General features: G+C 33.1%; 191 protein-coding genes and 3 tRNA genes (1 of these 194 cut by a window edge). 106 read left to right on the forward strand and 88 right to left on the reverse strand.

The window, feature by feature from the left end:
• The 16 genes from C1X07_RS11525 to C1X07_RS11600 all read left to right on the forward strand — a co-directional run.
• Positions 1–759: the 3' portion of a helix-turn-helix domain-containing protein gene (locus C1X07_RS11525; protein WP_103070170.1), read on the forward strand. 36 nt of this gene lie to the left of the window's left edge; 759 of the gene's 795 nt are visible here — the last part of the coding sequence; the start codon falls outside the window, past its left edge; its stop codon occupies positions 757–759.
• An 86-nt stretch (positions 760–845) separates the two neighbouring features.
• Positions 846–2,021 (forward strand): cytochrome P460 family protein, encoded by a 1,176-nt coding sequence (locus C1X07_RS11530; protein WP_103070171.1) that lies wholly within the window; start codon positions 846–848, stop codon positions 2,019–2,021.
• A 276-nt stretch (positions 2,022–2,297) separates the two neighbouring features.
• Entirely contained in the window at positions 2,298–2,600 is a 303-nt protein-coding gene (locus C1X07_RS11535) for a DUF6787 family protein (protein WP_103070172.1), read from the forward strand.
• A gap of 16 nt (positions 2,601–2,616) precedes the next feature.
• Positions 2,617–3,123: a hypothetical protein gene (locus C1X07_RS11540; RefSeq protein ID WP_103070173.1), complete on the forward strand. Its 507-nt coding sequence runs from the start codon at positions 2,617–2,619 to the stop codon at positions 3,121–3,123.
• A 168-nt stretch (positions 3,124–3,291) separates the two neighbouring features.
• Positions 3,292–4,524: a lactonase family protein gene (locus tag C1X07_RS11545; RefSeq protein WP_103070174.1), complete on the forward strand. Its 1,233-nt coding sequence runs from the start codon at positions 3,292–3,294 to the stop codon at positions 4,522–4,524.
• A 258-nt stretch (positions 4,525–4,782) separates the two neighbouring features.
• Positions 4,783–5,253: a restriction endonuclease gene (locus tag C1X07_RS11550; protein ID WP_128755254.1), complete on the forward strand. Its 471-nt coding sequence runs from the start codon at positions 4,783–4,785 to the stop codon at positions 5,251–5,253.
• 170 nt (positions 5,254–5,423) lie between these two features.
• A complete protein-coding gene (locus tag C1X07_RS11555) occupies positions 5,424–5,867 on the forward strand; it encodes a hypothetical protein (RefSeq protein ID WP_103070176.1) in 444 nt (147 codons plus the stop codon).
• Between the two features lie 68 nt (positions 5,868–5,935).
• Positions 5,936–6,460: a uracil-DNA glycosylase family protein gene (locus tag C1X07_RS11560; protein ID WP_241507243.1), complete on the forward strand. Its 525-nt coding sequence runs from the start codon at positions 5,936–5,938 to the stop codon at positions 6,458–6,460.
• Between the two features lie 6 nt (positions 6,461–6,466).
• Positions 6,467–6,772: a phosphoribosylpyrophosphate synthetase gene (locus tag C1X07_RS11565; protein ID WP_103070177.1), complete on the forward strand. Its 306-nt coding sequence runs from the start codon at positions 6,467–6,469 to the stop codon at positions 6,770–6,772.
• A gap of 3 nt (positions 6,773–6,775) precedes the next feature.
• Positions 6,776–7,141 carry a DoxX family protein gene (locus C1X07_RS11570; protein ID WP_103070178.1) on the forward strand — a complete coding sequence of 122 codons (366 nt, stop codon included), beginning with the start codon at positions 6,776–6,778 and terminating at the stop codon, positions 7,139–7,141.
• Positions 7,138–7,431, forward strand: coding sequence for an antibiotic biosynthesis monooxygenase family protein (locus C1X07_RS11575; protein WP_103070179.1), 294 nt, complete (start codon positions 7,138–7,140; stop codon positions 7,429–7,431). Before C1X07_RS11570 ends, C1X07_RS11575 begins: the two co-directional genes overlap by 4 nt.
• Positions 7,432–7,446: 15 nt before the next feature.
• A complete protein-coding gene (locus C1X07_RS11580; protein ID WP_103070180.1) occupies positions 7,447–7,746 on the forward strand; it encodes a 4a-hydroxytetrahydrobiopterin dehydratase in 300 nt (99 codons plus the stop codon).
• A gap of 11 nt (positions 7,747–7,757) precedes the next feature.
• A complete protein-coding gene (locus C1X07_RS11585; RefSeq protein ID WP_103070181.1) occupies positions 7,758–8,087 on the forward strand; it encodes a DM13 domain-containing protein in 330 nt (109 codons plus the stop codon).
• A 26-nt stretch (positions 8,088–8,113) separates the two neighbouring features.
• Complete coding sequence (locus C1X07_RS11590; protein ID WP_103070182.1) at positions 8,114–8,674, forward strand: hypothetical protein; 561 nt, start codon at positions 8,114–8,116, stop codon at positions 8,672–8,674.
• A gap of 337 nt (positions 8,675–9,011) precedes the next feature.
• The gene (msrA, locus tag C1X07_RS11595) at positions 9,012–9,518 is read left to right on the forward strand and encodes a peptide-methionine (S)-S-oxide reductase MsrA (protein ID WP_103070183.1); all 507 of its coding nucleotides are present in this window, start codon (positions 9,012–9,014) and stop codon (positions 9,516–9,518) included.
• Positions 9,519–9,935: 417 nt separating this feature from the next.
• Positions 9,936–10,397 (forward strand): TlpA family protein disulfide reductase, encoded by a 462-nt coding sequence (locus C1X07_RS11600; RefSeq protein WP_103070184.1) that lies wholly within the window; start codon positions 9,936–9,938, stop codon positions 10,395–10,397.
• Here the strand turns inward: C1X07_RS11600 and C1X07_RS25025 are convergent.
• Entirely contained in the window at positions 10,389–10,547 is a 159-nt protein-coding gene (locus C1X07_RS25025; RefSeq protein WP_164914146.1) for a hypothetical protein, read from the reverse strand. The genes C1X07_RS11600 and C1X07_RS25025 overlap by 9 nt on opposite strands.
• Before the next feature lie 145 nt (positions 10,548–10,692).
• Here C1X07_RS25025 and C1X07_RS11605 point away from each other — a divergent pair, with 145 nt between their 5' ends.
• The 5 genes from C1X07_RS11605 to C1X07_RS11625 all read left to right on the forward strand — a co-directional run bounded on the left by C1X07_RS11605 (position 10,693) and on the right by C1X07_RS11625 (position 13,620).
• On the forward strand, positions 10,693–10,974 hold the full coding sequence (locus tag C1X07_RS11605) for a DUF427 domain-containing protein (protein ID WP_103070185.1): 282 nt from the start codon (positions 10,693–10,695) through the stop codon (positions 10,972–10,974).
• 17 nt (positions 10,975–10,991) lie between these two features.
• Positions 10,992–11,384: a hypothetical protein gene (locus tag C1X07_RS11610; RefSeq protein ID WP_103070186.1), complete on the forward strand. Its 393-nt coding sequence runs from the start codon at positions 10,992–10,994 to the stop codon at positions 11,382–11,384.
• Positions 11,385–11,921 carry a peptide-methionine (S)-S-oxide reductase gene (locus tag C1X07_RS11615; protein WP_103070187.1) on the forward strand — a complete coding sequence of 179 codons (537 nt, stop codon included), beginning with the start codon at positions 11,385–11,387 and terminating at the stop codon, positions 11,919–11,921. It begins immediately after the preceding gene.
• The gene (locus C1X07_RS11620; RefSeq protein ID WP_241507244.1) at positions 11,905–13,122 is read left to right on the forward strand and encodes a bifunctional alpha/beta hydrolase/OsmC family protein; all 1,218 of its coding nucleotides are present in this window, start codon (positions 11,905–11,907) and stop codon (positions 13,120–13,122) included. The genes C1X07_RS11615 and C1X07_RS11620 overlap by 17 nt, the downstream gene beginning before the upstream one ends.
• 228 nt (positions 13,123–13,350) lie before the next feature.
• Positions 13,351–13,620, forward strand: coding sequence for a hypothetical protein (locus C1X07_RS11625; RefSeq protein ID WP_103070189.1), 270 nt, complete (start codon positions 13,351–13,353; stop codon positions 13,618–13,620).
• 266 nt (positions 13,621–13,886) lie between these two features.
• Here the strand turns inward: C1X07_RS11625 and C1X07_RS11630 are convergent, their stop codons facing one another.
• The 4 genes from C1X07_RS11630 to C1X07_RS11645 all read right to left on the reverse strand — a co-directional run bounded on the left by C1X07_RS11630 (position 13,887) and on the right by C1X07_RS11645 (position 16,934).
• Entirely contained in the window at positions 13,887–15,086 is a 1,200-nt protein-coding gene (locus C1X07_RS11630) for a serine hydrolase domain-containing protein (RefSeq protein ID WP_128755255.1), read from the reverse strand.
• A 217-nt stretch (positions 15,087–15,303) separates the two neighbouring features.
• Positions 15,304–15,699, reverse strand: a complete 396-nt coding sequence (locus C1X07_RS11635; RefSeq protein WP_103070191.1) for a hypothetical protein — start codon at positions 15,697–15,699, stop codon at positions 15,304–15,306.
• Positions 15,700–15,777: 78 nt separating this feature from the next.
• On the reverse strand, positions 15,778–16,440 hold the full coding sequence (locus C1X07_RS11640; protein ID WP_164914147.1) for a helix-turn-helix domain-containing protein: 663 nt from the start codon (positions 16,438–16,440) through the stop codon (positions 15,778–15,780).
• Positions 16,441–16,574: 134 nt separating this feature from the next.
• Entirely contained in the window at positions 16,575–16,934 is a 360-nt protein-coding gene (locus C1X07_RS11645; RefSeq protein ID WP_103070193.1) for a hypothetical protein, read from the reverse strand.
• 323 nt (positions 16,935–17,257) lie between these two features.
• On the opposite strand from C1X07_RS11645, the gene C1X07_RS11650 reads away from it, so the two are divergent.
• The 3 genes from C1X07_RS11650 to C1X07_RS11660 all read left to right on the forward strand — a co-directional run bounded on the left by C1X07_RS11650 (position 17,258) and on the right by C1X07_RS11660 (position 21,691).
• A complete protein-coding gene (locus C1X07_RS11650) occupies positions 17,258–17,806 on the forward strand; it encodes an RNA polymerase sigma-70 factor (RefSeq protein WP_103070194.1) in 549 nt (182 codons plus the stop codon).
• A 171-nt stretch (positions 17,807–17,977) separates the two neighbouring features.
• Positions 17,978–18,904: a FecR family protein gene (locus C1X07_RS11655; protein ID WP_103070195.1), complete on the forward strand. Its 927-nt coding sequence runs from the start codon at positions 17,978–17,980 to the stop codon at positions 18,902–18,904.
• A gap of 135 nt (positions 18,905–19,039) precedes the next feature.
• A complete protein-coding gene (locus C1X07_RS11660; RefSeq protein ID WP_103070196.1) occupies positions 19,040–21,691 on the forward strand; it encodes a TonB-dependent siderophore receptor in 2,652 nt (883 codons plus the stop codon).
• Positions 21,692–22,316: 625 nt separating this feature from the next.
• Here the strand turns inward: C1X07_RS11660 and bglX are convergent.
• The 6 genes from bglX to C1X07_RS11690 all read right to left on the reverse strand — a co-directional run bounded on the left by bglX (position 22,317) and on the right by C1X07_RS11690 (position 33,610).
• Complete coding sequence (bglX, locus tag C1X07_RS11665; RefSeq protein WP_103070197.1) at positions 22,317–24,623, reverse strand: beta-glucosidase BglX; 2,307 nt, start codon at positions 24,621–24,623, stop codon at positions 22,317–22,319.
• A gap of 147 nt (positions 24,624–24,770) precedes the next feature.
• Positions 24,771–26,381 carry a beta-N-acetylhexosaminidase gene (locus tag C1X07_RS11670; protein ID WP_241507245.1) on the reverse strand — a complete coding sequence of 537 codons (1,611 nt, stop codon included), beginning with the start codon at positions 26,379–26,381 and terminating at the stop codon, positions 24,771–24,773.
• Positions 26,382–26,526: 145 nt separating this feature from the next.
• Positions 26,527–28,209, reverse strand: coding sequence for a RagB/SusD family nutrient uptake outer membrane protein (locus C1X07_RS11675; RefSeq protein WP_103070199.1), 1,683 nt, complete (start codon positions 28,207–28,209; stop codon positions 26,527–26,529).
• Between the two features lie 4 nt (positions 28,210–28,213).
• On the reverse strand, positions 28,214–31,696 hold the full coding sequence (locus tag C1X07_RS11680) for a SusC/RagA family TonB-linked outer membrane protein (protein WP_241507246.1): 3,483 nt from the start codon (positions 31,694–31,696) through the stop codon (positions 28,214–28,216).
• Between the two features lie 96 nt (positions 31,697–31,792).
• A complete protein-coding gene (locus tag C1X07_RS11685; RefSeq protein WP_103070200.1) occupies positions 31,793–32,932 on the reverse strand; it encodes a FecR family protein in 1,140 nt (379 codons plus the stop codon).
• 120 nt (positions 32,933–33,052) lie between these two features.
• Positions 33,053–33,610 carry an RNA polymerase sigma-70 factor gene (locus C1X07_RS11690; RefSeq protein WP_103070201.1) on the reverse strand — a complete coding sequence of 186 codons (558 nt, stop codon included), beginning with the start codon at positions 33,608–33,610 and terminating at the stop codon, positions 33,053–33,055.
• 400 nt (positions 33,611–34,010) lie between these two features.
• On the opposite strand from C1X07_RS11690, the gene msrB reads away from it, so the two are divergent.
• From msrB to C1X07_RS11745, 10 genes are all read left to right on the forward strand, one after another.
• Positions 34,011–34,478 carry a peptide-methionine (R)-S-oxide reductase MsrB gene (msrB, locus tag C1X07_RS11695; RefSeq protein WP_103070202.1) on the forward strand — a complete coding sequence of 156 codons (468 nt, stop codon included), beginning with the start codon at positions 34,011–34,013 and terminating at the stop codon, positions 34,476–34,478.
• Positions 34,468–35,019 carry a peptide-methionine (S)-S-oxide reductase MsrA gene (gene msrA / locus C1X07_RS11700; RefSeq protein WP_103070203.1) on the forward strand — a complete coding sequence of 184 codons (552 nt, stop codon included), beginning with the start codon at positions 34,468–34,470 and terminating at the stop codon, positions 35,017–35,019. The genes msrB and msrA (C1X07_RS11700) overlap by 11 nt, the downstream gene beginning before the upstream one ends.
• Positions 35,020–35,142: 123 nt before the next feature.
• Positions 35,143–35,619 carry a peroxiredoxin family protein gene (locus tag C1X07_RS11705; protein ID WP_103070204.1) on the forward strand — a complete coding sequence of 159 codons (477 nt, stop codon included), beginning with the start codon at positions 35,143–35,145 and terminating at the stop codon, positions 35,617–35,619.
• Entirely contained in the window at positions 35,619–36,152 is a 534-nt protein-coding gene (locus tag C1X07_RS25290; protein ID WP_241507247.1) for an N-acetyltransferase, read from the forward strand. The genes C1X07_RS11705 and C1X07_RS25290 overlap by 1 nt, the downstream gene beginning before the upstream one ends.
• Positions 36,153–36,169: 17 nt before the next feature.
• On the forward strand, positions 36,170–37,045 hold the full coding sequence (locus tag C1X07_RS11720) for a transglutaminase family protein (protein ID WP_103070205.1): 876 nt from the start codon (positions 36,170–36,172) through the stop codon (positions 37,043–37,045).
• 98 nt (positions 37,046–37,143) lie between these two features.
• On the forward strand, positions 37,144–38,706 hold the full coding sequence (locus tag C1X07_RS11725) for a protein adenylyltransferase SelO (RefSeq protein WP_103070206.1): 1,563 nt from the start codon (positions 37,144–37,146) through the stop codon (positions 38,704–38,706).
• A gap of 25 nt (positions 38,707–38,731) precedes the next feature.
• Positions 38,732–39,175 (forward strand): hypothetical protein, encoded by a 444-nt coding sequence (locus C1X07_RS11730; RefSeq protein WP_103070207.1) that lies wholly within the window; start codon positions 38,732–38,734, stop codon positions 39,173–39,175.
• Between the two features lie 4 nt (positions 39,176–39,179).
• The gene (locus C1X07_RS25445) at positions 39,180–39,806 is read left to right on the forward strand and encodes a DM13 domain-containing protein (protein ID WP_128755257.1); all 627 of its coding nucleotides are present in this window, start codon (positions 39,180–39,182) and stop codon (positions 39,804–39,806) included.
• Between the two features lie 53 nt (positions 39,807–39,859).
• On the forward strand, positions 39,860–40,351 hold the full coding sequence (msrA, locus tag C1X07_RS11740) for a peptide-methionine (S)-S-oxide reductase MsrA (protein ID WP_103070208.1): 492 nt from the start codon (positions 39,860–39,862) through the stop codon (positions 40,349–40,351).
• A 33-nt stretch (positions 40,352–40,384) separates the two neighbouring features.
• The gene (locus C1X07_RS11745; protein WP_103070209.1) at positions 40,385–40,846 is read left to right on the forward strand and encodes a carboxymuconolactone decarboxylase family protein; all 462 of its coding nucleotides are present in this window, start codon (positions 40,385–40,387) and stop codon (positions 40,844–40,846) included.
• Positions 40,847–40,987: 141 nt separating this feature from the next.
• Here C1X07_RS11745 and C1X07_RS11750 read toward each other — a convergent pair whose 3' ends face one another.
• From C1X07_RS11750 to C1X07_RS11795, 10 genes are all read right to left on the reverse strand, one after another.
• Positions 40,988–42,571 (reverse strand): hydantoinase/oxoprolinase N-terminal domain-containing protein, encoded by a 1,584-nt coding sequence (locus C1X07_RS11750; protein WP_103070210.1) that lies wholly within the window; start codon positions 42,569–42,571, stop codon positions 40,988–40,990.
• Positions 42,561–43,658 carry a DUF917 domain-containing protein gene (locus tag C1X07_RS11755; protein ID WP_103070211.1) on the reverse strand — a complete coding sequence of 366 codons (1,098 nt, stop codon included), beginning with the start codon at positions 43,656–43,658 and terminating at the stop codon, positions 42,561–42,563. Before C1X07_RS11755 ends, C1X07_RS11750 begins: the two co-directional genes overlap by 11 nt.
• A complete protein-coding gene (locus C1X07_RS11760) occupies positions 43,639–44,856 on the reverse strand; it encodes a cytosine permease (protein WP_103070212.1) in 1,218 nt (405 codons plus the stop codon). Before C1X07_RS11760 ends, C1X07_RS11755 begins: the two co-directional genes overlap by 20 nt.
• A 2-nt stretch (positions 44,857–44,858) precedes the next feature.
• Positions 44,859–45,851, reverse strand: coding sequence for a zinc-dependent alcohol dehydrogenase family protein (locus C1X07_RS11765; protein WP_103070213.1), 993 nt, complete (start codon positions 45,849–45,851; stop codon positions 44,859–44,861).
• Positions 45,848–46,180, reverse strand: a complete 333-nt coding sequence (locus C1X07_RS11770; protein WP_103070214.1) for a hypothetical protein — start codon at positions 46,178–46,180, stop codon at positions 45,848–45,850. Before C1X07_RS11770 ends, C1X07_RS11765 begins: the two co-directional genes overlap by 4 nt.
• Entirely contained in the window at positions 46,177–46,521 is a 345-nt protein-coding gene (locus tag C1X07_RS11775) for a hypothetical protein (RefSeq protein ID WP_103070215.1), read from the reverse strand. Before C1X07_RS11775 ends, C1X07_RS11770 begins: the two co-directional genes overlap by 4 nt.
• 2 nt (positions 46,522–46,523) lie before the next feature.
• On the reverse strand, positions 46,524–47,324 hold the full coding sequence (locus C1X07_RS11780; protein WP_103070216.1) for an aspartate/glutamate racemase family protein: 801 nt from the start codon (positions 47,322–47,324) through the stop codon (positions 46,524–46,526).
• Positions 47,321–48,988, reverse strand: coding sequence for a hydantoinase B/oxoprolinase family protein (locus C1X07_RS11785; RefSeq protein ID WP_206604233.1), 1,668 nt, complete (start codon positions 48,986–48,988; stop codon positions 47,321–47,323). The genes C1X07_RS11780 and C1X07_RS11785 overlap by 4 nt, the downstream gene beginning before the upstream one ends.
• A gap of 2 nt (positions 48,989–48,990) precedes the next feature.
• Positions 48,991–51,054 carry a hydantoinase/oxoprolinase family protein gene (locus C1X07_RS11790; protein ID WP_103070218.1) on the reverse strand — a complete coding sequence of 688 codons (2,064 nt, stop codon included), beginning with the start codon at positions 51,052–51,054 and terminating at the stop codon, positions 48,991–48,993.
• Between the two features lie 125 nt (positions 51,055–51,179).
• Positions 51,180–53,552, reverse strand: coding sequence for a TonB-dependent receptor (locus tag C1X07_RS11795; protein WP_103070219.1), 2,373 nt, complete (start codon positions 53,550–53,552; stop codon positions 51,180–51,182).
• A 117-nt stretch (positions 53,553–53,669) separates the two neighbouring features.
• Between C1X07_RS11795 and C1X07_RS11800 the strand changes: the two genes are divergently transcribed.
• From C1X07_RS11800 to C1X07_RS11820, 5 genes are all read left to right on the forward strand, one after another.
• Positions 53,670–54,917 carry a hypothetical protein gene (locus C1X07_RS11800; RefSeq protein WP_103070220.1) on the forward strand — a complete coding sequence of 416 codons (1,248 nt, stop codon included), beginning with the start codon at positions 53,670–53,672 and terminating at the stop codon, positions 54,915–54,917.
• A 301-nt stretch (positions 54,918–55,218) separates the two neighbouring features.
• Positions 55,219–55,878: an ArsR/SmtB family transcription factor gene (locus C1X07_RS11805; RefSeq protein WP_103070221.1), complete on the forward strand. Its 660-nt coding sequence runs from the start codon at positions 55,219–55,221 to the stop codon at positions 55,876–55,878.
• A 13-nt stretch (positions 55,879–55,891) separates the two neighbouring features.
• Positions 55,892–57,007: an MBL fold metallo-hydrolase gene (locus tag C1X07_RS11810; RefSeq protein WP_103070222.1), complete on the forward strand. Its 1,116-nt coding sequence runs from the start codon at positions 55,892–55,894 to the stop codon at positions 57,005–57,007.
• A gap of 10 nt (positions 57,008–57,017) precedes the next feature.
• The gene (locus C1X07_RS11815; protein ID WP_103070360.1) at positions 57,018–58,220 is read left to right on the forward strand and encodes an MFS transporter; all 1,203 of its coding nucleotides are present in this window, start codon (positions 57,018–57,020) and stop codon (positions 58,218–58,220) included.
• 1 nt (position 58,221) lies between these two features.
• Positions 58,222–59,367 (forward strand): cysteine desulfurase family protein, encoded by a 1,146-nt coding sequence (locus C1X07_RS11820; RefSeq protein WP_103070223.1) that lies wholly within the window; start codon positions 58,222–58,224, stop codon positions 59,365–59,367.
• A gap of 92 nt (positions 59,368–59,459) precedes the next feature.
• On the opposite strand, the gene C1X07_RS11825 is transcribed toward C1X07_RS11820, so the two are convergent.
• The gene (locus C1X07_RS11825; protein WP_103070224.1) at positions 59,460–59,900 is read right to left on the reverse strand and encodes a nuclear transport factor 2 family protein; all 441 of its coding nucleotides are present in this window, start codon (positions 59,898–59,900) and stop codon (positions 59,460–59,462) included.
• A 527-nt stretch (positions 59,901–60,427) separates the two neighbouring features.
• On the opposite strand from C1X07_RS11825, the gene C1X07_RS11830 reads away from it, so the two are divergent.
• The 23 genes from C1X07_RS11830 to C1X07_RS11945 all read left to right on the forward strand — a co-directional run bounded on the left by C1X07_RS11830 (position 60,428) and on the right by C1X07_RS11945 (position 83,040).
• The gene (locus C1X07_RS11830; RefSeq protein WP_103070225.1) at positions 60,428–60,997 is read left to right on the forward strand and encodes an RNA polymerase sigma factor; all 570 of its coding nucleotides are present in this window, start codon (positions 60,428–60,430) and stop codon (positions 60,995–60,997) included.
• A 17-nt stretch (positions 60,998–61,014) separates the two neighbouring features.
• The gene (locus C1X07_RS11835; RefSeq protein ID WP_103070226.1) at positions 61,015–61,197 is read left to right on the forward strand and encodes a hypothetical protein; all 183 of its coding nucleotides are present in this window, start codon (positions 61,015–61,017) and stop codon (positions 61,195–61,197) included.
• 20 nt (positions 61,198–61,217) lie between these two features.
• On the forward strand, positions 61,218–62,033 hold the full coding sequence (locus tag C1X07_RS11840; protein ID WP_103070227.1) for a mechanosensitive ion channel family protein: 816 nt from the start codon (positions 61,218–61,220) through the stop codon (positions 62,031–62,033).
• 789 nt (positions 62,034–62,822) lie between these two features.
• Positions 62,823–63,572, forward strand: a complete 750-nt coding sequence (locus C1X07_RS11845; protein WP_103070228.1) for a hypothetical protein — start codon at positions 62,823–62,825, stop codon at positions 63,570–63,572.
• Between the two features lie 53 nt (positions 63,573–63,625).
• Entirely contained in the window at positions 63,626–64,906 is a 1,281-nt protein-coding gene (locus C1X07_RS11850) for an MFS transporter (RefSeq protein ID WP_103070229.1), read from the forward strand.
• Between the two features lie 2 nt (positions 64,907–64,908).
• Entirely contained in the window at positions 64,909–66,495 is a 1,587-nt protein-coding gene (locus tag C1X07_RS11855; protein ID WP_103070230.1) for a glycoside hydrolase family 3 protein, read from the forward strand.
• 5 nt (positions 66,496–66,500) lie between these two features.
• On the forward strand, positions 66,501–67,580 hold the full coding sequence (locus tag C1X07_RS11860) for an anhydro-N-acetylmuramic acid kinase (RefSeq protein ID WP_103070231.1): 1,080 nt from the start codon (positions 66,501–66,503) through the stop codon (positions 67,578–67,580).
• A 141-nt stretch (positions 67,581–67,721) separates the two neighbouring features.
• A complete protein-coding gene (udk, locus tag C1X07_RS11865; RefSeq protein WP_103070232.1) occupies positions 67,722–68,330 on the forward strand; it encodes a uridine kinase in 609 nt (202 codons plus the stop codon).
• Positions 68,331–68,461: 131 nt separating this feature from the next.
• Positions 68,462–68,728 (forward strand): FtsB family cell division protein, encoded by a 267-nt coding sequence (locus C1X07_RS11870; protein WP_262494914.1) that lies wholly within the window; start codon positions 68,462–68,464, stop codon positions 68,726–68,728.
• Positions 68,721–70,088, forward strand: a complete 1,368-nt coding sequence (locus C1X07_RS11875) for a methylmalonyl-CoA mutase subunit beta (RefSeq protein WP_103070233.1) — start codon at positions 68,721–68,723, stop codon at positions 70,086–70,088. Before C1X07_RS11870 ends, C1X07_RS11875 begins: the two co-directional genes overlap by 8 nt.
• A 93-nt stretch (positions 70,089–70,181) precedes the next feature.
• Positions 70,182–70,799 carry a hypothetical protein gene (locus tag C1X07_RS11880; protein ID WP_128755259.1) on the forward strand — a complete coding sequence of 206 codons (618 nt, stop codon included), beginning with the start codon at positions 70,182–70,184 and terminating at the stop codon, positions 70,797–70,799.
• A gap of 218 nt (positions 70,800–71,017) precedes the next feature.
• On the forward strand, positions 71,018–71,647 hold the full coding sequence (locus C1X07_RS11885) for a hypothetical protein (RefSeq protein WP_103070235.1): 630 nt from the start codon (positions 71,018–71,020) through the stop codon (positions 71,645–71,647).
• A gap of 124 nt (positions 71,648–71,771) precedes the next feature.
• Positions 71,772–73,904, forward strand: a complete 2,133-nt coding sequence (gene scpA / locus C1X07_RS11890; protein WP_103070236.1) for a methylmalonyl-CoA mutase — start codon at positions 71,772–71,774, stop codon at positions 73,902–73,904.
• A gap of 66 nt (positions 73,905–73,970) precedes the next feature.
• Positions 73,971–74,852 carry an SDR family oxidoreductase gene (locus C1X07_RS11895; RefSeq protein WP_103070237.1) on the forward strand — a complete coding sequence of 294 codons (882 nt, stop codon included), beginning with the start codon at positions 73,971–73,973 and terminating at the stop codon, positions 74,850–74,852.
• Positions 74,853–75,086: 234 nt separating this feature from the next.
• On the forward strand, positions 75,087–75,932 hold the full coding sequence (locus tag C1X07_RS11900) for a CS1 type fimbrial major subunit (RefSeq protein WP_103070238.1): 846 nt from the start codon (positions 75,087–75,089) through the stop codon (positions 75,930–75,932).
• 605 nt (positions 75,933–76,537) lie between these two features.
• Positions 76,538–77,302, forward strand: a complete 765-nt coding sequence (locus C1X07_RS11910; protein ID WP_103070240.1) for a ParA family protein — start codon at positions 76,538–76,540, stop codon at positions 77,300–77,302.
• Between the two features lie 6 nt (positions 77,303–77,308).
• Positions 77,309–78,217: a ParB/RepB/Spo0J family partition protein gene (locus C1X07_RS11915; RefSeq protein ID WP_103070241.1), complete on the forward strand. Its 909-nt coding sequence runs from the start codon at positions 77,309–77,311 to the stop codon at positions 78,215–78,217.
• Entirely contained in the window at positions 78,207–78,800 is a 594-nt protein-coding gene (locus tag C1X07_RS11920; protein WP_317046079.1) for a DUF5683 domain-containing protein, read from the forward strand. The genes C1X07_RS11915 and C1X07_RS11920 overlap by 11 nt, the downstream gene beginning before the upstream one ends.
• A gap of 50 nt (positions 78,801–78,850) precedes the next feature.
• Complete coding sequence (dapB, locus tag C1X07_RS11925) at positions 78,851–79,549, forward strand: 4-hydroxy-tetrahydrodipicolinate reductase (RefSeq protein ID WP_103070242.1); 699 nt, start codon at positions 78,851–78,853, stop codon at positions 79,547–79,549.
• A 54-nt stretch (positions 79,550–79,603) separates the two neighbouring features.
• Complete coding sequence (gene lepB / locus C1X07_RS11930; RefSeq protein ID WP_103070243.1) at positions 79,604–81,172, forward strand: signal peptidase I; 1,569 nt, start codon at positions 79,604–79,606, stop codon at positions 81,170–81,172.
• A gap of 86 nt (positions 81,173–81,258) precedes the next feature.
• Positions 81,259–81,885: a WbqC family protein gene (locus C1X07_RS11935; protein ID WP_103070244.1), complete on the forward strand. Its 627-nt coding sequence runs from the start codon at positions 81,259–81,261 to the stop codon at positions 81,883–81,885.
• Complete coding sequence (locus tag C1X07_RS11940; RefSeq protein WP_103070245.1) at positions 81,882–82,190, forward strand: DUF6122 family protein; 309 nt, start codon at positions 81,882–81,884, stop codon at positions 82,188–82,190. Before C1X07_RS11935 ends, C1X07_RS11940 begins: the two co-directional genes overlap by 4 nt.
• Positions 82,191–82,281: 91 nt before the next feature.
• A complete protein-coding gene (locus C1X07_RS11945; RefSeq protein WP_128755260.1) occupies positions 82,282–83,040 on the forward strand; it encodes a M949_RS01915 family surface polysaccharide biosynthesis protein in 759 nt (252 codons plus the stop codon).
• 73 nt (positions 83,041–83,113) lie between these two features.
• Here C1X07_RS11945 and C1X07_RS11950 read toward each other — a convergent pair whose 3' ends face one another.
• From C1X07_RS11950 to C1X07_RS11985, 8 genes are all read right to left on the reverse strand, one after another.
• Entirely contained in the window at positions 83,114–84,097 is a 984-nt protein-coding gene (locus tag C1X07_RS11950; RefSeq protein WP_241507248.1) for an endonuclease/exonuclease/phosphatase family protein, read from the reverse strand.
• A gap of 35 nt (positions 84,098–84,132) precedes the next feature.
• Positions 84,133–85,011 (reverse strand): rhomboid family protein, encoded by an 879-nt coding sequence (locus C1X07_RS11955; protein ID WP_103070248.1) that lies wholly within the window; start codon positions 85,009–85,011, stop codon positions 84,133–84,135.
• A gap of 1 nt (position 85,012) precedes the next feature.
• The gene (locus C1X07_RS11960) at positions 85,013–85,765 is read right to left on the reverse strand and encodes a rhomboid family intramembrane serine protease (protein WP_103070249.1); all 753 of its coding nucleotides are present in this window, start codon (positions 85,763–85,765) and stop codon (positions 85,013–85,015) included.
• Positions 85,766–85,771: 6 nt separating this feature from the next.
• A complete protein-coding gene (gene mutL, locus C1X07_RS11965) occupies positions 85,772–87,646 on the reverse strand; it encodes a DNA mismatch repair endonuclease MutL (RefSeq protein WP_103070250.1) in 1,875 nt (624 codons plus the stop codon).
• Positions 87,647–87,937, reverse strand: a complete 291-nt coding sequence (locus C1X07_RS11970) for a riboflavin synthase subunit beta (protein WP_103070251.1) — start codon at positions 87,935–87,937, stop codon at positions 87,647–87,649.
• A 207-nt stretch (positions 87,938–88,144) separates the two neighbouring features.
• Positions 88,145–88,588, reverse strand: coding sequence for a DinB family protein (locus tag C1X07_RS11975; RefSeq protein ID WP_103070252.1), 444 nt, complete (start codon positions 88,586–88,588; stop codon positions 88,145–88,147).
• 30 nt (positions 88,589–88,618) lie between these two features.
• Entirely contained in the window at positions 88,619–89,116 is a 498-nt protein-coding gene (ribH, locus tag C1X07_RS11980; RefSeq protein ID WP_103070253.1) for a 6,7-dimethyl-8-ribityllumazine synthase, read from the reverse strand.
• A gap of 70 nt (positions 89,117–89,186) precedes the next feature.
• Positions 89,187–89,960: a tetratricopeptide repeat protein gene (locus tag C1X07_RS11985; RefSeq protein WP_103070254.1), complete on the reverse strand. Its 774-nt coding sequence runs from the start codon at positions 89,958–89,960 to the stop codon at positions 89,187–89,189.
• A gap of 136 nt (positions 89,961–90,096) precedes the next feature.
• On the opposite strand from C1X07_RS11985, the gene recF reads away from it, so the two are divergent.
• The 3 genes from recF to C1X07_RS12000 are packed head-to-tail and all read left to right on the forward strand — an operon-like array spanning position 90,097 to position 91,908.
• A complete protein-coding gene (gene recF / locus C1X07_RS11990; protein WP_103070255.1) occupies positions 90,097–91,191 on the forward strand; it encodes a DNA replication/repair protein RecF in 1,095 nt (364 codons plus the stop codon).
• A complete protein-coding gene (locus C1X07_RS11995; RefSeq protein WP_241507249.1) occupies positions 91,181–91,612 on the forward strand; it encodes a lipocalin-like domain-containing protein in 432 nt (143 codons plus the stop codon). The genes recF and C1X07_RS11995 overlap by 11 nt, the downstream gene beginning before the upstream one ends.
• On the forward strand, positions 91,612–91,908 hold the full coding sequence (locus tag C1X07_RS12000; protein ID WP_103070256.1) for a DUF721 domain-containing protein: 297 nt from the start codon (positions 91,612–91,614) through the stop codon (positions 91,906–91,908). Before C1X07_RS11995 ends, C1X07_RS12000 begins: the two co-directional genes overlap by 1 nt.
• A 28-nt stretch (positions 91,909–91,936) precedes the next feature.
• Here C1X07_RS12000 and C1X07_RS12005 read toward each other — a convergent pair whose 3' ends face one another.
• Positions 91,937–93,118 (reverse strand): hypothetical protein, encoded by a 1,182-nt coding sequence (locus tag C1X07_RS12005; RefSeq protein ID WP_128755261.1) that lies wholly within the window; start codon positions 93,116–93,118, stop codon positions 91,937–91,939.
• A gap of 507 nt (positions 93,119–93,625) precedes the next feature.
• Here C1X07_RS12005 and C1X07_RS12010 point away from each other — a divergent pair.
• Together C1X07_RS12010 and C1X07_RS12015 are read left to right on the forward strand one after the other, a co-directional pair.
• Positions 93,626–96,898, forward strand: coding sequence for a SusC/RagA family TonB-linked outer membrane protein (locus C1X07_RS12010; RefSeq protein WP_103070258.1), 3,273 nt, complete (start codon positions 93,626–93,628; stop codon positions 96,896–96,898).
• A 12-nt stretch (positions 96,899–96,910) separates the two neighbouring features.
• Positions 96,911–98,365, forward strand: coding sequence for a SusD/RagB family nutrient-binding outer membrane lipoprotein (locus C1X07_RS12015; protein WP_103070259.1), 1,455 nt, complete (start codon positions 96,911–96,913; stop codon positions 98,363–98,365).
• Positions 98,366–98,628: 263 nt separating this feature from the next.
• Here C1X07_RS12015 and C1X07_RS12020 read toward each other — a convergent pair whose 3' ends face one another.
• Positions 98,629–99,786, reverse strand: a complete 1,158-nt coding sequence (locus C1X07_RS12020) for a hypothetical protein (protein WP_103070260.1) — start codon at positions 99,784–99,786, stop codon at positions 98,629–98,631.
• A gap of 238 nt (positions 99,787–100,024) precedes the next feature.
• Here C1X07_RS12020 and C1X07_RS12025 point away from each other — a divergent pair, with 238 nt between their 5' ends.
• The 4 genes from C1X07_RS12025 (at position 100,025) to C1X07_RS12040 (ending at position 105,277) form a co-directional block, all read left to right on the forward strand.
• Complete coding sequence (locus C1X07_RS12025; protein ID WP_394335668.1) at positions 100,025–100,474, forward strand: RNA polymerase sigma factor; 450 nt, start codon at positions 100,025–100,027, stop codon at positions 100,472–100,474.
• Positions 100,475–100,619: 145 nt separating this feature from the next.
• Positions 100,620–101,531 (forward strand): FecR family protein, encoded by a 912-nt coding sequence (locus C1X07_RS12030; RefSeq protein WP_103070262.1) that lies wholly within the window; start codon positions 100,620–100,622, stop codon positions 101,529–101,531.
• 7 nt (positions 101,532–101,538) lie between these two features.
• On the forward strand, positions 101,539–104,091 hold the full coding sequence (locus C1X07_RS12035) for a TonB-dependent receptor plug domain-containing protein (protein ID WP_103070263.1): 2,553 nt from the start codon (positions 101,539–101,541) through the stop codon (positions 104,089–104,091).
• A gap of 82 nt (positions 104,092–104,173) precedes the next feature.
• Positions 104,174–105,277, forward strand: a complete 1,104-nt coding sequence (locus C1X07_RS12040; RefSeq protein WP_103070264.1) for a C1 family peptidase — start codon at positions 104,174–104,176, stop codon at positions 105,275–105,277.
• A gap of 73 nt (positions 105,278–105,350) precedes the next feature.
• Here C1X07_RS12040 and C1X07_RS12045 read toward each other — a convergent pair whose 3' ends face one another.
• Positions 105,351–105,770 (reverse strand): nucleoside-diphosphate kinase, encoded by a 420-nt coding sequence (locus C1X07_RS12045; RefSeq protein ID WP_103070265.1) that lies wholly within the window; start codon positions 105,768–105,770, stop codon positions 105,351–105,353.
• Positions 105,771–106,084: 314 nt separating this feature from the next.
• Here C1X07_RS12045 and C1X07_RS12050 point away from each other — a divergent pair, with 314 nt between their 5' ends.
• From C1X07_RS12050 to C1X07_RS12060, 3 genes are read left to right on the forward strand one after another with little or no spacing between them, the layout of a single operon-like run.
• Positions 106,085–107,101, forward strand: coding sequence for a DHH family phosphoesterase (locus C1X07_RS12050; RefSeq protein ID WP_103070266.1), 1,017 nt, complete (start codon positions 106,085–106,087; stop codon positions 107,099–107,101).
• The gene (gldI, locus tag C1X07_RS12055; protein ID WP_103070267.1) at positions 107,098–107,649 is read left to right on the forward strand and encodes a gliding motility-associated peptidyl-prolyl isomerase GldI; all 552 of its coding nucleotides are present in this window, start codon (positions 107,098–107,100) and stop codon (positions 107,647–107,649) included. Before C1X07_RS12050 ends, gldI begins: the two co-directional genes overlap by 4 nt.
• 12 nt (positions 107,650–107,661) lie before the next feature.
• Positions 107,662–108,789 (forward strand): peptidylprolyl isomerase, encoded by a 1,128-nt coding sequence (locus tag C1X07_RS12060; RefSeq protein WP_103070268.1) that lies wholly within the window; start codon positions 107,662–107,664, stop codon positions 108,787–108,789.
• A 103-nt stretch (positions 108,790–108,892) separates the two neighbouring features.
• Here the strand turns inward: C1X07_RS12060 and C1X07_RS12065 are convergent, their stop codons facing one another.
• The 20 genes from C1X07_RS12065 to C1X07_RS12160 form a co-directional block, all read right to left on the reverse strand.
• Positions 108,893–109,516 carry a hypothetical protein gene (locus C1X07_RS12065; protein WP_103070269.1) on the reverse strand — a complete coding sequence of 208 codons (624 nt, stop codon included), beginning with the start codon at positions 109,514–109,516 and terminating at the stop codon, positions 108,893–108,895.
• Between the two features lie 2 nt (positions 109,517–109,518).
• On the reverse strand, positions 109,519–110,208 hold the full coding sequence (locus tag C1X07_RS12070) for a HupE/UreJ family protein (RefSeq protein WP_103070270.1): 690 nt from the start codon (positions 110,206–110,208) through the stop codon (positions 109,519–109,521).
• Between the two features lie 12 nt (positions 110,209–110,220).
• On the reverse strand, positions 110,221–110,427 hold the full coding sequence (locus tag C1X07_RS12075; protein ID WP_128755262.1) for a hypothetical protein: 207 nt from the start codon (positions 110,425–110,427) through the stop codon (positions 110,221–110,223).
• A gap of 188 nt (positions 110,428–110,615) precedes the next feature.
• On the reverse strand, positions 110,616–111,269 hold the full coding sequence (locus tag C1X07_RS12080) for a hypothetical protein (RefSeq protein WP_103070272.1): 654 nt from the start codon (positions 111,267–111,269) through the stop codon (positions 110,616–110,618).
• A gap of 95 nt (positions 111,270–111,364) precedes the next feature.
• Positions 111,365–112,039, reverse strand: coding sequence for a LytTR family DNA-binding domain-containing protein (locus C1X07_RS12085; RefSeq protein WP_206604234.1), 675 nt, complete (start codon positions 112,037–112,039; stop codon positions 111,365–111,367).
• Between the two features lie 419 nt (positions 112,040–112,458).
• The gene (locus C1X07_RS12090; protein ID WP_103070274.1) at positions 112,459–113,616 is read right to left on the reverse strand and encodes an acyl-CoA dehydrogenase family protein; all 1,158 of its coding nucleotides are present in this window, start codon (positions 113,614–113,616) and stop codon (positions 112,459–112,461) included.
• Between the two features lie 50 nt (positions 113,617–113,666).
• Positions 113,667–114,500 (reverse strand): DUF2306 domain-containing protein, encoded by an 834-nt coding sequence (locus C1X07_RS12095; RefSeq protein WP_103070275.1) that lies wholly within the window; start codon positions 114,498–114,500, stop codon positions 113,667–113,669.
• Between the two features lie 115 nt (positions 114,501–114,615).
• Positions 114,616–115,077, reverse strand: a complete 462-nt coding sequence (locus C1X07_RS12100; RefSeq protein ID WP_103070276.1) for a hypothetical protein — start codon at positions 115,075–115,077, stop codon at positions 114,616–114,618.
• A 119-nt stretch (positions 115,078–115,196) separates the two neighbouring features.
• On the reverse strand, positions 115,197–115,871 hold the full coding sequence (locus C1X07_RS12105) for a DUF4386 domain-containing protein (RefSeq protein ID WP_103070277.1): 675 nt from the start codon (positions 115,869–115,871) through the stop codon (positions 115,197–115,199).
• A gap of 82 nt (positions 115,872–115,953) precedes the next feature.
• Complete coding sequence (locus C1X07_RS12110; RefSeq protein ID WP_103070278.1) at positions 115,954–116,511, reverse strand: GIN domain-containing protein; 558 nt, start codon at positions 116,509–116,511, stop codon at positions 115,954–115,956.
• On the reverse strand, positions 116,498–116,878 hold the full coding sequence (locus tag C1X07_RS12115) for a GntR family transcriptional regulator (protein ID WP_103070279.1): 381 nt from the start codon (positions 116,876–116,878) through the stop codon (positions 116,498–116,500). Before C1X07_RS12115 ends, C1X07_RS12110 begins: the two co-directional genes overlap by 14 nt.
• 3 nt (positions 116,879–116,881) lie before the next feature.
• Positions 116,882–117,634 carry a hypothetical protein gene (locus tag C1X07_RS12120; RefSeq protein WP_103070280.1) on the reverse strand — a complete coding sequence of 251 codons (753 nt, stop codon included), beginning with the start codon at positions 117,632–117,634 and terminating at the stop codon, positions 116,882–116,884.
• Positions 117,618–118,469 (reverse strand): ABC transporter ATP-binding protein, encoded by an 852-nt coding sequence (locus C1X07_RS12125; RefSeq protein WP_103070281.1) that lies wholly within the window; start codon positions 118,467–118,469, stop codon positions 117,618–117,620. Before C1X07_RS12125 ends, C1X07_RS12120 begins: the two co-directional genes overlap by 17 nt.
• Positions 118,470–118,744: 275 nt before the next feature.
• A complete protein-coding gene (locus tag C1X07_RS12130) occupies positions 118,745–119,983 on the reverse strand; it encodes a pyridoxal phosphate-dependent aminotransferase (protein ID WP_103070282.1) in 1,239 nt (412 codons plus the stop codon).
• Between the two features lie 175 nt (positions 119,984–120,158).
• Positions 120,159–120,527 (reverse strand): DUF3703 domain-containing protein, encoded by a 369-nt coding sequence (locus C1X07_RS12135; protein ID WP_103070364.1) that lies wholly within the window; start codon positions 120,525–120,527, stop codon positions 120,159–120,161.
• 107 nt (positions 120,528–120,634) lie between these two features.
• The gene (locus C1X07_RS12140) at positions 120,635–121,438 is read right to left on the reverse strand and encodes a helix-turn-helix domain-containing protein (RefSeq protein WP_103070283.1); all 804 of its coding nucleotides are present in this window, start codon (positions 121,436–121,438) and stop codon (positions 120,635–120,637) included.
• A gap of 5 nt (positions 121,439–121,443) precedes the next feature.
• A complete protein-coding gene (locus tag C1X07_RS12145) occupies positions 121,444–121,722 on the reverse strand; it encodes a putative quinol monooxygenase (protein WP_164914149.1) in 279 nt (92 codons plus the stop codon).
• Between the two features lie 61 nt (positions 121,723–121,783).
• Positions 121,784–122,167, reverse strand: a complete 384-nt coding sequence (locus C1X07_RS12150; RefSeq protein ID WP_103070365.1) for a nuclear transport factor 2 family protein — start codon at positions 122,165–122,167, stop codon at positions 121,784–121,786.
• A gap of 101 nt (positions 122,168–122,268) precedes the next feature.
• Complete coding sequence (locus C1X07_RS12155) at positions 122,269–122,556, reverse strand: YciI family protein (protein ID WP_103070285.1); 288 nt, start codon at positions 122,554–122,556, stop codon at positions 122,269–122,271.
• 200 nt (positions 122,557–122,756) lie between these two features.
• Positions 122,757–124,217 carry an aminoacyl-histidine dipeptidase gene (locus C1X07_RS12160; protein ID WP_103070286.1) on the reverse strand — a complete coding sequence of 487 codons (1,461 nt, stop codon included), beginning with the start codon at positions 124,215–124,217 and terminating at the stop codon, positions 122,757–122,759.
• A 138-nt stretch (positions 124,218–124,355) separates the two neighbouring features.
• On the opposite strand from C1X07_RS12160, the gene C1X07_RS12165 reads away from it, so the two are divergent.
• The 11 genes from C1X07_RS12165 to C1X07_RS12215 all read left to right on the forward strand — a co-directional run bounded on the left by C1X07_RS12165 (position 124,356) and on the right by C1X07_RS12215 (position 137,143).
• Positions 124,356–125,435, forward strand: coding sequence for a DUF3810 domain-containing protein (locus C1X07_RS12165; RefSeq protein WP_103070287.1), 1,080 nt, complete (start codon positions 124,356–124,358; stop codon positions 125,433–125,435).
• A gap of 97 nt (positions 125,436–125,532) precedes the next feature.
• A complete protein-coding gene (locus C1X07_RS12170; RefSeq protein WP_103070288.1) occupies positions 125,533–128,520 on the forward strand; it encodes an amidohydrolase family protein in 2,988 nt (995 codons plus the stop codon).
• A gap of 48 nt (positions 128,521–128,568) precedes the next feature.
• Positions 128,569–129,864 carry an amidohydrolase family protein gene (locus C1X07_RS12175; protein WP_103070289.1) on the forward strand — a complete coding sequence of 432 codons (1,296 nt, stop codon included), beginning with the start codon at positions 128,569–128,571 and terminating at the stop codon, positions 129,862–129,864.
• Between the two features lie 176 nt (positions 129,865–130,040).
• Positions 130,041–130,349 (forward strand): hypothetical protein, encoded by a 309-nt coding sequence (locus C1X07_RS12180; protein WP_103070290.1) that lies wholly within the window; start codon positions 130,041–130,043, stop codon positions 130,347–130,349.
• A 298-nt stretch (positions 130,350–130,647) separates the two neighbouring features.
• Entirely contained in the window at positions 130,648–131,364 is a 717-nt protein-coding gene (locus C1X07_RS12185) for an ABC transporter ATP-binding protein (protein WP_103070291.1), read from the forward strand.
• Positions 131,361–132,770, forward strand: coding sequence for an ABC transporter permease (locus tag C1X07_RS12190; RefSeq protein WP_103070292.1), 1,410 nt, complete (start codon positions 131,361–131,363; stop codon positions 132,768–132,770). Before C1X07_RS12185 ends, C1X07_RS12190 begins: the two co-directional genes overlap by 4 nt.
• On the forward strand, positions 132,770–134,191 hold the full coding sequence (locus C1X07_RS12195) for a DUF3526 domain-containing protein (protein WP_103070293.1): 1,422 nt from the start codon (positions 132,770–132,772) through the stop codon (positions 134,189–134,191). The genes C1X07_RS12190 and C1X07_RS12195 overlap by 1 nt, the downstream gene beginning before the upstream one ends.
• Before the next feature lie 17 nt (positions 134,192–134,208).
• The gene (locus tag C1X07_RS12200) at positions 134,209–134,682 is read left to right on the forward strand and encodes a hypothetical protein (RefSeq protein ID WP_103070294.1); all 474 of its coding nucleotides are present in this window, start codon (positions 134,209–134,211) and stop codon (positions 134,680–134,682) included.
• Positions 134,679–135,215: a hypothetical protein gene (locus C1X07_RS12205; protein ID WP_103070295.1), complete on the forward strand. Its 537-nt coding sequence runs from the start codon at positions 134,679–134,681 to the stop codon at positions 135,213–135,215. Before C1X07_RS12200 ends, C1X07_RS12205 begins: the two co-directional genes overlap by 4 nt.
• A gap of 135 nt (positions 135,216–135,350) precedes the next feature.
• Entirely contained in the window at positions 135,351–136,301 is a 951-nt protein-coding gene (locus C1X07_RS12210; RefSeq protein ID WP_103070296.1) for a DUF5829 family protein, read from the forward strand.
• Positions 136,302–136,318: 17 nt separating this feature from the next.
• Positions 136,319–137,143, forward strand: a complete 825-nt coding sequence (locus tag C1X07_RS12215) for a hypothetical protein (protein WP_241507250.1) — start codon at positions 136,319–136,321, stop codon at positions 137,141–137,143.
• A 128-nt stretch (positions 137,144–137,271) separates the two neighbouring features.
• Here C1X07_RS12215 and C1X07_RS12220 read toward each other — a convergent pair whose 3' ends face one another.
• The 9 genes from C1X07_RS12220 to tgt form a co-directional block, all read right to left on the reverse strand.
• On the reverse strand, positions 137,272–138,393 hold the full coding sequence (locus C1X07_RS12220; RefSeq protein WP_103070297.1) for a pyridoxal-phosphate-dependent aminotransferase family protein: 1,122 nt from the start codon (positions 138,391–138,393) through the stop codon (positions 137,272–137,274).
• Between the two features lie 252 nt (positions 138,394–138,645).
• A complete protein-coding gene (locus C1X07_RS12225) occupies positions 138,646–139,455 on the reverse strand; it encodes a DUF6503 family protein (RefSeq protein ID WP_103070298.1) in 810 nt (269 codons plus the stop codon).
• 79 nt (positions 139,456–139,534) lie between these two features.
• Positions 139,535–140,533, reverse strand: a complete 999-nt coding sequence (locus tag C1X07_RS12230) for a DKNYY domain-containing protein (RefSeq protein WP_103070299.1) — start codon at positions 140,531–140,533, stop codon at positions 139,535–139,537.
• A 117-nt stretch (positions 140,534–140,650) separates the two neighbouring features.
• Entirely contained in the window at positions 140,651–141,973 is a 1,323-nt protein-coding gene (locus C1X07_RS12235) for an asparagine synthetase B (RefSeq protein ID WP_394335669.1), read from the reverse strand.
• Positions 141,954–143,504, reverse strand: a complete 1,551-nt coding sequence (dnaB, locus tag C1X07_RS12240; protein WP_103070300.1) for a replicative DNA helicase — start codon at positions 143,502–143,504, stop codon at positions 141,954–141,956. The genes C1X07_RS12235 and dnaB overlap by 20 nt, the downstream gene beginning before the upstream one ends.
• A 168-nt stretch (positions 143,505–143,672) precedes the next feature.
• Entirely contained in the window at positions 143,673–144,626 is a 954-nt protein-coding gene (locus tag C1X07_RS12245; protein WP_103070301.1) for an acetyl-CoA carboxylase carboxyltransferase subunit alpha, read from the reverse strand.
• A 51-nt stretch (positions 144,627–144,677) separates the two neighbouring features.
• Positions 144,678–145,610, reverse strand: coding sequence for a DMT family transporter (locus C1X07_RS12250; protein ID WP_103070302.1), 933 nt, complete (start codon positions 145,608–145,610; stop codon positions 144,678–144,680).
• Positions 145,597–146,667 carry an LptF/LptG family permease gene (locus tag C1X07_RS12255; protein WP_103070303.1) on the reverse strand — a complete coding sequence of 357 codons (1,071 nt, stop codon included), beginning with the start codon at positions 146,665–146,667 and terminating at the stop codon, positions 145,597–145,599. The genes C1X07_RS12250 and C1X07_RS12255 overlap by 14 nt, the downstream gene beginning before the upstream one ends.
• A 1-nt stretch (position 146,668) precedes the next feature.
• A complete protein-coding gene (tgt, locus tag C1X07_RS12260; RefSeq protein WP_103070304.1) occupies positions 146,669–147,799 on the reverse strand; it encodes a tRNA guanosine(34) transglycosylase Tgt in 1,131 nt (376 codons plus the stop codon).
• A 176-nt stretch (positions 147,800–147,975) separates the two neighbouring features.
• Between tgt and C1X07_RS12265 the strand changes: the two genes are divergently transcribed.
• From C1X07_RS12265 to C1X07_RS12275, 3 genes are all read left to right on the forward strand, one after another.
• Entirely contained in the window at positions 147,976–148,821 is an 846-nt protein-coding gene (locus C1X07_RS12265) for a transketolase (RefSeq protein WP_103070305.1), read from the forward strand.
• Between the two features lie 22 nt (positions 148,822–148,843).
• A complete protein-coding gene (locus C1X07_RS12270) occupies positions 148,844–149,797 on the forward strand; it encodes a transketolase family protein (RefSeq protein WP_103070306.1) in 954 nt (317 codons plus the stop codon).
• A gap of 155 nt (positions 149,798–149,952) precedes the next feature.
• Positions 149,953–150,537 carry a porin family protein gene (locus C1X07_RS12275; RefSeq protein WP_103070307.1) on the forward strand — a complete coding sequence of 195 codons (585 nt, stop codon included), beginning with the start codon at positions 149,953–149,955 and terminating at the stop codon, positions 150,535–150,537.
• 50 nt (positions 150,538–150,587) lie between these two features.
• Here C1X07_RS12275 and C1X07_RS12280 read toward each other — a convergent pair whose 3' ends face one another.
• On the reverse strand, positions 150,588–151,553 hold the full coding sequence (locus C1X07_RS12280) for an FKBP-type peptidyl-prolyl cis-trans isomerase (protein ID WP_103070308.1): 966 nt from the start codon (positions 151,551–151,553) through the stop codon (positions 150,588–150,590).
• A gap of 91 nt (positions 151,554–151,644) precedes the next feature.
• Between C1X07_RS12280 and C1X07_RS12285 the strand changes: the two genes are divergently transcribed.
• Entirely contained in the window at positions 151,645–152,040 is a 396-nt protein-coding gene (locus C1X07_RS12285) for an RNA-binding S4 domain-containing protein (RefSeq protein WP_103070309.1), read from the forward strand.
• A 352-nt stretch (positions 152,041–152,392) separates the two neighbouring features.
• The gene (locus tag C1X07_RS12290; RefSeq protein ID WP_103070310.1) at positions 152,393–152,893 is read left to right on the forward strand and encodes a phosphoribosyltransferase family protein; all 501 of its coding nucleotides are present in this window, start codon (positions 152,393–152,395) and stop codon (positions 152,891–152,893) included.
• On the opposite strand, the gene C1X07_RS12295 is transcribed toward C1X07_RS12290, so the two are convergent.
• The gene (locus C1X07_RS12295; protein WP_103070311.1) at positions 152,885–153,406 is read right to left on the reverse strand and encodes a shikimate kinase; all 522 of its coding nucleotides are present in this window, start codon (positions 153,404–153,406) and stop codon (positions 152,885–152,887) included. The two genes, C1X07_RS12290 and C1X07_RS12295, sit on opposite strands and share 9 nt — an antisense overlap.
• A 132-nt stretch (positions 153,407–153,538) precedes the next feature.
• Here C1X07_RS12295 and C1X07_RS12300 point away from each other — a divergent pair.
• From C1X07_RS12300 to C1X07_RS12315, 4 genes are all read left to right on the forward strand, one after another.
• Positions 153,539–153,611 (forward strand) — tRNA-Lys (locus C1X07_RS12300).
• A gap of 77 nt (positions 153,612–153,688) precedes the next feature.
• Positions 153,689–153,761, forward strand: a tRNA-Lys gene (locus tag C1X07_RS12305).
• Between the two features lie 68 nt (positions 153,762–153,829).
• Positions 153,830–153,913 (forward strand) — tRNA-Leu (locus C1X07_RS12310).
• 385 nt (positions 153,914–154,298) lie between these two features.
• The gene (locus C1X07_RS12315) at positions 154,299–154,769 is read left to right on the forward strand and encodes a hypothetical protein (protein ID WP_103070312.1); all 471 of its coding nucleotides are present in this window, start codon (positions 154,299–154,301) and stop codon (positions 154,767–154,769) included.
• A gap of 106 nt (positions 154,770–154,875) precedes the next feature.
• Here C1X07_RS12315 and C1X07_RS12320 read toward each other — a convergent pair whose 3' ends face one another.
• The 3 genes from C1X07_RS12320 to C1X07_RS12330 form a co-directional block, all read right to left on the reverse strand.
• Complete coding sequence (locus C1X07_RS12320; RefSeq protein ID WP_128755264.1) at positions 154,876–155,316, reverse strand: hypothetical protein; 441 nt, start codon at positions 155,314–155,316, stop codon at positions 154,876–154,878.
• A 216-nt stretch (positions 155,317–155,532) separates the two neighbouring features.
• Positions 155,533–158,775 carry a TonB-dependent receptor gene (locus C1X07_RS12325; RefSeq protein WP_164914150.1) on the reverse strand — a complete coding sequence of 1,081 codons (3,243 nt, stop codon included), beginning with the start codon at positions 158,773–158,775 and terminating at the stop codon, positions 155,533–155,535.
• Between the two features lie 81 nt (positions 158,776–158,856).
• The gene (locus C1X07_RS12330; RefSeq protein WP_103070315.1) at positions 158,857–160,026 is read right to left on the reverse strand and encodes a FecR family protein; all 1,170 of its coding nucleotides are present in this window, start codon (positions 160,024–160,026) and stop codon (positions 158,857–158,859) included.
• Positions 160,027–160,111: 85 nt separating this feature from the next.
• Here C1X07_RS12330 and C1X07_RS12335 point away from each other — a divergent pair, with 85 nt between their 5' ends.
• Together C1X07_RS12335 and C1X07_RS12340 are read left to right on the forward strand one after the other, a co-directional pair.
• Entirely contained in the window at positions 160,112–160,672 is a 561-nt protein-coding gene (locus C1X07_RS12335) for an RNA polymerase sigma factor (RefSeq protein ID WP_164914151.1), read from the forward strand.
• Between the two features lie 209 nt (positions 160,673–160,881).
• Positions 160,882–161,778 (forward strand): MerR family transcriptional regulator, encoded by an 897-nt coding sequence (locus C1X07_RS12340; protein WP_103070317.1) that lies wholly within the window; start codon positions 160,882–160,884, stop codon positions 161,776–161,778.
• A gap of 9 nt (positions 161,779–161,787) precedes the next feature.
• Here C1X07_RS12340 and C1X07_RS12345 read toward each other — a convergent pair whose 3' ends face one another.
• The 9 genes from C1X07_RS12345 to C1X07_RS12385 form a co-directional block, all read right to left on the reverse strand.
• Positions 161,788–162,348 carry a TlpA family protein disulfide reductase gene (locus C1X07_RS12345; protein ID WP_103070318.1) on the reverse strand — a complete coding sequence of 187 codons (561 nt, stop codon included), beginning with the start codon at positions 162,346–162,348 and terminating at the stop codon, positions 161,788–161,790.
• A 175-nt stretch (positions 162,349–162,523) separates the two neighbouring features.
• Positions 162,524–163,432, reverse strand: a complete 909-nt coding sequence (locus C1X07_RS12350; protein WP_103070319.1) for an anti-sigma factor — start codon at positions 163,430–163,432, stop codon at positions 162,524–162,526.
• A gap of 73 nt (positions 163,433–163,505) precedes the next feature.
• On the reverse strand, positions 163,506–164,174 hold the full coding sequence (locus tag C1X07_RS12355; RefSeq protein WP_103070320.1) for a Crp/Fnr family transcriptional regulator: 669 nt from the start codon (positions 164,172–164,174) through the stop codon (positions 163,506–163,508).
• 330 nt (positions 164,175–164,504) lie between these two features.
• The gene (locus C1X07_RS12360) at positions 164,505–166,772 is read right to left on the reverse strand and encodes an aconitate hydratase (RefSeq protein ID WP_103070321.1); all 2,268 of its coding nucleotides are present in this window, start codon (positions 166,770–166,772) and stop codon (positions 164,505–164,507) included.
• Between the two features lie 320 nt (positions 166,773–167,092).
• A complete protein-coding gene (locus C1X07_RS12365; RefSeq protein WP_103070322.1) occupies positions 167,093–167,527 on the reverse strand; it encodes a hypothetical protein in 435 nt (144 codons plus the stop codon).
• Between the two features lie 246 nt (positions 167,528–167,773).
• Positions 167,774–168,730 carry an AAA family ATPase gene (locus tag C1X07_RS12370; RefSeq protein WP_103070323.1) on the reverse strand — a complete coding sequence of 319 codons (957 nt, stop codon included), beginning with the start codon at positions 168,728–168,730 and terminating at the stop codon, positions 167,774–167,776.
• 7 nt (positions 168,731–168,737) lie between these two features.
• Positions 168,738–170,186, reverse strand: a complete 1,449-nt coding sequence (locus tag C1X07_RS12375) for a peptidylprolyl isomerase (protein ID WP_241507251.1) — start codon at positions 170,184–170,186, stop codon at positions 168,738–168,740.
• Positions 170,179–171,027 carry a peptidylprolyl isomerase gene (locus C1X07_RS12380; protein ID WP_103070325.1) on the reverse strand — a complete coding sequence of 283 codons (849 nt, stop codon included), beginning with the start codon at positions 171,025–171,027 and terminating at the stop codon, positions 170,179–170,181. The genes C1X07_RS12375 and C1X07_RS12380 overlap by 8 nt, the downstream gene beginning before the upstream one ends.
• An 86-nt stretch (positions 171,028–171,113) precedes the next feature.
• On the reverse strand, positions 171,114–173,069 hold the full coding sequence (locus C1X07_RS12385; protein ID WP_103070326.1) for a peptidylprolyl isomerase: 1,956 nt from the start codon (positions 173,067–173,069) through the stop codon (positions 171,114–171,116).
• 167 nt (positions 173,070–173,236) lie between these two features.
• Between C1X07_RS12385 and C1X07_RS12390 the strand changes: the two genes are divergently transcribed.
• The 3 genes from C1X07_RS12390 (at position 173,237) to C1X07_RS12400 (ending at position 174,612) form a co-directional block, all read left to right on the forward strand.
• Entirely contained in the window at positions 173,237–173,689 is a 453-nt protein-coding gene (locus C1X07_RS12390) for an SRPBCC family protein (RefSeq protein WP_103070327.1), read from the forward strand.
• Between the two features lie 82 nt (positions 173,690–173,771).
• Positions 173,772–174,011 carry a hypothetical protein gene (locus C1X07_RS12395; RefSeq protein ID WP_103070328.1) on the forward strand — a complete coding sequence of 80 codons (240 nt, stop codon included), beginning with the start codon at positions 173,772–173,774 and terminating at the stop codon, positions 174,009–174,011.
• A gap of 82 nt (positions 174,012–174,093) precedes the next feature.
• On the forward strand, positions 174,094–174,612 hold the full coding sequence (locus C1X07_RS12400; protein ID WP_103070329.1) for an OmpH family outer membrane protein: 519 nt from the start codon (positions 174,094–174,096) through the stop codon (positions 174,610–174,612).
• Positions 174,613–174,679: 67 nt separating this feature from the next.
• Here C1X07_RS12400 and guaB read toward each other — a convergent pair whose 3' ends face one another.
• Positions 174,680–176,155 (reverse strand): IMP dehydrogenase, encoded by a 1,476-nt coding sequence (gene guaB, locus C1X07_RS12405; RefSeq protein ID WP_103070330.1) that lies wholly within the window; start codon positions 176,153–176,155, stop codon positions 174,680–174,682.
• A gap of 370 nt (positions 176,156–176,525) precedes the next feature.
• Here guaB and C1X07_RS12410 point away from each other — a divergent pair, with 370 nt between their 5' ends.
• Together C1X07_RS12410 and C1X07_RS12415 are read left to right on the forward strand one after the other, a co-directional pair.
• Positions 176,526–177,293, forward strand: a complete 768-nt coding sequence (locus C1X07_RS12410) for a phosphatase PAP2 family protein (RefSeq protein ID WP_164914152.1) — start codon at positions 176,526–176,528, stop codon at positions 177,291–177,293.
• A gap of 158 nt (positions 177,294–177,451) precedes the next feature.
• Entirely contained in the window at positions 177,452–177,787 is a 336-nt protein-coding gene (locus tag C1X07_RS12415) for a hypothetical protein (protein WP_103070332.1), read from the forward strand.
• 187 nt (positions 177,788–177,974) lie between these two features.
• Here C1X07_RS12415 and C1X07_RS12420 read toward each other — a convergent pair whose 3' ends face one another.
• Complete coding sequence (locus C1X07_RS12420; protein ID WP_103070333.1) at positions 177,975–178,508, reverse strand: P-loop NTPase family protein; 534 nt, start codon at positions 178,506–178,508, stop codon at positions 177,975–177,977.
• 462 nt (positions 178,509–178,970) lie between these two features.
• On the opposite strand from C1X07_RS12420, the gene C1X07_RS12425 reads away from it, so the two are divergent.
• Complete coding sequence (locus C1X07_RS12425; protein ID WP_103070334.1) at positions 178,971–180,008, forward strand: sensor histidine kinase; 1,038 nt, start codon at positions 178,971–178,973, stop codon at positions 180,006–180,008.
• Entirely contained in the window at positions 180,008–180,727 is a 720-nt protein-coding gene (locus C1X07_RS12430) for a LytR/AlgR family response regulator transcription factor (protein WP_103070335.1), read from the forward strand. Before C1X07_RS12425 ends, C1X07_RS12430 begins: the two co-directional genes overlap by 1 nt.
• A 3-nt stretch (positions 180,728–180,730) precedes the next feature.
• Here C1X07_RS12430 and C1X07_RS12435 read toward each other — a convergent pair whose 3' ends face one another.
• From C1X07_RS12435 to C1X07_RS12475, 9 genes are all read right to left on the reverse strand, one after another.
• Positions 180,731–182,020 carry a nuclear transport factor 2 family protein gene (locus C1X07_RS12435; protein ID WP_103070336.1) on the reverse strand — a complete coding sequence of 430 codons (1,290 nt, stop codon included), beginning with the start codon at positions 182,018–182,020 and terminating at the stop codon, positions 180,731–180,733.
• 54 nt (positions 182,021–182,074) lie between these two features.
• Positions 182,075–182,986, reverse strand: a complete 912-nt coding sequence (locus C1X07_RS12440) for a DUF4350 domain-containing protein (protein ID WP_128755265.1) — start codon at positions 182,984–182,986, stop codon at positions 182,075–182,077.
• A gap of 21 nt (positions 182,987–183,007) precedes the next feature.
• The gene (locus tag C1X07_RS12445; RefSeq protein ID WP_103070338.1) at positions 183,008–184,435 is read right to left on the reverse strand and encodes a S41 family peptidase; all 1,428 of its coding nucleotides are present in this window, start codon (positions 184,433–184,435) and stop codon (positions 183,008–183,010) included.
• Positions 184,436–184,673: 238 nt separating this feature from the next.
• Positions 184,674–185,147, reverse strand: a complete 474-nt coding sequence (locus C1X07_RS12450; RefSeq protein ID WP_103070339.1) for a hypothetical protein — start codon at positions 185,145–185,147, stop codon at positions 184,674–184,676.
• Between the two features lie 436 nt (positions 185,148–185,583).
• Positions 185,584–186,822 carry a DUF3999 family protein gene (locus C1X07_RS12455; protein WP_206604235.1) on the reverse strand — a complete coding sequence of 413 codons (1,239 nt, stop codon included), beginning with the start codon at positions 186,820–186,822 and terminating at the stop codon, positions 185,584–185,586.
• Entirely contained in the window at positions 186,806–189,178 is a 2,373-nt protein-coding gene (locus C1X07_RS12460; RefSeq protein ID WP_103070340.1) for a DUF2339 domain-containing protein, read from the reverse strand. Before C1X07_RS12460 ends, C1X07_RS12455 begins: the two co-directional genes overlap by 17 nt.
• Before the next feature lie 410 nt (positions 189,179–189,588).
• A complete protein-coding gene (locus C1X07_RS12465) occupies positions 189,589–190,875 on the reverse strand; it encodes an RNA polymerase sigma factor (protein ID WP_103070341.1) in 1,287 nt (428 codons plus the stop codon).
• Between the two features lie 3 nt (positions 190,876–190,878).
• The gene (locus C1X07_RS12470; protein ID WP_103070342.1) at positions 190,879–191,223 is read right to left on the reverse strand and encodes a YciI family protein; all 345 of its coding nucleotides are present in this window, start codon (positions 191,221–191,223) and stop codon (positions 190,879–190,881) included.
• Positions 191,224–191,248: 25 nt separating this feature from the next.
• Positions 191,249–191,596, reverse strand: coding sequence for a YciI family protein (locus tag C1X07_RS12475; protein ID WP_128755266.1), 348 nt, complete (start codon positions 191,594–191,596; stop codon positions 191,249–191,251).
• A 434-nt stretch (positions 191,597–192,030) separates the two neighbouring features.
• Between C1X07_RS12475 and C1X07_RS12480 the strand changes: the two genes are divergently transcribed.
• Entirely contained in the window at positions 192,031–193,893 is a 1,863-nt protein-coding gene (locus C1X07_RS12480; RefSeq protein ID WP_103070344.1) for a helix-turn-helix domain-containing protein, read from the forward strand.
• A gap of 94 nt (positions 193,894–193,987) precedes the next feature.
• On the opposite strand, the gene C1X07_RS12485 is transcribed toward C1X07_RS12480, so the two are convergent.
• On the reverse strand, positions 193,988–194,746 hold the full coding sequence (locus C1X07_RS12485) for a DUF6261 family protein (protein ID WP_103070345.1): 759 nt from the start codon (positions 194,744–194,746) through the stop codon (positions 193,988–193,990).
• A gap of 864 nt (positions 194,747–195,610) precedes the next feature.
• On the opposite strand from C1X07_RS12485, the gene C1X07_RS12490 reads away from it, so the two are divergent.
• Together C1X07_RS12490 and C1X07_RS12495 are read left to right on the forward strand one after the other, a co-directional pair.
• Complete coding sequence (locus tag C1X07_RS12490; RefSeq protein WP_103070346.1) at positions 195,611–197,149, forward strand: T9SS type A sorting domain-containing protein; 1,539 nt, start codon at positions 195,611–195,613, stop codon at positions 197,147–197,149.
• A 24-nt stretch (positions 197,150–197,173) separates the two neighbouring features.
• On the forward strand, positions 197,174–199,277 hold a 2,104-nt coding region (locus C1X07_RS12495), incomplete at its 3' end, for a hypothetical protein (RefSeq protein ID WP_164914153.1).

Consider the following 199,277-nt stretch of genomic DNA (forward strand, 5'->3'; position numbering starts at 1 on the left):
AGAAGACAATTGAAATACGAGGATAAAAGAATTAATGGTAATGATGATTATTATAAAATAATTTATCTAGAAAAACCTTCAAGTATTATTACTTTAAATTTTAATGAATTTAGACTCGATAAAAAGGCTATTGTATTGTTAAGTCCTGAAGACTTTTTTTATGGTAAAAACTTATCCGGAAGCTTAGTCGCTTTTGAAATAAAGAATAATGATAATTTCGCAAAATTTATTTCACTTACATTCTCAAACCTTCTTAGCCTAAAGGAGAAGATTCTTTTTTCTGATGATTTACATGACAAAGGGGAGATGATTCTCAAACTATTTGATAGCATTAATATCGAATTACAAGATTCTTATCATATAGAGTCTTTGCTATACAGATTAATAATAGAAAGTTCGACAACAATTCATAATATAAGATATAGATCAGTATTACAATTCCTTAACCAAGTACGTTTAAAATCCATTCTTTCAAATTATATAAAAGATCATGCGGAAGCTTTGAATGTTAAACCTAAAGAATTACTAGGGGAACTAAAACGTAAAGGATACAAAAAGCCAAGTAAAGTTATTTCTGAATACCTAATGCTTGAAGCGAAAAAGAAACTAGTAAATTCTCAGCTTACTGTTAAAGAAATTGGACTGGAACTAGGTTTTGAAGATCCAGCCTATTTTTCTAGATTTTTCAAAAAAAACTCTGGTGTTCCAGCAAATTTGTTTAGAGAAAAATTTCTTGAAAACAATGTAAACGACGCATAATTTACTGATTTCAAAGAAAATAGTCCTATAATTAAACTAAATAAATACAGTAGTTTTACACATTACTCACTAACACACTAAATAAAATGAATTCAAAAATTAATTTACTACTATTGCTAATTGTAACCTTGTTAGTTGCATCATGCAAAGATAATAAGGCTTCGAATGAAATTGCATCTACAACCAATAATGATGACTACAAAAACAAAGTATTCTTCACTATGGAGAATGGTGAATTATTAAGACCAAAGGGTTACAGGACTTGGGTTTTTGTAGGTACACCGGTAACCCCAAACGACTTGAATGGTGGTCTTGCTCCTTTTCCAGAAATGCATAATGTATATATAGATCCTGTAAGTTTTGAGCACTACAAACAAACAGGTAAATTTAGAGAAAATACTATTTTAATAAAAGAATTAGTAAGCGTAGGGGCTACGGTTGCTGCCAGTGGTAATGGATATTTTGAAGGAGAGTATATAGGCTTAGAAGCTTCAATTAAAAGTAAAGAGCATTTCCCTGATGAACCTGGAAACTGGTCTATTTTTAGCTTTACGCAACCTAAGCTAGGAACGCTTAAAGAAAGATCGAAACCTTTTCCTTATGAAAAGTGTGCTCAATGCCACGATGTAAGCGCTCAAGATGATTTTGTTTTTACACAGTTCTATCCCGTCCTAAGGGCTGCAAAGAATGCAGGAGACGCTATTCCAGAAAACTCTGCAAAAAGAACTGCTTCAGAAGGTTCTTTTACAGAAGATGCTGAACAAGAAAGAGAGAAAGAAGAAGAAAATGTTATGGCAGGAATGATGGCTGCACCAGGAGTTTGGGATCCCCAAGTTCCGACACCCACAGACAAAAAATTTGATATCCCATTAGAAAAGGAAAAGCTTTTTGCTTACTTAAACACCGAAAAGTACAAATCGCTCAAATATAGAGAAGATGAAACTCCACACAGATCTGCCGGTCCACATGAGTTTGTAAGATCATTTTTTAGTGATAATCTCGCAGAATCTGTAAAAGCAGGAAATAGTGAGCACCCAATAGGTTCTTATGCTATAAAAGAAATGTATAAAGACGGAAAACAATATGGATGGGCTGTAATGCTGAAGACACAAGAAAGTTCGGATAAAGGAAATGGATGGTTTTGGTATGAAGTAACAGATAGAAACGACATTTCTAAAGAACAGACCTACGGTAACGGAGTAAAAGGCTGTGTTTCCTGCCATGCCATAGGCAAAGATATGGTAAGAGCCTCCTTTTTATAATAATAGTAGGGTTTTTATAATTATAAGATATCACGGTTAATAAAGCAACTAGATTAAAAGTTCAATTTTTTTGGTTTTATAGATAGGTTACTTTACTTCTTTTATTTCTATGAAATAAATGATCGCTTTATTTTAATTTAGTTAATTTGGAACATAGAGGTTTACTACTTGTGGTTACCGGGTTACCTATTGTAAAATGTAAACCTCCATGTTTTTCTACAATATCGTACTTTATAATTTATTCTTGATTTATCATCCTTTTCAATTATTTTTTTTATGAAAAAGCTTAAAAAACGTTGGGGAATAACATCCAACTTTCAGCTCGTAACTATTTTTTTGGTTTTTGCTTTAAATGGGTCTATAGCAGTTGGCTTTGCCAAGCCTCTACTAAACTTTTTAGGAATTACATTAGATACTTTACCTCCATTCTTGTTTTGGACACTTCGAATTCTAGTAATGTTTGTTACCTATCAAGTGTTTCTTATAATACTAGGAACGCTATTTGGGCAAAAGGATTTTTTTTGGAGTATGGAGAAAAAAATGCTTTCCAGAATCGGGTTTAAACGCTTCTTTAAATAATTAAAACGATTATCCCATGGGAAAAATAAAAAACACTCTTTTTGTATTGATATGTCTTATAGCTCCAATGTTAGCTTTTGGGCAAGAAAAAGATCATTCCAAAAAGCACGAACACGAAAACCCTGAAATGAAAGAACCCGGGTTGGAAATAATTGTTTCAGGTCTCATTGTTTATTCTCCCAAACACAAAATTGCAGACCCTGCTAACGAAGTACACCTAACTTATTGGACCTCCCATGAATGGGCATTTGGAATAGGATATTCTATGATTTTTGAAGAAGAAGGGAGAATAGGTCATGAACTAACAGGAATTATAAGCCATAGACCTTGGGAGTTCTTAACGGTTAATGTAGGACCAAGTTTTTCATTGCCAAATTCACATAAAGACACAGAAATATCGGCATACTTAGAAACCGAATTTGCTTTCGATGTTGGCAAAATCCATATGGGACCAACCATAGGCTCTTTAATTGGTGAAGAATATAGATTATTTGGAGGGTGGCATATTAGCTATGAGTTTTAACTAAAATACGATGTAGTACTTCATAAGTAAAGTCTATAAAAAAACTGTACTGCTAATATTATTATCAGAAAGTGAACTATCGAAAAACATAAATATGCAAAAACAGAAACTCTCCCTCTTTCCTTTAAAGCGTAAAAAAGATGAATATAATATCAAAACAATAAGAATATGGAAATTATCGAATCAATTTATGTTGCCACTAATAAAGTTGAATCTAATTCAGTCGTTGGCTTTGCACGACAAGCAGATAACAGCTTAATTCCTTTAGGGGAATTCAAATCTGGAGGAAAAGGAACTGGAAAAATAGAAATTTTTGATTGGGGCTATGATGAAACTCATCCTTTAAAAGACGGGATCGACCCACTAATTTCGGCATATGGTGTTTTTAAAACACCCGATAATAAGTTTATTCTTGTAGTAAATGCAGGTGATGGCACTATAAGCTCATTTAAGCTAATGCCAGACCGTACCTTATTATTATCAGACACCAAGCCAGCAGGTGATATTCACCCTCTAAGTATAGCAACTCATAATAATTTAGTATATGTTGCAAGCGCTGGGAGTCAAGAAATGCCCACGCCTCCATTTACCGGAAATCTAATGGGTTATACAATAAATGATGAGGGTCAGTTATCTCCAATAGAAAATTCCAAAAGAGAACTCATGGCAAGACCTTCTTGTTTAGCTTTTACGCCTAATGGTAAGTTTTTAGTGGTGAATGAGCTCGTAACTGGTCTAGTAAAGGTATATAGCGTAAATAGTAGTGATGGTACAATAAGTAAAAGCCCAACTTCTTCAATCCCTTGTCCACATGATACTGAAAACGACAGATGGTTGGCTATACCAGTAGGATTTGATATTGTAGAGAAAAACAACAAGTCTATAGTATTAGTTTCTGAGGCAAGATTTTTAAACAATAATGGAACGTTTAGAGAAGAGGCAAATAAAGTTCCTCAGTCTCCTCTATATTCTTGGCAAACAGGCTCTACTTCTTCGTTTGCTATAGATGAGAAAGGTAATATTAACCTGATTTCGGGTGACATATATACTGGCAAAGAGAAAGAAGGTGGACAAATTGCTAACTGTTGGGTAGAAGCATCTTATGGTGGTGAGGTACTTTGGGCTGCAAATGCTTTGTCGAGCTCAATAAGTACTTACAAAATAAAAGATAATGGAGAGATTACTTTAATCAATGAGACAGCCTTCAAAGACAATTCAGAATTACTTTTTTTTGGCGACCTGATGTTAAGTAAAAATGGTAGCTATATCTACCAATTAATTGGGAATAAAGGTGGACTCATAATGTTTGAAGTTGAAGATAATGCCAACTTAGTAAAAAAAGAAGAAATTTATGTAGATGAACTGCCGGAAATTGGTTCATACGGTGTAATTGTTGTTTAGCAATAAAAGTAGTTTTAAATAACTATATCTAAAACCAAATGAAAAAATAAATAGATGAATTTTGTAGACTAATAAATATAAAATAGCTCTATTTAACGAATAGCTAACTTATCTTTTAAGTTTAATAATGCATCCACGATTTATTTTTTAGGTTGGTTACAAAAATTAATTATTAATGAGCTTAAATATAGATAACTTGGTAGATAATAGAAGTTTATTGTCTCGTTTTAAGTTTGGATTTGGATATAAATTATTGTTTTGACTAATTGGCAAAAAGAAATAATTAGTATATTAAGAAATATGCCCGAAAAGAAGTTCATTCTTTTGAGTTATAAGTTTCTGAATAAAACGGGTTTTTCTAATGTTGAATTAATGTATGACAAGCTATCACATAACATTTTTGGAAGTGCCACAATAGAACTTGGAGTTTTGTCATATCAGTTTGAAATTTTGATTAATCGCTCTGATAAGGTTAGCGTTTCTACCATAACAGATTTTAGAAAGAGAATGAATGATTATACTAATAAGGGATTGTTGATTAGTACGGGTGATTTTTCGAGAGATATTAAACGAGAATCTAGACGTAAAAAAGAGATTCCTATTGATCTCATCAATGGTATAGATTTAGTCAATAGAATAAAAAACTTAAAACTTGGAGTTGGTATTAATGAAAGAAACGATCCTGTGGTAGACAGAGACTGGTTTAATGCTTTAATTAATCAAGAGTAAAATAATGGAGCTAAACATAAAAAATAAATTTAACAAAGGTTTGCCGACAGACTCTAATCAAAGTAACAACAGCAGACTGCTCAGTACCCTCTTCCTATTCTCAAATCGCACGCCTTTAAACACCATATAAACACCATATAAACAGTATATAAACAGTATATAATATATAAATGGATAAAATAAAAATTAAACAAGCACTTATCAATTTAGAAAAATATCATATAAATGAAACCGAAATGAACTATTCAGATTTTCTTTCTGGAAATTTATTAGATAAAACCGAAGTGGTTGATAACGATGACCAATCTCATCATAGGCAAAGCATTGAAATTTCGGATCAATTAGAGGAACAGGCACACATACATACCGAACATTTAGAAACCATAAATAAAATCTCGTTCGAGCCCACAGATATCGTAGGTCCTGGTGCTATTGTAAGCGTTAATGGGCGTTGCCTGATTGTAGCAGTTTCCAAGCCTCCTTTTAAAGTTGGAGATAGAGAATTTCTAGGAATTTCTGTTCAAGCACCAATATACAAAGAGTTAAAAGGAAGAAAAAAAGGAGACTCTTTTACCTTTAATAACCAGCAATTTATAATAGAAGCTGTAAATTAATAAAAAGATTGATTACTTCATACCAATTGATAAAAGACATTAAAAATTGTCAGACTTGCGCAAATTTTTTGCCAAACCCACCTAATCCAATAGTTTCATTTTCTGTAGAATCTAAAATCCTAATTATTGGTCAGGCTCCAGGAGCAAAGGTTCAAAAAAGCGGTATCCCATTTGATGATAAAAGCGGGCAAACATTACGAGATTGGTTGGGAGTAACTGTAGACGAATTTTATAACACCAAAAATTTTGGAATAATACCAATGGGATTTTGCTTTCCTGGAAACAATCCTAAAGGAGGCGATCTACCTCCTAGACCAGAATGTGCACCCCAATGGCATGAGCCAATATTTAATCTAACTAAAGAGGTAAAACTAGTATTACTAATAGGCAGTTATGCTCAGAAATATTATTTAAAAAAACAAATGAAAAAAAATCTCACAGAAACCGTTAAGGCATATTATGAGTATTTGCCCAATTACTTTCCTTTGGTACATCCATCTCCCTTAAATTTTAGATGGCATGCAAGAAATAAGTGGTTTCAAGAAGATATTGTTCCCGAATTAAAACAAAAAATTATAAATACATTAAATTAAATTGCCATGAGGGTTACATACGATACACTGACAGAGGCTTTAAGCGATTTAGATAATAGAGGTTTTACAATAGATTTTAATATGCGTAGCGACAGCGTGTATTGTAAAGCTTTAGACAGAACATTTAGACCAGAAGAGTTTACCGTTGCGGAGTACCATAGGTTCGAAGGCGCTTCGGACCCAGGAGACCAATCCATTGTTTATGCCATCGAAACCACAGATGGGCATAAAGGCGTTTTAGTAGACGCTTATGGTATCTACTCCGATCCATTATCTCACGATATGATTCAAAAATTAAAAACCAATTATTAACTAATGAGCAAAACAAAAATATTATACTGGGCAGCAACACTTTTGGTAGCAATCCCTATGCTTGGCAATGGGATATTAGAAATTTTGCAGTTTGAAGAGTTTTTAGCCGAGGCTACCAAACTAGGATATCCGTTGTATTTTTTCACATGGTTAGGAATTGCAAAAATCATTGGTATTACACTCCTAGTTGCACCATTAATACCAAATAAACTAAAAGAGTTAGCTTATGCAGGCTTTTTTTTCGATTTCTTATTTGCTTTTATCTCTTTAGCACATCTTGACGACTTTCTAAAGGCATTCGTGCCATTAGTTTTTATGAGTCTTTTAGCAGTTTCGTATATATACTACACAAAATTAAACAAACAATGATAGTAGCAGCATTTAAACACAAAGTAAATCCAAAATTTCAAGAAGAATTTGATAGGCTTTATAGTCATGCCAACAAGTACATTTCTGCCATAGATGGTTATGAAAATCATGAGGTTTATAATGGAGAGGATGGACACAATATGTTGGTTGTATACTTTAGAGATCGTGAATCCTTTGAAATATGGGATACTCACCCTGAACATAAAAAATATAAAGAACGTGGTAAAACAGAAATCTTTGAATCTTATGATGTTTCTGTTGGGGAAGTTTTTGAAAGACACACTAAATAATTAGAAATCTGATAAATGAAAAAAGAGATAACTGTATACAAAGGGATGGAAATCCAGATGCAATTAGATGAAAATAGGCTTTCCCCCTATTGGATGGTAAAAAACAATAGTATTGTTAGAAACTTAGAATTCAAAAACTTTGTTGAAGCATTTGGGTTTATGTCTAAAGTAGCTATCATGGCAGAAAAGAAAAATCACCACCCAGAATGGTTTAATGTATATCACAAATTAAACATAACACTTACCTCCCATGATTTTGGAGGTGTAAGCAATATGGATCTCGATTTTGCCAAAACTATAGAATCTCTTTTATAAAATTATTGTATATGAAGATATTAGCAAAAGCGAAAATTGAAGGCCCAGAAGCAATTGGGGATGCCAAAATAGTAACTCACGACAATGGCACTCACGAGTTACAACTTAGTAACTTTTGGGTGGCTCCTGGTGCACCAGATGTTCGTATTGTATTTAGTAAAGACCCTAAAGGTAATCTACAAGAGAAATCTATTCGTTTTATAGCTATGATGCCTGATGGTAATTTCAACAAAAGTTTCCTAATAGACCATTTAGATGACTTTGATGAAATGAAAACACTTATCGTGTATTGCAAACAATTCTTTGCTCATTTTGGGCATGGAACACTCCAAAGATTATAAACAACAAAATCTAATAACGACAAAAAATGGGAGTAAAAAATAATATGATCGAAACAGTAATAGACCTTAACAAATTAGGTTATACCGAAGATTTTCGATTGACAGGAGAAAAACTACATGGGGTAACCCAAAATGTAAACTACAACGCAGACCAATTTGAAGTAGATTATGCCTATAGGTTTGAGAGTTCAGATACTCCAGAAGATACATCTTTAGTGTATGCTATAAGTATTCCGAAAAAAGGCATTAAAGGTATTTTGCTTGATGTACTAAACAACTCGGCTTCTTTGCCAGATAATTTTGTGAACAATAAAATACGTAATGCAGAGCTCACAGTATTAACGCATGACGATTCTACTACCGAACTAAAGTTTGGACATATCCCAAAGGTACATAAAAGTAAATTTAACGAAAATCCACATAGATACGAACTACGCAAAAACTATCCCGATTTTCCAGCATGTCCATTTGGACAAAGCTTTTCTATGCTAGGTTATGATAAAGAAATAAAACAATATGTATGGTTAGTAACCAGTATTATTAAAGATAAACGATTACAAGAAAACGATTACAAAAAACCTCAATAGTACGAATGTGTATTAACCATTATTTCATGGGTCTATTTGTAATAATCAATAAGGGATCAACCTGCTATATCTTATAAAGCAGAAGATTAATAGAGGTTAACGAGAAAAAATAGCATTAACCCATATAAAAAACCAAAGGCAAGTATATAAAACGATAAAGATTACAGAATAACCAAAAGTCGCAATGAATAGCAGAAAACCTTTTAAAGTATACTTCAGGATTTTAAATCTAGATTATCGTAAAGAGAAAAATAGTTAAACCCAGAGGTTTAATATATAAAAATTTAACAAGGCATCGACACTATCTTTGCTAAGTGTTTAACAAAAAATAAACAGTATGGAAAATAATAAAAAAGCATATATCGCAGGAGGGTGCTTCTGGGGAATGGAAGATCTTTTTAGAAAAAGACCTGGCGTAATAGATACAGAAGTTGGTTATCAAGGAGGACAAAACAATAACCCAACTTATAGAAACCACCCAGGACATGCTGAAGGTATTGAAATAACATACGACCCTACAATAACCTCTTTTAAAGAATTATTAGACTTTTTCTTTAGAATGCACGACCCAACAACTTTAGATAGGCAAGGTAATGACAGAGGTTCTAGCTACCGTTCTACTATTTTTTATCAAAACGACGAAGAAAAACAAATTGCCGAAGAGGTTATTAATATTGTTAATGATTCTGGTTTTTGGTCAAGTAAAGTGGCAACTACATTAGAGCCATGGTCAACATTTTGGCTAGCAGAAGAGTATCACCAAGATTACTTGGTAAAAAACCCAAATGGTTATACCTGTCATTTTATAAGATCCAATGATAGTTTTTTAAAAAAAGAGGTATAAATGTTCGAGGGGTATCTTTTACAGACAACCCCTAGCGTATATAAGTAATAATGAAGAATAAGAAGAAAATTAATATCTTAAAAGTACAATCAGTTCAGGGGGCAAAGTGGGGTAAATTACCTCTATTCTATAAGATTCTAATAATCTTGTTAGCAGTAGTATTGTTGTTTATCCCTATTTTGGTTATTCCTAGTTTATAACAACAATAGAATGAGTGATAAAATTGCTCTTAGATATGGTATAGACAGTTTTCAAGGTCTAACCGTTTTAAACAGTGCAGGCAATTCTAATCATTTAGCTACCTCCTCAAAAATAAATACCTTTTCACTAATAAGGAATAGGATTAAAATTATTACAAAGTTTTACTATGGATAGTAAACGTATTGGAAAGATAGAACACAACTAAATTGGAATGAAATGAATTCAGTTATCAAAATTAACGATCCATTACCAAATTGGGAACTAGAAACCATATTTGGAGAAGAAATACCTGCTATTGAAGATTTTAAAGGAAAACCGCTTTTAATTTTATTTTTTAATCTTGGATGTCCTGGCTGTAAAGGGCGTGCATTACCTTTTGCTAATAAAATGGTATATGAAAACGGAGAAAAATTAAACGTAATTGGTATCCACACCCGTTTTGAAGGTCCAGAATTTACCTTAGATGATTTTCGGCAGGCACAGGAAGAATATTACATACGATTTTCATTTTATAAAGACGCCAACTTATCAGCTACATTTCGAAAATATCTTGCTGGGGGTACGCCACATTGGCTATTAGTTAATGCAGAAGGTAATTTAGAGTACTCTATTTTTGGGTCAGACCCCAATAATGCATTACTAAGATTGGACTTTAAAATAAACGAACTCTTAAATTAATAAGGATATATAGACAAAATATTTAATAAATCCGATTACTAGTATGCTACCATCATCTGCAATAATATTTGGAATACCGGGCTTATTCTGTTTTTCTGATGTTAAATGGTTAAAGTTTCCTAATACAATTGGTTTAATACTTTTAATCATTGCTACAATTGGATTTGTATATATACTAAAGCCTTATTTACTACTAAAGCATAAAGACGATATGTCTACCTTTTTTCTATTTTAGGACAAGGTCTGGCTAAAGGTAAACTAATAAAGATTTTTTATAAATGTAAAAACAATAATTATGAAAGCTATTTGGAACAATCAGGTAATTGCAGAAAGTGACAATACCATTATAATAGAAGGCAATCATTACTTCCCCCCAGAGAGTATCAACAAGGAGTTTTTAAAATCGAGCGACTTACGTTCTACCTGCCCCTGGAAAGGGCAAGCATCTTATTATTCTATAGAAGTAGATGGACAAACAAATATAGATGCTGCATGGTATTATGAAAACCCTTCAGAATTAGCTAAAGGGATTAAAAACCATGTTGCCTTTTGGAACGGTGTAGAAATAATAGACTAAACTTAACAACAATAATAATGCAAGAATGGTATTTACCAATCACTATTCTGCCTGCATTGGGAATGCTAATTCTTTCTACAACAAGCCAAATGATGACCTTAAGTGGAGAGATTAACACCTTGCTACAGAATAAGTGTACTGAGTTTCAACACTTAATTTCAGATAAAAAAATAAAGCAGTTGGGATTGTTAACTAGAGCTAGTGCCTTACTATACCTCGCTTCAGGAATTTATGTACTATCTGGGATTTTTGGTGCTATTTTAGAAAATCAATCCTTTTATGACGTACCTAGTCTATTGCTTTATGCAGGTACTGTTTTAGTATTTGTTGCATTTGTTCTATTAATTATTTATGCCTTTAAGGCAGTTAAAATACGTAAGTTACAGTTTGACAATAATCACAATTTATAGTTGAAAAGTTTAGATAAAATAGGACTCGGAGGCGGATGTCACTGGTGTACTGAAGCAGTATTTCAGTATTTAAAAGGGGTAAAAAAAGTAGAACAAGGCTGGATTGCTTCAGAAAAAGAAAATTTTGCTTTTGCTGAAGCTGTTATCGTTCACTTTAATCCAAAAGAGATTCCTTTAGCCGTACTGGTTGAAGTTCATTTACATACTCATAAAAGTACTTCAAACCACAGCTTACGCAAAAAATACCGTTCAGGAATCTATGTGTTTTCTGAAACTCAATCCAATGACATTATGGAGATATTGAAGGTCTTACAGCCAATATTCAAGAATAAACTCATCACCAAAATTTATTCTTTTAAAGAGTTTAAGGCATCTCGCGAACAAATTCAGAATTACTACAAAAAAAATCCTGAAAAACCGTTTTGCAAAACCTTCATCAATCCTAAATTAAGAGTATTGCTAAAAGAATACAATCAATATGTATACACAGAAAAACTACCACATTTAATAGACCGAAATAATGAACACGAAACTTAAAATAAAAAACAGAAAAGGGTATGAATTACATGCTCTTTTAGAACTCCCTGTAAATCAAAAACCCAATAGATACGCTATTTTTTCACACTGCTTTACTTGTAGTAGTAATATGACAGCTGTACGCAATATAACCCGTACACTAACTAATTATGGTTTTGGAGTAGTACGTTTTGATTTTACTGGATTAGGAAGAAGCCAAGGTGAATTTACAGAAAGTTATTTTTCTGCCAATGTTAACGACATTATTGATGTACATCAGTATATAAAAAACAATTATGACGCTCCAGAGTTGTTAATAGGTCACTCTTTAGGAGGGTCTGCTTCGATTATGGCAGCCTCCCGAATAGACGATATAAAAGCTGTGGTTTCTATAGGAGCCCCTTCTGATGTAGAGCACACAAAAAAGCAATTTTTAAGTGCTATAGATGATGTAAATTTTCATGGAGAAACCGAGGTAAATATCGGTGGAAGACCTTTTGCTATAAATTCAGAATTTGTAGAAGACTTTACTAACACAGACTTATTAAGTGTTACCAAAAACCTTAAAAAGCCAATTCTTATCTTACATTCGCCACAAGATAAAATTGTAAATGCAGATCATGCACATCGCCTTTTTATAGCTGCTTTTCACCCCAAAAGTTTTGTAAGTCTGGATGGAGCAGACCATTTGCTTAATAATTCTGATGATAGTATATACGTTGGTAATGTTATAGGTGCTTGGGTAGAACGATATTTTGAAAAAAGAAAAAACATCATGCTAGAACCTGAGGGCGAACAGTTGGTGGCGCATCTCGATCTAACAGAGAACAACTTTACTACCCAAATGCAGACAAGGGAGCACAGTATGATTGCAGACGAACCAGGTTCTATCGGAGGCGACAATTTTGGTCCTGGCCCTTACAATTATCTTGTTGCAGCTATAGCGTCCTGTACTGCAATGACCGTTAAGCTTTATGCAGAAAGAAAACAATGGAATCTAAAAGAAATATATGTATATATATCGCACTCAAGAAAGCATACAGATGAATTGCAAGGAGATTTTGAGAAAATGGGAAGAATAGATCATATTCATAAAAAGCTTAAGTTTATTGGTGACCTTACCCAAGAACAAAAAGAAAAGCTAAAACACATTGCTTCTCGTTGTCCAGTCCATAAAACCGTAGAAAGTGAGGTGCTTTTTGACAGCCAACTAATAGCCTAAATATTAAAACATTACAGCTCACAAATTAGAAAGCAAAAAAACTTTATATTGAATTATAATTTTATTATCGGAATTTTTCAAAACGAAAACCCTAATAAGCTAGATAACTATATTTACAAAGACATTTCTATACAATATATACTGAATGAGTAAGAAGTTATTTGGTAAGTTCAAGAAAACAAGTGGTACTAACCAAACAATACATCATTACGCTATTATTAAAAAAACATGGGACTAATAGAAAACCTAAAGGATTATTTTAAAAAGAAACAAAGCCACGAAACAGAAGGGCAAGCACCTAAGGATGTTTGCCCAAATTGTTGGGGAAGATACGAGTATGATGGAGAATTCTACGCTTTTATGAAAGGACAAAAAGGAAACCCAAGCGAAGAAACCTATAATAGTTTTATTGCTGATGTTGCCCGAAAGCTGGACAAGATTAGAATAAAAGAAAACACGTTTACTTGCGAGACATGTAAAGTAAATTATAAGCAGTAAGGTAGGAAGTTGTACCATGTTCATTGAGTAACTTAACCTAAAAAGAAGATTTTATTACCAGATAGCCTTGAAAAATGAATTAATAATGATCGCAACATAATGTATTAACCATTGATAAAAACAAAACATCTTATCAAATAAGTTACCATTTAAGTTTCCAAATACATCTAATAAAAACTACTTCTCGATCTTTAAAAATATCGCGCCTTTGGTATTTCATCACCTCTTAAATCTTCACAATTTTAATTAACACTGATTATGTTTTTCTAATGCCAATTATGAAGTTTTAAGGTATTCCACACTTTTTGGATGTTACTCATTAGTTTTTGGTCTTCATCTACACTGCAATTAGTCATGATAAAAGCTCCAACGTTCCTTTCAGGATTAATAGCCATAATACTTAAAACTCCAGGATCACTACCAGAATGGGTAAGTACTCCATTTTCATTTACCTCCCAAAAAACTCCGACAGACTCGCTTCCTATTTTTGTTCGCGTAAACATTTCTTGATAGGATTCTTGAGAAAGAATACTTCCTTTTCCTTTGGCACCATTTAACATTTCGCCCAAATAATTTCCCATATCGTTTGTAGAAGTTATCAATCCCCCATCAGCCAATGTAATTAAATGATAATCGGGTATAGATACATTTCTTGAAAAATAACGTCTTACAAAATCTTCATCTTTGTCATCGGTCAATTCCCAAGAGGTTGTTTTCATTTGCAAAGGAATAAAAATATATTGCGTTGTAAATTTGTAGAAAGATTGCCCTGTCGCTTTTTCGATCACCAGAGCGGCCAGAGCGGCTCCAATATTACTGTAATGGTACTTTTTTCCTGGTGCCTTTTTGGTAAAGTTTTTTTTAGTATACCATTTCCCGTCTTTGGACAACACATTTTCAAGAAACTCAGCATAAGAAACCTTCTCATTCTTTTTCATTATGGAGATATATTCCTGAACATCATCAGGAAGATATGAATAATCAGTATCAGGTTGCTTTAGTAGATAGGCTCGTGAATAAGATATTTCATCTGTAAGACCAGAGGTATGCTGGGATAAATGTCTTAATGTGATAGGTATATCTGGATATTTGGGGTGTACTATATTAAATGGTAAATATGTATTTATGGAATCATCCAACTCCAGTTTTCCCAATTCCTGAGCTTTCATAATGGCAGCAGCTATAAAGGTCTTGGAGACAGAACCTATGTTCTGAATACTATTATTGGTATACGGTTTTTGTGCCGCTACATCTGCATATCCAAATGACTTGTTATATAATTTCTTTGTATTATCCATCGCCACAATAGAAAGTCCTGGTAAACCAGAACCTTCAAAAATATCAGATAGTTTAGTATCAAGTTCTTCAATAGTATTGGTGGATTTTATATCTTGAGATTGGCAACTTGATAAATTCAATATTATGATTAATCCCAATGTGAATTTTGTTAATGTCGTTTTGTTCATGTTAATTTTTTTATATAAATAGATTTTTTTTATAGGGTAAGTAATCGACCTACTAGAAACAGTAGGGTTCAATTATTAAAATACTTGAAATAGTAAAAAATTGAAAGAGTCAATAATACTACCCAGAGGTGTAAAATAGTCTTTGTTTGTTTTTATGTATAGAAAAACAGAATTCTGGCAATTAGAACTATGATTTTTGTTTTGATTACTATATCTGCTACTCGTCAACCCTTAATCTTAAAGTTCTAGGATACAGATTTCCTTCATCATCAGTAAGAGTAACGTAGATTTCTCTCGGTTCGTCAGGATAGATTTCATCAATGTCAAAAGTTTGGTTGATTTCCCAATGTTCATTACTAGAGTAGTTAACAAACTCTTGGTCAATACCAATAGCAAGAATTCTTAAATCTATAGATGAGATCCCATCATAATCCTCTCCAATAATTTCGATAGTTAAATACCCTCCTTCAGAAATGGTTCCATTACTATTGTTCCCTTGAACATTTACCAAAAGTTTACTTCGGTGACTATGTGGCTCAATAGATGTTTCAATACTACATGCGCTAAAAACTGCCAAACACATTAACTGAGTTACTAAAATAAGTTTCTTCATTATTTTGATTTTCAGCAAATGAAGAGAACTACATAATACCAAACGCCCTATTGCTTCCGATGGGGCTAATTTTTAATACTATTTGAATTGTTTTCGGTATTCTGAAGGAGAAAGCCCAGTCTCTTTTTTAAAGATACGATTAAAACTACTTTTTGATTTAAATCCACTTTCATAGGCTATTCCCAATAATGTTAGCTTTTCAAAATCGCTCGATTGTAGTTTTTCTTTTACAACATCAACACGTTCCTTATTAATTATGTCATAAAATGTGGTGCCTAGGTGTTGATTTAAAAAAGTAGAGAGTTTTTTATCGGTTACATCTACCATACCAGCCAATTTACTTAAGGTCAAATCTTCATCCAAAAAAGGTTTTTCATTAGCAAAAACATTTCTGAGGTTATTCTCAAGGAACTCAATTTCTACTGGTGAAAAATTGGTTACTACTGACCGTTTTTTTTCTTCTTTTACAGCTTCTAATTCCTCAACTTCTATTAACAAAAAGTTAGGCAACAATATTTTGGATTGATTCACACCATAGTATCCCAAATATCCTATCAGGACAATCATAGCAATGATAACAAAATAACCTCCAGATGGATCAATGCCCAAAAACTCAACACCAAAAAAATAATATAATATTTCAGTCAAAAAATCGATGGCTACTACCCCTCCTACTCCCAAAATCATACGTTTTATCCACAAAAAATCATAGTCAGAAATTGTTGAAAAATTTTGTTTCATCACAAGTCTATACTTTTTGAACAATCGTAATGATACAAAAAGATAAAACAACATATAAAGATTTGAAGCCATAATCATATGACTTTCATAGTTCACTAATCTTGATAAGTAAGGAAAAAGATAATCCCTTTGTATTAGTGATATCCATAACGGAAACACAATAAATGTAGTGTAGCATATTGCCGGTAAAAATGAAGAAAGAATCTTTTTACCCAATCAAAAGAAGTAGGTTTGATAAGAGATTGTATATAAAACAAAAGTAATGGTGCAACTAGCCAAATCACTGCCTCAGAAGGAACAAAAGGTACAATAAGAAGCCATCTAAGCTTATGTAAAAAAGCATAGTTCTCCAGGCATACCAATAGAAGTAACACAAATAAAACAATTAGTAGCTTACGGGGTAATTGCTTATGCTTTTCCTTGAATAAAAGCATAAGTATCAACAGGGTGATTACAACTCCCCCCACCAAAATAAAATCTAACAGTAATTCCATTTAAATGTAAACCTAAATTAAGTCTATTGAATAAACATTACAAAAGACGTTCTTTGTTATAGTTTGTTACTTAACCTATAAAATGAACCAATAGGAACACTTTCAATAGTTTAAAAAAACACCCCGCTTTGAGACAATTCCCTTGCAATTTATGATTATATATTAATCCTGAAATAACTTTCGCGATTCATTTTACTTTCTTCACAAAACACAAGTACAAGCACTTCCTATTAAGGTAAAATATAATTATTTAGAATTGTTCCAAATAAAAATATTTATATATATTTGACCACTATTTTATCTTTTTATCCCATTAAATAGTAGTGTTACTACCAAAGAAAACATATAATTTATCAAACGATGCCGTAATAGACCAACTATATACGGATTACTGGAAACTACTCTACGCAATTTGCTATCATAAAACCAATGATGCCGAAGCCTCTGAAGAAATAGTTCAGGATATTTTTATTGGGTTATGGAAACGTGGTGGCAAGTTAGAGGTTACCACTTCAATTAAAAGCTATCTAATAAAATCTGCCAAAACAGGAGTCATAAAGTATTACCGTAGCAAAATTAAAAGTAAAGAAGACCTGTCTACAGAATGTAATCTTTGTGAGAAATCCGAATTTGGTGCAGATGTTCTTCAACATAATGAAGCAATATCTAAGTTTCTAGATCAAGATTTACAACTAATTATAAATCAGCTCCCTTGCCAATGCCAAAAGATATATAGGTTAAGTCGCGAAAATCATTTAACGACAAATGAGATAGCCAAGGAGTTGAAAATCTCACAAAAAACAGTAAAAAACCATTTGACTAAGGCGCTATCTTTCATTCGGACAAAAATAGATTATGTTTTTGAACATTAACATTTACCAAGCTGTCATTCAAACCCTTATAGTGCATCACTTTTTAGTTTCATTTGCTTTTACATTACCAACCTAATTACTCCTTCCCAAAATCAGTTTTTTTTTGACATTCGACTAGGACTCCCCCATGCTATTTTGGCTCTATATCTATGAACTGCTTATTCAACGATTATGGAGGTAACACCAGAGCTTATAGAAAAATATGTAAAAGGGACTTGTACTAAAGAGGAAGAAAACCTGGTAAAACAATGGTTAAACACCTCTGATGAAGACGAAGAGATCTTAGAAGGTGTGTCTTTCTCTCCATTTTTAGAAAAAAGACTTCGAGAGAATATTAGACAAACAACTCAAAAAGATGTCAAGAAAGTTAAAAGTAGACGTTCACACATTTTCTCATGGAGTATCGCAGCATCACTAGCCGTGCTTATCGGTTTAGGAAGTTATTTTTCATTTTTCGAATTTCATACTACATACAGCACTAATGCAGGGCAGCTACAAACCGTAATGCTTAGCGATGGTACAAAAGTTACGCTAAATGCAATGAGCCACTTAAAGGTTTCCAGAAATTTTGATGATACTAATACCAGAACCGTTTGGCTAGACGGAGAAGGGTATTTTGAAGTTGCCAAAGACAGTTCTCGTCCCTTTATCGTAGAAACCAAAACATCAAGAACAGAAGTTTTGGGAACTCAGTTTAACCTTTCCTCCTATGCCAATGATTTAACTACCCTCACCTTAAACGAAGGAAAAGTAATATTCTCCAAACAGGACGAAAGTATAGATCAGGGAATCGTATTATTACCCAATCAGCAAGTAATTTTAAAAAATAACGCTCTGGAAAAAAAAGAAGTTAATAGTTCTTTTTCTAAGGCATGGATGCAAAAGAAACTAATATACAGAGGAGCCTCCTTTAAAGAAGTGGTACACGACATAGAACGTTTTTACGGAATAACAATAAAGGTCAAGAAAGAAGGATTAATGGATAGATTATACCGCGGTAGCCACGACAACCCTTCATTGCAAGACCTTATACAAAAATTAAGCTTTGTATTACAGTTTGAATACAAAAGTAAAGGAAAAACATTACTAATTTATTAAACAGATCTATTCAAAAATGAGGAAATAACAAAAAAAACAACACCATAAGAAAAGTAACCAGTATGCGGCCGTCAAACTACATACTGGTAGCATGTCATTCAAATTGAAATAAAGTAAACAACATTAAACAAAAATATGAAAAATTGTATAGCAAAAACATGTCTATCACATTCCTTAAAACTAACAGTACTCATCCTAATACTACTAAACTTTAAAATATCCTTTTCTCAAACCTCTATACTGGATAAAGAAATTTCTATTACGTTTAAACAAGAGAGTTTGGAAACTGCATTAAGCAAAATAGAAACAATAGCAGGCTATTCTATTTCATATGCACCAGATGCCATAAAAGGAAACATTAGTATTAGCAAAGTATATTCTAATACATCTCTACGAGAAATTTTAAATGAAATTTTGGTAGAATATAAAATTTACTACCGAGCTGTGGGCAATACCATTTTAATACAAACTAATGCCAAAAAAGGTGAGGTTTCAGGACAAATCATGACTAGTGATGGTAACCCAGCTCCTTTTGTTTCGGTAATGCTTCAAAATACTAGCTTTGGAGAATCCACAGACAAAAACGGTTTTTTTAGTTTTTATGCCCCCGAAGGTGAGTACTTTATTGTTACAAGTGCCATAGGATTAAAAAGACAAATACAACCCGCAACCATTGTTTCTGATACCAATACTCAAATCAACTTTGTCTTAGGTGAATCTACAGAAGCGCTACAGGAAGTAATTGTAAATGGCAAAAACAGCCCTTATGTTGCTCCCAGAAAACCTTCCAAAACCTTACGCTTACAAACAGAAAGAACAAAACTTCCGCAAAATATTCAGATTATTAGTAAAGGACTCCTAAATAGTCAGAACCTTATTAATATGAGAGATGATGTAATACGTAATGTTAGTGGTGTCGTTGTGGGTAGTGCCTGGCTTCATGATGTATCATTATATATGAGAGGTTTTCAATTACCTGCATTCAGAAACGGAATGTATACAGAAATGACTTATGGTCCTTTGCCTGCGGATATGGCAGAAATTGAAACCATAGAATTTGTAAAAGGTCCTTCGAGTTTTATGCTTTCTAGTGGAGAACCAGGTGGGTTTTATAATATAGTAACCAAAAAACCGACCCCGTACAAACGCAATGAAATAGCAGTTACCATAGGCAGTTTTAATAGTTATAGAGCCGCATTAAGCTCTGGTGGTGCTCTTACAAAGGATAAAAAACTGCAATATCATCTTACAGGCTTTTATAATTATAATGAGTCTCATAAAAAGTATGACGAACGTGAAGTTTTAGGGATTATACCTTCACTTAAATACGAGTTTAGCAATAAGACGTCTATTTTGACCGAGCTTACCTATAAACGAGCCAAAATGAGAACGGGTATAGAAAATGTAATACTCCCCAGAAATATCAATGGAAATCTGGAAATACTTCCGAGAGATTTTACAATTATGGAAGAAAATTGGCCAAAATCCGAAATAAAGGAAGTGAGCTTGTTTACCAAGTTTACTCATAAGTTCAGTAAAAACTGGTCTGTAGATACGCAATATATGTATATGAAATACGGCTTGGATGGGTATTATACTTATGTAAAAGACGGAGTACAGGACAATGGAGATATGTTCAGAACCTTAAGTACATGGGATGGACTAACGACAAATCAATTAGGGCAGGTTTATTTTAACGGTAAATTTAAAACCGGATTTATTACCCATAAAATTATGGGAGGAATGGATTATAGACATACAAAATCTTACAATGATTTTGGAAGGCGCTTTAGACCTAATATAGATAAAAATGCACCTTTTAATATTTATAATCCGGTATATGGAAATGCTATTATACCCGAATTTGAACATTGGTCTGATAACGAATTAAAACTTTATGCACCCGTGGTAGGAGCCAAAAATATCTCCTTCTACTTGCAAGATGAAATGTGGATGCTAAATGACAAATTGCGACTAACCATTGCAGGAAGACATACCAATATAGATGTTGAAGCCTATGGAAGTATTGCAACAGAAAGAAAATATACCCCACGAATAGGAGTTAGTTATGATATCTTACCTAATCTAACGCTATATGGATTGTTTGATCAGTCATTTACACCAAATTTTGGAAGAAATGTTGAGAATACCCCTTTTGATCCTGTAAATGCAAAAGATATAGAAGCAGGAATAAAAAGTTCCTGGATCGATGGAAGGTTAAGAATGAGTGTAACAGCCTATCAAATAACAAAAGAAAATGTGCTGGTTCCACATCCGGATGGTGCACTTGCTAGTCAGGGAATAAATGTACAAGTAGGTGAAGTTCAATCCAAAGGTGTTGAGTTTGATGCAAAAGGACAAATAACTCCTGAGCTTAATGTTATTTTAAATTATGCGTTTACAGAACCAAAAGTAACAGAGGATACTAATATTAACAGATTAGGGCAACCTTTAGAGGGGCACGCCAAACACTTAACAAACGCTTGGCTTAACTATAATTTTAAAGAATCATCTGCTTTAAAAGGTTTTGGAGCTTCTATTGGGTATCGATATGCTCAGGATAACATTCAATGGGATGCAAAAGACAATGTTCCTTTTCTCCTACCCGATTACTTTAGACTCGATGGAGCGCTAAACTGGCAAAATGACAAGTTTAATGTTTCGCTAAACGTATATAATATATTAGACGAGTATTTATTATACACCGGAGGAGGATATTATAACACTTATTTTTCGAGTTCAGAACCAGGAATAAATGGTCGCTTAACAGTAAGATATAAGTTTTAAAATATACTTATATAGTATTCCTAAAGAGACTGTCTGCAAAAGCGGTCTCTTTTTTTTAAAGTTATTTATTTACTTTGATCCTTATCTACAATTGAAAGATTGTTTTCAATATCGGTTCGAATTGATAAAAAGGAGCTTTGAAGTGATCTCAAGGTAGTTGGAGCTGATCGGATCAAGGTTCGAATCACCTACTTAGATAGTTGGAGCTGATAAAATCACGCTTCGAGTTGATCCCGAGGTGATTCGAACCACCTACATAGGTGGTTCGAGTTGATAAATTATCAAAACGAAGCGTGAACCTATCAAAAATATTCGATAAACTATCAACTTGAAGCGTTACTTTTTCAAAAACAATCGTCAAATTATCAGCGCGAAACGATAAACTATCAGCTCGAAGCGGCAATCTATCAGCTCGAACCACCTCGAGATCAAAAAGAATCCTCATAATATGAGGGTCACCCCCTATCAGGAGGGGTATAGGTATACTTTTAAGGGGTAAAAAGATATCTGGAATATTAGTAAAATCTACTCTAAAACAACATTATTTCATTAAGCGTGTAACTTAAAATATTGAGGAGGTTTCGACTTTTTTAGCTCTAAAACTTATCTTCAAATAACCTTTCTACTATCGATTGGATTTGAGTAAAGAAAAATCAGCTTCTAATACTGTACTAGAACTCCCTCCTATAAATACTTTAAAATCTCCGGGTTCAGCTTCCCATATCTCATTTGCTGAATAAAACTGTACTGTATTAACATCTATAATAAATGATACTTCTTTAGTCTCACCGGGTTTTAATGAGATTATATCAAATCCTTTCAATTCTTTAACAGGTCTTGTAATACTACCTACCAAATCTCTTATATACATTTGTGCAACTTCTTTCCCTTCATATTTTCCTGTATTTGAAATTGTAAAGGAAATGTTTATAGCACCATCAGAAGTGAAAGAATCGCTACTTAGTTTTAAATCTCCATACTCAAAAGTAGTATAACTTAATCCAAAACCAAACTCATACAATGGCTCATTACTTACATCCTGATAGTGCGAATAGAAAACACTTTTGGGTTGCTCTAATGGAGGTCTTCCTGTATTTTTAGAATTGTAATAGATTGGGACTTGCCCAACATTTTTTGGAAATGTCATCGGTAATTTACCACTAGGATTATAATCACCATACAATACTTGTGCTATTGCATTTCCACTTTGAGTCCCCAATTGCCATGCTTCTACGATAGAAGGAATATGATCATTTGCCCAATTAATTGCCAAAGGACGACCGTTCATCAAGACCAAAACTATGTTTTTATTTACTTTATAAACAGCCTCTAAAAGCTCTTGTTGTAGCCCCGGAAGTTTGAGATTACTTCTACTTCTGGCTTCACCTGACTGAAACCCATGTTCTCCCAGAACCATAATAACGACATCTTTATTTTTTGCTGCATCTACCGCCTGCTCAATTCCCGATCGATTTGTTGTATTCAACTGTACTTCAGTTGTAAAACTTGGGGTACCTGTTACTAATTCTGGACCGGATACATAGGTAATTTTATTATCTGGATATGCTTTGAGCCCTTCTATTACAGAAATAGCCGTACTATCTTCAGCGGCAATTCTCCAACTCCCTAATGGGCTTGTTTTATCATCTGCCAAATCTCCTATAACAGCAATATCTAACCCTTGTTTTTTTAGAGGTAATAATTGGCTTTCATTTTTTAGCAATACAATCGATTTTTTTGCAATATCCAAAGAGGCTTCGTGTAGCTTCTTGTTTCCTATAACTTCCTTTTCTCTTGCCAAATCACAGTACTTATATGGGTCTTCAAACAAACCTAATTCAAATTTCACTTTCAAAATTCTTCTTACTGCATCGTCTATATCAGATTCTTTTACTTTACCTTCTTCTACTAAACTTTTCAAAGAATTGATAAAAATATAAGCTTCCATATCCATATCTGAACCTGCATTAACAGCAATTTCTGCCGCATGTTTATCATCTTTGGCATAGCCATGAGTAACCATTTCTCCAACAGAATCCCAATCAGAAACGATAAAACCATCAAAACCCCAATCTCCTTTTAGTATTTGGCGTTGCAAAAAGACGTTGCCGGTTGCAGGTATACCATTTAATTCATTAAATGAATTCATAAACGTTCTTACGCCCGCTTCTGTAGCTGCCATAAATGGAGGAAAAACAGTATTATGTAAAGTAGTAATACTAACATCTACGGTATTATAATCTCTTCCTGCTTCGGCAAAGCCATATCCTGCAAAATGCTTTGCACAAGCAGCAATGGTATGGTGCGCTGATAAATCTTCTCCTTGAAATCCTTCTACCCTAGCTTTGGCAATCAAACTTGCTAGATAAGGATCTTCTCCGGCACCTTCCATAACTCTTCCCCAACGAGCATCTCTCGAAATATCTACCATGGGTGCAAATGTCCAGTTAATTCCTGCTGCAGAAGCTTCAATTGCTGCATTTTGTGCAGATTTTTTAATCGCTTCTAGATCCCAACTTGCAGATTCTGCCAAAGGGATAGGCGTTAACGTTTTATAACCATGTATCACATCAAAACCTATTATTAAAGGAATCCCCAGCCTTGTTTTTTCTACTGCTATTTTTTGTACGGCTTTAACATTTTCTACTCCTCTTACATTTAACATAGAGCCTACCAATCCCTGTTCTAATTGCTTGTATTTAATTTTTGCGGTTCCTTCCTCTGGACTTGGACCTGTTACATTCCAAAAACCATTATATTGATTCATCTGCCCAATTTTTTCTTCTAAGGTCATTATCTTTAACAAAGAATCCACCTTGGTATCAATAGAAGATTTTGCAGATAGCGTAGATTTTACCTCTGGAGAATCGCAACCGACAGTACTTAGTATTACTGCTGCTACCAATGCTATGAATGTTTTCTTATACCTCATTTTTCTTATTATTAAAGTTCTGATACGACCTGCCTCTATTGGAGGTTATATAAAATCAATTTTTAAACTAACATTAACGTATTGTTATTGATGCATCTAAAAGAATAATTACGCCCATGACCTCTAATTCTTAATCTATTTACGTACTCACTTCCAATCAATTAGCTTAGAAGCGTAATAATCTATCCCTAACTCTTTAAATATCAAGCTATGATATCCTAATCGTGTTTTATAGTCTTCCCAGTTTCTTATATCTGATTTGGACCAACCAATTTCTGAATATCCCAGTAATCTTGGAAAAACCAAAAACTCCATTTCATCCATATTGCTAACCGTTTCTGTCCAAAGTGGGCATTCTATCCCCAAAATATTATCCTTTCCTATTTCAGGAACATAGGTTTCTGGTTGCCAATTATAAGCTTTATCCACTTCGATATATCCTGCCCAATTTAATCCTAACTGAGGATTAGTTATAGAGTCATATTTCATGTCCAAATATGCTCTTTTGGCTGGCGACATAATTAGTTTGGCTCCATGCTCCAGAGCTTCTTTTGCCTCTTCTTTTCGGGTCCAAAACTGAACAATAGTAGTAGGTTTTATCTCGGCTGAGACTACTTCATTCCAACCTATCATTATTTTCTTATGATCACTAACTATATCCTGAACCTTATTGATAAACAATATATAGTCTTCTTTTTTGGTGGCATTAGGTTCATCACCTCCAATATGAATATAAGGACCAGGTGTAATACTGGCTATTTCAGAAATTACATCATTCATGAATTGGTAAGTAATCTCTTTTTCAATACAAAAAGAACTAAACCCTACCTTTGTCCCTGTGTATAACTCGGGCGCTTTATCATCACAGTTTAACTCGGGATAAGAAGCCAAAGCTGCATTGGTATGTCCGGGTACATCAATCTCTGGTATTATGGTTATATATCTTTCACTGGCATACCTTACCAAATCTTTATATTGCTCCTGGGTATAATACCCTCCTTTTTCACCACCAACTTCGGTACTTCCTCCAATCTCAGTAAGTTTGGGCCATTTTTTGATTTCTATTCTCCATCCTTGATCATCTGTTAAATGAAGATGCATAACATTCATTTTATAGCGTGCCAACCAATCAATATATTGCTTCACCTCTTCTACCGTAAAAAAATGACGAGATACATCCAACATACTTCCTCTATAACTATAATTAGGTTGGTCATTAATTATACCTGACGCTAATTCCCATATGATGTTTTGCGGTTCTGTTCTTTCTATTTCTGGAGGGAATAATTGTCTAATTGTTTGGATACCTCTAAAGATACCTTCGGATTTGTGGGCTAGTAAAACAACTTTGTCATCTGTTATCGTTAATGTATACCCTTCATTACCCAATTCGCTCAATTTTTCAGAAACAATAAAATTGATATCTCCTTTTGATTCTTCTTCTTTTTGTACAACATTAAAATCAAAACCTGTTGCTGGTCTTAAAATTTGGGCAAAATACTCTGCTACCCTTTTTAACTCATTGGAGTTAGAGTTAATGGCAATTTGTGTTTCATTATATATTCTAAAAGAGCTTCCGAATGCTTCAACTTTGGCAGGTTTTGGAATAAAGCTTTCTTTTAATAAGTCTTTTGGCGTTGGTGCTGGTGTTGGTTTTTGGCATGATGCTAAAACAAAACACATGGAAAAAAAAGTTAATACAAGATGATGAATATTCTTCATAAGGCTTTGTATTTTGTTGTTATTACTATGTTGCATTCCCTAGTTTTTTGATGTTATTTTAGACATATGAGGCTTATGTCTTTACGTATTTATATATAAGATAGATTATAGTTTTTTAGGAAAACAGTATTTTAAAATACTGTTTTCTCAAAAAAACTAATTAAAATAGGTACTATGAAACTTAAAAACCTGGATTTTGAGTAAGTGTACCTCCACTTAAATCTATAGCCGTGATTGGAATTGGTAATAAATCATGTTTAGAATCATACGGGCTAGGATCGTCTGAAAAAGAAGTGATTACTCTAGCTTCATTTTCAAAATATGCATTCATCACTTGTACTCCATTTCCCCACCTTCTCAAGTCAAATAATCTGTGCCCTTCCATGCTCAATTCAAGACGACGTTCATGACGAACCGCTTTTCTGGCAAAATCTTGACTAGGAAAGGAAACATAGGGTTCTATTTCATAATTTGCAGCATTGCCTGTACCATCTCCATTTTGCACAAATGTCATATTCTTTGCTCTATTTCTTACCTGGTTTACATACTCTAAGGCCAAACTTAGGTTATTCAATTCTACTGCCGCTTCTGCTGCCATTAATAGAACATCAGCATACCTTATTATGTGGTAGTTAATTCCTGATTGCTGCTGTCCCCATCCACCGGTACCAACATTTGCGTCCTCTCCATGATAATAAACATTCTTCTTGGGTAAATATGGTCCTGAGATGTCTGAGAAGTTGGCTCTAATCCAGTCTTTACCTACCATTTCTCCATAATTATTATAATCAATACCTCTTCTTCCAACAGTATAATCCAATCTAGGATCTAATGGATCTGTATGTGGTGTAAAAGCTTCGTCACTTGAAATACCATAATCATTTGTAACATCAGTTTGATTAAATGTGTCTAATAGTGGTAAACCACTACCATCGGTTTGAAACGAATTTACCAAGTCTTGAGAAGGTTGATAGAATCCACAGCAAAATCCAAAGGCGTTGGGAAAATTTAACATCCCTCCCTGATTTCCATTTGGAGAAGATGCCGCATCTGCAGTAAATTGAATTGCGAAAAGCGACTCCTCGCTATTATCTCCCGCAAAACGAAAATTATCTGCAAATTCTGAGAGTAATGCAAACTTCCCACTACTTATTACATCATTAAATAAAGTAGAAGCTTCACTCCATTCTGATTGATACAGATGTACTTTGGCTTTGTAGGCTTTAGCTGTTAATTGTATAGGTCTTCCTACTTCTTCCTGATTAGCAGGTAAGTTATCTATGGCAAACTGAAAATCCAACTCGATCTGATCCCATATAGGTCCCGTGTTAGGCTGATTAAATTCTCCATTATTAAAATTCTCTACAGAGATAAATGGTACATTTCCAAATGCTCTTTGAAGCTCAAAATTAAAATGTGCTCTTAAAAATCTGGCTTCAGCTTCTTGTTGTGTAAAATCTCCTTCTGTAACCTTACCTATAACAGACAAAACATTATTGGCTCTGTTAACTCCAGAAAAAAGCCCTGTCCATTTGCCCAAAAGGTATGGATTACCAGTAGACCAATTAAAGGTCTCGAGAGCATACAAATCGGCTTGATCCCCATCTGTACTTCCTTTATGCGCATCATCAGAAATTGTGTCCATCCACCAATTATCTCCACTTGAAGTCCATTCATCAGAAAAAGCATTCTCTCGAATACCATCAAGAGCTGAATAAGCCCCAACTAGTAACAGATTTATTCCTGCCTCATTTTGTAAAGCCTCATCACTTAGTGCACCTACTTCAACTGTTTCTGTAAAAGCGTCATTACATGACAATACTACGATCAACAGCGCTATAACTATATATATTGTTTTTTTCATTGTTCTAAAATTTAATGTTTAACCCCATAGAAAATAATCTCGAGAGAGGAAACGTCTGAAAGTCCACACCCAAAGTTAAATTCCCTCCATTAGTATCTTCTTGTGTATCATCAAAGCCTCTTAATTCTGGATCTAATCCATTATAATCTGTAATGGTAAATAGATTTGTCCCTTGTAGATAAATTCTTAACGATCCGATACCGACTTTATCCAAAATACTTTCTGGCAAAGTATATCCTAGTTGCAAGTTTTTCAACCTCAAATAAGAACCATCTTCTATAAAATAAGAGTTAGGTGCTGTTTCATTATTTACAATGTTAGATCTTAGTGCGGGAATATTAGAATTAGGGTTTGTTACAGGGTCAAAGGCATTTAGAACTCTAGTACTTTGGTTGGCGTTAAAAAATGTTGGGAAATCTGTAAATATTCTTTCGTAGTTATAGATATCATTTCCTTGAGAACCCTGAAAGAAAACTGATACGTCAAATGATTTATAAGAAGCATTTAAATTTATTCCATATGTAAAATCCGGATGAGGCGAACCGATAAAAGTACGATCCTCATCATCGATTACATTATCTCCATTAAGATCTCTATACCTTAATCTTCCTACCCCCTCTGCGTTATTAGAAAACCCTTGATCAGCTGCTGAAGCTACTTCGCTCTCAGAAGCAAAGACCCCATCTACAACACGTCCATAAAACTCAGATATCGAGCGACCAATCTGCGATCGTGTTATCGCTCCTCCTCTAAATGAGCCAAGACCTACCTGAAATGGAGCAATTAAATCAACTATCTCATTTTTATAGGTAGATAAATTAGCGCTAATACCGTACGCAAAACCAGATTCTGTCTGATTGTTATAAGCTATAGTAAAATCTACACCTTTATTTGTTACTGATCCCACATTTACAAATGGTGGACTTGCATCTGGTCCCGTAGTAGGTATAGCAGTCTCATCCAAAGTAATTAAATCTTCTGTTTCAATATTAAAATACTCGACTCCAATAGATAATGCATTCTCAAATAACCCTAAATCCAGCCCTACATTTGTTGATTTACTAGTTTCCCATTTTAAGTCAGGATTCCCCACAGAGCTCAATAAAGCTCCTATTAATACTGAACTACCGTTAATGGCGTAGTTAGCAAAATTAGAATCAAAAACAGAAATGTTTGAAGTAGGGTTCGCAACGGATAATGTTTGATTTCCGATCTCACCATAAGAAGCGCTAAGTTTCAAATAATTTACCCAATTATTTTCTGGAAAAAAATCCTCGTTACTAACTACCCAACCTGCACTCAAAGAAGGAAAAATATCACTTTGATTATCATCTTTAAAACGAGATGATTTATCATTACGTACTGTTAGTGTTGCTAAATACTTACTTTTATATGAATAATTAGCTGTACCAAATACAGAAAACAAAGAAGAAGTGTTACCCAAAGCCGAATCGACCTGAGGAGAACCAGCTCCATTGAATAACGTGTAGAAATCTGGTGTTTCAAATAAATAATCAGTATTCGATACTACTTTTAATCTAATACTTTCTTCAACCGCTTCAACTCCCACAAGTGCATTAATTGAATGATCACCTATAATTTTGTTATAGCTTAATGTATTTGTCCATGTCCAAGAATATCCATTTTCATCTCTTTCTCTCAACAGATTTACACTTCTTGGTTCTGCCGACTCTGGATCTAGAGCAAAAAATTGTCTGGTATCTACTTGTTCAATGCTTCCGCTTAATATTGATTTAAATTTTAGTCCTTCTGCTACATCCACAATACCATAGATATCTCCAAAAACCCTAAGTCTCTTTACATAATTGTCCTTGGCTCGTTCTAGGGTTGCGACAGGATTGGGAGTATTACTCAACCCAGTAGAGTTACTGTTTGGTCCGACATATAATCCATTATTATCAAATACCGGAAGTAACGGACTTACCTGCATAGCTCTATTTACTGTTTCTCCAGCGGCAGATAATCCTGCTTGCCTTGAGAATGATGTACTTAAATGTTTACCAAATGTCAATTTTCTATTACGTCCCGCTTTAAATTCAGAATTAAGTCGTACAACCCCTCGTTTGAATCCAGTACCTAATAACACTCCTTCTCTATTTAAATAGGCTGCCGACATAAAGTATTTACCTGATTCTCCTCCGTTTTCTACAGAGATTGATAAGTTCTGAGTCTGGGCATTTCGGGTGATTTCTTCAAGCCACTTTGTTCCTCCATTAGGAACTGTAGTGGTTCCATTTCTAATCAATCCAAACAATGTAGAAGGTGTTGTAAATGTTCCTGTTCCATTTGGATCATATTGTGGATGTGTAATACTTGCCCCACTATTTTGTAAACTTCGAAAGATAACATTTTTGTGTTGCTCTATATTCAGTAAATCCGGAAGGTTAGCGACTTCTGAAATACCTGTGTAATAATCAACAGAAACCTTGGCTTTATCCTGATTATACCCTCCACTTTTAGTAGTAACTATCACTACTCCATTGGCCGCTCTAGCACCATAAATTGCAGCAGCTGCATCTTTTAATACATTTAGCTGTTTAATATCAGAAGGGTTTATACTATTAAAAACTCCTGCATCATCAGTTTGTACACCATCAATAATAAATAATGGATCTGTATTATTAACTGTTCCAAAACCTCGAATATTAATCTTTGGTACCTCTCCGGGTCTTCCATTGCTCACTACAGAAACTCCAGAAGCTCTACCTTGCAATAACTCAGCGGCATTTACAACCGGATTTTTTGTAGCTTCTTCAACATCTACAGTAGCTACCGAACCAGTCAAATCACCTCTTGTTTGAGAAATATATCCCACAACGACTACTTCGGCTAACTGGCTTGAATCTTCAACGAGTACAACATCAATTTTTGTTTGCCCAGAAACATTTATTTCTTGTGTAACGAAACCTACATAACTAAATACTAATACTGCATCTTCAGGAACATCAGTTAATACATAATTCCCATCAAAATCTGTTTGAGCGCCCTTGGATGTCCCTTTAACCACTATACTTGCACCTGGCAAAGGACCTTTGGCATCTGAAACTTTACCCTCTATAGAAACTGTCTGGATTTTATTATCCATAGGAAGGATATCCTTTTTTTCTGATTTAACAATAATAGTGTTGTTTGAAAATTCGTATGTAGAATTAATGGGTTTTAAACCCATCTTAAGGAGTTTCTTGGCTTTAATTACTCCTTTTTTTACAGTAACAGTAGGAGCATCAAGAATCGTATTTACGTCATAAATAAATTCATACTTCGTCTGTTTTTTAATCAACTCAAAAATTTCTTCGATACATATAATCCTGTCAGAATTGATTTTAATCCGAGCATTTTGAGAAAACCCTTTGCTAGGACTAAAAGCGAAAGTCGCTGAACAAAATAAAAATAAAAATGCCCTCATAATTACTTTGTATAGCCTCTTGTTATAACAACAAGAAGCGATAGTAAATTTAAATTTCATAAATTCGCATTTGGTTTAGTTAAACATTGTTTTAATTAATTCAAGTTAGAGTGGATTGAGTTACTACTTTCCAGGCATTAGCTCTTTCCACTTTTTTTATTTAACGATGATTTGTTTGTCTTTTATTTCAAATTCTACTTTTTCTGTTTTTTGAATATTTACCAGTAATTCTCTAATGCTACTTTTTCTTTTTAGTACTCCAGAAAAAACTAAATCTTTCTTTTGTTTATCTTGATATATTATCTCAAAATCATACCACCTGGAGAGCACTTTTAGCATCTCATCCAAAGATTGTTTTTCAAAACTAAAAAAGCCATTCTTCCATGCTATCACACTATTAACGTCTACTTTATCGAGATGAATTTTATTATCATTGGTTTTAACATTAGATTGAAAACCTGGTTTTAGTATTTCGTTTGAATTTCCATTCTCAATATTCACTTTACCTTCTATTAAAGTGGTAAGAACACTAATATCTTCCTCATACGACTTCACATTAAACTCTGTACCCAAGACTTGTAGTGTTTGAGACTTGGTAATTACTTTAAAAACAGATCCATCATGGTTAGAACTTGGAGAGACATCGAAATAAGCTTCGCCGTACAAAAGTTCAACTTCTCGGGATTTACTCGAATTAAAGCTTACTGGATATTTTAATTTAGATTCTGAGTTTAGCCATACTTTAGTACCATCAGATAATTGAACATAGAATTGCCCCCCTCTTGGGATAGTTAAATAATTATATATTACTTTTTTTGAGTTGCCCTTGTTCTCATTATTATAAACGAGGTTTTCTCCGTTACTTTTCACCAATGAATTAGTAAAAGGCTTACCTTTTTCAATCTCGACCTGATCTCCATTTTCTAAAGTCAGAATTGCTTTATCAGAACCAGAAACTATCGTTTCCTGAACAACTTCTGGTGTATTCTGAAAATTAGAAAGTGTATCTTTAAACACAAAAGGAAGGGAAATTAAAACTATTATTGCAGCGGCAGCGGCATATTTCCAATACGCAAATTTCTTGATTCTTACCTGATCTCTATCCTGAAGTTTTGAGTTTAAATCAATCCACCCTTTCTCTATATCCACAAAATCAATAGCTTTTGAATAACTTTTTTGAACTTTGTTAAAATAATTGGAATGCTCTATCGATTCATTATACCATTTATCAAATAGTATTCTTTCCTCGTTAGTGAGTGAATTATTAAGTTTTTTTATGATTAGTCTAAACTCCATCTAATATCTAATTGCCTTTTTTCTTAATAGACAATCTTAAATTAAAAATGGGTGACAAAACGTTAAACAATTTTAAATAAAAAACTATTAACTCAATATAATTCGAAAAAAAAGAATGTTTTAATTATATAATTCTAAAAGAATAAGTAACAATATAATAGCTTCTTTAATTTTAGTTTTTGCTCTTTTTAATTGAGTTTTAACTGTATTTATCGAAACCCCTAGTTCTTCTGCAATTTCTTTGTATTTGTAGTTATGTAGAAATTTTAACCTAACCACTTTTTTCATTTTATCTGGTAAAGAATCTACAATTTTTAATATTTGATGGTACACTATTTTTTTATCACCATCTGATGCCGATTCAAATTTGTGCTCTGTGATTAGGTTAATATTGAAATCAAGAATTTCAATATTATCTGTTATTTTAATAGACTTTAAATAATTTAGACATCTATTCTTTACCATTGAATGCACATACCCCATTAGTGAAGATTTAATATTTATACCATTTGCGTTCTCCCATATATAGATAAAAACATCTTGCACTAAATCTTCACTAACCTGTTGATCAAACAGGTAGCCATTGGCATAAATCACCAAATCTGCATAATTTTTATTAAAAAAATTCTTAAAAACTTCTCTATTTCCTTTTTTAATTTCTTCAATTATGAGATTCATTAAATTATTAAGTTATATTCTGTATGTGTAAAATTATGTTAAAGAAACAAATTTTTGTGGAATCTATTTTTTAGATATAAGAAATAACTAACGTATAACCTTTGTCTAAAATTGTAATTACTCCAATACTCTTTATAAAATGGGAGGTTTCAGAAGATTCTACAATCTTAACTTAAATAGTAATTAATCCAAGAACTTATTAATTTGTAGACGTATTATTATTTTATCTTCTAGATAGAATTTATTTTTTGTTAAATTATTAAGAAAAAATAATCCTTATTTTTATGATAAAGCTATAATTGATGAGTAAAATGTATAAGTTTAAAGGAAGAATGAACAGCCGATAAAGTCTTGTTAGGACGTAAATTTGTAATGTAATTGTAAAAGAAAGGATATTGATATGCTAACCTGGAAAAATGTTATTAATTTTAGTGTAAATGGCAACCCAACACCAGATCGTCGTGTTGAAAAAACTGAAGCGGAATGGAGAGAATTATTAACTCCAGAACAATTTAGAATTACCAGAAAAAAAGGAACCGAACGTCCACATTCCGGAGCACTTTGTAGTATCTATGATGCTGGAAAATACAATTGTATATGTTGTGATACACCTTTGTTTGATTCTACAATTAAGTTCAACTCGGGTACTGGATGGCCAAGCTTTACAGAGCCAATTAAAGAGAATGCTATCAAATATGAAAAAGATTCATCTCTTGGCATGGTTCGGGTTGAAGTAATGTGTAATACATGTGACGCCCATTTGGGGCACGTATTTCCCGATGGTCCAGAGCCAAGCGGATTAAGGTATTGTATTAATTCTGAGTCAATGACTCTACAAACAGAAAAGGAGAATACAGATGAAAACTAAAAACTCAGAAACAATAACCGTAGGTGGTGGGTGTTTTTGGTGTATCGAAGCTATATTTAATGAAATAAATGGAGTAGAAAAAGTTACTTCTGGATATACCGGAGGCACCGTACCCGGGATCCCAACCTATAGAGAAGTATGCTCAGGAAAAACAGGTCATGCAGAAGTAATAATGGCTACTTTTAATCCAGATATAATTAGCTACGAAGATTTATTAGTTATATTTATGACGGGCCATAATCCAACAACACTTGACCGTCAGGGAGCAGATGTAGGAAACCAGTATCGTTCTGTAATCTATTATCATAATGAGAAACAAAAGGAAATCGCAACAGAAGTTGTAAAACAATTAGCACCTTATTATGAAGACAAAATTGTAACAGAAATTAGCCCTGCAGAAACTTTTTTTGCTGCCGAAGATTATCATCAGAACTATTACAAAAACAACCAGTCTCAAGGCTATTGTAGTGTTATGATTACGCCAAAATTAGACAAAATCCGTAAAATGCATGCAGACAAACTAAAACCTGTTAGTATGTAGAAACTTTTAAGGTTCCAGACTCAAATACAAAAGAGAGGAGCCAATGGTTCCTCTCTTTTGTATTATTGAAAACCAATTAGGGTTAAGGAAATAGATGACAACAGAATAAAAAGCAATAAAATCATGGAAAAAAAAGTATTTGAAGCCCCAGAATTTCATGTAAAAGATTGGGTTAATGAAGATGGAAACAAAATAGACCCTATAAAGCTATCTGATTTTGAAGGTAAATTTAAGGTTGTGTACTGCTTTCAGAGTTGGTGCCCTGGCTGTCACAGTAAAGGATTGCCTGACCTAAAAAAAATGGTCAATGCATTAGAAGGTAATGACAAAGTTGTTTTTCTCGCTATACAAACTGTTTTTGAAGGACACCATGCCAATACCTATGACAAAATGATAGAAACTCAAAAAAAATATGATTTAAAAATTCCTTTTGCTCACGATGCCGGAGACGATGGAAAATCAAGATCTAATATCATGACCAATTATCAAACTGGTGGTACACCATGGTTCATATTAATAGATCAAAAAAACAATGTAGTTTTTGCAGATTTTCATCTCAACGCAGATGCTGCCATACAAGTTTTAAAAAGTGTAAAATAATGATACGAAATATTCCTGAAATAAAATTATATGGGGAAAAAGGATGTCTGAAAACACACTATTATCAGGTTTTATTAGATGACATCGGGTTGCCATATAAATTTATGGATGTTATAGAAAATGATGATTATGCAGAAGAACTACGTAATCTTTATTCTAATCATAAGCTTAATTTTCCGACTATCACTATAGGGCAAAAAAAACTGCGTAACCCCTACAAAGATGAATTATTAAAATGGATGCATAAACTAATACCGAGTATGTTAGAGATACAACATAATAAAGATCTTAAAAAGTTCACTTTAGATATTAATGGAGAAGAAGCCAAAATAGAATATGTTATAAAAAACGACAAAATGTATTTGGTACACTCCGAAGTACCTCATAATTTAAGAGGAAGAGGTATCGGCAAAGAACTTGTACTAAAGACATTCGAAAAACTCACTGCAGAAGGCTACAAAGCTGTGGCCGTCTGTTCTTACATAAAAGCTGTTAAAAACAGAAGTAATCACTGGAAAAATATAATCGAATAAAAAGAAAGGACATTCGTATGAAAACGTTAGATCATTCTAGTATTAAAGCACTTATTAGTTTGTTAGAAGATCCAAGCGAGATCATTTTTAAGGAAATTAACCAAACCATTATCGCACTTGGAGAAGACGGAATAACTCATTTGCAAACCGCTTTTGATGAAAGCAATAACAACCTTCAAAAAGAACGTATTGCAAAAATATTAGATATTCTAAAATTACAAAATCTAGAAAAAGACCTTGTAGATTGGAAAGATTTTAATAGGACCAATTTGCTAAATGGATTATTACATATTGCAAAATATGGCTATCCTAACCTTCGGGTTGCAGACGTAGATAGGATTATCAATGATATAGCTACTGTTCTAAAAGAACAAATAGAAGGAAAAACAAATCTTGAAATAGCGCATGCACTAAACCAAGTGGTTTTATATGATTTTGGTTTTAATGGGAACATACGGGACTATTCAGGAATCAATAATTCGTTTATTAATAAGGTTGTAGAAAATAAAATTGGTAATCCAATAGGCTTATCTATTATCTACCTTTTGGTTGCAGAGAAATTAAACATTCCTTTAATAGGGATTAATTCTCCAGGTCATTTTATTTTAGGGTTTGTTAGTTCAGACTACAACACTAAAAAAGATACAGACCTTTCTATAATGGATCATATAGATTTTTATATAGATCCTTTTAATAACGGTCGGATTTTAAATGATATTGATTTTAACTCTATGCTAAAAATGGCTAATTATAATCCTAGTGATAAATCAAATCTAGCCGCAACTAAGCTAGATATAATAAAACGTGTGATGAATAACTTAATTTATGCTTTGTTTACCACTGGTGAAAAGAGAACAGCACAAGAACTGTTAGAAATTAATGATATTTTGTAAACCAAAATATTAGTAAAAAATGTAAATGAGATTGTATTACCGTAGTAAGATGTATATCTTACTGATACATAAACTACATATAACATAAAAAAGATATTTTGAAATTAAACATACAAGACATATTTAATAAGGAATTACCTGCGGATCCTATTATAGAAAATACTCGAAGGCAAGTAACAAAGGCCTGTTTTTCTTATGTTAACCCAAAACAAACCCTTAATCCAAGTATTGTGCATACCTCATCAGAAATGATGGACGCATTGGGATTAACAGAAGAAGATACTGAGTCTTCTTCTTTTTTAAAGGTTTTTACCGGAAATAAAGTAATGCAAGACACAAAACCATATGCAATGTGCTACGGAGGGCATCAATTTGGGAACTGGGCAGGGCAATTAGGTGATGGTCGGGCTATAAATCTTTTTGAAGTAACTCATAATAATAAGAACTGGGCTTTACAGCTTAAAGGTGCTGGAGAAACACCTTACTCTCGTACAGCAGACGGTCTTGCAGTATTGCGATCCTCGATAAGAGAATATTTATGTAGTGAAGCGATGTATCATCTGGGTGTTCCTACAACTAGAGCACTATCATTGGGGCTTTCTGGAGATCAGGTTTTAAGAGATGTACTCTATGATGGAAATCCTGGTTACGAAAAAGGAGCCATTGTTTGTAGGGTAGCTGAGTCATTTTTGCGCTTTGGCAACTATCAGATATTTGCTGCAAGACAAGATACAGAGACCTTAAAAACTTTGGTTGATTACACTATTAAACACCATTTCAGCCATCTAGGAGAAGCTTCTAAAGAGATTTATTTGCAGTTTTTCAAAGAAGTTTTTGACAAAACTCTCGAAATGCTCATCCAATGGCAGCGTGTTGGTTTTGTCCATGGGGTAATGAACACTGATAATATGTCAATTTTGGGATTAACGATAGACTATGGCCCTTATGGCTGGCTAGAAGGTTATGATCATAATTGGACGCCCAATACAACCGATAACCAGTTTAAACGCTATCGGTATGGACAACAATTAGATATCGGACTGTGGAATTTGTATCAATTGGCAAATGCGTTATACCCTTTGATTGGAGAAGCAGAAGGACTAGAAGCTATCTTAACAACTTATACTACAAAAGCGCAAGAAGCATACATAAACATGATGCGTGATAAATTAGGGTTGTTTATACAACGAGATGAAGATGTAGCATTAATTTTTGATTTAGAAGAAATATTACAGCTTACAGAAACAGACATGACTATTTTCTTCAGAAACTTAAGCAATTTCTATCCAGAAAACTCTTCTGATGGAATACATGTTATCGAAGATGCTTTTTATGTCTATGATGAAGTTTCAAACGCTATTAAGAGTCGTTGGGAGAATTGGTTCAAAAACTATGAAGAACGATTGAAAAAAGAGCAAGTAGCCTTTGAAGAACGAAAAGAAAAAATGAATCTCACAAATCCCAAATACGTATTGCGTAATTATATGGCACAATTAGCCATAGATAATGCAAACAAAGGAGATTATGAATTAATAGATCAGTTATTTAAACTACTTAAAAACCCATATGATGAACAACCCGAAAATCAAAAATGGTTTGTAAAACGACCAGAATGGGCCCGTCATAAAGTAGGTTGTTCAATGCTTTCTTGTAGCTCGTAAAAACATTAACTAATAAAAAAACAAGATGGATAAAAACAAATTAAAACAAGCATTAATTGAATTAGAAAAGCATCATATTACTGAAGCAGAAGTCAAATATGAAGAGTTTTTAACGGGTAATTTACTTCAAAAAAATGATGTTGTAGATGATGATGATCAATCTCATCATAGACAAAGTATTGAAATTTCTGACCAATTAGAAGAACAAGCACATGTGCATGCAGAACACTTGGAGACGATTAACAAGATATCATTTGAGTCAACAGATGTCGTGAAACCAGGAGCCGTGGTAAATGTAAATGGTCGTTGTATGATTGTTGCTGTGTCTAAATCACATTTTAATATAGATGGTAGAGATTTTATCGGTATTTCTGTCCAAGCACCTATTTATCAATCTTTAAAAGGCAAAAAAGCAGGAGATACGTTTACATTTAACGGGAATACGTTTACAATCGAAGCTGTGAATTAAACTCATGAAAATTATAGCCACCGCCACAATACAAGGTCCTGAAGCCAAAGGTAATGCACAAATTGTCGAGCTAGAGGACAAATCTTACCAATTACAACTCATCGATTTTTGGGTAGCAACTGGAGCTCCCGATGTCAGAATTGTATTTGGTAAAGACCCAGATGGAAAAATAGCTGAAGATAATATTCGATTTATATCTTCTCTACCAGATGGGGTCTTTACAGAAAACTTTACAATAGATCATATCAATGATCTTGTAGAGATGAAAACACTTATTGTCTACTGCAAGAAATTTTTTGCTCACTTTGGGCATGGCAAAATTATACTGTCTAGCAATAAAATAGTAAAAGACGATAGTGATGAAAATCCAGTTTTAAAAATCATTAAAAATATACCAGAAGGGTATTCTGAAGGAAAATATAATAACAAAAAATATAGTATCACAAAAGAGACTTTTAATGATGGGAAATCCTTTAAAATTTTTGGAGAGGAATTACAAGGCAATGACTTTATAAGTCTAAATTATTACATCACCAGTAGTAAAAACCTACTAAAACCATGTGAAATGCCTGAAGATAAAGTTATACATTTTCTAAAAAATGTAACCTTACTAAAAGATAAAGGTAGCTAACCTATTTAAATTGTATTGCAAAAAGAATTAAGAACTAAAAAAAGCAAAATAAAATGAACAATTACAAAAAAGCATATATAGCTGGCGGTTGTTTCTGGGGAATGGAAGATCTTTTTAGAGTACGACCGGGTGTAGTAGATACAGAAGTCGGTTATATGGGGGGAGAAAATGATAATCCCACCTATAGAAATCACCTTGGACATGCAGAAGGGATCGAAATCACCTATAACCCAGAAGAAACTTCGTTTAAGCTACTCTTGGATTATTTCTTTAGAATTCATAATCCAACCACTATAGACAGACAAGGAAACGATAGAGGTTCTAGCTATCGATCGGCTATATTTTTTCAAAATGATGAAGAAAAAGAAATTGCAGAAGAGGTTATTAAAATCGTTGATGCTTCAAACAAATGGGAAGCAAAAGCTGTAACAACCTTAGAGCCTTATTCAACATTCTGGCCTGCTGAACCAGAACACCAGGATTACCTGGCAAAAAAACCAAATGGATATACCTGTCATTTTGAGCGGTTTGGAACTTTTATTTAATTTATATCATTTATTCTAAAATTATAACCAACTATGAGTATCGTAAAATTTAAAAACATCAGGTTTAATCCAGATAGCACCCCTTTTTTGGGTATTGCAAAACAAATGGCAAAAGCGTTTGGGTATACCGCAGATTTAAAAACAGATAAAATCTTGGCACAATTATTACGTTTGCGCGTAGCTCAAAAAAACGAATGTGCTTACTGCATTGTATTACATGCCAAAACATCAAGAGAAATCGGAATCCCTGAAGCAAAAGTAGATAATATTTCTTCCTGGTGGAATAGTAATTTGTTTACCGAAAAAGAAAAAACCGCGCTGGCTTATTGCGATGTTTTAACAAAGGGTACTCATAAAAACTTTCAAGAGTACCACGATGCTATGACTCAGTATTTTTCTGAAATTCAAATTGCCGAAATTGCTGCAATCGTGATTAATATGAATCTATGGACTCGATTAAAACTAGCACAAGGAGAAGTTCCTTATATCGAATAAACCCATTCATAAGCATTTATTTAGTATCTATTTATGGTTTTAAAACAAACTCTCTGTTATCATATAAAACAGAGAGTTTGTTTTTTTATAACATTATACTATCTTAAGTTTTTTTTAAAGCTAAAATAAGACTGATATCATTTAAACAATCAAATCTCCACAAAGCTTCACTTTCAATTTTACAGTACCTGGAAGATATGCCAAGGGAATTGATTCTTTTGTCAAAATATGAATACTATTTTCTGAAGCTCCATTATCTAACAATTGTTTTTTTGTGTTGGATAGTAATTCCTGGAGCGCTTGTTTTTCATCTTTTTGTAGTGTATTTATCAATAGTTCTTCTTCACTACTAATTTGAGCAATACATGCTCCATAAGCATTTGCTACTTCCATATGCTCAGTAAAAATAACCTCTGAAGCTCCTGTTATCTCTCTGGGTAGCAAAAAAGCACCGCCACCACAAGCTACAACAGGAATATCTTTGGCATCTGTTTTTAATTTATCTACTAATTTTTCGATTTTCAATTGAATTGTATTTCTTACCTTTTCTAATATAACTGAGTAAGGAATACCTACCATTTGGAAAATCTTATTTTTAATCTCCTCACAACCTCTTGTTCCCTCTATTATCAATTGGTTTTCAGCTATAAAAAAATCAGAAAGTGTTATTATATTTCCATTAAAGGAAATAGCCTTTTCTTTCAACATATATCCTACTGAATCAGGACCTAATACACATTCTCCTTTTTCAAATCTAACAATCGTTCCTCCTCCAATACCAACAGCTACAACATCTGGCATTCTAAAATTAGTAAGTACACCTCCGATTTGAGCCGCTTGTGTGCTTTCTCTTGGAAAATAATTTATCAATACACCGCCATCAGAAGTTGTTCCTCCTACATCAATCACAATCCCATTATCAACCTTTGATAATGCTCCTGCTCCTCTTATACTATTGGTTGGTCCAGAAGAAATAGTAAGTACAGGAAAGTCTTGCACATGCTTTAGAGACATAAGTGTGCCATCATTTTGCCCTATAAATAATTGGGATGACAGACCTAAATCGTTCACGGTTTTTTTGAACGCATTCACCATTTTTGTTGCAACTCCTTGTAAAGCTGCATTTAGGATAGTAGCATTTTCACGTTCTAATAGCCCTAACCCTCCTACCTGGTGAGAACAACTTATTCTTATTCTATCGCCAAGTATTTCTCTAGCCCAACTGGCTACTTGCAGCTCTTGATCTGGTAGCGTTTTAGAAAAAACACCGGTAATTGCCAAAGATTCAACTTCTCCCTTCATTTTAAGAAGACACTCTTTAACCTCATCTTCTTTTAAAGGGCTAATTAATCTTCCATCAAATTCATAACCTCCATGCACCATGTATATCTGTTTCCCCAAAAGCTCTTTTAGGTCGTCAGGAAAATCTGCCATTGTTGGTATTGCACTACTGGCAGGTAACCCTATCCGAATAGCTCCAACTTTATTTAATTCTTTGCGTTCTACAAGTGCGTTAGTACAATGGGTAGTCCCCAACATTATATATCTAATTTTTTCTTTCTCAATATTGTCTTCTGCAATAACCTTCTCGATAGCATGTGCAATACCACTACCAATATCTAGTGTAGTGGTTTGTTTTGTTTTTGATAGTATTTTATTATCATGGGATACCAATACTGCATCTGTATTTGTCCCCCCAACATCTACTCCTATTTTATAGTACATTTTGTGCCTTTTTATTTAATTCTTCAACTGGAATATATTTTTCTTGATATCCAAACTTTTGAGGTCCTCCTAATTCGATCCCTTGTGGTGTTCGCCATTGCCTATCTGCTTTCATCCCCAGGACTACTACTCTAGTCCCATACTGAATAGTTTCTGCAGTAATAGGTTGTGCGTTTTCTGCATCAATAAGTACGATGAGATCTGGAGTAATTGCTACAGGCTTCCCATCTTTTTTAGCCATTAAAAACTCGTTTTGAAAATCCAATTCCATTTGAGAACCTTGATCATCCTCTAATCCCATAATCTCACAGAGCCCCTTATTCCACCTTCCTTCTGTTTTAATCTTTATATTGCTTACTTTTCCTGTAAACAATTTGATAGCTGATGCTTTTTTGATTAAAGAGTCCAACGGGTTTTGATTTACTGCTTTTGCATTCAGAATTGCTTCTCCAAGAGTCTGGGCATATGATACAATCCCGTGAACTGCGGCTTTTTTCACCTGTTTACCGCTCATAGGATAACAACCAATAGCACAACTCCCTCCCATTTGAATAGCAGTGGCTCCAACAAGTGTTTCTCCCCAAGTATTATCAATAGTATGGTATACATTTTTGTTTCCTTTTTCATCTGCTTGAGTAATTGGAGATACAGGGATATTATGTAGTGTAAATGTTACCATTTCTAATCTTGGAAATGCCCTACCCATACCATCAGCATCAACTAGTGGGATTTGTTTTTGAGCAGCTATTGAAAAAGGAATTACTCCATTAAGCCCCCCTGCTTCTGCTGGCATCACAGCATCAATTTTTCTTCCGAGGTAATTTTCCATCATTTCAAACGCTTTCAGAAACTCATCTCCAGAGAACAATTTCTCTACCAAAATCATTGGTGCTCCAAATGCGGCAATAGGTACGATCAGTGCACCATCATTTAGCTCATCAGCATGTATCAGATCTACCTCTCCATATTTATTAATTGCTTCTTTTGCCAGTAATTTTCCTATGTATGGATCGCCACCTCCTCCCGTTCCTAAAACGGTAGATCCCATGGCAATATATTCAATATCTTTATTGTTTATTTTTCTCATTATCCGTTAGTTTTTGAAGTATATAATAAGTAATCGCCGAAATGACGATTCCCAATATGTTTTTAATTTGAGAAGTCATTGTTAACATTAGTATCACACCAATCATCCAAGAAATTACTCCTTTCCAATTTACCTTTTTCACATCTTCTGTATAGGTTTTGGATAGGTAATAATCTGAAATCATTACTCCTGCGATCGGTGTAATAGTTATGGTTAATATTGTAATAAAATTCATAAAATGAGACAGTACTCCTATAGCAGCTAATAGAATACCTATGAGTCCTACGACCAATGTTGTTTTGGATCGAAAATCATCTTCAAGTTTTAATAGACCGTTAAATGCCAAACCCGAAGAATATACATTCATCACATTAGAGGTCCATGTAGCCAGAATAAGGATAGACATGGCGAAAAAAGGAAATCCTAAAGTCGAAAATATCTCAACAATATCATAAGTTCCCTGCGTGATAGCAAATATTGCCCCTATTGCCAACAAGCTTAAAGCTGAAGGAATAATTCCCAAAATAGATCCCAAAATGGCATCTTTTTTTGTTTCTGCAAAGCGATTGTAATCTGGTGCTATTACTCCACCTACAGATATAAAACCAATGGTAAAACCTATGGCTTGTAATAAGGGCATTTCCTCCTTAGGAGAAAAATTTAAAACATCAGACAAACTATGAGTTTTAAAAGTAACGACCAATCCATATGTCAGCAATAAAATGATAGCTGGAACTGCCAAGTAATTAAGCCATTTTAAATACTTAAACCCAAATACTGCAGTAAGAACCATAATCACTCCCCAAAAAACCGAAGATATCCATACAGGAATCTCGGGACCATTCATTTCGATCACTATTTTGGAAAAAGAAGCCCCGGCAATATTACTTTGAATCCCAAACCATCCTAAAGTAGATAATCCAATGACCAATCCTACTATTATTTTGGCACCATTATCCCCAAAACTACTTGATGCTAATGATACTGTAGTTTTTCTTTTGTCTACTGCGGCAATACTTAACAAAGACATAAAAAACACTACAAAGCTAAACCCTATCAAACCTGCCCAAAGAGATTTGTTTAAAGAAAGAGACGCTATCAATGTGCTTCCAACGAGTAAAGCAGGTACACTTACTATGCCACCAAACCAAACTCCTGCAAGACTAAACCATTTTGTTGTATTTTGATTTTTATCCATAATTAATGATCAATTCTTACTACTATTTTTCCCATTTGTTTGTTAGAGAGCATATATTTATATGCTTCTACAGTATCTTTAAAATCAAAAACGTTATCAACTAATGGTTTTAATTTTCCTTTTTGTATTCTTTCTAATACATAACTCACCCCTTCTTGTAATTGATTTTTATTCATTACATGATTGAACATAGAATATGCATAGAGGTTTGTATTTTTTCGCACCAAGTCTAGCAATGGAAAAGTTGGGAACTCTCCACTTAATAAACCGTAAATAGCAGCGGATCCTCCAAAAGAAAGAGCATCCATATACTGCTGATTGAACTCTGTACTTCCTATAGGGTCAAAAACAAACTTTATTCCCTTATGACCAGTTATTTCCTTTAATTTTTCTAACGTATTTTCTTCTTTTGTAACAATAACAACATCTGCTCCTAGGTTTTGTATACATTCTTTTTTCCTCTGAGTCCTTGTTGATCCTATAACAATAGCTCCTGCATCTTTTGCTATTTTTAACGCTCCTTGCCCAGCAGTTCCTGATGTTGCAGGAATAAAAACATAATCTCCTTTTTTTACTTTCCCTAATTTAAATAGTGCGTAGTATGCTGTTAGATATTGCATCCAAAAAGACGTAGCTTCCTCAACAGTATAACTATTTGGCACGTTGGTTAAATACTGTTCAGGTACAGTAGCATACTCACCTTGAACTCCATATTCTCGAGTATAAAATGGTATGGATGTTACTTTATCACCTTTTTTAAACTTTGTGACTTTATCACCAACTTCAATAACTTTTCCTGTTGCTTCAGAACCAATACGTGAAGGGAAATTGGGCTGTGTATAATGCATCCCATTAATGAACAGAATATCTGCCTGATTAAGTGCAAAGGCATTAACTTTAAACAGCACTTCACTTTCCTTAGGTTTTTGAATATCTATATCATCGAACTGTAACACTTCTAGACCTCCTGTTTTATGAAATCGTATAGCTTTCATTCTTCACTTTTTTGATTTAAAACATATATTAACTTGGTGTCTTCAAGTACATTTCCGGCTTGAGGTTCTAACGCATTTATATAGATAGCTGTTCCCGTTTTTAAATATGCCAAAACGCTTCCGTCTTTATTTAGCATTTCAATGCAACCTTTGGTAATAATAGATACCTCATTAAATGGATGACAGGAAAATCCTTCTTCTGGTATTCGAGTGCCCTTTTTTAGAAAAACTGTGCCCAGCGTGGTGGTTATTCCTTTATTTGTATGGGATAACAATTCATTATTATAATGTTCTTTTATTTTAGGATAGGTAATCTTTTTTAATTTCATAATTCGTTATTTTTTTTACCAAATAGCACAAAAACTAATTTGGCGTCCTCGATTACGATCCCTCCATGACCTTCAAAGTAGTCTACTATAAACAATTGCCCTGCATGTAAATATCTATCCATACTGAGGTTCTCTTCGAGTAAAATTTTTATTTTACCATCTACCAGCAATACAATTTTCTTTTGATCATGATGTGTAAATCCTTCTTCTGGTATTCGGGTGCCTTTTTTTAGGAAAACAGTTCCAAACTGAAGATCAAAACTTTCTTCTCTATGAATAAATAGTTCTTTTAAATAATCTTTCTTCTTTCCAGACGGGTATGTTACATCCAAAATATTCATAGTCACTCGCTAATAATTAACCTGTTTCCAAACTCAAACTCTTTGTCAAATAATTGAAACCGTTTTATGTCTTGTTCTGAAGGTGCCTGACAGCTCCATTTTCTTGATGGTTTCCAACTATATTTGTTTTTCAAAATTGCCGCTTGTTCGGCTTGTTTTAATGCTGCGATTGAAGGATCTATCACTGGGATACGCAACATATTCTGAATTTTTTCATAGAACCCAAACTCTAAAGTACACCCTAGTATTATAGATTCTGCCCCATCCTTTTCTATAGCTAATTGAGTAGCTTCAATCAGTTTTTGCTCTGTTAATTTATGATCTTCCTGAAATTGAGAGACTGTCATGCCAACACTCCTAAAAGATGCTAAATGTTCACTATAACCATACTCATTTATAGCAGTATGCATTTCATGTTCCCATTTTTTTTGTCCTATTATGACAGAGAATTTATTAGATAATCTTAATGCAATCTCTATAGAAGAGTGGCAGGGACCTACTACGACCATATCTCCAGAAATTTCTCGAGCTTCTAATAAAAAAGGGTCATAGAAACAGCCTATAATCAAAGCATCAAACTCTTCTAAGGATGCTTGCCTAGTTGCCTTTATTAGTTCTGTAGCTATTAATGAATTATATGTTCTATATTCTAAATTATCCATTAAACCAACAGCTGCATTTAGTGATACTACATGAACCTCTGTATTGGAGAATTTGTTTTCACGTATCATATTTGCAAAAAAAGAATCGTAGCTATCGAATCCTATTGGATTTAGATACATTATTTTTTGTGTGTTCTTCATTTTTTTATGTGATAAAATTCCTGTGCTTCTTTTTTAGTGATATATCCATTTTTTACATCTGATAATACCTGTTCTTTAGGTCTATCATTTGGATTACCATAGCCTCCTCCAGTAGCAGTAACACATCTTACAATATCTCCTTTCTCTAAATAAATATTTGTTCCAAGACTATGTCGTTCTTTGGTACCATTTTTCCTGATAATCATAAAATAGTTATAGGAACCATCATGTCCCTTATTCATACCCCATGTTTTTGTTTTTTCTCCAAGAAATGCTGCGGTCACATGAGCTCCATCTGATATGATCTTATAATCTAAATACTGTCCATTACCTCCTTGAAATTCTCCATAGCCGCCCCCTTCATTATGAAATGCATATTGTTCTACCTGTATACCATATCGCATTTCTCTGATTTCTATTGGAATGTTATAGGATTCGCCACTACCGCAAGACAGCTGACCTCGATTGCCATCGTGAGTCGCAGAGGCTCCCCACCCCCCTGCAAGTGGCTCTGCCTGAATATAGAATTGATTGGTATCAGGATGAGTTCCCGAAATAAACGTAGCACATACTGATCGTAAATGACCTGCCGGTAGTTTATCAGGGATAATTGGTGCCAATATTTTCCATAGCAGATCAATGGAGGTAATGAGTACCTCATAATAAACAGAAACTGCCGAAGGGGCTTCTGCACTTACAATAGTTCCTGGTTCACAAAGTACTTTCATCGGTCTAAATGCTCCTCCATTTGCATCCATACGGGGCGTAGTAATTGCTTTAAACAAGCTTCTGCAACCAGTAACCAACCCGCTAAAAGCTAAATTGGTAGCTCCTTTTACCTGTGGGTGTGAGCCATTAAAATCGGCTATAAATTCTGTGTCGGTAACAGTTACTTTTGCTTTTATAGGAAAAGGACCTTCTCCAAAACCATTATCTTCGATAGAGGTTTCACCTTCATACACTCCATTCGGAATTTCTTTTAAGGCTTCAATACACATGCGCTCTCCATACGCCAAAAAATCATTTTTTGCTTTCTTGTATGTTTCTAATCCATATTTCTCAATAATTGAAATTACACGTTTGGATCCCACCTCTGCAGCTGCAATTCCGGCATACAAATCACCCAGAGTACTATCTGGTAACCGTACATTAGCCTTTATCATATCGATAACAGCTTCATTAAACACTCCTTCAGATTTTATTTTGATAAATGGGAAATGCAAACCTTCTTGATAAATTTCTGTGGCAACTGTCGAAACCGAGCCAGGAAATGTCCCTCCAAGCTCTGTCCAATGGGCTTTATTCACAGTAAAAGCAACTAGCTTTTTATCGTAAAAAACAGGATATACAATAGAAACATCTGATAAGTGAGTACCTCCACCAGCATAGGGTGTATTGGCAATGATCACATCTCCTTCTTTTAGCGAGGTGGTTTCATTATATTTTTCTAATGTTGCTCTAACCACAGAATCCAAAGCAGCCAAAAATGCTGTTACCCCATTACCTTGAGCTAGCAATTCTCCTTTAGTATCTGTTATCCCTACTGCATAATCCAGTGATTCATAAATAATAGGACTCATACTGGTGCGTTCTAAGGTTTTAAACATCTCATCTCCTGCTGCCACTAGCGCATCCTGAATTATTTCTAATGTGAATTTTTCCATAACTATGCTTTTTGTAATGTTAAAATTAGATTTCCATATTCGTCTATATGTACTACATGCATGGGTGTAACTACAGTGGTAGTTGCTTTTTCTGAAATAATGGCGGGTCCTTGAATGGTCATCTTAGGTTCTAACAAATCTCTATGGTAGAAAGGAGTATTATGAATACCTAAATCATCAAAATCCACTTCTTTATTGTCAAATATTGCATCTTCAATTGCTTTACCAGTATTTTTCATCTTTGGAAAATCGGGTTTATCGACCTCAACTTCTGCGACCAAATGAAAATTGACTAATTCTACTGTAGTATCCAATTCAAAGGAATATTGCTTTTTATGTTCTTTATGGAAATACTCGATAATGGCTTCTAAGGGTGTATCGTTATCGAAATCTGACAGAAGGACTTTTACATAATGTTCTTGCCCTGCATAACGTAAATCGGTATAATAAGTAAATGTTATATTTTCTCGGGTATAGCCATCTATTTTGAAATTATTTAGTGCCTCGTTTTCCATTTCAGCAAATACCGATTGAATATTATGTCTTTGCTTTTGTACTAGAGTCAACACGTTAGTTCTAATATAATCTCTTCGTATGTCTGACATTAACATACCGAATGCTGAAAACACACCGGCATGAGGAGGAATGATAAGCTCAGATATTTGAAGTTCTCTTGCCAAATCTGCTCCATGCATGGCTCCTCCTCCTCCAATAACTACCATTGCAAAATCTCTTGGATCATATCCTTTATTTACAGAGATGAGTTTTAGAGCATTTATCATATTAGCATTAGCTATACGAAGAATGCCTTTGGCAATATCTTCTTTTGTTCCTTTTAATGACTTGCATAAAGGTTTTGAAGCTTCTTCAATACTTGAATAATCAGGTTGTAATTCTCCTCCTAAAAAATAATCTGGATGAATTCTTCCTGTCAAAATATTGGCATCTGTTGTCGTCAAATTTTTACCGCCTCGTCCATAAGCAGCAGGACCAGGCATTGCTCCGGCACTTTTGGGACCTACATGTAGTTTACCTCCTTCATCAATCCAGGCTATGCTTCCTCCTCCATTTCCTATTTCAACAATATCAATTACTGGTGTTTGAATGGGATATCCCGCTTCTATCCTTGAATGTTCTATTTTGTAGTTTGTAGTAATTTTTACCTGACCATTTTCTACCAGTGCGCATTTGGCTGTGGTTCCTCCTATATCTAAAACAATTAAATCCTTTCTATTAATTACTTTTCCTAATGCAATAGCTCCAAATACTCCACTTGCAGGTCCAGATTCTACCATGGTTATAGGATTATCCTTTACATCATTTATTGAAGTAATCCCTCCATTAGATTGCATAATATAGGGGGCGTTTTTCAATCCTTTTTCCTTTAATTTTTCTTCTAGATTATTAAGATACTTCTTTGCAATTGGAAGTACATACCCCGATAATGCTGTAGAACTTGTTCTTTCATATTCTCTCCATTCGCGCGTTACTTGAAATGAAGCTATTATTTCTACTTCTGGAAATAATCTTGATAACTCATCAACTAGCAATATTTCGTGCCTTGGATTTTTATATGCATGTAACAAGCATATGGCTATAGACCGAACATTCTCTTGTTTACATGCTGCGATGATCGAGTTTAATGTACTTGTATTTAGCTCTTTTATCACCTGACCTTTGTAATTCATTCTTTCCTCCACTTCGAATCTTAAATATCGAGGAACAAAAGGTGGCTGTTTAACAAAATTGAAATTGAATAAATCTGGACGATTGCATCTGGCGATTTCTAAAACATCTCTAAATCCTTTGGTCGTGATTAATGCTGTTTTTGCTCCTTTACGCTCTGTAAGCGCATTAATTACTACTGTTGTTCCATGTGCAAAAAAATTGATTTGATTTAAATCTATTTTTGCCTTTTCTATGGTATCCAAAATACCTTGTTCAAAATTAGATGGCGTTGTATCAGATTTAGCGACATTTACTCCTATGGGTTTGCCTGATTCTTTATCAATTTCTAGGCATACCAGATCTGTAAAAGTGCCACCTATATCAGTTGCTACTCTCATATCTTATTATTTTTTTATGTTACTTGGTTAAAAAAGCTACTAACTAGGTATGATTAGTAGCTTTAGTGCTGACTTAAAAACTAATTCAAATATATTTAATGAAAAATATGCTTTTTTAAAACAGATTAGAATTTATAGGATAAATCCAATCCATAAGTTGCTGGGTTTCCTTTCCAGGCTAAATCTGTTCCTCCGTTTGAGAAAGTTTGTCCAAAAAATTCTGTTATATAATCTTCATCCAATATGTTATTACCCCATACATTTAATGATATATTGTTGTATAGTGTAAACCCTATTCTAGCATTCAATAAATTATATGAGGATGATACTGCTTTATTATCTTCATGCCAATAAATCTTACCAGTACCTTTCATAGTTATATTGCCGTTGAAAGATATTTTCTTTGAAATATCAAAATTAGACTCTAGACCAAGAGTATAACTATCTTGTGGAATAAGTGGTGTATTATTTCCGGCTACATCAAAGGCTTCATTAGCCCCTGTACTTACTGTTGATGTTCCTCTATTTATTTTGGATTTACTTACACCATAGCTAGCAAGGACATCCAAATATTTAGACGGTCTTAATTTCAAATCTGCTTCGAATCCATAAGATTCACTTTCTGGAAAATTAAAATTTCCAATTCTTATATTTCCATCTCCCCCTATAATTAATGCATATTGTTGTTGATTTGAAAAATCTATATAATAGCTAGAAAGGTTTAAGACAAAGCGGTCATTCCAATAGCTATTTTTTATTCCAATCTCATAGTTATCCGTAATTTCTGCTTCATAATCTTCACTAAATCGTACTGTATTATCCTGATTAAACCCTCCACTCCTATATCCTCTCCCATAATTAGCGTACATGAGCATATTTTGGGTAGCTTTTAATGATAGTGAAACTTTTGGTTGTAACTGAGAATCTGTTTTACTTGGATTAGTATTTAATGTTCTATTATCCTGTGAAATATCATCATTATCATATCTTAATCCCAAAGAAACTGTAAATCTATTTGATACTTTATAATCTAAAAACCCAAAAGCTGCAAACGTACTATAACTATTGGTAAAGTCTGAAGTTGCAAAATCAGATTGAATACCAGTTGGTGCAAATGGAGGTGCAAAAAAACCAAAATCTGCTGTAGCTTTTGTAAACAAAAGCTTATCTGATTTTTGATAAAAAGCTCCAAGATCCCATGTCAATTTACTAATATCATTGGTAGAACTCAATTTTAACTCCTGGTTAAAAGTTTTTGAATTACTATCCTGAATTTGACGAAGTACATCGGCAGGGCTAAAGTCTAAATCTCCTACATGATTTCTATCTCCTTTGTTATACGTAGTAGAGGATACTAGTTTGATCTTATCAAAGTTAAAATCCATTTTTAAGTTACCATAGGCTCCTTTTAAAGAAGATACTCCAAATTGATCACCCACCACCGCATAGTTATTAAAACTATCCGGAGCCGCATTCCCAATATTATCTCCTGGTGTTTCATCTGTAATTGGCGATGCATAATATACTGCACCGGCTTCTGCATCGATTAATTGCCCTGTTAAGGTTCCTGAGACGGTATTAGAAAATTTTGCTTTTAGCTGCCCTCGAACCGTTAAATCTTCAATAAAATCAACGGGTTTGTTTAAGGTTTGGTTATCTATGATACCATCGCCTTTTTTATACGATCCTGAAACTCTATAAAATAGCTTATCTTTTATAATGGGTCCTGTAGAGGATAGTTGGGTTTTAAACAAATTACCGCTACTATATCCTGCTGCCACTTTGTTTTTAAATCGATTAGTTGGTTTATTGGTTACTATATTAATAGCTCCTGCTATTGCATTTTTTCCATATAAAGCTCCTTGTGGTCCTTTTACAATCTCTATGAGTGCTAAATCAAATAATTCTTGATTAATTAAATTTGCATCGGGTAAAGTAACCCCATCGATCACAAAAGCAATTGGTGATTCTCCATTTCGGATATGAGAGATCCCTCGTACCGTAATAAAATTATTACCAATATTTTGAGAAGTGGTAAAATTCACATTCGGAATTTGGTCTGAAAAAGATTGAACATTGGTGATTCCTTTGGTTTCAATAGCTTCAGAAACAAAAGTTACTACCGTTTCTGGTATAGATTGTATTGATTCTGCTCGACGTCTAGCCTGACCAACAACTCCTCCAAAACCTTTTACCACTATCTCCCCTAATTGAGCAGCGTCTTCCTCTAGTATGACATTGATAGTTTGCCTACCGTTCACTTCGATTTCTTGAGTTTTATACCCTAAAAAAGAGAAAACCAATTTTCCGTCTTGCTTTAATTTAATAGAGTAATTACCATCAAAATCTGTTGTTGTTCCGTTTGTAGTTCCTTTCTCAATTACGTTTACCCCTGTTAATATATCAGAAGAGGATCTAATAGTACCATTGACTGTTATTTCTTGTGACAATAAGATAAATGGACTAAAAAGAATAAATAATAATAATTTTTTCATCATTTTAAGATTTTCTTTACTGATTCAATTACTCAAAAGTATAGATCCTTATTTTCCTAATTTTTTATTCCATGTCTTTATTAATATATTAGTAATTCCTAATTAATATTTTGGAAAGACATGGAAAATACTTGGGAAAATGATCGTAAAGAAACTTTACCATTAACAAAGTATGTTTTTAACACTCTGTTAGGCAAGGTTATAAAGCATTTTAAAACATCTCATAAAATTAACAAGAGCTATAAAGATTCTCAATTGTATGGGTTTGGAAATTATGATCAGGATAAACCAAGTCTAAAAAATGATTTAGAGCTTATCCTAAAAGGATATGTAAATGGAAAATATCTTTATAACAAACATAGAGAAGCTTCGTCCGGAAAACCTGTTATTAAGATCAGTAGAGAATACAAATCATTATTTTTTAATTACTTAGGGTATAAAGATGTTTTCGACTTTATATCATTAGAAATTAAAAAAAATGATGAAAAAGAAAAACAATTGCAACTTCTGCAAGGTCACTCTGTTAATGAAGATTTTTATTATGTATGCTATTACTATGGAGAAGATAAAAAAATGACTAAAGGTCAAATTATAATTTATAATAATTGGAAAACTTTTGAATTAATATTTGTATATCAAGACCGTAAGGGTATTCCTATTTATTACAATTTATTCGGAAATATTAAACAAGAAAACAATTTTGTACATTTTGATGCCAAATTTTTTACTAAAAGAGGAAAAATAGAAGGGGCAAATTTTATATTCTATGTGGGAAAATCTTCTTTTAATGAGCGCCCAATACTCATTGGCACCTATTCATCTTTTGATAAATACGACCATAGTGTTGCGGGTAAGATGATTATCGAAAGAAAAGACAGTAAAAAAAACATGGAGTCAGAGGCCAATTCTTTTGATTTTGATCCCATACTCTCCCAAGAACTCATAAAACAGCGTTTTATATCTCAAAGTCACATTCCTAAACAACTGTCAAAATTATCATCCAAAAGCCCATATGCCAGTATTTTTGGAAAACTACCAAACAGTTATGAAGCGATATTTAATATTTTGGATGAAAAACACAAGTTTAATTTTCTCATTCAGAAAAATCACTACAATATCATAAGTGAAACCGAAAATATCGTTGTAGAAAATGATAGGTTATCTCTCGAAAACAAAGGACAAATTCTAGAGTTTCATTGTGATTTGGTTGGTATATTTTTAATACAAAAGGTGTCTGTCTATCTTAAAGTGTATGACCTATTTAGAGATAACAATACTAACACAGACATCATTGGACATTTTACTGGAATTGATATTAATAATACAATTGTTTCTGGAGGTGTATCTGTTATGCCTGTTACTATATAATCAAAACCTTAATATACTACCTAAATACTTTATTTAAATCTATCTATTAAGATTTAAATTTTGTTCTATCCTGTCTATAGTAATCCTGATTATTCTTCAAGATGTGTTTTATAGATAAACATTGTCATATTAACTGATTTTCAAATTCAATTTTCTAGCAAAACCAATCCAAATCAGGTCAAAAATATAGTTTAAAAGAGTTTACTTCCTTAGTTAAACAGTTAAAAAACAAAATTTTAAGTTAAAAAAATTGCAACTTTATTCAATTATTCAATATATTTGTTGAATAATTGAATATAAAATGGATAAGCACGAATTTAAAAACAGTATCTATCAAGAAATCGCTAATGTGGGAAAAGCCTTAGCAAACCCATATAGGTTGAGAATTATTAATCTGATCTCACAAGACAACTATTCTGTAGAGCAAATTGCAGAAGAAATAGGAGTGTCGATTGCAAATGCCTCACAGCATTTGCAGGTACTAAAAAAGGTAAAATTACTTAAGACAACCAAAAATGGACATTATGTAATTTATTCATTAGCCAATAATAATGTGTATACACTATGGAATGCTTTACAAAACTTTAGTATTCGTAATAATGTAGAAGTACAAGCAACATTGCAAAATTTCAAAAAAGAAAAATTTACAAATGTTACTTCTATCAAAACAGATGAAATTATAGCCAACAACAATCTTGAAGATCTTTACTTTTTGGATGTTAGACCAAAAAAAGAATTCAAACGTCAAGCTATAGCAGATGCTCAATCTATACCTATTGAAGATCTTAAAGACAATTTGGATCAATTACCAAAAAACAAGCAGATAATTGTGTATTGTAGAGGTCCATTGTGTGTTTTTGCAGATGAAGCTGTCCAACTGCTTCAAGAAAAGGGATTTAATGCTATTCGTCTTCAGGAAGATGTTTTAGAATGGAAGCTTAAAGGATTACCTGTTAATTAAAAAAAACAATAAAATGAGTTTAAAAAACACCCAAACGATTAAAGTCGATGAGCTTAGAACTTTATTAGAAAACAAAACACCTATTCGTGTTTTGGATATAAGACCACAAGAAGAACGTGAAGAATGGAAGATAGTAGAAAGTGAATTTGTCGATGTCTATCACCAACTAAAATCTGGAACAAAAAATCTATTTTCTGATCATAAATTCTCACCAGACATCCCGGTAGTAACTGTCTGTGGTGCAGGAAAAACAAGTATGATAGCGATGAAGCAACTTCGCGAAAAAGGGGTAGAAGCATATTCCTTAGAAGGAGGTATGAGAGAGTGGACCAAAGCATGGAATACAGCCCAGACAAAAGATAATAATGGAACTACCATTATTCAGATACGTAGAACAGGCAAAGGTTGTTTATCATATATTTTAGAAAATAACGGTGAAGTTATTATTATTGACCCATCTCTGACTTCCGAAGTATATAGTACTATCGCTACAAAAAACAATTGGGATATAAAGTATATTATTGACACTCATATTCATGCCGATCACTTTTCAAGAGGAAGACAATTAGCTGACAAAGAAAATGCAATGCTATTCTTACCTAATCAAAATATTGTTAATTATGCGTTCAATGCTATTAACCAAAATACAACTTTTGAGTTCGGTAAAGCAACATTAAAAGCAATTCATACACCTGGTCACACTCACGAGAGCTACTGTTACCTTTTAGACAACCAGGCACTGTTTTCTGGAGATACTTTGTTTACAAGTGGTGTTGGAAGACCCGATCTAAAAGCGACAACAGAAGTGGCACGAAAAAAATCTAGTCTCTTATATCAATCACTTCAAAAGCTCCTTGCCTTAGACAATACATTGGCTATTTACCCTGGACACATTAGTAATCCGGTTGCTTTTGATGATCAGTTAATCTCTGGCACTCTGGGAGACATCAAAAACAAGGTTCAAATTCTACAACTTAGTGAAAAAGAGTTTATAGACAATCTATTACAAAATATCCCTGAAACACCTCCTAATTATGAGGAGATCGTAAAATTAAATATAAAAGGGACAGCAAAAGAAGCTGATTTGATTGAATTAGAAGCGGGCGCTAACCGATGTGCAATTTCTTAAAATCCCAAAAATGAAGGAAAAAAATATACAATTAGGACTAAAAGAAAACTGGAAACAATTTTCTCTACTATTATTAGTAAATGCCTTTGTAGGAGGAATGGTAGGATTAGAACGAACTATACTTCCAGAATTAGCAGAAAAAGAGTTTTTAATCGTCGCCACATCAGTTATACTTTCATTTATTATAGTATTTGGAGTAGTTAAAGCAATAACCAATTATTTTACCGGAGTACTAGCGAATAGAATTGGGCGTAAAAACTTACTAATTATAGGCTGGATAATTGCCATTCCGATTCCTTTTATACTGATCTATGCGAAGCATTGGAACTGGATTATTTTTGCTAATGTATTACTGGGAATCAATCAAGGATTAACTTGGTCCAGTACTGTAGTTATGAAAATTGATCTTGTGGGTCAAAAACATCGAGGTTTGGCAATGGGACTAAATGAATCTTTTGGATATTTCTCTATAGCATTGGTTGCTTTTACTACTGGATGGATCGCTTCTGAGTACGGATTACGCCCTTACCCTTTCTATCAAGGTATTGTTTTTGTGACACTTGGACTCCTAATTAGTGTGTTTTTTATCAAGGATACGGCAAAGCATGTTGCTACAGAAAATGAAGTAAACAACAATAAACTTCTCAAAAATATATTTTGGGAAACAACATGGAAAGACAATAATTTGGGCTCAATATCTCAGGCAGGATTTGTCAATAACCTAAATGATGGTATGATTTGGGGGATTCTACCTATTATTCTTGCAAATAGAGGTTTTAGCTTAAAAAATATTGCAATCGTTGTTGCTATATACCCAGCTGTATGGGGAATTGGTCAGCTAATTACTGGTAAACTATCTGACCTCTATAATAAAAAAACGATGTTATACTTAGGAATGGTATTACAAGGTATCTCCTTGGTATTAATGTTCTGGGCTTTTACTGCTACACAATTTATACTTCTTTCGATAGTATTAGGAGTGGGTACTGCCATTGTTTACCCTACCTTTTTATCTGCAATCGCTGGTTTTACCTCTCCAAATCAAAGAGCACAAAGTATTGGCGTGTTTAGACTCTGGAGGGACTTAGGATACGCCTTTGGAGCATTATTGACCATAATCATTACTCAATTTTTTGATGTTGATATAACAATAATCGCTATAGGAATATTAACAATAGTATCATCAATTATCATTAAAATAAGAATGACATAAAATGAGTACACCATTTATTTATCTAGATTATAACGCTTCTACTCCAAACGATCCAAGAGTTGTTGATGCAATGCTTCCTTTTTTAACTGATCACTACGGAAACCCATCTAGCGTACATGCACAAGGAGTAAAAGCAAAAGAAGCAATTGAAACTGCTCGTAAACAGCTTGCTACTCTACTTGGAGCAAATTCTGAAGAAATTATATTTACCAGTGGAGGAACAGAATCTAACAACTACGCAATTATAGGAACAGCATTACAACATAAAACAAAAGGAAATCACATTATAACCTCATCTATAGAGCATCCAGCTGTATCAGAAGTCTGTAAACATCTAGAAAAACAAGGATTTAAAGTAACTTATCTGAGCGTTGACAAAAATGGTATTATTGACTTAAAAGAACTAAAAGAAGCTATCTTACCAGAAACAATTTTGATTACCATTATGCATGCTAATAATGAGATCGGTAGTATTCAACCTATACATGAAATAGGAAAAATTGCAAAAAAGCACGATATAGTTTTTCATACCGATGCTGCACAATCTGTAGGTAAAATACCAACTAAAGTAAAAGACCTTGGTGTCGATTTATTAAGTATTGCAGGGCACAAAATTTATGCCCCAAAAGGTATCGGAGCCCTATATACAAAAAAGGGGATCTCACTAAGTAAACTAATACATGGAGCTGGTCATGAAAATAATAAACGCCCAGGAACCGAAAATGTAATGCAAATAGTAGGTCTGGGTAAAGCCGCAGAAATTGCATTTGAAGAATTTGACCATAATACCTCTACAATGATAATAATGAGAGACTATTTATTAGAAAAATTAAATACTCTAAATATCGATATCCTCATAAATGGAAATCCCTCAAAATCGCTACCGAACACTCTTAACGTAAGCATAAAGAATATCAATGCTAACGAAATTATCTATAGTATTAGAAACAAGATAGCATTATCATCTGGTTCTGCCTGTCACTCTGGTACTGCAAATTTATCCAATGTACTAAAAGCAACATTATCTGATCTCGATTATGCTAATGGGACATTTAGATTCTCGGTAGGTAAAAACACAACAAAACAAGAGATTGATGATGCTATTACAATTCTCAACGAAGTCTTTAATAGAAGTTATACTAATTAAAAAAACAAACACACAGCACCAAAAATTCGTTTATTTACCTACGAACTACATTTATACTCCAATCTGTAATAACACCTTACTAGTTTTCATTTTCAAAAATTATCGTAGTATGTAAAATCCTTAGTTATTTTCCCATTTTTAATGGTAAATACAGTACATATCGGTAACTCAAATTTGGAACCATCAGGAGCAGTACCTGTGGATACAAACTCAATAATCATATGCTCATTTCCAGAAGGGTATATCTTTATTATCCTATCATGTATATCAGGGAATACCTGATTTAACTCATCATACTTTTTAATAATCTGTTTACGTGACTGTTTAACAACCCCTTGCCCGAGGGAGGGGTCTCTAAATTCAGCATTTTCAACATACATTCCTGCGATTTCCTCCCAATTATGACTATTAAAATGCAAAAAATATTGTCTTACTAGTTCAATATTCTTATTAGTTCCCTTTGTTTTTAGCCCTTTATTTTCTTTACAAGAAACAGCTACCAGAATAAAAATTAAAAAATATAGATTTTTCATTTCGTCTTATTTTTTTGGATTACACTCCATTATTTAAAATTAAGACGAATACCATTTTAATTTTTGGACATTTTTTAAAGATTTATTTTTTACAACACCCCCCCATCTTCCTTACACACAAAACACCTTATTTGTACGGTAATCACATAAAAACCAAGCTTTTAGTTCTTTATTTTTGTAACAAAAAAAAGCCAACTAAAACTCAATACAAATACAAAACTCATTGATATACTTGACTTAACAAGAATATTTAGGGGAAATTTCACCTAAAATTTATTTTTTTTTAGCTAACTTATAGTACTTTTTAAAAAAACAATCTTGATAAAACTTCATACCCACATATCAAAATACTTGTTTTTATCCCAAGTAACGTTTTTTTAAAACATCACAATTTTGCTTTAAAAATCAAACCAAAACTACTCTCGTAAAGAGCTTGTTGTTAATATCATATGTGGAATAAAAAAAAAGTGACTTTTTAAAGCATACTGTGTCTAAATATTTAAGGGGATTATTTGTAACACAAATGCATGTTGAGGAAAACAGAACCGGAGGGAAATTTAGAGGATAAAGAACTTGTTTTTAAGATAGCACAAAGTAACGATACTAAGCTATATGCTATTCTTTATGACAGATATGCCAAAATAGTATATAACAAGTGTTTAAGTTTTGTAAAATCAAATGAAGAAGCACAAGATTTAACACATGATATTTTTGTTTTGCTATTCGCCAAACTAAAAACCTTTAAAGGGAATTCTAAATTTTCTACTTGGCTATATTCATTTACATATAATTTTTGTGTCAACTATGTGCAAAGGATCCAAAGTAAGAAAAAAGAAAAAATCGTAGTAACAAATGATGTTGTTGATTATATCTCAGAAGAAATAGATGATGAGGATTTTATGGAATTAAAATCCAAAAAATTAGCTATTGCTTTAAAAAAAATAGAACCAAAGGATAAAATCATTTTGATGATGAAATATCAGGATGATTTATCCATAAAAGAAATTAAAGAAGCTCTAAACATAGGTGATAGCGCTGTCAAAATGAGATTAAATCGTGCTAAGTCTCGATTAGTCAGTACTTATAAAACATTGTAATAAATACCCCTATAAAAATGAATAATCCATTTAAAAAAATCACTCAAAGCAAAGAATTACCTACTTCTATTAAGAAAAAAGTGTTTGAGGATATCGAAATGATAAAATTATCCTTAGACCTAGCTGATCTATTTACTGTAAAATACCCCGACTCCATCGAAGAGTTTTTAAAACTAATAAAATCACCTAATAAAAATTAAACTTTAATCTTTAAAATCTTATGGGAAAAACTTTAAATTTTAAATTGATTGAAAATGTCTTTAATGAACTTTCTGAAATTGTACCTAATATCATTGGTGCAATTTTGTTTATTTTAGTTGGATGGTTAATTATTAAACTGATTCTTTTCCTTATAAAAAAGTCTCTCAAATTAACCAAAATTGATAGCTTGATTTTAAAGATTAGTAACAACGGTATGTTGTTTAATTCTAATACTCCGATTGAGCCCACCAAAATAATTCTTTCATTTATAAAGTGGTTTTTAATACTTGTATTGGTTATTATTGGATCTGATATGTTTGGGCTGACCATAGTTTCTAATGAAGCAGGAAGATTGATCGATTATTTACCCAGAATTTTTAGTTCTATTATGATTTTGGGGTTAGGGTTATACTTAGCCTCTTTGATAAGAAAGTCAGTTTATACAATGCTAAAATCTTTTGACCTTAGTGGATCCAAACTCATAAGTACCATTTTATTTTTTGTCATAGTAGCTATTGTTTCGATTACTGCTTTAAATCAAGCAGGTATAAATACAAATATTATTACCAACAACCTTTCTCTTATTCTAGGGGCTTTTCTTGCCACCTTTACCATTGCACTGGGATTAGGGTCAAGAGATATCGTCTATCGAATTTTACTAGGTTTTTATTCAAAAAAGAATTTTAGAATAGGGCAAAAAATCAGAATTGAAGAGTTCGAGGGGGTTATCCTTTCTATTGATAGCATTAGCATGATAATAGAAAACAATGAAGGTAATAGAGTTGTCTACCCTATTAAGTTAATAACAAATAGAAAAATAGAAATCATTGATTAAAAAAGTGAATATTAATACCATATAACTTAATTGGTAAAAAAAAAGATGAACTATACTATATAAAACACAAAAAACTATTTACACTCAACATTCTCATATCGTTTTGTTTACACACAAGAGTAGGGCCAAACTTCGAAGAAACATGAAATTTAAAGTGACTTTTCACGTTTTTATGTGTCAAAACTATACAAAGAGGTGTGAATAAAAACTTCATGCTTTTATAAAAAGACAAGAATGGTGATATTCATTATAGTTCAGGTTGTAATATTAATAATCTTAGTTATTCTAATGATTAACAACTGGTTTGACTATATGAAAGATAAGAGGCAGATACACAAGATCAATAAAGGATCAAAAAGAAATAATTAGGGGCTCCAAAAATCAAAATACTTGTCGTTTTTTGGATAATTGCGTTTTTTATAGCAGACCGGTTGGCTTGGGGAGTTATATCAACCGGTCTCTATAAAAAATGAATACATTTATACTATGACTTGATGTTTCTATTTACCATATAGATTTCTTTAAAAAATGTATTCTAATCTATTTTATCCCAACTCTTCACTTTTCTCAAATAGAAAAAACACCTATCTTCAACCTACATAATTAATAAACTTTGTAAATCGATCAAAAAAGTTGCACAGTACTTGGTAAGCATTTATAACCAAACCCTTAATAGATAAAATTCTACAATCTATTGTATAACATATACCAATCTGGTCGTATATTACGTTAATTTTAGTTTACTATAGTATTAAAGTAAATAAAAGGGCATTACTAATCACACATGGTATGAAACTTTCAACATTCATTATTATACTTCTAATTATGTACCAAGGTAATGCTCAACGAAAAAGAGGTTCTAACCCAAATACATATAAATTCAGTTATAAATCAGAAACATATAAAGGAACAAGACTTGAAATAACGGCAAAACTGAGAGCTTTAAAGAATAATTCCTGGTTTATAAACATTCCTGAAGAAAAGCAAATTGTACTTACGTCTCTTTTCAAAGAAGTAAAAAGTCAACCCATACCAAAAATTTATAAAAAACGGGCAATTGTATTTCTTGATGCTTTATACGCATATGAAGATTTTTTAACCATATATGACAATGCTCTCTATGAAGTGATTCTAAACCTAAAACATGATATGCGTCGTCTTGATTTTAAATTTGAAAGGCAACTTACACGCGCCAAAATTGTATTAGATCGAGCAAAAAAAGAAGATCAATATAACAATGAAAAGATTACTCTCTTGAGTAAAGATTTAAAAGATAGCCAAATAAAATTAGCTAGTCATAGGTGGATGAAGAAAAAAATTGAGAAGTACAAAGGCATGAATGCCATCAAAAAACCAGATGAACTCATTAAAGAATTTAAGAAAGTCGAAGCAATGAATGTTTTTACAATGATTGAAGAAAAAAAAATACAAAAAATTAATTCATACCTTGAAAATCAGATCATTGATTTCTTTTATAAAAAATCATTACCAGAGATACGCCTCGGCATCTTGGAGTTTGACTATATTGATAAGATTTAAAAATAGGTATTACTGATAATTTGTGAGTATCTTACCTTCCATAAAAACACTTCATGGCAGTATCTAATAAAGACAAAAACGCTTGGGCCTGGGTTCCCTCCTTATATTTCACTGAAGGTTTACCGTATATCATCATTATTACCGTTTCTGTGATTATGTATAAAAAACTAGGAATTAGCAATGCTGATATTGGGTTATATACTAGCTGGTTATACCTTCCATGGGTAGTAAAACCATTATGGAGTCCTTTTGTTGATATAAAGAGTACCAAACGTAATTGGTTTTTAGGAATGCAACTCCTTATCTCAATTGCATTTTTGGTTGTTGGTCTAGTAATTCCTACTAATAATTTTTTTGTTCTCAGTCTTTCTTTTTTTTGGATCGCTGCCTTCGCATCAGCTACAAATGACATTGCCTCTGACGGATTTTATTTAATTGGTCTTACTCAAAAAAAGCAATCCCTTTTTTTGGGAGTGCGAAGTACCTTTTATCGACTTGCAATGGTGACTGGTCAAGGATTAATTGTGGTACTTGCAGGGTTCCTAGAAGAGCATTATGGTAATAACCAAAAAGCCTGGTCATATACCATGATTATTACTGCAATATTCATGATTATATTAACAATAATCAACCTCTTTACTACTCCAAAAGTAGAAAACCAAACAACTACTTATGATAAAAACACAGTACGTTTTTTTGATATTTTTAAAACCTTCTTTCAAAAGAAACAAATTGGTATTGTACTCGCTTTTATTCTTCTTTATCGCTTAGGAGAATCCCAATTGGTAAAAATGGCTTCTCCTTTTTTATTAGATCAAACTAAAGCAGGAGGGTTAGCCTTATCAACCGCCGAAGTAGGAACTATTTATGGTACATTTGGTATTATCGCTTTAACCATTGGAGGTGTCTTAGGAGGTATCGTAATTTCTATGCACGGATTAAAAAAATGGATGCTTCCAATGATTCTAGCCCTAAATCTTCCTAATATATTGTATGTTCTATTAGCTTTCTGGCAACCCTCATCTGTTATATTTGCTACATTAGTGGTTATAATAGAACAATTTGGATACGGGTTTGGTTTTGCGGCCTACCTCATGTTTTTAATTTATGTAGCAGAGGGAGTTTCTAAAACATCGCACTATGCCATCGCAACAGGATTTATGGCGCTAGGTATGATGCTACCAGGAATGATAAGCGGGTTTATCCAAGAAGCCATTGGGTATACTGGATTTTTTATCTGGGTAGCCATTGCTGCAATTCCTGGGATTATCCTTACCCAATATATACAATATCCTGTTACTTATGGAAAGAAGGATAAAGATAAAGATCAATAACAATGGAGAAAATTGCTCAAAAAATGAATACCCCTACCCTTTCTAAAATCGAAAAAATCGGTCAGTTTTTCTTTCCAGCAGCGTTTATAAATGACACAGATCAAGAAATTAAAGAAATCGAAAAGCTAATCCTAGACCATAAAATTGGAGGGCTTACTTTTTTTCATAGTAGAGCTAGTGCGGCAACAAATTTTGAAGGAAAGAAAAAAGTAATTAGAAATGAAGACAGCGCCAAGCGACTTTCCGAGCTTATTACACATTATCAAAGTATTACCTCCTCCCCTCTCTTAATCAGTATTGATGCCGAATGGGGTTTAGCCATGCGAGTTGAAAACGCGCCCCAATATCCTTATGCAATCACATTGGGAGCATTACCCAAAGACCAAACAAAACTAATTTTTGAAGTAGGTAAATATATAGGAAACGATCTTGCGTCTATTGGTATTCATCTTAATTTGGCTCCAGTAGCAGATATCAATGTTAATCCTAATAATCCCGTTATTGGTTATCGTTCTTTTGGTGAAAAAAAAGAACAGGTAACCCATAAGGCTCTTGCTCTTTATAATGGGCTCCAAGACTCAGGGGTTTTAGGCTGCTTTAAGCATTTCCCTGGACATGGGGATACCGAAGTAGACTCGCATCTCGGACTTCCTGTAATTACTAAGTCAAAACAAGAATTATATGCTCAAGAATTATATCCATTTATTAAAGCAATAGCATCAGGAATTGATAGTATTCTCATCGGGCATTTAGCAGTTCCGTCATTAACAAAAGGTAAAAACATATCAGCTACTTTATCAAAAGAGATTATAAAAGATGTACTCAGAAAAGAAATGGGATTTAAAGGAGTTGTTATTTCGGATGCTCTTAATATGCATAGTGTATCTAAACTATATCCAGAAAAAGGAATGTTAGAATGGAAGGCATTTGATGCTGGGAATGACATTTTATGCTTTGCCGAAAATGTAGAAGCAGGTATTCGTACTATAGAAAAACATGCTACAGATTTACAAATTGAAGAAAGCTTTATAAGAATCCAAAAACTGAAAGAAAAAGCGTTTAAACAAAAAACAATGAGCCGTGATTTTGGTCCTAAAAAAGCAAAAACACTTAATTTTAATATAGCCAAAGCTTCCATAACTCTCTACAAATCAAACAAAGAAAGCTTTAAAAAATTTAATCATGAGAATTTTGAAGCCATTTCTATCGGAAAAAAAGAAGATTGTCAGTTTTTTAAAGAAATTAAACAGTCAAGATCATTTAATGTTTTATGTTATACTCGGGAAATTTTAGATACGGTTTCCTGCACTAATATTATTATTGCTTTGTTCCCGTCTTCTATAAAACCAAAGAATCAATTTGGTATTGATCCAGAAATAATAAATGTGATAACCGAGTTAAGTAAAACAAAAAACATAGTACTATACCTATTCGGAAATCCATATGCTTTACGAGTATTTAAAACCGAAAATATAAATAATATAGTGCTCGCATATCAAGATTTTGATTCTTATCAACAAGTAGCCGCACAGCATTTTCTTGGACAACGCCAAGCTATCGGAAAACCGCCAGTCCAACTCTCAAAATAAAATCAATGAAAAATCAATATACAGTTATAGGTTTAATGTCTGGTACTTCTCTAGATGGTTTGGATATTGTTAATTGCTATTTTGAGAAACAAAATGATACTTGGTCATTCTCTATACTAAACAAGGCTAACGTTGATTATGACATTGCTTTTAAAGAAAAATTAAAAAACACTATTCACCTAAACGCTACAGAATTATTAGCTTTTCATAACAAGTACGGGATTTGGTTAGGTGAGCAGATCAAAGGTTTTATGCTTCAAAATAATATTGAAGTAGATTTTATTGCTAGTCATGGTCATACTGTTTTTCATCAACCAGAGATTGGACTAACATATCAGATAGGATCAGGACAGCATATCGCTAATACCTGTAAGCAAAAAGTGATCTGCGATTTTAGGACAAATGATGTTGCTTTGGGAGGGCAAGGCGCCCCGCTTGTTCCTATTGGGGATCAATTGTTATTTGAGAAGTATGATTTTTGTCTTAATCTAGGTGGGATAAGCAATATTTCTTTTAATAGTACTAACAAAAAAAGAGTTGCATATGATATTTCTCCAGCTAATATGTTACTCAATTACATCTGTACAACTATTGACAAAGCTTATGATAAAGGCGGAGAAATTGCCAAAACAGGAGAATTAAATACTAGATTACTAAACTCTCTCAATGATTTAGAGTATTACAATCTTCCGTTTCCTAAGTCTTTGGGATATGAATGGTTTGCACAAAAAGTAATTCCTATTATTGATAATACGCCGGACTCACCAAAAAATCTTTTACACACTGCTGTTCATCATATTGCAGAGCAAATTACCCGTACAATTTCACTGATAGAAAATAGAGGTGGCTCATTATTGATTACAGGCGGCGGTGCAAAGAATCATTTTCTTATTAAAGTATTACAACAAAAGCTAGATACTATGGCTACTATTGTCATTCCTTCAGAAGATATTATTGACTTTAAAGAAGCACTTATCTTTGCTTTTATGGGAGTATTAAGAGAGCGAAATGAAATAAATTGCCTACAATCGGTTACGGGAGCTAAGAAAGATTCTTCTTCTGGTGTATTGTATTTACCTCGGTAATGTTTTTTAATGATACGAAAAACTGAAAATCCCATCAATACGTAAACTTGAAACATTGATTATCAACAACTCAAAAAACTCATATCCTCAACTTGATAAATACTCGAAAACAATCTTTAAATTTGCCAAAAATAATCAGGAATGCTAATTATCGGTATCGCAGGAGGAACAGGTTGCGGTAAAACTACTGTTGTCAATCATATTATAAACGAATTACCAGAAAATGAAGTGTGTGTCATTTCGCAAGATTCATACTACAAAGACACAAGCCATCTTAGCTATGATGAAAGAGTTAAGATAAATTTTGACCACCCTCAATCCATAGATTTTGACTTATTAGGAGAACATTTACGTGATCTTAGAAAAGGAAAAACAATTGAGCAACCCGTATATTCTTTTGTAGAACATAACCGTACGAATCGAACCATTACTACGGCACCAAGTAAAGTAATCATAGTAGAAGGAATTTTAATTCTTACTAATTCCAAAATCAGAGATATGTTTGATATTAAAATATATGTACAAACCGATAGTGATGAACGATTGATCCGCAGATTAAAAAGAGATATTGCCGAACGAGGACGTGATATGGACGAGGTTTTGGATAGATACCAAAGTACTCTAAAACCTATGCACCAACAGTTCATTGATCCTACTAAAGAATTTGCCGATCTTATTATACCAAACAACAACTACAATAATGTAGCTGTTGATATTGTACGTACAATTATCAAAGAACGCTTGAATTAACTTTTGTACCTTTACAGCCAATATTATTCTCTATTAGATTGAAGCTAAAGCAATATTTTCAAAAACTTAAAAACAAACCGGCGCTGGTTCCGATATTTGCTATATTTTTAAATAAATATGTACTTATTGTATTGTTATTTATAATTTGGATGTTGTTTTTGGATACAAATTCTTGGCTTATTCATAGAGAACTAGATCAGGAAATTCAAGAACTTGAAAATAATAAGGAGTACTACATAAAGGAAATAATCAAAGATCAAAAAGACATTAAAATCCTTAAAGATAGTAGTGAACTTGAAAAATTTGCACGAGAAGAGTATTTTATGAAGAAAGATAATGAAGAAATATACATTATCGAATATGAAGATAGCGTGCCTAAAAACGAAAAAGATGACTAAATCCCTATTTGATAGTTTTGAGGAAGTATCTTCAAAACAATGGAAGCAAAAAATCCAATTTGATCTCAAAGGTGCAGATTATAATGAAGCTTTGATTTATAAAACTCTTGAAGGAATCGATATAAAACCTTTCTATAATCAGGAAGATTTAGTTGATATAAACAATACTACTTCTCACCCAACTACATGGAGAAACTCGCTAAAAATAGAAGTTAGTGATACTTTAACTAGTAATCAAAAAGCTATTAACGCTATAAAAAAGGGAGCAGAAAGTATCCATTTTGTTATTCTTCATGAGCACATAGATCCAAAAGGTTTATTCCTAAATATTACAAATAGCACCTCTCTTTATATTGAAACTAAATTTCTATCGGCAGATTATATCCAAATAATAGATAATCTAGCTAAAGAACATAATTTAGATATTTTTGTATTAACTGACATCATTGGTAATCTTGCTAGTACGGGTAATTGGTATGATAATTTAAAGAATGATCATTCATTATTAGATCAAATTGTAAAAAATTCTCACCTTCAAAGTAGTGTAAGTATAGATTTAGGGTTATATCAGAATGCAGGAGCAACTATGGTTCAACAATTGGCCCATGGTTTAGCCCATGCTAATGAATATTTAAATTATTTTGAAACTACAACAACCCCTCTTAAAAAAATACCTTTAATATTTAGAGTTGCTATTGGAGGTAATTATTTTTTCGAAATTGCTAAGTTAAGAGCTCTTAGAATACTATGGAGTGCTCTCTCATCAGAATACAAAGCCCTAACAGAATGTCATATCATAGCTTATCCTTCTCATAGAAACAAAACTGTTCTGGATTATAACGTAAATATGCTACGTACTACTACAGAATGTATGAGTGCAATACTAGGTGGAGCAAATACCATTCAAAACCTTCCTTATGATGACATCTATCATCTGGAAAATGATTTTGGAACTAGAATTTCTTTAAATCAACTCTTAATCCTTAAAAATGAAAGCTACTTTGACCTTGTTAGCAATCCGGCTTCTGGATCTTATTATATCGAAAGTTTAACCAATCAAATATCTGAGAAAGCATTAGCCTTATTCAAAAATATTGAAGAAGGTGGTGGCTTCTTAAAGCAATTAAAATCAGGAATAATTCAAAAGAAAATAAAAGAAAGCTCTGATAAAGAACAAGAACTGTTTGATAGAGAAGAAATAATACTAACAGGCTCTAATAAATATCAAAATCCTGATGAACATATTCCTGAATTTCAAAAACCTATATTTCCAGAAAAGAAAGTAAGAAAAACACTATTATCGCCTATAGCAACAACGAGATTACCGCACAAAATAGAAAGAAAAACCATAAACAAATAGCATAACTCGTTAATTTTTTGTAACTTAACAAAAAGTAATACACATTTTTTAACTAATTTTTAATCTATGCCCCTTAAGATTAAACATAAGGTTTTGCTGTATTTTTTAGTTCTATTTATTAGCTCTATTGGTCATACTCAAACCTTCGAACAAAATTTTGACTGTCTTCAAATTGACAATCTAGGACTATTAAAAAAGTCATTTGATTCTTTCGAAACAGATTTATTCAATCATTATAAGTTCGATAATGACACAATCAAAACATATCGAACATTTTTATCCGAAGTATATAGTTTATCTATAAACTTAAGAAAACTACCTTCAAGTAACTCCATAGAATTAGCACGTGTATTCAAAAAGAATGCTACAGACAGAAATTCACTTTGGGTTTTATTAAGTCAATATGATGATGAGATGGAAGCTTCAAGAGATGCCTCTGGACCCAAAGAAAACAAACAAGGTGGAGAAGCAGTTATGACATTTAATTATCGTGGTGGATTTATTCAGTGTCTTAAAAATAATAGTACCAGTGAAGGGTTTAAGGACATTATAGAAACTTTAGAATATGACGGTAATGTAAGTCCATCACTAATTGCTCAAAGATTACACGATTTACCAACAGAAGAATTTAATACACATGAGGTAAAAAGCTTTATAGCCTATGATATATATTTCTCTATACTATTAGTTATAGAAAAAGCATTCGGGTAAATTTAATACCAATATCGAAAATATCATTAAACCTGATTCCTCAATTCTACAAAAAACCTAAAGTATCTATACCTTCTTAGAGTAGTAAATTCAAGTCACTCTGCGGATATATACTTAAAAAAACACAATAAAACGTTAATATCTGCTAACTTATTGTTAACTTCCCTGCTAAATTTTATAAATTTAGCCTATACATTAACATTACTAAATCTAAATCAATGCCCCTTAAGATTAGATCTAGAGTCATAGCTGTGTATTTATTATTCTGTTTGCAGGTTGTACATTCACAATTTGGTAGTCATTGTTTTAACATTGATGAAACAGGTATTATCAAGAAAGCGTACGATTCTTTTGAAAATGACCTATTTAGCTATTATAAATTTGGTAACGATTCTATAAAAACTTACCGAACTTTCTTAGCCGAAGTGGCTAGTTTATCAATTGACCTAAAAAAACTTCCTTCTAGTAATTCTATTCAATTAGCTCGTGAGTTTAAAAAAATAGCGGATAACAAAAATTCTCTATGGATCAAATTAAGCGAATATGAAAATCAAGAAGCTATAAAAAAATCATCTCCTTCTGCTACTCACAAAAAAAATGAAGAAGAAATTTTGATATTTAATTACAGAGGTGGGTTTATTCAATGTCTTAAAAACACAAGTGACAGTGATGACTTTAAAGAAATTATCTCAACCTTAGAAAAAGATGGAAATGTTAGCACTTCTCTAATTTCTCAAAGAATATACTATATTCCTGATAAAGAATTCTGTGCTATAGAAGTAAAAAATTTTATAGCCTTTGACATCTATTTTTCTATCTTGATGGTTATTGAAAAAGCTTTTAAGTGATTTTTTTTACACTTTTCTCTAAAAAACTTGAACTCTAACTAGTTTTTTTCAATAAAAATCATTTTTAAAACCTTAATTTTATAGCCTTGTTAATTTATCATTTCCAAAAACAAGGCTTGGAGTAATGAATAGAAAAGATATACATCATATACAGTTACCAAAAAAAGCTACATCTTCGGGACAGCAAAATATTTCAACATTTACCACTTCAGAAGGAATAGACATCAAATCTTCTTACGACAAAAATGATATAGAAGATGTAGATCATCTAGACTTTTCTGCTGGATTACCACCATATTTACGAGGTCCGTACTCTACAATGTACGTTCGCAGACCTTGGACAATAAGACAATATGCTGGGTTTTCTACTGCAGAAGAAAGTAATGCTTTTTATCGCAGAAACCTGGCTGCGGGACAAAAAGGATTATCCGTTGCATTTGACCTTGCGACACATAGAGGGTATGACAGTGATCATGAACGCGTATTTGGTGATGTTGGTATGGCTGGAGTGGCAATTGATACGGTAGAAGACATGAAGGTTCTATTCGATCAAATCCCATTGGATAAGATGTCTGTTTCTATGACTATGAACGGCGCCGTGTTACCTATAATGGCATTTTACATTGTAGCCGCAGAAGAGCAAGGTGTCGACAAAAAATTACTTTCTGGAACCATTCAAAATGATATCCTGAAAGAGTTTATGGTGCGTAATACTTATGTTTACCCCCCTGCTCCTTCGATGCGTATCATCGGGGATATTTTTAAGTATTGCTCTAAGAATATGCCAAAATTTAACCCTATAAGTATATCCGGATACCATATGCAGGAAGCAGGAGCTACTTGCGACATAGAATTAGCATACACCCTAGCTGATGGTCTAGAATACATTAGAAAAGGAATAGAAGCTGGTATGGATATTGACTCGTTTGCTCCACGCCTCTCTTTCTTTTGGGCAATCGGAATGAATCATTTTATGGAAATTGCCAAAATGCGAGCTGCACGTATGTTATGGGCAAAATTAATTAAACAATTTAATCCTAAAAACCCAAAGTCTTTAATGCTTCGTACCCACTGCCAAACCAGTGGATGGAGTCTTACTGCACAGGATCCCTTTAATAATGTTGCACGTACTTGTATAGAGGCAAGCGCTGCTGCCTTTGGAGGCACACAAAGTTTACATACTAATGCTCTTGACGAAGCAATTGCATTACCAACAGATTTTTCTGCAAGAATCGCTAGAAATACACAAATATACCTGCAAGAAGAAACCCAAATCACTCGAACGGTTGATCCTTGGGCAGGAAGTTACTATGTAGAGTCTTTAACCAATGATATTGCTGAAAAAGCATGGAAATTGATGAAAGAGGTAGAAGAACTTGGAGGAATGACGAAAGCAATTGAAGCAGGTATCCCGAAAATGAGAATTGAAGAAGCGGCTGCTCGAAAGCAGGCCAGAATTGATAGTGAACAGGATGTAATTATTGGTGTCAACAAATACAAATTAGAAGAAGAAGAGGCTATAAATACTCTCAAAGTAGATAATCAAGCCGTAAGAATCCAACAAATAGAAGGACTTAAGAAGGTAAAAGCTTCAAGAAATGAGGAAGCTGTGCAAGAAGCTTTACAAAATTTAACCATTGCGGCTACCAATGGTGATCAAAATTTATTAGCTTTAGCAGTAGAAGCAGCAAAACTTAGAGCTACTCTAGGAGAAATTAGTAATGCGTTAGAAAAAGAATTTGGAAGATTTAAAGCTGAAATAAAATCGTTTACTGGAGTGTATGCTAAAGAAATAAAAAATGATGAGTCCTTTAATAAAGCAAGAGAACTAGCAGATCAATATGCAGAATTAGAAGGTCGAAGACCAAGAATTATGATTGCCAAAATGGGACAAGATGGTCATGATCGCGGGGCAAAAGTTGTTGCAACTAGTTATGCCGATATTGGTTTTGATGTAGATATTGGTCCTTTGTTTCAAACCCCTATTGAAGCAGCAAAACAAGCTGTAGAAAATGATGTACATATTATAGGAGTATCTTCTCTTGCCGGTGGGCATAAAACACTAGTTCCTCAAATCATTGAAGAACTCACAAAATATGGACGTGAAGATATTATGGTTATAGTAGGAGGTGTTATCCCCCCAGATGATTATGATTTTCTTTTTAAAGCAGGAGCTGTAGCAATATTTGGTCCTGGGACAAAAATTAGCGATGCAGCTATTACAATATTAGAGATATTAATCTCAACATTCGAATAGGTAATAAAAAAACTATGCACGCATAGTTTTTTTATTACCTTAGCAAACTATCGATATATAATACATATGAATTATACAGCCAAAATGCTTCGAGATGGAGCGCTAAAAGGAAAAAATATCGTCGTTACAGGCGGAGGTAGCGGACTAGGTAAATCTATGACCAGATATTTCTTAGAACTTGGAGCCAATGTTGCTATCACTTCTCGCAACCTAGAAAAACTACAAAACACAGCCAAAGAGCTGGAAGCAGAAACAGGAGGCACTTGCCTACCCGTTCAATGCGATGTTAGAGAATATGATCAGGTCGAAGCAATGAGAGATACAGTTCTCGATTCTTTTGGATCAGTAGATGTGCTACTTAACAACGCAGCAGGAAACTTTATTTCTCCAACAGAACGTTTATCTCATCGTGCTTTTGATATAATTATTGATATTGTGCTGAAAGGAACCAAAAACTGTACACTTGCTTTTGGTAAGTATTGGATTGAAAAAGAATATAAAAACACCACCGTTTTAAATATTGTAACAACATATGCCTGGACAGGTTCTGCATATGTCGTACCAAGTGCAACAGCAAAAGCAGGTGTTTTAGCTATGACAAGATCCTTGGCCGTAGAATGGGCAAAATATGGAATGCGATTTAATGCTATCGCACCGGGTCCTTTTCCTACCAAAGGAGCATGGGATCGTCTGCTACCAGGTGATTTAAAAGATAAAATCGACATGGCCAAACAAGTACCTTTAGCTCGTGTAGGAGATCACCAAGAGCTTGCTAATCTCGCCGCTTATCTGGTTTCTGATTTTTCTGCCTATGTAAATGGAGAAGTCGTTACACTAGATGGAGGAGAATGGCTAAAAGGTGCAGGGCAATTTAACCTTTTAGAACAAATCCCAGAAGCAATGTGGGATCAACTTGAAGCAATGATAAGGGCTAAAAAAGGTAAATAAACTTCTATTATTATAAAATTATAACAAATGTCATTCTGATATCAGAATGACATTTATCATTCATACAAACACTTGTTGTTAAGACATTTGAATAACAAAACTAAAGTCAAATAAAACTTCTTACGCAACCAACCTCATGTTCAATCCTAAAAATAAACACAGATTTATTGATAATTGAGGTAACATTCTCCTATGTGATGACATTTACATTAAACATTTAAAAATATATACCTAATGAATAACAAGATTGCACTCATCCTACTTTTTCTAGTGAACTCATTTCTTTTTGCACAAGACAAATATGAACCCGGAACAGTACATTACAAAAACGGTAATACCAAAAAAGGGTTTATCGAATATTATAACAAAAGTAAAACAGTTGTTTTATTTAAAAGAAACCTAAACGACACCCCAATAAAACTAACTCCAAACACAGTAACGAGCTATACTTTTGAAAATTTGAACAAAAAAATTATTTCAGAAAATATAGAAACCTACCAATATAAAGAGACCTATTCTACTAATAACACTGAAAAAAAGATCACTACTGAGATCGCAAACAGCACCTCCTATTTTCTTGAAGTTCTTGTCGAAGGAAAAGCAAATTTACTTTTTCTTGACACTAACACTAATAAAAAACGTTACTTCCTTAAATCAGATAAATCTGGATTAAAAGAGCTAGATATTATAACAAGAAGAGAGAAAAACTCTCAAACTAAAAACTACTATATAAAAAGATACATTGGTATATTAAGCCTTGAGTTTAACGATTGTGAGACCTTAAAATCAAAAATTGAAAAATTAAGACTTACACAATCTGATTTATCAAAAGCATTTATTCAATATAACAACTGTACTGGCGAAATAACTTTTGAGTCCGAAAGATTGAACAGAAAAAACCTTCACAAAATAATTATCGAAGCTGGTTTATATTCTTCTAAAATAAAAACAAGAGGAACTTCTTTAAGAGGTTCGGATTTTGATAACTCAATAAATCCTGGTTTCGGAATTCATTACCTTTATACTCCAACAGCATTATCCTCTGCAGTTTCTCTATCCATTGGAGCCTCTTATAATTAAATAAAAACTGAAGCACCATACTATAGAAACTTTGAGGTTTTAATAGGAAATTTTAGAACCACAAAAATTGACCTCAAAACTATAAACTTAAGATTTGGAGGCATTTATAATTTTAATAAATCCAAGAAAAAAATCAGCTCTAATTTAGGAGTATATTATATAAATAGTATAATAATAAACTCAGATCCATTTGATGCTTATTCTAGAATTAATTCTGATGGTACTCAAAGTGCTTTGTATGCCGATTTTGGTGTAGAAATGCAAAGATCCACCTCTGGATTCGCCCTAGAATTAGGTTTTAACTATAAAATTACTAACAAAAATGACCTAACTGCTAGGTTTGGCTATGAAAGAGTTGGGGATTTTCTTAATTTTTTCGGAGCATCCTATCCCAGCAATACTTTTGCCCTTAAGTTAGGATACAGTTTTGACCTCTAGTAAAACATCAAAAACCTTGAGTTAATAACTTTTTATTAACAATTAGACAAGGACAGTAGACCATCCTCAAAGGGGGATGGTCTTTTTTATATGCACTGTTAACATTTTTCATTTTTATAATATATAATAAATCGTATTTTTATCGCTACAAATCCAAATCTCCCCATATGGGTAAAATAATAGCAATTGCCAATCAAAAAGGAGGAGTAGGTAAAACTACAACCTCTGTAAATTTAGCAGCTTCTCTAGGTGTATTAGAGAAAAAAGTATTACTTATCGATGCAGATCCACAGGCTAACGCCACCTCAGGGTTAGGGTTAGACGTAGAAAGCATTGAAAAAGGAACATATCAGATCCTAGAGCATACGGTAAAGCCAGAAGAGGCTGTTCTGGAAACTAGTTCTCCTAATGTGCATATAATACCTGCACATATTGATCTGGTTGCAATTGAGATCGAGCTTGTTGATAAAGATCAACGAGAATATATGCTCAAGAATGTAATTCAAGATTTAAAATCTCAATATGATTATATTCTTATAGACTGTGCTCCTTCTCTAGGATTGTTGACACTAAATGCGTTGACAGCTGCAGACTCAGTTATGATTCCTATTCAATGTGAATATTTTGCTCTCGAAGGATTAGGTAAACTTCTAAATACAGTAAAAAGTGTTCAAAAAATCCATAATCAAAATTTGGATATAGAAGGATTACTACTTACTATGTATGACTCTAGATTAAGGTTATCAAATCAAGTAGTCGAAGAAGTACAAAAACACTTTAATGAAATGGTGTTTAAAACAATTATTCAGAGAAATATAAGATTAAGTGAAGCTCCTAGTTATGGTGAAAGTATAATTAATTATGATGCTTCTAGTAAAGGTGCAAGCAATTACTTAAGTTTGGCACACGAAATTATTAAGAAAAACAGTTAGGGATTCATGGCGAAAGCAACCAAAAAACAGGCATTAGGAAGAGGATTATCGGCACTATTAAAAGATCCAGAAAATGATATAAAATCAGTTGAAGATAAAAATGCTGATAAAGTAGTTGGTAATATCATAGAATTAGAACTGGAGAGTATTGATGTTAATCCATTTCAACCTCGTACCAGTTTTAATGATGAAACGTTGCGAGAACTTGCTACATCTATAAAAGAAATTGGAGTAATACAGCCAATTACAGTTCGTAAATTAGACTTTGATAATTATCAATTAGTAAGTGGAGAGCGCCGTTTCCGAGCTTCAAAATTAGCTGGGTTAAAATCTATCCCTGCGTATATACGTATTGCTAATGATCAGGAATCATTAACAATGGCGTTGGTAGAGAATATTCAACGACAAGATTTAGACCCAATAGAGATCGCTCTTTCATATCAACGTCTTATAGATGAAATAAGCCTTACTCAAGAGCAATTAAGTGACCGAGTAGGTAAAAAAAGATCTACTATAGCCAATTACCTTAGACTATTAAAACTTGATCCTATTGTACAAACCGGAATGAGAGATGGTTTTATATCTATGGGACATGGTCGAGCTCTCATCAATATTGAAGATCAACAAAAGCAACTAGATATTTATGAATCCATAATCGGGAAGTCATTATCAGTTCGAGAAACAGAACAAATCGTAAGATCACTTAATGGTAAAACAGAAAAACCCACTACTGCGATTTCTTCAACATCAAATGTATTACCAAAACACATTTCTAAGGGAGTTAAAGAGTTTTCAGACTATTTTGGCGCAAAAATTGATGTAAAGGTTTCTAGTAAAGGAAATGGAAAACTCATCATACCTTTTTCTTCTAAAGAAGATTTTGAACGTTTAAAGAAACTTATAGGTGAAGATTAAATTCTTTTATATTATTTTTTTTGTATTACTTTCTATTCAAAATGTCCTTGCTCAGGAAAATGAAGAGTTAAAAGTCACTACAGAAGAAGTATCTGTAAAAAAGAAGAAGCAGAAAAAAAATAAAATACGCCCGTATGAGCCTTTAGCTCCTGCCAAAGCGGCATTTTATTCTGCCGTTCTTCCTGGATTAGGACAAGCTTATACTAAAAAATACTGGAAAGTTCCCATTGTATACGCGGCACTAGGAACTGGAGTTTATTTCTATATACAGAATAACGATAATTACAATCGTGTTCGCGATATTTATAAACGTAGACTAGCTGGTTTTACGGATGATGAATTTCCTAACATTACAAATGATCAATTAATATCATTACAAGAACGCTATCGTAGAGAAAAAGAATTGTCGTTATTAGTAACTGTAGGAATTTATCTCTTAAATATTGTAGATGCCAATGTAACTGCACATTTAATGCAATATAATGTTACAGAAGATCTTTCATTCAAACCAAAAATAAATTTTAACGAGTTCAATACTAATACCTCGCTAAATTATGGGGTATCACTCAATTATAGTTTTTAAGAAATGTTCTTATTTTTATAAAAAACTATAAATCAAACACTAACCAAAATATGAAAATTGCGTTACTCGGATATGGTAAAATGGGAAAAACCATAGAAAAGATTGCGACAGAAAGAGGACACACCATTATACTAAAGGTGGACAAAGATGATACAACTTACGATCTTTCGGGGGCTGATGTTGCTATTGACTTTAGTATACCATCTGCAGCAGTAAATAATATTACGAATTGTTTTAAAGCTAATGTTCCTGTTGTATCAGGAACAACAGGTTGGTTAGATCATTACGATGCAGTTGCCGCACTATGTGAAGAAAAAAACGGAGGTTTCATCTATGCGTCTAACTATAGCTTGGGGGTAAACTTATTCTTTGAACTAAATAAAAAATTAGCAAAGATGATCAACCCTGTAGAAGGCTACGACATTGCTATGGAAGAGATTCATCATACCGAAAAACTTGATGCTCCAAGTGGTACTGCAATAACTCTTGCAGAGGGTATTATTGAAAATTCTACCAAAAACAAATGGCAACTGGATCAAGGTGATAGCGATACCATCCCAATTATTGCAAAAAGAATTGATAAAGTTCCAGGAACACATACTGTTACTTATTCTTCTGAGGTGGATGATATCGAAATTAAACACACCGCTCATAATCGTAATGGATTTGCCCTAGGTGCTGTAGTAGCCGCTGAATGGCTAAAAGGTAAAACAGGAGTTTTTAGCATGAAAGATGTTTTAGGGTTATAAAAATGTAACACTTTATAAATAAAGGGGACTTATACTAAAAAAATATATTTAAAGATGATACTCACAGAATGGTTTATTTTTTTCTTAGTACTACAAGTAATTCACTTTCTAGGAACTTGGAAATTATATGTTAAGGCAGGCAGAAAAGCTTGGGAAGCAATTATCCCTGTATACAATGCAGTAGTTTTAATGAAAATCATAAACCGACCATGGTGGTGGGTGATTCTACTGTTCATTCCTGTAATTAACGTAATCATGCTTCCGGTTATTTGGGTAGAAACAATTAGAAGTTTTGGTAAGAACTCAACAACAGACACTATAGTAGTAGTAGTTACTCTAGGGTTTTATATTTATTACGTAAACTATATGCTTGATGTAAGTTATATAGAGGATAGAGATCTAAAGCCAAAAACTGCTACAGGTGAATGGGTTAGTTCTATTATATTTGCAGTAGTTGCTGCAACTATTGTGCATACTTATTTTATGCAACCTTACACTATTCCTACTGGCTCTTTAGAGCGAACGTTACTTGTGGGAGATTTTTTGTTTGTTAGTAAATTTCACTATGGTGCCCGTACTCCAATGACGGCAGTATCTTTTCCTATGGTACATGATACAATTCCTGTAGTACGAACCAAATCATATACCAGCAAACCACAGTATCCATATTTTAGACTTCCTGGTTTTCAAAAAATAAAGCGTAATGACATTGTAGTATTTAGTTGGCCAATAGACACTGTACGGTTTTTTAGAGATCAATCAAAGAAAAGCTATTATAAGCCTATTGATAAAAAATCAAATTATGTAAAACGTTGCGTTGGTATTCCTGGAGATTCTTTATCTGTAGTAGATGGTTTTGTGTATATTAATGGAAAACAGAATGAATTACCAGATAGAGCCCAATTACAGTTTTCATACTCTGGAACCACCAAAGGAAGTAGTTTTAACCTTCAAAACCTTTACGACCGATATAGAATAAAACCTGAAGAATTTGGATACAACAATTCTCAATTTAGTTCTGCCGGAATGACCGAAGATGCAGCTACTCGATTCAAAAACCATCCAAATGTATCAAGTATACAACGAAACATTACACCAAAAGGTCAAAAAAGCCCTGGTATTTTTCCTAATAATGGAAAAGTAAATTGGAACTCAGATAATTTTGGGGCAATTTATATCCCTGAAGCTGGAAAAACTGTGAAAATGGACCTCAAAAGCTTCTCATTATACAGAAGAATTATCGAAGTGTATGAGGGATCAGAAATGGGAATAGACAATAAACTCACTGCCAATGGCACACAAATATCTCTTAACGGAAAGCCTATCGATAGCTACACCTTTAAACAAGATTATTATTGGATGATGGGAGATAACCGCCATAACAGTGAAGATAGCCGGGTATGGGGATATGTCCCTGCCAATCATATTGTAGGTAAGCCTGTATTCGTATGGTTTAGCTGGGATACGAACGCAAAAGGTCTTTTTAACAAAATACGTTGGGAACGCATGTTCACCACAGTTGGCGGAAATGGAGAGCCAACTTCTTATTTTAGATATTTCTTAATCCTATTAGCAGGTTGGATTATTTACAATCAATATAGAAAAAGAAAAAAAGCAGCTTAACATTATAATCTAAAACTAAGTTTATGAAAATAGTTTTTTCATAAACTTAGTTTAGCTATACAAATAATATAAATCAACTGGTAAAATTGAAAACCACCCTACTCCATCCTACATATTTTGGACCTATAGCACACTATGCAGCAATAGCCCAATCTGATAAGGTTATTTTTGAAAATGAAGACAATTATCAAAAACAAACCTATAGAAATCGTACGTATATCTATGGAGCCAACGGGAAACTTCTACTAAGTATTCCGATCAAACACAATGGGAAAGAAAGAAGACAATTATACCGAGATGTTCGAATAGAAAATGATTTCAAATGGCAATTACTACATTGGAAATCACTAGAATCAGCCTACCGTACTTCTCCTTTTTTTGAATATTATGAAGACGAGCTGGTACATTTATTTAAAAAACCAAAAGAGTTTCTTCTAGATTTCAACTATGAATGCAGGCAAGTCATCATGGATTGTTTACAACTAGAAACTCCTTTTTCTAAAACAAATTCATACTCCAAAAACCCAACAGAAGCTATAGACCTTAGAGATTTGGTTAATGCAAAAAAAGGAAAATCATATAATTTTCAACATTATATTCAGGTTTTTGAAGATAAGCAAGGTTTTATTTCTAATCTTTCTATTTTAGACCTTCTCTTTAATGAAGGCACCAATGCGCTTTCCTATCTGGAAAATCAGCCTGTATTTTCATGATTCGACCTCTTATACATTACGGTTTTCATTTTATAATTCCTTTATTAATAGCTTTGTGTTTTTTTCCAAAACAGTGGAAAAAGGTTTATATTATTTTTATAGGAGCAATGTTAATCGATCTCGATCACCTGTTGGCAAATCCTGTTTTTGATCCTCATCGCTGTAGTATTGGTTTTCATCCTTTACATAATTACTATGCCATTACTGGGTATTTTATTATGTTATTTTTCACTAAAACAAGAATTATTGGATTAGCCTTACTATGGCATATTGTTACCGATCAAATAGATTGCTGGATGATGTAAATACACTCAAAATCATTCGTTTGTAAAATATTGATTACATTTAGTACTAAACTTGTACTAACTAAACCTCATTTAATCCTACTTTACACCTATGAATAGATTTCCATTTTTTATTATGCTTCTAGTAATGTTTTCCTGTGGAAAACAAACACAAGAACCCAAAAACAATTCTGACCAACAAGCAACAAAGCAAGATTTAACTCCTAAAATAGAGTTAAATAAATATGACCCTATACCTGTAGATTCTCTATTAATCCACGAACTTTCAGAAAAAGAAATCACCTCAACCTTTACTAAAAAAGTAAAAAGAGAACTTGGTATAGAATATCTTGTTCCTCAAGCATATTCTTATAAAGATGATTCTGGAGAATATTATCTCATATTATCACAACACACGCTAAATGACACCATATATGACAAAATTCACGCGTTGAGTCTTTCCTATAAAAACAATCAATTTAAAAAAAAGTCTACCGTCAAAGATTTAATTGATAAAGAATGGGAAACGTCTATCTGGTTTTGGAATAAGTACTCAGAAATATCGGATTTGGATCATGATGGCTTGATAGATGTCATATTGGTTTACGGAACTACAGGTCAAGATATGCATACCGATGGTAGAGTAAAGATCATGATATACCATAATAAAAAAAGAATAACCATTAGACATCAGAATAGTAGTTATGGAGGAAGATTAACCAAAATCAACAGTAGATTCTACGAATTACCAGTTCAAATACAAGATCTTGTAAAAGAAAAGATGAAATTAATGACAAAAAACCAACATGCTGCTTTTAGTGAGGATTGGGAAAAGAAAATGGCTAATAAAGCTACCAGAATAGAAGATTAAATCATAAGAGGTTAATAATATAGCATGCAAAACAAGCTTACTTAATTCTACAAATTATGGCTATGGGCTTGTTCTATAGTTTTACTCTTGAAAATATCGGGTAATGATCCGAAAGCTCTAGATTATGGCTTTCAAAACTTAAAACTTCAGATTCTTCGGGAACTAGAATAAAATCAATCCGAGCAGGAAATAATTCAAATTTAAAAGTTTTACCAAATCCTTTTCCTGCTTTTTTAAAACTATCCTGAAGATTTTCTGATTTAATCTTATCATATATATATGAATAAGCGGTATTATTAAAATCTCCCATCACAATGTTCCTATATGGAGAAGACTTCATATGTGCTATCAGTTGCTCTGCCTGACTTTGTTGTTTTTTGAATGAAACACTAATGCGTTTCAATAATTTTTGGGAATCCGCTTTAGCCAATTCATCTGTTTCGCTCTTAATACCATGGGATTGTAAATGCACATTATACACTCGAACCGTATCAGAATGTATAACGATATCTGCAAAAATGGTATTGTTGTTTGTTTTCTCAAAATCTAAAGATCCTTTATTTGCAAAAGGGTATTTAGAAAAAATAACTAATGCCAATTCTCGATTACCATTATTAAAATGTTCATACCTATACTTATACTGATCAAAATCAATGTCTGGGTTGTTATAAAACTCCTGGACACAAAATATGTCTGGGCTTTCTTCTTTTACCAGTTTTGAAATATCCTGAGGGATTGTCTTTGAGTCAATCCAATCAAAACGGTTAAAAACATGTACATTATAACTCATCAATAAAATACTATCCTGTATTTCATCAACAGATTTACTACTTAATTTATACAAAGAAGAAACATGAGAAATCCCTAGACCAAGGACTACGAGAGACAATATCACCCTTTTACTTAATAAAATAGCCCAGTACAACAAAAACAACACATTGATCACGATCAAAATAGGCACTGCCAGACTTAACACAGCCAGCAAAGGAAACATCTTTGGAGAAACATAAGGCAATAAGTAGGATGATAATAACGCAAAAGCTGCGAAAGAATTCATCACAAAGACAAGCTTATTAATCAATCTCCTCATAATTATTCCTTACCCGCTTTAAATAAAAAGTCCTTTTCTTCTTTGGTTAGGCTATCATATCCACTCTTACTAATCTTATCCAAAATAGCATCAATCTGTTTTTGGGTAGGATTTTTTGCTGAAGAAGTTGTTCTTGCTTTTGGAGTTTTCTTGTTTGTTTTTGACTTATGAACGGTTCTTAAAGGGCTTTTTTTATTCGGTTTAAATACGTTAGTCAAACTATCCATAATTTTCTCAAACCAAGTACCGATATCACTTCCCTTTTTAAGCTGAACAGCATACACGTATCCAAATATAGCCCCACCCAAATGCGCAATTAAGCCACCTGCATTACCTGAAGTAGGTATTTGGATTAAATCAGAAAGTACCACAAATACTCCTATTTGCCATAACTTAATATTAAAAACAAAGATTCTAACTTCGGAGTTTGGGGTATATGCCGCAATAAATATCATAATTGCACGAACAGCGGCAGATGCCCCTATTAAATATGCCAAAGTGTTATTTAAAACTGGAAAAAGATTATAAGCTAATACAAACAATAATCCACCACAGATTGCTCCTAATAAATAAATAGTAAGAAATCGTTTTTCGGTAAATAAATTTAAAACATACTGTCCAAACCAATATAACACCAACATATTCCAGAAGATATGCCAAAAATCAAAATGCAAAAAGCTATAAGTAAGTAAACTCCAAAACTGAAGCAATAATGATCCCGAATCAACAGGCAAGACAAACCACTCCATCAAAACACCCGGACTTATCTTAAAGATCCATGAGCCCAATGTCGCAAACAAATATAAAGCCGTATTGATTACAATCAGTCTAATAATAATATTAGCCGTTTTAAACTGATATGCTAGATTATTAGTTGTCATATTAATACCATCGTCTATTATTAAATGAATTCTTTTTCCAGTACCACATAGTTATAAAACCAATTACCGCACCACCAATATGCGCCCAATGGGCAACATTTGCAGGTCCTAAAAGAGCTTGACCGGTTATTCCTGAATATAAATCTAACAGAAAATATCCTCCTATTAAATACTTTGCTTTTATTGGAACAGGAATAAACATAATATATAAAGGCAAATTAGGATACAATACAGCAAACGCAGCTAAAACTCCAAAAATAGCTCCTGAAGCCCCAACCATTGGAGTATGATATGCATTTTTAAAATTTTCTATTGTCTTTTCTGATGCATTGATATCATAATTAGATAAATTTAGATTAGAAGTTCCTCTAAACAAATCAAGTATTTGTTCATTTGAAATTCCAGCATCTATAAAAGCTTGATATCCAGGCTGAAATTGAAAGTAGGTAAATAACAGCTGGAATCCAACCGCTCCCAAACCAGCAGAAAAATAAATAAAAAGAAATTTCTTTTGACCGATTGAGTTTTCAAGGTGACTACCAAACATATAAAGGGCAAACATATTGAAAAAAATATGTCCTGCATCTCCATGCATAAACATGTGAGTTACAATCTGCCATATTTGAAAATTATCATTTTTAGGAAACCAAAGTGCAAATAAATTCAATGCAGTATTTCCAAGAGTAAGTGATCCTACAAAAAAAATGATATTAACAATCAATAACCCTTTTACTGTATCTGTAATTCTTCCCATTTATTTTTAAAATTTCTTATCAATCTCATCTACAGTTAACGTGATGAAAGTCGGCTTATTATCTGGAGTTATGGTAGGTTCTGTACAAGCAAAAAGACTATTTACCATATACTGCTGTTGCTCTGGCTCGAGCTCTACTCCTGTCCTCACTGCAATACTTTTGGCTATTGATTTTGCTAATAAATCTGTCTGCGAAAAACCACTATCCGGCACTTCATTTTCAAGATCACTAATCAGTTGTTCTAATAATAAAGAAACTTCTTTGTCTGACGTAATGGATGGAATTGCAGTAACCTCTACCTCTCCTGGAGACAATTTCCCAAAAACAAACCCGGTATTCTCGAGCTGTTCTTTTACAATTTCTAAAAATTCTATCTCCTTTTTAGTAAAAGAAAGTGTAAGAGGAAATAGCAATTGTTGACTGACAGCACTTGCCATTGTAATATTTCGCAACAGTTCCTCATACAAAACTCGTTGATGCGCACGATGTTGATTAACGATAACCATTCCACTTTTTATTGTGGTCACGATATATTTTTTTCTAAGTTGATAGGTAGTATGATGACCTACTTTTTTTTCATCTCCCTCAAACAGCGATCCTGTTACTTCAGTACTTTCAAACTCAACAGAAGAAAAATCATTTTCTATAGCTTTAGGTGTTGTTGTTTCTGACTCAAGTCCCACATATAGGTTTTCCCAGCTACCGGGAGATTCTTTTTTAAAAGATGTATAATTTTTATTTGAAGTCGAACTTTCTCCAAAGTTTTTTTCTTCTTTAAACGGGTTAAAACTTCTATCTACCTCTATAACAGGTGTCTGAGCTTCTTTTCCTTTATATTCATAAGGCGTATCCATAGAAGCATCCCTGTTAAAATCAAGTACTGGTGCCACATTAAATTGCCCTAAACTATGTTTTATCGAAGCTCGTAACATAGCATATAACGCATGCTCATCTTCAAATTTAATTTCGGTTTTGGTTGGGTGGATGTTAATATCAATAGATTTAGGATCTACCTCTAGATAGATAAAGTAGCTTGGGTGTGTTTTTTCTTTCAGCAATCCTTCGAATGCAGCTGTTACAGCATGATTTAAATAAGCGCTCTTTATGAATCTATTATTTACAAAGAAAAACTGTTCTCCCCGAGTTCTTTTAGCATATTCTGGTTTCCCTACAAATCCATTAATCGTTACCAGATCAGTTTCTTCTTTTATAGGTACTAATTTTTCATTAGTTTTCCCTCCAAAAACATTAACAATACGCTGTCGATCATTAGAGACAGGTAAATTAAAAACCTCGCTACCATTATGATAGAGATCAAACTTTATAGAAGAGTGAGCCATAGCTACTCGATGAAACTCATCTATAATATGACGTAATTCTACAGCATTTGATTTAAGGAAATTACGTCTTGCAGGGATATTATAAAACAAGTTTTTAACACTAATAGAAGTCCCTTTTGGTGTAACGCATGCTTCTTGATAAGTTACTTCACTACCTTCAATTTTTATTTCGGTACCAACTTCGTCATTTTCTTGTTTGGTTTTTAGCTCTACATGAGCAATCGCTGCTATTGAAGCGAGTGCTTCTCCTCTAAATCCTTTTGTATTAAGTTCAAAAAGGTCTTCTGCAGTTTTTATTTTGGAGGTGGCGTGACGCTCAAAACTAAGTCTGGCATCTGTAACACTCATTCCTGAACCATTATCAATAACCTGAATAAGTGTCTTACCAGCTTCTTTTATTATCAATTTAATATATGTAGCATGTGCATCAATTGCATTTTCTAATAGCTCCTTCACTACTGAAGCTGGTCTTTGAACCACTTCTCCAGCAGCTATTTGATTAGCTACATGATCTGGTAATAGTTGAATGATATCAGACATTTATTGTCGCGCAGTAAATATGGATAAATCAAAATCTATGAGGGCTAAAAAAACAAATAATAAAATAAGAAATATCAACAAAACTCTCTTATTAATCTTTCGATCAGAATCATGTCTTAATTCTTCCCAAGCTGTTTTAAACTTATCTTTAAAATTATTGGTTTTCCCTACCGTACTTCGAAATTTATCAAACCTGTTTTCAATCTGATACGGACTACCCTCTCCATTATCGTCCCAATAGCGTGGTGAATAACTAAATTTTTTATTTTTTCTTGTTTTAAATATTCCCATAATTAATCCAAATATACTTAAAATGCTTTGTAATATAAAGCTTTTAGCATTACAATAACATCAAGATATTAACTACAATAACCATACCTTATAAGGCTGGATATCAAGAAAATTTCTATTTACATAACAACATCAGCAATGTACTCTCTTTACTACACAAGAAATCCATTGGTATGGATCACACCATTTTAGAAAAGAAACAATACCTTAATTCATTATTTGATTGAGATGATGTTCTAAATGAACTACATAATCTTTGATCAAAAATTTAAAATCAGATATCTCCCCATTACCCAGCTCTATTTGATAGCTCAACGTACTTTCATTCTGTACTTTTACCACCTGAATAATCCTTTCATTAATGGACAACCAAAGACCAAGTAACTCTAGCGGATCCGCTTCATTGTACGAGTTTGATTTTACTAATTCGTTTTGGTTATACCCTCTTATCTTATATGGTCTATTTTCAAATTGAATCTCGGTAAATCGTTGCAGGTTAGCAATCCCGGAATCAATTAAATGACCAATAATTTCTTTTTTGGACCACACCTCTGAAGATGGTTTAAATTTTAGATCTTCCTCGGTACTACTAGCTACAAAACGAGCTCCTTTCTTTAATAGATCTGTAAAATTTGCTATCAAATCTTCCATTACACTCCTTAATTATAATTAAGTTAGAAATTAAAATTTAGCTTCTTTACGCAATTGCGCCATCTTGATAGCAGCAATAGCTGCTTCTGTCCCTTTGTTTCCATGTTTTCCTCCAGAACGGTCTATAGATTGCTGTATGTTATTATCAGTAAGTACACAAAAAATCACCGGAATATCGCTATTAATATTCAAATCTTTGATCCCTTGAGTTACTCCATCACAAACGAAATCAAAATGTTTGGTTTCTCCTTGTATAACAGACCCTATAGCAATTACTGCATCGAGCATCTCATAAGATTCTTGCATCTTCTTGCAACCGTATATTAACTCGAAACTACCGGGCACATTCCAACGCACTATATTTTCTTTGATTGCTCCACAATCGATAAAAGCATCAAATGCACCTTGAAATAATCCTTGTGTAATTTGTTCGTTCCATTCTGAAACAACAATCCCAAACCGAAAATTTTTCGCGTTTGGGATTGTTTCTTTATCGTATTGTGATAAATTTTTATTTTCTGTAGCCATATAAATTTTAAGTTCTTTTGTTTCGGTTTTAAAGCTTCTTCTTAAAAACCTGAAACTTCAAAACCTAAAATTATTTTTTCATTGCCTGAGCCTGACCTAGATGTACATCTGCCTGATTAACTTCTACGCTTTTAGGAAATTCCTTTTTTATTCGTTCTAAATATGGAATTGCAACTTCTGGTTTATTAAGTGATATAGCCGTAACTGCAGCTTTCAATAAAAACTTAGGAGTTGTAAAATCGTTAGTTTTCATCTTTAATGCCTTTTCGTAGTATCCTAACGCTTGCTCTGTTTGATCAAGTTGCGAGAAAGCATCCCCAATCCCTCCTAAAGCAAGAGGTCCTAACATCTCATCATCACTTTTAAAACTATCAAGATAATCAATAGCTTCTCGATATTTTTTCATGTTTAGATAAGAGAATCCAGCATAATAATTTGCTAGATTAGCAGCATTAGTACTACCATAGTTTTCTATAATCTCTAAAAAACCATATTTACCTTCTCCTCCATTAAGTGCTAATGTATATAAAGAATCGCTAACCGTAGAATTACCATTAACGGCATTATCAAAATATTGCTGTGCTTTAAACATTTCATTTGCAGCTTCTTGTTCTTTTGGTTCCTGAATAAATTTCTGAAACCCTAAATAACCCAATATAACAACGGCTATTAGCCCAACTATACCTAGTATATATTTTTGATTAGCTGCAACCCATTCTTCTGTTTTGGAAGCTCCTTCATCCAAAGTATTAAACACTTCTGCAGTTGTTGAATTCTCTTCAACCTGCTCAACTTCTTCAGCTTTATTTTTTGGTTTGTATCCTCGTTTCTTGTAAGTTGCCATAAGTTTTGTTTAATGAACGGCAAAAATAAAATATTTATTCATAATTAAAAGGGAAAATATTTGTTATTTTTCAATAATTTGCGCGAATTAATTAAGAATTTCATTAAAGTCAAGACTCCTTGACGATCAGTATTTTATGATTTTAAAATCTCTTTCATTACTTAATTATAAAAATTTTGAATCTATCAATTTTAAATTTGACGACAAGATAAACTGCCTTGTTGGAAACAATGGAGTCGGAAAAACAAATATTCTAGATGCCATTTACCATTTATCTTTTGGCAAGAGTTATTTCAATCCTATCACAAGTCAAAATATCAAGCATGGTACCGATTTTTTTGTTGTTGATGGACACTATATTAAGGAGGAGCGTGATGAAAAAGTTATTGTTAGCGCAAAAAAATCTCAAAAAAAGGTAATTAAGCGTAATGGGAAAATATATGACACCATTAGTGAGCATATTGGCTTTTTGCCTTTAGTAATTATTTCTCCTGCCGACAGAGATCTAATTACAGAAGGAAGTGATACCAGGCGTAAATTTATTGATGGTGTTATCTCTCAAAGTGATCAAATGTATTTAATAACACTATTGAAATATTCTAAAACGGTATCACAGCGTAATTCTTTATTAAAATATTTTGTGGTCAATAACACTTTTGACCCCGCCACATTAGATGTTTACAATCAACAACTACATGAATACGGGAGTATTATCCACGAAAAAAGAACAAGTTTTCTAGAAACTTTTATCCCTATATTTACTAATAGATACCAAGCCATTAGCTCTGGAAAGGAAAATGTCTCACTTTCCTATCAAAGTAAATTAACAGAAACGAATTTATTAACTCTTTTAGAACAAAATCTAGCCAAAGATAAAATGCTTCAATATACTAGTGTTGGAGTTCACAAAGATGACCTATCTTTTGAAATCGAAGGTTACCCTATAAAAAAATTCGGAAGCCAGGGACAACAAAAATCATTCTTAATAGCTTTAAAACTTGCTCAATTTGATTTTATTAAAAAACAAAGTAAGGTAAATCCTATATTATTACTTGATGATATTTTTGACAAGCTTGATGAAAAACGAGTAGAGCGAATTATCAAATTGGTAGATGATCAAAATTTTGGTCAATTATTTATTAGTGATACTCATGCAGACAGAACTGAAAGTGTCGTAAAAAAAATATCTCAATCTTATAAAATCATTAAGCTTGAAAGCAATGAAAATTAAATTAAACATGCATAAAACTTTATTTTTCCTAATACTTATATCTATAATTTCCTGTACAAAAACTGATCCCAAAAATTACATTGAATATCTAGATGGATACTGGGAAATCAAAAGAGTAGTAATGCTTGATGGTAGTGAAAAAGAATACAAATTCAATATGATCATTGATTTTCTTGAAATCAATGACTCCACAGGAATACGTAAAAAGGTAAAACCTAAATTTGATGGAAACTATACAATAACTAACAATAGTGAAGCATTTACGTTAAAAATTGAAAATGATAGCTTAAGGTTATACTACAAGACACCTTTAACTGCCTGGAAAGAAACAATTATTTCTGCAAAAGAAAACCAGCTTGTAATCAAAAATGAAACTGGAAATGTTTACTTTTATCAACGATATCAAAAGATAAAATTATAATGGCTAAACGTCACAGAGAACATCAAAGTTTAGAAGAAGTTTTAAAAAACTTTGTATCAGACAACCGCCTTCAAAAAGGTTTGGACAAAGTAGCTGTACGTGATGTTTGGGAAGCAGTAATGGGACCCGCAATCATGAAATACACAAATAACATTAAGCTCGAAAGAGAAACGTTATATATCGAACTTACATCTTCTGTATTACGAGAAGAATTAAGTTATGGGAAAGAAAAAATAATTAACAACCTTAATGAAGAATTAGGCAAAATATTAATTAAAAAGTTAGTTCTTAGATAATCTACACCTACCACTCTAATCATTTTATTTACTCTAGCACAATCTCTTTACAATGCTGCGCCCCATTAGGACACTGCTGTGTTTCTATTCTTGCACAAACAACATTACGGCCAAGTGACAGTTCTATTTCTACTAGTTGCGCCGAAAGCAATTCATCTTTAATAAACACATCATTAACATACCACCCTATAGTAACATTTCCGTCTAGTCCTACCACTGAAGGAGTAAATCTATATATATTGGAAGTTAACACCTGTTCATAAGCATAAGTGATTTCGGGGCATATTGGTTCGACAACGAGTTCTTTACAAAACTCTATCCCATCAGGGCAATCTGGAGTTATAGCTTTTATACAAACCTCATAAGCGCCAGGGTAAAATTGTCTTGTAAATGAATTACCATTAATTACCTGATCAGGAATTACTTCGTTATTGATCTTAAAAAATAGTTGATACCCATCTTTAATCTCAATATCAGGAATAAATTGATATATATTATCAGATAATGCCTTAATTTCAAATCGAATATCTGGGCACCCCACACAATCATTTATAATTTCATAGAACTCATAATAGGATGACAGCTCAGTAGTTTTAAAATCTGGAGCGACAGAAATCTTTATAGGAAATTTAAAATCTGGTTGATAACCAACTCCTTGATCCAATAAAAAACTATCAACCCCTTGATCATTATCAATCGTGATTTCGTTTTTTTCCTTGTCATTAAGAGTTATTGGGTACTCAAACTTAAAACACTGCCTATAAAGCGTATTAAAATCTTCTCTAAATGTTTTAACCTGGCATTCTCTAAGAACATTAACCAAAGCTTCATCATTCTCCACACGGAACACACTATTAGATTCTCTAAATACGATTTCTACAGGAAACTGTAATCCAATTATATTAAAGTTTTCACTTTGTGATAAAGTAGCACCTATCAATCCCCTAAAATCATTGATTTTTATAGTAGAGTCATTATTATATCCCAGTATAATTGGATATTTAAAGGTAAAACATAAATCACTTTCAACTATATCCGTAACCTCATTTCTAGTTTTAAGATCGTTAAGAACTGTAATTAATGCAGTTGTAGATGTAATTTTCTCACTGCCAGTGTTATCAGGGAAAAAAGTATCATCATTCACACACGAAGATGCTAGTACCATAAGTACTAACAAACAACCTCTATAATATGTTTTAATTTTTTTCAATATATAAATGTATCCTATTATATGTATAACGCATATAAATCAACTTACCCTACCTTCTCATGTGTTATAATTTATTTTGTCGATGAAAGTATAAAAAAAATAATCAGAATCAAAAATACCGATTAGATCAATACTTCCTTGAGCAAATAACATAAAAACGCTTTCCGTGAATTAGAGGTAAAAAAATTGGTTCACCAATTAATTGAAAACATTAAATCTTAATTTTTTTAACAATTGTAATTTATAACCATACTATTTAATCGCCTTATAAGTGTTTTTTGCGCCACAATTAAATGGACAAACCACATAAACAATACTTATAAACATCATAAAAAAAAGGTAAAACCTTAAAAATAAGCAATTTAAAATCAAATAACTAATTGCGGTCGTCAGTCATTATATTCCTTACAAAAAATTAGTTAATTTATTGTTAAATAACAATAATCTGCATTCTTAAGCCAATTTCTTAATACTTTCTCACCAACTAACACAAATTATTATACTAAAATGAAAGTATTAACAAAAAAAATTCTAATACTACTCACAGTATTAGTCACGCAACTTTCTGTTGCGCAAGAAAGTTCTATTACCGGTACGGTTACAGACAATAATGGCACCCCTTTGCCCGGTGTAAACATTATAGTAAAAGGTAGCAATAGCGGAACTCAATCAGATTTTGATGGAAAGTATTCTTTGCAAGCTTCACAAGGAAGTATTCTTATTTTTAGCTATCTGGGTTTTGCAGAAAAAGAAGCAACCATAGGACTCGAAAAAACTATTAACATTCAGTTAGAAGAAGCCGCTTCTCAATTAGATGAAATAGTTGTTACTGCACTTGGTATTTCCCGAGATAAAAAATCTTTAGGATATTCTACTCAAGAAGTTGCAGGAGAAGACTTAAATACAGTAAAGACTGCAAACTTTGTAAACTCTCTTTCGGGTAAAGCCTCTGGGGTTCAAATCAAAAGAAACAACAATCTAGGAGGATCTACTAATGTTGTCATTAGAGGAAACGCTTCATTAAGTGGTAGTAATCAAGCTCTATTTGTAATCGACGGTGTTCCTATTAATAACACTAACACAAACTCAAAAATCCAAGGACAAGCAAGAGGAGGACAATATGACTACGGAAACGCTGCTTCAGATATTAACCCTGAAGATATAGAGTCGATAAATGTCTTAAAGGGAGCTGCTGCTTCTGCCCTTTATGGTTCTAGAGCAGCAAATGGGGTTATTATGATCACTACAAAAAAAGGTAAAAACTCTAAAGGTATGGGAATCACCGTTAATTCTGGGATGACCTTTGGATCTATTGACAAAAGTACTTTTGCCAAGTATCAAAAACAATACGGAGCAGGTTACGGTCCTTATTATGGACCTGGAGAAGATAGCTATTTGGATTTAATAGATATTGATAATGATGGTAACTTAGATTTTGTAACTCCATTAACAGAAGATGCTTCTTATGGAGCTGCTTTTGATCCAAATTTACTAGTTTACCAATGGGATGCATTTGATATTGACTCTCCTAATTACAGAACTCCAACTCCTTGGGTGAATGCAAAAAATGGTCCTATAACCTTTTTTGAAACCCCAATAACTATAACAAACTCTGTATCATTTGATAAAGGGTTAGAGAATGGTTCTTTTAGGTTAAATTACACCCAGTTTGACCAAACCGGTTTAATGCCTAATAGCTCTATAAAGAGGCATAACTTTTCGATGAGCGGAAACTTTAAATTAACTGATCAATTAACCGCTACGGGATATGCCAACTATATCAAAACCGATGGTTTAGGGCGTAATTCTACAGGGTACAACGATAATATCATATCTAATTTCAAACAATGGTGGCAAACTAATGTTGATATAGAACAACAAAGAGACATCTATTTTGCTACTCGAAGAAATGTAACCTGGAACCCTGCAAGTACCGCACCTGGTTCGGTTCCTATTTATTGGGATAACCCTTATTGGACTAGATATGAAAACTATCAGACTGATATGAGAAATCGTTTTCTGGGTAATGTATCCCTCAATTACAAGGTATTTGACTGGTTTGATATAACAGGTAGAGTTGCAACTGATACTTATTCTGAATTGCAAGAAGAGAGAAGAGCAAATGGCAGTGTTGCTACCTCATTTGGTGTAAATCCAGGAGGAGGCAATGTAGATAACAGATCAAATGTTGACTCTGGGTACGGAAGAAAAAACATTCAAAACACAGAGACTAATTATGATTTGATGTTTAATTTTTACAAGGACTTATCTGACGAATTCAACATCAAAGGAGTGATAGGAACAAATATTAGGAGAAATCACCTTCAATCTATTCATGCCTCTACCAGTGGAGGACTAAGTGTTCCTAGGCTATATTCACTACAAAATAGTGTAGGTCCCCTTCCTTTACCAGAAGAAATTGATCAAAAGATTGGAGTAGATGGTATTTATGCCAGTACATCTCTTGGATATAAAGAAACGTATTTTCTAGATGCTACCATCCGTAGAGATCACTCCTCTACCTTGCCAAAAGGAAATAGTACCTTCTACTACCCTTCGGTTGCAGGTAGTTTTGTTTTTTCGAACCTTATTGATGCAGAGTTTATTTCATTTGGTAAATTAAGAGCTAATTATGCAGAAGTGGGTAACAGTGCTCCTTTTGATTTTTTGTATGACAGCTTTAATGTAAACACTCCAATAGGAAGTGCTAGCACATCTGTAGGAGACACAAAAAAGAATCCAAACTTAAAACCAGAAAGAACAACCAGTACAGAAATCGGTTTAGAAATGAAGCTTTTAAGTAACAGACTTGGCTTTGATGTTGCATATTACAAAAACAACTCGATTGATCAGATTCTGGGAGTTCCTGTAACTACCGCAACAGGATATCTCTTTAAAACATTAAATGCAGGAGAAATAGAAAACAAAGGTATAGAGTTATCTTTGTACGGAACACCTATTGAAACACAAAACTTTTCATGGGGTATAAATGTAAACTGGTCTAAAAACGAAAATGAAGTAATTTCATTAGAAGATGGTATAGATAATTTACAATTAGGTTCTTTTCAGGGGGGAGTGACTATTAATGCAAGAGTCGGACAGCCTTATGGAATAATTCAAGGTACCGATTACACCTATATAAATGGTCAAAGAGTTGTTGACCCTTCTAATGGCCAATACATAAAAACTACTACATCAAATAATAACATAGGTGACACCAATCCAGATTGGTTAATGGGTATCGCTAATAAACTTAATTACAAAAATCTATCTTTTAGTTTCTTGATAGATATCCAACAAGGGGGAAGTATTTTTTCTTTAGACCAATACTATGGTCAAGCTACTGGTCTATATGAAGAGACGGCTTTTATCAATGACCTAGGGAACCCCGTAAGAAATACAATTGCAGATGGTGGAGGTTTTATCAACCCTGGTGTTAACCCAGATGGGTCAGCAAATACATCTCGAATCAGAGCCGACCGTTTCGGTGCTTTTGGATACCGTAGAGGTTTACCAAATGCTGCTTTTGTCTATGATGCAAGCTTTGTGAAGTTAAGAGAGGTATCTCTAGGTTATAGTTTTCCAAAAAAAATAATAGAAAAAACGTTCTTAAACGAAGTTTCAATTAGTGTGATAGGATCAAATCTCTGGATTATTGACAAAAACCTTCCACATGCTGATCCAGAAAGTGGATTGAGTGCAGGTAACTTACAAGGATATTCTGTAGGATCGTTACCTACTACTAGAGATATCGGTTTCAACTTAAAACTTCAATTCTAAAAAATAACAAAGATGAAAAAAATACTAATTCTAATTACCTTGGTAATTATAGCGTCTTGTTCTGATAATCTGGAAAATTTAAACGAGAACATTAAAGATCCTTTATCAGTTCCTGGAGAAACTCTGTTTACAGGTGCACAAAAAAGTCTAGTAGATCAGATGGTCACTCCTAATGTAAATGATAATAACACCAAACTTTGGGCACAATACCTTCAAGAAACTACTTATACAGATGAGAGTAACTATGACCAGACAAATAGAAGTATTCCTCGTAGACATTGGAGTGCTCTCTATAAAGATGTTATAAAAGATTTGGATGAATCTGCTAAAATCATAACAGAAACCGAATATTTATTACCAGAAGATATTGACGCTAAAACCAATAAACTACAAATAATCGAAATTCTACAAGTTTACACATATAGTATATTGGTAGAAACTTTTGGCAACATCCCTTACACAGAAGCGTTAGATATCAGCAATTTACTACCTGTGTATGATGATGGAGAAACCGTATACAAAGATTTGATAAGTAGGTTATCTGTAGCTATTAATAATTTAGATACAACCAAAGGAAGTTTTGGAGTCGCGGATAATATTTATAACGGTGATGTAACTTTATGGAAAAAATTTGCAGCTTCATTAAAACTGAGAATGGGAATTTTATTATCCGATGTAGACAATACATTTGCAAAAACTACAGTCGAAGAAGCTGTGGCAACAGGGGTATTCACAAGTTCTACGGATAATGCTAATTTTAAATACTTATCCGCTGCTCCTAATACGAATCCAGTTCATACAAATTTGGTTTTGAGTGGTAGACAGGATTTTGTTGCCGCAACCACCATCATCGATATGATGAACACTTTAAATGATCCAAGAAGACCTCTTTATTTTAAAGTAGTTCCTGATACTGGTACGTACATTGGAGGTGATATTGGTAGTACATCAAGTTTTTCTTCACATTCTCACGTCTCTGATTTTGTAGAAGCTGCAGCAACTCCTGGTGTAATTTTGGATTATGCAGAAGTTGAATTTTTATTAGCTGAAGCTGCAGCAAGAAATTTTGCGGTCGGAGGAACAGCAAAAAGTCATTACGATACTGCAATTATCGAATCTATCGAAAATTGGGGAGGAACAAATGCTGATGCTACCACATATCTCGCTCAACCAACAGTAGATTACGACACAGCCTTGGGTGCAAGTACAGCAACTACTCCTTGGAAAGAAGTAATTGGCAATCAAAAGTGGATAGCTCTATTTAATAGAGGATTTGAAGCGTATACATCTATTCGACTTTTGGATTTTCCTATATTAGCAACACCTGCAGAAGCCGTTTCTGGTTTCCCCAACAGATATATATACCCTATTGTAGAGCAAACCCTAAATGGAGCAAATTGGGAAAGCGCATCTACTGCCATAGGAGGAGATCTTCCAGAAACTAAACTTTTCTGGGATTTGAACTAACCAACATCTAATTAATTGATTTATCTAATCAATAGGGTGAGAATTTATCTCACCCTATTTTTTATCTATTTTGTTTTTTTGTATCCAAAATCACAAAACACATAACAGGTAATTTCAGTTAACATTCAATATACTTACCTAGTAAACAAAAAAATTCCCCAAAAGCATGGCCGCGCTTCCAGGGAATCAACCTAATTAATCTAACCTAACTAACTTATTATATCACTTACACGTTTTTCATAATAGAAAACCTGTATCTATTTTTAATCAAATTCTATCACAACACAATATGTAATACCGTTCGGACAATTTGGAGTCTCAATCGTCAAACAAATTTCATATTTCCCCGCTCCGTCAAATTGGTAATAAAATGGATTATTACTTGGAGAATCTTCAGATTTACCTACATGTTTTCCATTCACAGACCATTCTAAAGTAACATCATCAATTCCCTCAAATGCTCTCGGGTAAAAATAATATGCAGCATTATTACCATCTCGTTCTGCTTCAAAAAACAAATCTGGGCACTGGCCTACTCTTATTTCTTTACAATACCTTACTCCTTCCGGACAATTTGGAGTGATCACTTTTAGACAAACCTCATGAATCCCTGGTTCAAATTGATATTCTAGTATCCTATTACCATCAACCTGGTCGTTTGGAAATTCTACAATTTCTCCATTTACATACCATAATATTTCACGAACCTCATCTGTTTCTTTTAGGTTTGCTTCAAAAAGATAAGTGCCATCTGTTCCTGGTTTTATTTCTTTAGAAAAAGAAATTTCAGGACAAAGTAAATCTGATTCTCTAATCTCAATTACTTTACAATATGATGTTCCTTCAGGGCAATCAGGTGTTTCTGTTTTAATACATACTTCATATCTTCCTGGTTCTTTAAAATTCCAAATTAAATAGTTTCTCTCATCCGGAGCAGAATCCTCTACCAATCTATCATTAATAAACCACCCATAAGACACTCTTTCTATTCCTTCAAAATCAGCAATAAACTTATATGTAGCTCTTCTTTCATGATGTCTTGCTTTAAAAAACAAGTCTGGACAAGGGTCATTTGCATCTCTTTCGACCTCGATTTCTTTACATACTTCTATAGGACAACTATCATCAGCTACTTTAACACAAACCGTATGCTTTCCCGGCTCAAATTTATAATCCAAAATCTGATCAATTAGATTATCCAGATTTCCTGTGTCAATTTCTTCTCCATCTATTGTCCAAGTAAGTCTTACATCATCTAATCCATCGAATTGCGCGGCAAAACGGTACACTGCACTTCCTGGTTCATTTTCAATTGTAATATCTATTTCTGGGCAACCATCAAATTCTTCATTCAATTCACAAGAGGTAAATCCCAATAAAAACATAAATATCAACGTATACCAAACACTAATTTTTTTCATCACAAAATAGTTTTAGGGTTACTAATTTTTTTCTCTATTTATTTTTTGGCGCCTCTTATTAGTGAAACGACTCAAAAAAAAAATACCCTACCCCTCACTTTCATTTTATTTTTTTTGATAGATTGAAAAAAAAATCTAGCTTTGATAACATATTCTCACACCCCTAATGTCTGATAATAATAACTCTACATGCAACGAAAGAGCTTTCGACCAGTTTTTCAAAAGTCACTCCCAACTTTTGAGAAACTATATTTATTATAAATTTGGAGACCTTGAACAAGCAGAAGATATTGTTCAGGATTCCTTTATTAAATTATGGAACAATTGCTCTAAGGTTCCGTTAGACAAAGCCAAAAGTTACATTTACACTATTGCTACTAATCTCGGTATTAGCAACACCCGACATCAAAAGGTAAAATTCAAGTACAGAGATTATATTACACAACGCAAAACAGATGTCAATAATGAATCTCCAGAATTTATTGCACTTGAAAAAGAATATATGGAGAAGCTAAAAAGTGCAATTGCAGATTTACCCGATCGACAAAGAGAAGTATTTCTTCTGAGTAGAATTGACAAAAAAACCTATAAAGAAATTGCTGAACTATCAAATGTTTCTGTTAAAGCAATCGAAAAATTAATGCATAAAGCACTGGTTACTTTACGAAAAAAAATAGGTAATATATAGATAAGTTGATTTACATATACCTCTATAGAAAAGTATTATAATAAATATGAAATTATAAAGTTTAAAAATAAGAACTTAACTTTTTTTACTCTAAAAAGGTAGGGTAACTAGAAAGTAAAACGTTCACATTATATATACCACAGTTATGTTAGACGATAAAAAAGACGATATATTCTTATCCAGATGGGTTAGCGGAGAGCTTTCTGAGAGAGAACTTCGTGAATTTAAGTCACATCCAGAGTATGAGTATTATGTAAAAATAATGGCTGGAGCAGATGCCTTAGATCTAAAAACCTATCCTGTTGAAGAAGAACTGTCTACAATAAAATCAAAACGTACCACTACAGTAAACAAAAAACCTGGTTTAACTATCAAACTATGGCCTTATCTTGCCACCGCTGCATCAATTGCCATTATTATTGGGATATTCTTATTTAATAAAAATGAATCTTTCACTGCTAATTATGGAGAGCAACTTACTATAATGTTACCAGATGGTTCTGAAATGATGCTAAATGCAAAATCTATTGCTAGTTTTGATAAAGATAACTGGAGTGATAACAGAACAATAACTCTAGAAGGAGAAGCATATTTTAAGGTTAAAAAAGGCAATAAATTTACGGTGATTACCAAAAATGGAGAAGTATCTGTTCTCGGTACTCAGTTTAATGTACAATCACAAAACACCTATTTTGAAGTTACCTGTTATGAAGGTAAAGTTCGTGTCACTGATAAAAAAAGAAAAGAACTTCTTACTGCTGGTAAAGGATATAGAAATTTGGGAAGTACCTCAACAGAGACTTGGAGCTTTGAAGCTATAGAGCCAAGTTGGCTTACTCATACAAGTTCGTTTAGAAGCGCCCCGATAAAATATGTATTTAATGAGCTTGAAGAGCAGTACAATATACAAATCAAAACTATAGACATAGACCTCGAAACTATATACACAGGAACTTTTCCTAATAAAAATAAAGAAGTTGCCCTTAGAACAGTTTTTAGTACCTTAGGCATGGAGTATAGCGTATCGCAAGATGGCAAGACCGTGGTATTAGAATAGTAGTAGAATGACAAGATTTTTATGGGTGTGTATTTTATTATATAGCATATCTGCTTTTTCTCAAGAAAAAGCAAAAATTGTTCGTATAGATAACCAACCATTACCTGAAGCCATTTTAATTATAGAAGAATATTATAATCTTAAATTTTCTTATATAGATGCTTTAATTCAGGACAAAACCGTATCTCTATCTTTAGACACCCATCTTTCTTTAAAAAACCTTACAAAAAAACTACAGGAACAAACCCAACTAAGGTTTAAAATTACCGGAAAAAATTATGTAACTATTAGTTCATTTAACAAAAGAGATAATGTATCTATCTGTGGATACATATTAGACAAAGATCAAAAGCCACTCAAAGATATTGGAGTATTTTTTAAAACTAATCGTATCAATATTACAACAGATAAAAACGGATATTTTGAGAACCAAGAAGTGCCTTATAATTCTGTTATTTTAATTAGTGCTCCTGGATTTCGCCAAAGAGTTTTAAATTCTAAATCGTTTTTAACACAAGAATGTCTCAAAATATACCTCATTCATGATACCAATGAGGAAGTTCTGGATGAAGTTCTCATTCAGGAATATTTAGCAAAAGGAATTACACAAAATAAAAAAGTAATACATATCGATTTAGATGATGTCGAAGTTCTTCCTGGTAGAACAGAACCTGATATTTTGCAAGCTATACAACTTACGCCTGGTGTTAACAACCCTTTTGAAACTGCATCTGGTCTATTTGTAAGAGGAAGTGTTCCTAATCAAAATCTGGTTTTATGGAATGGTATAAAAACCTATCACCAAGGACATTTATTTGGTATGTTATCTGCTTTTAATCCATATGTAGCCAAAAAAGTTAATTTTTCTAAGAGCGGTGTTAGTGCTAAATATGGAGATAGAATTGCAGGCATTGTAGATATAAAATCAGAAAACCAAATTACCAGACGTTTTACAGGAGGAGCAGGTTTTAATATGATCAACGCTGATATAGTAGCACATATTCCGATCATAAATGATAAAGTATCACTTCAGGTATCTGGAAGAAGGTCATATACAGACCTTTTGGAAACATTTACTTACAAACAATTCTCTAATCGTGTTTTTCAAAATACCAAAATAGCAGAAACAGTAGATCTAAACGATGAAGAAAATGATTTTTTCTATGCCGATTATAACGCCAATCTAATTATACAGCCATCTAACAATGATAAAATAGAGATTAACACTATTTATAGTAAAAATGATTTAGATTTTAAAAGAAGTGATGCTATAGAATCTTTTAATGATGACCTTACAACAGAAAATGAAGGATATAATATTAACTGGAGTCATCAATACGGCGACAATTTTACTACCAAAATAAGTGGATATTACACCAAATATCTTTTAAATTATCAGTTTATCACTAGTAATATGGGAGTAATGACCGAGACCGAAAGTAAAAAAAATAGTGTAGGAGATTCTGGAGCTGAGTTTGGATTAACCTATAAACATGACTATCACAACCTATCTGGAGGGTATCAATTCTCTAATAATAATATTAAATACGCTTTTATAACTACAACTCCTAGTTATGAATTGATTTTGGATGAAGATGACCGTTTTTTAAATACACATGCTGCATATACCGAATATAAATTTGAAATTCCAAAAAACTTTTATATTTCTGCGGGGTTACGGTTTAACTACTACGCTGAACTTGACAAAACTCTAATTGAACCCAGAGTTTTTATACAAAAGTATCTTACCAAAGATTGGAAGATTAATACCAGTATAGAATATCGAAGTCAGGCAACCAGTCAAATTCGTGAATCTGTAATAAGTGATTTATCTTTAGAAAATCAAGTATGGACATTAGCCAACAATGATCAGTTTCCTCTAATTACAAGTTATCAATATACATTTGGAAGTAGTTTTAGAAAAAATAAATGGTATCTCGATATAGATAGCTATTATAAACAGATTGATGGCATTACTACACTTACTTCTGGATTTATCAATCCTATTGACAATACATACCATATCGGAGAAAGTAGGGTATTCGGAATTGATTTATTCCTGAAAAAGAGATTCAAAAAATATAAAACATGGGTAAGCTATTCTTACATCAATACCAGTAACACATTTGAAGATATAAATAATAATGAATCCTTCCCTGGTAACTGGAATATTGAGCATACTGTAAAATGGTCTCAATTTTATAAAATTAACAACTTTCAATTTTCTCTAGGCTGGATATGGCATACTGGTAAAGCATTTACTAATATATCTGGAGTCGATGAAAGTGGTGACATTGTAATTTTAGAATTTGATGAAATAAACAGTAATAACCTTCCAGAATACCATAGATTAGATTTCTCTGCAATTTATGATTTTAAGATCGGGAATAGCTCTGACATCAAATACCGTCTCGGATTCTCTGTACAAAACCTCTACAATAAAAAGAACTTATTAAATAGAGAGTTTAGAACTACCAACTCTCTTAATAACCAATTTATTAATTCGGATATATATTCGTTAGGGATCACTCCAAATATTAGTTTTAGAGTCTTTTGGTAAGGAAAATATCTTTTTTGTAATGCTATTTTCAAATTTCATCAATTTACTCGTACCTTCATCGCCTACAAATTATATATAACTAATGAAAAAAATTGTTTTTATTGCCTCTCTATTTTTGTCTGTAAGCTATGCGCAAGAAATACATCCTGATTACACTATTACCGACACAGTATCTCATCAATGTACCCCTGTAATTAGTCAAGAAAATACAGGTACTTGTTGGAGTTTTTCTACGACTTCTTATATCGAGTCTGAGATCGCTCGTTTAGGAAAAGGAACCTATGATTTATCTGAACTATACCAAGTAAGAAATACTTATACTGATAAAGCCCGAAATTACATCTTAAGACAAGGAAAAGCTCAATTTAGTGAAGGGGCGCTTTCTCATGATGTCATAAACTCTATTCGCAATCATGGTATTGTTCCTGATACAGTATATACTGGTCTATCTGATAATCCTACCAATCGTCATGATCACAGTGAATTAATCAAATTATTAACGAGTATGGTTGATAATGCAGTGAAACACAAAATTCTTTCAAAAAACTGGTGGAAAAGCTACGAAGCAATGTTAGATATTTACCTCGGCGAAAGACCTTCAACATTTAATTATGAAAATAAAGAGTATACTCCTGTTGAGTTTGCAAAAAAACTTGGAATAGAGGCAGACAATTATATTACATTCACCTCTTTTACTCATCATCCTATGTATAGTAGTTTTATTCTTGAAATTCCTGATAATTTCTCTAATGGAATCTATCATAATGTAAAATTAGATGAGCTACAACAAATAGTTGATTATGCGCTAAAAGAAGGATTTACTATTGCTTGGGATGGAGATGTTAGCGAGATTGGTTTTTCTCAAAAAAATGGCTTAGCAATTCTTACAAACAAAGAGGAGAGTAAAAATATCTTCAATCAATACAGTGAAGAAGAAAAAGTAACTCAAGAATCCAGACAAAAAGAATTCGAAAACTACAATACTACAGATGATCACTTAATGCATTTGGTAGGTAAAGGTGTTGACAAAAAAGGAAAAACCTACTATAAGATTAAAAATTCCTGGGGTACCGATGGGGCTCAACAAGGATACCTTTATATGTCTGATGCTTATTTTAGAATGAAAACCGTAGGGATACTACTTCATAAAGATGGTGTTCCTAAAAACATAAAAGAAAAGGTTTAATCTGGATTAAACCCTACAAAAAAACCGTCTGTAACTTGATACTACAGACGGCTTTTTTATACTAAAAATCTTATTAGAATTGCTCTCTTCCAGAAAAGTGGAAAGCTCCTTCTATAGCTGCATTTTCATCACTGTCACTACCATGTACAGCGTTTTCACTAATTGAAGTAGCATATTTTTTACGAATAGTACCTTCAGCCGCTTCTTCTGGATTAGTCGCTCCTATCAAAGTTCTAAAATCTTCAACAGCATTTTCTTTCTCCAAAATAGCTGCTACAATAGGACCACTAGTCATATACTCTACCAATTCTCCATAAAAAGGACGCTCTTTATGTACTTCATAAAATGCTGATGCATCATCTGTAGTAAGTTGAGTTAATTTCATTGCTACAATTCTAAATCCTGAAGCTGTGATCTGCTCTATAATTCCACCAATATATCCTTTTCTTACCGCATCCGGTTTAAGCATTGTAAAAGTTCTGTTTGTTGCCATCGTATATTTTTATTGTCATACTTCTATAAACAGAAGTATTTCAGATTATTATTTGGGTAATAACACCCTATTTTTTTAAAATTTTGTGCAAAAATATAGATAAAAGCATCAAAAACAAGAATTATTTATAGAAACTATCTAGCTGACTTCACTTATAAATAATATCATAAAACTAGAATCAAACATTTTATACTTGTTTAGTCTTTAGAATATGATAATTTATCTACACCCTTTACAATCTATAAATCAACCATCTTACAAAAAAAATCATTCTAATCCCACCCAAATATTATTTATTGTATCTTCGCCAACCTATGAATATTGACGAAATAAACAAGATAAAAGGGTTACTATCCACATCCAAAAACATTGTAATAGTAACACACAAAAACCCTGATGGTGATGCTGTGGGATCAAGTCTAGCACTATACCATTATCTTAATGCTTACAAACATAATGTAACCGTTATTACACCTAATGATTATCCTGACTTTTTAAAATGGATTCCGGGACAGGAAACTATTATTAAGTTTGATAACAATGCTCATATTGCTAAGTCCAAAATAGAGGAAGCAGACCTTATATTTACCTTAGATTTTAACCATTTTTCCAGAAGCGGAGATATGGAAAAAACTTTATCTGTAGCAGAGGCAACTTTTGTCATGATTGACCATCATCAACAACCTGATAGTTATGCCAAATATATGTATAGTGACACGGGTATGAGTTCTACATGCCAAATGATATATCATTTTATCGAAAAACTTGATGATATAGAAAAAATCACACCAAAGATAGCGACCTGTATTTATGTAGGAATGATGACAGATACTGGGTCGTTTAGATTTAGATCTACTACCAGTACTACTCATAGGGTGGTTGCTGATTTGATTGATAAAGGAGCAGATAATACCTCTATCCATGAAAAAATTTATGATACCAACACACTCTCTAGAATTCAATTAAAAGGTATTGCATTAAATAATCTAAAAGTATTACCAGAATATAATACAGCATATATCACTTTATCTCAAAAAGAGTTGGATCAAAGTGATTTCAAAAAAGGAGACACAGAAGGTTTTGTAAATTTGGGGTTATCTATTACCGGGATCAAATTTGCTTTGATTTTTATTGAAAATAAAGGGGATGAAATTATTAAAATATCCTTACGTTCGAAAGGTGATTTTTCGGTAAACGAATTTTCAAGAAATCATTTTGAAGGTGGGGGGCATCATAATGCCGCAGGAGGAAGAAGTAATCTTTCTTTATCCGATACTGTTGAGAAATTTATTAGTATCTTACCATCTTATAAAAATGTCCTGAATCAATGAGATTAGTCTTTCACACACTCTGTCTTATCTTCTTATTTTCTTCTTGTAAAACGCCAGAAGCTCGTAAACCGGTTAACATTAAATCAGGTTCTTTTATTGATGAATCTATTAACCGAAATAAAGAACTTGCAGCCAAAGAAGAAAGTAGAATTCAAAAAATTATTAGCACAGATACCATCAACAATTATATAACCTCTCAAACTGGGTTTTGGTATTTTTACTCCAAAAAAGATACATTATCCAGTATCACTCCCAAATATGGGGATATGGTAACTTTTAATTATAATCTAAAAGATCTAAATGGTAATGTGATTTATTCAAAACAAGAATTAGACACTATCACGTATCGGATAGATAAAGAGGAACTTTTTTTAGGTCTTCGAGAAGGATTAAAACTTATGAAACAAGGCGAAATCGTAACATTTCTTTTTCCTTCTTATCAAGCATATGGATATTATGGTGATGATCACAAGATAGGAACAAATATTCCGTTAATAGCAGAAGTAACACTCAACACAATTACTAAAGAATCAACAACAGAAAATTAATTACCAACAAAAATGAAAAAATTAAACTTATTATTCCTAGCTATTATTGCATTAGCTTTTAACAGTTGTAACGAAAAATATCCTGAGTTGCAAGATGGTGTTTATGCAGAAATTGTAACTAACGAAGGTACCGCAGTAGCAAAATTATACTATGATCTTACTCCAATGACTGTTGCCAACTTCATATCTTTGGCAGAAGGTACCAACACCATGGTTGACAGTACATATAGAGGAAAGAAATATTATAATGGAATTATATTTCACAGAGTAATCAAAGATTTTATGATTCAAACAGGAGATCCGTTAGGAACGGGTACTGGTGATCCGGGATACAAATTCCCAGATGAAATTGTAGACTCTCTTTCTCATAAATCAAAGGGAATTCTGTCTATGGCAAACTCTGGACCAAACACTAATGGGAGTCAGTTTTTTATCACTCTAAAAGAAACTCCATGGTTAAATGGAAAACATACAGTCTTTGGAGAGGTCGTTATTGGTCAGGATATTATTGATAGCTTAGGTGTTGTAAAAACAGGACCTAGAGATAAGCCTGAAAAAGAAATAAAAATGCTTGAGGTTAATATCATTAGAAAAGGTAGTGATGCAAAATCTTTTGATAGTGAAGTCGCTTTTACTGATAAATTAAAAGTTATTGAAGAAGAAAAAGCCAAAAAAGAGCAATTAGAAAAAGAAAGAAATGAAGCAATTGCTGCTAAATTCAAGGAACTAAAAGCTACTGCTACAAAACTGGAAAGTGGCTTAGAAATCGTATTTGTTAATCAAGGAGAAGGAGAACAGCCAAAACAAGGGGATATCGTTAATGTAAATTATGCTGGGTATTTTGGTGATGGAAAAAACTTCGATACTAATATTGCAGAAAAAGCTAAAGAACTAGGCACTTTTGATGAGCGTAGAGCAGCTGATCCTAGAGGTTATGCTCCAATGCCTGTACCGTATTCTCCGGATGCAAAAATGATTCCTGGTTTCAAAGAAGGTGTGCAAAAAATGAAAGTTGGAGATAAAGCTATACTTTTTATCCCTTCGCATCTTGCATATGGAGAAAAAGGTGTTGGTCCAATACCACCAAACGCTGATCTTATTTTTGAATTAGAGTTAGTAAACATTCAAGGCAAAGAATAGTCTAGCAACCTGATTTGTTAGACATAAAAAAGACGACTCGATAATATCGAGTCGTCTTTTTTGTATATGAATTGTTTTTATTATCGTACGCTCTTAATATTACTTACTTAGCGAATAGTTCATATTCTCCTTTTAATCTAATAGTTACGGTAACATCATTTTGGTTATTGTTTCTAAAATACCAACCATGTTTTCCTTCAAAAGGAATAGTTATTGTTCCTGCCATATTATTAGAATATGCCAGTGTATAACTTTCATAAAACACCTCTTTTGGCGGGTCATCTTGTTTTACTTCGCCATGAAAATCAATATATACAATCTCATCACCTATAGTAGTCCATTCATATTTTACACTACCATATTTTAATGCTTTAAATTTATATTCTATACCTTTTCCTGCTGGTACAATAACTTTTATAGTATCAGTACGCTCTAAGAACTGTTCTGCCGGGGGAGGGTTATTTGCTTCGATAGGTTTTGGCACGCTAGCAGGGGATCCCAGTTTTTCTAATTTTAATTTCTTAAAACTTAATTGCGGTTCTATTTCAGGAGCTTCTTTTACATATAATTTACTAAATCCAAAGATTTTCCCTGTTCCCAGCAAATCGATATTGTATTCTGCCGGTAAAACGGCTGTAACCAAAACAACACCTCCAATCAAAAGAGCAATAAAAGTAGATTTTATTAATTGTTTTTTACCCATTACAGGTGTATTCTCGTTGATCATAATTATGTATTTACAAAATATCCAGCCAATTGATAGCCTAGCAATAGAAAACCTGAAGCCATAAGAGCTATATTGGTAAGGTTAGAAAATTTAATGTAACTATCATACTTTCTCCAAACGGCTAAAATCAAAAGCACAAAGCCCAAAGCTAAAAATTGCCCTATTTCGACACCCAAATTAAAGCCAAGCAGATTAACCAAAAGACCTTCTTTATCAAATTTAAATTCTTGTAGTTTGGTTGCCAGTCCAAACCCATGAAACAGTCCAAAAATCAATACGGCAATTTTGGTATTAGGTTGTTTTCCAAAAAACTGCTTAAATCCACCCAAATTATCAAATCCTTTGTATACGATAGACAATGCTATAATTGCATCAATTAGGTATGCATTTACATTAATATCTGCCATTACTCCCAGCAATAGTGTAAGACTATGACCAATAGTAAAAAAGCTTACATACATTACTATTTCTCTGGTTCTATACAAAAAGAAAATAACCCCTACCAGAAAAAGCAGGTGATCATATCCTGTAACCATATGCTTTGCTCCTATGTATAAAAATGGTCCAAAAGCAACACCTTTATTTCCTAACAAAAAAGATTGTGTTTCATCATCAACACCATGTGCAAATGAAGTAAAAGAAACCAAACATATTATTAAAAATACAGTGCGTGTAATTATGTTTTTATACATCAATTATTTGTATTAATGTGCATGTCCATGTTCTTTTACCTGCCTAATACTATCTAACCTTCTTTTTTCGGCTTCAGAGACAACTTCTTCTTTGGTGGTTTCTTCTTTAGCTTCTATTTTGGTTTCTGCATTTTCTTCTTTTTCTTTTTTCTTATCTGTACAAGCAACTAAGAATCCTAACGCTGCCGCCACAATAATTATCGATTTTTTGAACATCATAATATGTAATTAAAATTTATAATTTTGTTAAACTTCTATACAATAAAACATTAGAAAATGTTCGGTTTGTATGTCGGCTAAGGTACTGTAAAAATCTTTTTTTGACATAGAATTTCCCGACTTTGACAAAGATTATAGTACAAACCAACAAAGCCAGGAAATCCAAAGGGGGTAAACATATTTCTATACTAAAAATCACCAAATTTTATGGAAAAAACCCCACCAATAGAAGAGAGGTCATCATTACTATAGACCCCTGAGCCAATACCAGATGCTATCCTATAATTTACCCCCAATCCAACACGAAGTATTTTGAAAACATTAAGTTCTAATTCTAAACTAGGTTGTATCACTAATACATGATCAGAAATTCTAAAATATTCACTCCAATATTCATCCCAATTATTATCATAATCTTCAAAAGAATCATAATCATAGTCACGTCGTTTTCCAATTCCTCCCCATCCTACCATAAGAGAAGGGGTAAGATGTACTCTAGACTGCCAATCAATGATATATCCGGCAAAAATCCCCCCGTAGTTAAAATTAAGATCTCTATCCCTCTCTGCTTTATGAGAAATATCTGTGATTAACTGATTCCCTTCTAGACCAAAAATCACTTTATTATTAATAATGACCCCTCCTTTTCCTCCAAAAAAAATGGCAAAATCACCGTCTACTGACGAAAAATTTATACTGGGACCCCCGAATCCACTTATTTTTGGGTTTCCAGAGCCAAACATGGTTTTCATACCATCTCCTTCGCTATATTGTTCTTGTGCCGATGTAATGTGAGCAAAAACCACAATACAAAGAGCCAAAATTATCCTTCTTCTTATCATATTAATTAGTAAATAGTTTATAAATCTTGGTGCAAGGTTAAGAACAGAATCCCCTAGTTATCAATAGAAAAAGCAGTAATGGGATGAATAGACGTCTATTTGTGACAATTAGACGATAGGTTTTTAAAAACAGTATTAAATTTTTCAAATCGATTTCTTGAAACCGGAACAACATGGTCTACTCCTTCAAAGAATAGTTGATAATTACGAGCATTCCCTTTAGAGTTTTTTATACGTCTTATATTTACCAGATAGGATCTATGGGTTCTAATTACTTGCGGGAATTCTGCCAGGGTTTCTTCTATCTTATGGATTGAAAACCTATAAAATAATTTTACAAGCTTGTTATTTTCTATTGTATATATTTCGATATAATTACCATCTGATTTTATAAATAATAAATTGTTTAAATCAAATTGTATATCTTCTTTTAGTGTATTAGAAGGTAAATGGATGATCTTCTTTTCTATTGTTTCTTTTTTATTTTCTAACAGGCTTTTTAATTTTTGATTATGCTGAAGCGTCTGTTTTAAATTTGATTTTAACTTAATTGTATAATCAACCCATACGATAATGGATGAAGGAATAAAACCAATAACAAAAGTCGATACTGTTATATGTGAAAAGAAAACCAATGACAAAGTAAAAGAGATGTCTTTGGAGATAAGGATTAGAAAAAAGTAATTACAAATAACGATTCCAAAGTGTAAAATAGAGATAACACTTAATTCTTTGGATATTGTCCAGTTTTCTTTTTTTTGAGTCGACAAAAATGTCCTTGGTAAATAATCAAGTATCACAATTATACACGTAAATGTAATTACGGCTAAAACAATCGAGATTTCTGTTTTATATAACCTAAAGTATCTTTGGTCTGGATCATCAAACCATAATTGATTTATTAAAAAGATATAGACTGCAACTGATATTGCAACTATTATGTTTCTTTCAAAAGAATAATTAAACGGATAGGGGTTTTTTAATATTTTTAAAATCATTTCAACACAAAGTTCCTCGTTTTTATCAACCTATCTTAAAATGTAATAATTCCTATTTCGGTCCCAAGGTAACAGAAAACCAAATATAATTATACTATAAAAACAAACATATTATTTTTGGAGTAACATTAATATATTTACAAGCTTTTTTAACACTACAGACATAAGTAATATTCCGATAGTTTTAGTTTTTAATCATCCATAAACGACGTACTAAAATATTCCTTTATATCTATATCAGTCATTGGTTGTAGCGCACCAAACACTATTTCTTTATAAACTTTATCTGTTATAGAGTTAGGACTCAAAAAATGTGATCCCATCAAGTGACGAACTCTTGTAATAATTTCTTCAGAAAAATGAGTAGAAAAATACTTTGACAATACCGAGGCTTCAAACATCTTTTCTAATGATGTCTTATTTCCTTTTTGAAAATTTGAGATTGAAGTTTCGGCTACCTTGCACAACTGGCATGCTGCTTTATATTTAAGCATTAACTCTCCCAAACTATCTAAGAAATTTTCTGATTCAGATAACCTTTTCCCATTTTTAATCTTTTCTTTACTAAACTCTTTTAAACACTTAATAACCCGAAAAGTTGCTCCCAAATAAGGTGCGGATACCAAAGCCTGAAACCAAGATCTTTGGTAAACTAATATCTCACACCTCTCTTCTATCGCATTATCTAATTTGATAACATTTGCACTATCTACTTGAAGGTCTCTAAACTTCACTGATTTTGTAAGCGACCCCAACATTGTATCCCCAAATGCGGTATCATAAAACTCAATTCTGCTATCTTTTGCTGGAACAAAAAATACTGCTTTTGCATCTTCTTGCAATTCTGCCGTGAATACCAAATAATCTGCCACACCAGACAAAGACATATATGGTGCTTCTCCATTTATCACATAATCTCCTTTTTCTTTTTGTGCCACAATATTTTTTTTATTTGAAATGCCTTCAAATGTTCTTACAGATCCAGTATTTGCTATTAAAAGCTTTTCATTTCTGATCTTTTTCAACAAAAACTCTCTCTTCCAATATTGTGTACTCTTTTTTGAAAATGGATAACAAGATAGTGATGCCAACACATAATAATGCATGGATAATGCCACTGATACAGGGATCGACATCCCTCCTATTTCATGTAAAATTCTAAAACACTCTTGATATACAATTCCTGTATTTTTTTCATAGCATGGTATAAAAGGTAAATCGGTAGTTTTTATAAAAGTATAGAACTTCTCATATTCCTTACCTTTTTCGACTTCTATTAATTTTTTAACTATTCTTTCTAATTCACTTTCTTTATTCTCTTTTCGATTACCTTTTATACTATTACTCATTTTTTACTTTTTAAACATTAAAAATTCTTTATACCCATAAAAGCCATTAGTTATAAATTGGGTATCCAAAAAATCTGAGCCGCCATAAAAATTCCAGCCCCGGTTAAAAGAGTCAAAATAAAAAGCAAGACAGACATCATATATTTACCCAACATACTTCCCTTTTCTTTCGCAAATAAATAGAGTTCGAGAAAGAGTAAGGGTAATAGATAATCTCCCCAATACAAGAACATATCAAAAGGTCCTGTAAGATCTTGGGTTGATCCGGGAGCACTCCCATTATTTAGAAAAATCCACAATCCAAATCCTATTCTAAAAAACCATACTCCACTCACAACCAAAAATGTACGAAATGCCCATCGCCGATGTGCCACAAAATTTTTACGAATTGCAGTGCGTATTGTAATTACCGAAAAGACTATAATTAGTATAGCGTTTCCAGAGATGGCAACCTGACCAGAGAACCCTCCTACAAGAGCTTCTCTACTCCATACCATATAAAGTCCACCAAGACTAATTACAATTGCTGTAAAAATATAGGCTCTACCGTTTATTCTATGGAGCAAAGGGAAGCGTTTTTGTATCATCGGAATGAATTGTATTGGTCCGCCAAACGTAATTATAAAAGCTAGTAATATATGCAGGAGTACAAAAGCATTACCCATATAATCTCCATCTATAAAACCATGAATCATTCTCTTAGTCCATTTTACAAAATCTCCTTCGATGGCACTGCCTCCATAAAAAATTGCTATATAGTACGCAAATAACCATTGCCCTATAACAGCCACCAAAAACCAAAAGGTCGCCGATGTATTTATCATTTTATTAGCTTTTAATGCTCTAATATTCGTGGCATTAGTGTTTTGATTTATTAAATCCATTGTGTTCGTTTTTTTTGATTGATGATTGATGATGAAACAGGCTCATGCTATTTCGATTGATGTAGTCTTAGATATGATTAAAATGTTATCATAACATTGGATATCTATTTTTAAATTATTTCCCGAGTTTAAATTTAAAAAGGTGCTTTAGATAGTTTACATATACAAATCCCCAGGGAATTGCGATAAGATCAATAGGAATTGCAATAAGAAACGGTCTTAGGAGTCCTTGTGAGGTAGCATCCATTTGTCCGGTTGACCACAAAGGATAGGCTATTGCAATTAACCATACTGATTTGTAAAACAACTGTAATATTAATAAGGGTAGCATTTTTAAAGGATAGCGTATTCCTAACCCCATTAGTGTCGCATAGGCTGCCCAAAAACTATAGGTAACCCCATCATACGCTCCCCATACTTCACTTGGGCTAAAAATTTCTGACCATGTAGAATATCCCAAAGTTGTAAAAGTAAGAAGATAGATACTCCTCATGATATAAGATCTTAATTTTGATACCTCTTTATATTTGGCATTCTCAACTGTTGATACACTTGTAACTTCTTTTTTTGAATTCATAATGTTCGTTTTTTGATTGATGATATTAAAGCAGACCAGAGTCTTTTATAGGCATATTGATAAATAGCCATACCTATAAACTAAATGTCTGCATGCAATACGATAATAAGGTTAATTATTTACTCATTTTTTGCTCCCATGATCAAGAGCCATAAACAAGTACCTATTTCTCCGATACTGGCAGGTAGCATTATAAAAGAAGGAATGTCATAATCAGGGAATAGTATTTTACCAGAAACCATAGCTAAATAACTAAAGCATCCAACCATAAGGAATACTCCTAAGATTTTGGGAAGAAAACCTGATTTAAAAACCAAATACCCAAATGGAAATAACCAAAGCCCCCAAAATACCTCAACGATAAGAATTCCATTATGGTAAGACTCAAGAAGTAACATTACTTGTGTTTGAAGCTGATCAACACTAAATATCTTTAAATAATCATTTCCACTGATCAATGTAAGAACATCTACCTTGTTTTGTATATTTAGATAAGATATAGGAACACTAACGATAGCCAATATCACCATAAGCATAGCATAATTCTTATTTACTTTTTTAAGTAATTTATACAAAACCAGAGGTAAAGCTATAAAACACACATAACAAATTAACCCACTAAAAATCCCAATTCTATATAGTGATTCTGAAGCGACAATATTATTAAATGTTACTGATGGATTATCCCAAACTATAAGTTTTGACGGGACATACATCAGACTTAATATCCCTGTTAATACTATAATAAGATATAGTACTCCGGCGATTCTGGCGGTCTTTTTATTTGATTTCATAATGTTCGTTTTTTGATTGATGATGGTTTGATTGATGATGATGATGTTTTCTTTTCTATTGTCTTTCTCTAGTCATATTTTTTTAGTTTGAAAAATCAATTTTTTTACTATCTCCAGTTAGTTTCACTTTAGCTCCAGAAACAGCAACACAAGTAACCGATTCATAGGACAACTCCAATCTCCCCTTGCTATTATTGCTAAACTCTAATTCCAAATCTTTTCCCGATACTATTGTTACGGTTTCAAAATATCCTCGGGAACTTACTTTTAAAGAATCGAGTTTATCATTAGAAATAAATACTCGCACAGTATCTTTTTCTTTCTTTTTTTCGGTTTTTGATATAATTAATTTTTTATTTTTAACTTCTGTTTTAATATATGGCAATAAATTTTTTGGTGCTTCTACTTTTATCTGGCTTATAGTATCTTGACGAAAGAAAACTTGAATCCCATCATTGACAGATATTTTCCTAAAACTCAAATTACTTCTTACTTCGGATACAATCTCATTACTTATTTCATTTATGTTATTCTCACTTGCTATTTTTTTTACATAACCATGTATAGAGAATTGAAATGCTGAGAAAAAAAAGATTATCGCACAAAGAATACCTAATAAGATCTTATTACTTGTTTTCATGATCTATATCATTTACATATTGATTATAAGAATTACTCATTTCTTCTAATTTGACATCCAGAAGTATCATTTTTTTAAATACATCAGGAAGCGTTAGCTCTATAAACTCTTTTCTTTTAATATCCAGAACTTTCTTATAGCCATTTTCTGAAACGAAATAGCCTATCCCCCTTTTATTATAAATCACACCTTCATCTTGTAAATAATTAAAAGCCCGTATTGCAGTATTAGGGTTAACCTCTACCATCATTGCAACTTCTCTTACAGATGGTATTCTTTCTCCTTCTGGCCATCTTCTTGCAAGAATGCTTTCATAAAAAAAGTCCACGATCTGTAAATAAATAGGCTTACTATTATCAAAATCCATTGGCTATGCCTCCTTTTCTGTTATTTTATAATATGTAGCCAAAAGTATCCCTATACCCAAAACAATAATCCAAAACCAGCTCCCTATCCCAGAAAAATCATTACTGGTTAGATCAAAAGCATCTGAAGCTAGTTTTTCTCCTGAGAAAACCTCATATCCAATATTGAGCACCCCAAACAGAATAAAATTATAAACCACCAATCCAAAGACAATCAACAAAATTGACAACAAAGTTTTACCAATTCTATTTTTACTAAATGTAACAGCGCCCAATAAAAATGTTGGCTGGATTAGAAAGTAAAATGCTACCACCTTCCAGTAATTTTCTGAAAATATTGGTACTACATGAAAATTTGCTTGAGACACTACGATACCGGTTACAATAGCAAATTGCCCTACCAAAAAACCGAATGTTGTAAAAACAACAGTATAGATAATACTTGTTGTAAACCAGGCTGCGGCTATTCTTTCATAAGATGAAACGGGTAATGAAAAATAAAACTGATTCGTTTTTTGACTATGAGCTTCTTTAAAAATTGTAAAACATAATAATAATCCTACAGGAATGTAAAACTTAAAAAAAACACTTACAAATTCATTCGGTGTTAGGTGGTAATCTTCTCTTAAGTTAAATAAAAATCCAATAAATAGTAGACCTCCAGTAACAGATAGTCCTGTGATTATTGTGCTCTTTAGTAATACAATATCTCTATAAATAAAACCGCCTATTCTTTTAATACTAAATTCTTGCGCCATGATATGCAGTATTAAGTGCATTATTAATTTGTTCTGGTTCACTTAGAACCGCATTAAACAGTAATTCTAAATCTATATCTGTTTCATCTTTATCCTGCTTATAAAGAACTGCCTTTCCCCCAAAAGTCATTTCAGAATAAATAACAGCATCTTGATCATGATGTTTTGGTTTTCCGAACCATAAATGCTCCGAAATAAAAGAAAGAGGTTTATCTATTACTACTTTAGATTGGTCAAGAATAATCACATGGTTTATTAGGCTATGTAAATCTCTTACCTGATGCGTCGAAATTATAATACATTTCCCTTGATCTACAGCTGAAGCCATAATTTTTCTAAACTGACTTTTTGATGGAATATCTAACCCATTTGTAGGTTCATCCATAAGTAGTAATTTTGTATTGGTAGCAATTCCAAAAGCAATGAATACCTTCTTTTTCTGACCAAAAGATAATGTGGATATTTTTTGATCGGGAGACAGTTTAAACTCTTTTATTAAGTCATAAAATTGATTCTTTGAAAATTTAGGATAAAAAGGAGCATTTATTTTTTCATATGTAGAAATTTTAATACTGGGTAATTCAAAATCCTCGGAAACAATAAAAATATCTTTAAGGCTTTTTACTTTTCTCTTAGAAGTAATTTCATTCAAAACATAACAATTACCAGCTGTCGGGAACAATAATCCAGCTATTATTTTCATTAAGGTACTTTTACCTTCACCATTTTTACCAAACAATCCATAAATATTCCCAGGAGTAAAATCCAACGAAACATTATCAAGGATTGTCCTACTTTTTGGATAGTGGAATTGTAAGTTATTAATCTCTACCATTATCAGTGTATTAGTTATCTAGTACACTACAAAATTAAATAAGAAAATGAATTAAACAAATATTTCCTTGTTTTTTTATTTAAAGTCCTTAATATTTCATGATATTGATTGTCAAATTTTTAGGCTTTATTCCTTATTGACAATCTTAGTAAGCTTGCTATCTTCGCAGTTATGATATCAATTTACATAATCTATAATTCCTTAAAGAGATTTAAGTTTTAAAAACTACAGAGCAATAGATTTTTAACAAAACTATTTACATTTGAATATCTACACTATAAGCTCTGTGTTTTAGCTATAATCCAATTACATATTTTTTCTATACCTTCAATAACATTAGGACAATCAGTACTTAAATCAAAGACTGCGCTGTTTACAGGTTCTTGAAAATCAACATATGCTAATCTCGCCGCCAAATATTCTTCCTCAAATCCAAAAGCTGAAGCAGGTAAAATTGCAACACCTGTATCGTTTAACAACTGTTCGCATAATTCAGTTGAGGTTCTAATACCGTAATACTCCAATTTTTCTTTATACAATGAAAAATCAGGAAAAATATAAAACCCTCCCTCTGGTGGGTGCACTTGTATTCCAGATAAGCTTAAGCGTTCTACACAAAAGTTTCCAATTTGCTTTAATATCTGTGTTTGCTGATCAATAAAGACTTTCATCTCATTATAATTCTTATATGCTGCTTTAGCCGCTACTTGTACAGGTGTAGGTGCACAAGAATAAGTTTCAGAACCAATTCCTATTAAAGTTTGTTTGAATTCTGGTTCAATGCTATCATAAAGTAAAGCTACACCAAAACGCCACCCTCCTGCTCCACACCATTTGGATAAACCTGTGGTAGTTATCGTTTTTTCCAGGTAATAATTAGCAAAAGAAAGGTGCGAACCGGTGTGATTAAGTAAACCATAGATTTCGTCAGAAATAACCAACATATTTAATATTTTTGCTACTTGAGCAATATTCTTAAGTTCATCCTCAGTATACGTCAAACCATCAGGGTTTCCTGGATAATTCAATATCATGATAGATACCTCATGCTGCTTATCTTTTACTGCATTATTAATAGTAGTGGGATGTACCCTCCATCTTTCTTCATAAGAAGTTTCTAGTTTTATAATATTGTGACCAGCAAGTTTTGCTTGAGGCGCATAAGAAACCCAGGCAGGAGTAGGAATAAATACATCCGCATTTTCAAACGTCATTAAAATATTATAAATTAATATTTTTGAGCCTGGTGCAATTAATATATTTTCTGGAGTTACGTGTAATCCGTTATGTACCTTATGGAATCTTGCTATACATTGCCTAAGCTTTATATCACCTTGCACCGACGAATATTCTTTATGATCTACAGCATTCTTTAAGGCTTCTAGAACAGGTTTGGGAGGCATGAAAGGAGATTGCCCAAATCCAAACTTGATTACTCTCTTGTTTTGATCAACCAAATTTTTAGACTGAGTATTGATAAGTAAGGTTTGTGATTCTTCTACTTGTCTGTACATAATAATTGTTTTTTCGGTTTTTACTTCTTCATTCCAATTCTTCCATATATAATTATTCCTCTAAACTTCTTTTTTTTGCACTTACCTCTTACTCTTTATGAATTATATTTTATACCTCTAAGGTAGTAGAAAAACGGCAATATATTTAGGTTGTCAAATTTTACTTTACTTTTTTCTACAAACCTACTTTGATGAAAATTTCTCTAATATCTTTTTCAATGGGTAAGGGTTTTAGCGGAGGTACATTTGCTCCTCCGGTATTTCCTATCGGGATTTTTCCCACAAAAGATTTGACTCCTCCTATTAACAACCTAGGGATTTGTCCTATAATTTCTTTGAAGCTTTTAATTTTAAAACCATAAAACAACATTTTCCAATGCACAAAACTATGTTCAAAAGGATATTTTTGCCCAAGCACATGTGCTCTTTCTAAATGATTCCATGCGCTATCCAAATTTCCGATCAGATATTCATAGTGATATGATTTCAATTCGAGCTTATAATACTGCTTTAGAGATTTTGGCATTCTGACGTATAATTTCATATCATTTTCGGTTTGCAATCTTTTCAAAAGTACAAGAAAAACGAGTATATCCTACCTAATACAAAACTTTGCAATAGATGTGCATTTTTTTACAATATTGTTATCTTTTATCTTCTTATTGACTTATCATAATAATGATTATCGTAATTGACTTGAGTAAAATACTGAGTAGGTTTCATTCCTACAAAAACTTGAAATTCATTAATAAAATGGCTCTGATCATAGTAGCCATTTTCTAAAGCTGTAGACAAATATTCGTCTTCTTTATTTAATAATATTTTTTTTATCGTAGCCTGGAACCTGGTAATTCGCTGGAATTTTTTTGGAGTTATACCGAATTGAGTTTTAAAATTTCTTTCAAATTGACGGTAGCTTAAATTCGTGATATCAGCAAATTCTTTTAAAGAAATCGTATTGTATTCTTGATATAAAGAATTAATAATACTATCCCATTTTTCATTTCTTTTATCATGATAACGGCACAAACATTTGAACAAAAACTTTTCTATTATTCTAATTTTTCCCTCTGTGCTTTGACAGTCACTTAAGATATCTAATAAACTTCTTCCTTCATCCCCCCAAATATCTTCTACAGAGGCGAATTGGTTATTCAAATCTGTATAAGGAACCGGAGAAAAATGACGAAAAGCCCCACTTCTGAATCTTACAGAAACAAATAAAACCTCATCAGATTTATCGACATTAATTATTGTATTTCTTGGGCAGATAACATGCGCATTATCACATTTTTGTTTGTTTACAGAAAATGGCGTGTTTATATGAAACAACAATTCTAGTCCCGTACCTGGCAACATAATAGGCAATCTATACTTTTCGGAGTGTTTTAAAACATAAATCCGATCAACGTATTTTGCCAGACGGGCACTAGATATGTATGAAGTTTTATTCATTAAAATTAGAAGTTTTCGATAACTGGCTCTTTGGTCAAAATAGATGACGCAAACGTAAGAAACTCTTTAAAATGATCAGAAGAATTATGTTTATCTACAGCTTCTTTATTGATATATTCTTCATAAAAAATAAAATCTGCCGAAGAATCTACCTCCTGAAACAAACGGTATGTTAAACACCCTTCTTCTTTATTACTATTCTGAACCATTATTTTTGCCTTTGCCAAAAATTGTTCTATACTTTCCTTTTGTACACTTAATCGTGCGATAACTGTTTTTTTCATAAGACAAATATATGCCCTTACTATGTACTGGTATTGTAGAAAAACGACATCATCGAAATAATCAAAACATAGTATTGGCATGCGCCATTTTTTCAGGAATTTGTTGGATTGCATCCCAATGTTCTACAATTTTTCCATTCCTATCAAATCTAAAAAAATCCATAGTTACATATTGATCATTACCTGGCCAAATCTGATGTGTATGCAAAGCAACTAATTCTCCTTGAGCAATACATCTAACAAATTCAATAGATTTATCAGGATATTCCTTATTCATTTTTTCAAAGTATTCAACAAATCCTTCTACTCCATCTTTAACATCCGGATTATGTTGTATATATTCTGATCCTACAAATAATTCTGTCGCCTTTTTAGGGTTTCCTTCATATGCCATTTTATAAAACTCAATGGCATTTATTTTATTCTGTTCCAGAATTTCATTCATAACAATTATGTTTTCAATTTTACTTTGTACCAAGGAGGATTCTTATATTTTTCTTTGATTAAAATAATAGAAATATGTCCTACTTAGAAGCTCATCCTCTTTTACTCTAATAAGCACTTTAGGTCATCACTAGTCATTGTGGGTATAAATTCGATAATCTCGTAATCTGCAATATCTTTTATGTAAAACGGGTCTTTTTCCAAAATTTCATCCAACTGTTTTCTTTCTTTTACCTTCGATAATATTATCCCTCCAGTTCTTGGCTTTTTTCTTCCTGATGCATGAAAATTTCCTAAATCGTATTGCTTCTTCAAATAACTAATATGATTATCTAATTCTTCTTCTACTTTATCCAAAGTCACCTTATATTTCAATGATATAACAAACATCCAATTACTTTTTTTACTATTTCAAAATTGAGATATCTATTTCTATTTTTTCAAAGTTTTGTCAATTTTATCAAAGTATTAACATTCATTTTTTATCTCAGATCCAATATGTTATTCTTACTTACAGCGGCAAACTAAAAAACCCAACTCTGTGTTCTGAGTTGGGTTTTTCATATAGTATGTAGTATTAAAAGTTATATTTATTTTTTAGGTATTTCCTTTAAAATTTCTTTTACAAATTTCCAATATTTTTGTACTGATGAGATACTAGCTCTTTCATCCGGTGAGTGTGCTCCGAGGATAGTTGGTCCAAAAGATATCATATCCATATTTGGATAATTTTGTCCCAATATACCACATTCTAACCCTGCATGACAAGCTGCTACATGAGCTTTTTCGCCATTTAGCTTTTGATACAACTCATCTAATACCTTTAATACAGGTGAATCCATATTAGGAGCCCAACCTGGATAATCGCCACTAGTTGTAACCTCACAGCCTGTTAATTCAAAAGTAGCTCTTAATTTGTTTGTTAGATCTTGTTTAGAAGATTCTACACTACTTCTGGTTAAGCATTCGATAGTAATATCACCACCTCCAATTGTCACCTTAGCAATATTATTAGATGTTTCTACCAGATCAGAAATAGATGCACTCATTGTATATACTCCATTATGTGCAGCATATAATGCTTTTAGAATACCTTCCTGAACACCTAATTCCATTACATCTGATGGTAAATCTGCGGCAGTCACTTCAATATTTAAATCTGGTTCTGTAACAGAAAATTCAGCCTTTATCGTTTTTGAAAGTTCTTCGATTTCAAATTCAAAAGCTTTTGCCTGCACTGTATCCACAACTATACTAGTAAAACTCTCTCTTGGGATAGCATTACGTAAACTACCTCCTCTTATCTCACTGATTTGTAATCCGAAATTTTCAAAACCATCAAATAATAGGCGGTTCATTATTTTATTTGCATTGCCCAACCCTTTATGAATATCCATCCCTGAGTGTCCTCCATTAAGTCCTGTAATAGATATAGTATACCCAGATTTACCTTCGGGAACAGATTCTTTGTTATATTTTCTTGTCGCAGTAACATCTACGCCACCTGCACAACCTACACCAATCTCATCATCTTCTTCGGTATCCAGATTTAATAATATCTCACCATCTAACCATCCGCCTTCTAATCCCATGGCTCCAGTCATTCCGGTTTCTTCATCAATTGTAAATAATGCTTCTATTGCAGGGTGAGTTATATCATTAGCTTCAAGAATTGCCATAATTGTGGCTACTCCTAGTCCGTTATCTGCTCCCAGCGTAGTTCCTTTGGCTCTTACCCAATCTCCATCTATGTACATTTCTATACCTTGATTATCAAAATCAAAATCGGTGTCAGAGTTTTTTTGATGCACCATATCCAAATGGGATTGCATTACTACCGTTTTACGATCTTCCATTCCTGGCGTAGCCGGTTTTTTGATCAAAACATTACCTACTTTATCGATTTTGGTTACCAATCCCAAAGATTCTCCAAAATCTTTCATAAATGCAATTACCCTTTCTTCTTTTTTTGAAGGTCTGGGCACAGCATTAAGATCTGCAAATTTATTCCAAAGGTTCTTAGGCTCTATAGCTCTTATTTCTGAATTCATAGCTGTACTGTATTTAGAAATGCGAAATTCTATATTTTAAATTAAGTATCAAAGTTTAAGGAGATCAAAGTACCATAGGATACTAAAAAACTCTTAATTCGTTATCCTTAATTAAGAAATGTAAATATCTTTACCCCTATGCAATCTAAGACAAAGCTTTATCTTACCATATTACTACCTGTTCAAATCATTTTGATTAAGATTGTTTCTTTTTTTCCTGAAATTATTGAACAACTATATAGCAATGGTCTGTTTGTTTATATATCCAAAGCCCTCCGTTATGTCTTTGGATGGCTCCCATTTTCTTTTGGAGACATTTTATATTGTGTTTTAATCATTCTGCTAATTCGTTTTTTGATTAAAAAAGTATTTACAAAAAATATTAAATGGAAAGAAGTATTGTTGGATTTTGGTGCTACCCTATCTATAGTATACGCTAGTTTTCATATACTATGGGGAATGAATTACTATAGACTTCCTTTACATGAAATCTTGAAAATAGATGATCAATATACCGAAGGTGAATTAGTTCAAGTTTCAGAAAATCTGATCTCTCAGGCCAATTTTTTACATTCAAGACTTGAACAAAATGATTCTTTATCTATACAAATTCCTTATGATAAAGAAGAAATCTTTCAAAAAACCATACCTGCTTATGATCAGTTACATAAAATATTTCCTGAGTTAAAGTATCACCCAAAGAGTATTAAAACTTCTATATTAAGCCTTCCTCTCACCTACATGGGGTTTAGTGGATACCTAAATCCTATTACAAACGAGGCACAAGTAAATGGATTAATTCTTAATTACAAAGCTCCAACAACCAGTTGTCATGAAGAAGCACATCAATTGGGGTTTGCAAAAGAAAATGAAGCCAATTTTATAGCCGCATTAACAACAATTAATTATGATGACCAATATTTTAATTACAGTGGGGTTACTTTTGCCTTAAAATTTTGCCTAAATGATTTATATCTGCGTAATGAAGAAAAAGCAATATGCCTTATCGAAAAATTAAGACCAGGTATACGAAGAAATTACCTCGAAGTAAACGAGTTTTGGGAATCATATGAAAATCCACTAGAGCCCATTTTTAAAAGTACTTATGATAGTTACCTAAAAGCCAATAATCAACCTGATGGTATAGAAACCTACAGTTATGTAGTAGCATTATTGGTTAACTACTATAAAACAAATCCTGTTGCTTATTTAGAATGATCATATTGCCTTGCTGTTAAATAAACCTTAATTAACAGTATGTTTTTAGATCAACTACTATCTTTAAATCCGATTCAATACACTATACATCAATCTTATGAAAAAACTTCTATTATCACTTACAGTGGTATGCGGAATTTTAAATTCTTATTCTCAAGATTATTTCCCAAAAAATGATGGGGTTAATACTACGGATTCTAATTACACAGTTTTTAAAAACGCAACTATCCACACCACGCCTGATTCTCAAATCAAAAATGGAACACTAATAATACAAAAAGGAAAAATCATCCAGGTAGGAAACAATATTCCTACTCCTTCCAATAGTGTAATCATTGACCTTAAAGGAAAACACATCTATGCTTCTTTTATTGATCCATTTACCAATTTTGGTATCGAAAAACCTAAACGCAAAGGAGGAGGTTTTTTTAGTGGTAATCCTCAATATGGAGCTTCTAGAGAAGGGTACTACTGGAATGACCATATTCGCCCAGAGACAAATGCACTTTCTCATTTTAAGTATGATGCAAAAAAAGCAACAGAATACATAAAAGAAGGTTTTGGCGTCCTTAATACACATATGCCAGATGGAATTGTAAGAGGAACGGGATTACTGGTGGCATTAAATAATAAAGGTACCGAAGGAGATAGATTATTGAGCGATCGCTCTGCTCAGTTTTTATCTTTTTCAAAAAGTAACAAGAGTAAACAACTCTACCCTACTTCATTAATGGGAGCGATCGCCTTATTAAAACAAACTTATTATGATGCCAGTTGGTATGCCAGTGGTAATGCAAATAACAAAGATTTATCCTTAGAAGCTTTAAACAGAAATAAAGACTTACCTCAAATTTTTGAAGCAGGGAGTCGAATAAATGGATTTAGAGCAGATAAAATTGGCGATCAATTTAACACCCAATATATATTACTAGGAGGTGGAGATGAATACGCAAGAATTGATAACGTAAAAGCCACAAATGCAAAGTATATTATTCCTTTAGATTTTCCTGATGCATATGACGTATCAGATCCTTTTGCTGCCAACCTAGTAAGTCTGGGAGATATGCGCCATTGGAACCAAGCTCCGACAAATCCTTCTGTTTTATCCAAAAATGGAATCACCTTCTCCCTAACTACTTATAAATTAAAGAAAATAGCAGATCTAAAAGCAAGAATTGCAAAAGCTATAGAGCATGGTTTGGATAAAAATACAGCACTAGCGGCACTAACTACAATCCCAGCACAAATTTTAGGAAAAAGCGACTTACTAGGAAGTATCAAAAAAGGAAGTCATGCTAATTTTTTGATCACTAAAGAAGAAATGTTTTCTAAAGACAATATCATTTATGAAAACTGGGTTCAAGGTTATAAAAATGTTGTAAATGACATGAATATCAATGATATTAATGGAAAATACGACCTTACCGTTGACGGAAAAACCTATAATTTGTCAATTTCAGGAAAATCGTCAAAACCAAAAGCAGAAATAAAACTTGGTGAGACCAAGTTAGGTTCTAAAATAAGTTATAAGGATAATTGGGTAACGATTACATTTACGGATGCAGACACAACAAAAACCCAATACACAAGAATTGTATCTAATATTGGTGATGCTCCAAATTCATGGAGCGGCAAGGCAATTCTCCCTAATGGTACACAAACTTCCTTTTCTGCCAAGAAAAAGACTGAGGAAATTTCTGGTAAAAAAGATGAAAAGAAATCCGAAGACAAAAAAGAGAAGCCGGAAATCCTTCCTATAACATATCCTAACATAGCATATGGTAGTACTTCTTTACCAAAAGCAGAAACTATCTTGTTTAAAAATGCAACTGTATGGACCAATGAATCAGATGGTATATTAGCCCAAACAGATGTGTTAGTTAAAAATGGTAAAATATCAGCTGTCGGAAAAAATCTTAATGTCGGTAGCGCCAAAGTAATTGATGCTACAGGGAAACATCTTACTTCGGGTATAATTGATGAGCACTCTCATATTGCCGCAGCTGCAATCAATGAAGCCGGACATAATTCATCTGCCGAAGTAACTATCGAAGATGTGATCTCTCCTGATGATATAAACATTTATAGAAATCTAGCCGGAGGTGTAACAACCATCCAAATCCTTCATGGATCCGCAAACCCTATCGGGGGACGCTCTGCTATCCTAAAATTAAAATGGGGAGAAAATGCAAAAGATCTTATATTCCCAAACTCACCCAAGTTTATCAAATTTGCCTTAGGAGAAAATGTAAAACAAAGTAACTGGCAAAGCTTTAGCCGTTTTCCGCAATCAAGAATGGGAGTTGAGCAACTATATATGGACTACTTCTCTCGTGCCAAAGCTTATGAAAAACTTAAAAATAGCGGAAAGCCCTATCGCAAAGATACCGAAATGGAAACATTGGTAGAGATCATAAACGGTCAACGTTTTATCAGTTGTCACTCTTATGTACAAAGCGAAATCAATATGCTGATGAAAGTGGCTGAAAAATTCAATTTTAAAATTAACACTTTCACACATATTCTAGAAGGATATAAAGTAGCGGATAAAATGGCAGCACATGGTGTAGGAGGTTCTACCTTTTCTGATTGGTGGGCCTACAAATATGAAGTAAATGATGCTATACCTTATAACGCTTCCATTATGCACAACCAAGGAGTCGTAACCGCTATAAATAGTGATGATGCAGAGATGTCTCGTCGTCTTAATCAAGAAGCTGCAAAATCAGTAAAATATGGTAATGTAAGTGAAGAAGATGCTTTAAAATTTGTGACCCTAAACCCTGCAAAATTACTTCATATTGATCATAGAGTAGGAAGTATCAAAGTAGGTAAAGATGCTGATCTGGTTTTATGGACAGATCACCCCTTGTCTGTATATGCCAAAGCAGAAAAAACATTAATTGAAGGAGCTATTTACTTTGATCTTGAAAAAGATAAGGCTACCCGAAAATCTATTGCTAAAGAGAGAAACAAACTTTCGACAATGATGTTAAAAGCCAAAAACAGCGGTCTCAAAACCCAGCCCGCAAAGAAAAAAGAAAAGCAACACTTCGAATGTGAAACCTTAGAGACTATTAACTAAACAGAATATACCTAAGACTACACTTGTCGAAGTAAAAAATATAAAAACATGAAAAAAATAATATTTATTATAACGCTCTGTATGTTTTCATATGGAAGTATAAAAGCTCAGCAAACCCCTGCTAAGGCGCAGAGTGAACCTATAACCATCATCGGTGCTACCGCACATATTGGTAATGGAGAAGTTATTGATAACAGTATTATCATTTTTGAAAATGGAAAAATAACAGCAGTAGGTGTTAATGGTGGCATTACTTCAAAAGGCAAAATAATTGATGCTTCTGGCAAACATGTATACCCAGGCTTTATTGCACCAAACTCTACCTTGGGACTTGTAGAAATAGGTGCTGTGCGTGCTACAGATGATGATAGTGAAATAGGAAATTACAACCCTCATATACGCAGTATCATTGCTTATAATGCAGAAAGTAAGATTGTAGAAAGTATGCGCCCAAATGGAGTATTAATGGCACAAATAACTCCTCGTGGAGGAAAAATTTCGGGGACATCATCAATTGTACAGTTAGATGCATGGAACTGGGAAGATGCAGTAATAAAACTCGATGATGGGATTCATATGAATTGGCCAAGTACTTTTACTAGGGGTCGTTGGTGGATGGGTGAAGACCCTGGTTTCAAGCCAAATAAAGAATATACAAAACAGGTTACTGAATTAGTAGATTTTTTCAACCAGTCCAAAGCAGCTATAAAATCTAACAACACGACAGAAAATCTACCTTATCACGCGATGAATGGTGTTTTTGATGGATCAAAAACGCTATATGTTCATTCTAATACAGAAAAAGAAATTTTGGATGTGCTCGCTTTTTCTAAAGAAAACAATATAGAAAAAGTCGTAATAGTAGGAGGATATGAAGCATACAAAGTAGCTTCCTTATTGAAACAAAATAATATTCCTGTTTTAGTTACCAGAACACATAGCACTCCTGAACAAGAAGACGAAGACTATGACCTACCGTACAAAAGTGCTAAACTATTAATGGATGCAGGAGTACTTGTTGGATTACAAAACAGTGGTCAAATGGAACGGGCAAATACTCGTAATCTACCTTTTCAGGCAGGAACTGTCGCAGCTCATGGGCTAGATAAAGAAAAAGCATTACAACTTATCACTGGCAATAGTGCAAAAATTCTTGGAATTGATAAAATAGTGGGAACACTTGAAGTAGGAAAAGATGCAACCCTATTTATAAGTATTGGTGATGCTCTGGATATGCGTACCAATCAATTAGAAAAAGCATTTATTCAAGGGCGTGATATTAGTTTAGAAAGCCACCAGACTAAATTGTGGAAACGATATAGTAATAAGTATAATACCAAATAGACTCATCCTGTATTTATCTTTGTAAAAATTGAGATACTCCTGCTTGACATCGAATTTATGGCAGGAGTTTTTTTATCTCTACCAAGCTCAACTAAAGAAATTTTGCATCCTAAATAAGTATAATTACTATTAAGTATTAACATTAAAATTTGCAATTATATTCTTATATTTATCCTGTGAATACAAAAGCCCGTAAAAATATAATCTTACTTTTTTTACTGTCTACTTTTCTATTTCTTAGAATAGTTAATGTACACGCTTTTTCTCATTCTTCTGATGAGGATGATCAAATACATTGTGAGTTATGTGAAATTATTACCACATCAAATGAACTTACTCCATGTGTTGATAGTATTTTTACTGAAGTCGAACAAAAATCTAGACTAAATTCCTATAGATATCCTGCCAATTTTTGTTACGAGACATCTCAGTATTGTATTACCTTACCAACAAGTATTTATAATAAACCTCCTCCAACAATATAGAGATATTGCAATATGCTTTTGAAACATAAACTTATAATTTCTTTATGTATTCTATAACTATGTAAATTTCAATAGACGCTATAAGTATCTACCTGCATTGTTATATACTCTACTAATAAGAATAATAGTCGTTTTGAGTTGTTATATTTCCTCTTTTTAAATAGAACATGTAGTTAAAAAGCTATACCTATAGAGTTTTAATGACACTTTGCAATATTCTTCAGCAATCTTGACTTAACGTACAAGCATATTTTTTTATGTCTGTCAGATATTTACTATTCACAAAATCCATGTCGAAATGATTACAACACATAATCTTACAAAAACGTACAATGAACAAACAGCTCTAGACCGATTAAACCTTCAGGTAAACGAAGGTGAGATTTACTGTTTATTAGGTGCAAATGGTGCTGGTAAAACTACCACCATAAACCTCCTATTGGGATTTATCTCCCCTTCCTCAGGAAACGCATTTATAAATAACATAGAGGTGTCAAAAAACACCAAGGAAACCAAAAAATTTCTTGCCTACATTCCCGAGAATCTTATGTTGTATCCTAATCTTACTGCCTTAGAAAATTTGGATTACTTTTCTGGAATCGCCCAAAAAAAACTTTCTAAAAAAGATTTGGTCTCCTTTTTAACAGAAGCTGGATTACAAGAAAAAGCTTTTAACAAACGTATTTCTAGTTTTTCTAAAGGAATGCGGCAAAAAGTTGGTATTGCAATTGCTCTTGCCAAAGATGCCAAAGTATTATTGTTAGACGAACCCACATCAGGTCTTGACCCAAAAGCTAGTAATGAATTTGGAAGATTATTAGGTAAACTTTCTAAAAAAGGAGTAGCTACTTTGATGGCAACACACGACTTGTTTCGTGCAAAAGAAATAGCCACCAACATAGGTATTATGAAAGATGGTCAACTGAAGGAAGAGTTTATAGCTAATCACATTTCTTTACCTGACTTAGAAAATACATATTTAGATACAATGAATTTTAAAGAAGCGGTACTATGACCAGAAAGACTTTTATTAAAGAGTTTAAAGAACTTTTCAGAGAAGGGCGTTTGCGTATTGCATTTTTTTTAGTGGTTTTATTATTAGGGGTATCAGTATGGATCAGTGCGCAACAATATCAAAAGATAAATAAGCAACATGAAATAGCCAAAACTGCAGAACGAACCATATGGGACAATCAAGGTAAAAAAAACCCTCATTCTGCTGCGCATTATGGCACCTATGCATTTAAACCAAAATATCCATTATCTCTAGTGGATCAAGGAGTTGATAAATATACAGGAACTTCTATCTTTCTAGAGGCTCATAAACGAAATGAAGCCCAATACAGTGCAGCTGCTGATCAGACTGGCTTATCTCGTTTTGGAGATTTGACCCCTGACTTTATACTGCTTTTTATTATCCCACTACTCATTATTCTTTTAGGGTATAACAGCTTTACTAAAGAACGTGAAATGGGAACCATTACCTTATTAAGAAGTCAGGAAATCACTTTTTGGAAATGGGCTATGGGTAAATGGGCTGCTCTTTTTTTACCAATTCTCATTTTGATAGCAAGCCTCTTCCTTATTGCCGGGATTATTTTGTCCTATCTTAAAGATTTTGGAGTTTTCCAATGGGATTCCCTTTTTTGGATATTTCTGGTGTATGTAGGATACTATATCGTTTTTATGAACTTAGTACTATTTGTTTCCTCAAAAGTAAAAAAATCAGGTGTATCTCTTGTATTATCCATATCTATATGGATTTTGACCTGTTTGGCTATTCCTAAAGTTGCTAGTAACGTTGCTGAGAATAAGTATCCCTACCCTACACGACAAGAATTTGCCGTAAATGTACTTAAAGACAAAAAACAAGGACTAGATGGACACAACCCCTGGAGTAAAGAGGCTCAATTATTACAAAAAAACGTTTTAAAAAAACATGGTGTAGATAGTTTACATCAGCTCCCTTTTAATTTTGATGCATATCGAATGCAAAAAGGTGAAGAGCATGAAGCAGAAATCTATTTTAAACACTACAATTACCTTAAAGAACAATTCTCTAAACAATCTGGTGTCTATAAAGGCTTAGCCTCGTTTTCTCCTTATTTACCTACAAGATTTATGAGCATGGCTATCTCTCATACCGACTATGCTACACATTGGGATTTTGCAGATGCAGCAGAAAAATATCGTATAGCTACTCAAAAATTTCTAAATGATAATTTTGCCGAAAATTCAAAATACGGTAATTGGAAGTATCAAGCAGATGCTGATTTCTGGAAACAGCTTCCAGCTTTCGAATATACTCCTCCAGAGTTACGAACTGTACTGTCTAAAAATGCTTCTAACTTGTTCATCCTGGGAGGGTGGGTTATAGGTTCTTTTATTCTATTTCTATTCTCAACAAAAAAAATTAAATAATGTTTTTATACAATTTTAAATACGAATTAAAACTACTACTTCGAAGTCAGTGGATACAACTATTAAGTATTGTCTTATTGCTATTATTTGGATTTTCGGCATATAGTGGAAAAGGAAAAGTAGCAAAGCGAGAAGCTGATATTGCTGCTGCTCATAATGAAGTGAAAGAAAGTGACCAAGTAATGCTTCAATTATTAGATTCTATAGAGAAAGGAATAAAAGTCAATGCTCGACCTTGGACTACTCCTAATAAGCCAATGGCAGTAGGTAACTACTATCCACGTGTTGCAGCTATGACACCACAACCGCTAGCTTTTGTAGCAACTGGTCAAGCAGATCTCTTTACACATTATATCAAACCAACTGTTTCAGGAGATGATTTTGCTCTAAATTTTACAGAAATGACGAGTCCAGTACAACTTCTATTCGGAAATTTTGATTTAGCGTTTGTCGTCGTTTACCTACTCCCTCTACTTATCATTGCCTTTTCATACAATGTACTATCCTCTGAAAAAGAGAGTGGCTCATTACGACTATTGGCATCGCAACCCATAGACATTAGAAAATGGGTACTACAAAAATTAGTGCTTCGCTTTTTCTGGTTATCTATATTGGTTCTAATATCCTTATTACTAGTTTTTGCTTTTTTGAATATTAACTGGTCATCTATTATAACAATATTACCAGGACTATTTACTTTGATTTTATCATATATGCTCTTTTGGTTTGCTCTATCCTTTTTGGTAAATCTATTCGTAGATAGTTCTGCCAAAAATGCTATTTCCTTATTAGGGTTATGGGTACTTTTTGTTCTTTTGGTGCCTTCTATACTAAATCAGCTAGGTACTACACTATACCCAATGCCCTCCCGAACTTTAATGATTAATCAAATGCGTAGTTTAAAAGCCGATGCTACCAAGAAACAAGATAAGATTCTGGATAACTTTTTGAGAGATCACCCTGAGTATGCTATTAATGATAGCACACAGACTCGAGGTTTTTATCATAACTATATGGCTTCTCAAAAATTAGTAAAAGAAGAATTACAACCCGTCATAAAATCTTATGAAACTCAATTACGCAAACAACAGTATTGGTTAGCAAGGTTAAAATGGATATCTCCAGCTGTAACGGTGCAGGAGTCACTAAATAAGATGGCAGGAACATCAACAGAGGACTATCAACAATTTAGAAAACAAGTTATTGCTTTTGCCGAAACATGGAGAGGTTTTTTAACTCCTTTCCTTTACAATAATCAAAAATTTTCTTCGAAGGATTATCCCAAAATACCTGCATTTAATTACGCCCCTAAGGAGCACAATAATACTTGGGTTACAATTAGCATGGGAGTGTGCTCAGTCCTACTATTTGTATTAGGACTTTTAATTACTAGAAAACAAATGATAACATCAATTACTTAAAATTAAATTAAATAAATATGATCACAAAGCAAGAAATAGAAAATGCTCAAAAAGTATGGGGGCAAGGTGTTGTACAAATAGGTACTTTATTAGAAGATAGAGAGCAGTGCGAATCTTATACCGAACATTTTGTAAATGAACTTTATGACTTTGATAATAAAGAAGTATTGTTTAAACCTACCAAGACAGCAGTGCAACAATTCAGAATTACTAAAAAAGGAGCTATTTCTTATTTTATAGGAGGTAATTCGGATTATCAGGAGGATAAAGGATTTGCTCTTCAACCTTGGACTCAGGTTAGGTTTGAGAATGCAGCCGTAATTTTAGAGGAAAATCGTGCCCTAGCAATGGGCAACTACTTTTTTACTGATGTAAATGGCCTAGAAACAAAAGTTGAGTACACTTTTGGATATTGTAAGGCAAGTAATGGTAATCTAAAAATAGATCTACACCATTCATCCTTACCCTTTAATACAGGAGAAAACGTATGAGTTTTGAAAGTATAAAATCAAGAAACTGTTTGTTTCTGATCTGCCCAACGGACCATATAGAGAGTGTTTTAACCCAAAAATTTAATTGGAAAACATATTTCTATATGGCTCTTGGAGCCAGTTTTAGTTGGGATGTAAGAACTCAAAAAAACCTAATTTCTTTTATTGAGAATCAACAAATCGATCAGATTGTCTTTGTAGCAAAGTTTACCAATCGTTTTTATCAAGAGACATTAAACCCTAATAATTCGGCTTCATTTCGTGTGAATAAAACTTTATTAGATCTAGAGCAAAGTGTACCTCTTGATTTTATGGAACAAAGTTATCCTATTTCAAGATTAATGCTCCTGGCGTCTCGCCATTTGCAAAAACAACAAAAAAGTATGCTTGATACTTTTTTTCTTGGTAAAATACTGAATCAGAAACGTATCCCTGTAACAAGTTTAGTATATCATCCAAGGGGTAACGTTTTTTATACTCCCAGAAAAATAGAACAAAAGGCTTTATTATATGGCAAGCTGTCCCTTAACTAATTTTTTTACCACATAGAGTGTGTTATAAAGAGGTAGTTTTACCCTTTGTTTTCTGCTCTAATGTTTAGACTATGTAAGAATCCTTTTTTGAAAAGTTGCTAGAAATAGGTAATTGAAATTTAAATTTTTAAAACAATGCGGTTCGTACTTTTTATATATTATGCAGTTTCTATAATCCTTATATTTTCGTGCCAAGAAAAAGAACAAAAAACTTCAAATTCCCTTATCAACAAAAAGAAGATTGACTCATTATTCGGTAAAGATGTGTCTCAAGTAGTATTTAATCACCTGTACATAGTCCTAGATAGTATTTCTTATTCTCAAATCACCAAGGATTCACGTTGGCTTACATCCTATGCTTCAACAGATAGAGGGTTACCTTACTTCGAACCTATAGATAAAAAAGGGAGTATATTTTATTTAAGAGGATTTCACAATTACATAGAAATACTAAGCCCTGATAATATCTACGGAGAATCTGTAGGAAAAAGTGGTATTGGTTTTTCTTTAAAAAATGATGAAGAGCATTTTCATTTAGGGATACAACCTAAACTAAAAAGAAAGGACACATCTTTCTTTAACACTCACGAAATTATACATTTCCCATTACACAACCATAACGAGACTTGGTTTAAAGCATTTTACACAAATGGTCCACAAACTAGTTTACATACTTGGTACGCCTTTTATAATCCTGATTTTCTAAATAGCTTGTATGGAGTAAAACATAAGGATTATTCTGAAGAGGCTTTCTTAAAAGGCATCTATACAGAAGAAAAATTGTTTTATGGTATCTACGGAATAGAAATGGTATGCACTCCTATGGACTACTATAGAATAGCTCAAGAAATGCTCCACCTAGGCTGTAAACTTCTATATAATGAGAAAAGCTCGATGACTATCAAAAGTGGAGGTATTTCAATAAAGATAACAGAATCCAGCACTATATCAAATAGCCATATCTCTAAACTGCATTGTCAATTAAACAAGCCCGATAATAGTATTACCTATATAGGAAATCTAATTATTTCTAACCATGGTCACAAATCGACATGGTCTTTTGATAACCTTTTTAAAAACAAATAATAAACAAATTGATAACTATGAAAAATCACATTCTAAAAACATCCCTAATCTTTGTATCCTTATTAGCAGTAGGGACAGGTTGCAAACAACAGAAAAAACCAAAAGATGAAGTCATTAAAGATTTTCCTCAAGAGATCCCCGAGGAAGTAAAAACTTCAGAAATTAGCCTCGAAAAGCTTAGTAACTCTCCAACTTATACAGATGCTTCTCTCGTTTTAGATGCACCTGAAGATATAAAAACAGATCATGCAGGGGAAATAGACTTTTCTTTTAAGGTTAAAAATTATGAATTAGGATCTCAAACCGCTAGCCCTAATGCACAAAAACTTGCAAATTCTGGTAAAGGGCAGCATATCCATTTTATTTTGAATAACAAACCCTATTCTGCTCATTACGAAACTACCTTTAAAAAAGAAATCCCAGAAGGAGAGCATCACCTAGTAGCTTTTTTAAGTAGATCTTATCATGAATCCGTTAAAAATGAGAATTCAGTGATTACCCGAAGATTGGTTATAGGAAACATCCCCAGTGATTCTCTTAGATTAGACATGAAAGCTCCAACATTAATTTACAGCAGACCCAAAGGAGAATATACAGGAAAGGATACCGAACAGATCTTACTGGATTTCTTTGTACTAAACACTACTCTTTCTGAAGACGATCATAAAGTTCGAGCAGTTATTAACGATAAGGAATTTATCATTACAGAATGGGTTCCTTATGTTATCAAAGGACTTCCTATAGGAGAGGTTATCATTCAACTAGAGTTGCAGGATTCAGAAGGGAAACTAATCCCAGGACCTTTCAATAAGGTAGAAAGAAAAATAATGCTAAAAGAATAAATTCTATCCTTAGTAAAAAGATTGATTTACAAAAGGTTTTATAAAATAGAATTCTTCTTGTTTTCAATAGCCCAATTATTCCTGATTGGGCTTTTTTTAAAATTTCACTATTTGATTACCGATCACACTCAGTTTTTAAACTCTTTTATATCTTCTAAAGCACTGATAAGCATATTTACATGATTAAGGGTACAACTTTCTCCCATAATTCCTATTCGCCAGATTTTACCGGCAAATGCACCTAAACCTCCTCCTACTTCAATATTATAATCATGTAAAAGTTTAGAACGTACTAATGCTTCATCATTACCTTCTGGCAAAAAAACCGAATTCAGGTTAGGCAACCTATACTTTTCATCTACCAGATAGTTAAACCCTAGCATTTCTAGCTTTGTTTTTAAAACTTGATGTACCTCCTTATGCCTTCTCCATCTATCCTCTAATCCTTCTTCGAGAACAATTCTTAAAGATTCTCTTAAAGCATACATAGAAGACACCGGCGCGGTATGATGATAAGCGCGTTTTGCTCCTCCCCAATAGTTTTTTACCAAACTAAGATCTAGAAACCAACTTTGTACTTTGGTTTTACGATTTTCCAGTACTTTTACGGCTCTATCAGAGAAACTAACTGGCGATAAACCGGGAGGCGCGCTTAAGCATTTTTGAGTACCTGTATATATTGCATCAATATCCCAATCATCAACTTTAAGTTCTAGACCACAATATGATGTTACTGCGTCTACCATTAGCAGACTACCTGCATTATGTACTATATCGCTAATCTCTTTGATTGGCTGTAACGCTCCTGTAGAGGTTTCTGCGTGTACTAAGGCAACTAGTTTAGGTTTAGGGCAGTGGTCTAGAGCCTTTTTGATATCTTTTGGTGAAATCACTGTACCCCAATCCACTTCAACCTTATGTACAATTGCGCCACAACGCTCAGCGATATCTACCATTCTACCTCCAAAAACGCCATTAATACATATGATAACTTCATCTCCTGGTTCTAGAAGATTTACTAAACAAGTCTCCATACCTGCACTACCAGGAGCAGATACTACAAAGGTTAAGTGATTTTTAGTAAGAAATGTTTTTTGCACCATTGATTTTACCCCATCCATTATAGTGACAAATTCTGGATCCAAATGACCAATCAAAGGAGTTGACATTGCTTTTAGTACTCTAGGGTGCGCATCAGAGGGACCTGGTCCCATTAAGACCCTGTTCCTGATATTAAGTTCATTATACATCGTTTCTGATTTTGCTATTTACTATAACGTTTTCGTAAATACAATTATATAAAAACATATAAAGTTAGATAATTCTATAGATTCCTATTTAATGCGTATGTGAGATTTTGATAATTACTTATTATCAAGATATAATATCGAATAGAAATTATCATATTCTAAAAAAGACAATGTGATTTTTATCAAAAAAATATGGAAATACTAAACCCCATCAATACCTAATTGATGGGGTTTATATCAAATATAAATCTATTATAAAGTTGTACTTTTTTCTATCTTAGGTTTATTAAATAAAGAGGAAGAAGGTTTTTGTTTATTTGCTATAGCGTTTACAAAATTAACTTCACTTTTAACTTCTCCTACTATTCCATCTTTATACACTCTCCATTTAAGCGTTTTAGGAAGTAACAACCCTTCTACATCATTCCAGTCAGTATATTCTACTAAACTTATCTTTTGGCTTTCTTCTTTACTAAAAAAGGTTACTGTATATCCCAAAAATTTCATCTTTTGAGATTCTTTATCATAATAAATAAAATAATTATCCTTTGGTGAGTCTCCTATATCCTCTCCATAGGATATTTTATAACCAGGATAGCTTATATCATCTACTATAAGATCATCTACTTTTTTATACGAAATCCCATCATCTCCTAACACAAACGGCATTGCATAAAAATAAAACATCAGGTTATGGTAGAAACGAGGATTACCATTAAAATATGTAGAATCTTGTTCTAACCAAGCTTCTTTGCCATCAAAACCTAATACAAATTTATCTGTTTCGACACGGGCAAATCGGGTTTTAAGGTCTGTAGTATGTTTTTCATTTCCATTGGGCTTAGCAATTTCAAAGATCAAAGTATTCATCTGATCAAAAGCTTTTATCCCTCCATGGGCGGTAAAGATCGCTGCTATATCTTCAGGAAAGTCCTTAGATCTATCAGGAACAGTTTCTTCTTTAACTTCTTCCTTTACAGTAATTTCTTTCTCTGATTTTACTTCCTGCTTACAGGAAATTATAGTCACAACTGTCAATAGTGCTAATAGTAATCCTTTCATAATTAGATGGTGTTTTTAAATTTCAAAACACATTAGTCGAATTTAAACTACGAACTAACAAGAAATCATCGCTATCCTTTCATTTTTTTACCGCAACTCCTGCTTCGTAGGTATGATTCTTATCGGTGAAAGTATAGTTTTTGTCATTATATTTAAAAGTGTGTGGATCTGCACCTTCAACAATTTGTCCTTGAAAAAAAACAAAATTGTCATCTTTTACATATCCGTATCCTATTTCTTCAAAAGTTGACACATTAGCTTCTTCTAGGATTTCGCCTTTAAAATAAATTTTATCATCAATTCTAACAATAGAATTATCATTATAAAAATATATTTGATCTGCATCTTGGAAAGGAATACGAACTATTGCATCTTTAATATCAAGATCAATTTTATTGACATGAATATATACAAACTCATCATCTCTAACACAATAAGAAGTCAAATCAACAACATGAGAAACCTTTGCCTCTATTTTATGTAATGGTTGTTGGTATTCATAATAATACACACCATTTTTATCCTTACAAAACTGGTTATTTACAATTTCAAAAGACTCATGATCTACTTCATTAAACTTTTTATTATTTCTAAAAATGAATTTTTTGTCCTTTGCAAAATCATAATTTAACTGCTCATAGGTGTTAGGATCTGCATCTTCTAATATTTCGAACCCCTTACCAGAATCACTTATATAATAATAATTATCTATAAGAATATATACATGGTTTTTATCCATAGGAACATATCCTGCTTTCACGTTAAAAGAAGGTACATCTACTCCAAAGTCAATTATTTTTGATTTAAAGTATGCATGCTCCTGATCTTTTGCATAGTCTCTCCCTAAAACTTGAAAAGTTTCTAGGTCTACATTCATTTCGTGTTTTCCTAATGAAAACCAGTTCCCCATAGGGCTAAAAATAATTCCTTCACCATCCCTTGAGTAGAAATAAGAATCTGATTTTTCTTTACTTACTAATTCTCCGAATGGATTAAAAAAACGATATACCCCATAAACACCCAATGAAGCTAGTACTATAAAAATTGCAACCAATATCATCAATACTTTTTTTACCATATTGTCATAATTTGCTTTATTTCAACCATAAAGCATATACAAAGCTATAAAAAGAGATGAGTATGTTTATCCCTGTAAACAGTGATTAGTACTTATGCTATAGAATTAATCGATTGATCAAGTTTTCTGCTTTTTCTTTTTGGCAGCAGGAAAGAGCACATTATTTAATATCAAGCGATATCCTGGTGAGTTAGGATGCAACTCTAATTCTGTTTTTGGATCTCCTACTCTATGGGTATAATCTTCGGGATCATGACCTCCATAAAAAGTAAAAAATCCTTTTCCTTTGATTCCATGAATATAACGGGCTTCAGAATTAGTCTTATTTTCTCCTAGAATCAACACATTAGATTTTATTTCATTAGGGTTATATGCCGTAGTTTGCCCCATAAACCCTTTGACTAGTGCAGTATGATTCTGGCAAAGCATCGTCGGAATTGGGTCCCACTTTGCAGAAAAATCCATAAGGGTAAAATAATCAGTTGTTTTAGAAATACGCCGTTTTCTAGTCATATCAATAGACGAAAACTCATAAACGTTAGGGCTACGCTCTAGCGTAAAGTTTTTGAACGCAAAAGTTTTATTATAATCGATTTTAGATTGGTATCCTGGCTCACTAGGATCACCATCAAACATGGGTTCACAGATATCCACTCCTTCTGAAGCAAGTGCAATCTCAAAGCTATCTGTTGCACTACACATCGCAAACATAAACCCTCCTCCCACAACAAAATCACGGATTTTTAATGCTACTGCCAGTTTTTCTTGAGAAACTTTTTGATACCCTAAGGTATTTGCTAATTTTTCTGCAGCTGCTTTTTCTCGAATATACCAAGGTGCTGCTCTATAAGAGGCATAAAACTTACCATATTGCCCTGTAAAATCCTCGTGATGCAAGTGCAACCAATCATATAAGATCAGATTATCTTCTAGCACCTCTGTATCATAAATCGTTTCATAAGGAATCTCGGCAAAGGTTAACACCATAGTAACGGCATCGTCCCAGGGTTGATTTCCTTTTGGGGAGTATACCGCAATTTTTGGTGCCTTTTCTAAAATTACGGCTTCCATATTCTGCGATGGGCTGCTAATTTCTTCAAGAACCTCATTAGTTTTAGCATCACTAAGTACTTCGTAGGATACTCCTCTAATGGTACATTCCTTTCTAATCTCTTCTGTATCTGGCAAAAGAAAAGATCCTCCTCTATAATTGAGTAACCATTTTACTTTAAGATCCTTACTTAATATCCAGTATGTAACCCCATAGGCTTTTAGATGATTCTGTTGGCTTTCTGCATCCATTGGTAATAATACATAAGATGCATAGGATTGGAATGTAAACAAAAAAACCAGTATAGTGAGTAAAGGGTTACACTTCCTTTTTCGTATTCTTAGGCTATTCCTTACTATTTTTTCTATTTTAAAAAGGTACTTCGTCATCATCATTACTAGAGTCATTAATGCTACTCCCAAAAGCTTCATCTGCACTAGGAAGATGACTTGTACTAAACGATTCGTCTTCTTCTTTACCATCATTCATTTTAGAATGAAACTCAAAAGGGGTGCTAAAATCATCTAAGTTATCAAATTTACCTAAGTGACCAATGAATTTTAACCTAATATTTTCTAAACCACCATTACGGTGTTTTGCAACAATAAATTCTCCTTGTCCTTGAGTAGATGATCTTTCTTCATCATCCCATTCATCTATTTTATAATATTCGGGTCTAAAGATAAACGCTACAATATCGGCATCTTGCTCAATCGCTCCAGATTCACGAAGATCACTAAGTAGTGGTCTTTTGCTTCCCCCACGAGTCTCTACAGCACGTGATAACTGAGATAAGGCAATTACCGGAATATTTAATTCTTTTGCCAAGGCTTTGAGGTTACGAGAAATTGTAGAAATCTCTTGTTCACGGTTTCCATTCTTACCACTTCCTCCTGCCGTCATTAATTGAAGGTAATCAATTACAATCATCCTAATACCATGCTGCGATGCAAGACGGCGTGCTTTTGCTCTAAGGTCAAAAATTGATAATGATGGTGTATCATCAATAAACAGTGGGGCTTTTTCGAGATCTTTTACTTTTACATTAAGTTGTTCCCATTCGTGCTTTTCTAGTTTACCTGTACGCAGTTTTTCTGATGACAACCCCGTTTCAGAAGAAATCAAACGTGTAATTAATTGAACTGATGACATCTCCAGAGAGAAAAATGCAACCGGAATATTACTTCCTACCGCCATGTTTCTAGCCATAGATAAAGTTAAAGCAGTTTTACCCATACCTGGACGTGCAGCTACAATGATCAAATCACTCGGTTGCCATCCTGAGGTTAATTTATCCAGTTTATCAAATCCAGAAGGCACTCCACTCATTCCTTCTTTATTAGATATTTCCTGGATTTTTTTCTTAGCCTGTATAACCAAGTTTTGGGCTGACTCTGTGGATCGTTTAATATTTCCTTGAGTTACCTCATAGAGTCTTGATTCTGCCATATCCAGAAGATCAAATACATCTGTGGTCTCATCATAAGATTCTTCGATAATTTCGTTTGAAATTTTAATCAAACTTCGCTGAATATATTTCTGAAGAATAATCCTTGCATGAAACTCTATATGTGCTGAGGATGCTATTTTTTGGGTTAATTGCACCAAATAGTAATCGCCTCCAGCCAACTCTAATTTTGAATCTTTTTTTAGTTGAGTAGAAACCGTTAATAAGTCTATTGGCTCAGAGTTTTCGAAGAGTTTGAATATAGCTTCAAAGATGTATTGATGTGCTTCACGATAAAAAACATCGGGATTAAGTATATCGATAATTTCATCGACTCCCTTTTTATCAATCATCATCGCTCCAAGCACAACTTCCTCTAAATCAACTGCTTGAGGAGGTATTTTTCCTTTTTCCAGCGCAATTACGTTCCCCCGACCGTAATTTTTTTGCTGAGTTTGCTGTACTTTTTCCATGACTACGAATGTAAAAAAATTGTAAAGAGATGCACCTACGTATAAAGATACGAATGTTCACCGGTCTTCAACAAAAGAACTGTTAATAAGTTTATTTAATTGTTAATAAGCATAAAAAAAATCTGAAGCCTAAACTTCAGATTAAGGTAGTATGTGATTCTTTAGGGTCTATCCTTTAAAGACTCCCATATTTGCATATTTTTCCATTCGCTTTTCGACCAATTCTTCTGGTGATAAGTTTTTTAATTCTTCAAAAGATGTTAAAATTTTGTCTCTTACTGCTTTAAAGGTAGATTCTCTATCACTATGTGCTCCCCCTAGAGGTTCTTTAACGATTTCATCTACTACTTTATGGCTTACACTATCTTTTGCTGTAAGTTTTAATGCTTCAGCTGCTTGTTCTTTTTGATCCCAGCTTCTCCATAGAATTGATGAGCAGTTTTCTGGAGAAATTACAGAGTACCATGCATTTTCCAGCATTAATACTTTATCTCCTACTCCAATTCCCAGTGCTCCACCACTAGCACCTTCACCAATAATTACAACAATTATTGGAACCTTGAGTCTAGTCATTTCCAAGATATTACGAGCAATAGCTTCTCCCTGACCTCTTTCTTCTGCTTCTAAACCAGGGTAAGCTCCTGGTGTATCAATAAAAGTTACAACGGGTAGTCCAAATTTCTCTGCACTTTTCATTAAACGAAGCGCCTTACGGTATCCTTCGGGATTCGCCATTCCAAAATTACGATATTGTCTGGTTTTAGTATTATATCCTTTTTGTTGACCGACAAACATAAAACTTTGGTCTCCAATTTTACCCAGACCACCAATCATAGCTTTATCATCGCGAACATTTCTATCTCCATGCAATTCTAGGAAAGATTCTCCGCAAATTGCATCAATATAATCCAAAGTATAAGGTCTAGAAGGATGTCTTGACAGCTGTACTCGTTGCCAAGGTGTAAGGTTTTTGTATATTTCTTTTTTGGTTTCTTTTAGTTTCTTTTCGATTTGTTTACAGGTATCTGTAACGTCAACCTCGCTTTCTTCGCCAATGGCGCAAGCTTTTTCAAATTGCTCTTCAAGCTCTTTAATGGGCAGTTCAAAATCTAAATATTCCATATCAAGAATATATTTTAATATTACTAGGGTTAGCCGACAAATATAAAAACTTTACTTCGTAATGTTATGCAAAGTTGCTTGTCTTTTTCTTTTTTTAGCATTTTTAAATATTCCATTCAAAACTACGGTACTGAGAATAATGACTGCACCATAGTAAAATTGCGGGTTCATTTTTTCTGATTCTCCAAAAATAAAGAAAGCCAATAGTATCCCATATACTGGTTCTAGATTGGTTGTAAGCATGACTGTATAAGGGCTTAAGTATTTCATCACCTTTACAGAACCTATAAAAGCATATGCTGTGCATACCGATGCCAGCAACAGCATAAACATCCAATCGGACATTGATAATTGGAAAAATGATACTGAAAACCCTTCATTACTTTCTCCAAAAATCGTTATTGCTAATAAATAAATTGTCACAATCCCAACTCCACTTAACAATTCATAGAAAGAAATCATTGACGGATTGTACTTTTGCGCTACTTTCCCATTCACTAAAGAAAAAACAGAAGACAAAAAAGCTGAACATAAAGCATATAGAATCCCCATACTATAATCGCCTTCTACATTAAAAATAATATATAATCCCACAATTACCAAAATTCCAAATAAAATTTCGTACCAAATTATTTTTCTTTTATAAAAAATAGGTTCAAAAATTGACGTAAAGAAAGCTCCTGTAGATAATACTGCCAGGGTTATTGATATATTAGAAACCTTTATTGCTGCAAAAAAAGTGATCCAATGCAATGCGATTACTATTCCTGCAAAAAGAAGAGTAAAGAATAATCTTCTGGAAATTGTTAAGGATATTTTTTTTAAATAAATATAAATGTAAACAAATCCAGAAGCCATAAGCATTCTATACCATACTAAGGGTAATGCTTCGATTGTTATCAATTCACCAAGAATAGCGGTGAACCCCCATACAAATACAATAAAATGTAAATGCAGGTAATTTAAAAGTTTAGCGTTTGGCATTATATAAAAGATAAATAGCTAAAATCCCAAAAGAAATATTAGGAAACCAAACTGCAACTATTGGTGGAAAATCTGATTGATTTGCCAATGTTCCTAATACTTTATCAAAAAAGATAAAAACAAATGCTAAAGATATACCAACAGCAAGATTGACTCCCATCCCTCCGCGTCTTTTCATAGAGGAAACTGCCACCCCAATTACTGTAAGAATAAAAGCCGACACGGGTATACTCCATCGTTTATACGCTACTACTTTATATCTATTGATATCAGATGACCCCCTTTTACTTTCTTTTTCAATAAACTTACTCAACTCAGCATAATTAAGGGTTTCAGCCACATAGGTAACCGGAGTAAATTCATCTATATTAAATGGTAATATGGTATCTTTTGTCCTTGCTTTTTCAATAATATCTCTATCCTTAAGCACAATACGTTTTACATAACCCTTAAGCTCATAAACGCTATCTTTAAACACTATACTACTGGCAGAGATTTTAGTTTTTAATCGATTCCCATCAAAGCATTCTAAAGTAAAATTGGTAGCGGATTTATCAACTGGCTTAAAATTACTGGCGTATAAATACATACTATCATTAAGCTGCCTGTATACATTTTTGGTTTCCTGTACTTTCCTTCCCTTCTTAAGGTAAGAATACTTAAACTCATTAAACCCCTGACTAGCTTTGGGAGCTAGAAACAACCCCATTGCTAATGCTCCAAGACAAATAATAATTGCTCCAATCATATAGGGTCTAAGAAATCTCCAAAAAGAAACTCCAGAGCTAAGAAATGCAATAATTTCGGTCTTATTAGCCAGTTTGGATGTAAACCAAATTACTGAGAGAAATACAAAAAGAGGAAACAATAAGTTTGCAAAATACACCGTAAAATCCAAATAATACCCAATAACAGCATTAACAGGGACTTTATGTTCCAACATGTTATCGATTTTTTCAGAAAGATCGACTATTATTCCTATAGGAATAAATAGAAGAATCATTGTAAAAAATGTCCCCAGATATCTCTTTAATATGTACCAATCTAGTATTTTCAACTTACAATCTTTTATTCATTTGTTTAACCATCATATTTTTCCAGGAGTTAAAATCACCGGCTAAAATATGTTTTCTTGCTTCTCGAACCAACCATAAATAGAAGCCTAAATTATGTATTGTTGCTATTTGTTTCCCTAATAATTCATTTACAGAGAACAGATGCTTTAAATATGCTTTAGAATATTCTGTATCGACAAAAGTAATTCCCATTTCATCAATCGGAGAAAAATCATCTTTCCATTTCTTATTTTTCATATTTATTGTTCCATGTGCGGTAAACAACATACCATTACGGGCATTACGAGTTGGCATCACACAATCAAACATATCAATCCCTAAAGCAATATTTTCCAAAATATTAATAGGTGTTCCTACTCCCATTAGATATCTTGGTTTATCCTCTGGTAATATTTCTGTAACCACCTCTGTCATTGCATACATCTCTTCTGCTGGCTCCCCTACTGACAGCCCTCCTATGGCATTTCCTACTGCTCCGGCATTTGCTATATATTCTGCAGATTGCTTTCTCAGATCTTTATAGGTACTTCCTTGTACAATTGGAAAAAAAGCCTGATCATACCCATATTTAACTGGAATTTTTTCTAAATGTTGCATACATCTATCCAACCACCTATGTGTCATATGCATACTTCTTTTGGCATAATTATAATCACAAGGGTACGGTGTGCACTCATCAAAAGCCATTATAATATCAGCTCCAATAGAACGTTGAATTTCCATTACATTTTCTGGAGTAAACACATGGTAAGAGCCATCTATATGGGATTTAAACTTTACTCCTTCTTCTTTAATTTTTCGATTTGCAGACAAAGAATAAACCTGATACCCTCCACTATCTGTAAGAATATTTCGATCCCAATTCATAAATTTATGTAACCCTCCTGCTTTTTCTAAAATTGGAGTTTGAGGTCTTAGATACAGGTGATATGTATTTCCTAAAATGATATCAGGGTTGATATCATTTTTTAATTCTCTCTGATGTACTCCTTTTACAGTTGCCACTGTTCCCACCGGCATAAAAATAGGAGTTTCTATAACCCCATGGTCTGTGGTTATTTTTCCTGCCCTAGCTCTACTTTCAGGGTCTTTGGATAAAAGGTCAAATTGCATAGTCATTGTTTGATCGAGCGCAAAGATAACTAACTAAAGTTACATTGATCAACTAAGGTTTTCTAAAACTTTTTGTTATTAACAACAGTTTCTTAATTAAAAGCGGTCTTTACATTTTGTCACCCTATACAAAACCTGTACTTTTGGGGCTTTATTATCATGAAATCAGCATCATAATGCCAAAAACAAAACAATTAGAGGATTTTGCAACGCAGGTTCGTAGAGATATACTACGACAAGTACATAAAGTTAATTCTGGTCACCCGGGAGGTTCTCTGGGCTGTACAGAATTTTTTGTTGCCTTGTATCAAGAAGTTTTAGATAGAAAAGATGATTTTAACATGGATGGTATCGGCGAAGATATTTTTTTCCTGTCTAATGGTCATATCTCTCCTGTCTATTATAGTGTATTAGCTCGAAGTGGCTATTTCCCTGTAGAAGAACTAAATACTTTTAGACTTATAAACAGTAGATTACAAGGGCACCCTACGACTCATGAAGGGCTTCCTGGAATACGTATCGCTTCAGGGTCTTTAGGACAAGGAATGTCTGTTGCCTTAGGAGCAGCACAAGCCAAAAAATTAAATAACGATTCTCATCTAGTGTACAGTTTGCATGGTGATGGAGAGCTTCAGGAAGGTCAAAACTGGGAAGCAATAATGTATGCTTCTGGAAAAAAAGTAGATAACCTCATTGCTACTATTGATTTAAATGGTCAACAAATTGATGGTTCTACTGATGATGTTCTTGCTATGGGAAGCTTGAAAGCCAAATTCGAAGCTTTTGGATGGGATGTTATGGAAATCAAAGAAGGAAACAACATTTCTGCTGTTGTCGAAGGATTAAAAGAGGCAAAAAATAGAACTGGAAAAGGAAAACCCGTTTGTGTTCTACTACATACTGTAATGGGAAATGGAGTAGATTTTATGATGCATACACATGCTTGGCATGGGAAGGCTCCTAATGATGAGCAGTTAGAAATAGGATTAGCACAAAACCCTGAAACTTTAGGAGATTATTAAATTACCCAAAATTAGAATACAAATGAAAAAATATATAGATACTGGAAAGAAAGATACACGTTCTGGTTTTGGAGCTGGTTTAGAAGAACTTGGTAAAACAAACGAAAACGTAGTAGCATTATGTGCCGATCTAATTGGTTCATTAAAAATGGATGCTTTTATAGAAAATAACCCTGAGCGTTTTTTTCAAATAGGAATTGCAGAAGCTAATATGATTGGTATTGCTGCAGGATTAACAATTGGTGGTAAAATTCCTTTTACAGGGACATTTGCTAACTTTTCTACTGGACGAGTATATGATCAAATACGTCAATCTGTAGCATATAGCGGTAAGAATGTAAAAATCTGCGCTTCTCATGCTGGTTTAACCTTAGGTGAAGATGGTGCTACCCATCAAATCTTAGAAGATATCGGTCTAATGAAGATGCTACCAGGTATGACAGTGATCAACACTTGTGATTACAACCAAACTAAAGCTGCCACTATTGCTATTGCAGATCATGACGGTCCTGTTTATTTGCGTTTTGGAAGACCTAAAGTTGCTAATTTTACTCCTGAAGATCAGAAATTCGAAGTAGGAAAAGCAATTTTATTGCAAGAAGGAACAGATGTAACTATTGTAGCTACTGGGCATCTGGTATGGGAAGCTCTAAAAGCTGCAGAATCTTTAAATGAACAAGGAATTAGTGCCGAAGTAATAAACATTCACACTATAAAACCTCTGGATGACGAAGCTATTTTAGCCTCGGTAAAGAAAACAGGATGTGTAGTTACTGCCGAAGAACATAACATCCTAGGTGGTCTTGGAGAAAGTGTTTCTAGAGTATTAACACAGCATTCTCCAACTCCGCAAGAGTTTATTGCAACTAATGATACTTTTGGAGAGAGTGGAACACCGGATCAACTTATGGAAAAGTATGGTTTAAATGCAGATTCTATCACAAAAGCCGCACTTAAAGTTATAAAAAGGAAATAATATTATTTTATGCATGTACAGAAAGCCTTCTAATTTATTTTAGAAGGCTCTTTTGTTGCTTAGAGAAATAAAAAAGAAAGAAAATCGTTTTACACACACTAGCCTTAAACCAAAATCATTTTTTTTATTAATCTTTTAAAGTAAATCATTTTACAATGAAAAATACATTTGTTTTTTTGATGCTATTCACTTTTTGCACCATACTTGCACAAGAGAAAAGAGTAGCCTTTGGAGTTAAAGCTGGTTTAAATTATGGTGACAACGGCAAAATTGAAGCTACCGATATTGTTAATACATCTGTAGATGACCGCGTAGGCTACCATTTGGGCGTATTTTTAAGAGGGAATCTTACTGATCAGATTTATCTAAAACCAGAGTTGCAATATGCCGTCAACAATAGTATGTATAATACAGATACAAAAAGTCTGGAGTATAATATCAAAAAATTAGATTTACCCATACTTGTTGGAGTTTCTGTTCTAGGACCTATTCACATTTTTGGGGGACCTGCACTACAATATATTGTAGAAAATGACCTTGAAGATGTACGACTAGGAGATGTAAAAAACGATTTTACAGTTGGACTTCAATTTGGAGCGGGTCTACAACTAGAACGCTTCAATATTGACATACGCTATGAACGTGGTCTTAGCAAAAATCGTGCAGAATCTATAGATGAAGATATAAGAGTAGACACTAGACCCAATCAGATTATTATCGGAATTGCTTTAGATTTATAGATCTTGGTTTATAAAAAAAAACTCCGGTAAAGATTTACCGGAGTTTTTTTTTACTCATTTTTCGAATCAATATCGTCAGGATCCAGATGATTCTTTATACCATCCCCATCATCATCATAAAAAGTAATTTCATCTAGGGTTATAAATCCATCACCATTAAGATCATTTACTGTGATTTCGTCTTTGGTCTGTGTACCATCTCCATCATCATCTGTATCAACATAATTTGGCACTGTATCGCTATCTGTATCATCACCTGTATCTAAAACAAGTTCATCTCCATCCAGATCCTCCAGATATGATGGGATCCCATCTCTATCATGATCACATTCATTTACATCATATAACTGGATGTTAAAAATAAGAGACGAATACGAAGGTACTCCTTCTCGGGCATCAGCAAAATATGCCAAGCCAGATGGTATAAAAACTACCAATTCACCAAAACCACTATAGGTAACCGAACCATCAGGGTTGATAATTGGATTAGGAGCTGCTCCTTTAAAATCAAGCATAGATTGTCTAAAACCATCTATAACTCCACCTCCTAAATCAAACCAAGAAGGATTAACCGCACTATCAAATAATTTATCATCACCATAAAACAATTCTCCTCTAAAAGTAATCAATGTAGAATCTGCAAACGTTGGTTTATGTTCACCCACTCCGTCTTTTAGTCCTAATATAAACAACGTATATTCAACATCTTCACGTGTAATCTTTTTAGAAGTCAGTAGTTCTGAATCCATAATAGGTTGTTGCCCAATATTATCGCCTGCAATAGTATCAAATTTTGTTATTTGATATTCTATAGTACCATCTCCATTAACATCTACATCTTCGAGAGTATAGAAATGTGTTTTCAAATACTCTTCAATTAATGCATGATCAGTCACTTGTTGCTCTGCTCTATCTCTAGGAGGAACAATAGTTGCCTCAACATCATCATCTTTTTTACATGCAGATATAGCTATTACGATTAGCGCAATGGCAAAAATATATTTCTTTATATTCATTCTGATTACTTTTTTGAGGGCGCAAGATACGATTTTCTTGTACTTTTGTTTCACAATTGTTTAATATAAAAACGCATTTTATTCATTTTTTATGCGAGTTGATAAATATTTATGGTGTATCCGATACTTCAAAACAAGAAGTATTGCCACAAAAGCATGTAAAGAAAGTAAGGTTCGTGTAAACGGAGACCTTATCAAACCTTCTAGAGAAGTTTATCCTATGGATAAAATTACTGTTCGCAAAAACCAAGTTAACTACGAACTTATTGTACTTGACACACCTGATAGTCGAATCGGAGCCAAACTCGTCGATATCTATCGTAAAGACACCACTCCAAAAGAAGCGTTGCAAAAATTAGATCTTTTAAAGTATTCTAAGGATTACTATCGCAAAAAAGGTACTGGAAGACCTACCAAAAAAGATCGAAGAGACATAGAGGATTGGCATACAGAAGGAGCAATAGGTAGCAGTGAAGAAGAAGAATAAATTAATATAGAATATAAAAAAATAATCGCCTATTGCATTGTGTCTCTTATTTGATGTAATAGTATCACTGGAAAAAAAATATAGCCAGAAATTATGGTTGGCACAAAGTCAATATTTTAATTTCTCAAACAAAGAGCAATCAAATATTGACACAAGCTTCTTTTTCTACTGGTTTAGAGAGAAAAACCACTTAAAGTTGTTATAATTCTATAGATCTACGCACAGATACCGAACTCTTTTTTATATTTGAAAATTCATAATAGAATAGATGAAATTTCGTCTACTTTTAGCAATATGGTGATTAATTTTAGTCTATCCATTCTATTATACTAGTAATTCATAATCCAAAAGCATGCAAACCGATCAGAATATAATCCTTACCCACGAACAAATACAACGCAAAATAAAACGTATTGCTTATCAGATATACGAAACCAACGTTAATGAAAAAGAAATTATAATTGCTGGGATTGCTGAAAACGGATTTGTATTTGCCCAAAGGTTGAAAGACATTGTAGAAAATATTTCTGATCTCAAAGTTACCTTATGCGAGGTTACTATGAATAAGAAATCCCCTCATAACACTATAAACACTTCTCTAAAACCAGAAGAATATACAGATAAGTCGATTGTCTTAGCTGATGATGTGCTTAATTCGGGTACAGCCCTCATTTATGGCGTAAAACATTTTCTTGATGTCCCTCTTACCAGGTTTAAAACGGCAGTTTTAGTTAATCGAAATCACAAAAAATATCCAATTAAAGCAGATTTTAAAGGAATATCATTATCTACCTCTTTGCACGAGCACATTATTGTAAAATTTGGAGACAAAGATTTTGCCATTTTAAAATAACGCAGCGATACTCTCTTCACTTATCTGGTTTGCATCTTTCTGGTCTGTACTTATTTTATAATCTGCCTGGTTATAATAAAAAGAACGTTCGAACAAATGCTTGCGAACAAAATCTTTGAGCTCTTCTTGTGTATTAAGATGTGATATTAATGGTCTTTTACTTCGTTCTGCAAACAATCTCCTTGTTAATTCATCTAAAGAAGTGTGCAAATACAGACTCTTTGCATTCTCTTTTTCTTTTATAGCTTCTAAATTACCCACAAAACAAGGTGTACCTCCGCCGAGTGAAATAATAGTATTTTCAAAAGTATCTAATACCGTTTTTAGGTAAAATGTTTCCTTTTTTCTAAAATATATCTCTCCATGCTCTTCAAAAATTTTAAAAATCGATTTTTTTTCTTGATTTTCTATATAATCATCCAAATCGAGGTACTCCAATTTCAGCTTACTTGCCAAATCCCTGCCAATCAATGATTTTCCACTTCCCATATACCCCATTAAAACAATATTCATACTCTCAAAATTTACTAGATACCATCCAAAATAAGTATCATTTTAAACAAAATGCAAATTTATATCAATTTCTTCTTGATTAATAAATTAATGATAGTATATTTGCACCCGCATTCAAGGAAAAAAATGCATGACCTGGTAGCTCAGTTGGTAGAGCATCTCCCTTTTAAGGAGAGGGTCCTGGGTTCGAGCCCCAGCCCGGTCACTAAGAAATAAATAACGATTACACTATAAAAGTTATTTAGTTAGTTCTTAAAATTATTATGTTAGTAAAATTATTATGACCTGGTAGCTCAGTTGGTAGAGCATCTCCCTTTTAAGGAGAGGGTCCTGGGTTCGAGCCCCAGCCCGGTCACTAAAAAGTATCGTATAATCTGCGATACTTTTTTAGTTTTATGTTATCTTGTAAAAGATATTTATACTGCCCAGGTGCTGGAACTGGTAGACAGGCATGGTTGAGGGCCATGTGTCCATTAGGGCGTGCGGGTTCGACTCCCGCTCTGGGCACAGTATAAAACCCACTTATCAAGCACCTAAAGAACAACTCATTAAGGATTTCTATCTTGTTTTCAGACCATGAAACTAAAGACCAATCAAAATCAACTGTCACATTTAGGAAAATAAATATTCTGATTGATCTAAAAAAAGAATCCTTCATTTAACTTAAACACTATAAAAAAGCCCTTCCTTTTACAATTAAAACCTCTATAAACAGCATCTAGCACTCAAACAATAGTCTATTCTTCATCTTATCCAAAACAGCTTAATAGTGACTTCTATTTAAGAAAAAAGTCAAAAAAAACACTATCGAATTTTAGGACATCAGCAGAAGCAAAATTATTTTGTTTTTAATAAAATAGAATTAACTTTATCCGCATTATCACACTATTTTATGAGAAAACAAATCACCTTATTCGCCTGCATTTTTATTTTTATAGCCTGCAACAACAGCAAACCTGCTCCTATTCAAACCGTTATTAAAGATTCTAAGCTTGAGGGAGCCTGGAAAATGGTGTATGGAGAAATTAAAGAGGGAGATTCTTTACAGATTAAAGACATGTCGACATCTGATTTTGTTAAGATAATAGGTAAAGATCATTTTGCTTTTTTTAATCAGGATCATATAAACGCAGATGGTTTTTATGGCGGTGGCGGAAGTTATACGCTACAAGGGGACACCTATACCGAAACGTTACAATATACAGGAGTCGAAGCCGTAAGAGGTCATAAATTCCCCTTTACTATAGAAATAAAAGGAGACACTCTAATTCAACACGGGTTAGAAGAAGTAAAAAAAGCCAATATAAAGAGGTATATCGTAGAAAAGTATGTTAGATTAAAAAAAGGGTCTAACACTAATTAAAACATACCACATCCTTCAATTTCAATGTTAGCTGAAGTATCTTATCAATAAAAGATAATAATTAGTCACTCATACATTGAGATAAAATAATACATGAATTAATAATTTACTTATTTGCGCATTTTTTTATAGATTCATAAAAAATACGATAATCTGCTACCGACACAATTTTCCCTTTTTTAGTAAGAATAATTGGCTTGTCTTCTGTAAAATTTCTTAATGACAACATATTTATAGCATACCCTTTAAAGACTACTTCAAAATGGCTTTGATCTTTAACTCTTAATTGATCTACTGTTAGTTCAAAAAAACCATCAACATCGGTATACGCACTCATACAATCATCTTCATCCAGATATAATTTTACTGCTGCATACGCAATTTTTTGTTTTTTACTATCAATTACTTTTCCTCTAATAACACTCAATTCTGGTACTCCTGTATGACTTTCTCCATTTTGATTTTTTTTGTTTGAATCTCCCTTGGATTTACAGGAAATTAAAAACACTAAGCTTATGCAAAAAATAATTATTCTTTTTAAATTCATATTTTAACAATTGTGGGGTTACAACTTTTTTTTTAGCGCTAATACTACTTCGAGATATAAAGCCTTAGTTAAATATACGAAAATAAAAATTTGTCGTTTATAGATATTTTAAAAACCTATACATGCAAATAGTTTAATACAAGCATCAAAAAAAGGGAAGACAAACCATCTCCCCTTTCTTAACATTGTATTGAACTAACTACAACACAAACTCAACTATAGGCTAAAATTAACTCTGGCAAATAAGAATCTTCCTGAGTATCCAAATTGTGATGTTCGTCTAGAATATACAAACTGATCTCCAGCTGTTCCTCCATCCCTATTTTCATCTGGATAAACATCTAGTAGGTTATTGGCTCCTATGGTGATATTTAGGTTTTCAAAAATCTTTGCAGAAAATGAAAGATCTGTTACTATTTTTCCACCATAAACTGCATCATCACTTACCACAGTTCCTTCTACCCTAGGATCTCCATTAAAATCATCAGGATCTGTTACTTCGCCAAAATACACGTTTCTCAATAACACATTATATTTCCCGATAGAAAGTGCATTTGTAAGACTTATCTTTGTTCTTGGTTGTGCTAAAGTTAAAAATGCTTCTTCCTGAGCATCAAAGAAATTCTCTCCTTGACCTGCATTATCAATTTTTTCTGGGACTCTGATCTCTTCTACTTCTGTTTCTGCAAAAGTTCCTGATAAATCACTTTTTAAACTTGCATTTTCTCCAAAATTGGCTTTATGAGAGATCACAACATCTATCCCCTGAGATTTTGTATCAATTGCATTTACAAAGAAACGAGCACTGGTAGCTCCTGCATCCTGGAATATTTGAGTCAATTCTGCATCTCCTCCATTTCCGAAACTACCACTATATACAATCCTATCATCGATATTTATCATATAAGCATCTGCTGTAATCGTAAAATTCTGGATTTTAGCTGTTAAACCAAGACTATAACTATCAGAGGTTTCTTCTTTTAATTTTGCAATCCCAATTAGAGATGCTGCTCTACTATCATTAGTAAAGGTTCCTTGCTCAAAAGGTTGATTATCTACAAAAACCGTACTTGTTCTACTAAAAAATTGCTGGTGTAATGAAGGTGCTCTAAATCCAGTACTATTCGCCCCACGAACAGAAAAGTTCTCTGATATCTTATACCGTGTAGCTATCTTATAATTAAAAGTATCTCCAAAATCAGAAAAGCTCTCATATCTACCTGCCAAGCTCACTAACCATTGTTCTGTAAAATCAGCCTCAAGATCAATATATCCCGCAATACTGTTTCTGTATTTATCTGTTTCGTTATTAGGATCATATCCTCTAAACACTTGCGACCCACCCCCAAGTACTGCACCTGTAAAGTTATTACGGACTAACTCATCATCTGGAGTAGTACTAGTAACAATATTGCCGTTAACATCATAGCTTGTATATGAAGCTTCTTCTCCTGCGGTAATCGAATAATTTTCGACTTTATACTCTGCTCCCATTGCAACATTAAATCCACTAAAAATATCCTCATGAAACTTATTGATATCCAGATTGGTAGTATTCTGCATAAAACTCAATGCTCCCGCATCAAAAGTTCTTGGAGTCGCAACTCCTAGTGTTCCATTGCTAGAGTTACCCACCGTTATATCAAAAGTATTGATCCCATATGTATTTGAAAAATCTACATTCCAATCTTTAACTTTACCTTTGATACCTACCGCGATAGATTTATCCACAATATCAGTTCCTATATTTGGTAAAAATCCATTAGGAAAAGCTGGGGTATTAGCTCTACCATCGCCTTGTGCAGGTCTACGATAGAATCCAGATGCCAATCCTTGTCTGTAACTAATTCCTCCAAAACTGTATATCTCTGTGTCTTCACTTAAGGGAATTGCCATGTTAGCAAAGAATTTTCCTTCTCTTAATTTGGCTGTTCCTACTTTAAATCTGAAATCTTCGCGTGTTAATCCACGTGCAGTCAATTCATTTTCATCCACATCAACATCTAGTAGTTCTCTAAACGTATCTACATCATCTGGGTTATTAACATCCAAAGCAGCTATCTGATCTCTAGTAGCCTGATCTAAATACGTAACTCCTTGTGCAGCCGTTTGGTAATCTGCCAATGTCATTTCTGCAACATTTCCTCCTCCAGCAGCAAAAACTCGTTCTGCCCCATGAAATCCTCTAAAAATGTCACCTTGATAATCCTTATTACGCAATGCTGGTTCTCTGGTAGAGAGTGATCCTGTAAAATTAATATACCCTCCATTTTCTCCTATAGCCAACCCATAATTAGCATCTATTTTTACTTTTTCACCGTCGCTTTCTCCTTCAAACTGGTTAGAATTTTCACTAAAATTTGCTCCTGTGGTTAGTGTCACATCTAATTTTCCTGTCGCTTTTTTAAGCACGATATTGATAACTCCTGCAATAGCATCAGACCCATATTGTGCAGCAGCACCATCTCTAAGCACTTCGATACGTTGAATCGCCGCTGTAGGAATCGCATTCATATCTGTACCTACACTACCAGCTCCAACGGTACCATTTACATTAATCAAAGAAGTATTATGCCTTCTCTTCCCGTTAATCAATACCAAAACCTGATCTGGTCCTAATCCACGTAATGACGCTGGATCAATATGATCAGTTCCATCAGAAACAGTTTGAGTTTGAGAGGTAAACGAGGGAGCTACATAATTTAATATTTCATTTACAGAAGTTTGCGGTCCTTGTGTGGCTATTTCTGTAATATCTATAACATCAATTGGAACTGTTGTTTCTGTTGCTGTACGACTGGGGTTTCTAGATCCCACAAGAACAATATCATCTAATTGTGCTGCACCATCTTTTAACACAACAGAGATAAAATCCTTACCAGATATATCAACTTCAGTGGTTTCAAAACCTAAATACGAGATAATCAAAATAGTATTCTCATCAGGTAAATTAAGCACAAAGTTACCATCAAAATCTGTCTGAGACCCAATTGTTGTCCCTTTCACTAATACATTTGCCCCTGGTAATGGACTTCCATTAGAATCTTTAACATTCCCTTTTATTTCTCTTTGAAATTCTACCTTCTTATCTAGTAAAGTAACTTTTTTCAAAACCACTTGTTTCCCTACAATAGAATAAGAAATATCAGTATCATCAAACAAGAGCTCTAAAACTTTATCTAATGTTTCTTTACCTACGTGAATTGTAGTTTTTTGACTAAGGTTCACCTCGTCATTAATATAGAAAAACTTATATGATGTCTGACTTTTAATTTCATCAAGAACCTCTGATATTGGAGTTTCTTTGAAGTTAAGTTCTATTTTGCCTTGCGAAAAGCCAGAAGTAGCCATCATCTGTAAGATTGAAAAACTAAATAAGACCAGCGTGAGCTTCATTTTTAATGCAATTGATTGATACGCCTCGTGTGAAAATGGCGTACGATTACCCTTTTTTTTCATATTTTTGAAAAGTTTGATTGTTATGTACTCAGTTAATTAATAATCGAATCAGTAAGGGAAGTGTGGCAGCACTTCCTTTTTTTACGGATTGATTACAATGTTTTTATCTTTTATATCATATGTAAAGTTTAAAGTTTCTGAAAATGTTCTAAGTATCTCTTCAATATTTTCTACATCAAATTCTCCTGTAAATCGAGTACTATTTAGCTTATCATTATTGCTTGTAATTGTCACATCATAAGTTCGCTCAATCCTTTTGTACGCCTCGGCAAAAGATTCATTTTGTAATATCATCTTTTTATTCATCCAGGATGTGTACAACATTGTATTCACTTTCTTTTTCAACATAGCTTTTTTATCCTTACTAAAAATAGCTTGATAACTGGGGGTTAGTTTTAGGGATGTATTACTGCTTTCAGGATCATTAATTGCAACTGCCCCTTCTACTAGGGTTGTTTTTATGGTTACATCTTCGGCATAAGAAGATACATTAAACTGCGTTCCTAATACCTCTACATCCACAGCTCCTGTCTTTACAATAAAAGGTTGATCTTTATTTGTAGTAACATCGAAGAATGCCTCTCCTTCAAGATAAACAATACGGTTCTTTTCTGTCGATACAAAATGTTGAGGGAATTTTAGACTACTAGCTGCATTTAGCCAAACTTTGGTTCCATCAGATAATGTAAGCTGAAACAATTTTCCCTTGGGAATAGAAATTTCTAAATACTTAGCTTCAACTGTTGTCACACCGGATTCAACAACAAACTGTCCTTGGTTTTTTTTACCTATTAAATTCCCTTTGGCATTTACTACTTCTGAGCTATCCTCAAAACCCATATAAGTAACCTTACCATCCGCTTGAACTATTCTAATTTTATCTACAGGAGAAGCCTCCTTATTAACTAGTGTAGGATTTGTTTTGATCTGGGTCACATTCGTGGTAGTATAATAATAGTACCCTCCAATTAAAATCCCTCCTAAAACAGCAGCATATTTAATAATTCTTGACCATGATTTTAACCTAATGGTTTTTGTTTTGTTTTTATCAATAGTTTCTATAAAACGTTTATAAGCAAGCTCAGAGTCTACTGGCAATTCTTTATTTGAAGCATACCATTCCTTTACTTTTTGTTTGAAAAGTATTTTATGGTCTAGATCTTCAGACAACCAGTCTTGCAACATTTCTTTCTCTGACGGCGAGATTACTCCTTCAAGATATCTCGTAATTATTGTTAAATAATCTTTCATTATTTACATTTTCTACTTAAAAGATGCAGAAAAACCACAATTCCCTTACTTTATTTTATTTTTTTTAATTTAGTCAATGATTTTTATGATGAAAAAAAGTAAGAAAAACATAGAAAAACTATTAATTAGGGGGCTTAAAGAGGGAAATCAAAACAGTTATAAAATATTGTTTGATAGATATTATTCCTGGCTCCATAATTATGTTTATAAGCTTTCTAATGATTCTTCTTTATCAGATGACCTGGTACAAAACGTTATGCTTAGGTTATGGGAAAAAAAATCATCATTACAGATAACTTCATCTTTAAAAAACTATCTATTTAGAGCCTGTCATAACGAATTTTTAATGTATTTACGTCAGCAAAAGAAAAAATACAGTACTATTGATGCATTAAAGTGGGAAGCGATACTAGAAATCCATACTGAAAAAGAAGAAGATCAATTTGATGCTGATTGGTTAAAGTTAGAAAAAGCAATTGAGCAACTTCCAAAAAAATGCAAGGAAGTTTTTAAATTGAGCCGTTTAGAACAAAAGAAGCATAAAGAAATAGCAGATATTTTAGGGATCTCAACCAAAACGGTAGAGGTACATATTAGCAAAGCTATTCGTTTTTTAAAAGCTAATGTCTCTATCTTTTTTCTTTAATACTAAGCGCCATTTTCTATAGACAATTTCAACTATTTTAAATTTTAGCTAGCTTAAACACTAATTAAAACAACACAAAACACCGCTAAAACAAAGAGATTTCTATCGTATATCATATTTTTAACAATCAACCTTAGCATTTTAACGTTAAAAGAAAAAGAAAACTATTTCTTTTTCTTTAGTTTCGTTTTTTTAATCTTATAAGAAAAGTGAATAATATTAAGCAAGTCTTTAGTATTAAAGATTTAGAAAACCTATGTGGTGTAAAAGCTCACACCATAAGAATATGGGAAAAAAGATACAATCTACTTTCTCCAGAGCGTACTGAGACTAACATACGAACTTACAACCTAAAAAGTCTTCAAAAACTACTTAATGTCACTTATTTAATAAATCGAGGTTATAAAATATCGAGAATCTCTAAACTCGATGAGCAAGAAATAAATGAATATGTAAGAAACATTGTATCAGATAACAGCTCTAAAAGCCAATCCATTAATTCTTTTAAAATAGCAATGCTTAACTATGATCTCGAATTATTTTTAGTAACCTATCAACAACTTGAAAATCATAGAAGTTTCAAGCAAATATTTGTAGATGTTTTTATCCCTCTTCTAAATGAAATTGGTTTATTGTGGCAAACTAACACTATAGGGCCATCCCACGAACATTTTATTACCAATTTGATAAAACAAAAACTACTTCTTAACATCGAAAAGCTCCAATACTCCAGACCCACCAAAAAGGATAAGGTTTTTGTATTATTTCTACCTGAGAATGAAATACATGAATTAGGTTTGTTGTATATTAATTATGAGATCCTTCTACATGGATATAAAGCGATCTATCTTGGCTCTAGTGTTCCTTTGGACAGTTTACCAAATATGCTATTTCTTCATGAAAACACTGTCTTTGTATCCTATTTTACGATCCAGCCTGAAAAAGGCAACATTACTAAATACCTACATGATTTCAATAAAATTGTATGTACCGATAAGCTTAATGAATTTTGGGTATTAGGAAAACAAATTATGGACATGCCAAAAAGTAGTTCTTCAAATCATCGTTATTTTGACTCAATCGACTCTTTGATTTTTGAACTTTAACATTAAGCTTTACTCCTCTAGCAGTTTATCAATCATTTCTCTTACCTTAGAAGTATTCCAATCTGCTGCCCCCACCTTATCGATAATTATATTCCCTTTTTTATCTATCAAATACGTCGCAGGAATAGTTTTGCTTATAAAAGGTTTTGGATGCTCTGACAACGATCTATATATGGGATAATAATAGTGTTTATCTTTCATAAACTTGTTTATTTCTGGGTCATCATCTGTTGTTACAAAGAAAAATTCTACCTTATCTTTATAGTCATTATATAACTTTTGTAACGAAGGCATTTCGGCTATACAGGGTGGACACCAAGTTGCCCAATAATTAACCAAAACAACTTTATTTTTAGACACACTAAAATTTGTAGATTCTACATTCACACCGTGTAATTTCCAATCATACGACAACACCTGCGCTCTCTCTTCTACTTTTACTATTCCTGGGCTAAAGGAAAAAATTCTAGTTAGAAAAATCTGCATCATCCCTCTGGTATTGGGGATAAAAAACAATACTAATAGAATTACAAAAATCAAATTGGAGATGTTCTTTTTATTAAATTTCATATCTTTCTATAGATTAGATTATTAGCAGTAATTGTGTCTTTGAATTCTCAATAACTTACAAAGTTATACAAATAAACTATACCGCTCTATGATATTTACAGACTTAGTATCTATTATAATAATAAAGCGCAATCATAGATTGCGCTTTAAAAACTAACAAAAAAATAACAATGAACTATCTTGACACATTTCCTGAAGGAAATGATGCATCATTAAGCTCAAATGCATAAGTTGTAGGTGCCGTTTCTGTACCTGCTGTACCGACCAATGGCTTTAACAAAAATGGTGCTACCGAATTATCCGGAAATGGTTCTATTGAAATCACAACTGCCTTTTCTCTAACATCTAATGGAAAAGTTACTCCATCTGGTGCATTTCTGAAAAAATCTTCTCCAGGTAACTGGGGTCCGTTTGAAGCTGTTTCACTAAATCCATTTGCATCTCCAGCATTGTCATCTGCAGTGTTGTTCATTGTAAAGGTTCCCGTAGAAATAGGCACTCCGTTGGAGACTACCCATCCTTCATACTTCCATCCTTCTTTAAGAGTTGGTAGCATTAAACTAGCTAGAGGTGGCATTCCCGGAGTACCAAACCAAACTCCAAACTCATCATTCCCATTATTTGCAGTGCCAGGAGCTTCATCTGTTGGTGTTCTCAAGAAAAATTCTCCTGCTGAGCTCAAAAAGTCTCCTTCTCCTACAGGTCCTAACCCAAGAGTAGCGCTATTACCTGTTCCAAAATCTCCACTTAACAACTTAGTATCTGCTGGTGCTGGATCCGAATCAGGATTTGGCTCAATCGTTAACACAAAAGATGTGGCTGCATTAAGAGACTCTGTATTTACCTGAAAAGATGTACTTGATAATTCTCCTGCGCTATTCACAGAGAATGTTCCGGTAGAAACCGGAGCGCCATTAACGATTACCCAACCTTCATAAAGGTAATCACTTCCTAAATCTTCTAATCCGTTAAGATTTAATGTTAAATTTGATTCTGGAATTACGATCTCAGAATCATCATCATTGTTACAGGAGGTAGTAATTAGTCCAATTACCAAAGCCCCTATAATTGCTTTTTTAAACATTGTTTTTTCTTTTATAGTTATTACACTATAAAAGTACCTACCGTTGTTTTAATAAAATGTTAGCCATCTAACATTACGCAACATTTTTTAATCTAATTTCTTTTCTATTGAAATCAATAACATTAGATTCTTTTAATTCGTTAAGAATAATATTCAAGGTTGGTCTTGATGTTCCTATAAGGTTTGCAATATCTTTTTGAGTATAAGGGTGCTCTATAACCATATCTCCCGTATCTGGGCAACAATGTCCATAATCTTCTTTAAGCTCGTTTAAAAACTCCAACAATCTCGTTTTGGTGTCCTTAAAAAGTAGTAACTGTAACCGCCTTTCGAGGCGTTTAAAGCGCATACCAATAAACTTATAGATCCTGAGACTAAAGGATTGGTTATCTCGCATAAGACCGTGCATTGTTTCTACACCAATAGGGCATATAGACGTTGTATTATCAACAGACTGAGCAAACTCTGTTCTTTTGTTTTCTCCCAGTATTGCTTTTTCACCAAAAATTTCTCCTCTTGTTAGAATAGCTTTTACTACCTCGCAACCATCTTCTGCATAATAACCTATTTTTACTTTTCCTTTTTCAATAAGATATACTTTATTAGCAGAATCTTCTTCAAAATAAATGTAATCGTTTTTTTTATAGGCATCAAAATCATGGTCTTCTTTAAATCTTTTGAATTTATGAGGACATAATATCCTAAAGAGATTGGCATCTTCAAAAAACCATATAGCATTCATGACAATTGTATTTTAGGATGTTAAATATGTATCTACGTCGTGAAACAGTGAAAATTCTTACATTTTTACCATAAAATTTTAGTAGTTTTATCGTAAAAAGTTACATAATTACTCTCTAATCTAATAAAAGTTTATTTATATAACCTAAGCTTTCTTAAAATATTATTCCTGCTTTAACCAAACTATGCTAATTAGTTAGTTAAGCCAGCTTTAATTACCATATCTACACATTCATTTTTACCACCCAAAAAAATACAATTCCATAAAAAAACAAACTCCTAAAGCTTTATCCTTAGGAGTTCATATTCATTGTCTATGTTTTAGAAGCGGTTATGCGTTCTGTTTTTTAATCAGATTAAGTGCAGAACCTTCTTTAAACCATTCGATCTGAGACTCATTATAAGTATGATTTAACATGATCGTATCTTTTGATCCATCTGCATGAACAATCTCCAAAGTCAATTGTTTATTTGGTGCAAATTGATCGAGATCTGTAAAGTTAAAAGTATCATCCTCTTGTATTAAATCATATTCTTTTTCGTTTGCAAATGTTAACCCGAGCATTCCTTGTTTTTTAAGGTTTGTTTCATGGATACGGGCAAATGATTTTACAATTACTGCACACACCCCCAGATGACGTGGTTCCATTGCTGCATGCTCTCGCGATGATCCTTCACCATAATTATGATCTCCTACAACAATAGTAGGTATTCCTGCAGCTTTATAAGCTCTTGCTGTGTCTGGCACTCCACCAAATTCTCCTGTTAATTGATTTTTAACAAAGTTGGTTTTCTTACCAAATGCATTTACAGCTCCGATTAGGCAGTTATTAGAAATATTATCCAAATGACCACGGTAACGCAACCAAGGTCCTGCCATAGAAATATGATCTGTAGTACATTTACCAAATGCTTTGATAAGTAATTTAGCTCCTTTAACCTCACTTCCTATTGGTTCAAATGGTGTTAATAATTGTAATCTTTCTGAGGTCGGACTTACTTTTACTTCTACACCGCTACCATCTTCTACTGGAGCCAAATAACCATTATCCTTTACTTCAAATCCTTTTGGTGGTAGTTCCCACCCTGTTGGCTCATCAAACATCACCTCTTCTCCATTTTCATTAATTAGCTTATCTGTTAATGGATTAAAGTCTAATCGTCCTGCAACAGCAATTGCAGCAGTTAATTCTGGTGACGCAACAAAAGCATGTGTATTAGGGTTGCCATCGGCACGTTTAGCAAAGTTTCTATTAAACGAGTGTACAATACTATTCTTTGGTGCATTTTTTGGATCATTATATCTTGCCCACTGCCCAATACAGGGTCCACAAGCATTAGTAAATATTTTTGCATCCAGTTGTTCAAATATCCCAAGAATACCATCTCTATCTGCCGTATATCTCACTTGTTCAGAGCCAGGGTTGATCCCTAGTTCTGCTTTCATCTTTAAACCTTTATCTAAAGCTTGTTGTGCTATAGAAGACGCACGAGATAAATCTTCATAAGAAGAATTTGTACAAGAACCTATTAATCCCCACTCTACCTGAATTGGCCAATCGTTAGCTTTTGCTTTTTCTGTCATCGTACCGCCAACTGCTGTTGACAAATCTGGAGTAAAAGGTCCGTTTAATAATGGTCCTAATTCTGATAAGTTAATTTCGATTACCTGATCAAAATATTGCTCCGGATTTTCATACACCTCTGGATCTGCAGTTAAATGCTCTTTCACTTTGTTTGCTGCATCCGCTACATCTGCCCTTTCTGTTGCTCGCAAGTAACGCTCCATAGACTCATCATAACCAAAAGTCGATGTTGTAGCACCAATTTCTGCTCCCATATTACAGATAGTTCCTTTTCCTGTACATGACATTGATGTTGCTCCTGGTCCAAAATATTCTACGATAGCACCAGTTCCACCTTTTACAGTAAGAATTTCTGCCACTTTTAAGATCACATCCTTAGGTGCGGTCCAGCCTGATAATTTACCAGTTAATTTTACACCTATCAATTTAGGAAATTTCAACTCCCAAGCCATACCTGCCATTACATCTACTGCATCAGCTCCACCTACACCTATTGCGATCATTCCTAATCCTCCAGCATTTACAGTATGTGAGTCGGTACCTATCATCATCCCTCCAGGAAAAGCATAGTTCTCTAAAACTACTTGATGAATAATACCGGCTCCAGGTTTCCAAAACCCAATTCCGTATTTATCAGATACCGATTCTAAAAAATTAAACACCTCGCTACTAATGTCATTAGCATTTTTTAAATCTTTTGCTGCACCTTCTTTTGCTTGTATTAAATGATCACAATGTACTGTTGTTGGTACTGCCACTTTCTTTTTTCCAGCTTGCATAAATTGTAGCAAAGCCATTTGCGCAGTTGCATCCTGACATGCGATACGATCCGGTGCAAAATCAACATAATCCTTACCACGTATGAACGCTTCTTTTGCTTTTGCGTCCCACAAATGCGAATACAAAATTTTCTCTGCCAAAGTTAAAGGCTTACCAGTAACTTCTCGTGCAGAATTTACACGATCAGCCAACTGACTGTACACCTTTTTTATCATATCGATATCAAATGCCATATCTAATTGTTTTTAAGTATTGAAAAGTCTTGCGAAAATACGAATTTTAAAGGATTTTCTTAAATGAATACTTTCAATCCTTTCTTTTTACATTTTTAAAAAAATAAGGGTCTTCATTTATCTAAATTCATAAATTTGATTTGTGAATTTTATGTAATTACTAAAAATTAAGATAAGAAAATACTTAGGTAATTATTTAATTTACGAAAACGTTATAGTTCTAATATAAAAAATAGCTCAAAAAGAGTCATATTATGTAAAAAACAGAAAAGTGAAGTTGTAAAACCCCACTTTCTTATAAAAAAAACTTAACTAATAGTTTAATCTTCTATTTTACGACCTTTTTCTTTTCTCCCTTTTCTTCTTTTCATCTTTTTGAAATGAGCTAATTGTATTTCTGACAACGAAGTTTCAAACTTTTCTTTTTCACCCTTCATGACCGTTCTATGATCTTTGAACATTACTAATTGCTCATCACTATACGTATCTTTTAATGCTTTTTTCCTCTCCATTCTAGATAGATTTTGATCCTCTAAAACAGCTAGTTGTTCTTCAGTAAAGGTAGACCTCATTTCTTGCTTGTGCTCTTCCCTAAGTTTTCTGTTATTTTCTAATTGATTTTTCTGATCTTGCGAAAGGCTTTCATAGAATCCTTTTCTCAACCCTCTGCGCTCCTTATCATGCTCTTCAGTCTGTCCTGACAATGACAAAATCCCTATAACTATCAGTATAGAGGTTACTATTCTTCTTCTCATTTATTTCTTTTCTATATTAAACAATACATTTGTTGAACGTTCAATAGTAAGACCATAAATTTTGAAAAAGGTTTAATTTTTCTAGAGAGAGGCTTTGGAATACAGAATTAATGAACATGTTACTAGACTAAATCATAGGCTCCAATATCTGATAAATGAACAGTCAAAAATGGGTGTTATCTATAGATTAGATATATATTCTACATTTCTTACAAAAGAGAAGAAGTCATTTGTTAATCTCTATTCCTAAAATAAGCTATTAATCACATCTTCTACACTAACTCCTTCGGCTTCTGCTTTATAGTTTTTAATAATACGATGGCGAAGAATACCCATAGCAACAGCCTGAACATCCTCTATATCAGGAGAATATTTTCCTTTTATTGCAGCATTTGCTTTTGCTGCAAGTATTAGATTTTGAGAAGCTCTTGGTCCGGCACCCCAATCAATATAGTTTTTTACTAACTCTGTTGCGGTATCACCATTAGGTCTAGTTTTACCCACCATTCCTACTGCGTATTCTATAACATTATCGACTACAGGGATTCGTCGGATTAAGTGTTGAAAATCGATAATCTCTTGAGCTGTAAATAACGAGTTAACTTTTTTACTTGTATCTCCTGTAGTGCTTTTTACAACCTCCACTTCTTCCTCGAAGCTTGGATATTTTAACTCTATAGCAAACATAAATCGATCTAATTGTGCCTCTGGCAAAGGGTATGTTCCTTCTTGTTCTATTGGGTTTTGGGTCGCTAGAACAAAGTAAGGTAAATCTAAAGAGTAATGGTGACCTGCTACTGTTACTGACCTCTCTTGCATAGCTTCTAAAAGTGCTGCTTGAGTCTTTGGAGGAGTACGATTAATTTCATCCGCAAGGATAATATTAGAAAATATAGGTCCTTTTATAAACTTAAAATGTCTGGTTTCATCTAGTATCTCACTTCCTAAGATATCACTAGGCATCAAATCTGGCGTAAATTGAATTCTTTTAAAATCCAGCCCCAAAGCTTGAGATATCGTATTAACCATTAAGGTTTTAGCTAAACCTGGAACACCGATTAATAACGCATGACCACCTGAAAAAACAGAAATAAGTATCTGGTCGATTACTTTTTCTTGTCCAATAATGACTTTGGAAATTTCCTTTTTAAGTTCAGAGTGTTTTTTTACCAGTTTCTCTATAGCCGCTACGTCGTCTGACATATTATTTTTATTTTTTTAACCAGTTACCACTATACTCACAGTTTCTGTATTCTCCATTTACCTTTATATAGGTATCCATTATTTTTTCGTTTTGCCACTCTCGTATAGCGTCTATTTGTTTCTTTCTAAGCGCTAACTCTTGTATTTTGAGATAATCTTTTGAGTAATCTGCAATATGCTCATCATATCGATTAAGTACTGTAATCAATTTGAATTTTTTACGTCCTTGTCGATCTTGATCAGGAATTACCAAAGAGACTTCATTTGTTTTTAATTTGGATACTTGATCGTACAATATAGGATCAATTTTGGTAAGTTCAAAATGAGTATCTCCTGTAGTTGGATTAAGTAGTTGTCCTCCGTCTTCACGAGTTTCTTTTTCATCACTAAATTTTCTAGCTGCTTCTTTAAAATCTATTGAGCCCGAAACAATACTTGCGCGTAGAGAGTCTATCTTTTTTTTTGCCTTATCTATACTTGCTCTGGTAACATCTGGAATAAGTAAAATATGCCTTACATCGATTTCTTCTCCTCTAATTTTATCAACTTTAATAATATGCCATCCAAAATCGGTCTTAAAAGGCTCACTTACTTCACCTTCTTGAGAACTAAAAGCTACATCTTTAAATTCTTTAGCAAAATTAGTCTGACGATCAAGAGTATACTTCCCTCCTGTTGATTTAGATCCAGGATCTTGAGAATACAATACCGCTTTTGTAGCAAAGCTACTACCATTCTCTACAATATCTTCTCTAAACTGGTTTAGTCTATCGATAACTTTTTGTTCTTCTTCTTCTGTGATTTCAGGTTCAATTACGATTTGAGCAAGTTCTATTTCGGTACCAAAAAGAGGTCTTTCTTCTTCTGGAATATCATCAAAAAATTCTCTTATTTCTTCTGGAGTAATTTCGATGTCTTGGATGATCTTACCACGCATTTGTTCTGACAATCTATTAGATTTATTGATTTCAAAAAGTTCTTTCTTAAAATCTGATAAATTATCTTTTTTATAAAACTTCAACACTTTATCAATGGTTCCCAACTCATTGGTCATATAGTTTAGTTGTTGATCGACCATCGAATTAACCTCGGCATCTTTGACAATAATACTATCTTGAATGGCGTGATGTGCATATAATTTAGTTTCAAATAAGCTTCCAGCAAGTTCGCAACGACTTACATCGGCTATTGATACACCTTCACTCACTAATTGTTGATAAGCAATATCAACATCACTATCCAAAATAACATTTTCTCCAATAACCGCTGCTACACCATCAATCTTTATTTTTTGAAACGGTTGTTTTACAGAATCTATTGCTACTGCTACTGTATCATTTACTGCAATTGCCTCTTCTTTTGTAGTGGTATCTATATCCTCTATAATCTCTTGGGAATAAACTTGTGTACTTATACTAAAGGTAAGTATCGCACATAGTGCGGTAATTTTAATCATAAACTTCAAATTGTTTGTTCTCAACTGCATCTCTTGTAATATCTTTTTCTATTTTTTTTATCAGTTCCAGCTTTCTCTTATTCAAAATAATCTGCCTAATTGTAGGTTTCACGTATTCTAAAGGAGCTACTTCATTATGACTTAACACTTCTTTTATTTTTACAATATACACTCCTGTAGAGTCTCTAAGTTGTATATATTTTCCATTTTTTAAGAGTTTGGTTTTATCTTGTTTTTTCAGAACTGGAATTTTACTTAACACCTGATTAAACTTAATCCAAATAGAATCATTAAAGGAATATGCTAGATATTCTAACTTTTTATCTTCTAACTCTTGAGTATCTTCTTCATTAAAACGATTCAATTGTTGCTGCGTTGCAATAATATTCTCATAATTAGGAGGCAAATGTAAGTAACGTAATTTTACTAACTCCTCATTAAGATTAAAATTTTTTAAATTTTGATCATAATAGGATTGAAAATCTTGTTCTGTAATCTCCATATTAATGGATTTATTGATTACAGCATTCTTATATGCATTAATATATAGTGTGCTCTGATAGCTTTCTACAAGGTCATCAAAAGCTGCTAACTCTTCTTCTGTAAGATTTAACTTAGCCTTATCAATAAACAATTGTCGGGTAGCCCAAGTTTTGATATAATTATTAACAATATTTATGCTATCCTCTTTAGAAGTATTCTTTGGTACTAATTCTTCAATATCTTTTTTATATAGATAGCTATCATTTACTCTGGCAACAACTTCCTTTTTAATCTGACTTTTAAATTTTTGACAAGAAACAACTACAAATAGTAGCAACAATAATTTATAATATTTCACCTGTTTTGATCTTTTTAACTATTCTAATTAAGAGCATGCAAGATCCTCTACCTCGTACTTTCCTCTAATCATTGATACCTTTCTATTTATATTGATAACTCTTCTTTAGCTTTTTTAAGTATCTCTTCATTAACCTTTACCTGATATCTTGTTTTTAAATCTTTCAACCATTTATTTTCTGTACTTTCCTGAAAATCATTAATAACTTCTCCTTTCGTTTCTTCAAAAGTCTTAATTCGGGAAGGTAACACTTCTCTCACCATAATCAAAGTCATAAGATTTTCTTCTTCTGCAATCACAATATTTCCTTTCTTACCAGAAAAATCTTTTGGTAGAGCGTGCTCTCCTTTGATTAACTCCTCTTCAGAAAAAAGCACCAAAGAAGTATCTCCTTTGTTAATCTTCTTTTTAATCTCATCAACCGAGATTTGTTTTTCCAAAAGCTTCTGAACTTTATCAATCACTTTATACTTAGATGATGAAGCTTTAAGAACCTTATACGTTTCATTTTGTGTATATCTATTTTTCTGAGCCTCATAGTACTTTTTAAGACCAATAGAATCGGTTTTAGACACATTCCATATTTTAGATTCCATAAGGTCAAAAAGCAAAAGACCATCTCGGTATTCTCCTATTACATTTGCATAATCTACATTATCATCTTCTAAATGTTCTTCATAATACCTAAGTAATGTTGAAGATTCAAATTTTGTATACATTTCATCTACAAATGCATTTGTATCTGCATAGTCACTAACTCTAGATTGATTTCTCTTTAAATACTGAGCAAAATCCTTATTTTTATATACCTTTTGTTTTAGCTTAAAAATTTCTTTTTTAAACATTTCATTTTCTTCTATATCTCCTTTTTCTGTTGAGAGTATATCTGTAACTCTTTCTTTGAAATACGTAATGCTTTCCTCATTTTTAACAACGGAATACTTCTTTCTTAAAGAATTAATAAATGATGCTGTAACCAACTTAGATCTACTATCTCTTTTTATTTTTTTAGTAAGATCATCTTTTTGTTCTTCGAAAGTTTTTGGAGCATGTTTTTCTATCAATTGAATAAGATGCCAACCGTACTTTGTTTTTATGGGTTTAGATATTTCTCCTTTTTTTTGCAAACCAAATGCTGTTTGCTCAAACTTCTCAGAGTTTAATGCTCCCTGTTCAAAACGCCTGATTTTACCTCCATCGATAGCTGTACTAGGGTCATCACTATATTGTTTTGCTAAAGAAGCAAAAGACACTCCTTGTCTTAATTGTTGATCAAGTTCTTTTATTCGTTTTTCTGCCGCTTCAGAAGTTAGATTATCATTTATTGCAACCATAATATGCGCTACAGTAACTTCTCCTAATTTTTTCTCTCTTTTATTAACTTTTACGATATGATATCCAAACTGCGTTCTAAATGGTTTTGAAATTTCTCCTATCGGGGTTTTATACGCAGCTTCTTCAAACGGATATACCATTCTAAAAACAGAAAACCATCCCAAATCTCCACTGTTTCTGACTACCGAAGGATCTTGGCTATACGCTTTTGCAACCACATCAAAAGCTTCTCCCTTATTAATTTTGTTCCTTGCTTCTATAATTTTTTGGTAGGCTACTAGAGTATCTTTTGCAGATGCATTTGCCTTTACAGAAATTAATATATGACTAGCATTAACCCTTTTTAAAGAACGCTCATATGCTTGTTTTAATAATGCATCAGAAGTCCTTGTATCTGTTAAGTACCCCTTTGCAAGTTGTTTTTTATAACCTTCTAATTCTCTTAAATATGTCTCTTTTTTATCTAAGCCCAGGTGTTTAGCCTCTTTTAACTTTAACTTATAGTTAATAAACAAACTAAGGTACTTATCTATATTCTTTTGTGAATCGTCCTTGACTAAATCTATATTTTTGAGATACACCCTTTTAAACTCAGAAAAATAAACAGGATTCTGATCTATAGTAAACAGCACGTCCTTTGTTTGTTGAGCATTAATCTGTGCAAAAAAAATACTTCCTAAAAAAAACAATAATACCTTTTTATTCATAATTTCTATATGATAAAGTCCTAACTGGACAAAAATAATAATATTAAAATATTTTACAAGTCCCTTTTCTAACGAAGCAAGTACCTCCTATAGTATGAGCTTTCAAAATTTTTATGATCTCCGTATATTGTACCTTCATAATAAACCTAACAAACTACAACTTTATCATGGAGTATTCACTTGATATTATAATAAAAAAACCCCGTAATCACGTAATCGAAAAATTTGACAATGACGAAAACATAAGGCATTGGCAAAAAGGCTTTGTAAACATAGAACATTTAAGTGGTGAAAAAGGAAAAGCCGGATCTGTATCAAAATTGACTTATAGAATGGGAAAACGTAAAATAGAGATGATCGAAACGATAACGCTACTAGATCTTCCTGAATCTATCCATCTTACTTTTGATGCAAAAAATGTGTATAATATTCAAGAAAATTATTTTGAAGAACTTCCTGACGGGAATACTAAGTGGATTTCTAAAAATGAATTTAAATTTGGTGGTTTTATGAAACTAATGGGATTTTTGATGCCGGGAGCCTTCAAAAAACAATCATTATCATATATGGAAGATTTTAAAATGTTTGTAGAAGAAGGCAAAAGTGTATTAGATGATTAACACTAAGACTTAAAACCCTTTTAATGCATTAATTACTAAAACACATATCATCTTATTCAATTCAATCAAATACAAAAATACTTTGGAAAGAAAACTAAAATTAATATGGGATTTTAGAGGTCCTGCAGCTAGTAAAACAGCTCAACACCATGAAATTCATCTCAAAGAATATATTGCTTCAGAAAAATTATCAATTGATATAACGGGCTATCAAAATCTTACCGACATGCACAGTATAGCTTATCTCATTGTTACCGATTCTGAAATGAAAAAAGTGCGTAATGCCCTAAAACCACACCGAGGACAACTATATGAAGGATAGATTTTTAAAAAAAATAATTCGTGGCACGTATATTGTCTAAGACCTTATATATTTGCAAAAACTTAAAAATAAAAAAAATCAGATGAAAAAAGTAATACTATCAATCTTAGTATTGATCGCAAGTTTTCAAGTAAATGCTCAGTCTAAAACCGGAACGATAGATACAGAGTTTATTCTTTCTAAAATGCCAGAGCTTTCTAAGGTTCAGGAGGATTTAAAAGCCTACAACACCAAACTTGAAGCCGAACTAAAAGTTAAAGTAGACGGCTACCAAGCTAAAGTTAAGGAGTATCAGGAAAAAGTCGCTTCTTTTACAGAGCCCGTAAAAAAGACAAAGCAAGAAGAGATTATTGCATTAGAAAATGACATTGCAAAATTTCGCCAAAACGGATCTCAATTAGTCCAAATAGAGCAAAACAAATTATTACAACCTCTATACCAAAAGATTGGTAAAGCTCTTGAAGAAACAGCAAAAGCAGAAGGATATACTCAGGTATTTACAATCACCACTAGTGGTCTAGCATACATCGATCCTAAGTTTGATCTTACAAAAACAATTATGACAAAATTAGGAATCAAAATAGAAGAGCCTAAAAAATAAGTTCTAGTCAATATCATAAAAAAACCACATCAATTGATGTGGTTTTTTTATGATATATTATCCTTATCTATCTCCTGCTATAATTCGGAGATTCTTTGGTTATAGTTACATCATGCGGATGACTTTCATTAATACCACTAGCGGTAATTTTCACAAAACGTCCTTTGTCTTGTAACGTAGAGACATCTTTTGCTCCACAATATCCCATTCCTGCTCTTAATCCACCGATAAACTGATGAATACTTTCTACTAGGTCTCCTTTATAGGCTACTCTACCAACAATACCCTCTGGAACAAGTTTTTTGATATCATCCTCTACATCTTGAAAGTACCTATCCTTTGAACCTTTTTTCATTGCTTCAACAGATCCCATTCCTCTATAGGTTTTATACTTTCTTCCTTCATAAATTACTGTTTCTCCAGGAGATTCTTTGGTACCAGCCAAAAGTGATCCTAACATCACGGTATCTGCCCCAGCTGCAATTGCTTTAGGAATATCACCTGTATACCTTATACCACCATCTGCAATAACAGGTACTCCAGAGCCTTTGATTGCATTGGCGACCTCTAATACGGCAGAGAATTGAGGAAATCCAACACCTGCTACCACTCTTGTTGTACAGATAGATCCTGGACCAATTCCAACTTTTACAGCATCGGCACCCGCTTCTACCAAATATTTGGCAGCATCGGCAGTTGCAATATTACCTACAATTACCTCTAGTTCAGGAAACTTTGCCTTTACTTCTTTTAATACAGCTACCACACCTTTGGTATGACCATGCGCTGTATCAATAACCACAGCATCTACACCAGATTTAACCAAGGCTTCTGCTCGATCTACAGCATCTCCCGTAACTCCGATAGCAGCAGCAACCCTTAGACGTCCAAGTTTATCCTTATTAGCCATTGGTTTTAGAGTTAACTTAGTAATATCTCTAAAAGTGATAAGACCAACTAATGTGTTCTCATTATCAACAACAGGTAACTTTTCTATCTTATTATTTTGTAAAATAACTTCTGCTTGCTGCAATGATGTTCCTTCTCCTACAGTTACCAAGTTTTCACTGGTCATTACTTCAGATATTGGACGTTGCTCATTTTTCTCAAAACGAAGGTCTCTATTCGTAACAATACCAATCAATTTATAGTTATCATCAACAATAGGGATTCCTCCAATACTATGCTCTCGCATATTATTTTTGGCATCTAGCACTTTTGCATCTCTAGGTAAGGTCACCGGGTCTATGATCATACCACTCTCAGCCCTTTTTACTTTACGCACCTTGATTGCTTGTTCTTCTATAGTCATGTTTTTATGCAACACGCCTATTCCTCCTTCTTGAGCCATTGCAATTGCCATACGACTTTCTGTAACCGTATCCATTGCTGCCGAAACAATAGGAACATTAAGTGTAATATTTCTTGTGAACTTAGTCCTAATACTTACCTCTCTAGGTAGCACTTCAGAAAATGCAGGGACTAAAAGAACATCGTCGTAGGTTAAACCTTCTCCAACGATTTTGGAATCATGTGCTGTCATCGCAATTAAAATTTAATTGCGGGCAAATATACGTCTTTTTTAAAGAATTCTTTGGTATATTCTTTTATTTTGACACCCAAAGACTATATTAAAAATATTAGTATCACCCAATTACATAACATTTACCTAGTATTTACCCAATTAGTAGTTTAAAAACATGACTAGATATCCCCTAACCTATACATTGTTAAGTATTTAATTCATCTTATTTATAAATATAGCTTCCTAGATATTTCACACTCTTTTTGTTAACTATTTATTAACAAAACACTAATTATTAACATTTTTTTAATAATTATATAGTATATTTCACAATAGATAACTTTTGATCTGTGCATCAATATTGTCTATGTCCCCAAAAAATAAAATTATGAAAACTATGCTATCTCTGGTGTTGATAGCCCTATGTATCAATACCGTAAGTGCTCAATTTACTGAAGCCCCCATTACAAACTCAGATTTTGCTAATACAAATCAAACGGAGTTTACTACAAAAAAAAGTGTGTCAACTAAAAGGATCCTACCTGTAGCTCTAATAACTACCGGAATTCTCCTTTCTGCAAGTAGTTTTGAAAAATCATTACAAAAAGATCTAAGAAGATTAGTAGGTAATGATTTTTATCTTAATATGGATGACTACACTCGTTATGCTCCTGTGGTAGAAATGTACTCTGCAGATATTTTGGGTGTAAAATCCAGGAATCACTGGTTCGATCAAACCAAAAACCTTGTTCTAGCTTCTGCTATTAGCAATGGAGTTTCTACATTATTAAAAAAAGAAATATACAAACCTAGACCAGGAGGTTCTACCAATGTTAATTCTTTTCCCTCGGGTCATACTACAACGGCATTTACTACTGCTACTGTGCTATTTGAAGAGTTTAAAGATACCAATCCTCTTTTGGCATATAGTGGATACATTTTTGCAGCTACCACAGGCAGTTTAAGAATGCTAAATAACATGCACTATCTATCTGACGTTTTGGTAGGAGCTGGTATCGGAATATTATCAGTAAAGCTGGTGTATCATTTTGAACATCTTATTGCCTGGAATCCTTTTAAAAAAATAGACGGATTAGCATTTGCGCCTCAGGTTAATATGGATTCTGTTGGGTTCTACCTTTCAAGAAGATTCTAAAGCTATATACATTTTTTTGTTATTAAAAAACAGTAAATAATCCTTAAGGGGGAATATCCCCTATCAATTTGCGTGTTTTCCCTCTACCATAGTATCATAATACACACTACTTTTGAATCAACATAACAATTAAAATTCACATCAAAAATTAATACATAATGATCGTTTCTTATAAAATAGAAAGTTTTAGTATTCAAATTGTTAGCAATTATGCTGGTGGCGGGGGATATCAAATGGGACATGTATACCTGTATGGTCAAAACCAAGAGTATTTGGGGTATCTGGGAATCATCAAAAACGAAAAAGAACTACCACAAAACAGACAGCATCAGGACGGAGCGATAACTATCTATTTTCATGAAACCGAATTACAATCTATCCTAGACACCCTTAGGAATGAAAGTCCTGTATCAATAAAATTTAACACAAATTCGAAATGGGGATCAATTGAAACAGGCAAAGAAACAGTAGGTAATGGGGGACTTGCTGCTTAGTAATTAAAAGATCTGAAAAAACATTAAGTACCATGGCTCTCAATTTACACATGGGCCAGCCAGAACAGAGAGTTAAAAAAATATAAATTGTGAAAAATGTAATTGGTTCGCAATCTGGTGACAGTGGAAGTGTGTAAACTTATGGCACCAAAAGTTTTTTCAGGTCTTTTGAATACTATTATAAATATTACTGTAACTGTTCTAAAACTAATCGCACTCGCTCTTTTATCATGGTATCTCCTTCAATTTGAATTACTGGACATTTCAATTTTTTAATCCAGTTTTTATGTACGGTAATACTTCGTCCATCAAAATCGGGATCATCATACTGTTTTGCCCAATCCAAAAAAGCCTCGGAATTAGACTTTACATTTTGATCCGTATACAATAACGTCCCATACCTTTCTGCTTCTCTATCCATAAGACACTGTATTCTTATTGCAGGCGGAACATACAAAAACACAGCACAATCAAATATACTCTCCCAGTGTTTTCCCCAGCTTACCATTGAGCCACTTATAATAACTGATTTATGTAATTCTATATCCTTGATTATAGTTGTATTTCTTTTTAACAATGTAATTTTTTCCTGATATGGAGGATTAGTTTTTTTCCAATAATAATCATCCGCATCCAAATGTTTCCATCCTAATTCTTGTTCAAGATGGCTGGCTAATGTTGTTGTTCCCGATCCAGAAGCACCGAATATGTGTATTTTCAAGTAGCAAAGATTTATTATGAATATAAAAAAAACTAAAATACCAATTTACTCATTTTCTTACCTCTACATACCAAAAATTCATATCCGGTAACAAAAAAACGGAGTAGGTGTTTAAACTTACTCCGTTTTTAAAAATGGTTTACGTTTAGTTATATCAAAATGCAATTATAACTAAGCTACAAATATAGCTCTTTATCAGATAACCGAATAAAAAATATCATTAAGCAAGGATCAATCTATAGTATGTGCTTAGGTATACAGAGATGATTTTATTTTTATACAATAAATTGAATAAGGCACTGGGCATAGGATCACCCTAAAACAATATTACCCCAAAAATTATCTATATTTCATCGAGTAAGAAGTGTAGTTGAGAGAAAATACTAGTCAAGAATCTATATTTTAACGATATTACACCTCTTTTTTTGTATCATAACATACTTAAACACACCTATATTAATAATGATTACTACTATATTCCTTAAAAACAGAATCCTAAAACATATCTCCTTTTGGTTTTTGTATTTATTAATGTGGGTATTACTGGATGTTTTATATGGTGTTTCGCTAGCAAATGCATCTTACAAATATTTAGGTTGTTTACTAGAAATCCCTCTGTATTATTTACATATGTACTATTTATGGCCTAAATATATAGGTAGTAAACGCTATTTATATTATTTTCTAACCTTTACTCCTCTTTTGGTCCTAAATTCACTCCTTGTTCTGGTTTTTCAGTACTATTTTGTATATCCTATTCTAATAGAGGTACCTAACCTTCCTCCTGACTATTTTTCTATTCCTAGGATTTTGAGTTTTGCAAGATCAATACTACTATGGTTTGGTCCTCCTACAGCTATAAAAATCTTACATGACCATTATGAGAATAAAGTAAATCTTGAAAAAATACAAAAAGAAAAAAAGATCAGTGAATTAAATTTTCTAAGGTCTCAGATCAATCCGCATTTTCTTTTTAATACATTAAACAACTTATATTCGCTATCCCTAAAAGGATCAAAAAAAACACCAGATGCATTGTTGCAATTATCTAATTTACTATCCTATACCTTGTACGAAGGAAGTGAGGATAACATTCCTTTAGAAAAAGAGATTAAACATTTACATGATTATATTGAACTAGAAAGATTACGCTTTGGGAATCGTTTGAATCTACTAATGGAAATGACAGGAAACTTTAATGAAGTAATGATCACTCCATTAATACTAATCCCCATAGTCGAGAATGCTTTTAAACATTGTTCTCTAAACGAAAGAGGAAATGTCAAAATCCAAATAAAAATAGCTTTTCAAGACGGAGAACTACATATAAGTACTGTAAACCCTGTTGGAAATTCAAAAGATGAAAGTGACCGAAACGGAATTGGAGTTCAAAATTTATCCAAAAGATTGCAGATCATTTATCCCCAAAAGCATATCTTTAGGTTAGAGGAACGATCAAATAAGTTCTATGTTGACCTAAAAATTCAATTACGTGATTAATGAATAGCATAAAATGTATTATTGTAGATGATGAGCCCTTAGCTCTAGATGTTATCTCTGATTATATCGGACGACTTGACTTTTTATCAGAAGTTGGAAAATTTGATGATGCTTTATCAGCTATTGAGTTTTTGAATTCTGAAACTGTTGATCTTATTTTTCTGGATATCCAGATGCCTTTACTGAACGGTATTAATTTTGTAAAAGCAATTTCTCCTTCTCCTAAAGTTATTTTTACTACTGCACATCGTAATTATGCCGTAGATGGTTTTGAACTTAATGCAGTTGATTACCTTATTAAACCCATTCCATTTTTTCGCTTTGTACGAGCTGTGGAGAAAATAAGAACCTCTACAGATTATTATACAGAAATAGCTGATACTTCTTCTTCTAATGCCGCTTTCTTTAAAGTAGATAATAAAAAGATTAAAGTATACTATAATGACATTTTACTTATAGAAAGTCTAAAAGATTATATTAAAGTAGTTCTTAAGGATAGGTTCTTTGTAACTTATCAAACTCTATCCGGAATGCTAGAGATGCTACCTTCTTCTTCATTTGTACAGGTTCATAAATCCTTTATTGTTAATTACCATCATATCAAAGTAATACAAGGAAATATCCTTAAAATAGAAGACTACACAATCCCTATGGGTCGGATATATAGAGATGAAGCATTAGAAAAAATCTATCAAACCGGAAAAAAAGCGTGGAAATAAGTCTTACTTGGGATATTGGTTTACATTTTTATACTGCCAAAGTAAATTAATAATATGCCATTGGTTATTTGTTTTTATTAGATGTAAATACTCTACCCAGTTATCAGAGATTAACTTAACGGTAGCAATTCGATTATAAATATCTAGTATTTCTACCATATTAGTTGGTTTGGGAGGAAATTTAGTTCCTGACCGATTCCATGACTCGGCAAAGCCTACCATCTGTCCATAAGTAGTTTCTCTTATAACTTCCTTTTTACTTTCTTGATCATACCCTAACGTTCTTTTGGCTAAATCCTGATGAAAAACATCTCTCATAAGATCCGGTTTTAACTCTTGTAAAGCTATTAAATACCCTAATGACTTTTCTCTTATCTCAAGTGTATCTTTTTTACTTGCTATGTCTGCTTTTCTGATTCTTGCAGAAGAAGGCAGGTTACGTTTTGTCAAAACTTTATGGTGCTCATCATACCTTGTTTCTGTTATTGGATAACCCTTATCATCAAATTCTTTTCTGGCAAAAGTATATCCCCATTGGTTTTTTGTCAATTGACCATTTGCATCATGATAAGAATATTCGATATGGTTTCCTTGCTTATCATAAATATCACAATAAGATGCCACACCAAGAGAGTTTTCCTGAACTTCAAGTTTTTCGTTAAGATTATAATTCATTTTGGGATCTCCGTTTTTAGCATATAAAATCCCTGTTATTCTAAATTCAAAATACGGAGAAATATCAACATGTCTATTTTCTAAATTGTACCGCTTTTCTATAATCAAGTTTTTGTTTTTGGTCCATTTATAATTAGCAATTTTCCAATTAGACTCCATGGGCTTATCATCCAGGTTGTAAAAATTTAATGCATATTTAAATCCTTTTTTGTCATATTTATATTCTTCCTTATACACTTTTCGTACATTCATCATTCGTTTTCCCTTTATATCAAAAAATATACGGGTTTCAAGTTCGGGTGTGTACTCAAAAACTATTCTATGAGCGGCTATTGAAGCTAAGGGGTGTCGTCTTCCTTGATGATAATCATTATTTATAATCTCAACTAATTGGTTTGCTTTATTGTACCTAAAGATATAATGAGAATCGTTATTCGCCTCTTCATTATTTATCTCATGAATTCCTTTAATAGGAACATGAGGAGAAACATGATTATACCTTAAATGTCGAAAATATTTATCGGTTGTACTATCTTGAGCATTAGAATCAGTAACATATAATAATCCCAAAACAAAAAATGGGATTAGTAGAATAGGGGTATTACGTTTCTTTTTCATATTTACTTATTTGTGTGTTTCAGCTTTTCTATACTTCGTAAAAGGATCCTATTATCAATACAAGTTATCCAACCAATGTATCAGGTTAAGTAAAAGCTGATAATTTTCGCTTGCCTCCTTGGTGTTCATGCCTACTTTAATTCTATCTCTACCTGCAATTTGTGCTGTAAACATTGCAGCTTCTCCAAATACGGCGACTTTGCCTTTACCATATTCTCTAACCGCTCCTTGAGATAAATTCTCGGCAGAAAACATGGGTGTATTTTCATTAAACACCCACATAGTATCTGTTACAAACACATTAAATTCTTTTTTAAAACTTAAAATTGAGGAAGCTTCTTTAGGTATTTTAAACCCTTGACCGGTAAACGTTCTTACACTATTTACAGATTCACTTTTATTTCGCCCATTAATTATCTTACTATTGGGGAGCATTTTATTTTCTCTAGTGAAATCAAAAATACCTTTGTCATTTGCATCAAACACGAATCCATCGTAAAATTCGAAACCAAAAACTCGTGCCAGATTAGCAGCAGCTCCGGCAAAAGGCATATGATCTGCTATTAAAAAAAGAGAGCCTCCTTTTTTTACCCATTGTCTTAAATTCTCTATTTCCTGAGTAGAAAAGGCTGTTTCTGTAGGAGCGACAAATGGAGGTCTACTATTTTGTGATAGCGCATTAGATATCACTAATATCTTAAGATCTTTTAATTTGGATTCCTCAAATTTACCTTCGTATCCGGCGATCCGATATCCATCCTGAGATAACAATCTCGCAAAAGGCAAAAACCTATTGTCTTTGGTATGAAAGTTATTATGCCCTTGATCTATGTGAACTAATGTCCCCGAACTCTTTGGATATGCTTTTGAAGTAATCTTAGGGTTGTATAAGGTGTCTGCTAACTGTTGCGAAAACAATGTATTTGCAAACAAAAGACTAACGATAAACAGTTGATATATTTTCATGCTTGTGTTCTGAGCTTCTTTTTATTTACCTCTTTCATTTATAATATATTCTAATATAGGGTCATTTTGTTTCATCAAATGTTCTACTTTCAATTCTATTGGTCTATTAGGTACTATACCAAGATTAAGAGGTAGTCTAGGAACACTAACAGATTCTCTTTTTGTTCCAATTTGTAATCCTAATCCAGTGTTTTTTAAGACAGGAGCTCTTCTTCCCGGATGCGTACTATATGTACCTCCCGTTTCTTCTCCCAGAAGAGTTGCCAATTTATTATGCTTAACAACTGCCAACATTTGAGTAGTAGCCGAGGCACATCTACCATCTATCATGAAGTATATTTTTTTCTTACTAATATTATTAGTTTTTGGTTCTACAACGGTAGGTCTATTTCTTCTCTTATTAAGCTCATTATTTTCATAAAAGTTAATCTTTTTACTGGTGATATATGATAAAATATACTGTGTGCATTCTGGATTCCCTCCCCTATTTCCTCTTAAATCAAATGCTATCTTCTTTATGCTATCTTGTTCCATTTTTAAAATATAGTCATCTAACTTCTTTTTAAAAAAATCAATATTCTGCTTTCCTCGTGGATAATAATTAAAATTCTTAATCCTAATTACAGCTATTTCTTTTTCTTTGATTACCTCTAAATTTAGTCTAGGCTTATTATTAATTTCGACTTTATAATCTGGAGCAGGCTTATTAACGAAAAAAGTAGTGGTAATTTTCTTTTCAGAATTATACGGCTTAAATTTTATCCTATACTCTGAATCAAATCCATAATAACTATGATAATAGTATAAAAAATTAACATTCAAATCACCTCTGTAAAACTTTGAATTTAAAGCATCGGCAGAAATACTTGACGTCAAGCTTTTGTATATTTCTCTAGATGAAATTCCATTAATCTCTAATATTTCAGAACCAATATTCATTTCTGTACTTTCAACACAATTATTTATGGCATACATTTTTTGGTCTTTGAACCAAACAATTAGTGGTAACCAATATTTAGGAGGTGTTCTAAAAAAACGACCATCAACTATTCGAGTGTGTAAACACCCTAAGCTTGCTACTATTGGAGATACAACTCGATAAAACTCTGTTACTGTCATAGAATCCTTTAATTTATCGCGTTGAGTATTAATTAAATTCTCAAACGATAACTTATCAATAAATTCAAATTGAGAGGGGTGCTCTTTTAATGTTTCCAGTAACTGATTAAAATCTTGAATTAGTTTTTTATTTTCAATTTTGCTTCTAAATTTTATTAAGGTCGAGTCCTTTATGAGTTTATATGGATTAGTATCGTATATTTTTTTTTGAAAATACGGTGTTTTATAAAAATTCAAATGCTTAACACATTCTGCCTCCCATGCGTAACTAATATGGGTAGTTAATAAGAAAAAGAATAGAGTTACTCTAATAATGTAGATTTTATCCATATTGACATTTTTTTGGTCACACTTAGAGCAATTTAGGGCAATTATCTCTTAACAATAAAATGTTTTTGCTGAACAGCAATCCCTTACCTCTAAAACCAAGCATCCATTAGGCTATCAGGTAAAAAACGAAAGATTAGTGTTTCATCGAGAAAAAAAAGCTGTTGAGAGAAGATTTGTAGTTCTTTCGTCGTATAAATAAGTCCTCCTGGAAAATTTTCATAAAATAAGTTAGTATCTATTACTCCTCTAATTTCTTACCATAAACACAATTTTTAGACAGCCCTCTTGAATAACTTACTTTAGTATTCAGGTCCATTATAAGATAGACCTTTTTCTTTATAAATACAGTTACACGTTCATTTTCCCAATGAATTTTGATATCCTTTTTCTTTAAATTTTTAATATAACTGTATCTATTGGCAAACATAGCTGGTAGCGGAGCATCTTTTTTTCCTTTCGTTATTTCCTTTGGGTCTATTTCTGATGACAAAGGATCAACTACAGCACATATAAAACCATCAAAATCAATACCTTCTTTATCAGGTCTTAGAAGGTACGCCCATACACTATGTGATTCTTCCTCAATCATAAGGGTTCTACCAGAATTTGTATGGGTCGATGTCAAAAAAATCTGAGTCACATGATTTTCTGATTTTTTTTCTTTCTCGTTTACACTAAACAATCCTTCAAATATGGTCAGTAATTGTATCATCTTTTATCTATTTTCTTTTAGGGGCTTCTTATTTGGTTTTTAGAATAATATATATTCCTAATACAGATCACACAGGTTTTTAGAACAAACACCCTATGTCATACCTCATTGATAAATCAACTTATCTTTTTAGTATATTATAAAACAATATGTATACACCCAAACAACAAGGTGAAATACAATATTTTACTATAATAGGTGGGCTGAAATGTTATAAAATCTGTGTGAGACCACTAACATACTTAATTCTTTCAAAAGTGAGTTACGGTTTTCCTCAACTCTCGCCAAGGTGTTTTCCCTATTACTGTATCTAAACCCTCGCCAAACCTAAAAAAAGTCAACAAAATACGAAGAGAACATAATAGAAGAAAATATATAAAAAAGGGGTAATTACCCCTTTTTTATAGTTGTTTTTTCATGTTAATATTACAATATACTATTCTCTTTTCTTCATCATTGATAGTGTAAACCCTCCTAGTAATACTACTACAATCCCCATAATTGCCCACAACCATATTTTATTGGTAAATAGTGGCTCTTTTACTATAGTTTTCTCCTTATTGATTGATTGTTGCATTCCTGGTGAAATTGAAGTCATCACTTCTGGAATTTTGCTTGAAACATAATTAAGATCATATGAAGGTTTTCTTATTTTATTATTTCCATAAACAAGATAATATGTAGCCGGGTTCGTAAAACGGGTTGCAAGTTGGTGCTGATACCCTTTTACTACTACCTTATTTATTTTTAGAGGCTGGTTATCTTGATTATCAATTACAATTCTAAACTTTTGGGCAATTGTACTTGAACATAAAAACGTATTTTCTTCTATAGAATTAAGTATTCCTGAGCTTAGTTGGCGATAATTTAGTCTCCAATTTCCTTGTTGCATCTGGATACTATCAGTGGCATACCTAATAGATATTGGGCGGTAATAATCAAATTTGTCTTCGACATTAACCTGTAAATAACTTACAGGAACTGGCATCGTTAGCGTTACATCTATAATTGTATTTTTAGAGTCTTTTGAGTTTTTGACATCCAAACTCGCAACATCATACTCGCGATAATCAGCCCTTTCTACCTCTTGCTTACTAACTTTAGCTGTTTTTAAAACTGGTTTTTTAGTGTCTTTTATCAGTATTCTAAAATAGCGATATTGAGCTTCAGGAAACCTAAGGGTAGTAAACTTATAATTTGTATGCTCATTTTTAATAGAAAGTATACGATAATCCTTGGTTATCGTATACCATTCTTTATTATCCTGACTTCCTTCTAAAGTTATCATCCAATCAAAATTAGGTTGCTCAAAATCTAATTGAATTTGGTTGATAGGCTCTTCTTCAGGTATTTCTAAAGTGGTATATGTACCTTTTTCATTAAATGTAGTATTTAAGGCAGTAAAGGGAATCGTTTTTTGAGTAACTTTTTCGGTTTTTAACTGTAGAAGGAAAGGAGCCTCTACAGTATCATTTTTGGCTGTAATCCCAAACACTCTAATATCAGATAGATCTGGCGACACCTTACTAAACATCTCATCAGGTAAACGTACTGTATGCCAAGTATCTGTCACTTCGGGTAACAGGTTTTTATATGCATAATTATTCATTTGGGCAAAAGTTGTAGTGCGCGCAAACAATATCATGAATATGGTTATCCTAATTTTCTTTTTCATCTGCAATAATATGTTTGTATTTATTATATAGAAAGGAAATAATAAGAAGAAGTACTCCCAAGGACAAAAACACAACTGTCTTGGCAATGGTTCCTAAATGTGAAATATCATAGAAGAATAACTTTATCAAAGTAATACCAAATAATATGATAGCCAGAACACGTAAATATTTTTTTCTTTTCCAGATCCCTAAAACGATAAGTAATAATGAATACACACCCCATAGAATACTTAATCCAAGTTTGTAGGTTTCTGTATAACCAGCAAGATCCAGCCAATGGATTAATTCACTACTTACCACCCATATCAATGAGCAGTGCATTATAATTTCGAAGGCAGTTTTAAAGGTTCTATCCAGAAATTTTTGCCTTACATAATGATACATCGTAAACATTAGCCCTGCAAACAGCAATAAAGAGATATAACGCATACCGAGATAAGAAAATGTTCCTGGATTAAATTCTGTGTCTTTTAATTCTAAATAATTTTCTCTTAGTTCACTAAGTAGATATAGTCCTCCATTTAAAAAAGTAAAAAGAACAATTACAAAAACCCCGAAAGTGATGTATCCAAAAATATTGTTTTTGATTTTTTTAATATTCACAAAAGATAAAACGATAAGAAATAAAGAAGTATAATTAATCAACCAAGCTCCTCGATGGTGTCTAATATTTTGTGTAACAGAGTATTGTTCAGTTCCAACATTCTGAGACTGTAATAATTGATTGGTATCCTCATACACTCGATCCCAATAGCTATCAATTTCTACCCAAAATGTAAAATAACTCGTACAAATCAATAATAACGCTATTACCACAGTAAGTAATGTATACAGCAAAGGTTCTTTAGGCCATGGGAAAGAAAGTTTTTCTTTACGATGAATAAAATAAATAAAAATGTAGGATACAATACACAATATAGATGTCACCAAATAAATATTGAATATCGGTGTTAACCCTGTCTCTGGTATCGAAGGATTATATCTATAATACACTACAATCCAATCGTGTATTAGACTAAAAAAGGTTAGTCCCCATAATGGGTATGAGAGTATTTCATAGATAGGTACCTTTTTGGTTCTCCCTATCCAAAATAACAATGCCGCTTCACTAGCCCATAACAAAGTAACCCAATTTCCATCCAACTGAACAGGGAATGTAATCGTAACAAAAATTAACACCATCCCCGAAATAAAATAAAACAGGTTTCTATCTGCTAATTTTAACTTATAAATGATAACACTTACAACAAAATGAATTACTGCATTGATCAAGGTAAAAACTCCTAATAGCTCTTTCCCGACCTCGTGGTTATTCAACATAGAAACCCCAACACCATAAAAAACAAATGAATTAGCAAGTTGTAAAATGACATCAGTAGTTCTAAAGCTTTCTTTTTTTCTTAGTTTATATACCAAAAACATAGAATAGAAAGTGGCAAAAAACAGAGAAAGAAATGCAAATCCTAAAACAAAATGTTCATCTGTAGAATAACTATCAACATACCATGAAATAAAAATAATCCATGTTAGAAAAAAGGAGGAAAAATAGAGTGATTTCCAATATTTTTTTGCAGCAATAATAAGAATCCCGGCATTAATGATAGCCATATAGCTAAAAAGAATTAATACTCTACCAGACCCATCACTTAATAAAAAAGGAACCGCATAAGCCCCTACCAATCCTATATGAGCAATAACCTGTTTATTATATTGTATCGCAGCAAAAACCGTAAATGCTGTAAATAGCAGCATTAATACAAAGGTCATCGTTTGCGGAATCAGATCATATAAATCATACGCCAAAAAGGTAATAAAATACATGATTGCCATAGCACCACTTACTAATACGGCACTAAAGTTTTCATATTTTTTCTTTAGCTTCATTCCAATCCCCAAAAGCCCTAAACCTGTTAGGTACCCCAGAATAATTCTAGTTAAAGGACCTATAAGATCATGCTCTATAGTATATTTGGCTCCTATAGCTACTCCTATTACGATAATTACAATTCCGATTTTATTAATCAAGTTCTCTCCAATAAATTTTTCGAGATTCGATTTCTTTTTTGGTGTTTTTGGTTTAGGAATAGCCGCTTTTATTTGTTTTACTGGCTCAGGTTTACTTTCTCCAAGACTATCAGAAGATATAGGTTTTTTTGCGTTTTCTAGACTAGTCTCGGCTTTCGGTAAAGGTGTTGGATTTTCTGTTTTTAAATCAGAAGAAATAGTTGATGAAGCTTTTAGCTTATATATCTCATCTTTAAGACTTTGTATTTGAGTTGAGAAATCTTGTTGTCTTTTCAGCAGGATATTAAGTTTTTCTAACAGCTGCTGTATCTGATCTTGGTTGTCTCCCATATTCTTATATTTTCATCTTTATCCGGTTTTAAATATCTCATTATCCTGTGAACTTAACTATATAAGTTTTTAGACTTCTGTGAATTCAAAACATGATACTAAAATAGTATATATTCCTGTAGTGTGATAATTATTATACTCATATGTAATTTATAACCTTTTACTTATCATGTATATTTCATTCTTAACACTAATTCTATTTCAAAGATAATTTTTAAAAGCAGCAAGTGCACCCCTGAATTCAGTGATATCTGGTTTAATCTAAAGACTGTAAACTCTATAAACTTATGCTATTTATGATCCTTATCATAGGATGTAATTTATCAGAAAATTACCTGTATTACTATTTTATAAATTCAAATCCTATACCCTCCTTAGGGGTAACAAGGCTATATTGTATACTTTCATTCCTACCTTGAGTTTACAATAGTATCTATTTTATCGTTAAGAAGTCGTTTTTCCTGTTTGGATTGAGTGAGTTGGATTGCTTTTTTATAACATGCTATAGCTTTATCGGTCTTTCCTAATCGTTGCTGAATTTCACCTAAAGTTGCGTGATATATATAATACTTATCCATAAGTTTATTATCCTTCACTTTTTCCAGGGCTTTTGAAGCTTCTTCTGGACCTTTAAGTTCTAAGATAACTAAACATCGGTTTAAAAACACAACCGGATCGTTGGCAATTTTTAATAAAAGTTCATAACACTCTAATATTTCTTCCCAGTTAGTATCTTCATATTTTTTTGCACTACAATGTTGATAAGCTATGGCTGCTTCAAGGTGATAGGTAGTCAATACATTACCAAAAGCTGCTTGATTAAGGTAATGTTCTCCAGATTGTATTAATTCTTTATTCCATCGGGCACGATCTTGTTTGGCTAACAAAATAAGCTCCCCTTCTTCTGTAAGACGGCTTTCGATTCTAGCGGTGTGAAAGCACATTAATGCCATTAAAGCATATACCTCTGGGAGCTGTGTTCGCTCTACAGACAACAAAGACCTGCATAATAACATTGCTTGAGTTATAAGATCCTTGCGAATCAGTTGATCGGCATGTGTAGAATTATAACCTTCATTAAACATGAGGTATATGGCACTTAACACTGTTAAGGTTCGAGATGATATTTTACCTAAAGCTGGTATTTCGGGACGAATTTTATGTTTTCTAAAATACTCCTTAGTTCTGTACAAGCGCTTGGAGATTGTATCTTCACTACAGAGAAAAGATCGAGCAACCTCTTTGGTACTAAATCCACATAATGATTTGAGGATAAATGTGATCTGGTTTTCTTGTGAAATATCCGGGTGGCAACATGCGTACATCATTCCCAAAAAATCATCTTTGATGTGTTGCTCTTGCCAATAGTTATCCATTGTACTGGCTAGTGTATATCCAGAAGTCAAAAGTTGTTTTTCGGGGTCAGAAAAATCGATTACCTGGCTATATTTATTGCGTCTGATAACATCAATAGCCCTGTTTTTTGCGGTGCGATATAACCATGCTCTAGGATTATCAGGTATCCCTCTATATTTCCAGGTCTCCAAAGCTTTGATTAAAGCATCTTGCACCACATCTTCTGCCAATTCGATGTTTTCGGTTCCAAATATTTTAATCAATACAGAAACCATCTTTCCAGATTCTTGTCTAAAAAGATGGTTTAGGGTATGGTCTATACGTTCTTCTCTATTTTCCAAAAATTATTCCATCAGATTGATTTCACGAACCTCTACACTACAATCATACTCAAAACTAGGACACCCTTTTGCTACCTGAGCCGCTTGATCCAAAGAGTCTGCTTTAATAATCAAATACCCTCCTACCAATTCTTTTCCTTCTGCCAAGGGGCGATCTGTTATTTTTTCTCCTCTTTCGGTTAGTGTTCTGGCTTCGGTCATTAGTGGTTGACCTCCCACAAGTTGCTCTGCTTGGGCAAGACCTCCCATCCATTCCTGCCAATGTTGCATGTGTTTTTGCATTTCTTCTGGTGAAGTATTGCTGTATTTATCTTCTCCTCCTCTTATTATAAACATAAATTCTTTCATCTGTATCTTATTTTAGTTATTTCTATTATTTCTCCTCAGGCCATACTTCACGTACTTCTACATGAGTATCCCAATGTAGTCCAGGGCAGCCTTTTGCCATTTCGGTAGCTTCTTCAAGATCATTGGCTTTTACAACTAGGTACCCTCCTACCAATTCTTTGCCTTCTGTTAGTGGTCTATCGGTTACTTTCATTGTCCCCGGAGAGATTGTATTACCATGAGTAAATAATCGCTCTCCTCCTACAAACTTTTCTTGTTGTGCCATTTCTCCAATCCATTCTTTCCAATTTTGCATTTGTCTTTGCTGTTCTTCAGGAGACTTGCTATCCCATACCTCATCTCCTCCTCTAAACAGAAACATAAATTCTTTCATTTCTTTGTTTTTATTGGTTAATTTATCTTTTACAATACTATAACGAATGTGTTTTTGACATTTGGACAAACATTTTTATTTTTTTTATTCTAGCCGTAAATTGAGGGATATTCAAAAAAAACAGATACAAGAATATACACTCACTTTTAATACTTTTTTTACATCCAACACATCGACATAACAAAAGTGCCTATATCTACATTATATGACTATTGAAAATTAATAAATTTAAAAAGATGAAAAGTTTTTTTACAAAAGATTTAAAATTAAAGCTAGTTGTTATCTTTGAAAGATCCTGAAAAGAAAACTATTTAATAAAAATCTAATTTCAAATCGCTTTGATCTTTAATACAACAAACACATATCAAGCTCTAAGCTATAAAAGTTTTGATATTAAAGCATCACGATATTTATCTCTAAAAACAGAAGCCTAATTGAACTATACATCCAAAATATTACTTTTTCTTTTTATACTCTTTAGCAATGCTTTTATCTATTCTCAGAAAACATATCGGGACTCGATCACTACATATTTTAAAGAAATTGAAAATCTAATCGAGCATAAAGACGATTATAAAGAAGATTTTTTGAATCTCGAATTTTTAATTAGCAAGGAGCAAAAGGTACAAGGAAAAGATAAAGTTCTTATTTTACTAAAGTTATACGCTGCCTATATTTATAAATCACATACAAGGGCAAATAAGTACAACGATACAGCTATGCAGCTAGCCAGGGATATTGGTTTTAAAAAAGGAGAGCTACATACCAAATACAATAAGGCATATCTGCTTTTTATTGGAGGCAAATTTGATACATCTTTGGATTTGGTAAAGGAAATTGAAGAATCTGTTACGTATCAAACCTATCCAGAAATTTGTGCAGATGTCAACACTTTAAAATCTTATATATATACTGAAAGAGGAGAATATGACATGGCTCTTGAAACAGGTCTACAACTATTAGATATTGCCGAAAAATTAAAAACAGAATATCTTTTGATGCGGGCCTATTCTTCTTTATCTCATTACTATCTGAGAGTTAAGAATTATCGTAGTGCCTTAAACTATTGCCTCAAGGGGCTTCATTATATTATTAGGTTAAAAAAAATTCAATATATCTTTCCTAAAATTGATGAGATTGCCCGAATGACTTCAAAATTAAATGATACCAAAAAGGCATTAGAAGTATATGAGTTTTATTTAAAAGTTGAAAAAAAAATACCTCCTCCCGGAGATTATATCCAAAGTATCGTATATATGAATATGGCAGATATTTATATATCTAATCAAGAGCATGAGAAGGCGCAAAAGTATCTATCACAAGCTTTGGAGATGAATTATAAAAACAGGTATTTGTTTAGGATTCCTAGAGCATTAATATTACAGGCTGAGCTTTTTTTACAAAAAAAGGATACTACCAATGCCATTGTAAATTATGAAAAAAGCATTGAATACGCCGAGACTATCAATGCTTTTGATGTGATCAAATCTAATAGTCTCGTTTTAGAAAATCTTTATAAAAAAAAGAATCAACTGTCTAAATCTCTAGAATACAAAACACTACACAAAGCGATAAGCGATTCTATTTTCACCAATGAAAAGGAGCAGAAAATAATCATTCTAGAAACTAAAAGAAAGATTAAAGAGGTAACTCATAAAAAAGAAATCCTGGAGTTAGAAAACAGAGCTCAAAAAACAAGATTCAATTTTATCATTATTATTCTTATTCTTATTCTCGTTATAGGTGCTTTTGGAGTTTATGGATATCTAAAAGTAAAAAACAAAAATAAGATTCTATATCGTCGAACTATTGAATTGGCAGAAATACAATTAGAGATGAGTAAAAAACTTAATAAGTTTGAAAAGATCAATACTGTTTCTGATGTGGCTACACCAAAAAGCAATAGCTCTAAAGTACATAAAACTATAGATGATGATGTAAAAAATATTATTCTAAACAAGCTAGAAAATCTTGAAAAAGAAATCTTTTTTATTGACCCTAATTGCAGTTTAAGACAGGTTGCTCAACTACTAAAAACTAACCCAAAGTATTTATCTCAAGTAGTTAATCAAGAAAAGAAATCCAATTTCAACAACTACATTAATGAACTAAGGATAAACTACTTATTATCCAAATTACTTACAGACGAAGATTTTAGAAATAGCAAGTTAAGTTACATTGCTGCCTCTGTAGGCTATAATAATCTCAATACCTTTAATGCAGCTTTCAAAAAAAGGCAAGGTATTCTGCCGTCGTACTTTATTAGCGAGTTAATTCATGAATCAAAAGAGAAGTAATACCATTTACACTTTGAATTTACCGTAAAAGAAAATATTGAAAAAATCCCAGTTTTGGGGATGGTGTTAAAAAAGCCCCTGCTCGGGGCTTCTTTTATGTGGTAGTAGTATTACTATTATGTGAGGTATCGGTTTGCTGACCATTGATCATATTACTACTTGCTCTGTTTTCTATCACCTGGTTATATTGCCCTGCCAGTACACTTATCTGTTGTAATAAGATAGCGTGCTGTGGTGCAGTATTGAGCGTAGCGTGTGCTTGTAAATGCGCAATTAAGCTTCTATAACTTGCAGTGGCAGCTTCGCGAAGCTTTGGAATATTCTCGCCTGGGTTGGCAGCTTGCCGCTCCACCCTTGCCAGATAACGGGTGGCAAAGCTAGCATTTGTAGTTTGCAAATGAGTTAGCCATTTACCCAAATTTAAGTCTGCTACCGCCTGGCTTAGTTCTGCTAGATCTTGCCAATCGTCTGTAATACTATCAATAACGGCGGTTTCTTCCTGATAACTTAATCGTTGTACGTTTGGACCATGTTGGTCGATGTTTGCCATTAATGCGGCAGCCGCATCTTTGATTCTCTGCTCATAATGATAACTATAGCCATTAATTACCGAGCGTAGCCCCGTCAGGGCATCATCCCTTTGGTTATCCAAAGCAGTCAACTCTGTGGTAATCTCGCTTGCCTGATTTTGCTTAAAAGCCGTATCTATGGCAGCAACCTGTGGCTGCAAGGCATCATATTGGGCAGTAAGCTGCAAAGCTGTCATATCTTGTTCGCTCAATAACTGTGATACATCTTTTACATATTGTAAAAACTCTCCGTGTCGATAACGGTTTAAAAAAGGTACATTCATAGTGTATTATTTTATAAATTAACTCCTTAGACTCCTGCCTTTTAACAATAAGACATTATATATAAATGTCATAAAAGCTAAAAATGTTACCCAAAAATATCCCTGCACAGTGCAGCAACGTTTTGTAAGAGCAACAAAAGTCTCCTGCATCGATGTAATCGCTATTAAGACAAAACAAAACCTTCCTGCACAGTGCAGGAAGGTTTTGTAGGCACAACGGAAGCTCCCTGCATCAATGTAATCACTATTATGGCAGAATGGTAGTTTGCTGCACTGTGCAGCATTGCTTTGTAGTTAACCCGAGTGATGGAACCCTAATAAAGATGTACCTGTCTGAAGAAAGGGAACACAATTTATAAATCCTCTACAGGGTACACCGTGATTTATCGCAGAGCGTATCCTATATGGGGATGATATTAAAAAAATGGCTAGACTACAGATTTCTGTAAGGATTTCATTTTGAGGTGTTTTAGTTTTGTTATCGATCTATAACTTAAACAGAATGATAAACTTGATAAAGCGTATAAAACTTTAACATTTTACAACCACCCGATTCCGAAAAACGAAACTGGGTTCATTTATTATTGCATCTAGAAACCATAATTATTTTAAAACCTAATAAAATCCAACTTATGAACACAAAACAATATCACCACGTATAACATATCAAAATCAAAAACATACAGGAGTATATGATATGGCTACTATTCTAGACACTGTATCCATGTTTTGTATTTCTTAAAGGAAAATTTAAAAGAACTTTTCTACGGGCTTACCTATGGCATTCACCAAAGAATCGCCTTGGGGACACCCTACACAAATCAGCAATATAACTCATTAATTAACAATTTAAATTTATACAAAATGAATAGATCAAACTTGTTGGGGCTACTCTTGTTTGCCCTCTGTTTTGTGCATATCAGTCATGCACAACTAACCTGCGAGCAGAAAGCAGAAGAAATCTTACAATTTAAAAATGATTTCAAAGATTATCCCCCTCAGCTTATCGACCAACTGATTGAATATATTACTCCCTGTGCCGAAGAAGCATATGGTAAAACCAATCCGTCATCTGCCTATGCCAAGGGCTTGCTACATCTTCAGAAAGGAGATTACGCTTTTCTTTTTGGACAAAGGCGGGAACTGGCATATTTACATATATTCAGAGCAGCATATTATAAGTATCCTGATGCTATGCTCACCCATAGTATTAACCTGCTCACAGATGGATATCAAGAAAACTATCATATTAACTATACACAAATTGCCGGTAATATGGAAAGTTTGGTAACGCTCAACCACAAAACCGATATCGCACATTATATATTAGGATATCTTAATCTAAAAAATCTGGTGACCAATGAAGATTTTACCAATACTACCTTAATCAATAAAGCCAAGACTCATTTTGAGAGTAGTACCCATCCTATGGCAAAACACTGGCTGGCTATTATGCATTATTTTGGGTATGGCATGCCTGTAAATAAAGCAAAGGCATTACAGATGCTATCAGAGAATACTATCCTTAATAGCAAAACATTAAAACAGCAGCTACAAGGGCAAAATAATGACTGGATACCGATCTCGGCAGAGGAACGCCTGGCGAGTCTTGAAGGATATAATACCAACTATACACAAATGACCCTTATAGGGAGTGGCAAGACCACTTTTCATGGACATTATATAGAGTATGACTGGGCTGCCAAAGGAGTAAAACGCTATATCCCCGTTACCTTATCTATAGCCATACGGCAGGATCATGGGGATTATAAAGATGTACGGCTGGAATTTACCATGAATGGAGAGACAAGGATTAAAGACAATAGACTTTATACCCCTCTCAGAGAATATTACATAAATTTTGGTCAGTTCCTTCCGCTTAGGATACCATTATTGCAAAACTTATTACAAGATCATCCAACTAAAAACACCCTTACTTATAGTATTCAAAGGCTTAATTTTAAAGAAGCTACTATAGATGGCAAGCAAGCACTGATTGTAAAACCTACTAGAAGTACTGAAATTGTAGAATTTAATGAAAAGGTACATACTCCGATCAGAATGGTTTTATACCCCGAGACAGCAGCAAGAACAGCTACTATTGCAGCTACCGCTCCAGAAACCACAACATCAAAACCATTGGGTAAAGATTTTGCGGTGATCTCACCCAACCCCATAGGCAATCAGTTTAACATTACCTATACCCTGGATCAGCCGGCAGAAGTGCAGGTGGTGGTATATGATTTTTTTGGTCAGCAAAAAATAAGTGTGCCCACTCAAAAATATACTGTCGGAGGTTCGCAAACCATCACTGTAGATAGTGCAGAGTTACCAAGTGGCACCTATGTGATACAAATGACCATCAATGGCATGTCATACTCCAAAACAGTTGTTAAACAATAAAACCAATCCATAAAACAGATACAAATGAAGATATTATATAAATTACTGATAATGGGTATGGTGTACCTGTTATCCAACAACACATATGCACAGATCCAGCAATACTCAGACGATGGCACAGAAAGTTGTATTGATTGTGAGGAGAAAAATAGTGGCACAGAAAGAAATTGTCTTTGCTTTGGTCCTATTCAGTTCGGTATTTTTGAAAATCAAATATCCAATGTAGATTATGCAAGAGAAAGATGGTTGTATGAGCAAGAACTTTTGTTAGCTGGTGCAATCACTGGTATAAACTACTTTGCTATGTATCATGGTCCTGTGGGAGTGCCTGCCAATTATAATTTTGAGCAAATACAGAGGGCATACTTTAAAGAGAAGCAAACCAATGCACTTGCTCAGCAATATTTTGACAAAGCAGACGCTATTATTAAATCCTCACAAGGATATAACAATCAGACCTTGCAAAGCGCTACGATCAATGCCAAAATACTAGATATTAGAAAGAGAGAAGGTACTGCAAACACCAACTACGGGGACTTAAAATACAATGGAAAACTCTTAAAACAAATGACCGATGCAGAGGTAAACAATCTACTAAATGAGCAATTAGGGATTAGAAATAATCAACGATCTGCCGCTAGAGAATATGGTATACGAAATAGTCGTTTGCAAAGAATGCTTAACGAAGGCTATATCTCTAATACCTTGGCAGGTCACTTGGTAGTACATTATAAGTCATTAGATTATGAGAATGCCATCCGTTTTATGACCAGATATATGGCTTGGATTAATAGTGGAGATCCTCAGGTACCCTATGAAATTTTTGGAAACCCTCATAATATTTTTACCCTGGAAGATAATGAAACCCAATACCTAACTAATCTTGTTGCCAGAACAGGAGGTACTAGCCCTCCTATGGATGGGTATACTCATCCTTTATTTATAGAAATGGCAGATGATGTGGCGTTGTTTGATTATGCCATAAATTCATTTGGTGATAGTGCAACTTCTTTTTTAAAAAGATCAGCAAATCAAGCAATCAAAAATGAAGCTAAAAAGTATTTAGGATATCATAAATATAACACTGATGTTTTAAAACTGTCTAAAGACGTATTTACATCCTATGCGACCAATAGTCCATTTCCTCATAACCAGTATACATACAGTCAGGACACAGGGATAATATCCTCTGTCGGTTATCAGGATGCACAACATCCAAATCGTCTCTTTGGGGTAGGCAACATTAGTGCGGATCAGTTACATCGGTTATATGGATTAGGTAATATGTTATCTTCTCTATCAGAACTTTCTGATGTCAACAAAGGGTTTATTGGTCAGTTTTTTATCGAAATCCTAAAAGCTCATGGTCATAATATATCAAGCGTATTTAATGCAGAACAGGCATTTGATCTTTTTCATTTTACAGACTTTGGATACAGCCACCTTGTACGACAAGAAATACGAGCAGATTTTAACCATAACATAGGACAAACTCTATGGAATAGTGGACTAAATTTTCTTGGGACATTAAATGACCCATTTAAGGTAGAAGCTGTGTTAGCTATAGCCAATAGTGGAGAAGTAGATTTTTATGATGAAGTGATATTGGACTCTTCTTTTTTAAACACCAATGCATATTGTGTGTATAGTGAGTTAAAAAAACGAAACGGAAATCTTTTTAGAACAACTATTGGCTCGTTTATTGATGATCCTAAATATAAGTTGTATTTTAGAGTAGGTCAATGTACTAATACTGATCAAGCGTGTACAGATGGAAATAATATTTCCACAACAAACATTGTAACTATAAAGTTAGAAAACACATTAATCAAATCATTAGATGCAGCATCACTACTATTGCATGAGGGAGTTCATGCTGAATTATATAGGTTTGTTGATCAAGCTCATAATGGTGAGGTTAATCCCAATGATAGAAAACAATTATTTGATCTCTATAAAAACTATAAAGGATTAAACTCGATGAGTACTAGAGCACAACATAATTATATGACTGAAAAGTATGTTATACCAATAGCAAAAGCTATTAGAGAACTTGACAATAATAAATACCCCCTTAATCATTACATGGGTTTTGGATGGGATGGTCTTAGAGATTACGATTATCAAG

It is taken from the genome of Aquimarina sediminis, from assembly GCF_002895435.1.
GTDB classification, from domain to species: domain Bacteria; phylum Bacteroidota; class Bacteroidia; order Flavobacteriales; family Flavobacteriaceae; genus Aquimarina; species Aquimarina sediminis.

Excerpts from the sequence above, each read along its gene's own strand:
- lepB (WP_103070243.1), top strand. The coding sequence starts at position 79,604 with ATGATACTCACAGAATGGTTTATTTTTTTCTTAGTACTACAAGTAATT.
- C1X07_RS12065 (WP_103070269.1), bottom strand. The coding sequence starts at position 109,516 with ATGATCAACGAGAATACACCTGTAATGGGTAAAAAACAATTAATAAAA.
- C1X07_RS12460 (WP_103070340.1), bottom strand. The coding sequence starts at position 189,178 with ATGGGAGACAACCAAGATCAGATACAGCAGCTGTTAGAAAAACTTAAT.
- C1X07_RS11640 (WP_164914147.1), bottom strand. The coding sequence starts at position 16,440 with ATGAAACAAAATTTTTCAACAATTTCTGACTATGATTTTTTGTGGATA.
- C1X07_RS12150 (WP_103070365.1), bottom strand. The coding sequence starts at position 122,167 with ATGAATGAAATTCTGGAACAGAATAAAATAAATGCCATTGAGTTTTAT.
- msrB (WP_103070202.1), top strand. The coding sequence starts at position 34,011 with ATGCTAACCTGGAAAAATGTTATTAATTTTAGTGTAAATGGCAACCCA.
- C1X07_RS12360 (WP_103070321.1), bottom strand. The coding sequence starts at position 166,772 with ATGGCATTTGATATCGATATGATAAAAAAGGTGTACAGTCAGTTGGCT.
- C1X07_RS12455 (WP_206604235.1), bottom strand. The coding sequence starts at position 186,822 with ATGAAAAAGAAAATTAGGATAACCATATTCATGATATTGTTTGCGCGC.
- C1X07_RS12045 (WP_103070265.1), bottom strand. The coding sequence starts at position 105,770 with ATGGCAACAAACAGAACTTTTACAATGCTTAAACCGGATGCGGTAAGA.
- C1X07_RS12050 (WP_103070266.1), top strand. The coding sequence starts at position 106,085 with ATGAATATTGACGAAATAAACAAGATAAAAGGGTTACTATCCACATCC.
- C1X07_RS11745 (WP_103070209.1), top strand. The coding sequence starts at position 40,385 with ATGAGTATCGTAAAATTTAAAAACATCAGGTTTAATCCAGATAGCACC.
- dnaB (WP_103070300.1), bottom strand. The coding sequence starts at position 143,504 with ATGGAAAAAGTACAGCAAACTCAGCAAAAAAATTACGGTCGGGGGAAC.
- C1X07_RS11800 (WP_103070220.1), top strand. The coding sequence starts at position 53,670 with ATGGAAAATACTTGGGAAAATGATCGTAAAGAAACTTTACCATTAACA.
- C1X07_RS11620 (WP_241507244.1), top strand. The coding sequence starts at position 11,905 with ATGAACACGAAACTTAAAATAAAAAACAGAAAAGGGTATGAATTACAT.
- dapB (WP_103070242.1), top strand. The coding sequence starts at position 78,851 with ATGAAAATTGCGTTACTCGGATATGGTAAAATGGGAAAAACCATAGAA.
- C1X07_RS12235 (WP_394335669.1), bottom strand. The coding sequence starts at position 141,973 with ATGACGAAGTACCTTTTTAAAATAGAAAAAATAGTAAGGAATAGCCTA.
- C1X07_RS11885 (WP_103070235.1), top strand. The coding sequence starts at position 71,018 with ATGCCCCTTAAGATTAGATCTAGAGTCATAGCTGTGTATTTATTATTC.
- C1X07_RS11645 (WP_103070193.1), bottom strand. The coding sequence starts at position 16,934 with ATGGAATTACTGTTAGATTTTATTTTGGTGGGGGGAGTTGTAATCACC.
- C1X07_RS12225 (WP_103070298.1), bottom strand. The coding sequence starts at position 139,455 with ATGAAAGGATTACTATTAGCACTATTGACAGTTGTGACTATAATTTCC.
- C1X07_RS12100 (WP_103070276.1), bottom strand. The coding sequence starts at position 115,077 with ATGAATTCAAAAAAAGAAGTTACAAGTGTATCAACAGTTGAGAATGCC.
- C1X07_RS11910 (WP_103070240.1), top strand. The coding sequence starts at position 76,538 with ATGGGTAAAATAATAGCAATTGCCAATCAAAAAGGAGGAGTAGGTAAA.
- C1X07_RS11790 (WP_103070218.1), bottom strand. The coding sequence starts at position 51,054 with ATGAGAGTAGCAACTGATATAGGTGGCACTTTTACAGATCTGGTATGC.
- C1X07_RS11955 (WP_103070248.1), bottom strand. The coding sequence starts at position 85,011 with ATGACAACTAATAATCTAGCATATCAGTTTAAAACGGCTAATATTATT.
- C1X07_RS11845 (WP_103070228.1), top strand. The coding sequence starts at position 62,823 with ATGAAACTTTCAACATTCATTATTATACTTCTAATTATGTACCAAGGT.
- C1X07_RS12450 (WP_103070339.1), bottom strand. The coding sequence starts at position 185,147 with ATGATACAATTACTGACCATATTTGAAGGATTGTTTAGTGTAAACGAG.
- C1X07_RS11530 (WP_103070171.1), top strand. The coding sequence starts at position 846 with ATGAATTCAAAAATTAATTTACTACTATTGCTAATTGTAACCTTGTTA.
- C1X07_RS11605 (WP_103070185.1), top strand. The coding sequence starts at position 10,693 with ATGAAAGCTATTTGGAACAATCAGGTAATTGCAGAAAGTGACAATACC.
- C1X07_RS12375 (WP_241507251.1), bottom strand. The coding sequence starts at position 170,186 with ATGATTAAAATTACCGCACTATGTGCGATACTTACCTTTAGTATAAGT.
- ribH (WP_103070253.1), bottom strand. The coding sequence starts at position 89,116 with ATGGCTACAGAAAATAAAAATTTATCACAATACGATAAAGAAACAATC.
- C1X07_RS12155 (WP_103070285.1), bottom strand. The coding sequence starts at position 122,556 with ATGTTTGTTATATCATTGAAATATAAGGTGACTTTGGATAAAGTAGAA.
- C1X07_RS12425 (WP_103070334.1), top strand. The coding sequence starts at position 178,971 with ATGATTACTACTATATTCCTTAAAAACAGAATCCTAAAACATATCTCC.
- C1X07_RS11730 (WP_103070207.1), top strand. The coding sequence starts at position 38,732 with ATGGATAAAAACAAATTAAAACAAGCATTAATTGAATTAGAAAAGCAT.
- C1X07_RS12280 (WP_103070308.1), bottom strand. The coding sequence starts at position 151,553 with ATGAATATAAAGAAATATATTTTTGCCATTGCGCTAATCGTAATAGCT.
- C1X07_RS12075 (WP_128755262.1), bottom strand. The coding sequence starts at position 110,427 with ATGATGTTCAAAAAATCGATAATTATTGTGGCGGCAGCGTTAGGATTC.
- C1X07_RS12400 (WP_103070329.1), top strand. The coding sequence starts at position 174,094 with ATGAAAAAAGTAATACTATCAATCTTAGTATTGATCGCAAGTTTTCAA.
- C1X07_RS11945 (WP_128755260.1), top strand. The coding sequence starts at position 82,282 with ATGAATAGATTTCCATTTTTTATTATGCTTCTAGTAATGTTTTCCTGT.
- C1X07_RS12350 (WP_103070319.1), bottom strand. The coding sequence starts at position 163,432 with ATGTTTAAAAAAGCAATTATAGGGGCTTTGGTAATTGGACTAATTACT.
- C1X07_RS11780 (WP_103070216.1), bottom strand. The coding sequence starts at position 47,324 with ATGAAGAACACACAAAAAATAATGTATCTAAATCCAATAGGATTCGAT.
- C1X07_RS11685 (WP_103070200.1), bottom strand. The coding sequence starts at position 32,932 with ATGGAGTTTAGACTAATCATAAAAAAACTTAATAATTCACTCACTAAC.
- C1X07_RS11625 (WP_103070189.1), top strand. The coding sequence starts at position 13,351 with ATGGGACTAATAGAAAACCTAAAGGATTATTTTAAAAAGAAACAAAGC.
- C1X07_RS11970 (WP_103070251.1), bottom strand. The coding sequence starts at position 87,937 with ATGGGAATATTTAAAACAAGAAAAAATAAAAAATTTAGTTATTCACCA.
- C1X07_RS11590 (WP_103070182.1), top strand. The coding sequence starts at position 8,114 with ATGGGAGTAAAAAATAATATGATCGAAACAGTAATAGACCTTAACAAA.
- C1X07_RS12010 (WP_103070258.1), top strand. The coding sequence starts at position 93,626 with ATGAAAGTATTAACAAAAAAAATTCTAATACTACTCACAGTATTAGTC.
- C1X07_RS12330 (WP_103070315.1), bottom strand. The coding sequence starts at position 160,026 with ATGAAAGATTATTTAACAATAATTACGAGATATCTTGAAGGAGTAATC.
- C1X07_RS12320 (WP_128755264.1), bottom strand. The coding sequence starts at position 155,316 with ATGAATTTAAAAAGAATAATTATTTTTTGCATAAGCTTAGTGTTTTTA.
- C1X07_RS12370 (WP_103070323.1), bottom strand. The coding sequence starts at position 168,730 with ATGTCAGACGACGTAGCGGCTATAGAGAAACTGGTAAAAAAACACTCT.
- C1X07_RS11635 (WP_103070191.1), bottom strand. The coding sequence starts at position 15,699 with ATGAAGAAACTTATTTTAGTAACTCAGTTAATGTGTTTGGCAGTTTTT.
- C1X07_RS12275 (WP_103070307.1), top strand. The coding sequence starts at position 149,953 with ATGAAAAATACATTTGTTTTTTTGATGCTATTCACTTTTTGCACCATA.
- C1X07_RS12145 (WP_164914149.1), bottom strand. The coding sequence starts at position 121,722 with ATGAAAAAAACAGTTATCGCACGATTAAGTGTACAAAAGGAAAGTATA.
- msrA (WP_103070183.1), top strand. The coding sequence starts at position 9,012 with ATGGAAAATAATAAAAAAGCATATATCGCAGGAGGGTGCTTCTGGGGA.
- C1X07_RS12475 (WP_128755266.1), bottom strand. The coding sequence starts at position 191,596 with ATGAAAGAATTTATGTTTCTGTTTAGAGGAGGAGATGAGGTATGGGAT.
- C1X07_RS11805 (WP_103070221.1), top strand. The coding sequence starts at position 55,219 with ATGGATAAGCACGAATTTAAAAACAGTATCTATCAAGAAATCGCTAAT.
- C1X07_RS12110 (WP_103070278.1), bottom strand. The coding sequence starts at position 116,511 with ATGAAAACAAGTAATAAGATCTTATTAGGTATTCTTTGTGCGATAATC.
- C1X07_RS11815 (WP_103070360.1), top strand. The coding sequence starts at position 57,018 with ATGAAGGAAAAAAATATACAATTAGGACTAAAAGAAAACTGGAAACAA.
- C1X07_RS11655 (WP_103070195.1), top strand. The coding sequence starts at position 17,978 with ATGGAGGTAACACCAGAGCTTATAGAAAAATATGTAAAAGGGACTTGT.
- C1X07_RS12195 (WP_103070293.1), top strand. The coding sequence starts at position 132,770 with ATGTTTTTATACAATTTTAAATACGAATTAAAACTACTACTTCGAAGT.
- C1X07_RS11795 (WP_103070219.1), bottom strand. The coding sequence starts at position 53,552 with ATGATGAAAAAATTATTATTATTTATTCTTTTTAGTCCATTTATCTTA.
- C1X07_RS11820 (WP_103070223.1), top strand. The coding sequence starts at position 58,222 with ATGAGTACACCATTTATTTATCTAGATTATAACGCTTCTACTCCAAAC.
- C1X07_RS12265 (WP_103070305.1), top strand. The coding sequence starts at position 147,976 with ATGCCAAAAACAAAACAATTAGAGGATTTTGCAACGCAGGTTCGTAGA.
- C1X07_RS11775 (WP_103070215.1), bottom strand. The coding sequence starts at position 46,521 with ATGAATATTTTGGATGTAACATACCCGTCTGGAAAGAAGAAAGATTAT.
- C1X07_RS12020 (WP_103070260.1), bottom strand. The coding sequence starts at position 99,786 with ATGAAAAAAATTAGTGTTTGGTATACGTTGATATTTATGTTTTTATTG.
- C1X07_RS12410 (WP_164914152.1), top strand. The coding sequence starts at position 176,526 with ATGAAAACTATGCTATCTCTGGTGTTGATAGCCCTATGTATCAATACC.
- C1X07_RS11585 (WP_103070181.1), top strand. The coding sequence starts at position 7,758 with ATGAAGATATTAGCAAAAGCGAAAATTGAAGGCCCAGAAGCAATTGGG.
- C1X07_RS11940 (WP_103070245.1), top strand. The coding sequence starts at position 81,882 with ATGATTCGACCTCTTATACATTACGGTTTTCATTTTATAATTCCTTTA.
- C1X07_RS11565 (WP_103070177.1), top strand. The coding sequence starts at position 6,467 with ATGAGGGTTACATACGATACACTGACAGAGGCTTTAAGCGATTTAGAT.
- C1X07_RS11690 (WP_103070201.1), bottom strand. The coding sequence starts at position 33,610 with ATGAATCTCATAATTGAAGAAATTAAAAAAGGAAATAGAGAAGTTTTT.
- C1X07_RS11575 (WP_103070179.1), top strand. The coding sequence starts at position 7,138 with ATGATAGTAGCAGCATTTAAACACAAAGTAAATCCAAAATTTCAAGAA.
- C1X07_RS12250 (WP_103070302.1), bottom strand. The coding sequence starts at position 145,610 with ATGCCAAACGCTAAACTTTTAAATTACCTGCATTTACATTTTATTGTA.
- C1X07_RS11760 (WP_103070212.1), bottom strand. The coding sequence starts at position 44,856 with ATGGATAAAAATCAAAATACAACAAAATGGTTTAGTCTTGCAGGAGTT.
- C1X07_RS11675 (WP_103070199.1), bottom strand. The coding sequence starts at position 28,209 with ATGAAAAAAACAATATATATAGTTATAGCGCTGTTGATCGTAGTATTG.
- C1X07_RS12215 (WP_241507250.1), top strand. The coding sequence starts at position 136,319 with ATGAAAAATCACATTCTAAAAACATCCCTAATCTTTGTATCCTTATTA.
- C1X07_RS11785 (WP_206604233.1), bottom strand. The coding sequence starts at position 48,988 with ATGGAAAAATTCACATTAGAAATAATTCAGGATGCGCTAGTGGCAGCA.
- C1X07_RS12325 (WP_164914150.1), bottom strand. The coding sequence starts at position 158,775 with ATGAAAAAAAAGGGTAATCGTACGCCATTTTCACACGAGGCGTATCAA.
- C1X07_RS11765 (WP_103070213.1), bottom strand. The coding sequence starts at position 45,851 with ATGAAAGCTATACGATTTCATAAAACAGGAGGTCTAGAAGTGTTACAG.
- C1X07_RS11840 (WP_103070227.1), top strand. The coding sequence starts at position 61,218 with ATGGGAAAAACTTTAAATTTTAAATTGATTGAAAATGTCTTTAATGAA.
- C1X07_RS12115 (WP_103070279.1), bottom strand. The coding sequence starts at position 116,878 with ATGGATTTTGATAATAGTAAGCCTATTTATTTACAGATCGTGGACTTT.
- C1X07_RS25290 (WP_241507247.1), top strand. The coding sequence starts at position 35,619 with ATGATACGAAATATTCCTGAAATAAAATTATATGGGGAAAAAGGATGT.
- C1X07_RS12445 (WP_103070338.1), bottom strand. The coding sequence starts at position 184,435 with ATGGATAAAATCTACATTATTAGAGTAACTCTATTCTTTTTCTTATTA.
- C1X07_RS12245 (WP_103070301.1), bottom strand. The coding sequence starts at position 144,626 with ATGGAATATTTAGATTTTGAACTGCCCATTAAAGAGCTTGAAGAGCAA.
- C1X07_RS11835 (WP_103070226.1), top strand. The coding sequence starts at position 61,015 with ATGAATAATCCATTTAAAAAAATCACTCAAAGCAAAGAATTACCTACT.
- mutL (WP_103070250.1), bottom strand. The coding sequence starts at position 87,646 with ATGTCTGATATCATTCAACTATTACCAGATCATGTAGCTAATCAAATA.
- C1X07_RS12070 (WP_103070270.1), bottom strand. The coding sequence starts at position 110,208 with ATGTATAAAAACATAATTACACGCACTGTATTTTTAATAATATGTTTG.
- C1X07_RS12435 (WP_103070336.1), bottom strand. The coding sequence starts at position 182,020 with ATGAAAAAGAAACGTAATACCCCTATTCTACTAATCCCATTTTTTGTT.
- C1X07_RS12130 (WP_103070282.1), bottom strand. The coding sequence starts at position 119,983 with ATGTACAGACAAGTAGAAGAATCACAAACCTTACTTATCAATACTCAG.
- C1X07_RS11705 (WP_103070204.1), top strand. The coding sequence starts at position 35,143 with ATGGAAAAAAAAGTATTTGAAGCCCCAGAATTTCATGTAAAAGATTGG.
- C1X07_RS12140 (WP_103070283.1), bottom strand. The coding sequence starts at position 121,438 with ATGAATAAAACTTCATACATATCTAGTGCCCGTCTGGCAAAATACGTT.
- C1X07_RS11960 (WP_103070249.1), bottom strand. The coding sequence starts at position 85,765 with ATGGGAAGAATTACAGATACAGTAAAAGGGTTATTGATTGTTAATATC.
- scpA (WP_103070236.1), top strand. The coding sequence starts at position 71,772 with ATGAATAGAAAAGATATACATCATATACAGTTACCAAAAAAAGCTACA.
- msrA (WP_103070208.1), top strand. The coding sequence starts at position 39,860 with ATGAACAATTACAAAAAAGCATATATAGCTGGCGGTTGTTTCTGGGGA.
- bglX (WP_103070197.1), bottom strand. The coding sequence starts at position 24,623 with ATGAGGTATAAGAAAACATTCATAGCATTGGTAGCAGCAGTAATACTA.
- guaB (WP_103070330.1), bottom strand. The coding sequence starts at position 176,155 with ATGACAGCACATGATTCCAAAATCGTTGGAGAAGGTTTAACCTACGAC.
- C1X07_RS12335 (WP_164914151.1), top strand. The coding sequence starts at position 160,112 with ATGATGAAAAAAAGTAAGAAAAACATAGAAAAACTATTAATTAGGGGG.
- C1X07_RS11855 (WP_103070230.1), top strand. The coding sequence starts at position 64,909 with ATGGAGAAAATTGCTCAAAAAATGAATACCCCTACCCTTTCTAAAATC.
- C1X07_RS11830 (WP_103070225.1), top strand. The coding sequence starts at position 60,428 with ATGTTGAGGAAAACAGAACCGGAGGGAAATTTAGAGGATAAAGAACTT.
- C1X07_RS11875 (WP_103070233.1), top strand. The coding sequence starts at position 68,721 with ATGACTAAATCCCTATTTGATAGTTTTGAGGAAGTATCTTCAAAACAA.
- C1X07_RS11570 (WP_103070178.1), top strand. The coding sequence starts at position 6,776 with ATGAGCAAAACAAAAATATTATACTGGGCAGCAACACTTTTGGTAGCA.
- C1X07_RS12315 (WP_103070312.1), top strand. The coding sequence starts at position 154,299 with ATGAGAAAACAAATCACCTTATTCGCCTGCATTTTTATTTTTATAGCC.
- C1X07_RS12190 (WP_103070292.1), top strand. The coding sequence starts at position 131,361 with ATGACCAGAAAGACTTTTATTAAAGAGTTTAAAGAACTTTTCAGAGAA.
- C1X07_RS12125 (WP_103070281.1), bottom strand. The coding sequence starts at position 118,469 with ATGGTAGAGATTAATAACTTACAATTCCACTATCCAAAAAGTAGGACA.
- C1X07_RS11555 (WP_103070176.1), top strand. The coding sequence starts at position 5,424 with ATGGATAAAATAAAAATTAAACAAGCACTTATCAATTTAGAAAAATAT.
- C1X07_RS12415 (WP_103070332.1), top strand. The coding sequence starts at position 177,452 with ATGATCGTTTCTTATAAAATAGAAAGTTTTAGTATTCAAATTGTTAGC.
- C1X07_RS12355 (WP_103070320.1), bottom strand. The coding sequence starts at position 164,174 with ATGAATGCTATATGGTTTTTTGAAGATGCCAATCTCTTTAGGATATTA.
- C1X07_RS12060 (WP_103070268.1), top strand. The coding sequence starts at position 107,662 with ATGAAAAAATTAAACTTATTATTCCTAGCTATTATTGCATTAGCTTTT.
- C1X07_RS11850 (WP_103070229.1), top strand. The coding sequence starts at position 63,626 with ATGGCAGTATCTAATAAAGACAAAAACGCTTGGGCCTGGGTTCCCTCC.
- C1X07_RS11630 (WP_128755255.1), bottom strand. The coding sequence starts at position 15,086 with ATGAACAAAACGACATTAACAAAATTCACATTGGGATTAATCATAATA.
- C1X07_RS12035 (WP_103070263.1), top strand. The coding sequence starts at position 101,539 with ATGACAAGATTTTTATGGGTGTGTATTTTATTATATAGCATATCTGCT.
- C1X07_RS11950 (WP_241507248.1), bottom strand. The coding sequence starts at position 84,097 with ATGAATTCTTTCGCAGCTTTTGCGTTATTATCATCCTACTTATTGCCT.
- C1X07_RS12210 (WP_103070296.1), top strand. The coding sequence starts at position 135,351 with ATGCGGTTCGTACTTTTTATATATTATGCAGTTTCTATAATCCTTATA.
- C1X07_RS12105 (WP_103070277.1), bottom strand. The coding sequence starts at position 115,871 with ATGAAATCAAATAAAAAGACCGCCAGAATCGCCGGAGTACTATATCTT.
- C1X07_RS12030 (WP_103070262.1), top strand. The coding sequence starts at position 100,620 with ATGTTAGACGATAAAAAAGACGATATATTCTTATCCAGATGGGTTAGC.
- C1X07_RS12220 (WP_103070297.1), bottom strand. The coding sequence starts at position 138,393 with ATGTATAATGAACTTAATATCAGGAACAGGGTCTTAATGGGACCAGGT.
- C1X07_RS11580 (WP_103070180.1), top strand. The coding sequence starts at position 7,447 with ATGAAAAAAGAGATAACTGTATACAAAGGGATGGAAATCCAGATGCAA.
- C1X07_RS11610 (WP_103070186.1), top strand. The coding sequence starts at position 10,992 with ATGCAAGAATGGTATTTACCAATCACTATTCTGCCTGCATTGGGAATG.
- C1X07_RS12440 (WP_128755265.1), bottom strand. The coding sequence starts at position 182,986 with ATGAAAATATATCAACTGTTTATCGTTAGTCTTTTGTTTGCAAATACA.
- udk (WP_103070232.1), top strand. The coding sequence starts at position 67,722 with ATGCTAATTATCGGTATCGCAGGAGGAACAGGTTGCGGTAAAACTACT.
- C1X07_RS12295 (WP_103070311.1), bottom strand. The coding sequence starts at position 153,406 with ATGAATATTGTTTTAATGGGGTATATGGGAAGTGGAAAATCATTGATT.
- C1X07_RS12170 (WP_103070288.1), top strand. The coding sequence starts at position 125,533 with ATGAAAAAACTTCTATTATCACTTACAGTGGTATGCGGAATTTTAAAT.
- C1X07_RS11915 (WP_103070241.1), top strand. The coding sequence starts at position 77,309 with ATGGCGAAAGCAACCAAAAAACAGGCATTAGGAAGAGGATTATCGGCA.
- C1X07_RS12365 (WP_103070322.1), bottom strand. The coding sequence starts at position 167,527 with ATGAGAAGAAGAATAGTAACCTCTATACTGATAGTTATAGGGATTTTG.
- C1X07_RS12485 (WP_103070345.1), bottom strand. The coding sequence starts at position 194,746 with ATGAATGTACCTTTTTTAAACCGTTATCGACACGGAGAGTTTTTACAA.
- C1X07_RS11535 (WP_103070172.1), top strand. The coding sequence starts at position 2,298 with ATGAAAAAGCTTAAAAAACGTTGGGGAATAACATCCAACTTTCAGCTC.
- C1X07_RS12090 (WP_103070274.1), bottom strand. The coding sequence starts at position 113,616 with ATGAGTAATAGTATAAAAGGTAATCGAAAAGAGAATAAAGAAAGTGAA.
- C1X07_RS11985 (WP_103070254.1), bottom strand. The coding sequence starts at position 89,960 with ATGGCAACTTACAAGAAACGAGGATACAAACCAAAAAATAAAGCTGAA.
- C1X07_RS11825 (WP_103070224.1), bottom strand. The coding sequence starts at position 59,900 with ATGAAAAATCTATATTTTTTAATTTTTATTCTGGTAGCTGTTTCTTGT.
- C1X07_RS12175 (WP_103070289.1), top strand. The coding sequence starts at position 128,569 with ATGAAAAAAATAATATTTATTATAACGCTCTGTATGTTTTCATATGGA.
- C1X07_RS11720 (WP_103070205.1), top strand. The coding sequence starts at position 36,170 with ATGAAAACGTTAGATCATTCTAGTATTAAAGCACTTATTAGTTTGTTA.
- C1X07_RS12470 (WP_103070342.1), bottom strand. The coding sequence starts at position 191,223 with ATGAAAGAATTTATGTTTATAATAAGAGGAGGAGAAGATAAATACAGC.
- tgt (WP_103070304.1), bottom strand. The coding sequence starts at position 147,799 with ATGCAATTTGACCTTTTATCCAAAGACCCTGAAAGTAGAGCTAGGGCA.
- C1X07_RS11895 (WP_103070237.1), top strand. The coding sequence starts at position 73,971 with ATGAATTATACAGCCAAAATGCTTCGAGATGGAGCGCTAAAAGGAAAA.
- C1X07_RS12205 (WP_103070295.1), top strand. The coding sequence starts at position 134,679 with ATGAGTTTTGAAAGTATAAAATCAAGAAACTGTTTGTTTCTGATCTGC.
- C1X07_RS11750 (WP_103070210.1), bottom strand. The coding sequence starts at position 42,571 with ATGTACTATAAAATAGGAGTAGATGTTGGGGGGACAAATACAGATGCA.
- C1X07_RS12000 (WP_103070256.1), top strand. The coding sequence starts at position 91,612 with ATGGCTAAACGTCACAGAGAACATCAAAGTTTAGAAGAAGTTTTAAAA.
- C1X07_RS11670 (WP_241507245.1), bottom strand. The coding sequence starts at position 26,381 with ATGCAACATAGTAATAACAACAAAATACAAAGCCTTATGAAGAATATT.
- msrA (WP_103070203.1), top strand. The coding sequence starts at position 34,468 with ATGAAAACTAAAAACTCAGAAACAATAACCGTAGGTGGTGGGTGTTTT.
- C1X07_RS25025 (WP_164914146.1), bottom strand. The coding sequence starts at position 10,547 with ATGATTAAAAGTATTAAACCAATTGTATTAGGAAACTTTAACCATTTA.
- C1X07_RS11545 (WP_103070174.1), top strand. The coding sequence starts at position 3,292 with ATGGAAATTATCGAATCAATTTATGTTGCCACTAATAAAGTTGAATCT.
- C1X07_RS12040 (WP_103070264.1), top strand. The coding sequence starts at position 104,174 with ATGAAAAAAATTGTTTTTATTGCCTCTCTATTTTTGTCTGTAAGCTAT.
- C1X07_RS11900 (WP_103070238.1), top strand. The coding sequence starts at position 75,087 with ATGAATAACAAGATTGCACTCATCCTACTTTTTCTAGTGAACTCATTT.
- C1X07_RS12185 (WP_103070291.1), top strand. The coding sequence starts at position 130,648 with ATGATTACAACACATAATCTTACAAAAACGTACAATGAACAAACAGCT.
- C1X07_RS12095 (WP_103070275.1), bottom strand. The coding sequence starts at position 114,500 with ATGGATTTAATAAATCAAAACACTAATGCCACGAATATTAGAGCATTA.
- recF (WP_103070255.1), top strand. The coding sequence starts at position 90,097 with ATGATTTTAAAATCTCTTTCATTACTTAATTATAAAAATTTTGAATCT.
- C1X07_RS12270 (WP_103070306.1), top strand. The coding sequence starts at position 148,844 with ATGAAAAAATATATAGATACTGGAAAGAAAGATACACGTTCTGGTTTT.
- C1X07_RS11975 (WP_103070252.1), bottom strand. The coding sequence starts at position 88,588 with ATGGAAGATTTGATAGCAAATTTTACAGATCTATTAAAGAAAGGAGCT.
- C1X07_RS11860 (WP_103070231.1), top strand. The coding sequence starts at position 66,501 with ATGAAAAATCAATATACAGTTATAGGTTTAATGTCTGGTACTTCTCTA.
- C1X07_RS12345 (WP_103070318.1), bottom strand. The coding sequence starts at position 162,348 with ATGAAATTTAATAAAAAGAACATCTCCAATTTGATTTTTGTAATTCTA.
- C1X07_RS11995 (WP_241507249.1), top strand. The coding sequence starts at position 91,181 with ATGAAAATTAAATTAAACATGCATAAAACTTTATTTTTCCTAATACTT.
- C1X07_RS12015 (WP_103070259.1), top strand. The coding sequence starts at position 96,911 with ATGAAAAAAATACTAATTCTAATTACCTTGGTAATTATAGCGTCTTGT.
- C1X07_RS12290 (WP_103070310.1), top strand. The coding sequence starts at position 152,393 with ATGCAAACCGATCAGAATATAATCCTTACCCACGAACAAATACAACGC.
- C1X07_RS11600 (WP_103070184.1), top strand. The coding sequence starts at position 9,936 with ATGAATTCAGTTATCAAAATTAACGATCCATTACCAAATTGGGAACTA.
- C1X07_RS12120 (WP_103070280.1), bottom strand. The coding sequence starts at position 117,634 with ATGGCGCAAGAATTTAGTATTAAAAGAATAGGCGGTTTTATTTATAGA.
- C1X07_RS11810 (WP_103070222.1), top strand. The coding sequence starts at position 55,892 with ATGAGTTTAAAAAACACCCAAACGATTAAAGTCGATGAGCTTAGAACT.
- C1X07_RS11755 (WP_103070211.1), bottom strand. The coding sequence starts at position 43,658 with ATGAGAAAAATAAACAATAAAGATATTGAATATATTGCCATGGGATCT.
- C1X07_RS11660 (WP_103070196.1), top strand. The coding sequence starts at position 19,040 with ATGAAAAATTGTATAGCAAAAACATGTCTATCACATTCCTTAAAACTA.
- C1X07_RS12200 (WP_103070294.1), top strand. The coding sequence starts at position 134,209 with ATGATCACAAAGCAAGAAATAGAAAATGCTCAAAAAGTATGGGGGCAA.
- C1X07_RS12160 (WP_103070286.1), bottom strand. The coding sequence starts at position 124,217 with ATGAATTCAGAAATAAGAGCTATAGAGCCTAAGAACCTTTGGAATAAA.
- gldI (WP_103070267.1), top strand. The coding sequence starts at position 107,098 with ATGAGATTAGTCTTTCACACACTCTGTCTTATCTTCTTATTTTCTTCT.
- C1X07_RS11680 (WP_241507246.1), bottom strand. The coding sequence starts at position 31,696 with ATGAAATTTAAATTTACTATCGCTTCTTGTTGTTATAACAAGAGGCTA.
- C1X07_RS12285 (WP_103070309.1), top strand. The coding sequence starts at position 151,645 with ATGCGAGTTGATAAATATTTATGGTGTATCCGATACTTCAAAACAAGA.
- C1X07_RS25445 (WP_128755257.1), top strand. The coding sequence starts at position 39,180 with ATGAAAATTATAGCCACCGCCACAATACAAGGTCCTGAAGCCAAAGGT.
- C1X07_RS12135 (WP_103070364.1), bottom strand. The coding sequence starts at position 120,527 with ATGAAATTATACGTCAGAATGCCAAAATCTCTAAAGCAGTATTATAAG.
- C1X07_RS12390 (WP_103070327.1), top strand. The coding sequence starts at position 173,237 with ATGGAGTATTCACTTGATATTATAATAAAAAAACCCCGTAATCACGTA.
- C1X07_RS12385 (WP_103070326.1), bottom strand. The coding sequence starts at position 173,069 with ATGAATAAAAAGGTATTATTGTTTTTTTTAGGAAGTATTTTTTTTGCA.
- C1X07_RS12230 (WP_103070299.1), bottom strand. The coding sequence starts at position 140,533 with ATGGTAAAAAAAGTATTGATGATATTGGTTGCAATTTTTATAGTACTA.
- C1X07_RS12490 (WP_103070346.1), top strand. The coding sequence starts at position 195,611 with ATGAATAGATCAAACTTGTTGGGGCTACTCTTGTTTGCCCTCTGTTTT.
- C1X07_RS12165 (WP_103070287.1), top strand. The coding sequence starts at position 124,356 with ATGCAATCTAAGACAAAGCTTTATCTTACCATATTACTACCTGTTCAA.
- C1X07_RS11540 (WP_103070173.1), top strand. The coding sequence starts at position 2,617 with ATGGGAAAAATAAAAAACACTCTTTTTGTATTGATATGTCTTATAGCT.
- C1X07_RS12080 (WP_103070272.1), bottom strand. The coding sequence starts at position 111,269 with ATGATAAGAAGAAGGATAATTTTGGCTCTTTGTATTGTGGTTTTTGCT.
- C1X07_RS11770 (WP_103070214.1), bottom strand. The coding sequence starts at position 46,180 with ATGAAATTAAAAAAGATTACCTATCCTAAAATAAAAGAACATTATAAT.
- C1X07_RS12430 (WP_103070335.1), top strand. The coding sequence starts at position 180,008 with ATGAATAGCATAAAATGTATTATTGTAGATGATGAGCCCTTAGCTCTA.